Annotated in this window: 206 protein-coding genes, 1 tRNA gene and 1 riboswitch (1 of these 208 cut by a window edge); of the genes, 93 read left to right on the top strand and 114 right to left on the bottom strand. The window is 66.5% G+C overall.

What is annotated here, in order from left to right; translation table 11 throughout:
• The 3 genes in view from ACFVTE_RS07530 to ACFVTE_RS07520 are tightly spaced (at most 45 nt apart) and all read left to right on the top strand, a layout consistent with a single transcriptional unit that may run on beyond the window.
• Positions 1-86, top strand: the final stretch of a protein-coding gene (locus tag ACFVTE_RS07530) for an ArsR/SmtB family transcription factor (RefSeq protein ID WP_387098758.1). 244 nt of this gene lie to the left of the window's left edge; the window shows 86 of its 330 coding nt (coding positions 245-330); its start codon lies off the left edge, out of view; the stop codon is at positions 84-86.
• Complete coding sequence (locus tag ACFVTE_RS07525; protein ID WP_387098756.1) at positions 83-1,066, top strand: TIGR03086 family metal-binding protein; 984 nt, start codon at positions 83-85, stop codon at positions 1,064-1,066. The genes ACFVTE_RS07530 and ACFVTE_RS07525 overlap by 4 nt, the downstream gene beginning before the upstream one ends.
• Before the next feature lie 45 nt (positions 1,067-1,111).
• On the top strand, positions 1,112-1,900 hold the full coding sequence (locus ACFVTE_RS07520; protein ID WP_387098754.1) for a VOC family protein: 789 nt from the start codon (positions 1,112-1,114) through the stop codon (positions 1,898-1,900).
• Between the two features lie 135 nt (positions 1,901-2,035).
• Here ACFVTE_RS07520 and purM read toward each other — a convergent pair whose 3' ends face one another.
• The 6 genes from purM to uraD all read right to left on the bottom strand — a co-directional run bounded on the left by purM (position 2,036) and on the right by uraD (position 7,175).
• Positions 2,036-3,199 carry a phosphoribosylformylglycinamidine cyclo-ligase gene (gene purM, locus ACFVTE_RS07515; protein ID WP_387098752.1) on the bottom strand — a complete coding sequence of 388 codons (1,164 nt, stop codon included), beginning with the start codon at positions 3,197-3,199 and terminating at the stop codon, positions 2,036-2,038.
• Positions 3,199-4,932 (bottom strand): amidophosphoribosyltransferase, encoded by a 1,734-nt coding sequence (gene purF / locus ACFVTE_RS07510; RefSeq protein WP_387098750.1) that lies wholly within the window; start codon positions 4,930-4,932, stop codon positions 3,199-3,201. The genes purM and purF overlap by 1 nt, the downstream gene beginning before the upstream one ends.
• A gap of 47 nt (positions 4,933-4,979) precedes the next feature.
• Positions 4,980-5,408, bottom strand: a complete 429-nt coding sequence (locus ACFVTE_RS07505; RefSeq protein WP_387098748.1) for a hypothetical protein — start codon at positions 5,406-5,408, stop codon at positions 4,980-4,982.
• Between the two features lie 65 nt (positions 5,409-5,473).
• On the bottom strand, positions 5,474-6,331 hold the full coding sequence (locus ACFVTE_RS07500; RefSeq protein WP_387098746.1) for a fumarylacetoacetate hydrolase family protein: 858 nt from the start codon (positions 6,329-6,331) through the stop codon (positions 5,474-5,476).
• 11 nt (positions 6,332-6,342) lie between these two features.
• Entirely contained in the window at positions 6,343-6,681 is a 339-nt protein-coding gene (gene uraH / locus ACFVTE_RS07495) for a hydroxyisourate hydrolase (RefSeq protein ID WP_387098744.1), read from the bottom strand.
• Positions 6,678-7,175 carry a 2-oxo-4-hydroxy-4-carboxy-5-ureidoimidazoline decarboxylase gene (gene uraD, locus ACFVTE_RS07490; protein WP_387098742.1) on the bottom strand — a complete coding sequence of 166 codons (498 nt, stop codon included), beginning with the start codon at positions 7,173-7,175 and terminating at the stop codon, positions 6,678-6,680. Before uraD ends, uraH begins: the two co-directional genes overlap by 4 nt.
• 256 nt (positions 7,176-7,431) lie before the next feature.
• On the opposite strand from uraD, the gene ACFVTE_RS07485 reads away from it, so the two are divergent.
• Both ACFVTE_RS07485 and opgC read left to right on the top strand, forming a co-directional pair.
• Positions 7,432-8,703 (top strand): ATP-binding protein, encoded by a 1,272-nt coding sequence (locus ACFVTE_RS07485; RefSeq protein WP_387098740.1) that lies wholly within the window; start codon positions 7,432-7,434, stop codon positions 8,701-8,703.
• Entirely contained in the window at positions 8,700-11,180 is a 2,481-nt protein-coding gene (gene opgC, locus ACFVTE_RS07480; protein ID WP_387098738.1) for an OpgC domain-containing protein, read from the top strand. Before ACFVTE_RS07485 ends, opgC begins: the two co-directional genes overlap by 4 nt.
• A gap of 14 nt (positions 11,181-11,194) precedes the next feature.
• Here the strand turns inward: opgC and ACFVTE_RS07475 are convergent, their stop codons facing one another.
• The 5 genes from ACFVTE_RS07475 to ACFVTE_RS07455 all read right to left on the bottom strand — a co-directional run bounded on the left by ACFVTE_RS07475 (position 11,195) and on the right by ACFVTE_RS07455 (position 16,488).
• Positions 11,195-12,511, bottom strand: coding sequence for a glycoside hydrolase family 26 protein (locus ACFVTE_RS07475; protein WP_387098736.1), 1,317 nt, complete (start codon positions 12,509-12,511; stop codon positions 11,195-11,197).
• Positions 12,512-12,602: 91 nt separating this feature from the next.
• Positions 12,603-13,031: an ATP-binding protein gene (locus ACFVTE_RS07470; RefSeq protein WP_387098734.1), complete on the bottom strand. Its 429-nt coding sequence runs from the start codon at positions 13,029-13,031 to the stop codon at positions 12,603-12,605.
• Positions 13,024-13,356 carry an STAS domain-containing protein gene (locus ACFVTE_RS07465; RefSeq protein ID WP_387098732.1) on the bottom strand — a complete coding sequence of 111 codons (333 nt, stop codon included), beginning with the start codon at positions 13,354-13,356 and terminating at the stop codon, positions 13,024-13,026. The genes ACFVTE_RS07470 and ACFVTE_RS07465 overlap by 8 nt, the downstream gene beginning before the upstream one ends.
• Entirely contained in the window at positions 13,346-15,352 is a 2,007-nt protein-coding gene (locus ACFVTE_RS07460; RefSeq protein WP_387098730.1) for a glycosyltransferase family 2 protein, read from the bottom strand. Before ACFVTE_RS07460 ends, ACFVTE_RS07465 begins: the two co-directional genes overlap by 11 nt.
• Positions 15,349-16,488: a SpoIIE family protein phosphatase gene (locus ACFVTE_RS07455; RefSeq protein WP_387098728.1), complete on the bottom strand. Its 1,140-nt coding sequence runs from the start codon at positions 16,486-16,488 to the stop codon at positions 15,349-15,351. The genes ACFVTE_RS07460 and ACFVTE_RS07455 overlap by 4 nt, the downstream gene beginning before the upstream one ends.
• A 298-nt stretch (positions 16,489-16,786) precedes the next feature.
• Between ACFVTE_RS07455 and ACFVTE_RS07450 the strand changes: the two genes are divergently transcribed.
• The 9 genes from ACFVTE_RS07450 to ACFVTE_RS07410 all read left to right on the top strand — a co-directional run bounded on the left by ACFVTE_RS07450 (position 16,787) and on the right by ACFVTE_RS07410 (position 29,196).
• On the top strand, positions 16,787-17,470 hold the full coding sequence (locus ACFVTE_RS07450) for a response regulator transcription factor (protein WP_387098726.1): 684 nt from the start codon (positions 16,787-16,789) through the stop codon (positions 17,468-17,470).
• A gap of 23 nt (positions 17,471-17,493) precedes the next feature.
• A complete protein-coding gene (locus ACFVTE_RS07445) occupies positions 17,494-18,867 on the top strand; it encodes an ATP-binding protein (RefSeq protein ID WP_387098724.1) in 1,374 nt (457 codons plus the stop codon).
• 56 nt (positions 18,868-18,923) lie between these two features.
• A complete protein-coding gene (locus ACFVTE_RS07440) occupies positions 18,924-19,508 on the top strand; it encodes a TetR/AcrR family transcriptional regulator (RefSeq protein WP_387098722.1) in 585 nt (194 codons plus the stop codon).
• Between the two features lie 334 nt (positions 19,509-19,842).
• Positions 19,843-21,558: a choline dehydrogenase gene (gene betA, locus ACFVTE_RS07435; protein WP_387098720.1), complete on the top strand. Its 1,716-nt coding sequence runs from the start codon at positions 19,843-19,845 to the stop codon at positions 21,556-21,558.
• A gap of 4 nt (positions 21,559-21,562) precedes the next feature.
• Entirely contained in the window at positions 21,563-23,071 is a 1,509-nt protein-coding gene (locus tag ACFVTE_RS07430) for an aldehyde dehydrogenase family protein (protein ID WP_387098718.1), read from the top strand.
• A 165-nt stretch (positions 23,072-23,236) separates the two neighbouring features.
• The gene (locus ACFVTE_RS07425) at positions 23,237-24,877 is read left to right on the top strand and encodes an APC family permease (RefSeq protein ID WP_387098716.1); all 1,641 of its coding nucleotides are present in this window, start codon (positions 23,237-23,239) and stop codon (positions 24,875-24,877) included.
• Between the two features lie 58 nt (positions 24,878-24,935).
• Positions 24,936-26,099: an S-(hydroxymethyl)mycothiol dehydrogenase gene (locus tag ACFVTE_RS07420; protein WP_387098714.1), complete on the top strand. Its 1,164-nt coding sequence runs from the start codon at positions 24,936-24,938 to the stop codon at positions 26,097-26,099.
• Entirely contained in the window at positions 26,096-26,716 is a 621-nt protein-coding gene (locus ACFVTE_RS07415) for an MBL fold metallo-hydrolase (RefSeq protein WP_387098712.1), read from the top strand. Before ACFVTE_RS07420 ends, ACFVTE_RS07415 begins: the two co-directional genes overlap by 4 nt.
• 119 nt (positions 26,717-26,835) lie before the next feature.
• Positions 26,836-29,196 carry an FdhF/YdeP family oxidoreductase gene (locus ACFVTE_RS07410; protein ID WP_387098710.1) on the top strand — a complete coding sequence of 787 codons (2,361 nt, stop codon included), beginning with the start codon at positions 26,836-26,838 and terminating at the stop codon, positions 29,194-29,196.
• Between the two features lie 219 nt (positions 29,197-29,415).
• Here the strand turns inward: ACFVTE_RS07410 and ACFVTE_RS07405 are convergent, their stop codons facing one another.
• Genes ACFVTE_RS07405 through ACFVTE_RS07395 form a run of 3 tightly spaced genes read right to left on the bottom strand, consistent with a single transcriptional unit; the run spans position 29,416 to position 33,282 of the window.
• Entirely contained in the window at positions 29,416-31,923 is a 2,508-nt protein-coding gene (locus ACFVTE_RS07405; RefSeq protein WP_387098708.1) for an FAD-dependent oxidoreductase, read from the bottom strand.
• 35 nt (positions 31,924-31,958) lie between these two features.
• Entirely contained in the window at positions 31,959-32,882 is a 924-nt protein-coding gene (gene purU / locus ACFVTE_RS07400; RefSeq protein ID WP_387098706.1) for a formyltetrahydrofolate deformylase, read from the bottom strand.
• A 49-nt stretch (positions 32,883-32,931) separates the two neighbouring features.
• Positions 32,932-33,282, bottom strand: a complete 351-nt coding sequence (locus ACFVTE_RS07395; protein WP_387098704.1) for a bifunctional 3-phenylpropionate/cinnamic acid dioxygenase ferredoxin subunit — start codon at positions 33,280-33,282, stop codon at positions 32,932-32,934.
• A gap of 248 nt (positions 33,283-33,530) precedes the next feature.
• Here ACFVTE_RS07395 and ACFVTE_RS07390 point away from each other — a divergent pair, with 248 nt between their 5' ends.
• Together ACFVTE_RS07390 and ACFVTE_RS07385 are read left to right on the top strand one after the other, a co-directional pair.
• On the top strand, positions 33,531-34,772 hold the full coding sequence (locus ACFVTE_RS07390) for an NAD(P)/FAD-dependent oxidoreductase (RefSeq protein WP_387098702.1): 1,242 nt from the start codon (positions 33,531-33,533) through the stop codon (positions 34,770-34,772).
• A 54-nt stretch (positions 34,773-34,826) separates the two neighbouring features.
• Positions 34,827-36,050 carry an aromatic ring-hydroxylating dioxygenase subunit alpha gene (locus ACFVTE_RS07385; protein WP_387098700.1) on the top strand — a complete coding sequence of 408 codons (1,224 nt, stop codon included), beginning with the start codon at positions 34,827-34,829 and terminating at the stop codon, positions 36,048-36,050.
• Between the two features lie 61 nt (positions 36,051-36,111).
• Here the strand turns inward: ACFVTE_RS07385 and ACFVTE_RS07380 are convergent, their stop codons facing one another.
• From ACFVTE_RS07380 to purU (ACFVTE_RS07350), 7 genes are all read right to left on the bottom strand, one after another.
• On the bottom strand, positions 36,112-36,918 hold the full coding sequence (locus ACFVTE_RS07380; RefSeq protein WP_387098698.1) for an IclR family transcriptional regulator: 807 nt from the start codon (positions 36,916-36,918) through the stop codon (positions 36,112-36,114).
• Positions 36,919-37,039: 121 nt separating this feature from the next.
• Positions 37,040-38,317 carry a molybdopterin molybdotransferase MoeA gene (locus ACFVTE_RS07375; RefSeq protein WP_387098696.1) on the bottom strand — a complete coding sequence of 426 codons (1,278 nt, stop codon included), beginning with the start codon at positions 38,315-38,317 and terminating at the stop codon, positions 37,040-37,042.
• 159 nt (positions 38,318-38,476) lie between these two features.
• Positions 38,477-40,843, bottom strand: a complete 2,367-nt coding sequence (locus ACFVTE_RS07370) for an FdhF/YdeP family oxidoreductase (RefSeq protein WP_387098694.1) — start codon at positions 40,841-40,843, stop codon at positions 38,477-38,479.
• A gap of 158 nt (positions 40,844-41,001) precedes the next feature.
• Positions 41,002-41,880, bottom strand: a complete 879-nt coding sequence (locus tag ACFVTE_RS07365) for a bifunctional 5,10-methylenetetrahydrofolate dehydrogenase/5,10-methenyltetrahydrofolate cyclohydrolase (RefSeq protein ID WP_387098692.1) — start codon at positions 41,878-41,880, stop codon at positions 41,002-41,004.
• Positions 41,877-42,503 carry a cyclodeaminase/cyclohydrolase family protein gene (locus tag ACFVTE_RS07360; protein ID WP_387098690.1) on the bottom strand — a complete coding sequence of 209 codons (627 nt, stop codon included), beginning with the start codon at positions 42,501-42,503 and terminating at the stop codon, positions 41,877-41,879. The genes ACFVTE_RS07365 and ACFVTE_RS07360 overlap by 4 nt, the downstream gene beginning before the upstream one ends.
• Positions 42,504-42,614: 111 nt before the next feature.
• Positions 42,615-45,107, bottom strand: a complete 2,493-nt coding sequence (locus ACFVTE_RS07355) for an FAD-dependent oxidoreductase (protein ID WP_387098688.1) — start codon at positions 45,105-45,107, stop codon at positions 42,615-42,617.
• Positions 45,108-45,164: 57 nt separating this feature from the next.
• A complete protein-coding gene (gene purU, locus ACFVTE_RS07350) occupies positions 45,165-46,079 on the bottom strand; it encodes a formyltetrahydrofolate deformylase (RefSeq protein WP_387098686.1) in 915 nt (304 codons plus the stop codon).
• Between the two features lie 113 nt (positions 46,080-46,192).
• Here purU (ACFVTE_RS07350) and ACFVTE_RS07345 point away from each other — a divergent pair, with 113 nt between their 5' ends.
• On the top strand, positions 46,193-46,873 hold the full coding sequence (locus tag ACFVTE_RS07345; RefSeq protein ID WP_387098684.1) for a GntR family transcriptional regulator: 681 nt from the start codon (positions 46,193-46,195) through the stop codon (positions 46,871-46,873).
• Between the two features lie 93 nt (positions 46,874-46,966).
• Here ACFVTE_RS07345 and ACFVTE_RS07340 read toward each other — a convergent pair whose 3' ends face one another.
• From ACFVTE_RS07340 to ACFVTE_RS07330, 3 genes are all read right to left on the bottom strand, one after another.
• Complete coding sequence (locus ACFVTE_RS07340; protein ID WP_387098682.1) at positions 46,967-48,412, bottom strand: MFS transporter; 1,446 nt, start codon at positions 48,410-48,412, stop codon at positions 46,967-46,969.
• A gap of 324 nt (positions 48,413-48,736) precedes the next feature.
• A complete protein-coding gene (locus ACFVTE_RS07335) occupies positions 48,737-49,357 on the bottom strand; it encodes an MBL fold metallo-hydrolase (protein WP_387098680.1) in 621 nt (206 codons plus the stop codon).
• A complete protein-coding gene (locus ACFVTE_RS07330) occupies positions 49,354-50,502 on the bottom strand; it encodes an S-(hydroxymethyl)mycothiol dehydrogenase (protein ID WP_387098678.1) in 1,149 nt (382 codons plus the stop codon). The genes ACFVTE_RS07335 and ACFVTE_RS07330 overlap by 4 nt, the downstream gene beginning before the upstream one ends.
• A gap of 180 nt (positions 50,503-50,682) precedes the next feature.
• Between ACFVTE_RS07330 and ACFVTE_RS07325 the strand changes: the two genes are divergently transcribed.
• Positions 50,683-51,015, top strand: a complete 333-nt coding sequence (locus ACFVTE_RS07325; protein ID WP_387098676.1) for a DUF6457 domain-containing protein — start codon at positions 50,683-50,685, stop codon at positions 51,013-51,015.
• Positions 51,016-51,146: 131 nt separating this feature from the next.
• On the opposite strand, the gene ACFVTE_RS07320 is transcribed toward ACFVTE_RS07325, so the two are convergent.
• Positions 51,147-53,045 (bottom strand): BCCT family transporter, encoded by a 1,899-nt coding sequence (locus tag ACFVTE_RS07320; protein WP_387098674.1) that lies wholly within the window; start codon positions 53,043-53,045, stop codon positions 51,147-51,149.
• Positions 53,046-53,753: 708 nt separating this feature from the next.
• Between ACFVTE_RS07320 and ACFVTE_RS07315 the strand changes: the two genes are divergently transcribed.
• The gene (locus tag ACFVTE_RS07315) at positions 53,754-55,019 is read left to right on the top strand and encodes a macrolide family glycosyltransferase (protein ID WP_387098672.1); all 1,266 of its coding nucleotides are present in this window, start codon (positions 53,754-53,756) and stop codon (positions 55,017-55,019) included.
• Here the strand turns inward: ACFVTE_RS07315 and ACFVTE_RS07310 are convergent.
• Complete coding sequence (locus ACFVTE_RS07310) at positions 55,004-55,819, bottom strand: IclR family transcriptional regulator (protein ID WP_387098670.1); 816 nt, start codon at positions 55,817-55,819, stop codon at positions 55,004-55,006. The two genes, ACFVTE_RS07315 and ACFVTE_RS07310, sit on opposite strands and share 16 nt — an antisense overlap.
• A gap of 96 nt (positions 55,820-55,915) precedes the next feature.
• Complete coding sequence (locus ACFVTE_RS07305; RefSeq protein WP_387098668.1) at positions 55,916-56,488, bottom strand: GNAT family N-acetyltransferase; 573 nt, start codon at positions 56,486-56,488, stop codon at positions 55,916-55,918.
• Between the two features lie 204 nt (positions 56,489-56,692).
• Between ACFVTE_RS07305 and ACFVTE_RS07300 the strand changes: the two genes are divergently transcribed.
• The gene (locus tag ACFVTE_RS07300) at positions 56,693-58,300 is read left to right on the top strand and encodes an HNH endonuclease (protein ID WP_387098666.1); all 1,608 of its coding nucleotides are present in this window, start codon (positions 56,693-56,695) and stop codon (positions 58,298-58,300) included.
• Between the two features lie 13 nt (positions 58,301-58,313).
• Here ACFVTE_RS07300 and ACFVTE_RS07295 read toward each other — a convergent pair whose 3' ends face one another.
• The gene (locus ACFVTE_RS07295) at positions 58,314-59,642 is read right to left on the bottom strand and encodes a LuxR C-terminal-related transcriptional regulator (protein ID WP_387098664.1); all 1,329 of its coding nucleotides are present in this window, start codon (positions 59,640-59,642) and stop codon (positions 58,314-58,316) included.
• Positions 59,643-59,792: 150 nt separating this feature from the next.
• On the opposite strand from ACFVTE_RS07295, the gene hxlA reads away from it, so the two are divergent.
• Positions 59,793-60,416: a 3-hexulose-6-phosphate synthase gene (gene hxlA, locus ACFVTE_RS07290; RefSeq protein WP_387098662.1), complete on the top strand. Its 624-nt coding sequence runs from the start codon at positions 59,793-59,795 to the stop codon at positions 60,414-60,416.
• 142 nt (positions 60,417-60,558) lie between these two features.
• Here hxlA and ACFVTE_RS07285 read toward each other — a convergent pair whose 3' ends face one another.
• Together ACFVTE_RS07285 and ACFVTE_RS07280 are read right to left on the bottom strand one after the other, a co-directional pair.
• Complete coding sequence (locus tag ACFVTE_RS07285; RefSeq protein ID WP_387098660.1) at positions 60,559-60,942, bottom strand: hypothetical protein; 384 nt, start codon at positions 60,940-60,942, stop codon at positions 60,559-60,561.
• Between the two features lie 196 nt (positions 60,943-61,138).
• Positions 61,139-62,140: an EAL domain-containing protein gene (locus ACFVTE_RS07280; RefSeq protein ID WP_387098658.1), complete on the bottom strand. Its 1,002-nt coding sequence runs from the start codon at positions 62,138-62,140 to the stop codon at positions 61,139-61,141.
• 188 nt (positions 62,141-62,328) lie between these two features.
• Between ACFVTE_RS07280 and ACFVTE_RS07275 the strand changes: the two genes are divergently transcribed.
• A complete protein-coding gene (locus tag ACFVTE_RS07275) occupies positions 62,329-62,868 on the top strand; it encodes a hypothetical protein (RefSeq protein WP_387098656.1) in 540 nt (179 codons plus the stop codon).
• A gap of 95 nt (positions 62,869-62,963) precedes the next feature.
• Here ACFVTE_RS07275 and ACFVTE_RS07270 read toward each other — a convergent pair whose 3' ends face one another.
• Positions 62,964-63,746, bottom strand: a complete 783-nt coding sequence (locus ACFVTE_RS07270; RefSeq protein WP_387098654.1) for a response regulator transcription factor — start codon at positions 63,744-63,746, stop codon at positions 62,964-62,966.
• 497 nt (positions 63,747-64,243) lie between these two features.
• On the opposite strand from ACFVTE_RS07270, the gene ACFVTE_RS07265 reads away from it, so the two are divergent.
• Positions 64,244-65,533 (top strand): alkaline phosphatase family protein, encoded by a 1,290-nt coding sequence (locus tag ACFVTE_RS07265; protein ID WP_387098652.1) that lies wholly within the window; start codon positions 64,244-64,246, stop codon positions 65,531-65,533.
• Between the two features lie 12 nt (positions 65,534-65,545).
• On the opposite strand, the gene ACFVTE_RS07260 is transcribed toward ACFVTE_RS07265, so the two are convergent.
• Both ACFVTE_RS07260 and ACFVTE_RS07255 read right to left on the bottom strand, forming a co-directional pair.
• Entirely contained in the window at positions 65,546-66,019 is a 474-nt protein-coding gene (locus ACFVTE_RS07260; RefSeq protein WP_387098650.1) for a hypothetical protein, read from the bottom strand.
• A gap of 142 nt (positions 66,020-66,161) precedes the next feature.
• Positions 66,162-66,833 carry a GntR family transcriptional regulator gene (locus ACFVTE_RS07255; protein WP_387098648.1) on the bottom strand — a complete coding sequence of 224 codons (672 nt, stop codon included), beginning with the start codon at positions 66,831-66,833 and terminating at the stop codon, positions 66,162-66,164.
• 144 nt (positions 66,834-66,977) lie between these two features.
• On the opposite strand from ACFVTE_RS07255, the gene glyA reads away from it, so the two are divergent.
• From glyA to purU (ACFVTE_RS07220), 7 genes are read left to right on the top strand one after another with little or no spacing between them, the layout of a single operon-like run.
• On the top strand, positions 66,978-68,318 hold the full coding sequence (glyA, locus tag ACFVTE_RS07250; RefSeq protein ID WP_387098646.1) for a serine hydroxymethyltransferase: 1,341 nt from the start codon (positions 66,978-66,980) through the stop codon (positions 68,316-68,318).
• Positions 68,315-69,535 carry a sarcosine oxidase subunit beta family protein gene (locus tag ACFVTE_RS07245; protein ID WP_387098644.1) on the top strand — a complete coding sequence of 407 codons (1,221 nt, stop codon included), beginning with the start codon at positions 68,315-68,317 and terminating at the stop codon, positions 69,533-69,535. Before glyA ends, ACFVTE_RS07245 begins: the two co-directional genes overlap by 4 nt.
• A 27-nt stretch (positions 69,536-69,562) precedes the next feature.
• The gene (locus ACFVTE_RS07240; RefSeq protein WP_387098642.1) at positions 69,563-69,934 is read left to right on the top strand and encodes a sarcosine oxidase subunit delta; all 372 of its coding nucleotides are present in this window, start codon (positions 69,563-69,565) and stop codon (positions 69,932-69,934) included.
• The gene (locus ACFVTE_RS07235; RefSeq protein ID WP_387098640.1) at positions 69,931-72,885 is read left to right on the top strand and encodes a sarcosine oxidase subunit alpha family protein; all 2,955 of its coding nucleotides are present in this window, start codon (positions 69,931-69,933) and stop codon (positions 72,883-72,885) included. Before ACFVTE_RS07240 ends, ACFVTE_RS07235 begins: the two co-directional genes overlap by 4 nt.
• On the top strand, positions 72,878-73,513 hold the full coding sequence (locus tag ACFVTE_RS07230; RefSeq protein ID WP_387098638.1) for a sarcosine oxidase subunit gamma: 636 nt from the start codon (positions 72,878-72,880) through the stop codon (positions 73,511-73,513). The genes ACFVTE_RS07235 and ACFVTE_RS07230 overlap by 8 nt, the downstream gene beginning before the upstream one ends.
• A complete protein-coding gene (locus tag ACFVTE_RS07225) occupies positions 73,513-74,886 on the top strand; it encodes an L-serine ammonia-lyase (RefSeq protein WP_387098636.1) in 1,374 nt (457 codons plus the stop codon). The genes ACFVTE_RS07230 and ACFVTE_RS07225 overlap by 1 nt, the downstream gene beginning before the upstream one ends.
• Before the next feature lie 3 nt (positions 74,887-74,889).
• On the top strand, positions 74,890-75,789 hold the full coding sequence (gene purU / locus ACFVTE_RS07220) for a formyltetrahydrofolate deformylase (protein ID WP_387098634.1): 900 nt from the start codon (positions 74,890-74,892) through the stop codon (positions 75,787-75,789).
• A 116-nt stretch (positions 75,790-75,905) separates the two neighbouring features.
• Here the strand turns inward: purU (ACFVTE_RS07220) and bcp are convergent, their stop codons facing one another.
• The 9 genes from bcp to ACFVTE_RS07175 all read right to left on the bottom strand — a co-directional run bounded on the left by bcp (position 75,906) and on the right by ACFVTE_RS07175 (position 85,500).
• Positions 75,906-76,385, bottom strand: a complete 480-nt coding sequence (gene bcp, locus ACFVTE_RS07215) for a thioredoxin-dependent thiol peroxidase (RefSeq protein ID WP_236805334.1) — start codon at positions 76,383-76,385, stop codon at positions 75,906-75,908.
• Between the two features lie 84 nt (positions 76,386-76,469).
• Complete coding sequence (locus ACFVTE_RS07210) at positions 76,470-77,126, bottom strand: winged helix-turn-helix domain-containing protein (protein WP_387098632.1); 657 nt, start codon at positions 77,124-77,126, stop codon at positions 76,470-76,472.
• A 10-nt stretch (positions 77,127-77,136) separates the two neighbouring features.
• Complete coding sequence (gene allB / locus ACFVTE_RS07205; protein WP_387098630.1) at positions 77,137-78,480, bottom strand: allantoinase AllB; 1,344 nt, start codon at positions 78,478-78,480, stop codon at positions 77,137-77,139.
• Positions 78,473-79,675 (bottom strand): glycerate kinase, encoded by a 1,203-nt coding sequence (locus tag ACFVTE_RS07200; protein ID WP_387098628.1) that lies wholly within the window; start codon positions 79,673-79,675, stop codon positions 78,473-78,475. Before ACFVTE_RS07200 ends, allB begins: the two co-directional genes overlap by 8 nt.
• Positions 79,676-79,678: 3 nt before the next feature.
• Positions 79,679-81,457 carry a glyoxylate carboligase gene (gene gcl / locus ACFVTE_RS07195; protein WP_387098626.1) on the bottom strand — a complete coding sequence of 593 codons (1,779 nt, stop codon included), beginning with the start codon at positions 81,455-81,457 and terminating at the stop codon, positions 79,679-79,681.
• Between the two features lie 132 nt (positions 81,458-81,589).
• Positions 81,590-82,468 carry a 2-hydroxy-3-oxopropionate reductase gene (locus ACFVTE_RS07190; RefSeq protein ID WP_387098624.1) on the bottom strand — a complete coding sequence of 293 codons (879 nt, stop codon included), beginning with the start codon at positions 82,466-82,468 and terminating at the stop codon, positions 81,590-81,592.
• A gap of 107 nt (positions 82,469-82,575) precedes the next feature.
• The gene (locus ACFVTE_RS07185; protein ID WP_387098622.1) at positions 82,576-83,376 is read right to left on the bottom strand and encodes a hydroxypyruvate isomerase family protein; all 801 of its coding nucleotides are present in this window, start codon (positions 83,374-83,376) and stop codon (positions 82,576-82,578) included.
• Positions 83,377-83,547: 171 nt separating this feature from the next.
• Positions 83,548-84,447 (bottom strand): hypothetical protein, encoded by a 900-nt coding sequence (locus ACFVTE_RS07180; RefSeq protein WP_387098620.1) that lies wholly within the window; start codon positions 84,445-84,447, stop codon positions 83,548-83,550.
• Between the two features lie 9 nt (positions 84,448-84,456).
• Positions 84,457-85,500 carry an SPFH domain-containing protein gene (locus tag ACFVTE_RS07175; RefSeq protein WP_387099017.1) on the bottom strand — a complete coding sequence of 348 codons (1,044 nt, stop codon included), beginning with the start codon at positions 85,498-85,500 and terminating at the stop codon, positions 84,457-84,459.
• A 105-nt stretch (positions 85,501-85,605) separates the two neighbouring features.
• On the opposite strand from ACFVTE_RS07175, the gene ACFVTE_RS07170 reads away from it, so the two are divergent.
• Positions 85,606-86,340 carry an NUDIX domain-containing protein gene (locus tag ACFVTE_RS07170; RefSeq protein ID WP_387098618.1) on the top strand — a complete coding sequence of 245 codons (735 nt, stop codon included), beginning with the start codon at positions 85,606-85,608 and terminating at the stop codon, positions 86,338-86,340.
• A gap of 19 nt (positions 86,341-86,359) precedes the next feature.
• On the opposite strand, the gene ACFVTE_RS07165 is transcribed toward ACFVTE_RS07170, so the two are convergent.
• Positions 86,360-86,773, bottom strand: coding sequence for an SRPBCC domain-containing protein (locus ACFVTE_RS07165; protein ID WP_387098616.1), 414 nt, complete (start codon positions 86,771-86,773; stop codon positions 86,360-86,362).
• Complete coding sequence (locus ACFVTE_RS07160) at positions 86,770-87,099, bottom strand: ArsR/SmtB family transcription factor (RefSeq protein WP_387098614.1); 330 nt, start codon at positions 87,097-87,099, stop codon at positions 86,770-86,772. Before ACFVTE_RS07160 ends, ACFVTE_RS07165 begins: the two co-directional genes overlap by 4 nt.
• A 261-nt stretch (positions 87,100-87,360) precedes the next feature.
• On the opposite strand from ACFVTE_RS07160, the gene ACFVTE_RS07155 reads away from it, so the two are divergent.
• Positions 87,361-87,567: a hypothetical protein gene (locus tag ACFVTE_RS07155; protein ID WP_387098612.1), complete on the top strand. Its 207-nt coding sequence runs from the start codon at positions 87,361-87,363 to the stop codon at positions 87,565-87,567.
• 29 nt (positions 87,568-87,596) lie between these two features.
• Here ACFVTE_RS07155 and ACFVTE_RS07150 read toward each other — a convergent pair whose 3' ends face one another.
• The 14 genes from ACFVTE_RS07150 to ACFVTE_RS07085 all read right to left on the bottom strand — a co-directional run bounded on the left by ACFVTE_RS07150 (position 87,597) and on the right by ACFVTE_RS07085 (position 102,854).
• Positions 87,597-89,006 carry a UDP-glucose dehydrogenase family protein gene (locus ACFVTE_RS07150; protein WP_387098610.1) on the bottom strand — a complete coding sequence of 470 codons (1,410 nt, stop codon included), beginning with the start codon at positions 89,004-89,006 and terminating at the stop codon, positions 87,597-87,599.
• A gap of 1 nt (position 89,007) precedes the next feature.
• Complete coding sequence (locus tag ACFVTE_RS07145; protein ID WP_387098609.1) at positions 89,008-90,117, bottom strand: phosphotransferase; 1,110 nt, start codon at positions 90,115-90,117, stop codon at positions 89,008-89,010.
• The gene (locus ACFVTE_RS07140; protein ID WP_387098607.1) at positions 90,114-91,397 is read right to left on the bottom strand and encodes an aminoglycoside phosphotransferase family protein; all 1,284 of its coding nucleotides are present in this window, start codon (positions 91,395-91,397) and stop codon (positions 90,114-90,116) included. The genes ACFVTE_RS07145 and ACFVTE_RS07140 overlap by 4 nt, the downstream gene beginning before the upstream one ends.
• The gene (locus ACFVTE_RS07135) at positions 91,394-93,271 is read right to left on the bottom strand and encodes an ABC transporter ATP-binding protein (RefSeq protein WP_387098605.1); all 1,878 of its coding nucleotides are present in this window, start codon (positions 93,269-93,271) and stop codon (positions 91,394-91,396) included. Before ACFVTE_RS07135 ends, ACFVTE_RS07140 begins: the two co-directional genes overlap by 4 nt.
• Positions 93,271-94,515, bottom strand: coding sequence for a glycosyltransferase family 4 protein (locus ACFVTE_RS07130; RefSeq protein WP_387098603.1), 1,245 nt, complete (start codon positions 94,513-94,515; stop codon positions 93,271-93,273). The genes ACFVTE_RS07135 and ACFVTE_RS07130 overlap by 1 nt, the downstream gene beginning before the upstream one ends.
• The gene (locus ACFVTE_RS07125; protein WP_387098601.1) at positions 94,515-95,732 is read right to left on the bottom strand and encodes a glycosyltransferase; all 1,218 of its coding nucleotides are present in this window, start codon (positions 95,730-95,732) and stop codon (positions 94,515-94,517) included. Before ACFVTE_RS07125 ends, ACFVTE_RS07130 begins: the two co-directional genes overlap by 1 nt.
• The gene (locus ACFVTE_RS07120; protein ID WP_387098599.1) at positions 95,719-96,963 is read right to left on the bottom strand and encodes a glycosyltransferase family protein; all 1,245 of its coding nucleotides are present in this window, start codon (positions 96,961-96,963) and stop codon (positions 95,719-95,721) included. Before ACFVTE_RS07120 ends, ACFVTE_RS07125 begins: the two co-directional genes overlap by 14 nt.
• Positions 96,964-97,324: 361 nt before the next feature.
• The gene (locus ACFVTE_RS07115; RefSeq protein ID WP_387098597.1) at positions 97,325-98,299 is read right to left on the bottom strand and encodes an SRPBCC family protein; all 975 of its coding nucleotides are present in this window, start codon (positions 98,297-98,299) and stop codon (positions 97,325-97,327) included.
• A 271-nt stretch (positions 98,300-98,570) separates the two neighbouring features.
• Positions 98,571-99,152 (bottom strand): AAA family ATPase, encoded by a 582-nt coding sequence (locus tag ACFVTE_RS07110; protein ID WP_387098595.1) that lies wholly within the window; start codon positions 99,150-99,152, stop codon positions 98,571-98,573.
• Positions 99,153-99,505: 353 nt separating this feature from the next.
• Positions 99,506-99,628 (bottom strand): type B 50S ribosomal protein L36, encoded by a 123-nt coding sequence (gene ykgO / locus ACFVTE_RS07105; RefSeq protein ID WP_387098593.1) that lies wholly within the window; start codon positions 99,626-99,628, stop codon positions 99,506-99,508.
• 13 nt (positions 99,629-99,641) lie between these two features.
• Positions 99,642-100,712 carry a GTP-binding protein gene (locus tag ACFVTE_RS07100; protein WP_387098591.1) on the bottom strand — a complete coding sequence of 357 codons (1,071 nt, stop codon included), beginning with the start codon at positions 100,710-100,712 and terminating at the stop codon, positions 99,642-99,644.
• 89 nt (positions 100,713-100,801) lie between these two features.
• A complete protein-coding gene (locus ACFVTE_RS07095; protein ID WP_387098589.1) occupies positions 100,802-101,644 on the bottom strand; it encodes a PhzF family phenazine biosynthesis protein in 843 nt (280 codons plus the stop codon).
• Positions 101,645-101,814: 170 nt separating this feature from the next.
• Entirely contained in the window at positions 101,815-102,333 is a 519-nt protein-coding gene (locus ACFVTE_RS07090) for a YbaK/EbsC family protein (RefSeq protein ID WP_387098587.1), read from the bottom strand.
• Positions 102,330-102,854 carry a hypothetical protein gene (locus ACFVTE_RS07085; RefSeq protein WP_387098585.1) on the bottom strand — a complete coding sequence of 175 codons (525 nt, stop codon included), beginning with the start codon at positions 102,852-102,854 and terminating at the stop codon, positions 102,330-102,332. Before ACFVTE_RS07085 ends, ACFVTE_RS07090 begins: the two co-directional genes overlap by 4 nt.
• A gap of 133 nt (positions 102,855-102,987) precedes the next feature.
• Between ACFVTE_RS07085 and ACFVTE_RS07080 the strand changes: the two genes are divergently transcribed.
• Both ACFVTE_RS07080 and ACFVTE_RS07075 read left to right on the top strand, forming a co-directional pair.
• A complete protein-coding gene (locus tag ACFVTE_RS07080; protein ID WP_387098583.1) occupies positions 102,988-104,733 on the top strand; it encodes an ABC transporter ATP-binding protein in 1,746 nt (581 codons plus the stop codon).
• The gene (locus ACFVTE_RS07075; RefSeq protein WP_387098581.1) at positions 104,730-106,775 is read left to right on the top strand and encodes an ABC transporter ATP-binding protein; all 2,046 of its coding nucleotides are present in this window, start codon (positions 104,730-104,732) and stop codon (positions 106,773-106,775) included. Before ACFVTE_RS07080 ends, ACFVTE_RS07075 begins: the two co-directional genes overlap by 4 nt.
• 247 nt (positions 106,776-107,022) lie before the next feature.
• Here the strand turns inward: ACFVTE_RS07075 and ACFVTE_RS07070 are convergent, their stop codons facing one another.
• Together ACFVTE_RS07070 and ACFVTE_RS07065 are read right to left on the bottom strand one after the other, a co-directional pair.
• A complete protein-coding gene (locus tag ACFVTE_RS07070; protein ID WP_387098579.1) occupies positions 107,023-108,099 on the bottom strand; it encodes a helix-turn-helix domain-containing protein in 1,077 nt (358 codons plus the stop codon).
• Between the two features lie 256 nt (positions 108,100-108,355).
• A complete protein-coding gene (locus ACFVTE_RS07065; RefSeq protein ID WP_387098577.1) occupies positions 108,356-109,630 on the bottom strand; it encodes an ROK family protein in 1,275 nt (424 codons plus the stop codon).
• A gap of 244 nt (positions 109,631-109,874) precedes the next feature.
• Between ACFVTE_RS07065 and ACFVTE_RS07060 the strand changes: the two genes are divergently transcribed.
• From ACFVTE_RS07060 to ACFVTE_RS07020, 9 genes are all read left to right on the top strand, one after another.
• Positions 109,875-111,011: a Gfo/Idh/MocA family protein gene (locus ACFVTE_RS07060; protein WP_387098575.1), complete on the top strand. Its 1,137-nt coding sequence runs from the start codon at positions 109,875-109,877 to the stop codon at positions 111,009-111,011.
• Positions 111,008-112,051: a Gfo/Idh/MocA family protein gene (locus tag ACFVTE_RS07055; RefSeq protein WP_387098573.1), complete on the top strand. Its 1,044-nt coding sequence runs from the start codon at positions 111,008-111,010 to the stop codon at positions 112,049-112,051. The genes ACFVTE_RS07060 and ACFVTE_RS07055 overlap by 4 nt, the downstream gene beginning before the upstream one ends.
• 26 nt (positions 112,052-112,077) lie before the next feature.
• The gene (locus ACFVTE_RS07050) at positions 112,078-113,235 is read left to right on the top strand and encodes an ABC transporter permease (protein WP_387098571.1); all 1,158 of its coding nucleotides are present in this window, start codon (positions 112,078-112,080) and stop codon (positions 113,233-113,235) included.
• Between the two features lie 62 nt (positions 113,236-113,297).
• Positions 113,298-114,293 (top strand): sugar ABC transporter substrate-binding protein, encoded by a 996-nt coding sequence (locus ACFVTE_RS07045; protein ID WP_387098569.1) that lies wholly within the window; start codon positions 113,298-113,300, stop codon positions 114,291-114,293.
• A gap of 90 nt (positions 114,294-114,383) precedes the next feature.
• Positions 114,384-115,235 carry a TIM barrel protein gene (locus ACFVTE_RS07040; protein ID WP_387098567.1) on the top strand — a complete coding sequence of 284 codons (852 nt, stop codon included), beginning with the start codon at positions 114,384-114,386 and terminating at the stop codon, positions 115,233-115,235.
• Complete coding sequence (locus ACFVTE_RS07035; protein WP_387098565.1) at positions 115,228-116,082, top strand: sugar phosphate isomerase/epimerase family protein; 855 nt, start codon at positions 115,228-115,230, stop codon at positions 116,080-116,082. Before ACFVTE_RS07040 ends, ACFVTE_RS07035 begins: the two co-directional genes overlap by 8 nt.
• Positions 116,079-117,575 carry a sugar ABC transporter ATP-binding protein gene (locus ACFVTE_RS07030; RefSeq protein ID WP_387098563.1) on the top strand — a complete coding sequence of 499 codons (1,497 nt, stop codon included), beginning with the start codon at positions 116,079-116,081 and terminating at the stop codon, positions 117,573-117,575. The genes ACFVTE_RS07035 and ACFVTE_RS07030 overlap by 4 nt, the downstream gene beginning before the upstream one ends.
• 26 nt (positions 117,576-117,601) lie before the next feature.
• Positions 117,602-118,615, top strand: coding sequence for a sugar phosphate isomerase/epimerase family protein (locus ACFVTE_RS07025; protein ID WP_387098561.1), 1,014 nt, complete (start codon positions 117,602-117,604; stop codon positions 118,613-118,615).
• Positions 118,616-118,872: 257 nt separating this feature from the next.
• Positions 118,873-119,145 (top strand): hypothetical protein, encoded by a 273-nt coding sequence (locus tag ACFVTE_RS07020; RefSeq protein ID WP_387098559.1) that lies wholly within the window; start codon positions 118,873-118,875, stop codon positions 119,143-119,145.
• A gap of 1,553 nt (positions 119,146-120,698) precedes the next feature.
• Here the strand turns inward: ACFVTE_RS07020 and lhgO are convergent.
• The 10 genes from lhgO to ACFVTE_RS06970 all read right to left on the bottom strand — a co-directional run bounded on the left by lhgO (position 120,699) and on the right by ACFVTE_RS06970 (position 132,283).
• Positions 120,699-121,931, bottom strand: coding sequence for an L-2-hydroxyglutarate oxidase (gene lhgO / locus ACFVTE_RS07015; RefSeq protein ID WP_387098557.1), 1,233 nt, complete (start codon positions 121,929-121,931; stop codon positions 120,699-120,701).
• A gap of 172 nt (positions 121,932-122,103) precedes the next feature.
• The gene (locus ACFVTE_RS07010) at positions 122,104-123,276 is read right to left on the bottom strand and encodes an acyl-CoA dehydrogenase family protein (protein ID WP_387098555.1); all 1,173 of its coding nucleotides are present in this window, start codon (positions 123,274-123,276) and stop codon (positions 122,104-122,106) included.
• A complete protein-coding gene (locus ACFVTE_RS07005) occupies positions 123,273-124,448 on the bottom strand; it encodes a CaiB/BaiF CoA transferase family protein (protein WP_387098553.1) in 1,176 nt (391 codons plus the stop codon). The genes ACFVTE_RS07010 and ACFVTE_RS07005 overlap by 4 nt, the downstream gene beginning before the upstream one ends.
• Positions 124,445-125,692, bottom strand: a complete 1,248-nt coding sequence (locus ACFVTE_RS07000) for a hypothetical protein (protein ID WP_387098551.1) — start codon at positions 125,690-125,692, stop codon at positions 124,445-124,447. Before ACFVTE_RS07000 ends, ACFVTE_RS07005 begins: the two co-directional genes overlap by 4 nt.
• A 29-nt stretch (positions 125,693-125,721) precedes the next feature.
• Positions 125,722-126,966, bottom strand: coding sequence for a CaiB/BaiF CoA transferase family protein (locus tag ACFVTE_RS06995; protein ID WP_387098549.1), 1,245 nt, complete (start codon positions 126,964-126,966; stop codon positions 125,722-125,724).
• An 86-nt stretch (positions 126,967-127,052) separates the two neighbouring features.
• Positions 127,053-127,820: an IclR family transcriptional regulator gene (locus tag ACFVTE_RS06990; RefSeq protein ID WP_387098547.1), complete on the bottom strand. Its 768-nt coding sequence runs from the start codon at positions 127,818-127,820 to the stop codon at positions 127,053-127,055.
• Positions 127,821-127,892: 72 nt separating this feature from the next.
• The gene (locus tag ACFVTE_RS06985; RefSeq protein WP_387098545.1) at positions 127,893-128,852 is read right to left on the bottom strand and encodes a 2-hydroxyacid dehydrogenase; all 960 of its coding nucleotides are present in this window, start codon (positions 128,850-128,852) and stop codon (positions 127,893-127,895) included.
• A 41-nt stretch (positions 128,853-128,893) separates the two neighbouring features.
• Positions 128,894-130,420: an aldehyde dehydrogenase family protein gene (locus ACFVTE_RS06980; protein WP_387098543.1), complete on the bottom strand. Its 1,527-nt coding sequence runs from the start codon at positions 130,418-130,420 to the stop codon at positions 128,894-128,896.
• Between the two features lie 50 nt (positions 130,421-130,470).
• The gene (locus tag ACFVTE_RS06975) at positions 130,471-131,157 is read right to left on the bottom strand and encodes a methyltransferase (protein WP_387098541.1); all 687 of its coding nucleotides are present in this window, start codon (positions 131,155-131,157) and stop codon (positions 130,471-130,473) included.
• Between the two features lies 1 nt (position 131,158).
• On the bottom strand, positions 131,159-132,283 hold the full coding sequence (locus ACFVTE_RS06970; RefSeq protein WP_387098539.1) for a zinc-binding dehydrogenase: 1,125 nt from the start codon (positions 132,281-132,283) through the stop codon (positions 131,159-131,161).
• Between the two features lie 123 nt (positions 132,284-132,406).
• Here ACFVTE_RS06970 and ACFVTE_RS06965 point away from each other — a divergent pair, with 123 nt between their 5' ends.
• From ACFVTE_RS06965 to ACFVTE_RS06955, 3 genes are all read left to right on the top strand, one after another.
• A complete protein-coding gene (locus ACFVTE_RS06965; protein WP_387098537.1) occupies positions 132,407-133,387 on the top strand; it encodes a glycerate kinase in 981 nt (326 codons plus the stop codon).
• 876 nt (positions 133,388-134,263) lie between these two features.
• Entirely contained in the window at positions 134,264-135,604 is a 1,341-nt protein-coding gene (locus tag ACFVTE_RS06960; RefSeq protein ID WP_387098535.1) for an MFS transporter, read from the top strand.
• 639 nt (positions 135,605-136,243) lie between these two features.
• Positions 136,244-137,695 carry an amidase gene (locus ACFVTE_RS06955; RefSeq protein ID WP_387098533.1) on the top strand — a complete coding sequence of 484 codons (1,452 nt, stop codon included), beginning with the start codon at positions 136,244-136,246 and terminating at the stop codon, positions 137,693-137,695.
• A gap of 376 nt (positions 137,696-138,071) precedes the next feature.
• Here ACFVTE_RS06955 and ACFVTE_RS06950 read toward each other — a convergent pair whose 3' ends face one another.
• Positions 138,072-139,013 (bottom strand): hypothetical protein, encoded by a 942-nt coding sequence (locus ACFVTE_RS06950; protein WP_387098531.1) that lies wholly within the window; start codon positions 139,011-139,013, stop codon positions 138,072-138,074.
• A 913-nt stretch (positions 139,014-139,926) separates the two neighbouring features.
• Between ACFVTE_RS06950 and ACFVTE_RS06945 the strand changes: the two genes are divergently transcribed.
• Both ACFVTE_RS06945 and ACFVTE_RS06940 read left to right on the top strand, forming a co-directional pair.
• Entirely contained in the window at positions 139,927-140,445 is a 519-nt protein-coding gene (locus ACFVTE_RS06945; protein ID WP_387098529.1) for a methyltransferase family protein, read from the top strand.
• 36 nt (positions 140,446-140,481) lie between these two features.
• A complete protein-coding gene (locus ACFVTE_RS06940) occupies positions 140,482-141,108 on the top strand; it encodes an MBL fold metallo-hydrolase (protein ID WP_387098527.1) in 627 nt (208 codons plus the stop codon).
• Positions 141,109-141,171: 63 nt separating this feature from the next.
• Here the strand turns inward: ACFVTE_RS06940 and ACFVTE_RS06935 are convergent, their stop codons facing one another.
• Both ACFVTE_RS06935 and ACFVTE_RS06930 read right to left on the bottom strand, forming a co-directional pair.
• The gene (locus ACFVTE_RS06935) at positions 141,172-141,927 is read right to left on the bottom strand and encodes an SDR family NAD(P)-dependent oxidoreductase (protein WP_387098525.1); all 756 of its coding nucleotides are present in this window, start codon (positions 141,925-141,927) and stop codon (positions 141,172-141,174) included.
• The gene (locus tag ACFVTE_RS06930; RefSeq protein ID WP_387098523.1) at positions 141,924-143,327 is read right to left on the bottom strand and encodes a DUF6421 family protein; all 1,404 of its coding nucleotides are present in this window, start codon (positions 143,325-143,327) and stop codon (positions 141,924-141,926) included. Before ACFVTE_RS06930 ends, ACFVTE_RS06935 begins: the two co-directional genes overlap by 4 nt.
• A 258-nt stretch (positions 143,328-143,585) precedes the next feature.
• On the opposite strand from ACFVTE_RS06930, the gene ACFVTE_RS06925 reads away from it, so the two are divergent.
• Together ACFVTE_RS06925 and ACFVTE_RS06920 are read left to right on the top strand one after the other, a co-directional pair.
• Positions 143,586-145,157 carry an amino acid permease gene (locus tag ACFVTE_RS06925; RefSeq protein ID WP_387098521.1) on the top strand — a complete coding sequence of 524 codons (1,572 nt, stop codon included), beginning with the start codon at positions 143,586-143,588 and terminating at the stop codon, positions 145,155-145,157.
• A gap of 223 nt (positions 145,158-145,380) precedes the next feature.
• Positions 145,381-145,779 (top strand): hypothetical protein, encoded by a 399-nt coding sequence (locus ACFVTE_RS06920; RefSeq protein WP_387098519.1) that lies wholly within the window; start codon positions 145,381-145,383, stop codon positions 145,777-145,779.
• 21 nt (positions 145,780-145,800) lie between these two features.
• Here ACFVTE_RS06920 and ACFVTE_RS06915 read toward each other — a convergent pair whose 3' ends face one another.
• Entirely contained in the window at positions 145,801-145,950 is a 150-nt protein-coding gene (locus ACFVTE_RS06915; protein WP_307031180.1) for a lmo0937 family membrane protein, read from the bottom strand.
• A 153-nt stretch (positions 145,951-146,103) separates the two neighbouring features.
• Positions 146,104-147,027 (bottom strand): LysR family transcriptional regulator, encoded by a 924-nt coding sequence (locus tag ACFVTE_RS06910; protein ID WP_387098517.1) that lies wholly within the window; start codon positions 147,025-147,027, stop codon positions 146,104-146,106.
• 260 nt (positions 147,028-147,287) lie between these two features.
• On the opposite strand from ACFVTE_RS06910, the gene ACFVTE_RS06905 reads away from it, so the two are divergent.
• Complete coding sequence (locus ACFVTE_RS06905) at positions 147,288-147,629, top strand: YgjV family protein (protein ID WP_387098515.1); 342 nt, start codon at positions 147,288-147,290, stop codon at positions 147,627-147,629.
• A 93-nt stretch (positions 147,630-147,722) separates the two neighbouring features.
• On the top strand, positions 147,723-148,094 hold the full coding sequence (locus ACFVTE_RS06900; protein WP_387098513.1) for a hypothetical protein: 372 nt from the start codon (positions 147,723-147,725) through the stop codon (positions 148,092-148,094).
• A 9-nt stretch (positions 148,095-148,103) separates the two neighbouring features.
• Here the strand turns inward: ACFVTE_RS06900 and ACFVTE_RS06895 are convergent, their stop codons facing one another.
• From ACFVTE_RS06895 to ACFVTE_RS06860, 8 genes are all read right to left on the bottom strand, one after another.
• Complete coding sequence (locus ACFVTE_RS06895; protein WP_387098511.1) at positions 148,104-149,522, bottom strand: MFS transporter; 1,419 nt, start codon at positions 149,520-149,522, stop codon at positions 148,104-148,106.
• Positions 149,523-149,638: 116 nt separating this feature from the next.
• A complete protein-coding gene (locus ACFVTE_RS06890) occupies positions 149,639-150,706 on the bottom strand; it encodes an LLM class flavin-dependent oxidoreductase (protein WP_387098509.1) in 1,068 nt (355 codons plus the stop codon).
• A complete protein-coding gene (locus ACFVTE_RS06885; RefSeq protein WP_387098507.1) occupies positions 150,706-150,921 on the bottom strand; it encodes a 4-oxalocrotonate tautomerase family protein in 216 nt (71 codons plus the stop codon). Before ACFVTE_RS06885 ends, ACFVTE_RS06890 begins: the two co-directional genes overlap by 1 nt.
• A 1-nt stretch (position 150,922) precedes the next feature.
• Positions 150,923-152,410, bottom strand: a complete 1,488-nt coding sequence (locus ACFVTE_RS06880; RefSeq protein ID WP_387098505.1) for an aldehyde dehydrogenase — start codon at positions 152,408-152,410, stop codon at positions 150,923-150,925.
• The gene (locus ACFVTE_RS06875; protein WP_387098503.1) at positions 152,400-153,137 is read right to left on the bottom strand and encodes an alpha/beta fold hydrolase; all 738 of its coding nucleotides are present in this window, start codon (positions 153,135-153,137) and stop codon (positions 152,400-152,402) included. The genes ACFVTE_RS06880 and ACFVTE_RS06875 overlap by 11 nt, the downstream gene beginning before the upstream one ends.
• Before the next feature lie 12 nt (positions 153,138-153,149).
• The gene (locus tag ACFVTE_RS06870; RefSeq protein WP_387098501.1) at positions 153,150-153,704 is read right to left on the bottom strand and encodes an amino acid synthesis family protein; all 555 of its coding nucleotides are present in this window, start codon (positions 153,702-153,704) and stop codon (positions 153,150-153,152) included.
• Entirely contained in the window at positions 153,701-154,312 is a 612-nt protein-coding gene (locus ACFVTE_RS06865) for an amino acid synthesis family protein (protein WP_387098499.1), read from the bottom strand. The genes ACFVTE_RS06870 and ACFVTE_RS06865 overlap by 4 nt, the downstream gene beginning before the upstream one ends.
• Before the next feature lie 53 nt (positions 154,313-154,365).
• Positions 154,366-155,046, bottom strand: coding sequence for a GntR family transcriptional regulator (locus ACFVTE_RS06860; protein ID WP_387098497.1), 681 nt, complete (start codon positions 155,044-155,046; stop codon positions 154,366-154,368).
• Between the two features lie 140 nt (positions 155,047-155,186).
• On the opposite strand from ACFVTE_RS06860, the gene ACFVTE_RS06855 reads away from it, so the two are divergent.
• The 4 genes from ACFVTE_RS06855 (at position 155,187) to ACFVTE_RS06840 (ending at position 159,793) form a co-directional block, all read left to right on the top strand.
• Positions 155,187-156,125, top strand: coding sequence for a flavin reductase (locus tag ACFVTE_RS06855; RefSeq protein WP_387098495.1), 939 nt, complete (start codon positions 155,187-155,189; stop codon positions 156,123-156,125).
• 102 nt (positions 156,126-156,227) lie between these two features.
• A complete protein-coding gene (locus ACFVTE_RS06850; RefSeq protein WP_387098493.1) occupies positions 156,228-157,658 on the top strand; it encodes a purine-cytosine permease family protein in 1,431 nt (476 codons plus the stop codon).
• On the top strand, positions 157,655-158,212 hold the full coding sequence (locus ACFVTE_RS06845) for a cysteine hydrolase family protein (RefSeq protein ID WP_387098491.1): 558 nt from the start codon (positions 157,655-157,657) through the stop codon (positions 158,210-158,212). Before ACFVTE_RS06850 ends, ACFVTE_RS06845 begins: the two co-directional genes overlap by 4 nt.
• Before the next feature lie 90 nt (positions 158,213-158,302).
• Entirely contained in the window at positions 158,303-159,793 is a 1,491-nt protein-coding gene (locus tag ACFVTE_RS06840) for an NAD-dependent succinate-semialdehyde dehydrogenase (RefSeq protein ID WP_387098489.1), read from the top strand.
• A gap of 153 nt (positions 159,794-159,946) precedes the next feature.
• Here the strand turns inward: ACFVTE_RS06840 and ACFVTE_RS06835 are convergent, their stop codons facing one another.
• Entirely contained in the window at positions 159,947-160,654 is a 708-nt protein-coding gene (locus tag ACFVTE_RS06835) for an SCO1664 family protein (protein ID WP_387098487.1), read from the bottom strand.
• Position 160,655: 1 nt separating this feature from the next.
• Positions 160,656-161,330, bottom strand: coding sequence for an MSMEG_4193 family putative phosphomutase (locus ACFVTE_RS06830; RefSeq protein ID WP_387098486.1), 675 nt, complete (start codon positions 161,328-161,330; stop codon positions 160,656-160,658).
• A gap of 77 nt (positions 161,331-161,407) precedes the next feature.
• Here ACFVTE_RS06830 and ACFVTE_RS06825 point away from each other — a divergent pair, with 77 nt between their 5' ends.
• Both ACFVTE_RS06825 and ACFVTE_RS06820 read left to right on the top strand, forming a co-directional pair.
• Positions 161,408-162,796 (top strand): sigma 54-interacting transcriptional regulator, encoded by a 1,389-nt coding sequence (locus ACFVTE_RS06825; protein ID WP_387098484.1) that lies wholly within the window; start codon positions 161,408-161,410, stop codon positions 162,794-162,796.
• A gap of 42 nt (positions 162,797-162,838) precedes the next feature.
• Entirely contained in the window at positions 162,839-164,845 is a 2,007-nt protein-coding gene (locus ACFVTE_RS06820) for a VWA domain-containing protein (protein WP_387098482.1), read from the top strand.
• Positions 164,846-164,847: 2 nt separating this feature from the next.
• On the opposite strand, the gene ACFVTE_RS06815 is transcribed toward ACFVTE_RS06820, so the two are convergent.
• Positions 164,848-165,192: a hypothetical protein gene (locus ACFVTE_RS06815; RefSeq protein ID WP_387098480.1), complete on the bottom strand. Its 345-nt coding sequence runs from the start codon at positions 165,190-165,192 to the stop codon at positions 164,848-164,850.
• A 144-nt stretch (positions 165,193-165,336) separates the two neighbouring features.
• Here ACFVTE_RS06815 and ACFVTE_RS06810 point away from each other — a divergent pair, with 144 nt between their 5' ends.
• The 3 genes from ACFVTE_RS06810 to ACFVTE_RS06800 all read left to right on the top strand — a co-directional run bounded on the left by ACFVTE_RS06810 (position 165,337) and on the right by ACFVTE_RS06800 (position 167,808).
• Positions 165,337-166,107 carry a helix-turn-helix transcriptional regulator gene (locus tag ACFVTE_RS06810; protein ID WP_387098478.1) on the top strand — a complete coding sequence of 257 codons (771 nt, stop codon included), beginning with the start codon at positions 165,337-165,339 and terminating at the stop codon, positions 166,105-166,107.
• A 17-nt stretch (positions 166,108-166,124) separates the two neighbouring features.
• On the top strand, positions 166,125-167,021 hold the full coding sequence (locus ACFVTE_RS06805; RefSeq protein WP_387098476.1) for an aminoglycoside phosphotransferase family protein: 897 nt from the start codon (positions 166,125-166,127) through the stop codon (positions 167,019-167,021).
• Between the two features lie 382 nt (positions 167,022-167,403).
• On the top strand, positions 167,404-167,808 hold the full coding sequence (locus ACFVTE_RS06800; RefSeq protein ID WP_387098474.1) for a VOC family protein: 405 nt from the start codon (positions 167,404-167,406) through the stop codon (positions 167,806-167,808).
• A gap of 38 nt (positions 167,809-167,846) precedes the next feature.
• On the opposite strand, the gene ACFVTE_RS06795 is transcribed toward ACFVTE_RS06800, so the two are convergent.
• Complete coding sequence (locus ACFVTE_RS06795; RefSeq protein ID WP_387098472.1) at positions 167,847-168,380, bottom strand: hypothetical protein; 534 nt, start codon at positions 168,378-168,380, stop codon at positions 167,847-167,849.
• 85 nt (positions 168,381-168,465) lie between these two features.
• A complete protein-coding gene (locus tag ACFVTE_RS06790) occupies positions 168,466-169,959 on the bottom strand; it encodes an alkaline phosphatase (RefSeq protein WP_387098470.1) in 1,494 nt (497 codons plus the stop codon).
• Between the two features lie 137 nt (positions 169,960-170,096).
• Between ACFVTE_RS06790 and ACFVTE_RS06785 the strand changes: the two genes are divergently transcribed.
• On the top strand, positions 170,097-170,612 hold the full coding sequence (locus tag ACFVTE_RS06785) for a universal stress protein (RefSeq protein WP_387098468.1): 516 nt from the start codon (positions 170,097-170,099) through the stop codon (positions 170,610-170,612).
• Positions 170,613-170,739: 127 nt separating this feature from the next.
• Here the strand turns inward: ACFVTE_RS06785 and ACFVTE_RS06780 are convergent, their stop codons facing one another.
• The 11 genes from ACFVTE_RS06780 to ACFVTE_RS06730 all read right to left on the bottom strand — a co-directional run bounded on the left by ACFVTE_RS06780 (position 170,740) and on the right by ACFVTE_RS06730 (position 181,802).
• Positions 170,740-171,423 (bottom strand): helicase associated domain-containing protein, encoded by a 684-nt coding sequence (locus ACFVTE_RS06780; RefSeq protein WP_387098466.1) that lies wholly within the window; start codon positions 171,421-171,423, stop codon positions 170,740-170,742.
• Positions 171,424-171,425: 2 nt separating this feature from the next.
• Positions 171,426-171,842, bottom strand: coding sequence for an SRPBCC family protein (locus ACFVTE_RS06775; protein ID WP_387098464.1), 417 nt, complete (start codon positions 171,840-171,842; stop codon positions 171,426-171,428).
• Between the two features lie 275 nt (positions 171,843-172,117).
• Positions 172,118-173,788 carry a phosphodiester glycosidase family protein gene (locus tag ACFVTE_RS06770; protein WP_387098462.1) on the bottom strand — a complete coding sequence of 557 codons (1,671 nt, stop codon included), beginning with the start codon at positions 173,786-173,788 and terminating at the stop codon, positions 172,118-172,120.
• 2 nt (positions 173,789-173,790) lie between these two features.
• Positions 173,791-175,326, bottom strand: a complete 1,536-nt coding sequence (locus ACFVTE_RS06765; protein ID WP_387098460.1) for an alkaline phosphatase D family protein — start codon at positions 175,324-175,326, stop codon at positions 173,791-173,793.
• Between the two features lie 91 nt (positions 175,327-175,417).
• Positions 175,418-176,089, bottom strand: a complete 672-nt coding sequence (locus ACFVTE_RS06760) for a TetR/AcrR family transcriptional regulator (RefSeq protein WP_387098458.1) — start codon at positions 176,087-176,089, stop codon at positions 175,418-175,420.
• A complete protein-coding gene (locus ACFVTE_RS06755) occupies positions 176,082-176,900 on the bottom strand; it encodes a tyrosine-protein phosphatase (protein ID WP_387098456.1) in 819 nt (272 codons plus the stop codon). Before ACFVTE_RS06755 ends, ACFVTE_RS06760 begins: the two co-directional genes overlap by 8 nt.
• Before the next feature lie 8 nt (positions 176,901-176,908).
• Entirely contained in the window at positions 176,909-177,784 is an 876-nt protein-coding gene (phnE, locus tag ACFVTE_RS06750; RefSeq protein ID WP_387098454.1) for a phosphonate ABC transporter, permease protein PhnE, read from the bottom strand.
• Positions 177,753-178,583, bottom strand: a complete 831-nt coding sequence (gene phnC, locus ACFVTE_RS06745; RefSeq protein ID WP_387098452.1) for a phosphonate ABC transporter ATP-binding protein — start codon at positions 178,581-178,583, stop codon at positions 177,753-177,755. Before phnC ends, phnE begins: the two co-directional genes overlap by 32 nt.
• The gene (gene phnD / locus ACFVTE_RS06740; protein ID WP_387098450.1) at positions 178,580-179,467 is read right to left on the bottom strand and encodes a phosphate/phosphite/phosphonate ABC transporter substrate-binding protein; all 888 of its coding nucleotides are present in this window, start codon (positions 179,465-179,467) and stop codon (positions 178,580-178,582) included. Before phnD ends, phnC begins: the two co-directional genes overlap by 4 nt.
• Before the next feature lie 65 nt (positions 179,468-179,532).
• Positions 179,533-180,492 (bottom strand): alpha/beta fold hydrolase, encoded by a 960-nt coding sequence (locus ACFVTE_RS06735; protein ID WP_387098448.1) that lies wholly within the window; start codon positions 180,490-180,492, stop codon positions 179,533-179,535.
• Positions 180,493-180,602: 110 nt separating this feature from the next.
• On the bottom strand, positions 180,603-181,802 hold the full coding sequence (locus ACFVTE_RS06730; protein WP_387098446.1) for an MFS transporter: 1,200 nt from the start codon (positions 181,800-181,802) through the stop codon (positions 180,603-180,605).
• A 117-nt stretch (positions 181,803-181,919) separates the two neighbouring features.
• Here ACFVTE_RS06730 and ACFVTE_RS06725 point away from each other — a divergent pair, with 117 nt between their 5' ends.
• The 10 genes from ACFVTE_RS06725 to ACFVTE_RS06680 all read left to right on the top strand — a co-directional run bounded on the left by ACFVTE_RS06725 (position 181,920) and on the right by ACFVTE_RS06680 (position 192,859).
• Entirely contained in the window at positions 181,920-182,822 is a 903-nt protein-coding gene (locus tag ACFVTE_RS06725) for a helix-turn-helix transcriptional regulator (protein WP_387098444.1), read from the top strand.
• 179 nt (positions 182,823-183,001) lie between these two features.
• On the top strand, positions 183,002-184,222 hold the full coding sequence (locus ACFVTE_RS06720; RefSeq protein WP_387098442.1) for a hypothetical protein: 1,221 nt from the start codon (positions 183,002-183,004) through the stop codon (positions 184,220-184,222).
• 32 nt (positions 184,223-184,254) lie between these two features.
• Entirely contained in the window at positions 184,255-185,256 is a 1,002-nt protein-coding gene (locus ACFVTE_RS06715; protein ID WP_387098440.1) for a LacI family DNA-binding transcriptional regulator, read from the top strand.
• A gap of 197 nt (positions 185,257-185,453) precedes the next feature.
• Complete coding sequence (locus tag ACFVTE_RS06710) at positions 185,454-186,833, top strand: extracellular solute-binding protein (protein ID WP_387098438.1); 1,380 nt, start codon at positions 185,454-185,456, stop codon at positions 186,831-186,833.
• 35 nt (positions 186,834-186,868) lie between these two features.
• Positions 186,869-187,855: a carbohydrate ABC transporter permease gene (locus ACFVTE_RS06705; RefSeq protein WP_387098436.1), complete on the top strand. Its 987-nt coding sequence runs from the start codon at positions 186,869-186,871 to the stop codon at positions 187,853-187,855.
• A 2-nt stretch (positions 187,856-187,857) separates the two neighbouring features.
• Positions 187,858-188,754 carry a carbohydrate ABC transporter permease gene (locus tag ACFVTE_RS06700; protein ID WP_387098434.1) on the top strand — a complete coding sequence of 299 codons (897 nt, stop codon included), beginning with the start codon at positions 187,858-187,860 and terminating at the stop codon, positions 188,752-188,754.
• 55 nt (positions 188,755-188,809) lie between these two features.
• A complete protein-coding gene (locus ACFVTE_RS06695) occupies positions 188,810-190,348 on the top strand; it encodes an alpha-N-arabinofuranosidase (protein ID WP_387098432.1) in 1,539 nt (512 codons plus the stop codon).
• An 83-nt stretch (positions 190,349-190,431) separates the two neighbouring features.
• On the top strand, positions 190,432-191,013 hold the full coding sequence (locus tag ACFVTE_RS06690; protein ID WP_387099015.1) for a sugar O-acetyltransferase: 582 nt from the start codon (positions 190,432-190,434) through the stop codon (positions 191,011-191,013).
• Entirely contained in the window at positions 191,010-191,594 is a 585-nt protein-coding gene (locus ACFVTE_RS06685) for a TetR/AcrR family transcriptional regulator (RefSeq protein ID WP_387098430.1), read from the top strand. Before ACFVTE_RS06690 ends, ACFVTE_RS06685 begins: the two co-directional genes overlap by 4 nt.
• 2 nt (positions 191,595-191,596) lie before the next feature.
• Positions 191,597-192,859, top strand: a complete 1,263-nt coding sequence (locus ACFVTE_RS06680) for an MFS transporter (protein WP_387099013.1) — start codon at positions 191,597-191,599, stop codon at positions 192,857-192,859.
• Positions 192,860-192,915: 56 nt separating this feature from the next.
• Here the strand turns inward: ACFVTE_RS06680 and ACFVTE_RS06675 are convergent, their stop codons facing one another.
• From ACFVTE_RS06675 to ACFVTE_RS06655, 5 genes are all read right to left on the bottom strand, one after another.
• Positions 192,916-193,095, bottom strand: coding sequence for a hypothetical protein (locus tag ACFVTE_RS06675; protein ID WP_387098428.1), 180 nt, complete (start codon positions 193,093-193,095; stop codon positions 192,916-192,918).
• Positions 193,096-193,203: 108 nt separating this feature from the next.
• Positions 193,204-194,253: a sulfate/molybdate ABC transporter ATP-binding protein gene (locus ACFVTE_RS06670; RefSeq protein ID WP_387098426.1), complete on the bottom strand. Its 1,050-nt coding sequence runs from the start codon at positions 194,251-194,253 to the stop codon at positions 193,204-193,206.
• Positions 194,250-195,113, bottom strand: coding sequence for an ABC transporter permease (locus ACFVTE_RS06665; RefSeq protein WP_387098424.1), 864 nt, complete (start codon positions 195,111-195,113; stop codon positions 194,250-194,252). The genes ACFVTE_RS06670 and ACFVTE_RS06665 overlap by 4 nt, the downstream gene beginning before the upstream one ends.
• Positions 195,088-195,900 carry a molybdate ABC transporter substrate-binding protein gene (gene modA, locus ACFVTE_RS06660; protein WP_387098422.1) on the bottom strand — a complete coding sequence of 271 codons (813 nt, stop codon included), beginning with the start codon at positions 195,898-195,900 and terminating at the stop codon, positions 195,088-195,090. The genes ACFVTE_RS06665 and modA overlap by 26 nt, the downstream gene beginning before the upstream one ends.
• Positions 195,897-196,307: a molybdopterin-binding protein gene (locus tag ACFVTE_RS06655; RefSeq protein ID WP_387098420.1), complete on the bottom strand. Its 411-nt coding sequence runs from the start codon at positions 196,305-196,307 to the stop codon at positions 195,897-195,899. Before ACFVTE_RS06655 ends, modA begins: the two co-directional genes overlap by 4 nt.
• Positions 196,308-196,437: 130 nt before the next feature.
• Between ACFVTE_RS06655 and ACFVTE_RS06650 the strand changes: the two genes are divergently transcribed.
• Both ACFVTE_RS06650 and ACFVTE_RS06645 read left to right on the top strand, forming a co-directional pair.
• Positions 196,438-196,782, top strand: coding sequence for a PadR family transcriptional regulator (locus tag ACFVTE_RS06650; RefSeq protein WP_387098418.1), 345 nt, complete (start codon positions 196,438-196,440; stop codon positions 196,780-196,782).
• Positions 196,779-197,165, top strand: coding sequence for a hypothetical protein (locus tag ACFVTE_RS06645; RefSeq protein WP_387098416.1), 387 nt, complete (start codon positions 196,779-196,781; stop codon positions 197,163-197,165). Before ACFVTE_RS06650 ends, ACFVTE_RS06645 begins: the two co-directional genes overlap by 4 nt.
• 18 nt (positions 197,166-197,183) lie before the next feature.
• On the opposite strand, the gene ACFVTE_RS06640 is transcribed toward ACFVTE_RS06645, so the two are convergent.
• Positions 197,184-197,254: transfer RNA gene (locus ACFVTE_RS06640), tRNA-Cys, on the bottom strand.
• 94 nt (positions 197,255-197,348) lie between these two features.
• Entirely contained in the window at positions 197,349-197,891 is a 543-nt protein-coding gene (locus ACFVTE_RS06635) for a GNAT family N-acetyltransferase (RefSeq protein ID WP_387098414.1), read from the bottom strand.
• A gap of 254 nt (positions 197,892-198,145) precedes the next feature.
• Between ACFVTE_RS06635 and ACFVTE_RS06630 the strand changes: the two genes are divergently transcribed.
• The 3 genes from ACFVTE_RS06630 to ACFVTE_RS06620 are packed head-to-tail and all read left to right on the top strand — an operon-like array spanning position 198,146 to position 199,124.
• Positions 198,146-198,661 (top strand): flavin reductase family protein, encoded by a 516-nt coding sequence (locus ACFVTE_RS06630; protein ID WP_387098412.1) that lies wholly within the window; start codon positions 198,146-198,148, stop codon positions 198,659-198,661.
• Positions 198,658-198,954: a hypothetical protein gene (locus ACFVTE_RS06625; protein ID WP_387098410.1), complete on the top strand. Its 297-nt coding sequence runs from the start codon at positions 198,658-198,660 to the stop codon at positions 198,952-198,954. The genes ACFVTE_RS06630 and ACFVTE_RS06625 overlap by 4 nt, the downstream gene beginning before the upstream one ends.
• Entirely contained in the window at positions 198,951-199,124 is a 174-nt protein-coding gene (locus tag ACFVTE_RS06620; protein ID WP_387098408.1) for a hypothetical protein, read from the top strand. Before ACFVTE_RS06625 ends, ACFVTE_RS06620 begins: the two co-directional genes overlap by 4 nt.
• Positions 199,125-199,166: 42 nt before the next feature.
• On the opposite strand, the gene ACFVTE_RS06615 is transcribed toward ACFVTE_RS06620, so the two are convergent.
• The gene (locus ACFVTE_RS06615) at positions 199,167-200,549 is read right to left on the bottom strand and encodes a PLP-dependent cysteine synthase family protein (protein ID WP_387098406.1); all 1,383 of its coding nucleotides are present in this window, start codon (positions 200,547-200,549) and stop codon (positions 199,167-199,169) included.
• Between the two features lie 213 nt (positions 200,550-200,762).
• On the opposite strand from ACFVTE_RS06615, the gene ACFVTE_RS06610 reads away from it, so the two are divergent.
• Complete coding sequence (locus tag ACFVTE_RS06610) at positions 200,763-202,415, top strand: MFS transporter (protein ID WP_387098404.1); 1,653 nt, start codon at positions 200,763-200,765, stop codon at positions 202,413-202,415.
• On the opposite strand, the gene ACFVTE_RS06605 is transcribed toward ACFVTE_RS06610, so the two are convergent.
• Together ACFVTE_RS06605 and ACFVTE_RS06600 are read right to left on the bottom strand one after the other, a co-directional pair.
• Positions 202,315-202,692, bottom strand: a complete 378-nt coding sequence (locus ACFVTE_RS06605) for a rhodanese-like domain-containing protein (protein WP_387098402.1) — start codon at positions 202,690-202,692, stop codon at positions 202,315-202,317. The two genes, ACFVTE_RS06610 and ACFVTE_RS06605, sit on opposite strands and share 101 nt — an antisense overlap.
• A gap of 41 nt (positions 202,693-202,733) precedes the next feature.
• Positions 202,734-203,915, bottom strand: coding sequence for an LLM class flavin-dependent oxidoreductase (locus ACFVTE_RS06600; RefSeq protein WP_387098400.1), 1,182 nt, complete (start codon positions 203,913-203,915; stop codon positions 202,734-202,736).
• Between the two features lie 213 nt (positions 203,916-204,128).
• Positions 204,129-204,238: riboswitch (SAM riboswitch) on the top strand.
• Between the two features lie 35 nt (positions 204,239-204,273).
• Between ACFVTE_RS06600 and ACFVTE_RS06595 the strand changes: the two genes are divergently transcribed.
• Genes ACFVTE_RS06595 through ACFVTE_RS06570 form a run of 6 tightly spaced genes read left to right on the top strand, consistent with a single transcriptional unit; the run spans position 204,274 to position 212,023 of the window.
• Complete coding sequence (locus tag ACFVTE_RS06595; RefSeq protein ID WP_387098398.1) at positions 204,274-205,380, top strand: LLM class flavin-dependent oxidoreductase; 1,107 nt, start codon at positions 204,274-204,276, stop codon at positions 205,378-205,380.
• A gap of 13 nt (positions 205,381-205,393) precedes the next feature.
• Entirely contained in the window at positions 205,394-206,812 is a 1,419-nt protein-coding gene (locus ACFVTE_RS06590; protein ID WP_387098396.1) for an NtaA/DmoA family FMN-dependent monooxygenase, read from the top strand.
• Positions 206,809-208,473 carry an ABC transporter substrate-binding protein gene (locus ACFVTE_RS06585; protein WP_387098394.1) on the top strand — a complete coding sequence of 555 codons (1,665 nt, stop codon included), beginning with the start codon at positions 206,809-206,811 and terminating at the stop codon, positions 208,471-208,473. Before ACFVTE_RS06590 ends, ACFVTE_RS06585 begins: the two co-directional genes overlap by 4 nt.
• Positions 208,473-209,420, top strand: a complete 948-nt coding sequence (locus ACFVTE_RS06580) for an ABC transporter permease (RefSeq protein WP_387098392.1) — start codon at positions 208,473-208,475, stop codon at positions 209,418-209,420. The genes ACFVTE_RS06585 and ACFVTE_RS06580 overlap by 1 nt, the downstream gene beginning before the upstream one ends.
• A 9-nt stretch (positions 209,421-209,429) precedes the next feature.
• The gene (locus tag ACFVTE_RS06575) at positions 209,430-210,350 is read left to right on the top strand and encodes an ABC transporter permease (RefSeq protein ID WP_387098390.1); all 921 of its coding nucleotides are present in this window, start codon (positions 209,430-209,432) and stop codon (positions 210,348-210,350) included.
• A complete protein-coding gene (locus ACFVTE_RS06570) occupies positions 210,347-212,023 on the top strand; it encodes a dipeptide ABC transporter ATP-binding protein (protein ID WP_387098388.1) in 1,677 nt (558 codons plus the stop codon). Before ACFVTE_RS06575 ends, ACFVTE_RS06570 begins: the two co-directional genes overlap by 4 nt.
• A gap of 11 nt (positions 212,024-212,034) precedes the next feature.
• On the opposite strand, the gene ACFVTE_RS06565 is transcribed toward ACFVTE_RS06570, so the two are convergent.
• The gene (locus ACFVTE_RS06565) at positions 212,035-214,212 is read right to left on the bottom strand and encodes a glycogen debranching N-terminal domain-containing protein (protein WP_387098386.1); all 2,178 of its coding nucleotides are present in this window, start codon (positions 214,210-214,212) and stop codon (positions 212,035-212,037) included.
• 112 nt (positions 214,213-214,324) lie between these two features.
• Positions 214,325-214,861 carry a hypothetical protein gene (locus ACFVTE_RS06560; RefSeq protein ID WP_387098384.1) on the bottom strand — a complete coding sequence of 179 codons (537 nt, stop codon included), beginning with the start codon at positions 214,859-214,861 and terminating at the stop codon, positions 214,325-214,327.
• A gap of 243 nt (positions 214,862-215,104) precedes the next feature.
• On the opposite strand from ACFVTE_RS06560, the gene ACFVTE_RS06555 reads away from it, so the two are divergent.
• Both ACFVTE_RS06555 and ACFVTE_RS06550 read left to right on the top strand, forming a co-directional pair.
• A complete protein-coding gene (locus ACFVTE_RS06555; RefSeq protein WP_387098382.1) occupies positions 215,105-216,313 on the top strand; it encodes an aspartate transaminase in 1,209 nt (402 codons plus the stop codon).
• A gap of 48 nt (positions 216,314-216,361) precedes the next feature.
• On the top strand, positions 216,362-217,039 hold the full coding sequence (locus ACFVTE_RS06550; protein WP_387098380.1) for a 4-carboxy-4-hydroxy-2-oxoadipate aldolase/oxaloacetate decarboxylase: 678 nt from the start codon (positions 216,362-216,364) through the stop codon (positions 217,037-217,039).
• A gap of 158 nt (positions 217,040-217,197) precedes the next feature.
• On the opposite strand, the gene ACFVTE_RS06545 is transcribed toward ACFVTE_RS06550, so the two are convergent.
• The 3 genes from ACFVTE_RS06545 to ACFVTE_RS06535 form a co-directional block, all read right to left on the bottom strand.
• Entirely contained in the window at positions 217,198-218,799 is a 1,602-nt protein-coding gene (locus ACFVTE_RS06545; protein ID WP_387098378.1) for an HNH endonuclease, read from the bottom strand.
• Positions 218,800-219,094: 295 nt separating this feature from the next.
• Entirely contained in the window at positions 219,095-219,328 is a 234-nt protein-coding gene (locus tag ACFVTE_RS06540) for a hypothetical protein (protein ID WP_377952368.1), read from the bottom strand.
• Positions 219,329-219,463: 135 nt separating this feature from the next.
• Positions 219,464-220,384 carry a LysR substrate-binding domain-containing protein gene (locus tag ACFVTE_RS06535; protein ID WP_387098375.1) on the bottom strand — a complete coding sequence of 307 codons (921 nt, stop codon included), beginning with the start codon at positions 220,382-220,384 and terminating at the stop codon, positions 219,464-219,466.
• A gap of 548 nt (positions 220,385-220,932) precedes the next feature.
• Here ACFVTE_RS06535 and ACFVTE_RS06530 point away from each other — a divergent pair.
• The 7 genes from ACFVTE_RS06530 to ACFVTE_RS06500 form a co-directional block, all read left to right on the top strand.
• On the top strand, positions 220,933-221,721 hold the full coding sequence (locus ACFVTE_RS06530; protein ID WP_387098373.1) for a LamB/YcsF family protein: 789 nt from the start codon (positions 220,933-220,935) through the stop codon (positions 221,719-221,721).
• A 1-nt stretch (position 221,722) separates the two neighbouring features.
• The gene (locus ACFVTE_RS06525) at positions 221,723-222,448 is read left to right on the top strand and encodes an allophanate hydrolase subunit 1 (protein ID WP_387098371.1); all 726 of its coding nucleotides are present in this window, start codon (positions 221,723-221,725) and stop codon (positions 222,446-222,448) included.
• The gene (locus ACFVTE_RS06520) at positions 222,445-223,458 is read left to right on the top strand and encodes a biotin-dependent carboxyltransferase family protein (protein ID WP_387098369.1); all 1,014 of its coding nucleotides are present in this window, start codon (positions 222,445-222,447) and stop codon (positions 223,456-223,458) included. The genes ACFVTE_RS06525 and ACFVTE_RS06520 overlap by 4 nt, the downstream gene beginning before the upstream one ends.
• Before the next feature lie 48 nt (positions 223,459-223,506).
• Positions 223,507-224,847 carry an MFS transporter gene (locus ACFVTE_RS06515; RefSeq protein WP_387098367.1) on the top strand — a complete coding sequence of 447 codons (1,341 nt, stop codon included), beginning with the start codon at positions 223,507-223,509 and terminating at the stop codon, positions 224,845-224,847.
• Between the two features lie 26 nt (positions 224,848-224,873).
• The gene (locus ACFVTE_RS06510) at positions 224,874-225,629 is read left to right on the top strand and encodes an SDR family oxidoreductase (RefSeq protein ID WP_387098365.1); all 756 of its coding nucleotides are present in this window, start codon (positions 224,874-224,876) and stop codon (positions 225,627-225,629) included.
• Positions 225,630-225,703: 74 nt separating this feature from the next.
• Positions 225,704-226,645 carry a 2-hydroxyacid dehydrogenase gene (locus tag ACFVTE_RS06505; protein ID WP_387098363.1) on the top strand — a complete coding sequence of 314 codons (942 nt, stop codon included), beginning with the start codon at positions 225,704-225,706 and terminating at the stop codon, positions 226,643-226,645.
• Between the two features lie 172 nt (positions 226,646-226,817).
• A partial coding sequence (locus tag ACFVTE_RS06500) for an SDR family NAD(P)-dependent oxidoreductase (protein ID WP_387098361.1) occupies positions 226,818-227,377 on the top strand: 560 nt, incomplete at its 3' end.

Below are 227,377 nucleotides of genomic sequence, written 5' to 3'. Positions count from 1 at the left end.
TCTGGACCCATGAGCTGGACCTGCTGGTTGCGGACGCCCACGAACTCTCCCAATCCGAACTCCCCACGTCAAAGGAAAAATCATGACTTTCGACAAGACAGTTGTTGTTCCGCTGGACCTAGACCAGACATTCGCGCTGATCACGCAGCCGGAGCGGCTCCGCCGGTGGCAGACCGTTGCCGCGCGCGTCGACCTGAGGGTCGGCGGCGAATATCGGTGGACCGTCACACCCGGGCATCACGCCACCGGTTCCTTCATTGAAATTGAACCCGGAAAACGCCTCGTCTTCACCTGGGGCTGGGAGCAGAGCGCAGAGATGGCTCCGTCCGACTCGGTGGTGTCCCTGACGCTTGAACCGGTCGACGGCGGCACGTCCGTCCGCCTGACCCACGCTGGCCTGGGCGAGCAGCAGGAAGCAGCCCACGCCGAGGGCTGGAACCACTACCTGGACCGTCTGGTTGCCGCCGGCACGGCGGGCGACGCCGGTGCAGACGAGTGGGCGGCGGCGCCGGACCCAATCAACGAGCTCACTGCCGCGGACGCCACGCTGGCAGTGCTGCAGCGCGTGCTGCGTTCCGTCACCCCGGCCCATCTCGAAACCCAGACCCCCTGCGCCGACTACAACGCCGGCCAGCTCCTGGACCATGTGGCAGGCTCCATCAGCGGCATCGGCCAGGCCCTCGGCGTGCAGGTCTCCGACGACTCCACCAAGGCGCCGGAGGCCCGCATCGCAGACCTCGCCCAGCCGGTGCTGGAAGCCTTCTACCGGCGCGGACTGGAGGGGACCGTGGACATGGGCTTCGCGGAACTGCCTGCCACCATGGTGGCCTCCATCCTCAACCTGGAGTTCCTGGTTCACGCCTGGGACTTCAGCAAGGCCTTCGGCGCCGACCTCAGCGTTGCCGACGCCCTGACTGATTACGTGGAGGTGCTTGCCCAGCAGACCATCAGCGAGCAGGTGCGCGCAGGCGGCAGCTTCGCCCCGGCCCGGCAGGTGGCCGAGACGGCGGGCAGCCTGGAGCGGCTGGTTGCCTTCACCGGACGGGCTGTGCACGCCGGAGCCTAGAAGAATTAGGCTGGGGGGACTTCAGCCAACGAAAGGTACGGACGCATGGTTCAGCGCAGCGGGTACAGCCTCGGAGAGCTCTGCTGGGCGGACGTCCAGACACCGGATGTGGCTGCCGCCAAGGCGTTCTATGCCGCCGTGTTCGGGTGGCGCTACGAGGACCTGCCCACCCCCGACGGCCGCAGCTACGCCAAGGCCTTCCTGGATGACGACCTTGTGGCGACGGTTGCACCACAGCCGCAGCAGGGCGGTGCGCCCCGGCCTGCACACTGGAACGTCTACTTCGCCACGAACGACGCCCGGTCCACCGCGGAGGAAGCCGACCACGCCGGCGGCACGGTGCAGTTCGGGCCGGAGGAGATCGGGGACACCGGAACCATGGTGTTCGTGGAGCCGCCGGGCGGGGGTGCCACCGGCGTGTGGCAGGCCGGTACCCATCCGGGCAGCGGGCGGCACAATGAGCCCGGTGCCTTCGCCTGGGCCGAGCTGATCACGCCCGAGCCGCAGGCCGCCGTCGGATTTTTCCAGCAGCTGTTCGGCCACGAGGTCACCGAATACCCGCAGGACGACGGCGGAACCTACACCACCCTGATGGTGAACGGCGCGGAGGTGGCGGGGGTCGCCCCGGCTCCGGAAGAGGACGACGAAGACGGCGAATCCGGCGGCCGCGGCTGGCAGGTTTACTTCGGCGTCTCCAGCGTCAAGGAAGCGGTGCTGTCTGCCGTGGCTGCCGGAGCCGAGGTTTTGGTGGAGCCGGAGTTCGACGACGACGGCGGCACCATCGCCACCCTGCGGGACCCGCAGGGCGGAGTGTTCAGCGTCCTGGAGGTCTAAAACAGATCGAGTGCTCCCCACCGGCACCCTCGCCTCGCAAGCTCGGCCAGGGAACCCTGCCGGCGTGGGCCCAACCGCCCTTATGAAGGTTCAAAGGGCGGTTACGGAGTACTCGACGGTTTGGGCTGGTGGGGATTACGCGTAGGCGTTGACCAGCTGGACGGCGCCGCCGTCCACGCCCTTGGCGCCCTGCACGTAGTCCGGGCCGGTCTTGATCACGGCGTCGGAATCGGCGCTGACGGCACCCATGATCCAGGACGGCAGGCCACGTTCGTTCAGGCGGGCCACGGCGGCGTCCGCGGCTTCGGCGGACACTACGGCCACCATGCCGACGCCCAGGTTCAGCGTGCGCTCCAGGTCGGGCAGCGGCACGCGGCCCAGTTCGGAGACGAGCTTGAAGATGGCGGGCAGCTCCCAGGTGGAGCGGTCAACGGTGGCCACGAGGCCCTGCGGCAGGACACGCGCCAGGTTGGCGGCCAGGCCGCCGCCGGTGACGTGGCTGAAGCCGTGCACAGCCTTGTCAGCCGTGACGGGGAACGCCCGGGCCAGGTCCAGGCAGTCGGCGGCGTAGACGCGGGTGGGTTCCAGGAGTTCCTCACCCAGCGTGCGGCCGAGTTCGGAGACCTGGCGGTCCAGGGCCCAGCCGGCGTGGTTGATGACGCGGCGGACCAGTGAGTAGCCGTTGGAGTGCAGGCCGGAGGAGGCCATGCCGATCACCACGTCACCGGCGCGGACGCGGTCCGGTCCGAGCAGCGCGTCAGCCTCGACAACACCGGTGGCGGCACCGGCGACGTCGTACTCGTGCTCGCCCAGCAGGCCGGGGTGCTCGGCGGTTTCGCCGCCCACCAGCGCGGTGCCGGCCACGGAGCAGGCGGCGGCGATGCCGCGGACGATGTCCGCGATGCGCTCCGGGACCACCTTGCCGCAGGCGATGTAATCGGTCATGTACAGCGGCTCGGCGCCCACCACCACGATGTCGTCAACCACCATGCCCACGAGGTCGTAGCCGATGGTGTCGTGGATGTCCATGGCCTGGGCGATGGCCACCTTGGTGCCCACGCCGTCCGTGGAGGTGGCGAGCAGGGGCTTCTTGTAGGTCAGGAGCCTGGAGACGTCGTACAGGCCTGCAAAGCCGCCGACGCCGCCAATCACCGATGCGTTGTGGGTCGCCTTGACGGCGTCCTTCATGAGCTCGACGGCGCGGTCGCCGGCCTCGACGTCCACACCGGCGGCCGCATAGGTGATGCCGGCGTTGTTCTGGGCAGCATTCATGTCAGCAGTGGAGGAAGCGGAAGTCATCAGGACTCTTTCTTGTCAGCGCCGACGGTCGCAGCGTCGTGGTGGAGGTCGGGCACGCGGTCGGCGTCGGTGAGCAGGTTCTCGAGCTCGGAATCCGGTCCCGGGTCACAGCCCGTGGCGCCAGGCTTTTCCGCGGGGTCCTCGGTCACCGGGATGCTGTCCGGGTTGCCGGGGGTGGCGGCCGCCGGTTCGATGGCGGCCTCGGCGGCAGCGTCCGCTGCCGGGCCGGCGGCAGGTGCGGCGCCGGACGCGGCAGGCAGTCCGCCCAGGTCAGTGCGCTCCAGCAGGTTCTTGCCGAGCTTGTCCGCGCCGGGCAGCTCGATGGGGTACTTGCCCGTGAAGCATGCCGTGCAGAGCCGTTCGCGGGGCTGCTGGGTGGCGCCGATCATGCCGTCTTCGGAAATGTACGCCAGCGAATCGGCGCCGATGGCCTGGGAGATCTCCTCGATGGTGGCGCCGTTGGCGATCAGCTCTGCCCGGGAGGCGAAGTCGATGCCGTAGAAGCAGGGCCACTGGACGGGCGGGGAGGAAATCTTGACGTGGACGGCGGCGGCGCCGGCCTCGCGGAGCATCCGGACGATGGCGCGCTGGGTGTTGCCGCGGACGATCGAGTCATCCACCACCACCACGCGCTTGCCGCGGATCACGGACTCCAGGGCGTTGAGCTTCAGCCGGATGCCCAGCTGGCGCAGCGTCTGTGAGGGCTGGATGAATGTGCGGCCCACATAGGAGTTCTTGACGAAGCCGTGTGCGAACGGGATGCCGGATTCCTCGGCGTAGCCCACGGCCGCGGGGGTGCCGGATTCGGGGACGGGGATGACGATGTCGGCGACCTGCGTGTTCTCGCGGGCCAGCTGGCGGCCCATCTCCACACGGGATTCGTAGACGGACCGTCCGGCGATGGCGGCGTCGGGTCGCGCGAGGTAAACGTATTCGAAAACGCAACCGGCCGGCGTCGGGTCAGCGAAGCGGCGGGACCGCACGCCCTGTTCGTCGATGGCGATGAACTCGCCGGGCTCGATCTCCCGGATGAAGCTGGCGCCCACGGTGGCGAGGGCGGACTGCTCGGAGGCCACCACCCAGCCGCGCTCCAGGCGGCCCAGGCAGAGCGGGCGGATGCCGAAGGTGTCGCGGGCTGCGTAGAGCGTGCCTTCGTCCATGAAGACGAAGCAGAAGCCGCCGCGGATCTTGGGGAGCAGTTCGAGGGCGGTCTCCTCGAGGGATTTGCCCTCCTCGCCTTCCAGCAGCGCCGTCACCAGGGCGGTGTCGGAGGTATTGCCCTGCTTCATTTCGCCGCTGAGCTGGCCGCCGTTGCGCTCATGGATCATGGCGTTGAGTTCGGCGGTGTTGGTGAGGTTGCCGTTGTGCGCCAGGGCCACCGTGCCGGTGGCGGTAGCGCCGAGCGTGGGCTGCGCGTTGGCCCAGTGGCTGGCTCCGGTGGTGGAGTAGCGGCAGTGGCCCACGGCCAGGTGCCCGGTCAGGGTGTTAAGCGTGGTCTCGTCGAAGACCTGGGATACGAGGCCCATGTCCTTATAGACGTTGATCCGCTTGCCGTCGCTGGTGGCTATACCAGCCGACTCCTGACCGCGGTGCTGCAGCGCGTACAGCCCGTAGTAGGTAAGTTTTGCTACTTCTTCACCTGGTGCCCAGACGCCGAAGACGCCGCAAGCGTCCATCGGGCCTTTTTCGCCAGGGAGAAGATCATGAGAAAGTTTTCCATCGCCGCGTGCCACTGGTCGATTATCTCACGTCATGAGGTAAGGAAATTCCGGCCGCCGGATTATGACTGCTGGCCGGGCTTGCCGCCGTCGTCCGGAGTGCTTTCCGGTGCCGGGCCCGGCTCCGGTGCCGGTTCGGTGATTATTTCCCCGCCTGCGGCGGGATGTTCCGTTTCCGGCACGGCTTCCACGACGCCGCGGCGGGCACGGCGGACGCTGGCCCGGTCCAGCACAAGGGCGGCAATTGCGCCGAGAATCACACCGGCGGCGGCGCACGGCACCATGAAGAAGCCGTACACGGCGCCGCGGTCGTAGCTGGCATCGCCGGGGAGGGCGTACGCAATGACCGCCGCTGCGGCGAAGCCCACCAGCCCGCCCAGGATCAGGAAGGGCACATACTTGGGCGCGCGTCGGACGGTGATCTCGCGCCGTTCAGGAATCCCGTGTTCGGGAAATTCGCGCTGTTCGGGGGTGGGCTGGTCGGAAGACATGCCATCTAGCCTACTGTCATCGCGGCCACCGGCCTGCGCCGGTACGTTCAGGCCTCCAGCTGTGTTCAGGCCTGCGGTCCCGCCGGCACCAGCCGCTGCCGCTGTTCGCCCAGGAGCTGCCCGCCGGACATCCGCATGACGTCCCCGGCCTGCAGGTACGGGAAGCGTCCGGACAGCGCCACGCCCTCCGGGGTGCCTGTGGTGATGAGGTCTCCGGGTTCGAGCACCATGTACTGCGACAGCCGGCGGACCAGTTCGGCCGGTCCGAAGACCATGTCCGCCGTCGAGCTGTCCTGCCGGACCTCGTCATTGACCCATGACGCCAGTCGTATCTCCTCCGCCTGCACGTCCGCGGCGGGCACCAGCCAGGGCCCCACCGGGTTGAAGGTGGGGCAGGACTTGCCAAGGGACCACTGCGGGCCGGAGTGCTCCAGCTGGTACTCGCGCTCGGAGACGTCGTTGGACAGGACGTAGCCCGCGATGCAGTCCGCCGCCTCGGCGTCGGAGGCCAGGTAGCTGGCACGCCGGCCGATGACCACGCCCAGCTCCACCTCCCAGTCAACCCGCTGCGCCCCGGGCGGAATGACGACGTCGTCGTCGGGACCCACCACGGTGTTTGGATGCTTGAAGAAGATGATGGGACGCTCCGGCACCGGCAGACCGGATTCGGCAGCGTGTGCAGCGTAGTTCAGCCCCACGCCGATCACGGCGCCGGGCCTGGCGATCGGTGCACCGATCCGTTTGCCGTCCACCGTCACCCGGGGCAGGCCGGTCAGGTCCAGTTCTGCCAGCTGGCCGGTCCAGGCCTGCAGGAAGTTCCCGTCAATGTCCTGGGTTACCGGCCGCAGGTCGTAGGCCTGGCCGTCGTCATCGATGACCACCGGAACCTCGTTGCCCGCCTGGCCAATGCGCATCAGCCGCATTCTGTCTCCTTTCAGCTGCCTCGGTAGGTGGAGTAGGCGAACGGGCTCAGCAGCAGCGGCACATGGTAGTGCTCGGTGCCGGTGACCTCGAAGACCAGGTCCACCTCCGGGAAGAACGTCGTGCCGCCCTGGCGGGCGTAGTAGTCGCCGATGGCGAAGTTGAGCCGGTAGTTCCCGGGGGCCAGGGCCTCCGGCCCAAGGTCCTTCGCGCGGCCGTCCGCATCGGTGGTGCCGCGGCCCAGCTCAGTCCAGCTGCCGCCGTCGTGCGCGTAAAGCACGACGGCGATACCGGCCGCCGGGCGGCCGGCGCCGGTGTCCAGGACGTGGGTTGTTACGTGGGAAACGCTCATTCGGTGATCACTCCCTCCAGGCGGAGCAGTGCGATTTCGCGGAGCTGCTGCGCGACGATGGCGTCTTCCTGCGCCGGGGTGTTGGCCAAGCGCTCGTTCAGCGCTGCCAGGATTTCTGCGGCGGTGCGGCCGGCGGCGCGGATCAGGAAGACCCGGCCGAACTTCTCCTCGTAGGCACGGTTGCCGCGGGCCAGGGCATCGGCCACCTCGGCGTCTGCCGGGTCAACGCCTGCCTGCTCGGACCGGGACATGGCGGCCTCGGTGGTCTTTGCGGCGGGGCGTTCACCGATCCTCGGGTGGTGCGCCATGGCGCCTTCCACCTCTTCCGGAGTGAACGGTGCGGCGGCAGCGCGGGCTCCGTCAAGGAGCTCCTGGCGGGAGGCGAACGGGCGCGCAGCGGCGATCTGGTCCACCCAGCGCGGGACGTCGATGCAGGGACGCAGGACAGCGTCGGCGGCGTCCCTGTCCGCGGCATTGAATTCGGCAAGCTTCACGTTGTGATCCTCAGGCAGATGCTGGCATCCATGGTGACGGCTATGCGGAGGCCGGATACTCTCCCGGCGATCGACACCCAACGCTTGGGAGTGTCGAGTTCCGCATCATGGAACTGTTATTTCAGCATACGTAATAGTGAAGCGGAGCGGGTCCGCCGGTGTCAAGAGACTACAGCAGGGTTGAGCTTGGCCGGATAGTATCGGCGTCGGGGGGACTTGACGCTGGGTCGGAGTCCCGCGCGGCGATAGGGGACGGATGAAAGGCAGCGGCGCTCGGACGCTCCCGGAGCAGGATATTGACCGGCAGGCAGCGCTGCAGGCCTATGGGCTCCTGGGCGATCAGGAGGGCATCACCGTCCCGCCCGTCAGCGGCAGTTCCCCAGCCGATTCCGCCCGCACCGCCGCGGCCCGCACCGCCCTGGACAACCTCGTGGACCTGGCCGCCAAGCTCTGCCACGTCCCCTTCAGCGTGGTGAATGTGATTACCGCTGACGAGCAGCGCCAGATCGCGGCGTCGGGCGTCGAACCGGGCATTTGCTCCCGTGAGGACTCGATGTGTGCCCGGGTCTTCCTGACCCGGGAGACCACCGTGGTCAGTGATGCGTCCGAGGACCCGCGCTTTGCCAATAATCCGTTTGTGACCGGCGAGATCGCCCGCGTCCGTTTTTACGCCTCGGTGCCGCTGGAGACTGACTCGGGCCTTGTGCTGGGCTCGCTGTGCGTTTTCTCCGAGGCCCCGGCAAACCCCGAGCCGGAGCAGATCGCCATGCTGGAGCTCCTCGCCCAGCAGGCTGTGGAACTCCTGGAACTCCAGCACCGGACGCTGCAGCTGAACGTGGCGCTGGATGAGGTGCGGCGGAGCAACGCCAAGCTGGGCGAGTTCGCTGGCCGCGTCAGCCACGACCTGCGCATTCCGCTGACCACGATCCTTGGCTACGTGGAACTGAGCGAGGACGATCCGGACATGCTGCCGGAACACCCGGCCGCCGAGTATCTGCAGCTCATCGGCGCCAGCGGCAGGCGCATGCTGGCCATGCTCGAGGACGTTCTTGACTATTCGAAGGTGGGCGGAGCCCTGCATCCGCGGCCCGTCTCGCTGCGCGGGGCCGCCGCGGACGCCGCGCGGGATCTCGGCATTCCGTTCGGTGCCGGGGCCATGCTGGACTCCGACGACGCGCAGCTGCACGCCGACCCGCTCCAGCTGCGCGCGCTGCTTCAGAATCTGCTGTCCAACTCCCTGAACTACCGCAGCCCGGACCGTCCCCTGGAAATCCGGATCAGCGCCGTTTCCAACTACCACGGGACCGCGGTCCTGATGGCGGACAACGGCAAGGGGATCAGGCCGGAGGACAGGGAACGCGCGCTGGAGCCGCTGGTCCGCCTGCACAGGGAAGGGGACGGCCAGGGCTCCGGGCTTGGCCTGGCCACCTGCAGGCGGATCGCGCAGGCGCATGGGGGTGACCTGACGCTGACGGAGACCCCCGGCGGCGGGACCACCGTGGTGCTGACCTTCCCTGCCGCACCGTGAACAGCGCCGTGGTCCGCGCGCTCCTGCTGGTGCTCCTGCTCGTGCTGCTGCCGGCCACTTCGGCTGCGGCCAGCCCGGCGCGGGCTGGCACCGAGCCTGCCGCGGGGCCGGCCTTCGGCGCGACTGCTGATGCCGGGGGAGGCCCGCTCTTCGGCGCCGCCCTGGAGTGGGGCGAGGACAGTGCCGCCGGTTTCGCGGAACGCCTGGGCGCCACTGCGGCCATCTTCGGCCACGACATCGCCTTCCCGCTGCAGGAAGCCGAGAAGGTCCACCTCCGCGAATTCTTCCGGCAAAGCGACTCGCAGGGAGCCCACGCCCTGCTGACAGTCAAGCCCTCGCGGTCCCTGGACCAGTTGTCCGCCGGGGACGCCGCAGCGTTTGCCCGGACGGTGGAACAGCTCAGCACCGGTTTCCAGGGCACGCTGTACATCAGGTTCGCGCCGGACATGAACACCAGCTGGGTCTCCTGGGGCCAGCAGCCGGAGGCCTACCGGAACGCGTTCCGGGACGTGGCCGCAGCCTTCGAATCCGAGGACGACGCGGGAACCGTCATGGTGTGGCAGCCGTTCCTGGGCCGCGACTACCCGTTCCAACGGAACCGCAACGCCCCCGCCCAGGGGTCGGGCGGCTTCAGGCTGCTCGACACCAACGGCGACGGACGCTGGGACGGCGCCGATAACCCCTATTCCCCGTACTACCCTGGCGATGACGCCGTGGAGTGGGCCGGCCTGGGCGCGTACCACGACGACACCGGCGGGGCCACCGCCGTCAACACCCTTCCGCCCGACGGCGAGCTGGCCGGCATGCTGACCGGCAGCGGCGGCCGCGGCGGCTACGGTGACTTCTACGCGGACTACGTGCAGGGCCGCAGCAAGCCGCTGATGCTGCAGACGGCCGCATTCTTCAGCTCCACCACCGGCGGCCCGGCAGAATCGGAGATCAAGCTGGCCTGGTGGAACCAGGTACTCGACGTCGCCTCGTCCGCACGGTTCGGGAAGATCGGCGCCGTTGTCTGGGACGAACGGACCAGCACCCGCGACACCGGGGTGGCAGCGATCGACTGGCGGCTGACGGGGCAGCCCGGCATCGCCTCGGCCGCCGGCGCGAGGCTGGCGGACTCAGCCCTGGTGACCGGGCCGGTGACGGTCCGAGGCGGGCTGGCCGGCGACGAGTCAGGCGGCGTAGGGAAAGTCCTCGGCGGAATCGGTGCGTGGACGACGGCGGGTGCCCTGGCCGCCGTCGTGGGCATGCTTTGGCTGCTTCCGCGCTTCCTGCCCCGGGCCGCCGGCTGGGCGTACGGCGATCCCTCCCCGCGCGATTCCCGGGTGGACTTCCTGCGCGGCCTCGCCATTGTGTTTGTGGTGGTCAACCACGTGGGCATGACCTCGCTGTTCCAGCTGTTCACCCAGGAAGCCGTGGGGTTTGTGTCCGGCGCGGAGCTCTTTGTGCTCTTCTCGGGGCTGGTGCTGGGCATGGTGTTCGGTCCCCGGGTGAGGGACAGCTTCGGTGACGTGGTTGACCACACCACCAAGCGCGCCGGCAAGCTCTATGCCACAGCCCTCGTGGTGTTGATCGGGGTTTTCCTGATCTCCCTGGTTCCCGCGATCAACGCCGACACCCTGACGTCGTTCGTGGACCAGGGCACGGGGGCGGCCGGACGCGGCGGAGCGGGCCGCTCCTACGACCTGTACGCGGGAATGGAGTCGCTGCTGCACTTCCCGGTGGCGCCCGAGGTCATTCCGGGCATCCTGCTGCTGAAGTTCGGCCCCTGGCAGTTCAACGTCATGGGACTGTACGTGATCCTGCTCCTGGCCAGCCCGCTGGTCCTCTGGGCCCTGTCGCGCGGAAAGGTGCTGTGGGTGCTGGCCGCCACCACGGCGCTGTACGCGGCCGGGGCCATCTTCCGGATCCGGCTCCTGCCGTCCGAATTCGAGGATTCCTTTCCACTGCTGGTGTGGCAGGTGCTGTTCATCCTCGGCATGGTGGCCGGCTACCACAGGCGCCGGATCATCGGCTGGATGGCCGCCCATTCGTGGGTGGTGGCGGCGTGCACGGTATTGGCTGCGGGTCTCGCGTTCCTGGCCTGGGGCAACCCCTACCTTGCCAACAGCTACGACGTCCGCGTGGCCGTCCTGCCGGACACCACCTACCGGGCGCTGTACGACGCGTACTTCGGCCGGACCTACCTCGGCGTGGGACGGCTGCTGAACGTCATGGTGCTGGTGGTGGCCGCTTACGCGCTGCTGACGGCGTACTGGAAGCCGGTCCACCGGGCAGTGGGCTGGTTCCTGATCCCGCTGGGCCGGGCCACGCTGTACGTCTTCATCATCCATGTGGCCCTGATCGCCGTGATAGCCAACATCCCGGCCCTGCAGGAGGGCCGGGTGCTGTTCAACACCGCTGCCTACGCGGTGATCCTGGCGCTGCTGTGGGTCATGGTCAGGACCAGGTTCCTGTTCCGCATCATCCCCACCTGACGGCGCCTACCTGGCTAGCCCCGGCGGGCGGCCAGGGCGTTGCGCAGGGCGTCCGCCGCGGCCGTGCTGCTGTTGATCCGCCAGTCGGTCTCCTTGTTGAAGTGGAACCAGGTCAGGGCAGTGACGTCACCCTGGGCGGCCAGATAGCCCACCAGGGACGACGTCCATTCGGCCTTCGACCCGCCCTGTTCAGCGGATGATGTTTCGCCGATGAGGATCTGCTTGCCGGGAGCCAGGCCGCGGAGTTCCGCCAGGCCCTGTCCGAACAGCTGGGACGGCGAGACCCACGTGCTCCATGACGCTGAGGTACCCCAGTTGTAGCCGTCGAGCGCCACGGCGTCCACGTACGAAGCCCCGGGGTAGAGGGTGTCCAGCGGAGCGGAGCCCCAGTACGGAACGTTCGGGTTCCACACCCAGCTGACGTTTGCGGCGCCGGTGGAGGTGACGACGTCGTGGACGTGCCGCCAGGCGGCAACATAGTCGCCCGGGCCGTTGACGTTGAGCTGTTCGGACCACGGGTACCAGTTGCCGTTCATCTCGTGGCCGAAGCGCAGCATCACCGGATGGCCCCAGTTCGCCAGCGCCTGCCCCCACTGCCGTAGGTAGGGATCAAAGTCGCCGGCGGTAATGCGGTCCAGCGAGTAGGCCGGCTGGGACGTGCCTCCGCCCCAGGACCACGGCTCCCACGTCAGGAGCACCACGGCCCCGCGGCTCCGGGCGGCCTCGAGTTCGGCGAGTGGCGGCGCCTGGTTGAAGTCCTTGTAGGACAGGATGATCGACGGCGCCTCGCCGGTCAGGGCGGCCACCTCGTCCAGCTCCGCCGAAGCGAGCGGCCCGCCGGGGGTGCCCACCCCGAACCGCAGGGCGGACGTGCTGGGCTGGAGGAATGACGGCGCAGACGACGTGGATCCCTCAACTGTGGCAGACCCGCCGGTTGGGGCAGATGCCGGGGCCACCTGCGCAGCCGGATCGGCGGCGGAGGGGGAGCTGTAGGTGAGGGTGAAGGGGGCCGAGGCGCTCACCCTGCCGGACACGGCCGTGACCGGAACCACCAAATCGGTGCTCTCCGGAATGACGAGGGAAGCGGTGAAATAGCCCGATGCGCTGGCCCTGAAGGGCGCCGAGTTGGCCCCGGCGCTGAGCGTTCCGGAACCTTTCTTGGGGAACCCGGTCCCGGTCACGGTGACAGTGGTGCCGGCGGGGCCGGAACCGGTGTCGAGTTTGATGGCGGCCGTGGCGGCCTGCGCAGGGGCGATGCCGGCCGCTGTGATGCCAGGCAGGGCAACGCAAAGGGCGGCGATGACGGTGGCAAGGAATCTGGGCAGTCTCATAGCCGCTCAAGGTACCGCCAACATCTCGGCGCATGCGCTGCAGGAGCGCAGCATCAGCCAAGGATTCGCACAGGCCCCAGGAACTAACCCGTCAGGAACCGATGGGGTCCCGGTCCAGGATCCAGGTGTTCGTCCCGTCCTGCCGGGTGAACGTCACGGTGGTGACCAGCGCGCGGATCAAAGCCAGCCCGCGTCCCGACTCGGCATCCTCGCCGGGCATGGCGGGATCGTCGTCGTCGATGGCCGGGCTGGCGGCGCCGAAGGCGCTGACCTTGGCCCGCAGGCTCGACTGCCGGATGCAGATGTCCACACCCAGTTCCACGGGGTCCTCTGACTCGGGCTTCGCATGCTGAACCACGTTGGCGGCGGCCTCGATCACGGCGGTGGCGAAGGTCATCCGGTCCATATCGGGAACGAAGGGGGCATCCTCCCAGAGGCCGTCCAACTCGCCGTGCACTGCATCGACGGACTCGGGAGTGGCAACGCTCCGGAAGTTCCGGCGGGCCAGGACGTCAGTCATTGCCGAACGCCTCGTCAGCGGTGGCATAGGACGTCAGCACGCGGTCCATGCTGGTCAGCTCCAGGACCATCTTTACCTGCGGCTGGACGGCGGCGATGCGGAGGTCGCCGCCTGCCTGCCGGGCCGCCTTCAGGCAGCCGATGAGGGCGCCGAGTCCCGAGGAATCCATGAATGCAGTATCTTCAAGATTCACAACGATCCGGCTGGATCCCGAGGCAACAACGTCCGCCACGAACTCCCGCAGCTTGGGCGCAGACACCATGTTCAGGCGGCCGGCCGCCCTGATTTCGGCGTACGAATCCTTGACCTCGTAACTAAGATCCATCCGTCTTCCTCTCTTCGATCAAACCCTCTGCTTCAAAACCCTCTGCTTCAAAACCCTTAGGCTCAAAACCCTCTGCTTCAAAACCCTTGTACAGCACGGCCCGGACCAGGATGCTCATAACCACGAGGTCGAACACCACCCAGGCCACGTTGACCAGCGTACCGATCGGTTCGGACATCCCGGCGGCAAGCCGCGCGATGCCCACCACCGAGGAAATGGCCAGCAGCACGGACACCACAATCTGCGGCCGGATCAGGCTCCAGCTGGGGCCCCCGGTCTGGCGGTCCTTGGGGGTGACGGCGAACCCCAGGGGGCGTCCGAACCAGACGTTCCGGGCCGCCGTCGTACATGCCTTGATCCAGGTGGGGAACAGCGCAAGGCTGTACTGCTGCCCGCGCCAGGTGGGGATGCCGCGGCCGGCAATGGCAAACAGCAGCTGGTTGACCACCATGAACGGAATGAACCGGATGAAGAAGTCGGCGCTGAGGCTGGTGACCGGCAGGATCCCGAGCAGCAGGTAGACGATGGGGGCGGCAAAGTAGATCACCGCGGCGAAACCGCTCAGGTACGTCCACATGGTGGCGAAGTACATGAGCCGCTGGCCCAGTTTCAGGCCGTGCTGCACCAGCGGGTTTTCGCGGAGCATCACCTGGATGGTGCCCTGCGCCCAGCGCAGCCGCTGCGTCAGCATGGTGGCGAGATCCTCCGGCGCGAGGCCGTAGGCGAGGACCTCGTGGTGGTAGACGCTCTCCCATCCCATGCCGTGGATGCGCATGGCCGTGGCCATGTCCTCGGTCACGGAGATGGTGGCCAGCGGCATGACGGGCTGGGCTTCGCCGGTGCGTTCCACGGAGAGGGCGTCCAGCACGGCCTGCACCGATTCGATGGCACCCAGCGGGGACCAGTCCCGCGCGGACATGCGCTGCACCGCGTCGTCGGCCACAACGGGGACGCCGGAATCACCCACGTGCGCCAGTTCCATGGCGGCGATTTCCTCAAGGTCTGCCTGCAGCGCTGACACATCTGCCTGGACGAGGGCCTGGACAGCCTCGTCCACCTTCCGGCGCACCCGGTAGGTGATCTCGCTGAGGGATTCCCCGTCGTCGAGCCTACTCCGGGCCTCCGTGGTGGCGGCCTCCACCTCGTCCAGCATCTGGGCCACGAGGAGGTTGTCCGAATCGGCCGACTTCCGGGCCTTGCGGATGGCCGACTGGGAGGCGGCCAGGGCGCGGCGGATGCTCTTTTCCGTCTCCTTGACGTATCCCACCAGGCCAAGCTGCATGAGGGCCTCGCGGCGGAGGATGGCGTTGGAGCCGCAGAAGAAGGCCGCGTTCCAGCCGTCCTTGCCCTGCTGGATGGGGCCATAGAACAGCGGCGCCTGGCTGCCCAGGGGATCGGAGGCGGGGACGTTGCTGAAGTACTGCGGCGTCTGCACCAGTGCAACCTTGGGGTTGGTGAAGTAGCCGAGCGTCTTGTCGAGGATGTCCGGCTCGGGGATCTGGTCGGCGTCGAGGATCAGCAGGAACTCGCCCTCGGTGACCATCAGGGCGTTGTTGAGGTTGCCGGCCTTCGCGTGCCGGGGCATGTTCTTCCAGTCCGCGCTGCGGGTGACATACCCCAGCCCGTGCTCCTCGGCGAGGCGCTGCATCTCGGGGCGGGCGCCGTCGTCGAGGATCCAGGTGCTGTGCGGATGCCGGATGCGCTTCGCCGCGAGGGCCGTGGTCATCACGAGGTCCAGCGGCTCGTTGTACGTGGTGATGAAGACGTCCACGGTGGCGTCGGCTGGAGGCGGCGGCGCGGCCTTGCGGATTTTCAGGCGCCACACGGTCATGCCGAACAGCATGACGTCGATCAGGCTGTAGGTCTCCGCGGCCACGAGCGGCACGGCGATCCACCAGGCCTCCCAGTTCAGCGAGGCCAGCCAGCGCCAGGCGATGTAGTTGATTCCCAGGAGCACCGTCAGGAGCACCACCACGCGGGTCCAGAAACGCTTCACTGCCCAGCCGTTCCGGCAACCTCGGCCGCCGCCTGTGCCAGCGCCCGGCGCCGCACCACCACCGCGGTGACATCGTCCTCCGCGGTCTCGGCCGGGGCCAGCTGGAGCAGTGCAGCGCAGGCCGCCTCCGCGGTGGGTTGCCCGTGCGTCGCCCGGCGGACGGCATCGGTGAACTCCTCGACGGAGCCGAACACGTCAAGGACGCCGTCGCTCACGACGACGAGCGAATCGCCGGCGCCAAGCTCCAGGTCCGCTTCGGTCCAGCCGGCGTCCCCCCACGCCCCGACGGGCGGGCCGGCGGACGGAAGCCGCTGGGCACCGCCGTCGGCCTGGACGTGGATCGCCAGGCCGTGGCCGGCGTCGACGTAGCTGACCGTGCCGGAACCGGCGTGCAGCCGGGCGTGGAAGAGCGTGACGAAGGACCCGGAGATGTCAAGGTCCGACGCGATCGAGCGGCTGGCAAGGCTGAAGGCGCTGCCGAGGTCCGGCTCGTGGCGGACGGAGCGCATCACTGCCCGGGCGGTCGCCGCGATGAGGGCGGCGCCCATGCCCTTGCCCATGGCGTCGGCGAACGTCAGGTGCAGCCCGCCGGGCGTCTGGTACCAGTCGTAGAAGTCGCCGCCCACGCTGCGGGAGGGGCGGAACACGCCTGCCACCTCGTAGCCCTCCAGCCGGACCTCCTCGCGGGGAAGCAGGCTTTGCTGGACCTCGGCGGCGCGCCGGAGTTCGTTCTGGGCGGCCTCGTCCGCGGCGGGGGTACGGGAGCGGCGGAACAGCGCGTTGATCCGGGACTGGAACTCGCGCGGGCTGAAGGGCTTGTTGATGTAGTCGTCCGCCCCGTTGTCCAGGCCGGTGAGCTTGTCCAGCTCGTCCACCCTGGCCGTGAGCATGATGATGAAGGCGTCCGAGAACTCCCGCAGCCGCTTGCAGACCTCCAGCCCGTCCAGGTCGGGAAGGTTCAGGTCCAGCGTGACCAGGTCCGCTTTCGTGTTCCGGACCGCCTCGATGCCCGGGAAGCCGGCGCCGGCCTCGGTGACGTCGAAGCCTTGCTTGGACAGTACCCGGACCAGCAGGCCCCTGATATCCGGGTCGTCCTCGATCACGACGGCGCGGCGCGGCTCAGGGGTTGAAGACATGCCTCTATTAACTCCTGTCTCTGCAGACTTGTCACGCCACACCTGCAACAAGTCCAGCTATCACTTGCTGCGGTGTTCCTCCCGACGCTTCCTCAGCTTTCGCAGTCTTTCGGCCAACGCTTCCGCAATCGGTGCGGAAGGGTTGGGGTTTTTCCTGCAGGAGCCGAGGAAGCGTCTGGCGGCGGAGGGGGTGGTTGGGGGCCCTCGGAGGCCCAAGAATTGTCGAAGCTCGGAGAAGTAGGCTGGTCAGGCCGTGGCTATCCGCCGTGGAACCGTTCCGGCCGGAAGATAATCGGATATGCAGATCCTGGTGGTTGAAGACGACGAATCCGTGGCTGCCGGCGTGCTGGAGGGCCTGACCCGGGCCGGTTTCCAGGCCCGGCACGTCGCCGACGGGGCAGCGGCGCTCGCCGAGGTCCGGTCCTCCAGCCCTGACTTCGTGCTCCTTGACCTTGGGCTGCCGGACATGGACGGCACGGACGTTTGCCGGTCCATCCGCTCCCTGACCATGACGCCGATCATCGTCGTCAGTGCCCGGGACGAGGAGATCGACCGCGTGCTGGCCCTGGAACTGGGGGCCGACGACTATCTGGTGAAGCCGTTTGGCATGCGCGAACTCATCGCCCGGATCCGGGCGGTGGCCCGCCGCACGGCCGATCCGCAGTCCGAGACCGCCCCGCCGGCCGACGGCACCCGCGTGATCGGCACCCTGAGCATCGACCAGCGCTCCCGCAGGGTGCTGGTGGACGGCACCGAAATCCACCTCACCGCCAAGGAGTTCGAGCTCCTGTACTACCTGGCCGAGGATCCCGGCGCCGTATGCCAGCGCGGCGACATCCTTCGTGCCGTGTGGGACGGCACCTGGTACGGAACCACCAAGACCCTGGACGCGCACGTGGCCGCAATCCGGAAGAAGCTCGGCGACCCCCGCTGGATCGAGGCGGTGCGCGGCGTCGGATTCAGGCTGGACGTGCCCGGGTGAGGTGGCGGCTGATTGGTGCGTTCATGGCCATTACGCTCCTGGTGGTGCTGGTGCAGGACATTCCGCTCGGCAGCTACCTCGTCCGGGCGGAACGCGACCGCCTGGCCACCTCGCTGGAACGCGACGCCTTCCTGCTCAGCGGGCGGGCGCACCACCTGCTGGAATCCGGTGTCTCTGCCTCCGGGCCGGTGACCACCGCCGTCCGGGATTACGGGCGCGCCAGCGGCGCCCGCGTCGTAATTGTGGACCGTGCCGGGACGGCGGTAGTGACGTCCGACGACGACCAGTCGGCCACCGGTGCCTCATACCTTTCGCGCCCCGAGATTTCCGCGGCGCTCGCCGGCCAGATCACCTCCGGCCAGCGCCACTCGGACACGCTGGGGTTCGACCTGGTGTACGTCACGGTTCCCGTCCTCAGTGGCGAGAACATCACCGGGGCGGTGCGCCTGACCTATCCGGCCTCCGTGGTGGACGACAGGGTGTCCGGCCAGCTCAGGGTGATGTGGGCGGTAGCGGGCACCACCGTGCTGCTCGCCGGACTGCTGGCCTACCTGATGGCTGGCGCCGTGACGCGGCGGATCAAGCGGCTGCAGAAAGCCACGGAGCTGCTGGCGGAAGGCAATCTGGCCACCCGCACCGAGGAGGAGCAGGGGCCGCCGGAGCTGCGCGCACTGGCCCGGTCCTTCAACCAGATGGCCGACCGCCTGGAGCACCTGTTGCAGCAGCAGCGCGGATTTGCCAGCGACGCGTCGCACCAGCTGCGCACCCCGCTGACAGGACTGCGGCTGCGGCTGGAGAACGCCGTGGACGCCGTCGGCAACGATCCCGAGGGCGCTCGCGTCATGGTGGCTGACTCGCTGGAGGAGACGTACCGGCTGCAGCGGATCATTGACGGACTGCTCCTCCTGAGCCGAGCGGACAGCCGCCATGTGGACCGGGAGGACGTGGACCTCAGCGAGATCGCCCGGAACCGCGTGGAGCAGTGGGAGGCCCTGGCCGAGGAAAGCGGGGTGCGGACGGTGCTGGACGCTGTTCCGGAGGCCAGGGTGATGGCCATGCCCGGCGCAGCAGAACAGATCATCGACAACCTCATCGACAACGCCCTGGCCGTGGCCCCCCAGGGCTCGGAGATCCGCCTGGTGGTCCGGCCGGACGGAGCCTCCGGAGGCTATGAGCTTCACGTGCTCGACGACGGTCCCGGGCTTTCCGAGGAGGACCGGCACCGGGCTTTCAACCGCTTTTGGCGCGGCCAGTCGACGTCCGAGGGCAGCGGCCTGGGCCTGGCCATCGTCCAGCAGCTCGCCGAGGCCAGCGGCGCGGCGGCGTCCCTCGAAGCCAGGCCTGACTCCCCGGGCCTGGATGCCCGCGTCAAGTTCAAGTCCGCACCGCGCCCCTGACACCCCACTCGTGGACAGCAGATGCACCATAACGGGTTTAGCCATAGTCTGGCTCAGTGGATACAGGCACCGTGAAATCCGGCGAACAGGTTGACAGGCAAGCGCGCATTCTCGAAGCGGCGCTGGACCTGCTGTCACGCCACGGCATCTCGGGTGTGAGTATGCGCGCCGTTGCCCGCGAAGCCGGGGTGGCGCTCGGGCTCGTGAACTACTACTACGAAGACAAGTCGAGCCTGATCCGTGCGGCCCTGCACCGGATTGACGAGAGCGACCTTGAACTGGTGGCGCCCGACCCGGCATCGTCCCCGGACGAACAGCTCCAAAAGGCCCTCCGGCGCGTTGCGGACCCGGAACTGCTGACCACGCAGCACCTGTCCCTCCGCCTCCACCTGTGGGCGCTCGCGCAGGCCGACGAAGACTTTGCGCTGATCAATGCGGCAGCCTTTGACCGCTATCTGGATGGGCTCGCGGCCCTGATCGGGAATGCCAAACCAGAGCTTTCCGCCACTGAATGCAAGGAGCGGGCGGCGGATATCGTCGTCGTGCAGAACGGCATGTGGCTCACTGCCCTCCTTGGCGTGGACGAGGCATCGATCCAGCGGAGCCTCGCGCGCACGGAGCAGATCGCCTTCGCCGCGTAGCGGCAACAAGCCCAAGCGGCAACAAGCCCTAACCAAAACCCGAACACCCCGGCCCTGGCAGACCTGTGCCCAAAAAATACTTGAACATCGGTTCAGTTTTAACCTTGAACACTTGTTCAATCTGCACTAATCTGCTTGTGTATGACCTACACCACACAAGCGGGGCCCCCGCGGAAATAACGGCGTTTCATCGGCGGCTTCCGGACTGCGGCTCAGGAAAAACACCACCAGCCGCACTCCCTGACCATCTCGTCAAACCCCACCGCCAGCTTCCTCCGGACGATGAGTAATCCGCTCCGGCAGGTGACCTGCACCAGGTAGAAGGAGATTTTGCATGACACAGACCAATTACGACTACGTCATCGTCGGCGGCGGAAGCGCGGGCTCCGTGCTCGCCAACCGCCTGAGCGACGGAGGCCAGAGCAGCGTCCTGGTCCTGGAGGCCGGTCGGAGCGACTACCCCTGGGACCTTTTCATCCAGATGCCCGCCGCGCTGACCTTCCCCAGCGGCAACCCGTTCTATGACTGGCGCTACGAGTCCGATCCCGAGCCCCACATGGGCGGCCGGCGCGTGGCTCACGCCCGCGGCAAGGTTCTGGGCGGCTCGAGCTCCATCAACGGCATGATCTTCCAGCGCGGCAACCCGCTCGACTACGAGCGCTGGGGCGCCGACGCCGGCATGGAAACCTGGGACTTCGCGCACTGCCTGCCGTACTTCAACCGGATGGAAAACGCGCTCGCCGCCGACCCCGACGATGAACTGCGCGGACACTCCGGCCCGCTGGTGCTGGAGCGCGGCCCCGCCACCAACCCGCTGTTCCAGGCCTTCTTCGCCGCCGCCCAAGAGGCCGGCTACCCGCTGACCGACGACGTCAACGGCTACCGCCAGGAAGGCTTCGCCGCGTTCGACCGGAACGTCCACAAGGGCCAGCGCCTCTCCGCCTCCCGCGCCTACCTGCGGCCGGAATTCGGCCGGAAGAACCTGACCGTCCTGACCCGCGCCCTCGTCACCAAGGTCAACTTCAAGGGCAACGTGGCCACCGGCGTCACCTACCGCCGCAACGGCAAGACCCACCAGGTGACCGCGGGCGAAGTGATCCTGGCCGGCGGCGCCATCAACACTCCGCAGCTGCTGCAGCTCTCCGGCGTGGGAAACGCTGCCCACCTGAACTCGCTGGGCATCAACTCCGTGGTGAACCTTCCCGGCGTCGGCGAAAACCTCCAGGACCACCTCGAGGTCTACATCCAGCACGCCTGCACCCAGCCGGTCTCGATGCAGCCGGCCCTGGACGTCTGGCGCATGCCGTGGATCGGCCTGCAGTGGATGCTGGGACGCAAGGGTCCGGCCGCCACCAACCACTTCGAGGGCGGCGGCTTCGTCCGCTCCAACGAGGACGTGGACTACCCCAACCTGATGTTCCACTTCCTCCCGGTGGCCGTCCGTTACGACGGCCAGAAGGCGGACGCCAAGCACGGTTACCAGGTGCACATCGGGCCCATGTACTCCGACGCCCGAGGCAGCCTGAAGATCAAGTCCACCGATCCCACGGTGCACCCGTCGATGATCTTCAACTACCTCTCCACCGACCAGGACCGCCGCGAGTGGGTCGAGGCGATCCACGTCGCCCGCGACATCCTCGGCCAGTCCGCCATGGGGCCCTTCAACGGCGGCGAGCTTTCGCCCGGCCGCGCCGTGCAGACCGACGCGGAGATCCTCGACTGGGTGGCCCGCGACGCCGAGACGGCGCTGCACCCCTCCTGCACCGCGAAGATGGGCCCGGACTCGGATCCCATGGCCGTGGTGAACCCGCTGGACATGACCGTGCACGGCACCAGCGGCCTCCGCGTGGTGGACGCCTCGGCCATGCCCTACGTCACCAACGGCAACATCTACGCCCCGGTGATGATGCTCGCCGAAAAGGCGGCCGACCTGATTGCCGGCAAAGCACCGCTCGCACCCCAGCACGCCGAGTTCTACCGGCACGGCGTGAGCCCGCTGGAACGCAGCGGATCTGCGCCGGCAGCAGCCGCCTTGGCAGCGAAGGGCTAAGGGCATGAGCGTGACAATCGATACCAAGCTTGAGCTCGCCCGGGGACTGTACATCGACGGCGAATGGCAACAGCCGTCCGACGGCGGGACCACCGTTGTGCGGTGCCCGGCGGACGGGCGGGAGGTCGCTGTGGTCGCGAAGTCCACGGCGGAGGACGCGGAGCGGGCGATCGCCAGTGCACGGGCCGCGTTCGACGACGGACCGTGGCGGCGGCTGACGGACATCGAGCGCGGTGCGGTCATGCTTCGTGTCGCGGACCTCCTTGAGCGTGACAAGGCCGCCTATGCGCGGGCCGAGGCGCTGGACACGGGCAAGCGGCTCGTGGAGGCAGAGTACGACATGGACGATATCGCCGCGTGCTTCCGGTACTACGGCAAGATCGCCGGGCTGGACGCCGGCCGGGTCATCGACACCGGCCGGGCGGACGCCATCAGCCGTGTGGTTTACGAACCGCTCGGGGTCTGCGCGCTGATTGCGCCGTGGAACTACCCGCTGCTGCAGGCGGCGTGGAAGGTCGCGCCGGCACTGGTCACCGGGAACTCGTTCGTGCTCAAGCCCAGCGAGCTCACGCCGTCCACCTCGATCCTGCTCATGGAGACCCTCGCAGAGGCAGGCGTCCCCGCCGGCGTCGCGAACCTGGTCACCGGGTCCGGGTCGAAAGTGGGCGGACCGCTCAGCTCCGACCCGCGAGTCGACCTCGTCTCCCTGACGGGAAGTTTGGCCACGGGGCAGACGATCATGGCCGCCGCTGCCGAAACCGTGAAGCGGGTGGCGTTCGAGCTTGGCGGGAAGAACCCCAACGTCGTCTTCGCGGACGCGGACTGGGACGCCGCCGTCGACAACGCCCTGACCGCGGTGTTCCTGCACTCCGGTCAGGTCTGCTCGGCAGGAGCACGGCTCGTCGTCGAGGAGACCATCGCCGAGCGCTTCGTGGCCGAGGTGGTCGAGCGGGCGAAGAAGATCCGGATGGGCGGGCCCTTCGATTCCGACGCCGAAACGGGGCCGCTGATCTCGACCAGGCACCGGGACCAGGTCCACGCCTACGTCCAGGCCGGTATCGCCGAGGGCGCGGAGCTGCTGTGCGGCGGCTACATCCCCGATGACGGGCCGCTCGCCGACGGGTACTTCTACCCGCCCACCGTACTTGGCAACTGCAGGTCCGGGATGAGCGTGCTGCAGGAAGAATCGTTCGGCCCGGTGCTGACGGTCGAGACGTTTCGGACCGAGGCCGAGGCCATCGGGATCGCGAACGACACCGAGTACGGCCTGGCCGGCGCGGTGTGGACCTCGGACGCATCCAAAGCCCAGCGGGTCGCGGGCGCCCTCCGCCACGGCACGGTGTGGATCAATGACTACCACCCCTACGTCCCGCAGGCCGAATGGGGCGGTTTCGGGAAGTCCGGAATCGGCCGTGAGCTCGGCCAGGCAGGCCTGGCTGAGTACCGCGAAGCCAAGCACATCTGGCAGAACGTCGCCCCCGCCCCGAGCGGCTGGTTCGGCGCAGCTGGCTAGGCATCAACTTTGGGGGAAGACGGCCGGGCGCTGCAGCGCGGTGCCCGGCCGTCGATACACCTGCGTGAATCCACCTGCGTGTGACTTCACGTGCGTGTAGTGTTACCCGCGTCCAAAGGCGGCCGCGGGTCATCACCATCGTGCTTTTCTTACTTAGGAGTTCAGATGTTGGAACCCAGCAAGAGTACTGATTCAAGCGGCATGGACGAGTTCGGCTATGCCCAGACCCTGGACCGGAGCATCGGCAAGTTCGCCAGCTTCGCCGCCGGCGTCAGCTACATCTCCATCCTCACCGGCGTTTTTCAACTGTTCTACTTTGGTTTCTCCATGGCCGGCCCCGCATACGCGTGGTCCTGGCCCATCGTTTTCGTCGGCCAGCTGATGGTGGCGCTGTGCTTTGCCGAACTGGCAGGCCGCTACCCCGTGGCCGGCTCGGTCTACAACTGGGCCAAGCGCCTCGCCTCCGGGACCTCGGCCTGGCTCGCCGGCTGGCTGCTGCTGCTGTCCTCCATCATGGCGCTGGGGTCCGTGGCGCTGGCGCTGCAGATCACCCTGCCGCAGCTGTGGTCCGGATTCCAGATCGTCGGCGACGGCACCGGCACGTACGACTTCGCCCTTAACGGGGTTCTGCTCGCCACCATCATGATCACCATCTCCACCCTCATCAACGCGTTCGGCGTGAAGCTCATGACCCGGATCAACAGCATCGGCGTGTTCGTCGAGCTGATCGCGGCCGTGCTGCTCATCCTCGCGCTGGGTTGGCACGTGGTCCGGGGACCCGGGGTCTTCTTCGACACCGCCGGCTTCGGCGAGGGCCACGACCTCGGCTTCTTCGGCGTCTTCCTCATCGGGGCCATGGCCTCCGGCTACGTCATGTACGGCTTCGACACCGCCAGCTCCCTCGGTGAGGAAACCAAGGACCCGAAGCGGACTGCCCCCAAGGCCATCCTGCGCGCCGTCACCGCGTCCTTCCTGCTGGGCGGGCTGATCCTGCTCTTCGGCATCCTGGCCGCGCCGGACCTCACCGACCCCAAGATCGGAGCTGCCGACGGAGGCCTGCAGCACATCGTGCTCTCCGTCCTGGGTGGCCCCTTCGGCAAGGCCTTCCTGGTGTGCATCGTCGTTGCCGTGGTGGTCTGCACGCTGGCCGTCCACGCCGCCGCCATCCGGATGATGTTCGCCATGGCCCGGGACAACAACCTGCCCTTCAGCCGCCAGCTCAGCAAGGTGGACCCGGTCCGCAAGACCCCCACCGTGGCAGCCATCGTGATCGGCGTCCTGGCCGTCATCCCGCTGCTCGTCAACATCACGCAGCCTGCCATCTTCACCATTCTGTCCAGCATTAGCATCGTCCTGATCTACCTGTCCTACCTGCTGGTGACCGTCCCCATGCTGCGCAAGCGCCTGGTGAAGAAGTGGCCGGGCACCGGGGACCACTCCGAGACCGGCTTCAGCATGGGCAAGTGGGGACTGCCCGTGAACATCCTGGCGGTCCTGTGGGGCGGCGCCATGACGGTGAACCTGATCTGGCCCCGCCCCGAGATCTACAACTCGGTGCCGCCGTTCGAGTGGTACCTGCAATGGGGCGGGGTCCTCTTCGTCGCCGCCGTTACCGGCGGCGGTGCGCTGCTCTACCGCCTGAAGATCAGGCACCAGACGGGGGTCCTCGCCGAGCACGCTGCCCCGGCTACGATCCCGGTCCCGGTGCCCGCGCAGGAGCCGCCCGCCGGCCTCGACGCCAGCAGCACGGGGAGTGGAATGTCCGGTCCTCGGGACGGGGATTTCGAACCGCAGCAAGTCGGTTAGATTGGGCTGAGGTGCCGCAGCCAAAGGGCCCCCGGGCCCAGGAAAGGAATGTGACCTTATGGTTCATAGAGTGAAGGCAGTTGTTGTCAGGGCGAAGGATGCTCCGGTGTCGGTGGAGACGGTTCTGGTGCCGGATCCGGGTCCGGGTGAGGCTTTGGTTGATGTTCTGACGTGCGGGGTGTGCCATACGGATCTGCATTACAAGCTGGGTGGTATTGGGGATGAGTTCCCGTATCTGCTGGGCCATGAGGCGACCGGTGTTGTGTCCGCGGTGGGTGAGGGTGTGACGGAGGTGGCTCCGGGGGACCGGGTGATCCTGAACTGGCGTGCGGTGTGCGGGCAGTGCCGGGCGTGTGCGAAGGGCCAGCCGCAGTATTGTTTCAACACGGCCAACGCGGCGCAGAAGATGACGCTGGAGGACGGGACCGTGCTGTCTCCGGCGCTGGGGATCGGGGCGTTCGCGGAGAAGACGCTGGTTGCTGCGGGGCAGTGCACCAAGGTTGATGAGGACGCGGACCCGGCCGCCGTGGGTTTGCTGGGCTGTGGTGTGATGGCCGGGATCGGGGCGGCGATCAACACCGGTGAGGTCAGGCGCGGCGAGTCGGTGGCCGTGATCGGCTGCGGCGGGGTCGGGATCGCGGCGATCGCCGGGGCGAAGCTCGCCGGCGCGACGACGATCATTGCCGTGGACATTGATGAGAACAAGATCGAGATGGCCAAGTCTTTGGGCGCGACGCACGGGGTGAACTCCCGCACCGCTGACCCGGTCGAGGCGATCCGGGAACTGACGGGCGGGAACGGCGCGGACGTGGTGATCGAGGCCGTGGGACGCCCGGAAACCTATAAGCAGGCGTTCTACGCCCGCGACCTGGCCGGCCGGGTGGTCCTGGTCGGTGTCCCGACCCCGGAGATGGTGCTGGAGTTGCCGTTGCTGGATGTGTTCGGGCGGGGCGGGTCGCTGAAGTCCTCCTGGTACGGGGACTGCCTGCCCTCCCGGGATTTCCCGATGCTTGTCTCCCACTACAAGCAGGGGAACCTGGACCTGGACGCGTTCGTGTCCGAACGGATCACGATCGACCAGGTCGAGGAAGCGTTCGACAAAATGCACGAAGGCAAGGTCCTGCGCTCCGTCGTCGAAATCCAGCCCGCCACCCACACCCGGCAGACCGAAACCCGGTCCGCCGCAGCCCGGTCCGCCGCAGCCCAGGGAGCCGGCGCATGAGCGTCAGGATCGAGAACCTGGTCACCTCGGGGACGTTCTCGCTGGACGGCGGGACCTGGGATGTGGACAACAACGTCTGGATCGTGGGCAACGATGAGGAGTGCGTGGTCATTGATTCCCCGCACGACGCCACCGCGATCATCAACGCCGTGGCCGGCCGGAAGGTCCTCGCGGTCCTGCTCACGCACGCGCACAACGACCACATCGGCGCCGCCCGCGAACTCGCCCAGGCGGTCGGTGCCCCGGTCTGGCTGAACCCGGAGGACCAGGTCCTCTGGGAACAGGTCTACCCCGGCACCACCCCGGACCGGGCCATCAGGGACGGGGACGAGTTCCAGGTCGCCGGCGCCACGCTGAAGGCGATCCACACCCCGGGCCACTCACCCGGGTCCACCTGCTTCCACCTCGACACCGAAGGGACCGTGTTCACCGGCGACACCCTGTTCAACGGCGGACCCGGCGCCACCGGCCGCTCCTACAGCGACTACCCCACCATCCTGACCTCCATCCGCGAACGGCTCCTCACCCTGCCCGCGGACACCATCGTCAGGACCGGACACGGCGAGAACACCACCATCGCCGCCGAACGCGAAACCCTCGCCAAAGCCACCCAATAAACAGGTGGCACAGTAAGAACAATGACAAGATCGCCACACGAAGGCGCGCCAGGAATGCCTGGCGCGCCTTCGTGGCGATCAAAACAGGCACGAAAGCAGCCGGTTAGGAAGTTGGAACAATGAAGTTCGGGAAGCAGCCCGCCCCCGTCGCGGACATCAACGAGGACGAGCTTGAAGTCCACAAGCCGAAGACCGAAGCCGCCGGCGTCAAAGCCGTGATGGTGGCGCTGGAACGCGCCGTGGCGCAGGCCGGCGTGACCCGCACGGCGCAGTCGCTGCTGCGGCTGAACCAGCGCGGCGGGTTTGACTGCCCGGGCTGTGCGTGGCCGGAGTCGGACAAGAAGCGCAAGGCCGCCGAGTTCTGCGAGAACGGCGCCAAGGCCGTGGCGGAGGAGAACACGCTGCGGACCGTGGGGGCGGAGTTCTGGGCCAGGCACTCCATCGCTGAGCTGTCCCAAAAGACCGAGTACTGGCTGGGAAACCAGGGCCGGCTCAGCGAACCGGTGGTCATCCGGGAAGGGGAGACGCACTACTCGCCTATCTCCTGGGCTGATGCCTTCGAGCTGATCGGGGAGCACATCCGGGCCACCACACCGGACCGCTGCGTCTTCTACACCTCGGGCCGCACGGCCAACGAGACGGCGTTCATGTACCAGCTGTTCGCCCGGTCCCTGGGCACCAACAACCTGCCGGACTGCTCCAACATGTGCCACGAGTCCTCCGGTTCCGCGCTGAACCCGACCATCGGCATCGGCAAGGGCACGGTATCGCTGGATGACATCCACGACGCCGAGCTGATCTTCGTCGTGGGCCAGAACCCCGGCACCAACCACCCCCGCATGCTGTCCGCGCTGAAGGAGTGCAAGGACAAGGGCGGCAAGGTGGTGGCCGTGAACCCGCTGCCCGAGGCCGGCCTGTTCAACTTCCGCGACCCCCAGACGCTCTCCGGCGTGGTGGGCGGCGGCACGCCGCTGGCCGACGAATACCTGCAGATCAAGGTGGGCGGCGACCTCGCGCTGTTCCAGGCACTGGGCCACCTGCTCCTGAAAGCCGAAGAGCAGAACCCGGGCACCGTCGTCGACCGTTCCTTCATTGACGCGCAGACCGACGGCTTTGACGCGTACGTCGCAGCCCGCCAGGAGCTCGACTGGGAGGAGACGGAGCTGGCCACCGGCCTGAGCCGGCAGCAGATCGAGACCGTGGCCGGGATGCTGGTGAAGTCCAAGGCCAGCATCTTCTGCTGGGCGCTGGGCGTCACGCAGCAGCCGCACTCGGTGGACACCATCAAGGAAATGGTCAACGTCCTGCTGCTGCAGGGCAACTTCGGCAAGCCCGGCGCCGGTGCGTGCCCCGTGCGCGGACATTCCAATGTCCAGGGCGACCGGACCATGGGCATCTGGGAGAAGCCGAAGGAATGGCTTCTGGAGGCCCTGGACAAGGAGTTCGGCATCCAGTCCCCGCGGCACCACGGCCACGACGCCGTCGAGTCCATGGAGGCGTTCGAGCGCGACGAGGTGGATGTGTTCGTGTCCATGGGCGGGAACTTCTCGCTGGCGTGCTCGGACACGGAAACCCTGGAAGCCGGGATGCAGCGGATTGGCCTGACCGTCCACATCTCCACCAAGCCGAACCGGTCGCACATCGTGCACGGCCGCACCTCGCTTATCCTTCCCACGCTGGGGCGGACGGACAAGGACGACAAGCACCCCAAGGGCGCCCAGTTCCTGTCCGTTGAGGACTCCATGTCCGTGGTCCACTCCACCCAGGGCCGGCTCACGCCGGTCTCCGACCACCTGCTCGCCGAGCCGGTGATCGTGGCCCGGATGGCCGAGGCCACCTTTGGCCCGGACCACTCCGTGGACTGGAAGGCCATGGCCGAGGACTACGACGTGGTCCGCGACCACATCGCCCGGGTCCTGCCCGGGTTCGAGGACTTCAACGCCAGGGTTCGGACCAGGAACGGCTTCGTGCTGCCCAACCCGCCCCGGGACACCCGTTCCTTCGCCACGGACATTGGCCGGGGCCGGTTCACGGTCAGCCCGCTGGAGTACCTGACGCCGCCGGCCGGCCACCTCGTGCTGCAGACCATCCGCAGCCACGACCAGTACAACACCACGTTCTACGGCCTCGACGACCGGTACCGCGGGATCTCCGACGGCCGCCGCGTGATCCTGGTGCACCCGGAGGACCTCGCCGAGCAGGGCTTCAAGGACCGCGACCTCGTGGACGTGGTGAGCACGTTCCAGGGCAATGACCGCCGCGCGGAGAAGTTCCGCCTGGTTGCCTACCCGACGGCGAAGGGCTGCGCCGCTGCGTACTTCCCCGAGGCCAACGCCCTGGTCCACAAGGAAAACGTGGCCCGCGTGTCCAACACCCCCGGGTTCAAGGCCATGTTCGTCCGCTTCGAACCGCACGCCGGGGGCGTCGCCGCCGCGGAGGCTGCTGAGGCGGCAGGCCTTGAGGCCGCTGCGGCCCGCTAGCAGGTCCAACACCCGCTGGTACTCCCAACCAGGGTTCCAGGCAGAACGGCCCCGTTTCCTTCCGGAAGCGGGGCCGTTCGCTTGGGCCTTTTCCCGTGCAACCCGGCGCCCCGCCGTCCTGACCCCCTATTAACCAAAAACGACGGCGACACTCCGGACTTGCCGGTGTGTCGCCGTCGTTCTTTCTGCAAACAGGGTCAGGACGGCCCCCGAGAGGTGTCAGCCGCGGAGGCGCTCCATGCCAGGGTCGAACAGCGGCTCGGCGCTGACCGTGGCCGCGACGCGGCTGCCGAAGTACTCGATCTCCACGGCGTCACCCTCCGAGACAGCGGCGGGCAGCCAGGCGTAGGCGATTGGCTTGCGGATGGAGTAGCCGTACGCCGCGCTGGTGGCGTAACCGGAGGCCACCCCGTCCACGTACACGGGTTCCTTGCCCAGCACGATGGACGTTCCGTCGTCGACCGTCAGGCAGCGCAGCACCTTCTCGGCCGGCTGTTCCTTGAGCGCCACCAGGGCCTCGGCCCCCACGTAGCCTTCCTTGTCCTTCGCCACCGAGAAGCCGAGGCCGGACTGGTACGGGTTGTGCTCGGTGTTCATGTCCGTGCCCCAGAGCCGGTAGCCCTTCTCCAGGCGCAGGCTGTTGAAGGCGCCGCGGCCGGCGGCGATGATGCCGTGCTCCTGTCCGGCTTCGAACAGCAGGTCCCAGAGCTTGAGGCCGTATTCGGCGGTGGTGTACAGCTCCCAGCCAAGTTCGCCCACGTAGGACAGCCGCATGGCCGTGACGGGGATGCCGCCCACCGAAATTTCCTTGGTGCGGAAGTACTTCAGGCCGTCATTGCTGAGATCGTCCGCGCTGACTTTGGCGATCACTTCGCGCGCCAGCGGGCCCCACAGGCCGATGCAGCAGGTGCTGCCCGTGATGTCGGTGACGTGCACCCATTTCGCCGGGTCGGCGGCCGACTGCTTCCGGGCCTCCACGCGCAGGTAGTCGAAGTCCACGTTGCTGTTCACGCCGAGCTGGAAGTCCTCCTCCCCGAGCCGTGCGACGGTCACGTCGCTGCGGATGCCGCCGTCGTGCTCCAGCAGCAGGCAGTAGGTGACGGCCCCCGGCTTCTTGGCGATATTGCCGGTGCTCAGCCGGTGCAGCAGCGCCTGGGCGCCCGGGCCGTTGACGGCCAGCCGCTTCAGCGGCGTCATGTCGTAAAGCGCGACGGCGGTCCGTGTCTTCCACGCTTCGGCCGCCGAAATGGGGGAGGAGAACATGGCGGCCCAGGGCTCGCGTTCCGGCGCCTGCCACTCGGCCGGCAGTTCGTCCAGCAGGGGGCGGTTGGCCTCGAACCAGTGCGGCCGCTCCCAGGCGGAAGCCTCGAGGAAGAACGCCCCGAGTTCCTTCTGCCGGACGTTGAACGGGCTCACGCGCAGGTCCCGCGGGGATTCCTTGGGCTGCAGCGGGTGCAGGACGTCGTAGATCTCCACGAAGTTCTGCTGCGAGGTTTCGCTGACGTACTCGTCGCTGGTCTGCACCTTCTCGAAGCGGGTGAGCTCGGTGCCGTGCAGGTCGGTGCGGGAACGGCCCTCGATGAGCAGTTCGGCCACGGCCTTGGCAACACCTGCGGAGTGGGTCACCCACACCGCCTCGGTAACGAAGAAGCCCGAGAGGTCCGGGGCTTCGCCGATCAGCGGGCCGCCGTCGGGGGTGAACGAGAAGATGCCGTTGAAGCCGTCCTCGATCGCGGCGCTCCGCAGTGCCGGCAACAGGTCCTGGCTGTCTTCCCAGGCGGGGACGAAGTCTTCCAGGGTGAAGTCCAGGCGCGAGGGCATGCGGTGGTCGGACATCTCGTCGGCGGCGACCTTGGGCAGGGCGGACATGTCCACCGGCATCGGGCGGTGGGCATAGCTGCCGATGCCGATGCGGTTGCCCCATTCGCGGTAGTACAGGTCCTTGTCCTGGTAGCGGAGGATGGGCTTGCTGGCGCCCTTGGGAAGCTCGTTGACGCCCTCGAGCTCGGCAAGGGGAGTGCTGACGACGTACTGGTGGGCCAGCGGCAGCAGCGGCACCTCCAGGCCGATCATCTTGCCGAGCTCACGGCCCCAGAAGCCGGCGCAGGAGACCACGATGTCGGCCGGAATCACGCCAGAGGAGGTCTCGACGCCGGTGACCTTGCCGCCCCACTGGGAAATGCCGGTGACGGTCGTGGAGCCGAGGTAGGTCACGCCGCGTTCCCTGGAGCGCTCGATCAGCAGCTGCACGGCACGGGCAGCAAGGGCAATGCCGTCGGTGGGGATGAGCAGGCCGGCCAGGACCTCGCGGCCGCCGGTGAGCTTGCCGGTGTTCAGCAGCGGATAGATCTTTTCGCATTCATCGGCGTCGACGATCCGGCTTTCGACGCCCCAGGAGGTCATCACACCCATCTTGCGCTTCAGGTCGGCCAGTCGCTCCGGAGTGGTTGCCAGTTCCAGGCCGCCCACCTGGTTGAAGCAGGACTGTCCGTCCTTGCTCAGGGAGAGCAGCTTGTTCACGGTGTACGTGGCGAATTCCGTCATGGTCCTGGACGGGTTGTTCTGGAACACCAGGCCGGGGGCATGCGACGTGGACCCGCCGGCCAGTTCCAGCGGGCCTTGCTCGACGACGGTGATGTTGTTCCAGCCGCGGCTGGCCAGCTCGTCCGCGAGGTTGGTGCCGACGATGCCGGCGCCGATGATGACGACGCGTGGTGATGCGCTCATGGTGTGTGGTTCTCCTGGTTCGCGTTAGCGGAAAATTAGCGGAATACGACCGTGCGGGTCTTGTTGAGCAGGACGCGGTGCTGGCAGTGCCACTTGACCGCGCGGGAGAGCGCCTGGGTCTCCGCGTCCCGGCCCACCGTCACCAGCGCATCGGGGTCCTGGGCATGGTCAACCCGGAAGACCTCCTGCTCGATGATGGGACCCTCGTCGAGGTCCGCGGTGACGTAGTGGGCGGTGGCGCCGACGAGCTTGACCCCGCGGTCGTAGGCCTGGTGGTACGGCTTCGCGCCCTTGAACCCGGGCAGGAACGAGTGGTGGATGTTGATGGCCCGTCCGCGCAGCTTTGTGCACAGATCGTCGGACAGCACCTGCATGTAGCGGGCCAGCACCACCAGGTCGGCGTCGTATTCGGCCACGAGTTCGAGCAGCCGCGCCTCGGCCTCGGGCTTGGTGCCGGCCGTCACCGGCACATGGATGAAGGGCAGCCCGGCCGCCTCGGCCATGGGCCGCAGGTCCTCGTGGTTGGAAACCACGACGGCGATCTCCGCACCCAGGCTGCCCGCCCGCCACCGGAAGATGAGGTCGTTCAGGCAGTGGCCGAACTTCGACACCATGACCAGCAGCCGCTGCGGGCGGCCGTCGTGGATGCTGAAGTCCATGCCGAACTCGCCGGCGATGGCTGCGAACTCGGAGCTGAGGCTCTCGGCGGTCTGACCGGCGTCGTCGCTGCTCTGGTCGTCGGCGCTGTGGTTGAACGCGGTGCGCAGGTAGAGCTTGCCGCTGACGTGGTCGTCGAACTGCTGGTGCTCCACGATGTCGAAGCCGCGGTCGGCCAGGAACGTGGTGATGGCGCGGACGATGCCCGGCCGTTCGGGACAGGCCAGGGTGAGGACAAATTCAGCGGTACGGGTCTTGGCACTGGCACCGGCTGCGGGCGCGCCTTCAAGGACTGTGGACAAGATTTTCTCCTAGGGAATAGCAGCAGCGGCGATGCAGTGGCAGGGCGGCTTAGACGTGGCCGTTAACGGTGAGCCCAGGGGGAAGGTTGGGCTCCTCTTCGGACTCGATGACCATGATGTCGCCATCGACAACAGTGACTTCGTGGGTGCGGACGGGAAGTTTGGCCGGCGGTGCATCAACCTGTCCGGTCCGGAGGTTGAACTTGGAGGCGTGCAGCGGGCACTCGACCTCGCAGCCTTCCACCCAGCCGTCGGTCAGCGAGGCGTCCTGGTGGGTGCAGGTGTCGTCGATGGCAAAGAGCTCGCCTTCCTCGGTGTGGAAGACGGCGATGGGCGGTGCGGTGTTCAGTCGCAGGGCTTCCCCTGGTGCCAGTTCGCTGAGCGGGCATGCCTTGTGCATTGGGGGGCCTCTTTTCTTGTTGGGAAGGTATATGGATCCTGCCGGCAGTCTGTTCCGTATAGTTCAACAGCCGTCGTAATATGCAACAGCGTGCTTTCGATCACACTGTTTTGTCAAGGGGTGGGGGTCCGATTACGCGGCCGCCCTTTAATGCGTCGCCAACCCCTTGACAGTCACCGTGGCTTGGATCACGCTGTTGCATATAGCGATTGTTGTTGCGCTAAAAGCAATAGAAAGAGGGTGAAGAAATGCAGACACTTGCGATCGTGGGTGCCTCGCTGGCCGGCCTTTCCGCCGCGCGGGCAGCCCGCGCCCAAGGCTTCACCGGACGCCTCGTCATCATCGGCGATGAAGAGCACCGTCCGTATGACAGGCCGCCACTCTCCAAGGACTTCCTGCTCGGCTCCATTACGGCCGAGGACCTGTCCCTGGAATCCGAAACTGACGACCTCGACGCCGAATGGCTGCTGGGTACGCGTGCCGTGTCCCTGGATGCTGAATCGAAAATCATCGGTCTGGCCAACGGCCAGGTTGTCCAGGCCGACGGTATCGTCATCGCCACCGGCGCACGGGCCCGCCAGCTGCCGGCCCTCGCAGGCCTGAGCAACGTCTTCTCCCTGCGTACCCTCGACGACGCGCAAAGTTTGGCACCGGAACTGGTGCCGGGAAGCAAGATGGCCGTCATCGGGGCCGGCTTCGTCGGCGCCGAGGTTGCCTCCTCCGCTGCGTCACGCGGTATGGACGTCACCCTGGTCGACACCAAACCGGTGCCCTTTGCGGCCCAGCTGGGCATGGAGCTGGGCTCGGTGGTGGGCGGCCTGCACACCGCCAAGGGCGTCCGTCTCATCTCGTCGGCCGTCATTGAGGACTTCTACGCAGGCGAAGGAAACGTGACCGGGCTCCGGCTGGCCGACGGAACCTATGTTGCTGCGGATGTTGTGGTGGTGGGGATCGGTGCGGAGCCGAATGTTGAGTGGCTTGCCGGTTCGGGGGTGGAGGTCGACGGCGGGGTGTTGTGTGATGCGATGGGGCGCACCAGTGTTCCGGGCATCGTTGCCGTGGGTGATTGTGCTGCCTGGTTCGACGCCGCGGTTGACAGGCACCGCCGGGTGGAGCACTGGACGGGTGCCCTGGAGCGGGCGGCGCTGGCGGTGCAGGCCCTGCTGGACAGTAACGCCGAGGCGCAGCCGTTGAAGCCGCCGTATTTCTGGTCGGACCAGCACGGGGTGAAAATCCAGTTTGCCGGCCACTCCGCAGGCTACGACCGCCTCGACGTCGAAGCCGGGGACGCTGCCGAGCACAGCCTGCTGGCCGTGTACTACCGGGAAGACGTTCCCGTCGCCGTTTTGGGCATGAACCAGCCGCGGCTGTTCACCAAGTGGCGGAGGAGCCTGCTGACGTCGGCACCCAAGCCGGCAGCCGCCGTCGTACCCGCAGTCTCCGCCCCGGCGGGCGAACCCGCCCTGGCCGGTGCAACCGCGGGGCCCTAGCCCCCCGGCCCTTCTGCATTTTTAGGTTTTTTGTGTTTTTGATAGGAGAGCAAATTGTCTGTTGAGGTATCTACGCCGAGCCTGATCCCGACGTTGGGCGGTCATCTGTACACGGATCCGGCGATTTTCCGGGCGGAGCAGGAGCGTATTTTTGAGCAGATGTGGTTCTGCGCGATCCGGTCCTCGGATCTGGATAAGCCGGGGGCTTGGCAGACGGTGCAGGTGGGCCGAGAATCGGTGTTGATCTCGCGGACCCGCAAGGGTGAGATCCGGGCGTTCTACAACGTGTGCCGGCACCGTGGTGTGAAGTTGTGCATGGAGGAAAAGGGCGAAGCGGCCCGGAACTTCCAGTGCCCGTACCACGCCTGGACGTATGACTTTGAGGGCAAGCTGATCGCGGCGCCGAACCTGACCAAGATGCCGGACATCGACCGGGACGAGTACGGACTGTCCAAGGTCCACATCCGCGAGTACCTGGGCTACGTGTGGGTGTGCCTGGCCGAGGAGCCGCCGTCCTTCGAGGAAGAAGTGATGGGTGCGATCGAGGAACGCCTGGGCAATGTGCACGCCATCGACGGGTATGACGTGGCGAACCTGTCCGTGGGCCGCCGGATCCGGTATGACGTGAAGGCGAACTGGAAGCTGATCATTGAGAACTTCATGGAGTGCTACCACTGCGCCACGATCCACCCGGAACTGACCGAGGTCCTGCCGGAGTTCGCCGACGGCCTGGCCGCGCAGTATTTTGTGGGCCACGGGGCGGAGTTCGGTGCGGACATCAAGGGCTTCACCGTGGACGGGTCCGAGGGCCTGGACGTGATCCCGGGCGTGGCCGAGGACCAGGACCGCCGGTATTACGCGATCACGATCAAGCCGACCGTGTTCGTGAACCTGGTCCCGGACCATGTGATCATCCACCGGATGTTCCCGATGTCCGCGGACCACACGATCGTTGAATGTGACTGGCTGTACCTGCCCTCCGTTGTGGAGTCCGGCAAGGACGTGTCGGCGTCGGTGGAGCTGTTCCACCGGGTGAACATGCAGGACTTCGACGCGTGCGAGCGCTGCCAGCCGGGCATGGCCTCCAAGTCCTACGCCAAGGGCGGCGTGCTGGTCCCGTCCGAGCACCACATCGGTGCGTTCCACGACTGGGTCCAGGAAAAGGTCGGCGACGTCCCGGTCACCGGCGAAGCCCTGCTCGGCCTCACCGCGGACACCCCGCCACTGGAGGAACGAGCCGAAACCCTCCAGCGCAAAGAAACCACCCCCGCAACCTAAAACGCGCCGCTGGTTGAGCCTGTCGAATCAAGGTTTCGGCAGGCTCAACCAGCGTGAGGGGTCATCTGTGCGTGTAACCCATCTTTGCGCTGATGGTGAGGCCTGCCTCCTGGAGGCCCTGGATCAGGCCGGGCGTATTTTCCGGATCGAAGCGGAAGGCCGGGCCGGAGATGCTGACAGCCCCGACGACCGTCCCGAAGTGGTTATAGACGGGCACCGCAACCGCGGTCAGCCCGATCTCGAATTCCTCGTGCACAACGGCATAGCCGTCGCGGGAAACGTCCAGGAGCTGGGTTTCCAGGGTGTCCCGGTCCGTGATGGTGCGTGGGGTGCGGGCCGGAAGGCCCACCTTGTCCAGGATCCGGGAGCGTTCCTCAACCGGCAGCGCTGCCAGCAGAACCTTGCCACTGGAGGTGGCGTGAAGGGGCGTAAGGCTGCCCACCCAGTCGGACGTTGCCAGCGTTGACGGGCCCATGGCCTGGTCCACGTTCACAGCGTAATTGGACCGCAGGACGGCAAGGTTGACGGTTTCCTTGTACCGGTCTGCGAGGCCCTCCAGGATGGGGCGTGCCTCCTGGACCAGGCTCAGCCGGCCGGGAATGGAGCTGGCCAGCCGCAGGATGCCAAAGCCCAGCTGGTACTTGCCGCGGTCGTTGTTCTGCCGGACGATCTCCCTGGCCACCAGCGAGCCGAGGAGCCGCGAGACGGTGGACTTGTGGACGCCCATTTCGTCGGCGATTTCGCTCACGCCGGCGTGTCCGTCCCGGGCGAGGATCTCCAGGATCTGCATGGCGCGGTCCACCGACTGGACGCCTCCGCCCTGGGCGTCCGGGTCCCTGCCAGTCCCTGATTCGTCTTTTGCAGCCATCAATGGTGCTCCCATGTTGTCGCCGTGACCAGCGGTCAGGCACTGCACCATCACGCTTACTTCACACGTTTGATCCTAGACCGAGGCGGACAACCGGGCGTCATTTTCGTGAACACAACGTTTATATCCCGGACAGCGGCGGCCGCAGCTCCGGGCGCCAGGGGAGCGCAAATGCCGGAACCGGCTCACCCAGCTGAACGCCGCGTGACGGGACGGCCATGACGCCGTCGGCGCTGGCCAGTCCGCGCATCATTCCGGGCCCCGTGTAGTGGACGGGAGCCGCCAAATCCTTGACCCAGCGGAACGGCATGAGCCGTGTGGACGCACGGTGGGCGTCGATGGTTGTGCCGCACGGCACCCGGCTGATGCCGGGCAGCGGCTGGTGGCCGAGCGCGGCCAGCAGCGGGCCGCCAACGGTGAAGAGGGCCATGAGGGCGGCGAGCGGATTGCCGGGAAGTCCGACGACGAACCGGCCGTTGGGCAGTTTGCCCAAGGCGGCGGGATGGCCGGGCCGCATGGCGATGCCGTCGACGAGGAGCCGCCCGCCGAGCGCCGTCACGGCATCCCGGAGGTGGTCTGCGCCTGAACGGCCCGTGCCGCCGGTTGTCACAATGACGTCGGGCCATTGCCCCATCGGCGCCTCGGCGGCACCCAGGGCCGTGAGCCATTCCTCATAGGAGTCACCGATCCGCACCAGCGGTCCCGGAACACCGCCAAGCAGCTGGATGACGGTGCTGAGCTGGGGGCCGAAGGCATCCCGGACCTGTCCCGGTGCCGGGGTGCTGGCCGTGACCACCTCTGAACCGGTCACCAGCATTTTCACCAGCGGCTTGCCGCGGACCGTCAGCTGGTCGAACCCGGCGACGGCGGCAAGCGCGATGTGCGCAGGGTTCAGGGTTGTCCCGGCGGGGATCAGCACCTCGCCTGCGGCCGCTTCCTCGCCCGACTTGCGGATGTGCTGGCCCGGGCGGGGTTCCCCGGGCGATGCCGCCTCGCCCACCAGCAATGAGGCCCGGCCGTCTGCATCCGTTGCAACGCGTCCGCTCTCAACGCGGAGCACCGCCTGGGTGCCCGGAGGGATAACGCCGCCGGTGACCACGGGGCTGGCCTCTCCGCTGCGGAGCGGGGCTCCCGGTTCCGTCAGCGTCCAAGGGCCACCGCCACTGACTGTCCAGCCGTCCATGGCGGACGAGGCGTAGTGGGGCATCTCCTGAAGTGCGACGACGTCGCTCGCCAGGGTTCTGCCGTTCGCCTCCCCGAGCGGTACATGTTCGGGTCCGAGGGGGCTGGCGGAGTCAAAGGCCAGACTGCGGGCGTCTGCCCAGGTGTGCTCACCGTGGGCGGCGTGGCCACGGGCCGCGCCCTGGCTTTTGGCGGTTCGAAGGGCTGGAGCTGTCACGGGTTGTTCCCTCGTTGGATGGTTGGCAGGTTTCGTTTCCCGAAAGCGGTGCTCCGGCGCTTACCTCCCCAGGTATTTCAGGCCTCCGAAACACCGTTTACGGGAAACGAAACTGCTCCATGTCGCGCCGTGATATTCCAAATATATCGTAAAGATATATCAGTACGGAAGGGTTGCAAGCACCTGGTTTTCCTCTGCCCTGGCCCCCGCTGGTTCCAGCCGCACGACGACGGACTTGGACGTCGGGGTTCCGCTGGTGTCGGCCACGGAATCCAGCGGAACCAGCACGTTGGTCTCCGGGTAATAGGCGGCGGCGCACCCCTTCGGCGTCGAGTAGCTGACGATGCGGAAGTTCCCGGCACGGCGTTCTGTGCCCCGGAACTCCGAAACCAGGTCCACCAGGTCGCCGTCGGCATAACCCAGCTCGGCAATGTCCGCCTCGTTGACCAGCACCACACGCCGGCCGCCGTGGATTCCGCGGTAGCGGTCATCCTTGCCGTAAATGGTGGTGTTGTACTGGTCGTGTGAACGCAGGGTCTGCAGGATCAGCCGGCCGGACGGGACCCGGATGTACTCCAGGGCGTTAGACGTGAAGTGTGCCTTGCCGGACGTGGTCTTGAATTCCCTGTTGTCCCGTGGCGGGTGCGGCAGCACGAAACCGCCGGGGTGCTGGATTCTCTCCTCGAAATTCTCGAAGCCATCGATGACCGCCTCGATGTGCTTCCTGATCAGGGAGTAGTCGTCCCGGAGCGCGGGCCAGTCGGCCACCGGCGTGTTGGGGCATGGGTGGCCGTCCGCGCCGGTGAACACCTTGTGCGCGAGGTTGCAGACGATGGCCACCTCGGACATCAGGTGCTCGCTGGCAGGCCTGAGCCGGCCGCGGGATGCATGGACGGCGCTCATGGAATCCTCCACGGTGACCCTCTGGTCGCCGGAACGCTGGGCATCCCGCTCGGTGCGGCCCAGCGTGGGAAGAATCAGGGCGCGCTTTCCCGTCGAGAGGTGGGAGTGGTTCAGTTTTGTCGAGATCTGCACGGTCAGCCGGGTGTTGGCGAGGGCCTTCTCCGTGGCCTCCGAGTCCGGAGCCGCCCGCACGAAGTTCCCGCCCATGCCCACGAACAGCCTGACCTTGCCGTCACGCATCGCGCGGATGGCGGCGACGGTGTCGTAGCCGTGCGCCCGGGGAGAGCGGAACTGGAATTCCTGGTCCAGCCGGTCGTGGAAGCCCTCGGGCATCCGTTCGAAGATGCCCATGGTCCGGTCGCCCTGGACGTTGGAGTGTCCGCGGACCGGGCAGACTCCCGCTCCGGGCTTGCCGATATTGCCCTGCAGCAGCAGGACATTGACCACGTCGCGAAGGGTGGGCACCGAGTGCTTGTGCTGGGTCAGGCCCATCGCCCAGCAGACGATGGTGGAGCCCGAGGCCAGGAGCCGTTCACCGGTGGCGTCGATCTGCTCTCGGCTCAGGCCGGTCGCCTCGACGATGTCGTCCCACTGCACCTGTTCCAGCTGAGCAAGGTAGGACTCGACGCCCGAGGTGTGGTTCCTGATGAAGTCGTGGTCGAAGACCGTGGACAGGCCTGGCGTGTTCCTGCCTGCCCGTTCCGCGTCCAGCAGGTATTTCCCGAGGCCCTGGAACAGTGCCTGGTCGCCGCCGGCCCTGATCTGCAGGAAGTCGTCCGTCAGCTCCGTTCCCACGAATGTTCCCGAGATGGTCTGCGGGTTTTCGAAGTGCAGGAGCCCTGCCTCGGGGAGCGGGTTGACGGACACGATGGCGGCGCCGTTTTTCTTGGCCTTTTCCAGGGCGCTGAGCATGCGCGGGTGGTTCGTGCCCGGGTTCTGGCCCGCCACGAAGATGAGGGACGCTGTTTCCAGGTCCTTGAGGCTGACAGATCCCTTGCCGATGCCAATGGTCTCCACCAGTGCGGACCCGGACGACTCATGGCACATGTTCGAGCAGTCCGGAAGGTTGTTCGTGCCCACGCCGCGGACCAGCAGCTGGTACACGAACGCCGCCTCGTTGGAGGTCCTGCCGGAGGTGTAGAAGACGCTCTGGTCAGGATCGTCCATATCCCTGAGCTCTTGGGCGATCAGTTCCAGGGCATCGTCCCAGTCAATGGGCCGGTAGTGGGTTGCGCCCTCGTCCAGGACCATCGGGTGGGTCAGTCGTCCCTGCTGCCCCAGCCAGTAGTCATCGCGGGTCTTCAGCTCGGCGACGGAATGGCTGGCGAAAAAGTCCGGGCTGACGCGGCGGCGGGTGGCCTCCTCGGCCACCGCCTTTGCGCCGTTCTCGCAGAACTCCGCGGCATTGCGTTTTTCGTGTTCTGGCCAGGCGCAGCCCATGCAGTCGAAGCCGTCGATCTGGTTGACGGCCATCAGGGTCTGGACGCTGCGCAGCGGACCCATCTGCTCCAGCGATATCTTCAGGGCGTTGGCCACCGCGGGAATGCCGACCGCCTTGGTTTTGGGTTTGCTGACGGTCAGTTTTGACTCGTCGATGTTGTGGCGGGGGGCTTTGGAGGCCATGGGCTTTTCCTTCAGATCAGTGCAGGGCAGTGAGGCGTGCGTTGCCTAGGGAATTTTCGACGGTGACGATGTCGCCGTCCTCGCGGAAGAACATTCGGTGGCCACGACCTTCGTGCCGGCGGACTCAACCGCGGTGCTGCGCGCCATCAGTGCCCCGGTTACCGCGTCAGGACAGGCGTCGGGGCTGCGCGGAGCTGTTCGCGGGCAGCTTCGGCAGTGTGGAGGAGCAGCAGCGCGGTGGTGACCGAGCCCACGCCGCCGGGGACAGGCGTCAGCGCGGCAGCGACCGGACGGACGCTGGCTTCGTCGACGTCGCCCGCGAGCGAGCCGTCGGCGAGCACGTTCGTTCCCACGTCGATGACCACTGAATGTTCCGAAACATCCGTCCCGGTGAGCAGTCCGGTGCGGCCCGCGGCGACCACCACGATGTCGGCCGCCTTCGTGTATTTTCCGAGCGGTCCGGACTTCGAGTGGCAGACGGTGGTAGTCGCGTCCTTCTGCAGCAGCAAAAGGGACAGCGGCTTGCCGACCACTGTGGAACGGCCTACCACCACCACGCTGCGGCCGGCCACCGGAATGTCGAAGTGGTCCAGGATTTCCACCACGGCGCGTGCCGTGGCCGGGGCGAAGGCCCGTTCCCCGACGGCGAGGAGTCCGAGGCTCAGCGGGTTGGCGCCGTCGATGTCCTTTTCCGGTGCGATGTACCTGACCAGTTCCTGGGTTCTGACGCCTGCAGGCAGCGGAGTCTGCAGGATGATGCCGTGGACTGCAGGGTCCGCGCTGAGGTCCTTCAGTACGGCGACCAGCACCTGTTCGGTGGCGTCGTGGCCGACGTCGATGATCCTGCATCCGATGCCGGCGATTCCCGCGGCGCGCTCGATGGAGCGCACGTACCAGTGCGTGGAGCTGTCCTCCGTCGCAACCACGACCGCGAGGGTTGGGCGGGTGCCATCCTCGGCCAGTGCCTTGGACTGGGCGGTAGCCTGCTGCTGGATCAGTTGGGCGAGGGGCTTTCCGGAGAGCAGGGTAGCCGTCATCGGAGGATCCTTTCGCGTACCTGGCGTGAGAGTGAGTCAGCGGCCAGAACAACTTTTTCTTCAAGCCCGTCGGTTTGCTCCGCCAGCGCGGCGCGGGCGTCGGCGTCCTTGATGGCCACGACGTTGATGTCGATGTTGACGCGGGCCGTGGTGGCGGCCGCCCTGGCGGCGTCGGCTGCGGCGGCAATGTCGCTGATGACGTTCGGGTTGGCGATATCCAGAAGCTCGGCGGCGAGCTCCACGACGGCGCCCGACAGCCTGATCAGCCGGGCCGGCGGCTGGGCGGCCTGGCCCAGCGCGTCGTCGATGGCGGCTGCGCGTGCCTTCCCCTCAGTCTCGCTGGCGGCGGGCAGCTTGTAGGAAGCGATAACGGCTTTGAAGGCTGCTTCGTCGGCGTCGGCGAGCCCCAGCGCCTCGCCGATGAGCTGGTCGGCGGCGGCGATGATTCTGGAGGTGGTCTCTGCGTGCTGCTCATATTTACCGCCGGTGCTGAACCGTGCCACCATCGCCACGAGGGCGGCACCCTGCGCCGCGTGCAGCGCCGCGGCCGCGCCGCCACCCGGTGTCGGCTTCCGCGAGGCAAGCCTGCCGAGGTAGTCATTAATTGTTTCTGAACCGATCATTTGTCCATTCCTGGGCTGGTTGGGGCTGGAGCGGAAGGGGGCTGCACGCAGCCCGGCCCCCGTTGCGAGGATGGGCCGGGCTGCGTGCCCCCAGGGGGCCCTGCGGGCTGCTTAGCCGCGGAGCCTGGTCATTTTCGGGTCGTACAGCGGCTCCTCTGAAACAGTGGCCGTGATGCGCCGTCCGAAGTATTCGATCTCGACCGAATCGCCCACCGAAACGGTGGCCGGGAGGTAGGCGTAGGCGATCGGCTTGGCCACGGTGTAGCCGTAGGCGGCGCTGGTCACGTAGCCCACGGCGTGTTCCTTGTAGAACACGGGTTCCTTGCCGAGGACGATGGACCGGCCGTCGTCGACCGTCAGGCACCGCAGCCGGCGGGCCGAGCCCTCTTCGGTCCGGCCTTCGAGGGCGGCCTTGCCGATGAAGCTCTCCTTGGCCATCTTGACGGCGAAGCCGAGGCCGGCTTCGAAGGGGTCGTGCTCGGTGGTCATGTCCGTGCCCCAGGAGCGGTAGCCCTTTTCCAGGCGCAGCGAGCTGAATGCTGCGCGTCCGGCGGCGATGACGCCGAGGGGCTGTCCTGCCTGCCAGAGCGCGTCCCAGAGCCTTTGTCCGTTGTCCGCAGACGTGTAGAGCTCCCAGCCGAGTTCGCCGACGTAGGACAGGCGCATGGCCGTGACCGGGATGCCGCCGATGACGACGTTCTTGGACCGGAAGTACTTCAGGCCGTCGTTGGTGAAGTCATCGTCGCTGACCTTGCCGACCAGGTCGCGGGCCAGCGGACCCCAGAGGCCGATGCAGCAGGTGCCGCCGGTGGTGTCGCGGACCTGGACCCAGTCGGAGGCGGAGCCGCTTTGGGTCTGGTGCCGGGCTGCCCTGGTGAAGTAGGCGGTGTCGATGTTGCCGTTGGCGCCGAGCTGGAACGTGTCCTCGCTCAGGCGCGCGACGGTGATGTCGCTGCGGACGCCGCCGGCGTGGTCGAGCAGGAGGGTGTAGGTGACCGCGCCGGGCTTCTTGTCCAGGTCCGCGGTCGTGAGCTCCTGCAGCAGTTTCAGGGCGCCGGGGCCGGACACTTCCAGGCGCTTGAGCGGGGTCATGTCGTACATGGCGACGGCGGTGCGCGTCTTCCACGCTTCGGCGGCGGCGATGGGGGAGCTGAACATGTTGGACCAGGCGTCCCGGGCCGGGGGCAGCCATTCGGCCGGCATCTCCTTCAGGAGCGGGGCGTTGGCTTCGAACCAGTACGGCCGTTCCCAGCCGCCGGACTCCAGGAAGAAGGCCCCGAGTTCCTTGTGCCGGGCGTGGAACGGGCTGACCCGCAGGTTGCGCGGGGAGAGCTTGGGCTGGAGCGGGTGCAGGACGTCGTAAATCTCCACGAAGTTCTGCTGCGAGGTTTCGCTGACATATTCGGGGGTGAGCTGGACTTCCTCGAAGCGGTTGATGTCGCACTCGCCGAGGTCGGTTTCGGACTTGCCCGTGGTCAGCAGTTCGGCCATCGCCTTGGCAACGCCTGCGGAGTGTGTCACCCAGACGGCCTCCGCGACGTAGAAGCCGTCGAGTTCCCTGGACTCGCCAAGGAGGGGTCCGCCGTCGGGGGTGAAGGAGAAGATGCCGTTGAAGCCATCCTCGATTTCGCTTTCGGCCAGGCCGGGGAGGATCTGCTTGGAGGCCTCCCACGCGGGCAAAAAGTCCTCGAGGGTGAAGTCGAGGCGGGAGGGCATGTTGTGCTCGCTGACAGACTCGGGGGCGTAGGTTCCCAGCGTGTCGAGGTCCACGGGCATGGGGCGGTGGGCGTAGGAGCCGATGCCGTAGCGTTCGCCGTGTTCGCGGTAGTAGAGGTCCTGGTCCTGGTGGCGCAGGATCGGCAGGGTGGCCCCGTTCGGAAGTTCATTGCGGCCGCTCAACGCGGGAACCGCCGTCGTCTTCACGTACTGGTGGGCCAGCGGAAGCAGGGGAACGGCCATGCCGATCATGGCGCCGATCTTGGCACCCCAGAAGCCGGCGCAGGAGATGACGATGTCCGCCGGAATGACGCCCTCGGACGTCTCGACGCCGGTGACCCGCCGTCCGGACTGCTCAATGCCCGTCACGGTGGTGGAGCCGAGGTACTTCACGCCCGCGGCCTCGGTGCGCTTGATCAGCAGCTGCACGGCACGTGCGGCGCTGGCCAGGCCATCGCTGGGAACGTGGAGGCCGCCCAAGATGTTCTCATCGTTCAGGAGCGGGTACAGCTCCTTGCACTCGGCCGACGAGAGGATCCGTCCTTCGATGCCCCAGGAGGCTGCGTAGCCAAGCTTGCGCTTGAGGTCCGCCAGCCGGGTTTCGGTGGTGGCCACCTCCAGGCCGCCCACCTGGTTGAAGCAGCTCACGCCGTCCTCCGTCAGCGACAGCAGCTTCTCCACCGTGTACTTGGCAAACGATGCCATGGTCTTGGACGGGTTGGTCTGGAAGACCAGGCCCGGGGCGTGGGAGGTGGAGCCCCCGGGCATGTTCAAGGGCCCCTGGTCCAGGACCGTGATGTTGTTCCAGCCCCGGGCGACCAGTTCGTCGGCCAGGTTAGTGCCGACGATGCCGGCGCCGATGATGACAATACGTGGCGTGGATGCCATGTGGTTTCTCCTGCGGATCTAAGTATTGGGCTGCTGTGCGGCCTGTGCGGGGCTGCTTTAGCGGAAGACGATGGTGCTGGCCTGGTCGATCAGCACGCGGTGCTCGCAGTGCCAGCGCACAGCGCGGGACAACGCCAGGGCCTCTGCGTCCTGCCCGACCGTGGAGAGCGTGGTGGGTCCGTAGCTGTGGTCGACGCGGATGACTTCCTGCTCGATGATCGGGCCCTCGTCGAGGTCGGCGGTGACGTAGTGGGCGGTTGCGCCCACGAGCTTGACGCCGCGGTCGTAGGCCTGGTGGTAGGGGCGTGCGCCCTTGAACCCCGGCAGGAACGAATGGTGGATGTTGATGGCCCTGCCCTCGAGGGACCGGCACAGGTCATCGGAGAGCACCTGCATGTACCTGGCCAGGACCACGAGGTCGATGTTGTACTCATCCACCAACTCGAGCAGGCGCCGCTCGGCATCCTGCTTGGTTTCCGGAGTCACGGGAATGTGGACGAACGGAAGGCCGGCGGCCTCGGCCATGGCCCGGTGCGTTTCGTGGTTGGAAACCACCAGTGCCAGGTCGCCGCCGAGGCTGCCGCCGCGCCAGCGGAAAATCAGGTCGTTGAGGCAGTGCCCGAACTTGGACACCATGACCAGAACACGCTGCTTGGTCTCATCGTGGACGCTGAACTTCATCTCGAAGCGCTCCGCGATGGGGCGGAACTCCTCTTCGAGAGCCTGCAGATCGTAATCCGTGGCACCCGAGAAAGCCGTGCGCAGGTGCAGCGTCTGGCGGAGGCCGTCGTCGAACTGCTGGTGCTCTTCAATGTTGAATCCGCGCTCAAACAGGAACGTGGTCACTGCCTGGACGATGCCGGCACGCTCGACACACGACAGTGTGAGCACGAACTTGCCGGTTTTGGTTTCTTCAGAGGCTTCTGGCTGCGCGGCCGGCCTGGTGTTTGTGGCTGTGTCCACAACGGTCATGTCGCATCCTTTAGATATATGGTTGATCACCGTATTGATATATCAGGGGTGATGGCCAGCGTATACTGGTGTGCGGATGAGGTCAATAGGTGGCCCATCGGAGAGGCGGAACGGTGGCGTTTGAAGCTTTGGCGGTAACGGAGGCCGGAGGTTCGAGGTCCCTGGCCGATGTGGCCTATGAACGGATCCGCGACAGCCTGCTGACCCTCGAGATCCGGCCCGGTGATCCGCTTTACGACGAAGGGATTGCCAAGGAGCTCGGCGTGGGGCGCACCCCGGTCAGGGAAGCGCTGAAACGGCTTGAGGTGGACCGGCTGGTGGTGACTTATCCGCGGCGCGGCACCTTCGCAACGCGCGTGGAGGTGACAGACCTCGCATTCATCTCCGAGATCCGTGCCCAGCTGGAGCCCCTCGCGGCCTCCCGCGCTGCACGGGTGGCCTCTGCGGCCGCCCGTGACCGCCTGCGCCTCATCGTGGAGGAAGTGGAGGCCTTCGACGTGGAGAGGGCGTCTGTGGTGGAGACCCTCCGCCTGGACGCCCGGGTGCACCAGGGGATCTACGCCGCAGCGGCGAACCCGCACCTGGAGGACGCGCTGATCCGCTATGACAACCTGGCGACCCGCATCTGGTGCATGGTGCTGGACCGGCTGCCGAACCTTTCCAGGCATGTGTACGAGCACGTAACCCTGCTGGAAGCGGTGATAGCCGGCGACGAGGCCCGGGCGGCAGAGCTGGCCCGCGAACACGTTGACGGCTTTGAGAAGGCCGTGCGGACGGCCCTGTTCGCAGCCTGAGGTTGTCGACGGCGGGACGTTCCCGCCGTCGACATCGCTAAAGATGTGTCCCCGTCGCTCCTGCGACGGGGACACATCTGTGCCGGGGTGCGGCTACCGCCACCCGTCCTGGGCGGCGATCAGTTCGTGTGCCTCCGCGTCGGTGTCCACGCTGGGCATGGAGCCCGGCAGCGGGCGGCCTGCGGACTCACGAAGGAAATAGATGGCGATCGCCCCGATGACCGACGTCGCCATCAGGTAATACGCGGGGGCCATGTCGTCCCCGGTGGCCTGGATCAGGCCCTGGACCAGGAACGGCGTTGTCCCGCCGAAGATCGCCACGGAGAAGTTATAGGCGATGCCCATGCTGCTGTAGCGGGATGACGTGGGGAACAGCGCCGGAAGTGCCGACGCGAGGTTGGCCACGTAAAACGTCACCGGGAAGGCAACCAGGGACAGCCCCGCCAGGGTGGACCACACGCTCCCGATGCCGATCAGCATGAACGCGGGGACCGCAAACAGGACGGTGCTTCCCGCACCGATCCACAGCACCGGACGCCGCCCGATGCGGTCCGAAAGCTTGCCGGTGAGCGGAATGCACAGCGACATCACCACGAGCACCGGAATGGTCAGCAGTGTGCCGTGGAGGGGATCGTAACCCTTGGACTCGGTCAGGTAGGTGGGCATGTACGACGTCAGGGCGTAGCCGACGGTGTTGGCGGCCCCGGCGAGGATCATGGCCAGCACGATCTGGCGCCAGTGGCTTTTCAGCAGGCGCACCGGGCCGCCGACGTTCTGCGCGCCTGCCTCCTGTGCGGCTGTCTCTGCGCCAAGGGCGGCCTGGAACTGGGGGGATTCCTCGATCTTGTTCCGGAAGTAGATGGCGATCAGGCCCAGTGGCCCGGCCACCAGGAAGGGCAGCCGCCAGCCCCAGTCCTCCATGGCGGCCTCGCCAAGGGTGACCTGCAGGACCGAGACGGTGGCGGCGCCCAGGGCAAAGCCGATGTAGGAGCCCATGTCCAGGAAGCTGGCGAAGAAGCCGCGCCGCTTGTCGGGGGCATATTCACAGACGAACGTGGTGGCGCCGGCGTACTCGCCGCCGGTGGAGAAGCCCTGCACGAGCTTCAGGAGGACCAGCAGCGCGGCCGCCCAGACGCCGATTTGGGCGTAGCCGGGCAGGAGGCCGACGGTGAACGTGCTGGCCGCCATCAGCATGAGGGTCGCGGCGAGCACCTTCTGCCGCCCCACCTTGTCGCCAAGCCAGCCGAAGACAACGCCCCCGATAGGACGTGCAATGAACGTCGCCGCGAAGGTGCCGAGCAGGAACAGGGTCTGGACCGTCCTGTCCGCCTCTGGCAGGAACACCGGACCCATGGTGGTGATCAGGTAGCCGAACACGCCGACGTCGTACCACTCCATGGTGTTGCCCACGATGGTGCCGCCCAGGGCCTTCTTAAGCATCCGTTGGTCCACGACATTGACGTTGGACACCGTGAGCCGGCGGGAGTGCGGTCTGTCTTGACTGCTCTGATTGGTTGTGACATCACCTTTAACCGTCATAAAGGGTTCCTTACTGAGTATTGGCGGGGCTTGCAGGCACGGGTTGCGCCCTGCCCCGCGGACAGATTCGGCGGGCCCTCGGATTCCAGGGCCAGCGAGGCGCCGTCCGGGACCATGACTTTCTACGTGGGACCGCGCGTGGGATCCTCTCGTGTTCCGTAGTAATCAACATGATTCGGTTTATGCAACAGAGTGCGTCAGCTCACAGTCCATTGTCAAGAACATGACACGGGGGAGGAGAGGCCCTTAAATGGCACAGCGAACGGCCCCAGCACTGTCTGGCGGGGCCGTCCGCTGCCTGCCGGGGTTTACCCGGCCACCTGTTTATTGGGTGGCTTTGGCGAGGGTTTCGCGTTCGGCGGTGATGGTGGTGTTCTCGCCGTGTCCGGTCCTGACGATGGTGTCCGCTGGCAGGGTGAGGAGCCGTTCGCGGATGGAGGTCAGGATGGTGGGGTAGTCGCTGTAGGAGCGGCCGGTGGCGCCGGGTCCGCCGTTGAACAGGGTGTCGCCGGTGAACACGGTCCCCTCGGTGTCGAGGTGGAAGCAGGTGGACCCGGGTGAGTGGCCCGGGGTGTGGATCGCCTTGAGCGTGGCGCCGGCGACCTGGAACTCGTCCCCGTCGCTGATGGCCCGGTCCGGGGTGGTGCCGGGGTAGACCTGTTCCCAGAGGACCTGGTCCTCCGGGTTCAGCCAGATCGGGGCACCGACGGTGTCGGCGAGTTCGCGGGCGGCGCCGATGTGGTCGTTGTGCGCGTGGGTGAGCAGGACCGCGAGGACCTTCCGGCCGGCCACGGCGTTGATGATCGCGGTGGCGTCGTGCGGGGAATCAATGACCACGCACTCCTCATCGTTGCCCACGATCCAGACGTTGTTGTCCACATCCCAGGTCCCGCCGTCCAGCGAGAACGTCCCCGAGGTGACCAGGTTCTCGATCCTGACACTCATGCGGAGGCTCCCCGGGCTGCGGCGGACCGGGCTGCGGTCTGCCGGGTGTTGGTGGCGGGCTGGATTTCGACGACGGAGCGCAGGACCTTGCCTTCGTGCATTTTGTCGAACGCTTCCTCGACCTGGTCGATCGTGATCCGTTCGGACACGAACGCGTCCAGGTCCAGGTTCCCCTGCTTGTAGTGGGAGACAAGCATCGGGAAGTCCCGGGAGGGCAGGCAGTCCCCGTACCAGGAGGACTTCAGCGACCCGCCCCGCCCGAACACATCCAGCAACGGCAACTCCAGCACCATCTCCGGGGTCGGGACACCGACCAGGACCACCCGGCCGGCCAGGTCGCGGGCGTAGAACGCCTGCTTATAGGTTTCCGGGCGTCCCACGGCCTCGATCACCACGTCCGCGCCGTTCCCGCCCGTCAGTTCCCGGATCGCCTCGACCGGGTCAGCGGTGCGCGAGTTCACCCCGTGCGTCGCGCCCAAAGACTTGGCCATCTCGATCTTGTTCTCATCAATGTCCACGGCAATGATCGTCGTCGCGCCGGCGAGCTTCGCCCCGGCGATCGCCGCGATCCCGACCCCGCCGCAGCCGATCACGGCCACCGACTCGCCGCGCCTGACCTCACCGGTGTTGATCGCCGCCCCGATCCCCGCCATCACACCACAGCCCAGCAAACCCACGGCGGCCGGGTCCGCGTCCTCATCAACCTTGGTGCACTGCCCCGCAGCGACCAGCGTCTTCTCCGCGAACGCCCCGATCCCCAGCGCCGGAGACAGCACGGTCCCGTCCTCCAGCGTCATCTTCTGCGTCGCGTTGGCCGTGTTGAAACAATACTGCGGCTGGCCCTTCGCACACGCCCGGCACTGCCCGCACACCGCACGCCAGTTCAGGATCACCCGATCCCCCGGAGCCACCTCCGTCACACCCGCACCCACCGCGGACACAACACCGGTCGCCTCATGGCCCAGCAAATACGGGAACTCATCCCCAATACCACCCAGCTTGTAATGCAGATCCGTATGGCACACCCCGCACGTCAGAACATCAACCAAAGCCTCCCCCGGACCCGGATCCGGCACCAGAACCGTCTCCACCGACACCGGAGCATCCTTCGCCCTGACAACAACTGCCTTCACTCTATGAACCATGAGGTCACATTCCTTTCGGGTTTTCTGCGGCTAACACAGTCCACCCAGACGCGCGGCGCTGATATGCCTTTGATATTTGTGAGCTAGATAACTGATATATAAGCGATCGTATGTGCCGGACCTTGCTGCGTCAACGCGGTCGGCGCAAGCTGAACGAAGTGTTCTGTGGAAGGAGAGATCATGGCAGTCAACGATGAAATGCAGATCCTGGGTGAGTGGTATGAGCAGCTGGCGAGGGCGTTGGAGATCCCCGATTTCGACGTCGATCAGGAACTGCTGCTGGATCTGGCACGGAAATCCGCGGATCAGGTCATCCACGCCGCGGCTCCGGTGACGGCCTTCCTGGTGGGTTACGCGGCGGGCCAGAAGGCAGGGAAAAACAACACGGGTTCTGCAGGGGCCAGGGAAGCGACCGCCCGGGCCGCAGGCATCGCGTTCCGGCTGTGCGAGGACCGGGCCGGGAGTCCGGACGGCAAGGACGCCGGGCGCGGCGGCCCGGCCGGAGCGGGGTAGGGGCTCAACGCAGGAGCGGCCGGATCCCGGCGGCTTGTGCCACCCGGATCCGGCCGCCCTGTCTCATTGCGGCACTGTGCTCATTGCGGCTCTATGCTCATTGCCGCTCTGGACCTGGTGCCGCCCTGTGCTTAGTGCCGCTTGTCCCCGTGAGCATCGAGCTCACTGTTGGCGCACCGTTCATCACACTCGTGCTTGGTCACCAGGTCAAACTGGACCCCGCCGTGCTGTGTGACGCCGCTGCGGATGGACCGCTCGACGACGGAGGTCACCAGGCGTCTGCGGAGCGACAGCGGGTCCCGGCGCAGATCCCTTGTCAGGGCAAAGCACATCAGGAACATCACGACGACGAACGGCAGCGCCGACACGATGGTGATCCGTTGCAGTCCGGCCAGCGCCTCGGCAGGCTTGTCGCCGCCGGCGAGGAGCATTACTGCCGCCACTGCACCAGTGAGGGCGCCCCAGAAGATAACGACTCCGCGGCGTGGTTCCTCGGCACCGTTGGAGCTGAGTGATCCCATCACGATGGAGGCCGCATCGGCGCCGGTCACGAAGAAGATGGCCACCAGGACCATCGCCAGGACGGCGACCGCGCCCGCAATGGCGTTAGGCAGCGGCAGGTGGTGCAGCAGGTCGAACAGGGCGCCGTCGAAGGATATCGAGGGAGCCCCGTCGACGATCTTGGCCAGGCCATCACTGGTGTCGGGGGTGGCGTCTGCCTTGGACTGGATGTTGATGGCTGCTCCGCCGAAGATGCCGAACCAGATCACGCTGACGATGCTGGGGACCAGCAGGACGCCGGTGACGAACTGGCGGATGGTGCGGCCGCGGCTGATGCGGGCGATGAACAGGCCGACGAAGGGAGTCCAGGAGACCCACCATGCCCAGTAGAAAATGGTCCAGCCGGACATCCACGTGCGGAGGGCGTCGTCGCCGACGGCCTCGGTCCGGGATGCCATCTCAGCCAGGTCCCGTGCGTAATCGCCGACGGCTGCCGGGATCAGGTTCAGGATGAAGAGCGTTGGCCCGGCCACGAACACGATGACGGCCAGGACTGCAGCCAGGACCATGTTGATGTTGGACAGCCACTGGATGCCGCGGCTGATCCCGGAGACGGCCGAGGCCACGAAGCAGGCTGTAAGCACGGCAACGATGACCACCAGCACGGGAGTGGCAAGCTGGCCGCTGATCCAGCCGTTGGACGCCATGCCGCTGCCGATCTGAAGTGCACCGAGGCCCAGCGATGCGGCGGTGCCGAAGAGGGTGGCGAAGATGGCCAGCATGTTGATGACCTTGCCGATGGGACCTTCCACGCGCCGGATGCCGAACAGCGACGTGAAGACGGTGGAAATGAGCTGCTTCCTGCCGAGGCGGTAGGTTCCGTAGGCCATCGCAACGCCCACGACCGCGTACATGGCCCAGGGGTGCAGGGTCCAGTGGAAGATCGAGGTTGCCATCGCCGTCTGGACGGCCGCAGGAGTCTGGCCGTCAACGGTGCCCGGCGGCGGGGAGATGTAGTGGTAGAGCGGCTCGGCCACGCCGTAGAACATCAGGCCAATGCCCATGCCTGCCGCGAACATCATCGAGACCCAGGACACCATGGAGTATTCGGGCTTTTCCGCGTCTTTCCCCAACGGAATGTTCCCGAAGCGGCTGACGGCCAGCCACAGCACGTAGACCACGAACAGCGAAGAAAGGGCAACAAACAGCCAGCCGGTGTTCTCCATGACCCAGTCAAGGACCACCTGGGAGGTGGCGGCCAGGTGGTCCTTGCCGGCAAAGCCCCAGATTACAAAGGCCACCGTGAGCAGTCCGGCGACGCCGAAAACTACCTTGTCGAGTCCTCCCTTCCGGAACAGCTGGCTGCTGCGCCGGGCTTCTTCGTGTTCTGATTCGGTTTCCCGCAGGGCCTGAAGGATTTCCAGGTCTTCCTGGGGAGTTTCAGATTCTTGTTCCAAGGCCGGCTCCACCCCCGGGGCCCGACCGTCTTCACTGCTTTCATCGATAGTGACGTCACTATTGATTGTCATGAGGGGTTTCCTTAATTGAATAAGTGGGACTGCCCAGCCATGGCGGTCCGGGTTGCAACCCGGCGCCAGGTTCGGCGCGTCCTCGGAGTCGATAGCCAGGACGGTCGCCGTCGACGGTCCTGACTTCGTGAAAGCGGACCGGCAGTTTCGCCGGGAGCACACGCTGTGCTCAGTCGTTCCGCAGTAATCAACACACTTCGCCTTCAGCAACAGAGTGCGTCAGCTCACACCTGTTGTCAAGGACTTTTTATTTGCCGCGTCACTTCTTGACACGTGAAATGAGATGCATCACTGTGTTGCTTATCGCGATTATTGTTGCGCATGAAGCAATGAGAAGGAAGTTCTTACTATGCAGACCCTTGCGATCGTGGGTGCCTCGCTGGCTGGCCTTTCGGCAGCCCGGGCAGCCGTGTCTGTGTCGAGAGCGGTCGCCCCGCCTCCCAGAATCCACTCGGCGTTCAGCCCGTCGTCGTCGGTCTCGAGGAAGAGGTCTTCGGCCGTAATGGTACCCAGCAGGAAATCCTTGGACAGGGGCGGCCTGTCATAGTGCCGGTGATGCTCATAGCCAATGATGTCCAGCCGTCCCGGGAAGCCTTGATCGCGACTAAACCTGGACCGCTGATTGAGCTCGCCCGAATCCGGGCGGGCTCAATCAGTTTTTAGGCGCGTACGATGATCCTGTCGCTGCCCGGCGAAGGAGTATCAGTCATGCATTTCGCCTTTGTTTGCCTTCCCGCCACGGGCCACGTGAACCCGACGCTGCCGGTGGTCGCGGAGCTGGTCAGAAGGGGCCACCGCGTCACGTATGCCACCTCGGCCAAGTACGCGGCCGCCGTCGAATCTGCCGGGGCAGTCTTTTTCGAGAACGGCGAGGACCTGTCGTCGCAGTTTCCACGGTTCGGCGCCACTGCTCCCGGCAGCACCGCCCGGGACGACGCCGGCGGATCGCCGCGGGCGGGCATGCTCGCGGGGCTGGGGTCCGGAATGATGTCGGGGCTGCTGGAGCGGCTGCTGGAGAGGGCACGGGAAGAATTCCCCGCTTTGTTGTCCCGGCTCGCCGCGGACCAGCCGGACGCGGTCTGCTACGACGCCATGACCCTGGCCGGGAAGATGGCCGCGATGAAGCTGGATCTGCCGGATATCGCGCTGCTGCCGACCTATGCCACCAATGAACATTTCTCGATACGGGAGCTGATGCCCTCCCGTGCACCTGCGGAAATGCTGGCGGCGTGGAAGCAGGCCCGCGAGCTCATCGAGAATTTCGCCAGGGAGCAGGGATTGGCCGGTTTCAACTTCATGGAAGGACCGCCGGCGTCGCTGAACATCTGCTTCATCCCGCGGGAATTCCAGCCCGCAGGGGACACCTTCGACGACCGGTTCCACTTCGTGGGGCCCAGTCTTGGCCTGAGGGGCAACGAAGAGGAATGGCAGCCCCGCGTCAGGGACGCGCCGTTGCTGTTCATCTCGCTGGGGACCACGCCGTTGAACGACCGGCCGGATTTCTTCCGCATGTGCCTGGAGGCATTCGCGGGCACTGAATGGGAGGTGGCCATGGCCATCGGTGACCGTCTGGAGCTGTCCGAAGTCGGGCAAATCCCGCCCAACGTGGAGGTCCGGCCCCTCTTTCCGCAGCTGGATGTCCTGCGGCATGCCGATGTGTTCCTCTCCCACACGGGGATGAACTCGACCATGGAGGCGCTGTATCTGGGCGTCCCCCTCGTGGCGTTTCCGCTGCAGCCGGAGCAGGAAGCCAACGCCCGCCGCGTCGAGGACCTGGGGCTGGGACGCCGCCTTCCCGCCGAAGGCCTTACCCCGGATTCGATTCGCAACATCGTCACAGAGGTCAGCCAGGACCAGGAGATCCGGAGCAACATTGCGGGGATGAGCCAGCGCGTCCGCAACTCCGGCGGAGCAACGGCGGCCGCCGACGCCATGGAGCAATATGTGAGTGGGCTGGCTCAGCGCCGCGTGTAGCCCATGTTGGCGCTGATCCGCAGGCCTGCCTGGCCCAGGCCCTCTACGAGGCCCGGTACCTTCTCCGGGTCGAAGCGGAAGGCCGGCCCGGAGATGCTGACCGCGCCGATTACCGTTCCCAGATGGTTGTAGACCGGCACCGCCATGGAGTTCAGCCCTATTTCGAACTCCTCGAGGGTCACCGCGTAGCCGTCGCGCGCAGCGTCGATCAGCTGCTTTTCAAGTTTGTCGCGCTTGGTAATGGTCCGCGGTGTCCGGGCCGGCAGCCCTGTCTCCTTGAGGATGCGCTCACGTTCATCCGCGGCCAGCGCCGCCAGCAGGACCTTTCCGCTCGACGTCGCGTGCAGGGGAGTCAGGCTTCCTACCCAGTCGAATGTGGCGAGGGTTGATGGCCCCATGGCCTGGTCCACGTTGACGGCATAGTTGGAGCGGAGAACGGCGAGGTTAACGGTTTCCTTGAATTCCTCGGCCAGGTTCTCGAGTACCGGGCGCGCCTCGCGGACCAGGCTCAGCCGGCCGGGGATGGAACTTGCCAGGCGAAGGATGCCAAATCCCAGCTGGTACTTGCCCCGTTCGCTGTTCTGGTGGACCATCTCCCTGCCAACGAGGGAACCGAGCAGCCTGGACACCGTGGACTTGTGGATGCCCATTTCCTCGGCGATTTCGCTCACGCCTGCGTGGCCGTCGCGGGCCAGGATCTCCAGGACGGCAAGCGCCCGGTCGACGGACTGGACGCCGCCCTGCTGGCCGCCGTCGCCCTCGGCGTCGGCATCGGGTTCCAGGACATTGTTCGAAGCCATGTCCCGATCCTATGCCGGGAAATGTGACGGAGCCGACATCGCGTCAAGCCGGGTAACGCCGTCGGGCATCAGCGAGGCTGGCGCAGATCAGTTCAATCAGCGCAGGTCAAGGCGCATCAGCACGCGCGGGAAGCCGTTGAGGACGGAGTCGGTGTCCGCGGCCTTGGTGAAGCCTGCCGCCTCGAAGAGCTTGCGGGTGCCCACGTAGGCCATGGTGAGGTCCACCTTCTGGCCCTGGTTGTCCACCGGATAACCCTCGATGGCTGGTGCACCGTAGGAGCGGGCAAAGTCGACGGCGCCCTGCAGCAGCCGGTGGGAGATCCCCTTGCCGCGGTGCCCCGGCCGGACCCGGATGCACCACACGGACCAGACGTCCAGATCGTCCACGTGGGGGATGCGGCGGTTGCGGGCGAAGGTGGTATCGGCGCGCGGGTGGACACCTGCCCACCCAACTGCTTCGCCGCCGTCGTACGCCAGAACGCCGGGCGGCGGATCCTCCGACAGCAGTTCCTGGACGAGCTCCCCGCGCGCTGTTCCCCGCAGCTCCACGTTCTGTTTGGAGGGGATGCGGTAGCTCAGGCACCAGCACACCGTCGCGTCGGGCCGCTTGGGCCCAACCACCGCTTTCACGTCCTCAAACTGCGTCGCTGGCCGAACTTCGATCGCCATGCGGCCACCCTGCCACTGGCCTCAGGCAGAGGCAAGCGCCGGTCGCCCAACTAGGTAGCACCTCAGGGCGTTCTGGGCGCTGGGAACGCCCTAAAGTGCTACCCAGTTTTCGTTCTGAGATGATTCGAAAAGTTTTTTTGATTGTGCCTCCGTCTGGTGCCGGATCGGCCCTTTAATGTCAGTGGCCCTTGGCAGACTGTGTTCATGGAAGGCATCGGGAATTCGGCACTGACAGCGGGGCCGCCGCACGGCGTTCTCCTGCGGGCTGCCGCAGCTCCTGCCGGCGATTTCCACTTCGACGCGTTCGCCAACGACGGGCTTCCGTACGACGATGACCTCGACGCCGCGTTTCCGGCGTCGTTGCCGGCGGACCCGTTTCCCGAGGCCCTGTTTGCGGACCGGCCCTTCGACGAGGACCTCTTTTATGACGACGGTGTTCCCTCCAGCGCCGGGTACTTTCTCCCGGCAGCGGACCTCACGGCGAACAATGCCGGGCTCATCGACCAGGTCCGCGCGTATGAGAATTTCAAGTGCTGGGCTGCCGGGCAGCAGGCCCGGCTTTCCGTGACCTTCGAGGCCCGGCTCCGTCAGGAACAAGCGGATCGTGGGACTCACGCGGACCGGACGCTGACCGCGGAGGACCTGGGCAAAGATCTGCGCAGGGACCGCGGCAAAGACCGGGACCTGGGCGCTGCCGAACAGATCGCGCTCGCCCGGGGCGAATCCCCGAACCGCGGGCAACGGCTGCTCGGCACGGCCAAAGCCCTGGTGCAGATGCCCCACACCCAGGCCGCCCTGGACACAGGACAGCTGAACGAGGAGCGCGTCATGTATGTGGCGAAAGAGACCGCCTGCCTGAGCCCGGCTGACCGGGCCGCCGTTGACGAGGAACTCGCCGCCGACACCGGCACCTTCACCGGCGCCGGAACCCTGGCCGTCATCGCAGCGGCCCGGGCCGCCGCGATCCGGCGGGATCCCCGCGCCGTCGCCCGGCGCGCCAGCCACGCCGCCTCGGAACGGCGGGTGAGCCTGCGCCCGGCACCGGACTGCATGACCTACCTGTCAGCGCTGCTGCCGGTCCACGAGGGCGTCGCCGTTCTCGCGGCACTGACCCGGAACGCCGACACCCTCCACGCCGCCGGGGACCCGCGCACCCGCGACCAGATCAAAGCCGACACCCTGGTCGAGCGGACCACCGGCACCCCCGGCGGCATCACCGGCATCGAACTCAACCTCGTCATGACCGACCGCACCCTCCTCCAAGGCGACTCCGAACCCGCCCGCATCACCGGCTACGGCATCATCCCCGCCGACTTCGCCCGCAACCTGCTCACGCAAGGGCGGGAAGAGCAGGCTCAAGTCCAGCCAGCAGCGCCCGATTCAGCCAGGAGTGTGAAGGAACTCAAGACCTGGGTCCGGCGGCTCTACACCGCCCCCGAAACCGGTGACCTCGTCGCGATGGACTCCAAGCGGCGCCTCTTCCCGGCCCCGCTGCGCCGCTTCATCCAGATCCGCGACGACATCTGCCGCACACCCTACTGCGACGCCCCGATCCGCCACCACGACCACACCATCCCCTGGCACAACGACGGCCCCACCACCCTGGCCAACGGCGCCGGACTCTGCGAAGCCTGCAACCACACCAAAGAACTCCCCGGCTGGAAAGTAAAACCCAGACCAGGACCACGACACACCATCGAAATCACCACGCCCACCGGACACACCTACCACTCCACCGCACCGCCGGTGCCGGGCAGCAGGCTGCAGACAGTCGCACCGCCGGGAACCAGCGAACCCGGAACCGGGCAGTAGTCCTTGCGCCGCCCTAACGCAGGCCGTTGCTGTGCGCCAGGGCGATCGCCTCGGTACGTGACGTGGCGCCGAGCTTGCGGTAGATGTTGCGGAGGTGGAACTTCACCGTGTTCTCACTGACGTGCAGCATGGCTGCGATGGCGCGGTTGCGCTGCCCGGCGGCCAGCAGCTGCAACACCTCGAGTTCGCGGTCGCCCAGGTTCCAGGCGCCGACGTCGGGCAGTTTGCGCTCCGGCGGATCCAGCGGAAGGGTGACGGCGACGTCGGCGCCCCAACCCTTCATCAGGTCAATTGTCATCCGGCCGTCCAGGACCTCCACCCGTTGCAGCAGGCGGACAATGCTGGGGGCCTCGCGGGAAAGGTTGCCCTGGCCGTCGTCGCGGACGTTGATGAGGAGGTTCTCGCCGTCGCAATCCCACTGGGTGCGGATGCGCCGCACGTCTGGCTGCTCGACCATGGCGAGCACCAGGCCCCGGACGATCGCCCTGGCCGCATGCGCCACTTCCCCGGGAAGGGCCCGGCCGTTGACCGGCGGCTCGATGAACTGGACGTCGATGCCGCTGAAATGCATCAGCGGCCGGAGATCCTCGCGGAGGCGCTGGAACGCCGTGGCAACAGGCTCTTCAACGAGTTCCGTGGTGCGGTCGTTGAGCGTCCGCAGCTCCACCAGGGCCTTGGCGGCCAGGTCGGTGGCGGACTTACGTGCGGCATCGTCGGCGAGGGAGGGAGCGCGCAGCGCCGCAAGCAGGGTTTCCAGCGTGGTTGAGTGCCGGTCCACCAACTCAGCCGTGACCCGGACCCGTTCGGCGGACGCCGCCCGGGACTCGATGAGGTACGACGGCGGCGCATCCGCCACCTTTTCGCGGATACGCTCGGCCGCCAGATTCCACAGATAGCGGACCAGCCACGGCACCGTAACCTCCTGCCCGGAAGGCTCAGCGCCGCTTTCACCGGTGACCGGCCGGGGTTCGACCAGGACCAGCAGCGCATTCGTCGGCGAGGGGAGGGCGACGACCGGATGTTCCCGCCCGCCAATCGGCGCCCGGCCCTGCCACGTTTCATCTCCGGAGAGTGTCGCCTTGATGGCGTCCAGTTCGGCGATGGAAACCTGGCTGATCACGTCTTCGTCGCCGGACTTCTTCTGCGGCCGGCCCGTGCAGTCTTCGGTGAAGATCACGAGAGCTCTGCTGCGCATGTACGGGAGGGTGGCCTCGTGCAGCCGCTGGGCAATCTCGCCCAGCGACGCCGTGGACAGGGACGCGATCGCTTCAAGCAGAGGCTTCACACCGTCGGCGGTGTCTGGCGTCAGGGAAAGAGCGGTGGCTTCGGTGGTGACTGACACCTGTCCATTGTATAGAAATCAGAGGGTCGGCCTATCCCTTTGGGTGGGAAAGACTGTCCGATTATGTCGTGGCGCCCACCCGCCTGGCCTTCGAGGATGGAACCAGGGAAAAACCAATCCTGAAAGACCCCACGAACAAAGGAAAGACACATGAAACTGCAAGTTGCCATTGACCTCCTGACCACCGAAGCTGCCCTCGAGCTGGCCGGCAAGGTCGCCGAGCACGTTGACATCATCGAACTCGGCACCCCGCTGATCAAGGCCGAAGGCCTGTCCGTCATCACCGCGATCAAGGAAGCCCACCCGGACAAGGTCGTCTTCGCTGACCTGAAGACCATGGACGCCGGCGAACTCGAAGCCGACATCGCCTTCAAGGCCGGCGCCGACCTGGTGACCGTGCTCGGTTCCGCCGATGACTCCACCATCGCCGGTGCGGTCAAGGCTGCCCAGGCCCACAACAAGGGCGTCGTCGTTGACCTCATCGGCGTCGCTGACAAGGTCACCCGTGCCAAGGAAGTCCGTGCCCTGGGTGCGAAGTTCGTGGAGATGCACGCCGGCCTGGACGAGCAGGCCAAGCCAGGCTTTGACCTGAACGGTCTGCTCAAGGCCGGTGCCGAAGCCCGCGTTCCGTTCTCCGTGGCCGGCGGCGTGAAGCTCGCCACCATCGGTGACGTCCAGAAGGCCGGCGCCGACGTCGCCGTCGCCGGCGGCGCCATCTACGGTGCAGCCGACCCCGCACTGGCCGCCAAGGAACTCCGCGCAGCCATCGTCTAGGTCTTACCTGGATCGAAACCGACGGCCTCAAAGAGACTAAAGGCTTCAAAGCCGACGGCGGCACCAGCCGCCGGGGTGGTCCGCACCGACAGGTGCGGGCCGCCCTCGCTGTTTTAAGCGGTTGTTCCGGAATGGGCCGCGGCTACGAGCACGAATCCCCGTCTGCATCGACACCGGGCAGGTATTTGAGGACCACCTCGGTAGTGGCGCCGTTTGGTGAGTGGCCGGCGGCCTGGCCCCGTGCCGCCACATCAGCGGCAGCCTCCACCCCGGCCTCGGTCGACGGGTGCTGCTGTGTCCGGTTCTGCGCCGTCGTTTCCTGCGCAGACCTGTTCCTGTTGCGGTGGGTGGTCCTGTGTTCCCCGCGGCTGTGGTGGTCCGGGGAAGTAGTTGACACCAGGATCACGGCGTCACTGGAGATCTGTTGCTTCGCTTGCCCCTGCGCGGTGAGCGTTCCACCGCCGGCCGTCCCCAGGAGGATGGCTATTCCCGCCACAACGGTGGCATTACGCGTACGTGCTTTCATGTTGGCCTCTTCCGGACCGGGCGGCCTGCATCTCCGGCGCGGACGCCTGGAGAAAGAGGCCCTTTCTCGCAAGTTACGCCCGCTGGGCCGGGACACAAAGCCCGCAGGCCAGATTAAGAGCGAACTCACAGTTTGGCTCCAGGCAGCGAACTGCTTCGATCCGCGAGTCCACGCCCAACGTGAGGACCGGGCGCTTCTAGTGGCGCTCTCCCAAAGAATCAGCCCCGCCGGTCCAGGCTGCCCAGTCGCGGGGGTCCACCGAGGGTCTGCCCAGCAGATAGCCCTGGCCTCTGGTGATTCCCAGTTTCACGACGGCGGCGAGTTCCTCCCGGCTCTCGATTCCTTCCGCGGACAGTGTCGCGCCTGTCTGCTCGGCCAGTGCAAAAACGAAGGGGGCCGTACCCGGCCCGTTTCCTGGCGCCACGGCGTCGGCGAGGAAGTCGCGGTCGACTTTGATGATGTCGGGGAGCAGGTGCAGGATCTGCTTCGCCGAGGTGGCGGCCGGTCCGGAGCCATCCACGGCAAGGCGCACGCCGTGCTGGCGCAGGGGGCTCAGAACCGCAGCAAGGCCCGCCAGTTCCCGGTCCGCAAGGTCGCCCATGATCTCGATGACCATCCGGTCCGGGTCGACCGTCCCGCCCAGCATCAGAGCCTGAACACGGGGGTCGGCGCATGCCGTGGGGCTGAGGTTGAACGACGCAAAAAAGTGGGGCGGAATCTCTCCTGCGGCGGAAAGGGCGAGGTGCAGGGCCGCGATTTCCAGGTCCGGCCCCAATCCCATGGCCGCCGCTCCGCGGAACCAGACGTCTGCGCTGGTCCCCTCATGGCTGACGAACCGTGCCAGCGCCTCAACCCCTATCACTTCTCCGCCGGGCAGTTGCCTGATGGGCTGGAAGGCCGTCAGCAGCATCCTCTTTCCCGTGGCGGCCTCGTTGCGCGAAGAATCCTCCGCGGGATCCTGCGGTGAGGACTTGGGGACGTTCCTGGTGCTGATCAGGTGGTGGAGCAGTGCCTGTTCGGGGTCGTCCATGTGGGTTGCCAGCAGGTCTAGTAGCTGCTCCCTGGCCCATGCTTTCTGCGGATCGGAGTCCGAGAGCACGTCGCTGATGATCTCCAGCACTTGGCGCCGGAGAGTTTCTCCATCCACGTTGCGGAACAGTTCCGGTGCTTGTTCACCGTCCGGAGGCGACTCGTCCATGGCCTTCACACTACTCCTCGGTAGTTGCCGTCGCGATTGAGGCGGCGCTGGAACCGTGAGCCAACGTTCACAGCCTCCTGACAGTTTCCGAACAGCGGGACCCTAACCTGCGGCCGGATCTTTGAAGAAGGGGCTAGGACAGATGCCCCTCCGTTCAAAGCCGCAACGCGGCCGATCAAGGAGACAGCATGTCACGAACCAAGAGAATCACCCTCGGCGTCACCGCCGGTGCCCTGGCGCTGGGCGCGGGACTCGGGGTTACCGGAATGGCCTCAGCCGCTACCACTCCAAGCCCCAGTGCAACGTCAAGTACCTCGTCGGACAGCAGCGCGTCGACTGACGGTTTCCGGGGCCACAAGGGCGACCGCGGCCAGATCGCGGCGGACCTTGCCACCAAGCTGGGTGTCGACGAAACGAAAGTGAGGGACGCAATCCAGGCGTTCCGTGAAGCGAACAAGCCGACGACGGCCCCGACCGAGGGCACCAGGCCGGACCGCACCGCCCAGGACGCCGCGATGGCCAAATCCCTGGCGACGGCACTCGATGTGGACGAAGCCAAGGTCACCGCGGCCCTGACGGAAATCCGCACGGCTGAGCAGGCCGAGCGCGCAGCCGCACTGAAGACCAAGCTGGACACCGCCGTCAAGGCCGGCACCCTCACCCAGGCCGAAGCCGACGCCGTCACGAAGGCCGTCGAGAAAGGCGTGATTGGGGGCGGTGGCCACTAGCAAGCCAGGAACTCCATTCACCCATGAACAGAGTTCAAGTTCACCCATGAATAGAGGAGTCCCCCGGGAAGGTCCCGGGGGACTCCTTGTCGCACCTAAACCCTGCCGTTTGTCACCACCGCCAACGCCTGGTCCAGCAGCCCCAGCCGGGCGGCTTTTTGCACCGCCATCAGCCGGTCGCCCACGTCAAGCTTGCGGTAGATGTGTTCGAGGTGCTTTTGGGCTGTCCGCGGTGAGATGTTGAAGTGATGGCCCAGGGACGTGGCGGTCAGCCCCTGGCCGAGCAGCCCCAGGATGGCGAGTTCCCGCTGGGTCAGCCCGGGCCCGTCTGTTGACGTGTCCTCCGAGGCCCAGGCGAGCTGCCGGTACAGGCCCGTCAGAATCGGCTGCAGGACCGTGGCCAGCGTGAGCTCGTCCTGGTCGAACTCCCGGTCAGGCCTCGCCAGCAGGTAGGCGCGATGAACCGGACCGTCCAGGAGCACGGGAATGGCCAGCTGGAAGTTGATTCCCAGCGGCCTGGCCAGCTCTTGCCATTCGGACTGCATGCGCCAGTCAGCCACCTGCCCGGGAACCCGGGCAAGCGACTGGGGATCGGAAAGCCCGGACACTGCGTACCAGCGCAGCAGCGGCTGCCAGGTGGCATCGGGAATGCGTGGGCCCGGCGGCAGCTTGGGAAGATAATCGCCGGGCCAGCAGCCCTCCATGTGGTCAACCCAGTCCGGGCCAACACTGCTGCGGCTGCAGCATGCGGCGTTGAACGAAACCGTGAGCCGCTTGGAGATCTCCTCCTCCGGATGGGGGTGGGCCGCAAATGGGTGCTGCAGGAATTCCCCGACAAATTCCAGCCACTCCCGGTATAACGCTTCGTTCCGCGTCATCCGTGCATTCTAGCAATCAAATACCTAGCTTTGCAGCTTCCAAATACAATGACCCAATGACAATCGTTGATAATTGCTTTGCAAAACTTGCTGACTAATCGTCCGCAAGTTGAATATCCATAAAAGCCATACGCAAAAGTGCGTACAGCCCTGCATTTATGGCGCTTCCTATAATGAGCCCACCGGCAAAAGGGCGCCGCTCCGTTCAGTCAGTCAGGGACGTGGAAGCCTTCGCCCGCCGCGGTTTCCGGGCCCGCCCGGGGCGACATCGAGACACTATTTCATGCCCTCGCCAAGATGGGAATTTTCTCATGAAACTCCACTTAAGCCCTGCAGCTCCACGCGGTAATCTGCACGGTAAGCATTTCGGTTCGAAGAATGCTCGTCTTCGTCCATTTTGTGTGGCTGTAGCATTGTTGCTTACGGCCACTTTCTCTTTAACGACCGCGCCTGCCCGGGCAGCCACAATTACGCTGGGACCATCGGCGGACGCCGTCGTGAAGAGTGCGACGCCGGGCACCAATTACGGCACGGCAACCGGCCTGAAGGCCGATAACAGCCCTGTGGAGATGTCGTTCCTCAAGTTTGTTGTCACAGGAACGGGAGGCACCGTCACAGCCGCCAAGCTGCGGCTCTTCGTGGCAGACCCCTCGCCCTCCGGCGGACAGTTCCGGCAGGTGCCGGACAACAGCTGGGCTGAAGGTTCCGTGACCTGGTCGAACGCGCCGGCCGCAAGCAGCACCAACATCGCCTCACTCGGAGCTGTCAGCACCGGCACCTGGGTGGAAGTGGATGTCTTCAGCGTGGTCAAGGGCGACGGAACGTACTCCCTGCGCATCAGCAGTACGAACTCCGATGGCGTGATCTACAACTCGAAGGAATTCAGCGACGCCACCCGCCGGCCGCAACTGGTGCTCACCACCGGCTCCACGCCTCCGCCGCCGCCGCCACCTCCGCCGGGCTCACCCTGTGGAACAGCCGCCGCGCCGCCGGCGACCTACGATCACGTCATCTGGATCATCTTCGAGAACAAGAGGTACTCCCAGGTCATCGGCAGCCCCAGCGCACCGTACATGACGCAGACGGCCCAAAAGTGCGCCAGCATGACCAACTGGAGCGACGCCGGGTCCGCGTTCCCCTCGTTGCCGAACTACATCGCCCTGACCTCCGGGAGCAATCAGGGTGTGACGTCGGATAGCAGCCCGGGCAGCCTTCCCGCCATTACCGCGGACAATCTCTTCCGCCAGGTCCGGGCACGGGGACTGACCCAGAAGAGCTACCAGGAGGACATGCCGTCGAACTGCAGGCTGACCGATTCCGGCCTTTACGCGGTGAGGCACAACCCGGAGGCCTACTACCAGGGGACGGGGGACAGGGCCGCATGCGCCACGAACAACGTCCCGCTCGGGACCACGACGTCCGGAAACCTGTTCAACGACCTGACGAACAACACGCTGCCCGGCTTCTCGCTGATCACGCCGAACGTCTGCAATGACACACATGACTGCAGCATCACCACCGGCGACACGTGGCTTTCGAGGTGGCTTCCGGTGATCCTGGCGAGCCAAAGCTACCAGGCGGGACGCACCGCCGTCGTGGTCCTGTATGACGAGGACACGCCCATCCCCAACTTCGTGGTGGCACCGTCCGTCATTCCGGGGACTGTGGTGACGGGTGCCTACAGCCACTACTCGCTGCTGCGGGCCACGGAGGAAATGCTTGGTATCACGAATCTCCTGTTGAACGCCCGAACGGCTCCGAGCCTTCGGCAGCCGCTGAATCTCTAGCCCGTCACAGGCCTAGCCGCGGTCCAGGTTCACGGTCCAGGTGCCGCTGGCATTGACCGAGGAGCACCGGAATTCCGTGGCCGCGGGCTTGCCGGCCGTGGGGTCAGTGTAGGTGCCGGTGGTTTGGTAGCTGCCGCTCTTCGCCATGGCGGTGGACTTGGTGCCGGGCTGGACCTCGGCGGTGGGGTACTTCTCGGTCACGCGCATTTCGCACACCGTGTTGGCCTCGTCCAGGAGCTCCGCGTCAGCCGGCTTCGCAGCCTTCCCGGCGGGGGAAGCGGAAGCCGGGGGCGCGGAGCTCGGCGCGCCAGCGGGGGCAGTGGCGGCCGCAGACGACGGGGGAGCGGTGGCGGCCTGCCGGTCCGTCCGGGGGGCCAGGGCAGAAACGGCGACGGCCACCCCCGCCAAAACCACCACCACGGCACCAAGGAGGACAAAAAGCAGACGACGCCGGGACGCGCCTTGAGGGGTGGGTGCAACGGACACGGCGTGCCTCTTTCGAAACGCTGGTCAGGCCTGGAAGCGGCAGGTACCTGGCCCTGCTGTCACCCTCATTGGCGGCGGACGTTTCTGGCAGAATAGCCGCCCGGGTGGCCGCCAACAAGGGCATGGGGCGCTGCGAAAGGTCCTACAGCACCTTGCGGATGGTCTCCTCGAAGCTCGTGACGTGGTGCAGCGCCAGCTCGCCCGCCTTGTCCGAGTCTCCCTCGGCCACGGCCTTGAGCAGGTCCACGTGCTCGCCGATGTGCCCGCTCACCGACGGGACCTTGTCCAGGACCAGGCACCAGATGCGCGTGGCGAGGTTGTCGTAGCGGATCAGGGTGTCCTCGAGGTGCGGGTTGGCCGCGGCGCGGTAGATCAGCCGGTGTACCGTCAGGTCATAGCGCATGAGCTCCCGCGACTGGGCGGGGGTGGGTGCCAGCTCCGAGATGGCCTTGGCGACGTCCAGCAGTTCTTCGCGCATGGCGGCGTTCGCCCGCTTGGCGGCCCGGCGCGCCGCGAGCGGTTCCAGCAGTTCGCGGATTTCGGAGACGTCGGCCAGTTCGGTGAAGTCCACGGTCGTGGCGAACGTTCCCCGGCGCGGGTAGGACACCACCAGGTGGTCCACTTCCAGGCGCTTGATGGCTTCACGCACGGGCGTCCGCCCGAAGCCGAGTTCGGCCGCCAGCTGGCCGTCATTGATCGGATCGCCAGGGCGGATGTCCAGCATGATCAGCTTGTCGCGCAGTTGCCGGTACGCAGCCTCGGCCTGGGACAGCGTTTCGTCCTCGGCGGGCGGCATGGCGGGAAGGGCATTCACAGCGGGACTCCGTTCATGGGCTCCAAGCGGAAGCGAAGTGCCATTTTGCTTCCTGGTATTGACTCTGTTGTGAGCCCAATCATACCATTGACCTCACACTGATATATCAGTCCTAAGCTAAGTGGTATTTCATAAGGAGTATTCGTGGTTGAGCAGTTGAACGACCGACTTTCCGCAGTCGATCCCGAGATCCAGCAGGCAGTCGCACGCGAGCTGGACCGCCAGCAGTCCACGCTGGAAATGATCGCCTCGGAGAACTTCGCTCCTGCGGCCGTCATGGAGGCGCAGGGTTCGGTCCTCACCAACAAGTACGCCGAGGGCTACCCGGGCAAGCGCTACTACGGTGGCTGCGAGCACGTCGACGTCGTCGAGCAGCTGGCCATCGACCGCGTGAAGGCCCTGTTCGGCGCCGAGTTCGCCAACGTCCAGCCGCACTCCGGCGCGCAGGCCAACGCCGCCGCCATGTTCGCCCTGCTGAACCCGGGCGATACCATCCTCGGCCTGGACCTGGCCCACGGCGGCCACCTCACCCACGGCATGCGCATCAACTTCTCCGGCAAGCTCTACAACGTGGTTCCGTACCACGTCCGCGAATCCGACTTCCGCGTGGACATGGCCGAGGTCGAGGCCCTGGCCCTGGAGCACAAGCCCAAGCTGATCGTGGCCGGCTGGTCCGCCTACTCCCGCCAGCTCGACTTCGCCGAGTTCCGCCGGATCGCCGACCTCGTCGGTGCCTACCTGATGGTGGACATGGCCCACTTCGCCGGCCTCGTCGCCGCGGGCCTGCACCCCAACCCGGTGCCGTACGCCGACGTCGTCACCACCACCACCCACAAGACCCTGGGCGGCCCCCGCGGCGGCGTCATCCTCGCCAAGGAGCAGTACGCCAAGAAGATCAATAGCGCCGTGTTCCCCGGCCAGCAGGGCGGCCCGCTGGAGCACGTCATCGCCGCCAAGGCTGTGGCCTTCAAGCTCGCCGCAACCGAGGGCTTCAAGGAACGCCAGGAGCGCGTCCTCGAAGGCGCCAAGCTGCTGGCCGAGCGCTTCCTGCAGCCCGACGTCGAAGCCGCCGGCATCACGGTGGTCAACGGCGGCACGGACGTCCACCTGGTCCTCGTCGACCTGCGGAACTCCGAACTGGACGGCCAGCAGGCCGAGGACACGCTGCACCGGATCGGCATCACCGTCAACCGCAACGCCGTTCCGTTCGACCCCCGCCCGCCGATGGTCTCCTCCGGCCTGCGGATCGGCACCCCCGCCCTGGCCACCCGCGGCTTCGGCGCCGCCGAGTTCACCGAGGTTGCAGACATCATCGCCAAGGCCCTCACCGGCGCTGCAGGCACCGGAACGCTCGACGACGGCACCGCCGTCGAACTCCGCGCCCGCGTCACCGCGCTCGCCGGGCAGTTCCCCCTGTACCCCCAGCTCAGCGGCGCCACCGAGATTGCCGCCTTTGAAAACGACATGATTGGAGCAGCCCAGTGAGCACGCACCACCTTCCGGAACACCCGGAGTTCCTGTGGCACAACCCGGAGCCCAAGTCCTCCTATGACGCCGTGATCGTCGGCGGCGGCGGGCACGGCCTGGCCACCGCGTACTACCTGGCCAAGAACCACGGCATGACCAACATCGCCGTCCTGGAGAAGGGCTGGCTGGCCGGCGGCAACATGGCCCGCAACACCACCATCATCCGTTCCAACTACCTCTGGGACGAGAGCGCCGCCATCTACGAGCACGCCCTGAAGCTGTGGGAAATCCTGCCCGAGGAGCTGGAGTACGACTTCCTCTTCAGCCAGCGCGGCGTGATGAACCTGGCCCACACCCTGGGCGACGTGCGCGAAAGCATCCGCCGCGTGGGCGCCAACAAGCTCAACGGCGTGGACGCAGAATGGTTGGACCCGCAGCAGGTCAAGGAACTCTGCCCCATCCTGAACATCCGCGACGACATCCGCTACCCGGTCATGGGCGCTACCTACCAGCCGCGCGCCGGCATCGCCAAGCACGACCACGTTGCCTGGGCCTTCGCCCGCAAGTGCGACGAGATGGGCGTGGACATCATCCAGAACTGCGAAGTCACCGGCTTCATCAAGGACGGCAACCGCGTGGTGGGCGTCAAGACCAACCGCGGCACCATCAACACCGAAAAGGTGGGCCTGGCCGCCGCCGGCCACAGCTCGGTCCTGGCGGAAATGGCCGGCTTCCGGCTCCCCATCCAGTCCCACCCGCTGCAGGCGCTGGTTTCCGAGCTGCACGAGCCGGTCCACCCGACCGTCGTCATGTCCAACCACGTCCACGTGTACGTCTCCCAGGCGCACAAGGGCGAACTGGTCATGGGCGCCGGCGTCGACTCCTACAACGGCTACGGCCAGCGCGGCTCCTTCCACGTGATCGAGCACCAGATGGCGGCCGCCGTCGAACTCTTCCCGATCTTTGCCCGCGCACACGTGCTCCGGACCTGGGGCGGCATCGTGGACACCACGCTGGACGCCTCGCCGATCGTGGGCACCACGCCGGTGGACAACATGTTCGTCAACTGCGGCTGGGGCACCGGCGGCTTCAAGGGCACGCCGGCTGCCGGCCTGACTTTCGCGCACACCATCGCCACCGGCGAACCGCACAAGCTGAACAAGCCGTTCGCCCTGGAACGCTTCGAAACCGGTGCCCTGATCGACGAACACGGCGCTGCCGCCGTCGCGCACTAGCCACGGTCCACAAGAAAGAAGACGCACATGCTGCTTATCTCCTGCCCCAACTGCGGCCCGCGGGACGAAACCGAGTTCCACTACGGCGGCCAGGCCCACGTGCCCTACCCCGAGAACCCCAACGAGCTGACCGACCGGGAATGGGCCGAGTACCTGTTCTACCGCGAGAACACCAAGGGCACCTTCGCCGAACGCTGGGTGCACAGCACCGGCTGCCGGCAGTGGTTCAACATGCTCCGCGACACGGTCACGTACGACATCCAGGCCGTGTACCCGATGGGGGTGCCGCGGCCCGCCGCGCCCGTCCCGCCCGCAGCTGATACCGGCACCGCAAGCACCGGCGCCGCCAGCACCACCCCCCTCAGCCCCAGCACCGCCCCGGAAGGAGCGACCAAGTGACCTCCCAGAACACGCGCCTCAGCACCGGCGGCCGCATCGACCGCAGCATCTCCTGGCGCTTCACCGTGGACGGCGAGGAATTCACCGGACACCCGGGCGACACCCTGGCCTCCGCGCTGCTGGCCAACGGCCGCATCGCCGCCGGCAACTCGCTGTACGAGGACCGCCCCCGCGGCATCCTGGCCGCCGGCGTCGAAGAGCCCAACGCCCTGGTCCGGATCGAAGCCCGGTTCCCCGGCGACGTCGCCGAGTCCATGCTGCCCGCCACCACAGTTTCCCTGGTGGACGGCCTCAAGGCCGGCTTCCTGAACGGCCTCGGCAAGCTGGACCCGGCCGATGACCGCGCCGAGTACGACAAGAAGTACGTCCACACCGACATCCTCGTCATCGGCGGCGGCCCCGCCGGCCTGGCCGCGGCCCGCGAAGCTGTCCGCAGCGGGGCCCGCGTCATCCTGATGGACGACCAGCCCGAACTCGGCGGCTCGCTGCTCTCCGGATCCATCGCGCCCGAACTGGCAGAAACCATCGAGGGGAAGCCCGCCCTGGAATGGGTTGCCGACGTCGAGGCCGAGCTGGTCTCCGGCGCCGAAAGCACCGTGCTGAACCGCACCACCGCATTCGGTGCCTACGACGCCAACTACGTCATCGCGGTCCAGAACCGCACCGACCACCTCTCCAGCCCGGCCGCCGCCGGTGTCTCCCGCCAGCGTATTTGGCACATCCGTGCCAACCAGGTTGTGCTGGCCCCCGGCGCCCACGAGCGTCCGCTGGTGTTCGAGAACAACGACCGCCCGGGCGTCATGCTCGCCTCGGCTGTCCGCAGCTACCTGAACCGCTACGCCGTGGCCGCCGGTCAGCGCGTGGTCATCAGCACTACCAACGACAGCGCCTACGCCCTGGCCTCGGACCTGCGCGCCGCCGGCATCAAGGTCGCGGCCGTCGTCGACGCCCGTCCCGCCCTGACCCCGGTGGCTGCCGCCGCCGTCGAGGCCGGCACCCGGGTGCTGATCGGCAGCGCGGTGGCCAACACCGCGTCCGCCGCCGGAACAGACACCGACGGCCGGCTGAACAGCGTCACCGTCCGCAGCATTAACGACGACGGCGAACTCACCTCGGGCGTCGAAGAGATCGCCGCAGACCTGCTGGCAGTCTCCGGCGGCTGGAGCCCGCTGGTGCACCTGCACTCGCAGCGCCAGGGCAAGCTGCGCTGGGACGAGGACCTGGCCGCCTTCGTGCCGTCCACCGTGGTCCCCAACCAGCAGACCATCGGCTCCGGCCGCGGCAGCTTCGAGCTCGCTGACTGCCTCGCCGAGGGCATCTCGGCCGGCGCTTCGGCGGCCATCGCCGCCGGCTTCGAGTCCGCCGTCGAGCCCGCCGCCCTGGCGGAGCCGAAGGCGTCCGCCCCGACCCGGCAGCTGTGGCTGGTCCCCGGCCAGACCGGAACCCCGGACGACTGGCACAACCACTTCGTCGACTTCCAGCGTGACCAGTCCGTGGCCGACGTTTTGCGCTCCACCGGCGCCGGCATGCGGTCCGTGGAACACGTCAAGCGCTACACCTCCATCAGCACCGCCAACGACCAGGGCAAGACCTCCGGCGTAAACGCCATCGGCGTCATCGCCGCGGCACTCCGCCAGGCCGGGGAGGCATCCCGGGGCATCGGCGACATCGGCACCACCACCTACCGTGCGCCGTTCACCCCTGTAGCATTCGCAGCACTGGCCGGACGCCAGCGCGGCGAGCTCTTCGACCCCGCCCGCGTTACCTCGATCCACCCGTGGCACGTTGCCCAGGGCGCGCTCTTCGAGGACGTCGGGCAGTGGAAGCGGCCGTGGTACTACCCGCAGAACGGCGAGGATATGGACGAGGCCGTGCTCCGCGAGTGCGCCGCCGTCCGCGACTCCGTGGGCTTCATGGACGCCACTACCCTCGGCAAGATCGAGATCCGCGGCAAGGATGCCGGTGAGTTCCTGAACCGCATCTACACCAACGCGTTCAAGAAGCTCGCCCCGGGCTCAGCGCGCTACGGCGTCATGTGCCTCCCGGACGGCATGATCTTCGACGACGGCGTGACCCTGCGCCTGGACGAAGAGACCTACTTCATGACCACCACCACCGGCGGCGCCGCCAAGGTGCTGGACTGGCTGGAGGAATGGCTGCAGACCGAATGGCCGGAACTCGACGTGCACTGCACCTCGGTGACCGAACAGTGGAGCACGATCGCCGTCGTCGGACCCAAGTCCCGCGACGTCATCGCCAAGGTTGCCCCGGAACTGGCCGCCAACGGCGGACTGGACGCCGAGGCGTTCCCGTTCATGACCTTCCGCGAAACCACCCTCGCGTCCGGCGTACAGGCCCGCATCTGCCGGATCTCGTTCTCCGGTGAACTGGCCTACGAAATCAACGTGCCGTCCTGGTACGGGCTGAACACCTGGGAATCCGTGGCCGCGGCCGGTGCCGAGTTCAACATCACCCCTTACGGCACCGAGACCATGCACGTGCTGCGCGCCGAGAAGGGCTACCCGATCGTCGGGCAGGACACCGACGGCACCGTCACCCCGCAGGATGCCGGCATGGAGTGGATCGTTTCCAAGGCCAAGGACTTCATCGGCAAGCGCTCCTACGCCCGGCTGGACCAGCAGCGCGACGACCGCAAGCACCTGGTCAGCGTCCTGCCGGTGGACGGCTCGCTGAAGCTGCCGGAAGGAACCCAGCTGGTGGAGAAGGGCATCCCGGCGAACCCCGCCTACGGCCCGGTCCCGATGCAGGGCTTCGTGACCTCCAGCTACCACAGCGCCGCCCTGGGCCGCTCGTTCGGCCTGGCCCTCATCAAGAACGGCCGCAACCGGATCGGCGAGACCCTGGTGGCCGCCGCCGGCAACCAGCTCGTCGACGTAGTCGTGGCAGAAACCGTACTGTTTGACCCCGAAGGGACCCGCAAAGATGGCTAACACCGCAGCCTTCACAGGCATCAATGGACTCCGGGAAATCCGCCGCAGCCCAGCCTCACACCTGGCCGAAGCATTCGACACCGGGTCCGTGCAGGGAACAGTCACCCTCAAAGAAGGCCCGTTCCAGACCATGGCCGGCGTCCGCGTGGACACCAGCTCCGAGGCCGGCGCCCGGATCGCCTCCGTCACCGGCGGCCTGCCGGAGCGCTGCGGCGAGGTCCGCGGCAGCGAACGCGTCAGCGTGCTGTGGCTCGGCCCGCAGGAGTTCCTCATCGTGGCACCGGAAGACGCCCACGACTCCCTCGGCGGGGACCTGATCGGCTCCCTCAAGTCCGCCCTGGGCGACGCCGCCGGACAGGTGGTGGACCTCTCCGCCAACCGCACCACGTTCGAGCTGTCCGGCCCCCGGGCCCGTGCCGTGCTGGAAAAGGGCTGCTCCCTGGACCTGCACCCGCGCACCCTGAAGCCGGGCACCGCACTCAACACCGAGGTGGGCAACATCCCGGTGGTCCTGTTCAAGACCGGCGAGGAAAGCTTCCGGCTGTTCCCCCGCGCCTCGTTCGCCGACTACCTGGGCCGCTGGCTTTTGGACGCCATGAGGGAGTTCGCTTCCCCCGAGGTGCCCTGATGGCGCTAAGCGCCCTGGATCTGTTTTCCGTTGGCATCGGGCCGTCGTCGTCACACACGGTCGGCCCGATGCGGGCGGCAAAGCAGTTCGCCGACGGACTCAAGGGCGGCGGGCTGCTGAGCGCCACCGCGCGGGTCCAGGCGGAGCTCTTCGGGTCCCTCGGGGCCACCGGCCGGGGCCACGGCTCCGACAAGGCCGTGGTGCTGGGCCTGCAGGGCCTGGACCCGGAGACCGTTGACACCTCCACCGCCGACGACCAGGTGGCAGCCGCCGCCCTGGACTCCGAACTGCGGATCGGCGGGGACCACCGGGTGGACTTCAACTGGGACGAGGACGTGGTGCTGCACCGGCGGAAGTCGCTGCCGGCCCACCCCAACGGCATGACCTTCCGCGCAATGGACCGCGCCGGCACGGTGCTCAGCGAGCGGAGCTTCTACTCCATCGGCGGCGGCTTCGTCGTTGACGGCGATGCCGACGCCGGCGCCAAGGTGGTGGCGGACGAAACCCCGCTGCCGTACCCCTTCACCACGGCCAACGGGCTGCTGGAGATCTGCAAGCGCGAAAACATGTCGATCTCCGACGTCATGCTCGCCAACGAGCTGGTCTGGCGCAGCGAGGCGGAACTCCGCGAGGAACTGCTGAAGCTGTGGGCCGTCATGCGCGAGTGCGTGGACAACGGCTGCTCCGCCGAAGGCATCCTCCCCGGAGGGCTGAACGTGAAGCGGCGTGCGCCGCAGCTCTTCCAGACCCTGTCCAAGGACTCCGGCAGCACCGATCCGCTGAGGGCCATGGAGTGGGTCAACCTCTTCGCGCTGGCCGTCAACGAGGAGAACGCGGCCGGCGGCCGTATCGTCACGGCCCCCACCAACGGGGCAGCCGGAATCGTGCCCGCGGTCCTGCACTACTACGTGAAGTTTGTTCCCGGAGCCGACGACGACGGTGTGGTGCGCTTCCTGCTGGCGGCGGCCGCCGTCGGGATTCTGTTCAAGATCAACGCCTCCATCTCCGGTGCGGAGGTGGGCTGCCAGGGCGAGGTCGGCTCGGCCTGCTCCATGGCCGCCGCCGGGCTCTGCGAGGTGCTGGGCGGCACACCTGAACAGGTGGAGAACGCTGCCGAGGTGGGGATCGAACACAACCTGGGCCTGACCTGCGACCCCGTGGGCGGCCTGGTGCAGATCCCGTGCATCGAGCGGAACGCGATCGCCAGCGTCAAGGCGATCAACGCCGGGCGGCTGGCCCTGCACGGGGACGGCAGCCACAAGGTGTCGCTGGACAAGGCCATCAAGACCATGCGCGAGACCGGCGCCGACATGAAAACCAAGTACAAGGAAACCTCTCGAGGAGGCCTCGCTGTGAATGTAATTGAGTGCTGAACGATGACTGCTATTCAGACTGAGAACCGCGCCTCCGGGCAGGCAAACAACGGCGTCGAGCACGTCCTGACCCTGGACTGCCCCGAAGGCCCGGGCATCGTGCACGCCGTTTCCGGCTTCCTGCTGGAATACGGCTGCGACATCATCGACAACAAGCAGTTCGGCGACCGGTCCGAGGGCCACTTCTTCATGCGGGTGCACTTCGCGTCCGACGGGAACGAATCCACGCTGGAGCAGCTGCGCGCCGGATTCACCCCGGTGGCGGAGAAGTACAACATGAAGTGGCGGCTGGAACGGAACGGGTCCCGCCGCAAGGTGCTGATCATGGTCTCCAAGTTCGGCCACTGCCTCAACGACCTGCTCTTCCGCGCCCGCGTGGGCGAACTGCCCATCGAGGTTGTGGGCGTGGTGTCCAACCACACCGACCACCAGGCCCTGGTGGACTGGCACGGCATCCCGTTCTTCCACATCCCCGTCACCGCGGCCACAAAGCCCCAGGCGGAGGCCCGGCTGCTGGAAATCGTGGACGAGCTGGACGTCGAGCTGGTGGTGCTGGCCCGCTACATGCAGGTCCTCAGCGACGACCTCGCGCGGAAGTTGGACGGCAAGGCGATCAACATCCACCACTCGTTCCTGCCGTCGTTCAAGGGAGCCAAGCCGTACCACCAGGCCTACGCCCGCGGAGTGAAGACCGTGGGCGCCACCGCGCACTACGTGAACGCGGAACTCGACGAGGGACCGATCATCGCGCAGCAGGTGGTGGAGGTTGACCACACCTTCGGCCCCGAGGACCTGGTCGCCGCCGGCCGCGACACCGAGTGCAAGGCGCTCAGCAATGCCGTCCGCTGGCACTGCGAAGGCCGCATCATCCTGAACGGCAACCGCACGGTGGTTCTGAAGTAACGGTGGCCCTGCAGTAGGGACGCTTCCTCACTTCTCGTCGCTTAAACCGAAACGCTCCTGCAGCTAGTGCGGGAGCGTTTCGGTTTAAGCGACCAAAGGTGAGGGCGGGTCCGGGGTCAGACGCCGAGCTGTTCGCGGAGCGCCTGGACGTGGCCCTGCGCCTTGACCTGGTACTGGGCCAGCGTGACCTTGCCTTCGGGATCCAGCACCACGGTGGAGCGCACGATGCCCTCGTGGACCTCGCCGTCGATGAGCTTTTCGCCCCAGGCGCCGTAAGCCAGTGCCACGGCGTGGTCCTCGTCGGCCAGCAGCGGGAAGGTGAGGTCGAAGTCGCCTGTGAAGTTCGCCAGCTTCTCCGGCGCGTCGGGGGAGATGCCCAGAACGGCGTAGCCGGAGCCCTGGAAGGAAGCCAGGTTGTCGCGGAAGTCGCAGGCCTCGGTGGTGCAGCCGGGGGTGGCGGCCTCGGGGTAGAAGTACACGATGACGTTCTTGCCGCGGTAGTCGGCCAGTGCGGTCTGCTTGCCTTCTGCGTCCTGCAGGGTGAAGTCCGGCGCCTGGGTTCCGGGCTGGAGCTTGGTGGTCAGTTTGGGGCTCATGGCATTCCTTCTGATGGATCTGGTTCGAGCGAAAAATCTGGTCAAGCACAATCACTGATCGGACTGATATGGATAACAGCAGCCCTAGATACTGTATTCCGCCGGGCCTCGCACGGTGGCTGCGGGTCCGCAGATGAAGCGGTAGCCGCCGCCGCGGACCGTGGCGATCGCGTGCCGGCCGCCATGCAGCTTCCGACGCACCCGCCCCACGTACACGTCGATGGACCGGGTCGCGGCGCCGGGGCTGTCGAACGACTCCAGGAACAGCCGCAGCTCCTCCCGGTCAACGGTCCGCGAGCAGTGCTCCACCAGGTAGCGCAGCAGCTTGAATTCGACGCCGGTCAGCGGCACCGGTTCACCGTCCAGCAGCACCTCGGACTGGGCCAGGTCCACGGCGACACGGCTGACGTGCCCGGCCGACGGCGGGAGGTGGGTGGCGCCGCCGTCGTCCGTTTCCGGGGAGTCCTCCGGAACGGACGACGACGGTTCCTGGGTTCCGCTGCCAACCGCACCCTCCCCTGGGGCGGCGGAAGCGGAAGTAGCGGCTCCGGCGGCGGGCCAGTGGACTTCCGCCTCCGGAGCAAATTGAAGGGCCCGCGCCAGCACCAGCTCGGCGGCCCGGGCCAGGACCTCAGGATCGATGTCCTGGCCTTCGGGCGGAGCTACCCAGACGGCCAGGCCGTGGGCCTTGGCGAAATTACGGGCCGACGTGCCGCGCGGTGAATGGGCATGCACAGCCACCGCGCGGCCCTCAGATGCCGCCGCGGCGGATCAGCTTGCCGCCGGGGGTCTGGCCGTCCACCACGTTGCCGCGCAGGTACGTGCGGCGGACCACGCCGGAGAGTGCCTTGCCATCGTACGGGGTGATGGGGTTCTTGTGCTTGAGCTTGGACACGTCCACCACGAAGGCCTCGTCCTGGGCGAAGACGGAGAAGTCGGCGTCGTAACCGAGGGCAAGCTGGCCCTTGTTGGAGAGGCGCGCCAGGGCGGCGGGCTTCTCGGCCATCCATGACACGACCTGTTCCAGCGGGATGCCGCGGTGCCGGGCCTCGGTCCAGATCAGGGACAGGCCCAGCTGCAGCGAGGAGACGCCGCCCCAGGCCACGGCGAAGTCGCCGTTCTCGAGGTCCTTCAGGTCCAGCGTGGACGGCGAGTGGTCGGAGACGATGCAGTCGATGGTGCCGTCCTGCAGGCCCTGCCAGAGGAGCTCGCGGTTGGAGGCCTCGCGGATGGGCGGGCAGCACTTGTACGCGGTGGCGCCGTCGGGGATTTCCTCGGCCATGAGCGTGAGGTAGTGCGGGCAGGTCTCCACGGTGAGGTGCACGCCGTCGCGCTTTGCCGACGCGATCATGGGCAGCGCGTCCGAGGATGAAAGGTGCAGGATGTGGGCACGGGCGCCGGTCCAGCGGGCGCGCTCAATCACCTCGGCGATGGCCTTGTTCTCGGCGCCGCGGGGGCGGGAGGCCAGGAAAGTGGAGTAGTGGGCGCCGCCGGGGTGGGGTGCGTGGTCGATGGCGTGTGAGTCCTCGGCATGGACGATCATGAGAGAGTCGAAGGACTTCAGCTCGCGCATGTCCTCCTCCATCTCGTCCGCCTCCAGGTGCGGGAACTCGTCCACGCCGGAGTGCAGCAGGAAGCACTTGAAGCCGAAGACGCCCTCGTCGTGCAGCGGGCGCAGGTCGGCTTTGTTGCCGGGGATGGCGCCGCCCCAGAACCCGACGTCCACGAACGCCTGGTCCTCGGCAACCTCACGCTTGAGCTTGAGGCCGTCCACGTTGGTGGTGGGCGGGATGGAGTTCAGCGGCATGTCGATGATGGTGGTGACGCCGCCGGCCGCCGCAGCACGGGTGGCGGAGGCGAAGCCCTCCCACTCGGTGCGGCCGGGCTCGTTGACGTGGACATGGGTGTCCACCAGGCCGGGTATCAAGGTTTCGTCGTCGGCGAGTTCGATGACCTCGGTGCCGGCAAGGCCGTTGCCGAGCGGTTCGAGGGCGACGATCTTGCCGCCGCGGACGCCCACTTCACGGGCGGCGATCCCGGCGGTGGTGAGGATGCGCCGGCCCCGGATGACCAGGTCAAAGCGTTCTTCAGACATTCAGGGGCTCCTTCGTATTAACACTGTCGGTCAGGTGCACGCCGATGTGCTGACCCAATTCTTCAAGCAGTCGGCCTGCTTCAGCCATACATATCTCAACTCTGCTTTCCAGCGCCGTCAAAGGGTAGACCTGCCGGAAACCCGACCCCCGCTGCTGTTCGGCTGACAGCGTGGTGCGGCCGCAGACGGCCAGCACCGGCAGCCCGGCTTCGGCCGCCGCACGGGCTACGCCCATGGGCGTCTTGCCCAGCAGGCTCTGTTCGTCCAGGCTGCCTTCACCGGTGATCACCAGGTCAGCGTCGGCCAGCCGTTCCGCCAGCCGGGTGAATTCAAGCACGACGTCGATGCCCGGGCGGCGTGATGCCGCCAGTGCCGCGATGGCGGCGTAGCCCACACCGCCGGCCGCTCCGGCGCCCGGTGCGCTGGCGGCCTTGACGGCCCGGGGGCCGATCTCCGCGGCGAGGACCTGGACGAAGTTGGCGAGGGCGGCGTCCAGCTCGCCCACGTCGGCGGGGGTGGCGCCCTTCTGCGGCCCGAAGATGGCCGCCGCGCCTTCCGGGCCGAGCAGGGGGTTGTCCACGTCGCTCGCGAGGACGAAGCGGGATTCCTCCAGCCGGGTGTCGAAGACGGAGAAGTCGATGGAGGCAAGGTTAGCGAGGGCTGCGCCGCCGAGGGGGAGTTCGTTGCCGGCGGCGTCGAGCAGCCGGGCGCCGAGGCCCTGCAGCACGCCCGCGCCGCCGTCGGTGTTGGCGCTGCCGCCGACGCCGAGGATGATCTGCCGGCAGCCGGCGTCAAGCGCAGCTCGGATGAGTTCCCCGGTGCCCAGGCTGCTGGCGGTCCGGGCGGAAGCGGAACCCGGCCGCCCGCCGTCGTGCTTGGACACGGCGGAGGGCGGCAGGACGGCGAGGCCGGAAGCGGCGGCCATTTCGATCACGGCCTCCCGGCCGCGGACCGCGAACTCCGCCGTCAGCGGCTGCCCGGTGGGGCCGCTGACCACGGCGCTCCGGCGGATGAAGCCGGAGCCGACGGCGGCGTCGAGGGTGCCCTCGCCGCCGTCGGCCACGGGAATTCGCAGTACCTCAAGGGTTTCGGGGCGGCCCGCGGTGGCGGAGCGCAGCCCTGTTTCAAGGTGCCGGGCGACGTCCGGGGCGGAGAGTGAGCCCTTGAACTTGTCCGGCGCGATAACGATGCGCATTGCTTAGTCCTGCAGGGCCAGGATGGCGGTGGGGGCGTCGGCGGCGGTGGCGGCCAGTTCCTCGAACTCGTTCACGGCGTTGATTTCCAGGCCCATGGAGATGTTGGTGACCTTTTCCAGGATCACTTCAACCACCACGGGAACCTGGAACTCGCCCATCAGTGCCTTCGCCTTGTCGAACGCGGCCGGCATGTCCTCGGGGCTGGTCACGCGGATGGCCTTGCAGCCCAGGCCCTCGGCGACCTTGAGGTGGTCCACGCCGTAGCCCTCGGTCTCGGGGGAGTTGATGTTGTCGAAGCCCAGGGACACGTGGTAATCCATGTTGAACCCGCGCTGGGACTGGCGGATCAGGCCCAGGTAGGAGTTGTTCACCACCACGTGGATGTACGGCAGGTTGAACTGCGCGCCCACGGCCAGTTCCTCGATCATGAACTGGAAGTCGTAGTCGCCGGACAGCGCCACCACGTTCTCGCCCGGCTTGCCGCGCACGACGCCGAGGGCGGCCGGAGCGGTCCAGCCCAGCGGGCCGGCCTGGCCGGCGTTGATCCACTTGCGGGCGCCGAACACGTGCAGCATCTGGGCACCGGCGATCTGGGACAGGCCGATGGTGGACACATAGGTGGTGTCCTTGCCGAACGCCTTGTTCATCTCCTCGTACACGCGCTGCGGCTTCATCGGCACGTTGTCGAAGTGGGTCTTGCGGTGCAGGGTGGCCTTGCGCTCGGCGCACTCGGCAACCCAGCCCTTGTAGTCCGGCAGGGTTCCGGCGGCCTGGCGTTCGCGCGCGATTTCCAGCAGGCCGTCCAGGGCGGCGCCGGCGTCGGAGGCGATGCCGAAGTCCGGGGAGAACACACGGCCGATTTGGGTGGGCTCGATGTCGATGTGCACGAACTTGCGGCCGGCGGTGTAAGTGTCCAGGCCGCCGGTGTGGCGGTTGGCCCAGCGGTTGCCGATGCCGATCACGAAGTCGCTGCGCAGGAAGGACTCGTTGCCGTAGCGGTGGCTGGTCTGCAGGCCGACCATGCCGGCCATCAGCTCGTGGTCATCCGGGATGGCACCCCAGCCCATCAGGGTGGGGATGACCGGAACGTTCAGCAGCTCGGCGAGCTCCACCAGCTGCGCGGAGGCGCCGGCGTTGATGATGCCGCCGCCGGCCACGATCAGCGGGCGGTCGCCGGCCGTCAGCATGTCCAGGGCCTTCTCCAGCTGCTTGCGGGAGGCCTTGGGCTTTTCGACGGGCAGCGGCTCGTAGGTGTCGATGTCGAATTCGATCTCGGCCATCTGCACGTCGATCGGCAGGTCCAGCAGAACCGGGCCCGGGCGGCCGGAGCGCATCAGCTGGAAGGCCTTCTGGAAGGCGCCGGGAACCTGGCCGGGTTCCAGGATGGTCATGGCCATCTTGGTGACGGGCTTGGCGATGGACTCGATGTCCACAGCCTGGAAGTCTTCCTTGTGCAGCTTGGCCACGGGGGCCTGGCCGGTGATGCAGAGCATGGGGATGGAGTCGGCCCACGCGGCGTACAGGCCGGTGATCATGTCGGTGCCGGCGGGGCCGGAGGTGCCGATGCAGATGCCGATGTTGCCGTCCGCTGCGCGGGAGTAGCCGTCGGCCATGTGGCTGGCGCCTTCAACATGGCGGGCCAGCGTGTGGCGGATCCCGCCGTGGGCCCGCATGGCGGAGTAGAACGGGTTGATCGCCGCACCCGGCAGGCCGAACGCCTCGGTGGCGCCCTCCTTTTCCAGGATGGCGATGGCAGCGTCTACGGTGCGCATCTTGGTCATGGTGTGCTCCTAAAAAGTCTTTGTTTTGCCCGGTTCGGGGCGGATTTTGGGTGTGCTGGGGGAGCCGCCGTCGTTTGCGTACGACGGCGGATGCCCGGTTTTGCTTGTTTTGTCCGGTCTTTACCGGGGTGCTTACTTCCGGCCGCTGAGCTGCAGGACCTGCTTGAAGAGTCCCGAGTGGTCCAGTCCGCCGTCGCCCTGGTTGACGGTGGCGGCGACGAGCTGGGCGACGACGGCGCCGAGCGGGATGGAGACGTTGGCTTCGCGGGCGGCGGAGGTGACGATGCCCAGGTCCTTGTGGTGCAGGGCGAGGCGGAAACCGGGGTCGAAGTTGCGGTCGAGCATCTTCTGGCCCTTCTGGTCGAGGACCTTGGAGCCGGCCAGGCCGCCGCCGAGGACCTTGAGGGCGGCGTCGGTGTCCACGCCGTAAGCCTCGAGGAAGGCGATGGCCTCGCCGAGGACCTCGATGTTGACGGCGACGATCAGCTGGTTGGCAGCCTTGACGGTCTGGCCGGAGCCGGAGGGGCCGACGTGGACGATGGTCTTGCCGACGGCGTTCAGGACGTCCTGGGCCGCCTCGAAGTCGGCCTTGTCGCCGCCGACCATGATGGAGAGGACGGCGTCGATGGCGCCCTGTTCGCCGCCGGAGACGGGGGCGTCGAGGGGGCGGATGCCCGCCGCGGTGGCTTCTTCCGAAAGGCGCTTGGCGACGTCGGGGCGGATGCTGGACGCGTCGATCCAGAGGGTGCCCTGCTTGGCGTTGGCGAAGACACCGTCGGGGCCGCTGACGACGCCTTCGACGTCGGGGGAGTCCGGCACCATGGTGATGACGACGTCGGCGTCCTTGACGGCGTCAGCGATGCTGGACGCGCCCTTGCCGCCTTCGGAGACGAGCTTGTCGATCTTGTCCTGGCTGCGGTTGAAACCGGTGACGGTGTGGCCGGCCTTGACGAGGTTGATGGCCATGGGCAGTCCCATGATTCCGAGTCCGATGACTGCAACGTTGCTCATGATGGTTCTCTTTCTGAAGTCTGTTTGTGGTGCGCGGGTGCGGGTGGCTGGGCCCACGCCCGCAGGGGTCCCCGGCCGAGCTTGCGAGGCTGGGGTGCGGGTGGGGACTAGTTGGCGGCGTGTTCGCGGATCGCCCAGCTGAAGGCGGTTTCCTGCGGTTCCTTGTACTCGAGGCCGATGTAGCCGCTGTAGCCGAGTTCGCGGCTGCGGGCGATCCACTCGCCGAGGGGAAGCTCGCCGGTTCCGGGAGCCCCGCGGCCGGGGTTGTCGGCAATCTGGATGTGGCCGAAGTCCTTGGCGTGGTTTTCGATGACCGCGGCGACGTCGTCCCCGTTGACGGCCAGGTGGTAGAAGTCCGCGAGCAGCTTGATGTTCTGTGCGCCGGATTCCGCCTTGACCCTGGCGATCACGTCGAGCGCGTCCTGGGCCTTAAGGAGCGGGTAGCGCGGGGCTCCGCTGACGGGTTCGAGGAGGACGGTGCCGCCGATCCGTGCCACGCCTTCTGCAGCGGCGGCCAGGTTCCTGGCTGCCAGTTCGTCCTGCTCCGCGGGGCTGAATTCCTCCTGACGGTTGCCGTAGAGGGCATTGAAGGCCTTGCAACCGAGGCGCTCGCCGATGCCGGCGACGACGTCGATGTTGTCCTTGAACTCGCCCTCACGGCCCACCCAGGAGACCAGTCCACGGTCGCCGCCGGGCATGTTGCCGGCGTTGAAGTTCAGGCCGGAGAGCTGGACGCCGGCATCGGTGATGGCGCGCTCGAAGGCCGTGGTCTCGGCGTCGGAAGGGACTGAGCTCTCAAAGGGCCACCAGAACTCGACGGCGTCAAAGCCCGCCGCCTTCGCGGCTGCGGGGCGCTCGAGCAGGGGCAGCTCCGTCAGGAGGATGGAGCAGTTCACTGTGTACGTCATCGTAGGTCCTTCCGGGGGAGGGGCTTTGATCTATCTTCCCTGCTTCTCGGTTTATTACCGTTTCCGCTTTGTGGAATTTAGATTCTGCTTTATGAAAAGTGTAGGGAAGGGGTGGCGGGGTAGTCAAGGGGAGCCTGGAGCAAGGTGGGCTTGGTAGGGAGGGGATGCTTCCTAAACCACCAGCCGGAGCGGCCGCGTTCCCAGTGCCACGGTGATCTCCTGCCCCCATGAAGCCGTGAGCCGGTCGTCCTCCATGCCGTCGCCGAACACCACCAGCCGATCGGACGCCACCGTGATCCTCAGCATATGGTCCGGTTCAAGGGAGCCCTCGGTCAGCGATACGCCGGTGGTGGGGGAGGGCCAGGCCTCACGGACAAACCATGCGAGCCGCGGGTCCGTAGGGGCCGGCAAAGCGGCCCGTCCGCCGCGTTCCAAGGCAATGGATGCACACCAGCCGGTCGCACCTGTTCCTGTTGAAACGATCAGGCCCGACGAGGACTGACGCTCAGCCCGGCCGTCCGGCGCAGTGAGTTGGTAGCGGGCTGACTGGTGCGAGGCGTGCCCGATGAAAACTTCGTTGAGCCCGGAAAGTTCCTGACCGTCGTCGAGCCGTGCAGTCACGGTTGTGAGCGCTTGGCAGCCTAGCCGCTCCAACCCCTTCTGCGAAGCCTCCTGGAGCAGCCGGGCGGCAGCCTTGGGAGTGTGCCGGACCAGGACGCCGGGGTTGGCCCCGGGTTCCGGATCGATCCCGATGACTGGCTGGCCATCCAGGTACTTGGCGAGGTTTGCCACAAGTCCGTCCTGGCCCACCACTGCCATGATGTCCTGGGGAGTGAGGAGGAAGCGCGGCAGGTCCGCGCGCTCCACCTCCGCATGGCGCCAGTCGGCTGGAATCGCGGCGCGGACTGTTGCCAAAGCCGCAGCGAGCCGGTCGTGGCGCTCCTGGACATCCTGGATGCTCCGGCCCCGGGTGCGGAGGAAGAATTCCGCCTGGCCGCGGGTGGCGTGCCGGTCGAGGAGATCCTGCAGTTCGGTCCGCCGGTGGACGATGACGAGGCGGGGGTTTGCCATGGTGGTTCCCTATTTCTCGATCCGGGCGGCAGTGGCGCTGGCCGCGCGGGTGGCAGCCCCCGGCTCCCGGAACAGCCCCGCGAGGGCGCCGCTCAGCAGGTCCGGCGTGATGGTCAGGTTCCCGATGGAGGGCAGCGAACCTGCAGCGTCGCGCAGTGCCAGAGCCAGCAGGGTGGCCTGTTCCATGCCGCGGTAGACCTCCATGGCGGCGGCCTCGCGTGCTGCCGACGCTTCGCCCACCAGTCGGATTTGGTTGGCCTCCGCCGCGGCGCCGATGCCCTTGCGCTGGGCCGACCCCTGCGCCTCGATGAGGTCCGCGGCGGCCCGCTCCTCCGCCTCCCGCCGCGCATTGGTGCCTTCCTGGCTCACCAGGTTTTCACGTCGGACGGCCAGTTCGATCCGGCTGGACATCTCGTTTTCCGAGATGGTGCGTTCACGCTCGACGGCGAGTGCCCGGCGTTCGTACACGGCCCGGTCCGCTTCGGCCTGCAACTGTTCACGCACCGGTGTCTGCAGGGCGCGTTCGACGTCGGACTCCGGACGTACTGCGAGAACCTGGACGCCGAGGACTTCGATGCCGGTGGACAAGAGCCGTGTGTCTGCGCGGAGTGATTCTGTGAGGACGGAGCGAAGCTGGCTGACTCCGCGCTCCAGGGCTTCGGCCAGCGTGGTGGTTGCAATCTGGTCGATCGCCTGGCTTTGGCAGAGTTGGCCGATGATGGTGGCCACTTGCTCCCTGCCGGATGCCGGTGCGGAACCGGGCGGCTGCAGGCCGAAATCGAGCCTGTTCGAAACGGCAACCGGGTCCACAAAGCGGTAGGTCACGTTGGCCTGGACGCTCACGTCCTGGTGGTCGCGGGTAATTGCGTGAAAGAGCGTCGGCAGTTCCTGATCGTCAACGGGAACCTCGCTGAGCACGGAATTTGCCGGCCGGAACCAAAATGCCTGACCCACTCCTTGGTGCCTGACCGTCCCCTTCTGCAGGTGCACGACATATCCCGTGGGGCTGCCCAGGAAGTGGCTGATCCAGGGGTAGCGCTTGATGTTCGCCATGGCAATCTCCTCAGTCATCGATATTGTCGTCAATTTGACGATAACTGACCATAAGCCCGCGTTCGATTTATTGTCAATATGACGATAACTACCTAGGATGGGTCCATGCCTGATGCATCTCCAGCGCCCGCGCTCTTCCCTGTGACGGTGGACATCGTCGCCCTCACCGTGCGCGAGGACGTCCTGAATGTCCTGCTCATTACCCGCCTCATCGAACCTTTCCGCGGCAGGCTAGCCCTGCCGGGTGGCTTCGTCCTGGCCGGTGAGGATCTGACGACGGCGGCAGCCCGAGAACTGGCGGAAGAAACCGGCGTCGAGCAGGTCCCGGGGCATCTCGAGCAACTGGGCAGCTACGGCCCGAAGGGGCGCGACCCGCGGGGCGACGTCCTAACCGTCGCGCATCTCCTTCTGGCGCCTGATTTCCCTGTGCTTTCCGCCGGGAGCGACGCGGAGCGCGCCGGGTGGTATCCGGTCAGTCAAGTCCTGGACGGCGGGCTGCAACTGGCCTTCGACCATGAGCTGATTCTCGGCGACGCCCTGGAGCGGGCGAAGTCGAAGCTCGAGTACTCGCCGCTGGGCGCAGCCTTTTGCGGCAAGGAGTTCACCATTGCCCAACTGCGCACCGTGTACGAAGCCGTGTGGGGTACGCGTCTGGATCCCCGGAATTTTCACCGCAAGGCAACAGGTACGCCCGGGTTTCTGGAGGATACGGGGAGAATGACTGAGGGCGACGCCGGCAGGCCGGCCGCGCTTTTCCGGCTCGCAGAGTCGGCTCGAACAGCGGCGGGTCAGCCGGTACGTGCGGTACTGAACCCGCCGCTGATGCGGCCGCGCGCGTGAGTGCTGGGACGGGGCCGGTCTAAGCCCGCGCTGCGTCCGCCAGCACGCCGTCGATCCGGGACAGCACCCCGGGCCAGCCGTTGCCCATGCCGTCGAAAGCCTGCTGGCCCATCGGGGTGTCGAGCTTGAACCCGGCGTGCTCGAGGTGCAGGACTGTTCCATCCTCGACGGTCTCGAGCGTCCATGTGACGGTGGTGTCCAGGCCGCCCTCGGCGAACAGGAAGCTGATAGAGGTGCCGGGGTCGACGCTGAGAACTTCGCACTGCTGGGTGCCCCACGCGCCCATGTCCAGCGTGAAGCGGTGGCCGACCGTCGGCGCAATGTCTCCCGGCGCCAACCAGCGGGCAAGCAGGTCCGGCGTCGTGAGTGCCTTCCAGACTGCCTCCGGCGGGTGCGGAAAGTGCCGGGTGAGGCGGATCGTGTTCTCGGTCATGATGGGTGCTCCTCGTTCGATAGGTTGCAGTCCAGTAGGTTGCCCAGCGCATCAAGGCGCAGATTCCAGCAGTGCTCGTAGTGCTTCAGCCAGCCGCCCACCTCGGCCAGGCCGGCCGCCTGAAGGTGGTAGATCCGGTTTCTTCCCTGTCGTTCTTCCCGGACGAGCCCCGCCCCGCGAAGCACGGCGAGGTGTTCCGACGCCGTGGAACGGCTCTGTTCGAGCAGGCCCGTGAGGTGGCCCGCTGTCCGCGGCCCGTTGCGGAGCTCATCGAGAATGGCGCGCCGCGCCGGGCTGGCCAGGGCGCCGAAGATGTCGGGAAGCACGACTGCAGGATATGTCGGAAATTTCCGAAATGAAAGTCTGGCCGGGCAGCAGCCAGGAAGACGTAAATGCCCCTGTTTTGCGGGGCTCCGGGCTCGTAAAATAAAGGTGGGGCCGACGGCAAGAGCCCTGGAGAGCGATCCTTACGAGCCCGGGGTGCCTTCCCAACCGCCGCCGGCCCTTATGAATGCCGCCGGGTTCCGATCCGGTCACGCTCCGGCAACAACCCTTCCCGCAAGATCACGCCCATGTGACCATTGGGCATGAGCGAAGAACTTATGGCGGCGGCACCCTCCGGCGGTGGCGCTCCCCACAATCGAACGGCCGGACTGATCCACTCCGAAGGCTCCGAGGCAACACGCAAGATGCGCGAGCAGGCCAAACGGCGCCGGGAAGCAGAAGCAAAGCTGCAGCTGCACCTGATGGAAACCCGCAACAAATCAGCCGGAACGCCGGACCCAGCACTCTGACTGCCCCGTACTCTAACTGCACCGCCCTGCTACACCCCTTGCGGCACCTGCCCCTCCACAGCAACTGAACCCTGAACAACCCGCGCGGGTAGCTTGTTGGGCGCGCCGAGGGCGCGGTAGTCCCATCCGGCGGCGCGGTAGGCGTCGGCGTCGAGGGCGTGCCGGCCGTCCACGATGTTCCGTAACTGCACCAGGGCGCCGAGTGCGGCGGGGTCGGCTTGGCGGAAGATGTCCCATTCGGTGAGGAGGGCCACGACTTCGGCCCCGGTGACGGCTGCTTCGAGGGTCTCGGCGTAGGCGAGGTCCGGATAGCTGCGGCGGGCATTGGCCATGGCCTTGGGGTCGTAGACGGTGACTTTGGCGCCGGCCTGGTGGAGCATGCGGGCGACGTCAAGGGCGGGGGCGTCGCGGATGTCGTCGGAGTCGGGTTTGAAGGCTGCGCCGAGGACGGTGACGTGGACGCCGGTGAGGTCGCCGCAGGCCATTTCGGTGATGAGATCCACGGTGCGTTGGCGGCGGCGCTGGTTGATGGCGTCCACTTCCTGCAGGAAGCCGACGGCCTGTCCGACGCCGAGTTCCCGGGCCCGGTGGGTGAAGGCGCGGATGTCTTTGGGTAGGCAGCCGCCGCCGAAGCCGAGGCCGGGTTTGAGGAAGCGGCCGCCGATGCGGTTGTCGTAGGAGAGTGCGGTGGCGAGTTGGTTGACGTCGGCGCCGGTGGCTTCGCAGATCTCGGCCATTGCGTTGATGTAGGAGATCTTGGTGGCCAGGAAGGAGTTGGCGGCGGCCTTGACGAGTTCTGCGGTGGCGAGGTCGGTCTCCACCACCGGGGTGCCGTCCGCGATGATGGGTGCGTAGCAGGCGGCCAGCCGGTCCCGGGCCCAGCCGGACGCAACACCGAACACCAGCCGGTCCGGGCGCAGGGTGTCCTCCACCGCGTGCCCCTCGCGAAGGAACTCCGGGTTCCACGCGAGTTCCGCCAGGGTGCCGGCCGGGGCGTTCAGCTGAAGGAAAGTGGTGAGGCCCTCCGCTGTGCCAATCGGAACGGTGGACTTTCCCGCGACCAGGCAATGCCGGTCCAGGTGCGGGGCCAGTCGGGCGAAGGCAGCGTTCACGAAGCGCAGGTCGGCTGCCGGCGAATCAGGCATCTGCGGGGTGCCGACGCAGACGAAGTGGACACTCGCGGAGCGGGCGGCGGAGAAGTCACTCGTGAACGTCAGCCTGCCGCTGTCCAGCATCCGGCGGAGCAATTCGTCCAGTTCGGGTTCGAAAAACGGCAGCTGCCCGCTGGACAGCAAGCGGATCTTGGCGTCGTCGACGTCGATGCCCACCACCCGGTGGCCCAGCAGCGCCATGCACACGGCCTGCGTGGTCCCGAGGTACCCGGTCCCGATAACCGACAGGGACAGTCCATCCGGTCCCCGGCTTGGGAAATTCAGCATTTCAGGTTCCAGTCTCTGCCTGTTCCGGCTGGCCCCGGCCCTGGCTCATCAGGTATCGCACCGACCAGGATCCCCACGGCGGCCGGAAGGAGTACATGCAGGCCAGCCTGAGCCGGGCGGAGGCGGCGTACGCCTCGAACCGGTCCGGGCTGACGTGCAGGCGGCTGGCCGCGGACACGACGCTTGCGTGGGCGATGGCAAAACGCTGCCCACTCAGGAGGTTCTGCCTCCGCCGCAGTTCCAGATGCACATCCAGGTTGGCCAGGTCCAGGGCGGCCTCTGCCCGGCAGGCCTCATCGAAATCCAGCAGCCCCGGCGTTCCGGCGTCGTCGGTGCCCAGTATCTGCTTGTCATGAAGGTCTCCGTGCGCCCACCCGAGGGGGTCGGAGGGCCCGGCCAGAAGGGCGGCCGTGACGTCGTCGGCCTGTGCCAGGAGCGCGGCGCGTCCCTGCTCTGCCTCGGGGATCCCTGCGCTGTGGAGCAGCCAGTGGTCGATCCACCGCCGCAACTTGACCAGTTCTTCCTCGGCATCGTGCAGCGGAAGCTGCTCCAGACTGGTCCGGAAATCGGAGCTGCTGGCGCGGGCAACAGTCTCCGCCCAGGCCTGCGACCAATCAGCCCACATGCCGGCAAAGAACCCGTCCGGGACAGTGGCATGGTCCTGGCCGAGCTCATGGTACGGCCGCCCCTCCACCCGGCTGAAGACCAGGACATCAGGCCGGGCCGCGGTCATCAGCGGCGTTCTGAAGCGGCCGCCGGCCAGGGACGCGGTGGCCAGCACGTGGCTTATGGTCGCCGCCTCCGACTGGTCAGGCCGGAACACTTTGATGTAGGTGTCGCCCGCACGGAGGACGGCCCGCTTGTGGGCGCGGTGGACCACTGTTTCGCCCTTGGGCGACTCGTGGGCAAGGGCGGGAAGCTTGGAGTCGTCCGCGTCTACCGGGACAAACCGGCCTTCGCGGAAGAACCCGCCCCGCACCCCGGGATGGCCGGGCGACTGCACCTCCAGGACGTACCGGCCGGCCGCCACGCCGGGCCACGAACGGCTCACGAGCCACTCTTTTCCTGCAGGGTCGGTCACCCGGCGGGGGACGGGCGGATGCCAGGTCATGGGATCAGCTCCCTTGCCCGCCGCAGATGCCAGGACATGTCCTCGGCCCAGTCCGGGGACCTGTCGCGGAAGGGGTCAACGCTGCTGTTGAAGAGCCGGAAGGCCGCCCAGGCATCCACCCCGGGTTGCGTGAACCGGCCGCCGGCCTGGCGGTAGCCTTCGGTGAGCCGGGCCGTCTTGGGGCCACCGGCCGGGCTGCCGACAGGAGCGCAGGCAGGAGCACCGCCAGGTGCGCCCCCGGATGCCGGCAGCGCTGTCTCTTCCGCCGCGGCGAACGACCCCAGATCGGCCTCGGCCGTCCCGGCATGTGCCCGGTCGAAGTCGATGAGCCGGACCTCCGAGCCTCCCACCAGCACCTGGTCGGGGGAGAAGTCGCCGTGCACCAGGGCCTGGGACCCTGCCCGGTCCGGCAGGAGCGAGCCGAGTTCAGCCTCGATGCGCCGGGCCGGTTCCTCGAGTCCGGGCAACAGGGAGGCGATCATGCTGCGCGTCGCCCGCAGCTGCGCGGTGATGCCCGCCGCCTGCAAGCCCCGCGCCGGAATGCCGTGCAGCCTGGCCAGGGCTTCCCCGGCAGCGAAGGCGCTGGAATCGTCGTCGAGCCCTGCAAGGTCACCGCCGCCCCACGCGAGGCAGGCGGTCACGCCGTGTTCCAGGCATTCCGCGTCCCCCAGCTGGGGGAGGAGCGGAACCCCATTGCGCTCGAGCCGGTCCAGGAAGTGGGCTTGCTGCCCGGGGCCGGCGGGCTTGGCGGCCGTTTTGATAACGACGGCGGTGCCCGCGTTTTGCGCGAAGAGCACCAGGCGCCGCTCGGGTTTGTAGCGGAGCACGCTGCCGCCGCCGAGCAGGCCTGCGGCAGCGCCAGGATTAAGCCCCAGCCGTTCGGCGCCGTGCTCGCGCAGCCAGGCGAGATTCTTGTGCAATGCCCAGTCGTCCTCCACGCCGCCCACGCCCACCAGCGTCTCCGGGTGCAAGGAATCGGGCCTAAGGACGCGCATGTTCCCGCCGCGGGACCGTGACGTGCTTTCGCGTCGCAGGAGCTTGGTGGACGGGTCGGCCAGGGTATAGGCCCAGCCGTAGTCGAAGCTGCCGTTGCGGATCCTGCGGAACGCCACCAGCAGGGAGGTGCCGGGCTTGTAGCGGACGCGGGTCACGCGGACGGTTTCGCCGAGGAGCCCGGACAGGCGGGCGTTGTCCAGCAGCCAGGGAAGGGCGGGCAGTGCGGCGTCGCGGTTGGCCAGCGACCGGTCAGGGTTGCCGGACCCGGAAGGCGAGGTGTTCACGGCACCTCCTGTTGAAGTTCACTGTCGGTCTTAAGTTCACCCGTCGCCGCGTTGTCGGGTGCCTCGTCCTCGATCCAGCGCGCAAAGCGGGAGCCGGGATTCCGGAGCAGGTCCTCGGGCCGGCCAGCTTCAGTGATGCGGCCGTGCTCCAGCCAGATGATGCGGTCGCAGGAGCGGGCGGAGTGGGCGTCGTGGGTGATGGTGATGGAGGTGCGCTCGCGGGTCAGGGCGGCGAGGGCCTGCAGGACGGAGTTCCGTGAAACCGGGTCCAGCCCGGCGGTGGCCTCGTCCAGGATGACGATGGGTGCCTGCCGGAGGATGGCCCGGGCAATGGCGATGCGTTGCCGCTGGCCGCCGGAGAGATCCTTCGCGGCCTCACCGAGCACGGTGTCGTACCCGTTCGGCAGGGCACGGATGAAGCCGTCCGCCTGGGCCAGTACGGCGGCCTCCTCGATCTCTGCGTCCGTGGCGTCCAGCCGGCCGAAGCGGATGTTGTCCCGCACCGAGGTTCCGAAGAGCACGGAGTCCTGCAAGAGGATGGACACGTGCGAGCGGACGGACGCGATACGGAGATCGCGCAGGTCCTCGCCGCCCACACGGACGGACCCGGTGCCGGGGTCGATCATGCGCAGGATCAGTGAAGCCAGCGTGGACTTGCCGGCGCCGGAGGGGCCCAGGATGGCCAGGTGCTCGCCCGCCGGAATCAGAAGGGTGATCCCGTGCAGCACCGTCCCTTCTCCGTGCCCGGCGGAGACGTTCTCCAGCACGATGTCCGGGGCTGGGTTGTTAAGGGTCCGGGCGCGGGGGTTCTCGGGCAGGTCGGTCTGGGCTTCGAGGAGGTCGGCCACGCGTTCGCCGGAGGCGGTGGCGCGCGCGATCCGGCCGGTCTGCTTGGCCAGGTCCTTGAGCGGCTTCATCCCGGTCTTGAGGTACATCAGGAACACCACCAGGTCTCCGGGGGTTATGGCGTGTTCCAGCACCCGCCAGCCGCCGCCGGCCAGGACCACGGCGGTGGCGACGCCGATGAGAACGTCGGTGCGGCGTTCGAGCCCGGCCGCGAGCCGCAGCGCCGCAACGCCGGTGCCCAGCGTGGCCTGGTTGCTCTTGCGGAAGCCGGAGCTGATGGTGTCCTCGAGCCCGTAGGCCTGGACTTCGCGGATGGCGCCGAGGGTCTGGGCGGCGGTGGTGGCCAGGTTTCCTTCGCCCTTCCGCGAGTTGCCGGCCGCTGCGGTGATCCGCCCGGAGCTGGACCGGGAGAGGAGCGCGAACACCCCGCCGGCCAGGAACACCACCAGCGCAAGCAGCGGGTCGAGCCACAGCAGGATGCCTGTCATCAGGACCAGGGTGATCGTGTTGCCGAGCAGCGGCAGCCCGGCGGTGACGGCCACTTCCTGCAGCCGGGAGACGTCGCCCACCAGCCGCTGGACGGTGTCGCCGGTGGAGGCGCGGGTGTGGTGGCGCATGGACAGGCTCTGCACGTGGCGGAAGGCGCGGGCGCGCAGGTCTGCTGCGACCCGGGATCCGATGAGAGCGAAACAGACCGCGGACCAGTAGTTGGCTATCGCCCGCCCAACGGCGATCGCCACCACAAAGGCGCCGCACAGGACCAGGGTCTGAACGCTGGCGTCCATGGAGGGCCCGGGCTTGCGCAGCGTCGCGCCCAAGGCGCGGGAGACGGCGTCCACCACCATCTTCACCGGCCACGGCTCCACCAAACGGAAGAGGACGTCGAACGCCAAGGCGGCAAAGCCGCCCGCCATCAGCCACCGGTGCCCGCGCAGATGCGGACGCACACACCGCAGCGTCCGCCGCAACCCCGACGCCGGCTGGGCTGGCCGGGCAAAGTGGGCAGTGCGGGCGGAGTGCGCGCTCATCAGGCCACGTCCTGGTGTCGGGGCAGCCCCGCCGTGATGCGGGACAGCACGCCGTCCCAGCTGTAGAGTCCGGCGGCGGCCGCCCTCGCCTGCGTGCCCAGCCGGTCCCGCAGCGCGGAGTCAGCACCGAGGCGCAGCAGCGCAGCAGCGAAAGCCGACGCATCGCCGGGCGGAACGAGCAGGCCCGTGCGCCCGTCTTCCAGGATGGAGGGTATCTGGCCCACCGCCGTGGCCACGATCGGCATGCCGGCGGCCAGGTACTCGTAGACCTTCAGCGGTGAAAAGTAGTCGTCCCGGCCAGGTACAGGCTGCGGGTACGGGGCAGCGGCGGCATCGCATTCGTGCAGCAGCCCGGGCACGGAATCCGGAGGCACCGCACCGGTGAACTCCGCATCCACGCCCAGCCCGGCTGCCGCCCGTTCGAGATCCTGCCTGCCGGGGCCGTCGCCAATGATCTTCACGGCCCACCGCCCGTCAGCACCCGCCCCGGCGTTGGCCAGTGCCACCGCCGTGAGCAGGGCGGGAACACCGTGCCAGGGTTTCAGGGTGCCCACGAACCCCACAGTGAGCCGGCGCGGGCGGCGGCGGCCGCGTGGCCGGGGCCGGATCCGTTCCGTGTTCACGCCGTTCGGCGCCAGCAGAGTTTTGGCGCCCGGCACCCTGTCCTGCACCCACCGCACCACAGGTTCCGAGACGGAGGCGACAGCGTCGGCGGCCAGGGCGTTGCGGTGCAGCATGGCCTCGGCCAGGCGGCGGTCAAACAGCTGCCGGTACCGCTGCTGCTCCTCGATCAGGGGCGAATTGACCTCCAGGACAGACGGGACCCGGAGGGCTCCGGTGACCGTGGCCAGCACCTCGCTGAACAGGGAATATCGTTCGTAAACCACGTCGCAGCCGTCGCGGACCACTGCCGCGGCCAGGGCCGCGGCCGCCTCCCCAATGGCTCGCTCCCGCTCCTCCCCGGAAGACGGACCTGCCCCGGGAGCGGGTGCTGCTCGAGGATCCGGCCCGGCCGCTGAAACAGATCCTGGCCCGGTGGCCGCGTAAACGCGGCGGGGCGGGATTTCGACAACGGGAAGCCCGGCCAGGTCCGCCGGCCGGTCGGTTCCGGCACGGGTGCAGTAGACCGTGACATCGGCCCCGGCCCGGCGCCAGGCACGGACGATCTCCTGTATATGCACCGAGGAGCCCTTGGTGCCGAAGACCGGAACGCCGGGGTCGGCGCACACGTAGGCGACGCGCATCAGGCCGCCCTCCTTGCGTCCAGCGACAGGGCCCGCAGTGCCTCCGCCTGCCGCCGCGCGTCGTAGTCCTTCTCGATCAGGGCGCGCGCGTTGCGGGCCAGTGCCACCCGGTCCGTGTCCGGGGAACTGATGCGGCGGATCGCCTGGGCCAGCAAATGGGGCTGGCCGGGCCGCGTCAGGATTCCGGTGTGCCCGTTCCGGACCGCCTCCGGGATGCCGGTCACTGCCGTGGAGATGCAGGGGACGCCGGCGGCCATGGCTTCCAGCAGGACTGTGGGCATCCCGTCGGCGTTGCCGTCCGAGCCCACCACGCAGGGCGCGATGAACGCATCGGCCGAGTCCAGCAGCTCGTGCACCTGGTCCTGGGTCTGCGGCCCGAGCAGCTGCACGTGCCGGTCCAGCCCGAGCTCTTCGATCGTGCACTGCAGCCGCTCGGCCAGCACGCCCGTGCCGGCGATCCGCAGGTCCAGCGGGAAACCCTGGGACACCAGCTCCGCGGCGGCCGGCAGCAAATGCTGGAAACCCTTCTTCTCCACGAGCCGTCCCACCGCGGCCACCCGCACGGTCGGCCCAACCGGGCGGGGGTCCCGGTAGGGGAAGCGGTCCAGTTCAAGGCCGTTCCGCACCAGGTGGAGGCGGGAGGTGACGTCCGGGAAGCGGCGCCGCAGAAAGCGCAGGTTGTACTCGCTGATGGTCACGGAGTGGTGGGCCTGGGCGAACTTGGTCCGGAGGTCGTCGTCGACGGTCTCAACGAAAATGTCCACCGCGTGGGCCGTGAAGGAATAGGGGATGCCGGTGATGGCCGAGGCGAGCCTCGCCACGGTGGTGGGGATTGATGCGAAGTGAACGTGCAGGTGCCGGACGTTGCGGTGCTGCAGGGCGATGGCGAGGTTGATGGCCTGAAGGGCATCGTTGGTGTCCATGGTGGCCAGTTCCGCGAACATCCGGGACACAGCGGGGGCAAGTCCGGCGGCTTCCGCAGCGCGGAAGGTCTCCCAGACGCGCTCGGCACTTTTAGGGCGGACAATATACGTCACGGGCGCCCTGACGCGCGCCAGCTCGGGATGGAAGCGCTGGTCGTTGCACGGGCGCAGGGAGAAGATTTCGATCCTGTCCCCGGCGGCCTCGCGTGCCAGGATCTCCGAGACAATGAACGTCTCCGAGAACCGCGGGTACATCTTCAGGATGTAGGCGGTGGCGGGTTCAGACTGCAGCATGGGCCGCACCTTCCCGGATTCCCGCGGCGGACGCCGGCGACTCGGCGGGGCGGGGCGGGTTCTGGGCGCCAGCCTGGAGCAGCACGGGCTGCAGCAGCTCGGCGGCCAACTGCGGGACGCGGACCAGCCCGTTGAGCCGCGCCCGCCTCCTGTCCACCCTGGTGCCCAGCCGCCGGGTGAGCCAGCCGGAGAGGATCCCAGGTGTGAGCGTGCCGATCTCGTGGTAGTCCAGGTATCCCGCGGACGCCAGGGAAGCGGCCCGGATGCGCTGCTCGGACCGGGAATGCGTGCGCGGCACAATCAATGCGGGAACGTCGGTGCTCATGATCTCGCAGACCGTGTTGTAGCCGCCCATCGACACAATGGCACCCGCAGCGCGCAGGTGGAGAACCATGTCATCGAGCCGCTCGACAATCCTGACCCCGCCCGGTGCCCGCCGGCGCAGGTCTGCCAGCTGGTCGGCCGGCATCTGGGGTCCGGCCACGACCAGGTGTCCAGTGCCCGGCGGCAGTTCGGCAGCCGAAGCCAGAACTGCCAGCGCGTGCCCGTCGGCGCCGCCGCCGACGGTGGTCAGGACATAGGGGCCGGGCGTGGTGACTGTCCCCGGACCCGCCGGCCTGCCGGCCGCGAGGTATCCGGTGTACCGGATCAGGCTCTGCATGGATGGCGGAATTTCTCCCGCGGCCACGGGGTCGTGGACTGCGGGGTCGCCGTAGACCCAGATGGCGTCGAAGAGGTCGGTGACCAGGGACGCGCCGCCAGCCCTCTCCCACTCGGCGAGGGCCGCCGCGGGCGCGTCCAGGATCTCGCGCAGCCCGAGCACCGTGCGCACCGCGCCGGCCGAGCGTGCGTGGCGCAGGGCCACTTCCAGTTCGCGGTGGATCCCCGTCGCGTGGCGGTCAACCACCACCAGGTCGGGGAGGAAGCTGCCCAGTACGGATTCGAGCAGGCCCGCCCGGAGGGAGACGAGGTCCTGCATCGGGACGGTGAGGCTGCGGGGCTGGTAGCCGTCGGGGCTCTTTTCCACTCCAGGCAGGATGACCCAGTCCCAGCCGTGCGGAGCATCGAAACCCGGGGCTAATGCGGTGCCGGAAATGAGGAGGCCGGTCACGTCCCGGCCCGTCAGGTAGGGAAGCTGGTTACTCAGGGCATGGGCCAGCGCGAGATTGCGCCGCACGTGACCCAGACCCACGGAGTCGTGTGAATAGAGAACAATTCTTAAGCGTTCCATGTGGGCCCCCAACAGCTGCCGGTTCCCGACGGGAATGTTGTATTTCGGCAAGCCGCAATGAGAAGACTTAATCGGAATTGAGAGAATATTAAAGAACTCTCAGATATGTCCCGGGCGCGCGGTATCGCTGCCGCAACGCTGCGGTATTAAGTTGTGCTTGCCCGGCGGAATGGCCGGGCAGGAAATGTCTGCACGTGTGTCCCCCGGCGCTGGGGGAGAAGGTGAATCCCACGTTGCCACCGCTTGCCGTGCAGGTCAATCCTCAAATTAATGCGTTGAATCGCCCGTAATTACGGCGCCAAATGGACAAAAACGACGGCGGGTTGCCCCGCCGTCGTTTTGGGTTTTAGCCGCGTGCCGGTTAGTGCTGGCCGGACGTGCCGCCCACGGGTGGGACGGTGCCGGGCCCGCCGTCTTCCCATTCGGCCCGGTCGGCGGCACTCCGGGTGTCGCTGGCCGCCGTCCCGTCCGAGTCGTCCTCGTCGTCGATCAGTCCGTTGGTCTGGTCGAAGGGGTGGGCGATGTTCTCCTCCGTCAGCGCCGAGCCGGCGCCTGCCGCGGTTCCAGCCGCGGTCCCGCCAGCAACGGTGGCCGCCGCAGTTCCGCCGGAGAAGCCCGGCGTATCGGTCGTGTCGGTGACGACTGTGGTTTCGGTGTACTCCCGTTCCACCGGGACAACTGCTTCATCCACGACAGCGGCTTCGTCCACGACATACACAGTGTCGGCGTCCTTGTCCTTGCTGCCCGCGGCAACGGCCGCCGCCGCTCCTGCTGCAGCAGCCACTCCGGCAGCCGCCGCAACCTTGCCGGAGACGCCCGCCTTGCCGCTGTCCCCGAGCGACCCGGCTGCATGCTCAACGCCCGGCGTGCCCACCGAGCCGCCTTCGTTGACCGAGCCCCGCCAGGCGCCGCTGGCATAGCCCTCGTCCTCGATGAAGGCCTTGAACCTCTTGAGGTCGGCCTCGGCCTGGTGCTCCACGACGTGCAGCTTGTCGCCGACCTTCTCCACGAGCCCCTCGGGTTCATAGTCGATGAACAGCTTGATGGAAGTCTGCCCGCCGCCCACGTCCTCGAACTCCACCGAGCCGGCATTGGTGGCGCCCTCGGTGGCGGCCCAGGCAACCTTCTGGTCCGGCTTCTGCTCGAGGATCCGTGCCTCCCACTTGCGCTTCACGCCTGCGATCTCGGCCACCCACTCGAGCCGGTCGTCGCTGAGCTGGGTCACTTTCTTGACGCCGCCCATGAAGTGCGGAAAGTCTTCGAACTGGGTCCACTGGTTGTATGCCGTGCTGACCGGCACGTTCACCAGAATGCGCTTCTCAACCCTCGTGCTCATAGTGTCTCCTTCGTCGAAGTGAACAGATGATGGTCCGGTAATCCGAAGTCATCAGCATGCTTACTATATCTTCGACGGCGGAGCGTGGCCAGACCGGGAGGCGCCGGAGTGTGGTGTCGGGGCGGAAACGTGAAGCCTCCGCGCGAATCAAGGGACTCAAGCGCGGAGGCTTCCAGCACTCCATTTTTGGGGGGAAAGAGGAGAGCTGGCACAAATGTACAGCCGGCACGAATTTTAGGAAGCCAAATCCGGCCGTTTCGGAAATTCTTGACTAAACCTTGAGTAGGCGCTGCGAATGGACGGCGTCAACCAGCCTGGCGAGCACATCGTCCGGGCGGCCGCCGGCGTCGATCTTCACCATGTCCGCGTACTCCGGCAGCGCGCGGTAGGCGTTCCGCAGGGCGGTCAGCTCGGCCACCGATTCCTCGTCCGTGCCGCGGGCGACGATCCGCCGGTGCGCGGTTTCGGGGCTCACATCCAGGTGGAGGACCAGGTCCGTGGCGGGCAGCGTGCGGAGCAGCCAGGGGAGAAGCCGCCCGCGGCGCAGGCCCCTCGCCTCGCGAAGCGCCAGCTGGCAGTGCAGGTGCCGGTCCATGACCACGAGCCCCTCGAAGCGCGATGCACGTACCTGCGACACCAGCACAGTGAACAGCCGCACGGTGGTTTCCGCCGCGTCGGCCAGGCGGTCGGGCAGCCGGATGCCGAAGCGGCTGCTGAGCAGGGACATCCGCCGCCGGCCCGCATAGTTGCTCAGCAAAAGTGCGTTCCTGCCCTCTGCCCGGGCTGCGGCAACCAGGGAGCGGGCCGCCGTCGTCTTTCCCGAACCGTCGATTCCTGTCAGAACAATGAGCATGTGGCCTCCTTCCGTCCCCCTGTCCAACGGGCGGGGGCCCGGCAACGTTGCGGCTTTGAGGCGCACCTCACGTTGCTGGTCCGGTCCGCAGCGGCACCACACCCCAAGACGTACGACGGCGGGGGCTGCAGAATCTTGCAGCGATCCTTACGTAAAATCGCGCCATTCTTGAGCGTTGCGCGGGACAGTGTTCCGCAGGGGCCGTGCAGAAGCGCCGCGGCCCCGCAAGAGAACCCGATACGAAGGCCACCATCGGGATCACCCACGAAGACCACGGACTGGGACGGGCAGGCGCAATGGGGCGCCGGCCCGTCCCCGGCAGCACACTCTGCCAGTGCGTCGCGCCGGCAGGCTCAGCCCTGGCGGGCCTTCATCCTCGGATTCTTCTTGTTGATGACAAACGTCTTTCCGCGGCGGCGCACCACCTGGGCTCCGGGCATCTTCTTCAGCGCACGCAGTGAGTTCCGTACCTTCATTAGCTTTGCTCCTTTATGTGGTGGTTGTCGGATCAGTTTGTCCGGATGGGCCCTGATGGATCGTCCAGGGGCCGAGCCCGGCAGCCATTTCGGCGTCGGTGAGTTCGCAGGACGCCAGCAGCTTTGCGATTTCGTCCGCGTCCAGGCCGTCGCCGGTGGCGGCGAGCAGTGTCCCGCGGCTCCCCGGGTCCGGTCGCAGTTCAGGCAGCCACGGCCCCGTGTTCTCCAGCCATATGCGCGGGCCTACGCCCTGGATGGCGATCCGGCAATCCGGTGCGCTTGCTATCCAGAGATGGCCGCGCAGCCAGCAGCATCCGGCTGCTAGGCTGCCCAGGGCGTGGCGGAACCTTTCCGGATGGAGCGGGCGCCGGGCCCGGTGGGTGACGGTGAACGGCCCACCGCACCTGCGGGCAGTCTGCACCGTTCCGGGAATGGTCCTGCCAATGGCGGCGGCGTAGTCATGGCGGCGTTGCTGGATGCGGGTGGCGTCTTCGGCGAGGTCGGCGTGAGGTGCCAGTTCGCGGAGCAGTTCCAGGCCCCGGGCCCGCCCGTCGGGATCCACGGGGAGCACGTCGGGTTCTGCGGCGAGGATGGTGTCGCAGAACGAAAGCTCCCCGATGATGAACTCGCCCGAGGTCCGCTCGTCATCGGCGACGGGTGTGAAGCCGGACTCGAACAGGGTGTGGTGGTCCCAGATGTGGTCCTCCACGCAATCCGGCGCGCAGGCGTGCACGGCAGAGGTGACCCTGCCATCCCCGCCGAGTTCCTGCCTAAGGGCGACGATTGCGGTTGCCGCCGGCACGCCTGGCGGCAACCCCACAATGACGTGTTGTTCGCCGCCCGCCAACAGTTGCCTGACGGCCGGCACGACTTCGAGGCGCACCCTGCAGCCCAGGCAGGCGTGTTCCAGGACAGTTTCCTGCCGCTGCCCCGGACGGTCATGGCGGAAGGTGCGGCGGACAACGGTGCCGTTTTCCAGGAGGTCATGGACGACGACGGCGGCGGAAGGGTGTGCAGCGGCCAGCGCCTCGCATGCCTGCTGGCGGCAGAGGGCGTCGAGGGAGCTGAGGACGGTCAAGATCATGCATCCAGCATAATGAGAACCATTCTCATATACAACTGGTTGATGCTGCCCCCTGTTCTGCTGGGCGCCGGGGCCCGCCCCGCGCGGAATTACAGGAAGGCGCTACCGCGGATGACGGTGCGGCTTGTGCCGCCCACCCAGATACTGTCGCCCTCGGTGGTGATGGTCAGCCGGCCGCCGCGGCCCAGGACTGTGCCCTGGCTGACGGTGTAGTTGCCCTCGGCCACGCCTGAACCGATCAGCCATTGTGCGAGGCCAGCGTTCAGGCTGCCGGTGACCGGGTCCTCGGGGATGTCCAGGCCCGGAACGAAGCCGCGGACCTCGAAGTCCGCCGGGCCGCCGTCTCCGTAGGCGCCAATGACACCTACGTTCAACTTCCCCATGGCCGCGAAGTCGGGCGCCAGGTCGAGCACCTGCCGGGCCGAGGCCAGCCGGATGCCGAGCCAGCCCGGGCCGTTGTCCACCCAGTTGCTGTCCAGCACCTGCTCGGCCGGAATGCCCAGGCTGACGATGGCCTGCTCCAGCACTTCGGGCTCCACGGGACCGGAACGGCGCAGCGGCGGGGCTTCGAAAAACTGTTCGTCCGTGGTCTGGCTAATTTTGACGAGCCCCACCTCGCACTCCTGTACGAGTTCGCCGGAGCGCCGCGGCTGTCCGCCGTTCTCCAGCCACGCGTGCGCGGAGCCGAGGGTGGGATGGCCCGCGAAGGGAAGCTCGGAGGCCGGCGTGAAGATCCGCAGCCGGTAGTCAGCTTCAGGCTGCGTGGGCTTCAGGAGGAAGGTGGTCTCGGAGAGGTTGGTCCAGTTGGCGAAGCTCTGCATCTGCTCGGCGGTCAGGCCGTCGGCGTTATGGACGACGGCGACCGGGTTGCCGGGCTTTGGCCCGGGGGCGAAAACGTCGACCTGCGAGAAGGGATATTCGGTGACGGCCATGGTGCTCTTTCTCTGGACTTCAATCTCTGGGGACTGCGGGCTCGGGGTTTGCTGCCGGCTTCGGCGGGCCCACGATTCACGGTAGGCAGCAGCGCAGGCCGCACACCAGAGCCAATCCGGGAAAGTGGCCTGCCCCTGGGAATCTGCCCGGCGATCCAGGCAGCACAGTCTCAGTCGCCCGGCACCCCAGCCTGCTCGCGGGGCGTGGCGAGTCCGTCCACCACCTCGACCCCAGGCAGTTTCAGGAGCTCGGCCGGGTCGAGGACGATCTTGCTGGACCTGTTGCCGCCGCCCATGACCACCCGCGGCACGTCCATCACGGCGCGGTCAACGTACACGGGCAGCCCGGAGATACCGGGCACGGTGACCCCGCCCACCAGCATGCCGGTCAGTGCGGTGGTGGTCTCGGCGTCGGCAAAGGATGCCCGCTTGACGTCGAGCAGGGCCCGGACGGAACGGTTCACGTCCAGCCGGGTGGTGCCCAGGACCACGCACACGGCGTGCCGGGCAGGCTCCACTTTCTTGGAGGCAACCAGGATGGTGTTGGCGGCCTGCTCGAGGCTGAAGCCGTAGTGGGCGCAGAACTGGGCGGTGTCGGCCAGTTCGGGCAAACATCCGAGGACCTCGTGGGCCACGCCATGCACGGCCAGGGCCTCGGCCACGGCGGGCAGGAGGAGCGTGTCGCTCACAGGAGTTCTCCTTTGAGGGCGGTGTTTTTGAAGGCGGCGTTCTTGAGGACAGTGCCTTCAAGGACAGTGTCCGCGTTGGAAGCTGCCGGCACCGGATAAACGGGACCGCGGCGGACCAGGAAGAACCGGTTGGACGCGGGGAGCCACATCAGCGTGGCGCCGGCCAGGGTCAGGAGCAGGCCGGCGAGGATCAAGGCCGTCAGGTCGACGGGTGCGCCGAGCGCCGACAGGGCCGCGGCGACACTGAGAAGAATCCGGGCCCAGCGTGCGCCGTGCAGCAGATGCTGGGCGGCAAGGACCTGCAGGGCAGTGAGCGGCACGGCAAACGCCACGAGGTAGGGCACGGCCCAGTCGGGGATCGACTGGCCAAAGTCGATTCCCGCCACCTCGAGAATGACGGGCATCATGCCGGCCACTACGGCGCTGGCCACCCAGCAGGCTGCCGAGAGCCGGACAGCTGCCGGTGCGTTTGCTAAACCGATGTTTCCGGGCTCGCCAAAGCCCAACTGTTGATCGCTCAATGAAGTCCCCATTCTTCAATTTGCGGTGTTTCCGGATTCCCGGCGATGGCCCCAGCCTACAGGCTGTCCCAAGCCGCCGGACGTACACTGGCCTTCCCATCATTTCGAGGACCTGCTGCGAGGGTGCATCTGGATGCTTTGGAAGCTTCTTGTCCGGTACCTGCAGCCGCAACGGCGGCTGCTGGTCGCCGTCGTTGTTTTTCAGCTGGCACAGTCCATTGCATCCCTTTATCTCCCGACGCTGAACGCGGACATTATTGACCTGGGCGTGGCCCGGGGGGACACCGGGTACATCCTGCGCGTCGGCAGTTTGATGCTGTTCATTACCCTGCTGCAGATCGCGTGCGCGGTGACGGCGGTGTACTTCGGGGCGAAGGCGGCGATGGGGATGGGGCGCCACCTGCGCGGGGCGATCTTTACCCGGGTGGGCGGGTTTTCTGAGCAGGAGGTTACCCGGTTCGGCCCGGCCAGCCTGATCACGCGGTCCACGAACGACGTGCAGCAGGTGCAGCAGCTGGTGCTGATGTCCGCCACGCTGATGGTGGCCGCGCCCATGCTCAGCATCGGCGGTGTGGTGATGGCTGTCCGGCAAGACGCCCAGTTGTCGTGGCTGATCGCGGTGAGCGTGCCGGCGCTGCTGATCGGCGTCGGGCTGATCGTGAGCCGGATGGTGCCGCTGTTCCGCCTGATGCAGCTGCGGAGCGACGCCGTTAACAGGGTGCTCCGCGAGCAGCTGGCCGGCATCCGGGTGGTGCGGGCGTTTGTGCGCGAGGACCTGGAGACCGAGCGGTTCGCCGGTGCCAATGCGGACGTCACGGACACCGCGCTGCGGGCCGGGCGGCTGATGGCGCTCGCTTTTCCCGTGGTGATGCTGGTGCTGAACGTGTCCAGCGTGGCGGTGATCTGGTTCGGCTCGTTCCGGATCGAGGACGGCTCCATGCAGGTGGGAACGCTGGTGGCGTTCCTCAGCTACCTGCTGCAGATTTTGATGTCGGTCATGATGGCCACGTTCATGGCGGTGATGATCCCGCGTGCGGCCGTCTCTGCGGACCGGATCGGGGAGGTGCTGGAGACGGAGTCGTCCGTGCGGCCGCCGGTGAACCCGGTGGTATTCGGGTCTGACAGTGGCACCGCCCGCGGTGAGCTGGAAATGCGCGACGTCGGATTCGCCTACCCGGGTGCCGAACGGCCGGTCCTCAGCGGCGTCAGTTTCACCGCCGCCGCGGGCAGGACGACGGCGGTCATCGGCAGCACGGGCTCTGGGAAGACCACCCTGGTGAACCTCATGCCGCGGCTGTTCGACGCCACCTCCGGGTCGGTGCGGATGGGCGGCGTGGACGTGCGGGAGCTGCACCCGGACCTGCTGTGGGGGCACATCGGCCTGGTACCGCAGCGGCCGTACCTGTTTTCCGGGACCGTGCGGAGCAACCTGCTGTACGGCAAACCGGACGCCACCGAGGAGGAGCTGTGGCACGCGCTGGCCACCGCGCAGGCCGCGGATTTCGTGCGCGAGATGGAGGGCGGCCTGGACGCGCCGGTCTTCCAGGGCGGCACCAACGTGTCCGGTGGGCAGCGGCAGCGGCTGGCGATCGCCCGGGCGCTGGTGAAGCGGCCCGAGCTGTACATCTTTGACGACTCGTTTTCCTCGCTGGACACCGCCACAGACGCCCGGCTCCGGCAAGCGCTGCGGCGGGGCACCGCCGGTGCAACGCTTGTGATCATCGCGCAGCGCGTCTCCAGCATCGTGGACGCGGACCAGATTCTGGTGCTCGACGGCGGCAGGATCGTCGGGCGCGGAACGCACAGCGAGCTTTTGGAGACGTCGGAGACGTACCGAGAGATCGTGTCCTCCCAGCTGGCGGCGGAGGAGGCGGCATGAGCACTGCCCGCGGAACCCAGCCGGCCCCCGAAAAGGGAGCAAGCGGGCCCGGCGGCCCCGGAACGGGTGCTGCCCCCGGAACCCGCCCGGCCGACGTCGTACGCATTCCCCGGCCGGCGGGAGGACCGGGACGCGGCGGACCGTTTGCCGGGATGAATGTCCCGGCGGAGAAGGCGATGAACTTCGGGCCGTCGGCCCGGCGGCTGCTGGGGGAGCTGCGCCCCGAGCGGGCGTGGCTGGCGCTGGTACTGGCGCTCGCCGTCGTAAGCGTTGCGTTTTCGGTGACGGGGCCGCGGCTGCTGGGCGAGGGCACCAACCTGATCTTCGCCGGCGTGGTGTCCAAGAACCTGCCGGCGGGGGCGAGCAAGGAGCAGGTGATCGCCGGGCTGCGGGCATCCGGGCAGGATGCGCAGGCGGACATGCTGGGGGCGATGACGCTGACGCCGGGCGCGGGGATCGACTTCGCGGCGCTGGCTAACGTGCTGCTGTGGGCACTGGCGCTGTATGTGCTGGCGTCGGCGTTCGGCTGGATCCAGGCGTATGTGCTCAACGGTGTGGTGCAGCGGACCGTGTACCGGCTGCGGGAGCGGATCGAGGCCAAGATCCACCGGCTGCCGCTGCGGTACTTCGACTCAATCCAGCGCGGCGAGCTGCTCAGTCGGGTGACGAACGACGTGGACAACATCTCGCAGAGCCTGCAGCAGTCGATCAGCCAGGCTGTCACTTCCTTGCTCACCGTGCTGGGAGTGCTGGTGATGATGTTCCTGCTCTCGCCCGTGCTGGCGCTGATTGCGCTGGTGACGGTGCCGCTGACGCTGGTGACGACGGCGCTGATCGCCAAGCGCTCGCAGAAGCTGTTCGTGGCGCAGTGGAAGCACACGGGGGAGCTGAACGGGCAGATCGAGGAGACGTACACGGGGCACGCGCTGGTGAAGGTGTTCGGCCGGCAGCGTGAGGTGGAGGAGCGGTTCCGGGAGAAGAACGCGGAGCTGTTCGCGGCGAGCTTCGGGGCGCAGTTCATTTCCGGCCTGATCATGCCGGCGCTGACGTTCATCGGGAACCTGGTGTACGTGGGGATTGCGGTGGTGGGCGGGCTGCAGGTGGCGTCCGGGGCCATGCAGCTGGGTGACGTGCAGGCGTTCATCCAGTATTCGCGGCAGTTCACGCAGCCGCTGGCGCAGCTCGGGTCGATGGCCAACCTGCTGCAGTCCGGCGTCGCGTCGGCGGAGCGGGTGTTCGAGCTGCTGGACGAGGAGGAGCAGTCTTCGGAAGCTTCCGGGTCTGCTGCTTCCGGCGGGCGGGGCCGGCTGGTGTTCGAGAACGTCTCCTTCTCCTACTCACCGGACAAGCCGCTGATTTCTTCTCTCAGCCTCGTGGCGGAGCCGGGGCAGACGGTGGCGATCGTCGGCCCCACCGGGGCCGGCAAGACCACCCTGGTGAACCTGATGATGCGGTTCTACGAACTGGATGCCGGGCGGATAACGCTCGACGGCGTGGACATCACCTCTGTTCCCCGGCGCGAGCTGCGCTCGCGGATGGGCATGGTGCTGCAGGATACGTGGCTGTTCGGCGGGACCATCCGGGACAACATCGCGTACGGCCGGCCTACTGCTACTGAAGCCGAGATCGTGGAGGCCGCGCAGGCAACGTACGTTGACCGGTTCGTGCGCGCGCTGCCGGAGGGGTACGACACAGTGCTCGAGGACGAGGGCTCGAATGTTTCCGCCGGTGAGAAGCAGCTGCTGACGATTGCGCGGGCGTTCCTGTCCCGGCCGTCGGTGCTGATCCTGGACGAGGCGACGTCCTCCGTGGATACGCGGACGGAGCTGCTGGTGCAGAAGGCGATGAGCGCCTTGCGGTCGGACCGGACTTCGTTTGTCATTGCGCACCGCCTGTCCACCATCCGCGACGCCGACCTCATCCTGGTGATGGAGGCCGGACAGATCGTGGAGCAGGGGACTCATGCATCTCTCTTGGCCACGGGCGGGGCGTATGCGCGGCTGTACGAGGCGCAGTTCGCGGCGCCTGCGGCGGAGGTTTAACTGGGGCATTCGGGTGGTCTGAGCGCGAACGGACAGTTGTGGCCCTGCTGGAGCTGGGTCACCGACCTGCGCTCCGATGTAGCAATTGAGGCACGGCGGATTCAAGCGGTCATTGCAACAGGAGGTTTTCGAGTAGTTCGATCGGTTTCCTGAACTCTAGTCGTTTGCGTGGCCGGTCGTTGAGTTCCTGCCGTTTTCATGAGGCCCGGGATGTCGTCTATTGACGCTTCCCCAGCGTGGTTAGGCGTTAGGGGTTCAGTGACTCCCGCAGTTGTTGCAGCGCTTCACGAACGTCAGGCTCGGATCGATGGATCTCCCTCACATTCATCCCGGTAAACTCTTTCACTGCACGTCGCATGCTTTGCACATTGGTGAATCCGCACGAGGTGGCAATTTCCGAGTAGGTGATCCCTTGGGAACCGGCCTGAAGGAGGAGCTCGAGGGCTTTTCGCGTTCTCAAGGCGCGTATACGCTCACCCAGGCGCAGTTCGTCATTCTCGAAAAAGTAGAACAGAGAGCGACGGGAGAGGTTGAACCTTTCGGCGACCATGGCCACGTCCAGATCGGGGTTGTCATAGCTGGCATCAAGGTATTTCTTCACCGCCCGACTTAGGGCCGGTTTCTGCGCCTCATCGTCGATCGGCGTTTCGAGTAGCGAACCCACCAGGGTTGCCATCACGGATCGGAGGATTTCTGCGGTTCCCGATGTCTCCCGGTCGATGCCCGGCCGCTTCCAGGACATCAGCGCAGGGATCACGAAAGTGCCCACAATTGGGTGCCTTGCCAGGTCAGGCAGGCGAAGCAGGGAGCGCAGTTGGGCCTCGCTCACATTCAGGCTGCTGCGGTTGATGTTGAGCTGCAAGGCGTGAAAACCTTCGGGCGCATCGAAACTTCCGCCCAGCGACGTATCAATGAACTTGACGGAGCCCGGTGATACTGGCTCAGGCGCGCCGTTGAGAGCGAGGGTCAGCCCCGGCGCCTTGCGGAAGTAGGCCAGGCGCAGATCCGTGGTGTCGGGATTCGGCGCCCACGAGCCCAATGCGGGGCCGTTGAACATTTCTATGAGACTGAAACCCGGACCGGCAAGGTTAATAGCTGAAGGATTAAAGGACACAGGAGTGCGACGTGCCGACTTTTCCAACCGCATTGGGGTTTCGACGGCGTTACCATACCAGGCTCGCCAATGTTCGAACCTTTGTTCGGGATTAAGCCCTTCCGGCACTGCGTATCGCACCAGACGGCCGCTGCCCCCGGTGGCGGATTGAGGCATGCCATCGTCCTCCTTGACCAGCTGAACCATCATGGCGGCCATGAGAACGGCCACGGCGTCTTAAGGAAGCGGTTGCTGTGTCTCATGGGACCGGCCAGAAAGGACCTCAGCTATTAGCACTATTTTACTCGGACAACTTTGATTGGTTCGCTGATGGGTGCAATTGCTGGCACCCCCGCGAGGAGTATTGTCGCCGCCTTGACGCTGGGTGAGCATGCCCTTGAATAGGACGGGGGCTCGGAGAAATGACCCAACGCGCCGCTTTACAACCTGGCGCGGCTGTCGTGGGCATCTTCATTCGGAGACGTGATCAAGGAAATGCGTCCTGCAATTGTCCGGCCACCGTGTCCCGGAGCTGATGGGATGTTTGGGCGACCTGTTCCACTTTCTGCGGACTGTGAGAATCTTCGCGTCCGGCGGCAAGCAGCCTGGTTGCGAGGTCATTGACTCGGTGAGGGGCGAGGGCATGTTCGACGGCCAAGATGCTGGCACCAACAACACCGGCTTCCGGCCCCGTCTCGGACTGCGTGATATTTAGGTGCTGGGTTGCTAACGGTGTTGAGCGTGCGTAGACCGTTTCGCGGATCCCGGCGATCAGATGTTCTCCGGATTGTGCAAGCGATCCGCCCACGACGATCAGGGAGGGGTTGATGAGGCTCACGCACATGTTGAGCATTTCTCCGATGTCGCGTCCGGCCTGGCGGACGGCTCGAATCGCGGCCAAATCACCGGAACGGACGAGTGTGACGACGTCGTTTCCTGTGATGGCCTCGAGTCCGTTCCCGCGGAGTTGCGCGGCGATGGCGGGGGCGCCTGCTATGGCTTCCAGGCATGCAGTCTTGCCGCAGCGGCATAGAATTCCTGCTCCTCTGGAGACAGCGATATGGCCGACGTCTCCAGCGACCCCTGCCGCGCCTCGCTGCAATATGCCTCCACTGACCACCCCCGAGCCGATACCGGTGGCGACTTTGAGGAAGATCATGTTGTCCTCATTGGGCCAGCGCGTCGCCCGCTCCCCGAGGGCCATGAGGTTGACATCGTTATCGACGAGGACGGGAACGTCAAAGGTCCGCTGAATGCGAGCGGGGACGTCGAATCCGTCCCATCCGGGCATGATCGGGGGGCTGATGGGCTTTCCGGTGGAGTGTTCTACCGGTCCGGGCAGCCCGATGCCGACGGCGAGGATGTCGGCTGCTGGGCGCTTCATCGCTTTCAATTGGCCTGTCAGGGTCATTGTTAGCCAGTCCAGAACGGGTTCTGGTCCGGACGAAATTTCAAGTCGTTCAGTGCTTTCCGTGAGCACCCTTCCGGACAGGTCGGTGAGAGCCATGGTCGCGTGTGTGGCGCCGACGTCAGCGGCGGCGGCCAACCCTGCACCCGGATTGAAGGCCAGTCTTGCTGAGGGGCGGCCTCCGGTGGAAGGCGCGCCCGATACGGGCGCAACCAGTCCGAGTCGTAGGAGCGGTTCAAGGCGGGAACTGATGGCACCCCGTCCCAGGCCCGTCATTCCGGCCAGGTCCGCCCTGGTTCGCGGACGTCCGTCCCGCAGGATGTGCAAAAGTTCGCCGGGGCCGCCGTTGTCCATGTCTCTCCATTCCGGGGCTCAAAAGGTGAATCGTGAGAGGGGTCTTGACCTCAGGCTCACCGACCCCGAGGGGCCCTTATCTCCACCCCAGTGTCAGTCGCCTGCACAGTCCCGTCCACTCGTCGATGCCTAAAGCATCAAAAAGTGCAACTTCGGCGTGCATTCCATGCCCGGCAGCATCAAAAGGTGCAGACTTTTGCCCGGTGACTGACGAAAGCCCTGTGGGTCATGTCACTGTTTCGGCATGGAAAACCACAGAACCACGACAGCCCCCTCCCGGTTACGGGCCGGGTTCGTCGGCGCCGGGTTCATGGCTGAGGTGCATAGCCGGGCCGCCCGTGCTGCCGGGGCGGAACTCGCCGGCATCGCCTCCTCAAGCCCGGCCAGCGCCGCCCGCGCCAGAGACCGTCTGGGCATCGCGCAGGCTTACGCCTCCGTCCAGGACCTCATCGAAGACGATGCGATCGATGTCATCCATGTGTGCACCCCGAACGCCACTCACGTAGCCCTGGCCGAGGCCGCACTTGTGGCCGGTAAGCACGTGGTCTGCGAAAAGCCTCTGGCTACCAATGTGCAGGATGCCACCCATCTGGTGGAGTTGGCCGCGACCGCCGGAACGGTCGCGACGGTTCCTTTCGTCTACCGGTTCCACCCCATGGTGCGGGAAGCCCGGGAACGCATTGCCTCCGGCCAGACGGGGCGGATCTCCACCATCCAGGGGTCCTATCTTCAGGACTGGCTGCTGTCCCGGGACGACGACAACTGGCGGGTGGACGCCGGCGTCGGCGGGCCGTCACGCGCGTTCGCTGACATCGGCTCCCACCTGTGCGACCTCATCGAATTCGTCACCAATGACCGGATCACCCGCATTGGCGCTGTTAGCCGAACCCTGTTTACCGGCCGGGCCAACCACGAGGACGTCCAGACGGAGGACCTCGTTGCGGCGGTATTCTCAACCGATACCGGCACCGTGGGAAACCTCCTGGTCAGCCAGGTCGCACCGGGCCGGAAAAATCGGCTGATGATCGAGATCTCCGGCACCGAAAGCACGGTGCAGTTTGACCAGGAAGCACCGGAGACATTGTGGCTGGGCAAACGTGCCGGTTCCCAGCTGCTCGTCCGCGACCCGGACGCCCTGTCGCCGGACGCAGCCCGGCTATCCGTCCTCCCCGCCGGGCATCCCCAGGGCTATCAGGATGCCTTCAATGCATTCGTCGCCGATACCTACGCCGCCATCAGCGGGGAAACCCCCGAGGGTCTGCCCACATTCCGGGACGGACTCCGGGCCGCCGTCCTTACCCAGAGCATCCTCGAATCCAACACCAGCGGTCACTGGACCGATGTTCCAGACATCAAACAGTTAGAAGGAGTGCAGCAGTGAAAATCATCCAGGTAGGCCTCGGCGCATGGGGCGCTTCATGGCTGAACGTCATCCACCAAAGCAAGACCTGGGAACTGGCCGGCGTCGTCGACGTCAACCCGGACGCCGCTCGGGCCGCAGGTGGACAGTATGGAATCCCCGCCTACGCCACTATCCAGGAAGCCCTCAACCACAAGGAAACCTTCGACGCGGTCCTGGTTATCGTTCCACCCGAATACCACGCCGCAGTGGCCATCCCGGCCCTCGAAGCCGGTGTCCACGTGCTGATCGAGAAGCCCCTGGCACACAATCTTGAGGACGGAATCCGGATCATCGACGCGGCGGAAAAGTCCGGCAAGCAGGCGATGGTGTCGCAGAATTACCGCTTCAAGCGTGCCGCGCGGACCGTCCAGCGCCTCATCAGCGAAGGGGTCATCGGAGACCTCGAGCACGTCTTCATCGACTACAAGAAGAACCCGCCGTTCGAAGGCTTCCGGCTCGAAATGGATGAACCCCTCATCGTGGACGCGATGATCCACCACCTGGACCAGCTCCGCGGCATCGTCGGCGTAGAGCCCACCGCCGTGCGTGCACGGTCCTGGAACACTGGCACCTCCAGGTTCAAGGGCAACGCCTCCGCGGTTGTGCAGTTCGACTGCGACAACGGTGCCCGCGTTGTTTACACCGGCTCGTGGAGCTCCTACGGCCCGCAGACCAGCTGGGACGGTGACTGGGAAATCCAGGGCAGCAAGGGCGCGATCACGTGGAAGAACAACGAGGTGACGATCAACTTCGCCTCACTGTTCGACACCGTCTTCCTCGCCGGAGCGGTGGAACGCTCCGGCGTCATGCACGTCGACCTGGATCCCCTGCCGGTCGAGGAACGCCTGGGAACACTGGCTGCGTTCCGCGAGGCCATCGAAACCGGCCAGAAGGCTGAAACGGACGTCACCGACAACATCCAGAGCCTGCAGCTGGTCATGGCCACCGCAGACTCGGCCCGCCAGGACGGTGCGCCCATTTCCCTGAAGACCAACGCCGAACTCTTCGGCAGCAACTAGCACTTCCGGCCTGAGGAAGTGTCGAAATGACTGGAGAAACAACCATGCAGCCACAAACAGCCACCGGCGCAGCCGGCACGGTTAACAGCAAGGCTGGCCCCGGCAAGTCCGGGGACGAGACCCGATCAAAGCTTTCCGGTGTCGGCAGCTTCATCGGCGCGCAGGGTCTGCTCGTCGTCGTCCTGCTCTTCGGTGTACTGCTGACCTTCCTCAGCCCGGTGTTTCTGACCCCGGTGAACCTGGTCAACCTGCTCTACCAGTGCACCATCCTGGGCGTATTCGCCATCGGCATGACGTTCGTCATCCTGACAGGAGGCATCGACGTCTCCGTGGGATCCACCGCGGCCCTGGCCTCCGTGCTGTCCATGGGCGTTATCGTGAGAATGAACATGCCCGCCGAAGTCGGCCTCCTTGCCGGCCTGGCCGTTGGCGGGGTGGTGGGAGCCCTGAACGGGCTGATGGTCACGAAACTGGGAATTTCCCCACTTATCGCAACCCTTGCCACCTTGTCCGCCGGATCCGGCATCGCCTTCGCCTACACCGACGGGGGCAACATCACCCCGGTTCCGAAGCTGCTGACCAACATGGTCAGCGCAAAAATCGCCGGCGTCCCCTTGCTCATCCCGGCGGTTCTGCTGCTGGCCTACCTGGCACACCTGGCCCTGACGCGCACGACGTACGGGCGGTCCATCTACGCCGTTGGCGGCAACAAAGAAGCGGCACTGCTGGCCGGTATCCGGGTGGACCGGGTGACCATGAACGCCTACGTCATCGCCGGCCTCTCCGCCGGCATGGCAGGCCTGCTGCTCACCGGCCGCCTGGCCTCGGGCAGCCCGCGTGCCGGTGACGGCATCGAACTGACCATCATCGCGGCCGTCGTTATCGGCGGTACCAGCCTCTTTGGCGGCCAGGGCAACATCAAGGGCACGCTCCTGGGCGTGCTGCTGATCGCCATGGTCTCCAACGCGGTGAACCTTCTCGGCATCCCCTCCTCCTACGACAAGATCGTCCAAGGCGTGGTCATCTTCGCTGCTGCCGCCCTGGACGTCTACCGCTACAAGTACGTCAAGCGGAACCTCTCAAGGAAACGCAAGATCGGACCCGCGCCCGCCGCAGAACAGAAAGCGGCCAGCCCCAAGGTGACCGAATCCGGCCAGGACCAGACGGCCCAGACGCCTGCCTAACCTCCTCGCTACCACCGCACGTCCGTGCACCCGTCGAAATAACCAACAGAAAGAGCAAGTCAATGAAGACCTCACCCAAACTGGCGGTCCTTGCGGCAGTGTCCGCCGCCACGATAGCCCTCAGCGGTTGCGGCGCGTCCCCCTCTTCATCAGCCCAGGGCGACAGTGGCGGAGCCAAGCCAAAAAAGATCGCTGTGCTGCTGTACAGCCAGAGCTTTGAATTCATGGTCGCGCTCGGACAGGGCATCAAAGACAGGGCCAAGGAACTCAATGTCGACGTGACGGTCCTGGACGCCAAGGGTGATTCCAGCACCCAGATCAGCCAGATCCAGGACCAGCTCGCGCAGGGCGTGGACGGGATCGTCCTTAGCCCGAACAACTCGGCCGAACTCGCCCCCGGGGTCCAGATGATCCACGACGCCGGCAAGACTGTTACCACGGTTGACTCGGTGATTCCCGGTGACGTCGCCGACGCCGCCGTTGCCTTCGACAACAAGAAAGCCGGGAAGCTTGGCGCCGAAGCGCTGGCCAAGCTGATGGGGAAGAAAGGAACGGTACTCGAATACCAGGGTGCGAAGGGCGCCTACCACGCGATCCTCCGCGGCGAGGGCTTCACCGAGGGCATCAAACAGTTCCCCGACATCAAGGTCATCTCCCGCGACGCGCAGTGGACGGCCGACAACGCACTCTCGCTGACGGTGGACAACTTCACCTCGGATCCGAGCATCAGCGGCCTCTTTAGCCACAACGACGAAATGGTCCGCGGCGTTGTCTCCGGACTCTCGCAGATCAACAAGGCTGCCCCTGTCGGCGCAGCCGGCCACATCCCGCTCGTCGGAGTGGACGGCACCCCGCTGGCTCTTGACCGCATCCGCAAGGGCGTCCAGGACGCCACCATGGACCAGAACCCCTTCGAGATGGGAGCCCTCGCCCTGCAGGCCGAAGTAGACCTTCTCGACGGCAAGCAGGTACCGAAGATGCAGCTGACCGACACCCAGCTCATCACCAAGGAAAACGTCGATGACCCCAAGCTCTGGGGAAACATCTTCAAAAACTAGGGCCAGTCCGGCTCACCCAACCCGTCCGGGCCAGGCGCCACCGTCTGGCCCGGCCAGCACCAAACGCATACTTCACCCAAGGAGAGATAAGTGTCCCGCTTCAAATATTCCTACAACGCCATCGTTTACTACCAGGAAGACATCGCCAAGGGAATCGACCGTGTAGCGCGCTACGGCTACGACGCCATCGAACTCGTCGGAGAACCGGCAACACACAACGTCGAAGAGATCAACAAGCTGACCAAGGATGCCGGCATCGACGTCAGCTCCATCTGCAGCATCTGGTTCGGGGAGGAACGTGACCTGATCAACCCCAGCGCAGCCAACCGGCAGAAGGCACTGGACTACGGCAAATCCGTCGCCGACTTCGCCGCCGGCGTCGGAGCCCCGACCATCATCGTCGGACCATCCCCCGTCGGTAAGACCGAGGCGCTGGCAAGCGACGAACAGGAATGGGACTGGGCCGTGGAGAACGTCCGCACGCTCGGTGAATACGCCGCAAGCGTGGGCGTGAACATCACCCTCGAGCCGTGGAACCGCTACGAAACACACTTCCTGAACCGGCTCGACCGCGCAGTTGCGCTCCTGGACGCAACAGGTCTGAAGAACGGTGGTGTGCATGGCGACCTCTTCCACATGAACATTGAGGAAGACACCATCCACGGCGCCTTCGCCCGTGCCGGCAGCAAGGTCAACCACGTCCACCTGGCAGACTCCAACCGTGCCGCACCCGGCGTAGGACACATTGACTTCCGCCCGACCCTGCAGACACTCAAGGACATTAACTTCGACGGATATCTGACCTTCGAACTGCTTCCCGCGGCATCGAACCCGTTCGCGATGATGGCACGCGGCGGCCACCTGGAGTTCCTGGACCCCTACACGGAAAAGGCCATCAACGAGATGAAGAAGCTGGAACAGGAGCTGTGGCCCAATGAGTAAATACCAATTCGGGGTCAGCACCTTCATCCTGGTCTCACCCTTCACCGACCAGGACGTTGACCAGTTCGACGTTGCCAAAGACATGGGCTACGACCTCATCGAGGTCTGCATCGAAGACCCTGCCGTGGTCAGCGCGGAAGCGCTCAAGAAAGCCTCCGAGCGCACCGGACTGCCCGTGTCCATCTGCGGGGCGTTCGGACCGGACCGGGACGTCTCCCATGAGGACCCCCAGAAGCGGCGGCAGGGCATCGACTACCTGAAGCTGTGCGTCGACATCGCCCAGGCAGTCGGGTCCCCGCACGTGGCCGGTCCGATGTACTCCGCCACCGGCAAAGCCCGGCTGCTTCCCCCGGAAGAACGCCGCCAGCAGCGCCAGTGGGCGGCCGACAGCCTCCGCGAAGTCGCAGACTACGCGGCCGAACGCGGCGTCACCCTCGCCATCGAACCGCTCAACCGCTTCGAAACCGACCTGGTCAACACCGTCCAGCAAGGTCTGGAACTGTGCGAACTGATCGGCCGGGACAACGTGGGCCTCATGCTCGACACCTTCCACATGAACATCGAAGAGAAGAATATCGGTGAGGCCATCACCTCGGCCGGTGACAAGGTTTTCCACTTCCAGGTCTCCGAAAACGACCGCGGAACGCCCGGCAGCGGCCACGTCCCCTGGTCCGAGACCTTTGACGCGCTGAAAACGATCGATTACCAGGGTTCCATCGTCGTGGAGTCCTTCCTGCCCACCGTTGAAGAAATCGCCAAAGCCGTGTCCCTGTGGCGCCCTGTGGCACCGTCCATGGACGCACTCGCCCGTGACGGACTCACCTTCCTGAGGAGGGAATTGCCGTGACCCCAACGCCCGGTGGTGCTCCGGCCATCGTCGAAGCACGCAACCTTGTAAAACTGTTTCCGGGCGTTGTCGCCCTCTCCGGCATGAACTTTGAGCTTCATGCCGGAGAGGTGCACTGCGTCTGCGGTGAAAACGGCGCCGGCAAATCGACGCTGATTAAGACACTGAGCGGTTTTTACACTCCTGACGAAGGCGGTGTCTACGTCGACGGCCAACTCATGCACGCCAGCACCGTGGCATCCAAGGCCGCAGGCATCGCCACCATCTACCAGGAACACAACCTCGTGCCGGACCTCTCCGTCGCGGAGAACATCCTTCTCGGCAACTGGGGCGGTAAAAAAGGGTTCCTCTCCCGCCGCGAGATCCGCAAACGCGCCCGGAAAGCCCTCGACCAGGTCGCCCCGCACCTCAACCTCGACACCCCTGCCATGGCCTTGTCCACCGTGGACGGTCAAATGGTAGAAATCGCCCGCGCCATAGCACAGGAGGCCAGGGTCATCATCATGGACGAACCCACCACCGCCCTGACCGAGCAGGACGTTGACAAACTCTACAAGCTGGTCAACGAGCTGCGGGGCAAAGGCCTGGCGATCATGTACGTTTCGCACAAGCTGGAGGAAGTCTTCACCCTGGCCGACAAGATCACCGTCATCCGTGAAGGCAAGACCGTTGCATCCTCCGTACCGGCGGACCAGCTCGACGCCCGCTCCGTCGTGCAGCTCATGGTCGGCAAAGACGTCGATCTCTACGAGCACGTTCCCCGAGAACGCGGTGATCTGGTGCTCGAAGCCCGCGGCCTAAGCCGCGCAGGTGCCTTCGCGGACGTGGATCTGAAGCTGCACGCAGGGGAGATCGTCGGATTGGCCGGACTCGTGGGAGCCGGCCGTACCGAGGTCGCCCGCTGCATCTACGGCGCCGACAAGGCCGACGCAGGAACCGTCGAGATCGGCGGGCGAAAGCTCCGCCTGAACGACGCGACAGCCGGGATCGCAGCGGGAATCGCCCTCGTCCCCGAGGAACGGAAGCTGCAGGCCATCATCCCCATGCTGTCCATCCGGGAAAACACCACGCTGACACTCCTAAAGCACATCAGCCGCTGGGGAGTGCTGAAGCGCGGCTACGAAAAGAAGATGGTAGGCGACTACATCAAGGAACTTGATGTCAGGACCCCGTCGGCCGAAACGCCGATACAGTCCCTGTCCGGCGGCAACCAGCAAAAGGTCATCATCGCACGCTGCCTGGCCAGCAACCCTAAGGTCCTCATCCTGGACGAGCCAACAAAGGGCATTGATATCGGCGCTAAGGCCGAGATCCACCGCCTGATTGAACAGCTTGCCCGCCAAGGGGTGGCGGTCCTCGTCATCTCCAGCGAACTCCCCGAACTGCTCGAACTCTCCGACCGCGTAATGGTCATGCGGGCCGGCCGGGTCGTAGCGGAGCTGGACAAGGCCCAGGCAACCAAAGAGAACGTCATCGCCTACGCCGCGGCATAAGCCATCCTCCCAGAACGGAAACCATCATGACCGATCAACAAATCCGCCCGTTCACCCTCTTCACCGGCCAGTGGGCCGACCTGCCCTTCGAGGAAGTCGCGCGCCTAGCCTCAGGCTGGGGCTACGATGGCCTGGAAATCGCCGTCTCCGGCGACCACCTGGACGCTTGGCGCTGGGACGAACCCGGCTACGTCGACTCCAAACTCGCCATCCTGGACAAATACAACCTCAAGGTCTGGGCCATCTCCAACCACCTCAAGGGCCAGGCCGTCTGCGATGACCCGATCGACTTCCGCCACGAAGCGATCGTCGGGTCCAAGGTCTGGGGCGACGGGGACCCCGAAGGCGTCCGCACCCGCGCCGCCGAGGAAATGAAACACACCGCCCGCCTCGCGCGCGCGTTGGGGGTGGACACGGTCGTCGGGTTCACCGGCTCCTCCATCTGGCAATACGTCGCGATGTTCCCGCCCGTCCCGGAAAAGGTCATCGACGCCGGCTACCAGGACTTCGCCGACCGCTGGAACCCCATCCTGGACGTCTTCGACGAAAACGGCGTCCGCTTCGCCCACGAAGTCCACCCCTCCGAGATCGCCTACGACTACTGGACCACCGTCCGGACCCTCGAAGCGATCGGCCACCGCGAAGCGTTCGGCCTGAACTGGGACCCCTCCCACTTCATGTGGCAGGGCATCGACCCTGTCTCCTTCATCTGGGACTTCAAAGACCGGATCTACCACGTCGACTGCAAGGACACCAAGCTCCGCCCCACCGGCCGGAACACCGTCCTCGGCTCCCACCTGCCCTGGGGCGACCCCCGCCGCGGCTGGGACTTCGTCTCCGCAGGACGCGGCGACGTCCCCTGGGAATCCTCCTTCCGCGCCCTCACCGCCATCGACTACACCGGCCCGATCAGCATCGAGTGGGAAGACGCGGGCATGGACCGCCTCCACGGCGCCCCCGAAGCCCTCGCCGCCCTCAAGAAGTTCGACTTCCCCGCATCACAGACATCCTTCGACGCCGCCTTCAGCAGCAAGGACTGATCAGTGTGGCGCGCGAAACTTTGACTGTTCGCAAAGCCGGACATCCCGGGTGAGCGCCGCCGATACGGGGAGTACATCCGCGTATCGGCGGCGCTCGAAGTCAGACGTAAGCACGGCGTTGGGGCCGTCCCAAACCGACCCCAAAAAGGATCGCATTGCCAGCCGACCTTTACCTACCCTTGGGCCATGCCGAATGGTCAGCGCGGTGCGAATCACTTGCTCCGCTCGTCATAGGGTCAAGCGCCATAGCTCCGCTCATGATGGGGGAGCTGACCGCCATCGTCCACCTGGAACCGGATCCGGTTCCGGCCAAAGGGCTCACCTTCGACTGCACGGCACTTGGCGGCTCGGCAGAGCTTCGTCAACGAATCACCGCCACCTTGCCTGGCGTCAGCCCTGATAACATCACCGTCACTGTTGGAGCGGGCGAAGCTCTCGCCATGGTTGCTGAGGCAGCCTGCCTTCCTGGCGCCCATGTTGTTATCGAAACTCCGGCTCCCCGAAGTGCCCTTATGGCGGCGCAAAAATAGGCACCTCCGTTACTTTGCTCCAAGCCCCGATCACTGCGTAGTTGGTCGCTGGCAGCTTAAGACCAACCACAAGGGCCGTTTTCCTGAGTTCCCCCACAGCCCGACGGGTTAAGTATTGGAGGCTGGCCCCCTGACCTGGATCGCAGCGGAGCTAGCGGTTAGGCGCGATCTCGCCCGAGAACTGTTGGCCGATCTCCGGCACATCGATGCCGGCATCAAGAACAACGAGGCCCAGACCCGCGACGCGTTGGCTGCGTCCGCCACCACCCTGTAGGATCCCGGGCGTCGGCGTCGTCCGGACCGCACTTTTGGCTTCGGACCGGGTCGTATATCGGTCGGATTGTCCCGGACTGCCTACGGTTTCTGGAGTCCCCAGCGTCCGCAAGGGCCGGAACCCGGTTCGAGTCCCACTGCGGGCACAGCGTGACCCCTCGTAATTGGGGTTTTCGCTTTAATGTGTGGACATTGACCCTCCGCGGGTCCCTCTGACGTTGTCCGCGGTCTGTGTCTGGCGCCGCGGTGGCCTATTCGGTCGTGCGGGTGATGGTATTAGGGTCCTAGCTTGTGGGCCTTCGGCCTGCTGGAATCTAGGGTATGTGCCGTGCTATCTGGCTGTTCCGGTGGCCAGTTGTTGGCCGTCACTCTCAGTCATGGCAGGGAGTTGTGGTGATGACATGACCCAAGCCGAATGTTCTTCGAGAATCTTCCTCGGGTAGCTGCTTTCTGGAACCAGACAGACTGCGCTCAGCGCGGGTTTGTCCAGCCAAAAGGGTGTGCACATTGTGCACACCTTTGTGCACGTGCGGCTTTTCGACCTGCATGTTGGTCCCTTCCTCAGGGTTCTACCTTCACTACTTCATGCAGTTCCCTGTTTCAGGAGACACGACTTCGCGGTTTAGATCGTCGGTGTCGTTGGACGTTCCGGGTTCAGCGGGAACGTCTTTGGTGGTATTTGCGTCTGTGGCGTCCGATCCGTCGACAGAGTGCAGGTGTGTGGGCTCCGGACTTTCTTCCGGGGCTGTCCCGGCTTTGGTTGATCCGTCACTGCCGTCACTGGCCGGTCTCTGTCTGGACTCGCGGCTATCTTGGTGACTAGCTGAGCCTGCTCTTCAACGGCCATGGGCTCGCCGGCAGGCGACGATGACCGGAAACGGCCGGCGCATCACGCGGAGGGTCTGGGGCATACGGAGGTTGTCCATCAAGCTGAGGGTTGAAAGACGTCGAACCGAGAAAGACATGTGCGGCCGCACTACCATCGGATGAAACGTCTCGTTGGCACGTCTCCCAGCCGGGGCTCGATCTCCGTGTCCTCACCAAGTCTTGCGAGACACTTCTGTCGGGTTGCGATCTGAGAAGTTCTCTAGCCATTGTCAGAAGTGCCGAACCGGACCCTATTCTGACAGCCTTCGGCTAACTGCCTGACGTCAGGTTGGGGTGTACCTAAACCTAATAGTGCCGCTGACCAGATACTCGCCCTCGGCCGTTTTTGGCTACGGTCCGCGACAGCCATGGGCGAACCTGACGAAGGGAACGGTACACCCCGTCTGCTTTTCCTATCCCGCGTAGGCGAGGGCTTCTTCGACGATGTGTTCGGCGATGGCGAGGGAAGCGGTTGCCCCGGGGGAGGGTGCGTTGCGGACCTGAACGAGCCGCCCGGTGGAGCGGATGACGAAGTCGTCTACCAGCCTTCCGTCCGAGTTGAGGGCCTGCGCTCGGATCCCGCGCACGCCCGTGACCACGTCGGCTGATTCAATGGCCGGCACGAATTTGCGGGCCTCCTCGACGAATGCTTTCTTGCTGACCGCAGTCCGGACCTGCTGGAGGGTCGCGGGGATGTTATCGGCAGCAAACTTCCAGAAGCCCGGGTACGTGAGCGTCTCCGCGAGGTCGCGGAGGTTGGGGGCGTTGTTCCGGTAGTTTTCCCGGGCAAAGGACAGGAAGGCGTTCGGGCCGAGCATGACGGCGCCGTCCACGCGTTTGGTCACGTGCACACCGAGGAAGGGGTACCGGGGGTCCGGGACAGGGTAGATTAGCCCGTTGACCAGTGAGGAGCGCTCGGGCCGAAGCAAGAAGTAGTCGCCGTAGAACGGCACGATGTGCGGTCCGTCGTCCTTCTTCCCGGGGGTTCCCGTCCGGTCGGTGACGGCGTTGGCGAGCCTGTCAGACTGCAGGCCGGCGCACGTGATGACCAAGTCGAAGGCCTCAGCGTCGAAGCCTGTTCCGGAGACCCTGACCTCGGATCCGGTCGCGTCCAGCCCGGTGACCAAGGCGCCGAGACGGATCTGCCCGCCGTCGGCCTCGACGTCTTTGCCGAGCGACCGGGTCAGTCCAGGGTAGTCGATGATGGCGGTGTGCGGGGAGTGTAGGGCGGCGATGCCTCCGGTGCAGGCGGGTTCCAGCTCACGCAGCCGGTCGCGGTCGATAATGGAGACGTCCGGGACGCCGTTGGCCTTGGCCCGTTCGAAGATGCTGTGCAGCCGGTCGAGCTCGAGGCTGTTGTGCGCTACTACAACCTTCCCGCATTCGTCGAAGGCGATGTTGTTCTCGGCGGCGTATTCGGCCAGCAACTCCACCCCGCGGCGGCAGAGCCGGGCCTTGAGCGAGCCGGGTTCGTAGTAGAGGCCGGCGTGGACGACGCCGGAGTTGTGGCCCGTCTGGTGTCCGGCCAGGCCCGACTCTTTCTCAAAGAGGGTGACCTGAGCGCCGTCGACCATCCGGGACAGCTGCCGGGCCACGGCGGTGCCAATGATTCCGCCGCCGATCACTGCAATTCGCTTCGTTGTCATTACTTTTCTTCCGTTGCTCAAATGATGGCCGACGCGGCGACGAGGCCGACGGATTTGCAGGGGGACGGCCCGAGCAGTGGTTAGCTCCCGGGCCGTCCCAAGCCGCGCTGGCGGGCCCGGAACTAATCCGTAGGGTAGGTATCGGTATGACAGCCGCGGCATGCCTCCCGTACTAGGAGAGGAGGTCCTTGGCTATGATATTTCGTTGGATCTGGTTGGTGCCCTCGATGATCTGCAGTCCCTTGGCCTCGCGCATGAAGCGTTCCATGGGGTAGTCGGTGCTGTAGCCCTTGGCACCGAAAACTTGAATTCCGTCCAGGGTGATCTGCATGGCGGTATCGGTTGCAAAGGTCTTGGCGATTCCGATCAGCGGTGCTGCCTCGCGGGGTGACATGCCGGCGTCGAGAACGGCTGCTGACTTGTAGACCAGGTGCCTGGACGCTTCAAGGCCGATCTTCATGTCTGCCAACATCCACTGCAGGCCTTGGAAATCGGCGATTGGCTGGCCGAATGCCTGGCGTTCTTTCGCGTACGCCACGGCATGTTCGAGGGAGCCTTGGGCGAGACCGAGCGCACGGGCTCCGACGAGGGGGCGCAGCCGTGTAAAGGTGCTGGCCGCGGTCTTGAAGCCTTCGCCTTCCTGGCCAAGCCGGTCGCTGGTGGGCACAAAGACGTTATTGAACTCCACCTCGCAGGACGGGATTGCCCGGCCGCCGATCTTGTTCATCTTTGCGCCCCTGGTGACCCCTTCGGCGTCCGTGGGCACAACGAAGGCGCTGAGCCCCTTGTGACCGGGACCGCCGGTGCGGGCGAAGGTGACAAAGTAGTCCGATACCGGGGCGTTTCCGGCCCAGACCTTTTTTCCTGTCAGCCGGTATCCCCCCGCTACCGGCTCAGCCTTGGTCTGCAGGTTTGCCATGTCAGAACCAACATCGGGCTCAGTGTTGGCCGTGGAGAACCGCAGCGTGCCATTTGCCAGTTTCGGCAGGAACCGCTCACGCTGCTCCGCGTTCCCCGCCGCGCTGATCGCGAAGAACGGCTGCCAGGTCATCATCAACAGGTATGAGGTGTTGTAACAGGCGCGGGTCAGGCCCTCGATGGCCAGTGCGCAACTGAGGATGCCGGAGTCGCGGCCCCCGTGCTCAGGGGCGAACGGAAGTGCAAGCAGGTTCTTCTCCACCAGGAGGTCGAACATGTCTTGGGGGTACTCCCCCGTCTTGTCCCGCCTGTCCGCGCCGGCGGCGACGGGTCCGTCTGCCAACTCGCGGATTTCTTCTTGGAGGGCAATCTGCTCGGCAGTGAGTGCGTACTGCTCCTGCTGTTTGGTCTCGATGATGGTGGTCATGACTGCTCCTTTGCGTGGATTTCTTTGGTACTTGGGGGTTTTGGTGAAGTCGTGGGGGGAATACCCTGCTCGCGGACTATTCCCTGAGCCACCAGCCGATCGATCTCGACGTCCGGGAACCCCAGTTCGTGCAGGACTTCCCGGGTGTGCTCTCCCAGGCGTGGCGGGGGGGCGTCCACAAGAGGCCAGGGCGGGTCCGCCATCACGGGGGTACGGACCTGCCTCAGAGTGCCCACAGTGGGATGCTGCACTTCCAGCGTCCTGGAAGGCGCGCCGGGAAGGACGTCGGAGAGTCCAAGAACGGGGACGATGCCCGTTCCTCCCGGGCCGATCAGTTCCAGCCAGTGCGCACGGGGCCGGGTGCGGAGGATTGCCGCCACCTGCGCGCGGTTCATTTCGAATCCGCTTGACCCTTCAGACTGGAGGCCCGCGGCAATCCAAGATTCACCGTCGGCGTTCAACCACAGCGACAGGCCGTCACCGCAGACGTACGGGCCGCAGATCGAACCGGGCTCTACCCCGGTCGAGCCGGTGTTTCCCACATGGTCGGTTTGTGCATAAAGCTGGGTGTCCAGCAGATTGAGGTCGATTGTGGAGCCTGTTCCGCTTCCTGCCCGGCGGAGGAGCGCGGCAAGGATGCCGACGGCTGCGAGAACTCCCGCACCGACATCCGGAAGACTGACTCCCATCCGCACCGGCCTGCCCTCTAATTGTCCGGTGGAGGCCATCGAGCCACTCAGCGCCTGTATCACCGGATCATTGGCCGGGAGCGTCGCATACGGGCCATCAGGGCCAAAAGCGGAAACGGTGCAGTAGATGAGTTCCGGATACCTGGCGCGCAGCTCGGCGGCGCCCAACCCCAGCCGTTCAGCAGTGCCGGGCCGGAAATTCTGAACAACGACATCCGACTGTTCCACAAGCTGCAGTGCGGCCGCCAACCCTTCGGGCTGCTTGAGATCCAGCGAGATGCTCCGCTTACCGCGGTTGAACCCGAGGAAGATGGCTGACTCGTCGGCGGAGTAGACGCTGCCCATGCCGCGGCCGATCTCGCCGGCGGGTGGTTCGAGCTTGGTGACCTCGGCGCCGAGGTCCGCCAGCAGCATGGTGCACCAAGGCCCGGCGACAAAATGCGTCAGGTCCAGTACGCGCACCCCTGCCAGCGGCCCGGTCATGAGACGGTAGCGCCGTCGGTGTGGCCCGATGCGCCGTCTATGGTGAGGGGGGCCGACGGCCCAAGCGCCAGGGCCGACCAGTCGGGGTGCAGGTGGCGGTACGCCGCTTCGACGATCCAGTAGTTGCCGTAGGGCATGACGTCCTCCAGGGGGAAGCGGGAGAACCCTGCTCCGGCTTTTTCTGCCGGCAGCCGGCCCCAACTGCTGTGCAGAAGGACGCCGCCGGGAGAGAGATAGTTGGTGAACAGTTCCTCGGTAATAGAGTCCGCCGCCGCTGAGGCCCATGCGGCCGATTCATCGTCCAGCCGCGCAAGGCGCATCAGCGCATTCGCTGCGATGGTGGCGCTGCAGGAGTCGCGAGGGACGGCCGGTGCGTCCGGGTCTGCGAAATCGTAGAACGGCACGTGGTCCTCCGGCAGGTGGTCCACATACCAGCGGCACACCTTGCGTGACACCTCGAGGAAGCGGGGATCCCCAGTGGCTTCGTACACGTTGACGTAATTGTGCATTGCCCAGGACTGCCCCCGCGCCCACGTGGTGTTGTCGCTGTAGCCCTGCATTGAGTAGCGGCGGGCGGGCTGGCCTGATTCAAGGTCGAACTCGATTGCTTGGTAGGCCGCGCCGTCCTCGCGCACGATGCCGTAGTCCAGGAGATTGGTGTTGTGCACTCGTGCCGTAGCGGCCAGCTCTGGGTCCACGGCAGCGGCCCAGTAGAACGGGAGCAGGTTCAGCCCCGTGTCAATGACGGCGCGGTTGACGCCGACCACTTGGAAGAACACTCCCAAGCGCTCGTCGAAGTTGGTTCTGTACTGCCGCGTCGCCTCGAGGGCAGCCTTGGCCAGGTCCGAATCCCCGGTGAGGCGCGCTCCCAGACACGACGCGTAAAAGAGGTCGCTGCCGGCGGCCGAGAACCGCGGCGGCTCATGGGACAGACTTCCGGCGACAACGTGGGCCAGCTTCCTGGCCGCGGCACGAACGCGGTCGTCATCGAAGTGGTCGGCCACCAGCCAGAGTCGCCCGGTCAGAAAGCCAACCCACTGGAAGGTGGACCAATCGTGCGGCAAGTAGGTCTCACAGGGACGGTAGCCGCCGGTGGTGTACTTGAACCCGGGAACGGCACCGGCAGGCGAGTTCTCGATGAGCTGTAGCACCGGTTCGAGGCCGCGGCGCACGTCTTCGAGAGCCTGCTGTGCCAAGTTCCGCGTGGAAGTGCGCTGGGTGGTTAATGTCTGGATGATGCTCATGAGATTCCTTCGTGACTCTGGCTGGTGCTCTAGCTGGGGTTGTGTCGGGACTGGGCGGCGGCCGGTTCGGGGCTTAGGGCAGCAGCGCCGCCATCAATGAGATTCCGCAGTTCCGTGTCCGAGATGCCGGCCCCCTGCAGGATTTCCTTCGTGTGTTCACCCAACAGCGGCGGCGCGTTCCGGATAGGGGGACGCTCGCCGTCGAACGTCATGGGGAGGCCGACGGTGGTCAGCTCTCCCAGGGTCGGGTGCTGCATTTTGGCCACCAGTCCGTTGTGGATGACCTGGGGGTCGGACATCGCTTCCGAAAGGCTGTTGACCGGGGCGCAAGGGACTCCGGCGTCCTGAAGGGTCTTCAGCCACTCATCGCTGGGACGCTGTGCCATGAGTGTGCCGAGCTGATCGGCGAGTTCTGCCCGGTGCTCCACTCTTCCGACATTTGTGGCGTATTTTGGGTCGCTGGCAAGCTCCGCCCGGCCCAGCCCTGCACACAGCAGGCGCCAGAACTTGTCGTTGATGACCGCAATGTACACGTAGCGGTCGTCTCGGCAGCGGAAGGCCTGGTAGGGCGAGAACTGCGGGTGCGCGCTCCCCAGCCTCGGCTGTTCTTCGCCGTTAATGAGGTACTCCTGCGCGCGGGGTCCTAAGGCAAATACGGACACGTCGAGCAGGTTCAGTTTGACTTCGCTTCCCTGTCCGTCGCGCTGCCGGCCCACCAGCGCTGCAAGGATCGCATAGCCTGCCATCATCCCGGCGCCGAAGTCCGGAACACTGACGCCCTGCCTGGAAGGCGGGCCATTTTCCTCGCCGGTAATCGCCATGGCTCCGGAGAGTGCTTGGACAATGGGGTCGTTGCCAGCCAGATCCACGTATGGCCCTGAAGTTCCGAACGCGGAGATCGACGCGTACACAAGGCCGGGATTGCGCTCGGCAAGGCTCGCCCGGTCCACTCCGAGCTGCGCGGCTTTTCCGGGCCGCAGATTCTCCACCACCACGTCCGCTTTTTCGGCCAGGCGGAAGAAGACTTCCCGGCCTTCCGGCTGCTTCAGGTCAAGGGCTACGCTGCGCTTATTGCGGTTCAATGACAGAAATACAGCACTCTGGTCACCCGCGTAGATGCTGCCGGCTTGTCTTGACATATCCCCGGTGAAGGGCTTTTCGATCTTGATAACGTCGGCGCCCAGGTCCGCCAGGACCATGGTGCACCACGGGCCTGCGGCAAGGTGGCTGAGATCCAGGACCGTGATTCCTTCAAGCGGCAATCGTTCGGCCATTACTACTCCTTGGTTCGTATTTAGGAAATCGGTTCGAGCATGTGCTGACAGTTCGTCACGATGCAGGGTTTAACTTGTGTTGTCTGTTAGCGAGTAGAGAGTGCGGTGGATACGGTGGCAGCGGCCTGGACTACTTGGGCGCCGAGCTCCTTTTTCTCTGCGGCGTTCGTGCTGGAGCCAAGATAGGCCAGGCTCAGTGCTGCAACAACCTTTCCCGTGTGGTCACGTACGGGGGCTGCGAAGCCGGTGATGGCCGAATGCAGCTCCTGATTGTCGAGCGCATAGCCGCGTCTGGCCTGCTCCTGCAGGTCTTTACGGAAGGCGTCGGCGTCCGTAATCGTGTGGCCGGTCATGCGTTCGAACACATGCTCTGCAAGCCACTGCTCCCGGTCGGCTTCAGGCAGGGCTCCTACGAGTACCTTGCCCAAGGACGTCACATGTGCGGGGATGCGGGTCCCTACGTGCGTTACCAGCCGTACCACGCTGTCCCGGTTCTCGACCTTTTCTATGTAGAGGACATCGTGTCCATCCAGTACAGCGAGGTTGCACGTTCCACCGGTGCGGCCGGACAGTTCCTCCATCGCAGGTCTGGCAAGCTCCGGGAGATCAACGAGTTCCAGCGCAGTGGCCGCAAGAGAGAACAGCCGGAGACTCAGCCTGTACCTTTGGCTGGCGTCCCTGACCACGAACTCCTTGGCCTGCAGGGTTTGCAGGAGCCCGTGCGTGGTGCTTTTGGGCAGGTCGAGTGCCTGGGCGATCTCAATCATCCGCATGGGTGACTTGCGTTGCGAAAGCAGCTCCAGGAGAGCGGCAACACGCTCGACCGAGCGAACAAATCCGTTGTCGCTGACCAATTTTCAAAACTCCTTCTCCGGCTGCACAGTCTATGGAACAGTAACAGCAGGCCCACTCGAATCGTTGCTTGCCTATCCGTTGACGGGTGTCACGGGAGGTCGGCCATCAAGCACGGCCAGAGCATTTTTCACGGCAAGCAGTGCCATGCCCGTCCGCGTTTGCTCCCCGGCGCTTCCAATGTGGGGGGTGAGCACCACATTGTCCAGTTCCAGCAGTCCCGGATGAATGAGCGGCTCATTCTCGAAGACATCCAGTCCGGCCCCGCGGATGCGTTTAGCCTTCAGCGCCTGCACCAGTGCGTCCTCATCTATTAGCTGGCCGCGGGCCGTATTGATGATTACCGCCCCGGGTTTCATGGTGGCGATCCCCTCGGCATCGATCAGGTGGCGCGTCTGGGCTGTAAGCGGTGCATGAAGGCTTATAACGTCAGCCGTGGCCAGGAGCTGGCTCAACGGCATCCGTTCCACCCCGCCGCTGGCAGTTGGTGCGGAGCCAGCGGCGATGACGCGCATTCCGAAAGCCCGAGCCCTTTTGGCAACGGCTTCCCCGATGCGACCGTAACCGACGACGCCGAGGACTTCCCCGGCGAGGTCGCGGCCGAGGAAGACGCGAGGTCCCCACGACCAGGACTCACCGCGCCGCAGGAAGGCATCGGCCTCGACAATCCTGCGGTTGAGCGCCAGCAGGAGACCCATTGCCAGGTCTGCAGTTGCATCGGTGAGGACGTCGGGCGTATTGGTGACCGTGATGCCGCGGCTCCTGGCGGCTTCGATGTCGACGTTGTCGGTGCCAACTGAAACCGCAGAAACCACCTGCAGCTGAGGGCCGGCGCGGTCGAACAGTTCGGCATTCATCACCTCGGTGAGCAATGTAATGATCCCCGCAGCACCGCTAACCCCGTTAAGGAGGTCATGCCGGGTGGGCGGCAGGTCGCGGTGCGGGTGCACCACGAGCTCTCGTCCGGAGTTCCGCAGTATCCTCATCGGTTCCGGCCCGAGGTCCCGTGTAATGTACAAGTGCCCTGTAGGCATGACCACCTCCGTGTGACTAGATCGGTTTATTGCCGGATGACTCAGGCCGGGTCGGTTCCGTTGTCCAGGGTGAGGCCCCGGCGTCCTGAGACCGCCTTACCTGGCTGGGACCCACTGCTGTGCTTGAGGTAAACCACCTTCGTCTGGGTAAAGAAGTCAGCGTTGGTGAGACCGATTGAGAAGGCTCCCAAGCCGGATTCCTTCACGCCGCCGAAGGGTACATGCGGCTGGCTGACCGTCCCGTGGTTGACGTGGATCATGCCCGCGCGGGTTTCCCGGCTGAAGCGCATGACCAGATCGAGGTCTTCGCTGAACACCGCCGCCGCCAATCCGTAATCGGTGTCGTTGACGATGTCGATCGCTTCGTCCACGTCCTTGACGCGGGTAATCGTCAGCACGGGGCCGAAGATCTCCTCGCGGGCGACTGTCATATCCCGCGTGACGTGATCAAGGATGGTTGGGGCGTAGTAAAGGCCGTCCGGAATCTGCCGGTCGGGCGTCGTCCGGACGGCGCCTTCCTCGATGCCCTGGCGCACGTAGCCGGAAACTTTGGTGAGCTGCGCGTGATTGACCAGGGGCCCGACGACGGTGCCTTCGGCGTCGCCCGGGCCCACCTGCAGGCCGGACCATGTCTCAGTGAGAATGGCTACCAGGTCGTCGGCGATCTCTTCGCGCACTAGAACCCTGCTGATCGACGTGCAGCGCTGCCCGGTGGCCTGGATCGCGGCGCTGGTGATTTCCGCGGCGACAGTGCGCAGGTCCTCTGCGCTGTGAACGTAGGCGGCATTCTTGCCGCCGAGTTCAAGTTGCACGGCGCCCATGCGTCGGGCAACAGCCTCGTTGACCGTCCTGCCAACGCCGGTGGAACCTGTGAAGGAGACGCCGGCAATCCGGCGGTCTTCCGTGAGCTGTGTTCCAACTTTTGAGCCTCGACCTGTCACTACGTTCAGGACGCCTTCCGGCAGGCCGGCTTCCCGGAGCAGGGCTGCGAGGGCCAGCGCGGTGAGCGGGGTTTCGAGCGCTGGCTTGAGGACAACGGTGTTGCCGAAGATCAGAGCGGGAGCGATTTTGCGTACGGGGGCGACGGCTGGGAAGTTCCACGGTGTAATGGCCGCCACAACCCCGATGGGTTCGCGTTCGGTGTAGACGAGCTGGCCCGGTGCGCGGCTGGGGATGGTGGTCCCGTGGATGCGGGTGCCCTCTCCGGCAGCGTACTCCAGCTCCATCCGGGCGCGGCCGAGCTCGCCGCGCGATTCTGCCAGCGGTTTACCCATTTCCCGAGTCATCAGCCGGGCGAGGTCTTCGAGGTTCTCTCCGATAAGGTCGCTCCAGCGGCGGAGGATGTCGCCTCGTACCGGTCCGGGGGTCCTGGCCCAGCCGGGGAGTGCGTGCTCGGCGGCACTGATGGCGGCCTCGACGTCCTCCCGGGTCGAATCCGGAACAATGCCGACGATATCGTCCTTGTCGGCCGGGTTCAGGGTCTCTACTCCCTCGCCGGAACTGGGTACCCAGGCGTTGTTGATGAAATTGACCCCGTGCGGGTACTCAAGCGTCTGCTGATCAAGCATGGTGTTCTGCTCCTTGTAAGTTCTGTAGTGTGCTTCGGGCCGGCCGGTATTTATCTGCTCACGCGCTGAACGGTCAGCCCGGCATCGACCCAACTGCGGTCCCAGCTGTCATCATTGATGGCCAGGGTGGTGATTCGTTCACGTTCAACCACGGCCTCGGCTGCTGCAACGACGTCGGCGACACGGTGGCGTGGTACAAAGACGATGCCGTCTTCATCGCCAACTACGAGGTCTCCTTGGCTGACTGCCGTGCCTCCGATTGCAACGTTGCCCCGAATCAGTCCGGGCCCGTCCTTGTAGGGGCCCAAGTGGGAGACTCCGCGGGCAAAGATCGGGATGTCGAGTCCGGCAAGCTCGGAGAGATCGCGGACCGCACCGTCGAGCACGATCCCTGCTATTGCCCTGTTCTGCGCATAGCTGCCTAGGAGTCCTCCGATGATCGCGCGGTCTGTTTGCCCGCCGGCGTCGATCACCAGCACGTCGCCCTGCGCCGCCATGTCGACGGCCTTGTGGACCACCAGGTTGTCGCCGGGTCGAGTCTGCACCGTCAGTGCGCGCCCGATCATGCGCACCGTCTTGGGGGTTGCAGCGTTTGAGATGACAGGGGCCAGCCCGACGGCCCCGCCGAAGCGCTGCATGGCGTCAGAAAATGCGGCGGTCGGGAGATTGGCGCAACGCGCAAGAAGGTCAGTGGGGATCTCAGTGACCTCGTCGTATACAAGACACTCGGCCGTCATTTCAGATACCTGCCGATGCCGGCCGTAGGACCGCTTTCATCACGGCGCCGGCCTTTACGTCGGCGACTGCTTCATTTGCCCGCTCGAGGGGGTATTCGGAGAGAAGGGCAGCAAGATCGAACTCAGCGAGCAGTCGGGGGAGGGTCTGGATGTAACGAATGTAGTGCTGTGGAGAGAAGCCCCAAGACCCCTGAACGGTCAACTGCTTTCGCGTGATGTAGTGAGGGTTAATGGGAGTCGTGCCGTGGTCCGTGTATTGCCCCACCACGCAATACTGTCCGCCCGGACGGACCATTTCGATACCCTCGGCCACAGCCGAAGGGATGCCGGCGCATTCAATAACTACGTCTGCGCCCTGGCTATGGGGGGTAAGGGCCTTGACCGCGGCGATGCGGTCCTCAGCGCTGGTTCCGTCCATAACGTCAAAGTGCTCGTGTCCCACGCCGAGTTTGGCAGTGATCTCCAGCCTCGAAGCGGGACCGCCCACGATGATGACCTTCGCTGCGCCCGATAGCTGGGCGTAAATCGCGGCAGCAACACCCACGGGCCCGCTGCCCTGGATCACTACGATGTCCCCAAAGCTGATCTTTGTTTCATAAAGGACGCCGTGGACTGCTGTCGGGCCGGCACAGCCAAGGGGGATGACATCCCGAGGGGTGATCCCGTCAGGAAGCTTCACAAGGGTGGTGCCAGGCTGCAGGTACATAGAGTCCGCCCACCCACCGGAAAGGTGGGGGAACGTGTCGGCGCGCTGGTTGATACCGTAGATCCGCCGTGATCCGGTGCAGAGCGTCGGCTGCTGTTCAACGAGGCAGTACCTGCACCTGCCGCATGCCACGCTGTTCTGCCACGCGACGGCGTCACCAACTGCAAGCGGATTCCCGAGAACGTCGTGGGTGAGACCCTTGCCGAGAGCAGCGATGCGTCCCACTGCTTCGTGCCCCAGGACGACGGGGGTTGGAATGGGCAAGCGGCCAGCCTGCAGGTGCACATCAGTGCCGCAGATTCCTGCGTACTCAACGTCAACAACAGCCGCGTTCTCACCTGGTTCCGGGATGTCGAAACTTCTCATTTCAAAGGGCTGTTCGAAAGCTGAAAGCACCATTGCTCGACTCTGAGCGGTCATCTGATTCTCCTTGGGTAACACCTCATGGGACCCGTCCAGTTCATATATACGGACTGAGTTCTAAATAAGGTACCTTCTTGTCGGAGCTTATTCAACCCTTTTGTATTGATAAGGAGCACGAGCATGAGGATCTTGGCAGCGCCGGATAAGTTTCGCGGAACCGCAACCGCGGCCGAAGTGGCCGACGCGATAGCGATGGCTGCACGGGGTCTGGGCCATGTGGCGGAGAGTCTGCCGATGGCCGACGGGGGCGAAGGCACGTTGGAGGCATTGGGGGGCGCGACGGAGGTTTCCGTGGTCACCGGCCCAGACGGCATACCCAGGGAAGCGCGCTGGCGGCTCTCGGAGGGGACGGCTGTTATCGAAATGGCCCGCGCCTCCGGCCTGGCCCTACTGCCGGGTGGGATCAACCATCCTTTGGCGGCCACATCCGCAGGCACAGGTGAGCTCATTAGGGAAGCCTTCGACCGCCGGGCCCGTACGGTCATCGTCACCATGGGAGGCTCCGCCACCACGGACGGAGGACTGGGAGCAATAAATGAAATGGGCAGCATCCCCAGCGGTGCCCGGCTGATTGTCGTCTGCGATGTGGAGACGCGGTTCAAGGATGCAGCGCGAGACTTCGGCCCGCAAAAGGGCGCATCTCCCGAGCAGGTTGCTGAGTTGACTGAGCGGCTTGAAGATCTCGAAGCTGAGTATCGGGACAGATTCGGAGTCAACATCGGAGATACGGTTGGCTCTGGGGCAGCTGGAGGCCTGGCCGGCGGGTTGCTTGCTGCGGGAGGGAGCCTGCATCGCGGATTTGACTACGTCGCGGGCATGCTGAACCTGGATGCCGCGATTGACAGGGCCGATATTGTGCTGACCGGTGAAGGACTCATTGATTCCCAGTCCTTCAAGGGAAAAGTGGTGGGAGGAGTCGCCGCCAGAGCCCGCATGCGAGGTATTTCTGTTGCGGCGGTGGTGGGCAGTGTCGCTCCCGGATTCGTCAGCCCGATTCCGGCCCGCAGCCTTGTGGAGACGGTGGGCCCGGCGGCCGCGATGGAAGAAACGATTTCGGCGGTTGGCGAAGCTGCAACTCTTGTCATCACGGACCTGACTTAGGCCACGGTCAACACCACGCGGCCGGCTAGAGTTACCGCGCACCTAGCCAACCGAAATGGGGCATCAATGGGCGGGCATCGCAGTGCATGACAGAGAAAGCTCTGAGGACCCACCAACGGCGCGCGAATTCCCATTGCCCCAGTGAAGATTTGTGTCCCCGAGCCGGTCCGCACGGTCTCGTCCTTCCCGGCTGCATCTGCTGCAGTGGAAGTCCTTCGGGGAGCCCGTGCGGTGCGGCGCAGGCCAGCCGTCCGCCGAAGAGGCCGGGGATGAACCAAGGCAAAGCGACCTGCCGGCTTAGCTCGCCACCCGCACCGTGCATTACGCATGCTGCCTAATGCACGGTGGTAACACCTCAATTCCATGCATCGTCCAGCGCCTGGGCGACGACGAAGGCACCCTTCCTCCCCATCTAGCAGTCTGCAGCGGCACGGCGTCAATTCCTTCCTCGTGCTGCATCAGGCCGGCTGCACGTTTTACGCACCAGTGACACAAAGCACAAAAAGCTTGTTTTGCAGCAAAAAGGGTCGTACCTTATTTGGAACTGGGTACCGCATCTCGAACTGGTGCGATCCGGGAGTACCGAAACAAGGAGAATTACGTGACCGCTCAGAGCCGAGCAATGATGCTTTCGGACGACCAGCAGCCCTAACGCTCCACGAAGACCAAAATCGTCTGTCCGGGCCAAATGCCTTGAACTGACGCCACATCCATCTCCGCACTTCCTCCGATTACCGATGCCGCACGATGCAATGGCGGACATCAGCGGGGGAAATAGCGAAAACGACGTCCACACTTTCTCGAGGAGACTTCCATGTCAGAACAGCAACCGGCCGGCGCGTCCCTGGTTCACACCATCGACGAGGGGGACCGACGATGAACGCTGAAGCCAAGACTGCTACCACACCCCGTTCCCCAGCAGCCACCCTGGGCCGAGGCAACCGTTACCGGTGGGGGATCGGCGGCCTTCTGGCTGCGGGCGCTTTCGTCAATTACATCGACAGAGTCAACATTTCGATTGCTGCCACCCCGCTCAGTGAATCCCTGCACCTGTCCCCCGGAGAGCTTGGACTGCTCCTGTCGGCCTACCTATGGACTTACACAGTTCTGCAGCTACCGATTGGCTACCTGATCGACCGCATAGGCGTGCGATGGGTCATGCGAGTCGCGGTAGTTTTGTGGACTGTCTCCTCTTTCGTTACCGCCATAAGCGGCGGCCTCGGGCTCTTGTTGATTTCGCGGCTACTCCTGGGAATTGGCGAAGCCCCCGCATGGCCGGCGTCCTGGAAGGCCATGGGATATTGGTTCCCGGCTCGTGAGCGCGGCAGATGCATCAGCCTGCTCGACGCGTCTTCGAGGGCCTCAAACGTGTTGGGCTTGCCCGTCATGGCCTATGTGGTTTCCGTTTTTGGCTGGCAGTCCGCATTCGTCTTGACAGGGGTCGTCAGTCTGGCCTACACGATCGCGTTCTGGGTCATCTACCGCAACCCCGCGGAGGCCCGCCGAGCGGCCAAACTATCCGCAGCCGAACATGAATACATCCTGGAGGGAGGCGCACAGCAGGAGACGTCCCCGTCCGAGTCCCCATGGTCGAACGTCAGCTATCTGCTGCGTCGCCGCAAGACCTGGGGATTGGCCATTGGCTACGCAAGCTACGTGTATGTCTATTACCTTCTGTTGTCATGGCTGCCCTCCTACTTGGAAAAGTCGCAAGGTATGAGCGTCCTGAGTAGCGGAATATACTCCGTGGTTCCTTGGCTTGTGGCGGTCATTGCCGAGCTTGCTATTGCCGGGTGGCTGATGGATCGCCTCATCCGGCGTGGATTTGACCCCACGAAGACCAGACGTGCCTTCCTGGTCCTCAGCATGGTCGGTGCGCTGGGCGTCGCGGGAACCGTGACGACCCACGACATCGTCGCTGTGATGGTGTATCTTTCGATCGGTGCTGCCGGGCTGGCTGTCAACGCTCCAACGGGTCAAAGCATTATCACCCTCATCGCGCCCCGAGGATCCGTGGCCTCTTTGGGCGGCATTGTCAACGGGGCGGCAAATCTTCTCGGCTTAACCGCCCCGATCGTCACCGGTCTCGTCGTCGAGGCCACCGGAAGCTTTGCGGGTGCCTTCGTAATCGCCGGGATCGTCACAGCGATCGGAATACTCTCGTACGTCGTGGTGCTCGGCCGGATCGAACAGATTCCCGAACCGTCCCAGTCATAGGCGCGTCCGTACCGGGCCACAAAAGTCCAAAAATCTCGCTTCGAAACGAAATCAGGAATCGGCTACGCCTGCCGGGCAGGTCTACGCAGGGCCCGACTTGAGCCGCTGTCGATGGACGCATTCCCGCAATCGGATCGGAAGGCAGTGATCCACCACCGCCTGGATGCAGCTCTTGCCATCAAGTTCCACGCTTCTGCTCCGGGTCGCCTTTCCCTGCCGCCGATTATCGACTGAATCTCTCCTGAGCTATGCCGCTAGGGCCTGAGCACGGTATTGCACCGGGCTCAGGCCCTCAAGCGTGATTCAGAGTCCTTGGGTGTTGTACCAGGTTGTATTCGACAATTGCGGTTTCGAGTGCTCCGGCACTTTTAGCCGCCCAGCCAACAAAGAGCCGTTCGGCCTAGGTGAGTGAGCGCAGTTTTGCAGTTGTCCTTATTGCTTTGGTTTCTTCCAGCGAAGCTAGGGGGTGCCGCCGGAGGCTTCCTCCGCGACAGGATGGACGAAGCCATCTCCGTTGACGAAACATCAGGAACAGGCCAGAACCGGGGATATTGCCTGATCTTCAGGTTGAATCGTTTTAGTGTAGGGGCAGATCCGGTATCGGGTCCCCGGGTACCAAGTCAGTGAAGGACGCATGTTGTGAGTACGTCGTTACTGCGCAGGCTCAACTCCGGCCTGGACGATGCAACCGGCATCGCCGGGAAGGTCCGCACCGGCCGGCGCAGCGCCGTCGACGTCCTGGCCCGTGCCCGTGCGGTGGCGGAATCGGCTGCAGGCAAGACTGTGAATGCTTTCATTACCCAAGACTGGGACCGTGCCGCCGAGGCCGCCGCCGCTCTCGACAAACGCCGTGCCGCCGGCGAAAAATTGGGGCCACTGGCCGGAGTGCCGCTCAGCGTCAAGGATGCTATTGCAGTTGCCGGGTTGCCGGTAACCGCCGCCAGTCTCGCGTTCGCAGACAGGATAGCGACCACGACTGCGCCGGCCGTGCAGCGTCTGCTGGACGCCGACGCGATCCTGATCGGCAAAACCAATTGTCCCGAGTTCGCGTTCGGCCCCACCTGCGACAGTCCGTTAGGGGGCCGGACGACCAATCCGCGGTTTCCGTCGGCCACCCCGGGCGGTTCCAGCGGGGGCGAGGCGGCCGCCGTCGCTGCAGGAATCTCCGCCCTGGGGATCGGCTCGGACTACGGCGGTTCCCTCCGATGGCCCGCCCAGTGCGTGGGAATAGCAGCATTGCGTCCGGGGGTGGGCAGCCTTCCCGGCGAGGGGCAAGTTCCCGGAACGGATGGGTCTTTCGGCGACGACGGCAGTATCCCGGCTGCCGGCACCGGGGTGCAGGGCACCTTTCAGACCATCGGCCCCATGGCCCGGTCCGTGCGCGATCTTCGCACCGCCTTTCGGATCATGAGGGACCAGCCGGGTACCGGTGCTGCCGAACCGGCCACGCTTGTCGGTAACGACGCCGCCGCGGCCTTGCCCGGGAAACTTCCGATGCGGCTTTTGTGGACCGATGGCAGCAGATTCGGCCCGGTCCGGCGGGAGGTCCGGGACATGATGGAACAGGCCGCTGCGAAACTGGCCGCGGACGGCAGTGAGATCCGTGAAGAACCGGAAGCGTTGAGCGGCTGCCTGCCGGCCTACGCCCGCCTGCGGGCAGTGGACCCCATGAAAGAACATGCCGCAGCAATCAGGGGTCGGGAACACCTCGTCAGCGCGCCGAACCTGCACACCATCCGGTCGACGTTCCTCTCCAGCCCCGCCGAAGTCCGGCACGCCTGGAGAGCGGCCCAAGCTGCGCGGAAGGCGGCACAGGAACAACTTGCCGCAGTCGACGCCCTCATCCTGCCCGTAGCGGGCGGCCCCGCCGCCGACGCGGAGGGGCGGCTGGACATCGACGGGACGTCCGTCCAGGACTGGGAAATCATGGGGCACTGCCGGGCAGTAACACTCACCGGCTGCCCCGCAGTCTCAATTCCCATCGCCATGTCATCCGACGGGCTCCCACTATCCATCCAGATTGTGACCGGCCCCGGACTCGAACTCCACGCGCTGGACATCGCCGAACAGCTGGAACTGCTTCTCGCCTAGGCAAAGCCAAGTTTGCGCCCGCATCCCCAACCTCCCGGCCGATGGCACGGCCAGGTGCCTGCCGCCACAAGCCCTAACGCGGTGACGGGCCGAGTACGGTTCAAACCGGCCTTTATGCAACTCCGATAACCACGATTCCGTCAACCATCGGGAGCGGTCTGACGAGTCATCCCCTGTAGGTCGTCGGTGACGCCAGTCACTTTTCCCCCCAAAACACTAGCTTGTCGACCAAAATGATAACGAAGCCATTCATTTGGTTCTGTCAAGAACGCAAAAGCAAAGAGCAGAAATGTCTCTTACGATTGGGCCTGTCCGCCGCCACTTCCGTATTCTTTGGAAGGGCAGCGGAGACGCCAGTCGCCGCTGCCAGCATTACTCATCCCTTAACCTCCGCCTCCGATTTCATAAGGCTCAACCTGTCGGCGATTCGGGCAAATGCGTGCGCGGAGATAGGTTCCGACTTCGAAAGTACCTCGGAGCACCTTGCAGCTAAATGGAGCGCCTGGGGACCTCGGCAATCCATGAACTTCGATAGCAGATCCCCATTAGTAGAGTCAGCGAAAAGATCCGTCACTGGCCCCTTATTGGTCCTGGATGAACAAATGCGCAATATGTCATCATCTACCTGTCCTGCCAGGATTTTCTCTTTGCTTGCCGATGCCAGCCGCAGGAAGCTTGCAAAACGAGAATTAGTATGGACATTGTCCGCACACTCAGTTCCGGCGCTGCTGGCTAGCGTATCTGCAAAATCCTGCATGCTGAGATGCGCCAAGACGCGCCAAGCAGTCACTCGTTCCTTTTCAGGGATTGACGTGCCGAGCCACGCCAAGCTTGACTTGGGCGCATTCCTGAAATGCTTAACAAAATTACGGATGGGATTGAGGCGCGACAGTAGGCTGAGCCAATCACTAGGCCGATCATTGAATAGTTCAAGCCAGCCGAGGTTGATCGGGTCCTGCCCACTTTGAATCCCTCGCGCAACTATAAAATCTCGTAGCCGGTCGACCTGTTTCTCTGATAAGGCACCGTCCGTCCCCGCGGTACTACTCTCACCTGTTTCATTATAAGCAGCCTTATCCACTGCCGTCAGCGCGGTAGCTGTGAAAAGTACGAACTTTTGAATAGCGAGATATTGATCACCCACAGGCATTTCAAAAAGAACATCGATAAGCTTGGATAAGGAGGCACGGACCAGTTCGGTCCCCTCAGGAGTTCGTGGATAAGCAAAATAGAAGTGCAGTGCCAGCAAAGTAGCGGGCACGCCGCGGTCCATAACACCAACAGGAACAGTCCATTGTCCAAACGAGTCCGATGCCACTTCCGGTCTCCCCGAAATCAGGTCATCGAAGCCCGGTCGAGACTCCCAAAAACTCTCCGTTGCTGCCGGTGGAGTCATTGCGACGCGCCTGGGTGGATGCTCCGGAGCCTGGGGGCATCCGGCGGCGTTGCTCGATGGCGGCATGGCCGCCTACCGTGGCGCCCTGGAAACGGCAGCGCCTTCAATACCGCCCCGGGCTTTCACCGCCCGGTCATGGCCGGCGGACCTGCTCGCCGATCGACGAAACCGTCGAGGACGGAGCCGTGGTGGTGGATGGCAGAAACCGCGACTGGTACGAGGGCAGGCAGGACCCCATCGATCCCGCGCGGGGCATATCCCGGGCGCGGTAAACCTTCCGTGCTGCGGGAACCCTGAGCCGAACGGGAGGCTGGCGCAGCCGCGGCAGCTGCGGGAGAACTTTAGAGAGGCAGGCATTGAGTTAGCCGACGGGGTCATCTCTTACTGCGGCTCCAGTGTCACCGCCTGCTACAACCTCCTGGTGATGGAGCACGTTGGGCTGGGTAAGGGCCGGCTCTTCGTCGTCGGGTGGTCGCAGTATTGCCATGCCCCACACCTTCCCGTCGAGACGGGCCGCCAAGGTTCCCTTGGCGAAGCGAGGGCACAGCGGGAACGCCGGCAGCAGTCCCCGCCGTCGAAGGGTTGAGTTGGGGAGATTCCTGGACGACCTTGGGATGAAAGCGCGGTGACATTGGATCGGGCGTTCTGCGACAAGGAGTTCCATGCTTCCTCCAAGGACCCAGGCGGAAACTTGGAACTGGCCGGCGGCGGTGGTCCAGTGGTCCACCCTCCGGGACCTGGCTTCCTAACCCAGTCCGCCGTCGGCTCCACACGCCGACTGCCCGTGAAGGCGCGGACCATGACAGCACGGTGCGGTGCGGCTAGTCTGACGGGCATGGCCCAGACAGGATCGCCCGCACGCGCGTGGATCGGGACGGTCTTCTTCCTCTTCCTGGCGCCGGGCGTTGTCGCGGGCCTTATCCCGTGGGTCATCTCCGGCTGGCGGCGGTTCGACTGGGGCGGCGCAGGCTGGGCCGTTGTCCCGGTGGCCTGGCTCATGATCACTGCCGGCGCGGCATTCCTCCTGCACGCCTTTGCACTGTTCGCGATGCACCGCGGAACGCCCGCTCCGGTGGCTCCAACGGAGACGCTCGTCGTGACGGGGGTCTACCGATTCGTCCGCAATCCTATGTACCTCGCGGTGCTCACCATCATCCTGGCCCAGGCGCTGCTGTTCGGCAGCTGGTGGCTCGTGCTCTACGCCTTGATCGTCCTCGCAGCGGTCGTCGCGTTCGTGAAGGGCTACGAGGAACCTACCCTTACCAGCACCTACGGCGAGCAATATCTCGACTACCGGCGGAACGTCCCAGGCTGGTGGCCGCGGCTCTCACCCTGGCAAGCCCCTGAACCATAATTGACGAATCGCCCGTTATTAGAACTGAGGTAAAAAGTGAATTCAGCCGCTGCTATTCCTGTCACCGCCGTTCGCGTGGCCGAGTTGCTTCCCGAAGGCGAGCCGATGCCCGTCTACGTGCATATCATTGACCACCCCCAAGCGCGTGTGCTGGTTGACACCGGCCTGACCGAGCTACATCCGGCGGTCGCTGATATGCAACCCCGCCTCTGGCCGTTGAACGAGCAGGACTTCGACATCCGAGGTGTCGACATCGTCGTTAACACCCACCTGCACTTCGACCACTGCGGAGGCAACCACCTCTTCGCGGGCAAGCCCATATATGTCCAGCGTCAGGAACTCGACGACGCCCGCAACCAGAATGACTACACCATCCCCGAATGGGTGGACGCGCCCGGGACGCACTACGTGCCGGTAGATGGCGACTTCGAACTGCTTCCTGGGCTACGACTCCTTTCGGCACCAGGGCACACCCGGGGCTCACAGATTGTTGTCATCGACGGAGACCGAGGCCCGACTGTTATCGCTGGAGACACAGCAGTCTGGTTCGACGAACTTGATAACCCCCGCACCGAGGGACAGCGACTGGTGCGCTCGCTGGACCCCGAAATGGTGTGGCTTGCGCACCAGCACAAGCCGTGGTCCGAGGCGAAGCCCCGGTAGTTAGCGTCCTGCAGACGCCCCGCCGGTACCGCGGGACGCCCGCCTGGGAATCGACGCCGACGCTCAGGGCAGTGCGCCCACAAGGTGGCCGGCCGTTAGGGACAAGCGCTGCCCGTTGATCTGTTCTGCCTCCAGCTGGAAGATCCGCTCTACAGCATCGGCAAGGACGCCGACGTCGGTGAAGCCCGGAAATTTCCGTTCGGGCTGGGCTGCGCGCATGCGGTCATCGACCAGAGCCTTGACCACAAAGACCAGGGCGGCTGAGTTCTGAGCGGAGAGGCTTTCGTTTCCTCCCTGCAGTTGCCGGAGCCCGTCGGCCACGGCGAGGGTCCATGCCTCGGCGGCAGACTTGACGGCAGCATAGGCGGCGCCATCCGCCGTTGGCGAGGAAGCGGACTGCGCGGAAACGATGGCCAGGCGTCCGGCCGGGGAAGCCGCCAGGTCATCGTAAAACGCCCGGCTGGTGTTTCTCAGGGTGGTGAGGACGCTGGTGTGGAGGAAGTCCCAGTCGTCGTCCGACTGGCCTTTGATGCCCTGGCCGCCGCGCCACCCTCCTACAAGATGGATGAGGCCGTCCACAGGACCGAGATCCTGTCGGACTGACTTCGCCAGGTCTTCAACGGCTTGCAGGTCCGCGAGGTTGCAGACATAGCCTGTGACGTTGTCGTACGTGCCCGAGAGCTCCTGCACCCGGTCTTCAAGAATGTCCACGGCGGCTACGTATGCCCCTGCCTGCGAGAGGGTGCGGACCACTGCAACGCCGGCAGCGCTTGTCGAACCGGCGACGACGACCGTGCGCCCCGAGAGGTTCTGGCTCATGCGCCTGCCTCGCCCTCAGTCTTCACAGGGCTCTTACCGGTGATCCCGGCAGTTGATTCAATGACCGGGCGCATCTTCTTCTCCAGGGCTTCGTAGAACATTGACAGGGGAAATTCGTCATCAAGAACCTGGTCCGTCAGTCCCCGGGGAGGGCCGTCGAGCGGAAGGGCCTCCGGTCCCTTGGCCCAGGCGGAGGACGGGCTGGGGGTGAGGGTTTCCGAGACGAGCTGATAGGCAGCCAGCCAGTGTGCGGTCTTCGGCCGGTCGATCGAACGCCAGTAGAGTTCCTCGATGCGGACACCCAGCTCGACGACCACGGCGGCGACGTTGTTCCAGTCGATGCTCAGCTTTCCATCGGTCCAGTGCAGGACCCGGTGCTGGTGCATCCAGGCGAACAGCAACTGGCCGCCCACGGCGTCGTAGTTGCGGACCCGATTCCCGGTGATCGCGAAGCGGAAGATGCGGTCGAAGATCACAGCGTACTGCACCAGCCTGGCGTGCTTGCGGGCGTCGTCGGAAGCCGTTTCATCCCGCTCGATGAGGACTGACTCGCGGAAGGCGGTCAGGTCACAGCGAAGCTCCTCAAGGGAGTAGAGGAAGTACGGCATCCGCTGCTTGATCATGAACGGGTCAAAGGGCAGGTCACCTCGCATGTGCGTCCGGTCATGGATTAGGTCCCACATGACGAAGGTCTTCTCCGCGAGGTGTTGGTCCTCGAGCAATTCCGCGGCGTCAGCCGGCAGGTCCAGTGCAGTAATGCCGGCAGCAGCTTTGAGGACGCGACGGAACCGGGCAGCTTCACGGTCCGCGAAAATGCCTCCCCATGTGAACGAAGGGGTGCTCCGGACCGCCACGCTCTCGGGGAAGAGCACTGCGGAGTTCGTGTCATAGCCGGGCGTGAAATCGACGAAGCTGATGGGGACGAACAGCTTGTTGGAGTAGTTTCCTGCCTCCAGTTCAGCGACGAAAGCAGGCCATATAACCTCGATGAGGACGGCCTCAAAGTAGCGGTTGGTACTGCCGTTCTGCGTGTACATGGGAAACACCACCAGGTGCGGCAGCCCATCGATGCGCCACTGCTCGGGGTGGAAGGATACCAGCGAGTCGAGGAAATCAGGTACGGCGAAGCCCTCGGACGCCCACCGCTGGAAGTCCTGCCCGAGCAGTTCAAGGTATTCCCTGTCATGGGGAAGGTGGGGACGCAGGTCGTCGATTGCGCCAGTAATGGTGCTGACGTTCCGGCGGGCCTGGTCGTGCTCAGCGGGTTCCGGAACGGAACCGTCCTGGGCTTGAACCTGCTGCAGTCCAATGACGGCTGTCTTTAGAGCCTGCCATGCCGGGAGCGCCTTGAGGTCTTCTGCCCGGGTGGTTGTCGCTTCGGGTCTTGCGAGGACAGACATGTTCGTTCCTTCCGTTGAGGGGTCCCGAAGAACGTAGCAATGGGTAAGCATGCATGATGTGTTTTTTCGACAAGAGTAAGGAATTCTTGTGCTCACGCCGGTTCTTTCCGGACCTATCCGTAAGACTTCGAGCGTTCGCCGGGCAACATTCGCTTCGCAAGAGGGCTCTTTCTCTCCGTGTGTTAGCTTGATCACCGTCCTTTCCGGCCGGGCCCGCCGGAAAGTTCAATCCACCGCAGCTACCTTCCCGGAGGCATCATGGGACTCAGCTCCCTCACGCAAACAACTTCCACAGACATCAAAGACGATGAAGTGGCACAGCCCGGATACGCCCCAGCCACAGGGGCAGCTCGCAGGTCCGACGAAACCGCCAACGAACTCAAGCGCGGGCTAAGCAGCCGCCACCTGCAGATGATCGCCATAGGCGGTGCGATCGGTACTGGGCTGTTCGTGGCCTCGGGCGGCACTATTTCCCAGGCGGGCCCCGGCGGTGCGTTGGTCGCCTACGCGCTGGTCGGGCTGATGGTCTTCCTGCTGATGCAGTCACTCGGGGAGATGTCGGCCAAGATTCCGGTCGCCGGTTCCTTCCAATCCTTTGCCACCCGCTTTGTCTCCCCGTCCTTTGGGTTCGCGATCGGCTGGAACTATTGGTTCAACTGGGCCATCACGGTGGCCGCCGAACTGGTCGCGGCCGGAATCATCATGGACTTCTGGTTCCCGGGGGTCCCGGGCTGGGTGTGGGCCGGGATATTTCTACTAGTGCTGGCCGGGCTCAACGCCCTGTCCGCGAAATCCTTCGGTGAGTCAGAGTTCTGGCTCTCCCTCATCAAGGTCACCGCAGTGGTGCTCTTCCTGATCGCCGGAGTGCTGATGATCTTCGGCATCCTCGGCGGCAACTCCCCGGGGCTCAGCAACTGGGAAACCCGGGATGAAGTGTTTCACGGGGGCTGGGTCTCGATCATTTCGGTCTTCATGATCGCCGGGTTCTCCTTCCAGGGCACCGAGCTGGTGGGCGTGGCCGCAGGCGAAGCCAAGAACCCGCGCCGCGAAGTGCCGAGGGCTATCCGCACCGTCTTCTGGCGCATCATGCTCTTCTACATTGGCGCCATCTTCATCATCGGTTGCCTGATCCCGTTCACCGATCCGAGCCTGCTGGCATCCGGCGAGGCCGATGTTGCGGCGTCGCCGTTCACCCTGGTCTTCTCACGCGCCGGCATCGCCTTCGCCGCAGCCCTGATGAACGCGGTCATCCTGACCGCCATCCTGTCCGCGGGAAACTCCGGACTCTACGCCTCCACCCGGATGCTTTACGCCATGGCCCACGACGGCATGGCCCCAAAGGTCTTCGGCCGAACCAACGCACGCGGCGTGCCGATCCCGGCGTTGCTGGCGACCACGGCAGTGGGGCTCTTCGGGTTCCTCTCCGCTATCGTCGGTCAGGGCGCGGCCTACTCCTGGCTGCTGAACATGTCAGGCCTGTGCGGCTTCATCGTCTGGGCGGGGATCGCGGTCTCCCACTACCGTTTCAGGCGAGGCTTCCTGGCCCAGGGGAACAAGGTCAGCGACTTACCGTATAAGGCGTCGCTGTTCCCCATTGGCCCACTCCTGGCCTTCGCCCTGCTGGTCCTGGTGATCGCAGGACAGAACTACGAGGCTGTGCTTGCCGGGCGGGTGATGGAGGTGCTTTCCTCGTACATCGGCTTGCCGGTCTTCATTGTCCTGTGGCTGGGTCACCGCTACATCACCAAGTCCAAAATGGTGCCGCTGCACGAGATGGATCTCGAGGCACCCAAGGACGTTGAGGACGAACCTGGCGGCGGCACCCGGTGACCATGCTGCCGCGGGCCTGCCCGACGCATTGATCGGGAAACCGGGAAGCCAGGTGGGAACTGCACCCGGCTTCCCGGTTGCCCGTGGCGGTCATTACCGACTGTTTCTGATGGAACGTGCCGTCATTCGGGTGCGGGTCCCCCCGCGCCAACCTTTCCTCAAGGAACGCGTCCCAGAGTTGATATCGGCGGAACGGCTTTCACTTCGGATCGAAAGGACGGCAATGAACATCAGGCGCACTACCCTGTCGGCAGCGGCACTGTTTGGGGCCCTGGCGATGGCCGGCTGCGCCTCGTCAACCCCGGCGCCAGCCACGACCAAGGCACCCGCCGCCACGCCCGCAACGAAGGCCGCCGCCACGCCCGCAACCAAGCCTGCAGCCCAGAAATTCACGGCAGCCACCAGCGGCAAGCTCCTGGCGGCCCGGCTCATGGCACGCGTCCACCCCAAGGACGCGGGAGTAAAGATCACCGGGGTGGAGTGCAAGAACTTCCCGAATCTCAAGGTCGGCACCCATACCGACTGCCAGGCAAGGGTCAACGGCGCCAAGCGCGGGTATCTCGTCACGTTCACCGAGCGCGACGGACACTACGTCGTCAAGGCGCAGAAGAAAACCTGGTAGCCGCTGGGCGCGGGCGCAAGGCTATACGCGGGAGGACCTGCCGCGGAGGAAGTGGAAGATCAGGACCACCACAGCGATAACCAAAAGCAGGTGAATCAACCCGCCGCCGATGTTGCCGAGCAGGCCGAGAAGCCAGAGAACCGCAATAATGATGGCTATCCAAAGCAACATGACAGTCTCCTTTGTTTGTCGCGGATGGAAACGCCAGTTTGGGCGTCCCTGCCGCTCCATCGGTGGTGCTTCCACACTATGCCTGGATCAGGTTGCCGAAAATAGCCATACCCCGCCTATTTGTCCAGAGCTCTGAACAATCAGGGCAGAAGCTCAGGACGTGGACCGCGTGTCGAACGCCGCGGCCGATTCCCGCAGCAGGCGAGCGACGGTATCCACCGGCGTACTGGCTGACCGTCGCCGGTCGAACCGCCGCAGGACGATGCGTCGCGTGCCCAGCCCCGGAACGTCCAGGATGTCCACCCCGGCCTGATTGATTCCGCTCAACGCCAGGGTGGGCACGATGGCAACGCCCTCGCCCGCGGCGACCAACGCCAAAGCGGTCAGCGTGTCCTGGTACTGGTGGACGGTCTCCAGTTGGGCGCCCGTCGATTCGCGGAGCCGGCCGAGCACCGAGGCGTTGGCTGCTGAAGAGTCGACGCCGAGCCACGGCAATGGCAGGCGGCCAAGGTCGATGTTCTCGGTGCTGAGCAGGGCGCCCGCCGGAACCACCAGTTTCCAGGGCTCGTCCAGCAGGGGTTCCTCGGTCATTCCGGCGGTAAGCGAACGATTGCCGGCCGTCGTCGAATCGAGCTCCACCACCACGGCGTCGAGCGCGCGCTGCCGGAGCAGCCGCATCAGGGCCGGAAAGTCGTCCTCGATCATCCGGATCTGCAGCTGCGGGTACTGGGTACGCCACTCCGGCAGCCGCGGAATCACCACCGTGCGGACGAAGCTCGTGAATCCGCCCACCCGCACCACGCCTGCGATCTTGGCCCCGCCTTCGATCCGGGCGCGGGCCACGCTGAGCGCCCGCTCGATCTCCTCGCCGGCTTCTGCAATGGCCAGACCGGCGGGGGTCAGGACCGAGCCTTTGGGCGTGCGCACCACCAGGGCGTGCCCCGTCTCGTCCTCTAACTTGTTGAGTTGCTGGGACACAGCCGAGGGCGTAATTCCGAGCTCGTCAGCCGCGGCGAGCACCCCGCCAGTGCGGGCAACAGCAAGAAGAACTCGCAGCCTGCGCGGATCGATATCCATGTTAAGTAGTTCTAAACCATATCTTCAGCGGAATGCAATTGATCTAAAGTTACTTCTTCCTCATAATTGCTGTTAAAAGTACAGGTAAGGGATACAGCCCGGCCGCTCATTAGTGGGCCCGCCGGACGATTGGGCAGATGCTGTTCAAACCGCCACTGATCCCATTGGCAATGGAGCCAGTTCCGAAAACTCATACATACAGCCCTCATCTCCACTCCGTCCAGTGAATGGCAGCCGGGCATCAACCCTGAAAGGACATCATGGAACTGCTGTGGGAAATCTCCGGTTGGGCAGGTGCGGTCGCCATTCTCAGCGCCTACCTGGCCGTGTCCATGGGGTGGCTGAAGGCCGGCAAGGGCTTCCAGATCGCGAATCTCCTCGGTTCGTGCGCCTTTATTGTCAACGGCGCCTTCCACGAAGCATGGCCCTCCGTGGTCACCAACGTCGCCTGGTTCCTCATTTCCGCGGTGGCGCTGGTCCGCATGCGCGCCCAGGAGGCGCCGCCGGTGGCGGCTGTTGAGCCTGTGCCGGTGCAGTTCCCCGGTGTCCCGGAAACCGGCCAGCTGGCCATCATTGAGGCGCCCCAGGCTCGCTGCGCCTAAGCAAACGACGACGACGGCGGGACGTCCCGCCGTCGTCCGCTTTTAACATGATTCCCCTTATGATTTCGGTACCGCCGTTTTCTAGGGAGTGACGTGCGAGCTACATCGGTCCGGCGGAATTCCGCCGTATGGCAGGCCTGGCTCTGGCTGATTGGAGCCGGCTTCGCCGTGCTGCTTGCCGGGATCGTCTTTGGCCTGCAAAAGACAGGCCCGCTTTGCGGCAGCCCACTGATGCCGGACAGCCGTGCCGCTGAAGCATTTGACGCGCTCCACCGGGGCGCCGGATCAGCGGCGGCCTGCTACCACAGCATCGGAGCCGCCGCCGTTCCCACCTGGATCATGATTGCGCTGGGCGTCGTCCTGGTCCTGGCGGGCGTGACCGTCCGGATTGTCGCCATCAGCCGGTCAGCCCCCACGGATCAGAAAGCAGACCCGGTTCAGAACGCAGACGGCAGCACGCCGTAAAGAGCTGGCTCAAGCAGGGCTCACTGCGCCGTCCGCAGCCGCCTGCGCATACGAGGCCGAGACGCGGCGGTAGACCGGCGTCAGAAAAGCTGCCAGCGCGGCCGCGATCATGATGATTCCGGCCACCAGGAACACCAGGGCAATGCCGCGGGAGGTGCCCTCGCCCAGGAGCGGGGCCAGCTGTGCGGCGCCCTCGGCGGACCGCGCGTACGGAATGATCCAGAACTGGGCAATCGGCGCGATGAGGAATGCGGTGACCGGCGCCGCGGCCGACTCGAAGGCCATGGCGAATCCGAACACCCGGCCCTGGCGCGGCAGCGGCACCACCTGCTGGATGACGGTCTGCTCGGCGGCCTCCACGAACGGTATCAGCACCAGGTACAGCCAGATGCCCGCGATGTACAGCCATGCCCACTCCCGCAGGGTGAACACCGCACCGAGGAGCCCCATCACGGCCACGGCGATCAGCAGGGTGCGCAGCGGGTTCCTGCCAAGCCCGAACTTGCCGATCAGTGCGCCGCCCACGATGAACCCGGTCGACCCGAGCGCAAAGACGGCGCCCCACATCTCCACAGAGAACATCTCCAGTCCGTACGGGTCCATCAGCGCCATGTAGACGCCGCCGATGAAGTTGTTGAACGTGGAAAACAGGATGAGCGCGAACAGTCCGGCGATGGCCAGCACGGCTGCGAGTGAACCGCGCAGGTCGAATCCACCCTGCGCATCCGAGGCGGCCGCTCGCACTTCCTCGGGCATGCGCAGGGTGAGCAGGTGCGCGAACGCCAATGCGGTGAGCACCAGGGCGACGACGATCGTCCAGCCCATGCCCAGCAGCCCGACGGACAGTCCGGAGAGCAGCGAGGTGACGATGAACATCAGCCCCTGCACCATGCCCACCAGCCCGTTGGCGTTGGCCCTCCGGTCCGGCTCGATGAGGATGGTGACCGTGGTGGACAGCGCGATGTTCCGCATGTTTTCCACCACAGCACCCACCAGGATGATCAGCGTGAAGAGCCAGAACCAGGGCCGGGACAGGTCCAGGATCAGGGTGGTGGGTACCAGCACGAACATGACACCGGACAGCACGAACATCACCAGCGTGAAGCCGGCGGCGAAGCGCATCACCGCGAGCTTGCGGTAGCGGTCCACGAAGGTGCCGAAGCTGATGCTCGACAGGGCGATCAGCAGCATGTAGACGCCGCCCACCACGCCGGTGGCGATCACATTGCGCGTCTCCAGGTACACCCAGAACGTCAGCGCGAACCAGAGGTAGCTGGTGGTGACGTTGGCCAGTGCCGTGTTCACCAGGATTCCGGTGAAGGTGCGGGACCGCTGTGCCGGAGTGCGCAAGGAGGTATCGACGGCGTCGGGATCGGTCAGAGTCGGAGCCTCGGCGTCCTCAACCGGGGCCGGTTCCTGCTCGGTCATGCGTCCCAGTGTACTGACCGCTGACGGGCACGGACACTGGCGCGAACGTACACTTGTGGCCCCAGGGAAGCGTTTCCCAAGGGCCACAAGTGTACGTTCGCGCTAAGCAGCCGGCTCTAGCGTGCCGCGGCTACGGGCTGTTCCTGAAAGGCCGGCACCACGTGCTCGATGAAGAGCTCGAGCGAGCGCTTCTTCTCCTCGTGGGTCAGGCTGTTGTCGGACCAGAGGCTGAACTCCGTGACGCCGAGCGCCTCGTAGTGGCGGAGCCGCTCGATGACCTCCTCGGGCGTGCCGATCATCGCCGTCTGGTGCAGGGACTCCGGCGTGAACTCCGGGCGGTCGGCGAACTTCTCCTCGGGGCTCGGCTCGAGGAAGCCGTTCGTCGGGGTGGTCTTGTTGCCGAACCAGGCGTCGAACGTCCGGTAGAACTTCTGGATGCCCTCGGCCGGGCGGCGCCAGCCCTCAGGCTCATCCGCGGGGTGGACGTGGGTGTGGCGGAGCACCATGAGGTCCGGACGCGGGACGCCGGGGTTGTTCTCCACGGCAGTGTCGAACTTGCGCGCGAGGTCCTCCACCTCCTCGTCGCCCTTCATCAGTGGCGTCACCATCACGTTGCAGCCGTTGGCGACGGCGAACTCGTGCGAGGAGATGTCCCGGGCGGCGATCCACATGGGCGGCGTCGGCTTCTGCAGCGGCTTGGGCACGCTGGTGGAGGTCGGGAACTGCCACACCTCGCCGTCGTGCGCGTAGTCACCTTCCCAAAGCGCGCGCACGGCCGGCACCATCTCGCGCAGGTGCTTGCCGCCGTCGACCGCTGACATCCCGCCCATGAGGCGGTCGAACTCGAACTGGTACGCGCCGCGTGCCAGTCCCACTTCCATCCGGCCGTTGCTGATGACGTCCAGGAGTGCCGTCTCGCCGGCCACGCGCAGCGGGTTCCAGAAGGGCGCGATGATGGTGCCGGCTCCCAGGCGGATGCGCGAGGTGCGCGCCGCCAGGTAGGCAAGCTGCGGCATCGGGCTGGGGGAGATGGTGTACTCCATCGAGTGGTGCTCACCGATCCAGACGGTGCTGAAGCCGCCGGCCTCGGCGATGAGGGCGAGTTCCGTCAGGTTCTCGAAGCACTCCCGGTGGGAGACGGACTCGTCCCAGCGCTCCATGTGGACGAAGAGTGAAAAGCGCATTAGGAACTCCTGCTTTCTGCCGCTGCCGCATTGCGTTCGGCAATGGTCTGGTTGCCGCGGGACCAGTGCTCGTGCTCAATCTCGCGGATGATGACGGTGGTGTTTTCCGGTACCGCGCCCACGGCCTTCTCGGCGGCGCGGTGCAGCTCGGCGATGAGCGCGCGGAGCTGTTCGGGGGTCCGCCCCCGGGCGATGGAAACTTCGATAAGAGGCATGTCAGCTCCGCATGATGAAGGGGTCGGCGATGGGGGACTCGTCCGTGTTGATCCAGATGCTCTTGAGCCTGGTGTATTCACGGATACTCTCGATGCCGTGCTCGACGCCCACGCCACTGGTCTTGAACCCTTCGCGCGGGGATGCCGGGGACATGGCGCGGTACGTGTTGACCCATACCGTTCCCGCCTCCAGCCGGCTGGCCATCCGGTGCGCCCGGGCCAGGTTGGTGGTCCAGACGCCGGCGGCGAGGCCGTATGTTGTGTCGTTGGCGAGCCGGAGGACCTCTTCCTCGGTTTCGAAGGGCATGATTGCCGCGACCGGGCCGAAGATCTCTTCCCGCACCACGCGCATGGAATTGTCGACGTCGGTCAGCACGGTGGGCTCGAAGAAGTAGCCGCCGAGCGGGATGTTGGGACGGCCGCCGCCGGTCAGGACGGTGGCGCCCTCCGAGACGCCCAGGTCAACGTAGCTGGCCACCTTGTCCCGCTGGTCCTGGAAGGCCAGCGGGCCGAGCTCGGTGGCGTCGAGCAGCGGGTCGCCGATCACGATGCTGCGGGCACGGTTGGCCACGCGTTCCAGCAGCTCGTCGTAGACGGATTTGTGGGCGAAGACGCGGCTGCCCGCGATGCAGGTCTGGCCCGCCGCTGCGAAGATGCCTGCCACAACACCCATGGACGCGTTGGTGATGTCGGCGTCCTCGAAGACGATGTTCGGTGACTTGCCGCCCAGCTCCAGGGTGGAGCCGATGAAGCGGGAAGCCGTGGACGAGGCGATCCGCGCGCCGGTGCTGGTGCTGCCGGTAAACGAGATCTTGGCCAGCCGCGCGTCGTCCACCAGGGCCGCGCCGGCTTCTGCACCGAAGCCGGTGACCACGTTGATCACGCCCGCCGGGAACCCCGCCTCATCGGCCAGGGCGGCCAGCCGGAGAACGGTGGCCGAGGTGTATTCGGACGGCTTGATGACGATGGTGTTGCCGGCCGCGAGGGCGGGCGCGAGCTTGCTGGTGGTCAGCGTCAGCGGTGAGTTCCACGGCGTGATGGCGCCCACCACGCCCAGCGGTTCGCGGAGCGTGTAGTTGAGGATGGCCGGGGTGGAAGCGGGGATAGTGTCGCCCTGGATCTTGTCCGCGAGCCCGGCGTAGTAATAGTAATACTCCGGCATGGACGCCAGCTGCGCCCGCATCTCCCGCAGGAGTTTCCCGTTGTCCTGGCTCTCCATCCGCGCGAGCTCGTCCGCGTGCTCACCGACGAGGTCACCAAGGCGGCGCAGCAGGTGCCCGCGCCTGGTCTGGCTGAGGTTCCGCCAGCTCGGGTTCTCGAAGGCCGCGGACGCCGCGGAGACAGCCTTTTCGACGTCGGCCGCGTTGCCCCGTGCGGCCTCGTACAGCACGTCGAGGGTCGCCGGGTTGGTGCTGTCGAAGTATTCGCCGGATGACGGCGGGACAAATTCCCCGTTGATGAAGTGGTTGTACTGGCGTTCAACGGACATGAGAATGCTCCTTGATGAAAGCGGTAAGCGTGTTGGCGAGCTCTTGGGGACGTTCCACCGGCATCATGTGGCGGGCGCCGCCGATGACGGAGTAGGTGCAGCCGGGGATGGCCGCGGCCAGCCTTGCACTCATCCCGGGCGTTGACCCCGGGTCCAGCTCGCCGGTCACGGCGTGGGAAGGAACGGTGATCAGGGGCAGCTCGGCGGCGATTTCCGCGTCTGCCGTGGCGAACACGCGGTAGCAGGCCAGGAAGGACTTCGGATCGTTCTTCAGCAGGACTTCCCGCGTCGCTTCGACCACGTCCGCCGGGACGGAGGACCCTTCCGGATACCAGCGGCCGATGGATGCCTCCACCGTTGCCGGAAAATCGGATCCCGCCGAGGCGAGCCGCACCATGACTGCGGCGTGCTCCTCGGAAGTGCGCTTGCACACCGAGGCCACCGACACCAGGCTGGCGACCAGGTCCGGCCTGAACCTGGCCACGTGCTGGGCCACGAGGGCCCCCAGCGAGAAGCCCACCAGGTGCGTGTCCGGCTCGACCCGTTCGGCGACATCCGCCGCGAGCTCGGCCAGCGTTACCCCTTCGGGAGCCTTTGGCCGGCTCCCATGGCCCAGGAGTTCCAGGACCTGGACCTCGTATTCCGGTTCAAGGAATTCGCGGAGGGGGCCCCACATCGACCCGTCGAGGCCGACGCCGTGGAGGAGGGCTATGCGGTCGCGGCTCACGGCGGCTGGCACCTACTTCGTTTCGGTGGCGAACGCTGCCAGTCGCTGCTGGGGCCGTCCCTGGGCAGCGGCGGCGAGGGCGATCACGATCTCGTCGGCGTGCGGTGCGTCGTTGATCCGCACCTCGATGCTCTGGTGGTGCGAGCGGATGGTGGCGTCGGTGATGTGCTTGAGCGGGATGTCGAAGACAACACCGGCCGGTCCGCGCTTCTCCACGGCGGGCAGGAGCGTGGTGGCGTTGGCGGCGTCGCGGAAGTGGTTTCCGAAGGCCAGCGTGTGGATGAGCCCGGAGCCGTGCTCGATTTCGCCGTTCAGGCCCACGATGGCGGCCTTGCCGTACGCCTCGGCCGGGGAGCCGAGGGCTTCGAGGACGCGGGGCGCCAGCAGCGCGCCGATGTCGGAGGCGTTCCCGTTGATGCCGGCGGAGAGGTCCTCCACGAAGCCCTGGCCTGCCCAGGGGTTCTTGACGATGGCTGCCACAACGGCGACCCGCGCGGCCGGGCTGACCTCGCGGCCGCCTTCGATGAGGACGTCTTCGGTCAGGGTGACGATCTTACGGATGCTCATGAAACAAGTTCTCCTAGTGTGTCTGCTTTGACGATGGGGTCGGTGCGGCGGTCACCGATGCGGGAGTGGGGGCGGGGCCCGGTTGATGCACCGAGGACGACGACGATCTCACCCGGGCGGGGTGCGTCACCAATGCGTGTGCTGATGGTCTGGTAGTGGGTGCGGGTTGCTGCAGCGTTCTTGTGCCACAGGGGTACGACGAGCGAGGAGCCGGCGTCGCCGCGGTCATCGGCGAAGCAGATGATGGATTCGCCTTCAAAGAACTCACGGACGAGGTTGCCGAAGAACGGTGTGTGGATGAGCGCAGCGCCGTGCTCGATTTCACCGTCCGTGCCCACGATCGCGGCCTTGCCGAAGGCCTCGATGGCGTCAACGCCGCCGAGGTTGGCAGCCAGCACCTCGGTGAGTTTGCGCGCCAGCACCGGGGCCAGCTGCACCACCTCGTCGCTGAGGTCGTCGGCCGGGTTGCCGCCCAGCCAGGGGTTGCTGACCACGGCTGCCGCCGTTGCGCGGACTGCGGGAACGGCGGGGGAGGCGCCGTTTTCGAGCAGGATTTCCTCGCTGTAGTACACGATCTTGCGGATGCCGAACCCGTGCTCGTTCGTCATTGGATCACGTCAATCATGGAGAAGCGCATGGCTCCCTTTCGTGGGTCGTTGGTTCAGTGCCGGCGGTCTTGCGCCGGGTCGGTCAGGGCCTCCCGGGATGAGGCGTGAACGTGGTTCCTCATGGCGGATTCGGCCCCGAAGGGGTCTTTGTGTTCGATCATGTCCAGGACGGCGCGGTGTTCGCGGGTGGAGGCTTCAAGCCGGCCCGGATGTTCAACCGTGCGCAGGACCAGCCGCTGGTAGGCGAGCTGGTTCATGAGCCGCTCGTAGTGCTCAACAAGCTTGCGGTTGTCCGAGCCGCGCACAATCGTCCAGTGGAACTCGTGCACCAGCCGGGCATAGGCATCCGTGTCATGGGTGAGCGAAGCCATTTCTGACTCCTCAAGGTTCCGCCGCAGGACGGTCAGCTCCTGGACCTCGCCGCGGCGGGCGAGCAGGGATGCCGCCAATCCCTCGAGGGACTCCTTGAGCTGGAAAAGCTCGATGATCTCCCTGCGGGTGGGTTCCCGCACGAAGGTGCCGACCTTCGGGCGGATTTCCACCAGGCCCTCGTGCTGCAGCTGCTTGAGCGCTTCCCGGATCGGTGTCCGGCTCACGTCGAACTCCTGCGCGAGGAAGGCTTCGGGGAGGACTGCGCCCGGGGGGAAATCTCCGCCCAGGACGAGACGGCGGATCCGGTCCAGGAGTCCGTCCCGGTCAGCGGCTTCCCTGACTACTTCGAGATCATCTTGCATACATGAAAGCCTATGTTGCATGCATCAGCAGCGTCAACAGTTTTGGCCGCACTTTCCGAAAACTCATGGTTTTCCAAGGAATCCGCGGAATTTCACGTTCCTCTTGACCTGGGGTTGTGAGCTGGATTACCGTCATTGGTATGCAACAGACCTTGGAACCGCTCATCACATCGGCTTGGCTCGCGGCCTGGGACAAGGGAGACCTTGATGCCCTCGATGGCCTCGTGGCCGCCGGCTACACGCGCACCAGCAAGGCGACGGGTGCAACTGTCGACCTCGCAGGCCTCAAGTCAGAGATCGCTGCGGTCCGGGAAGCTTTCCCCGACCTGCGCACCACGGTCGATGACGTCGTCGAAGGGGACGGCACCGTCGCAGTCTTCTGGACCTCCACCGGCACGCACACCAATGAATATCTCGGAGTTCCGGCAACGGGACTCACCGTCCAGACCCGCGGCTCGAACATCCTGGTCCTCGAGGATGGCAGGATCGTCCGGGAATCGGTGACCTGGGACGGCAGCGAACTGCTCGCCGGCCTCGGCATCCGGCCCCTGCGCGGCATCGCGGCACCCGCTGATGCCGAGGGCGAGGACTTCCCGGAACTCGACCCGGACCTGATGAAGGCCTTCAACCGGCAGTTCATCACCGGCGTTACCGTCGTCACCACCAAGGAAGGCGAAACCCCCAAGGGGCTGGCGGCCAACTCCTACTGCTCTGTCTCACTCGAACCGCCGCTGGTGCTTGTATGCGTCCAGAAGACGTCCAGCACCTACCCCGCGCTCTTCTCCTCGAGCCACCTCGGCATCAATATCCTGGGGACTGAACAGCTGGACACGGTGAAGGTCTTCGCCTCGAAGGCCGCGGACAAGTTCGCCGAGCTCGACTGGCATGAAGGGCCCAAGGGAAGCCCCCTCCTGGACGGATCGGCAGCTTCCCTGGAAGCCGAAATCCAGGAACGGTTCCAAGCCAAGACCCACACGGTCTTCATCTGCCGGGTCCGCCACGCGGAAACCAGCAGCACTGCACCCATGGTCTACAAGGCCGGACGGTTCTTCGACGGCGCTGAACTCGCCCAACTCTAAAGTTCCGGCGCGGCTGACCGCCCTCGCACAGGAAACCAGCCGCACCGACCCAATCTGCTCTCAAGCAGCGCACCTAGGTGCGCATCCCACAATAGGACAACAATGAGCCCAGAAACCATGAGCGCCGCCGAAAACAGCGTCGCCGAAGACCGCGGTTACCGCGACAGCCTCACCAAAATCGAGCCCTACGGCATCGAGCACATCCCCGACGTCGAACGCCACGGCAAGCCCCGTTCCCAGTTCTTCCTGTGGTTTGCCGCGGGAATGAACTTCCCCATCGTCGTCCTCGGCTTCAGCGCCACCTACTTCGGCCTTCCGTTCTGGGCCGCAGTCCTGGCGATCGTCCTCGCCGGCGTGACCTCCTCGGCAGGCATGGGCTACCTGTCGGCCATGGGAGTCCGGCTGGGCGTTCCCCAACAGATGCAGGGCCGCGGACCGCTCGGCTTCATCGGCAACCTGTTCCCGGTGGCTTACGTGAACGTGTTTGCCGGCATCGGCTGGGCCGCAGTGACGGTCATCCTCGGCGGCCAGGCCATCGCGCTGCTGACCGATATTCCGTTCTGGGTCTCCTCCCTGATCCTCATGGGCATCCAGCTCGGTGTGGCCGTCATCGGCTACAACCTGATCCACTTCCTGCAGCGCATCCTGTCGTTCGTCCTGGTCATCGGCTTCGTCTTCATCACCATCGTGGCAGCGGCCAACGGCAAGGTGATCAACACCGCCAACGAATCCGCACCCGGCTTTGACGGCATCGGCGGCTGGATCATCTTCTTCGGCTGGTTCTTCTCCTTCATCGTTGCGTGGATGCCCTTCGCCTCCGACTACTCCCGCTACCTGCCCAACACTCCCGGCAACCGGCGCGGCGCCGGCTGGGCCACCATGTCCGGCAACTTCGTCACCCTCGTCTGGATGGGCATCCTGGGCACCCTGCTCGGATCGACCACCACCGCGTCCGACAGCATCGGCGCGCTCAAGGAGCTCATGGGCCCCTGGGCCGCCGTCGGCCTCGGCGTCGTCGCCCTGTCCTCCTTCACCCAGAACTTCCTCAACGTCTACGGCGGCGCCATCTCCATCCAGACCATGGGTGTCCCCGTGAAGCGCCACACCGCCGTCGTCTTCATCTGCGTCGCCTCCTACCTCGTGGCGCTGTGGGGCCAGACCGGCTTCAACAGCGGCTTCACCGCCTTCCTGAACCTGACCGCCTACTGCATCGCCCCGTACGTCGCCGTCCTGGTGTGCGACTACCTGTTCGGCGGCCGGCGCACCGAGCGTGGCCTGCGCGAGCTCTTTGACAAGACCCGGAAGTTTGAATGGGGCTTCGTGGCCTGGGCCGCCGGCGTCGTGCTCTCCTCGCCGTTCTGGATGTCCTCGATCTACACCGGCCCCATCGCGGCGGCCTTCCCGCAGATCGGTGACCTGTCCTACTACGTCGGTGCCGCCGTCGCTGCGGGAGTCTACTTCGCCACCCACCGGCGCCAGCGCCTCTCCGGACGGGAAATGCTCGACCGCAGCGCCGCGGCCCAGACCCTGTGAGCGTCCGCCGTTCCCTGCGGGACGGAGCCACGCTCGTGGTGATCGACATGCAGCAGGCGTTCCGCGACGAGGGCCAGTGGCAGGTCCCCCGGTACCGGGAGATCGTGCCGGTGATCAGCAAGCTGCAGCAGTCCTTCGGCTCCGGTCCCGTCTTCACCCGGTTCATCCGGGACGAAGCCGAGACCGGCGCCTGGGCCGCCTACTACCGGCGCTGGGACGAAATGCGGTTCCCGTCCGGCTCCGAGGCCTGGGACATCACCATGGATGTGCCGGGCGAGGCAACCGTGATCGACGCCCCGACGTTCTCCAAATGGGGACCGGAGCTCGCCGCCCTGGTGCCCGAAGGCGCGGAAATGGTCCTCACCGGAGTAGCCACGGACTGCTGTGTCCTGTCGACAGCCCTTGGCGCCGTCGACGCCGGACGCTTGGTCACCGTCGTTTCCGACGCCTGCGCTGCGGTCAGCGACGAAGCCCAGCAGCAGACCCTGGCCCTCCTGGAACTGCTTTCGCCGATGTGCGAGGTGGTCACCAGCGAGGAACTCCTCGCCCGATGAGCATGCCGGTCCAAGCGGACCCGCGGATGGGCCGCCGGCCAGCACCAAACGCTCGTTTCTCGAATGAGCTACGCATAGTAAGGAGCCGATGTGGCTGAAGGAAAGACTGTGACCACCGAACGCGAGGCCGCGCTGCTGGCATCAGTGCCCACCGGGCTGCTGATCAACGGCGAATGGCGGGACGCCTCCGGCGGCGGCACGTTCGACGTCGAGGACCCGGCAACCGGGGAGGTCCTGGCCACGCTGGCCTCGGCCACCAGCGCGGACGCCCTCGCCGCGCTCGACGCAGCGGACACCGTCCAGGCCTCCTGGGCGCGGACGGCACCCCGGGAACGGGCCGAGATCCTGCGCCGGGCCTTCGAGCTGGTGACCGGGCGGGCCGAGGACTTTGCCCTGCTGATGACCCTCGAAATGGGCAAGCCGCTGGCCGAGGCTCGAGGCGAGGTGGCCTACGCTGCCGAATTCCTGCGCTGGTTCTCCGAAGAGGCGGTGCGCGATTACGGCCGGTACCTGACGACGCCCGAGGGCAAGAACAAGATCCTGGTGCAGCACAAGCCGGTGGGGCCGTGCCTGCTGATCACGCCGTGGAACTTCCCACTGGCGATGGCCACGCGCAAGGTGGCGCCTGCCGTGGCGGCCGGCTGCACCATGGTGCTCAAGCCGGCAAAGCTCACGCCGCTGACCTCGCAGCTTTTCGCGCAGGTGATGATCGAGGCGGGCCTGCCGGCCGGGGTGCTGAACGTCGTTTCGTCGTCGTCGGCCTCCTCCATCTCGGGACCGCTCCTCAAGGACGCCCGGCTCCGGAAGGTATCCTTCACGGGCTCGACGCCGGTGGGCAAGCAGCTGATGGCGGAGGCGTCCCAGAACGTGCTGCGCACATCCATGGAGCTCGGCGGCAACGCGCCGTTCATCGTGTTCGAGGACGCCGACCTGGACAAGGCAGTGCAGGGCGCGATGGCGGCGAAGATGCGGAACATGGGGGAGGCGTGCACCGCCGCCAACCGGTTCCTGGTGCACGAGTCCGTGGCGCAGGAGTTCACGGCCAGGTTCGCCGAGGCGATGAAGGCCCTCCGCCCGGGCCGCGGCACCGAAGCCGGAGTCACGGTGGGCCCGCTGATCGACGGCGGTGCACGCAAGGACGTGCACGCCCTGGTGGAGGACGCTGTCACTGCCGGCGCGACGGTGGTCACCGGCGGCGCACCCGTGGATGGCCGGGGGTACTTCTACCAGCCCACGGTGCTGGCGGGCGTCGCCAACAATGCGGAGATCCTGCGCACCGAGATCTTCGGCCCGGTCGCCCCCATCACCACGTTCAGCACCGAGGAACAGGCCATCGCCATGGCCAACTCCACCGAGTACGGCCTTGCCGCGTACCTCTACAGCCGCAACTTCAACCGGCTCCTGCGCGTCTCCGAGCAGATCGAGTTCGGCATGGTCGGCTTCAACGCCGGCGTCATCTCGAACGCCGCGGCACCATTCGGCGGGGTGAAGCAGTCAGGCCTCGGGCGAGAAGGCGGCTCGGAGGGCATTGCCGAGTACACCACCACGCAGTACATCGGCATCGCGGACCCGTACGCGTAGACCCACTGCACAGCGCGAATCTATTGCACAGCGCGAATCTACTGCACAGCGCGAATCTACTGCACAGCGCGAACGTACACTTGCGGCCCCAGGGAAGCGTTTCCCAGGGGCCACAAGTGTACGTTCGCGCTTAGTGATTTCCGCAGGGCCTGCCTATACCAGCGGCCAGGGATACCTCATGCCGGTCCGGTCCACGGGGAGCACCGGTTCGTGCAGCAGACGGCGGACCCGGCGCTGCAGGGCGGTGACCTCCGAGCCGTCGAGGAGCTCCGCCAGGTGGTCGGGAACGGAGTCGGCCAACGGGGCGATGTCCTCGAGCAGGGCCTCGGGGATGGGGTCGCCGGCGAAGTCCCAGATCACCGTGCGCAGTTTGAAGACCGCCGAGAAGCACAGCCCGTGGTCGATGCCCCACACCCGCCCGTCGTCGCCGCGCAGCACGTGCCCGCTTTTGCGGTCCGTGTTGTTGGCGACGTAGTCGAACAGGGCAATCCGGGCCAGGTCGCGGTGCGTCTCCGGGACGTCGGCGTAGAGGGTGAAGTAGTGCTCGCTGAAGTCGCAGTCGATGAACCACTGCAGCGACCCGACCCCCAGGGGCGCCTCCTCGCGGATCACCGTCGCCGGCACGAATCCCCAGCCCAGGGACTCGCTGAGCAGGTACGCCGCACGCTCCCGCCGGTACAGTCCGGGCTCAAAATCGGACAGGGGCCGCTCTCCGGCCTCCGGCTTGTACACGGCATAGGCGGTGTCGTCCCCATCGGAGATCTCCGCCAGGAACGTCTCGTTGCTGCTCCGCGGGATGCGTCCGAGCAACTCGATCTGGCCCCCGGCGAGGAGTGTCAGTTCCCGTTCACACTCAGCCATGTCAAGGTGTCCTCAGCCCGCTCAGCGGCTCCGACGTCGAATTCACCATGAGCACGGCGGGCTCCTGGCCGTCAGAAAAGGAGATCGCCGAGACCGACCCCGGGCTGATGACGATCCGCTGGAAAAGGTCCAGGGGCGTGCCCAGGGCGTGGGCGACGGCCGCCTTGATGGGATCGGCGTGGGAAAAGCAGACGACGACGCCCCCGGCGTGCGCTGTACCCAGCACCCCGAGTGCCCCGACTATCCGCTCCTGCATCTCGGTGAAGCTCTCGCCGTCCGGGAACCGGAAGGCCGAGGGGCTGTGCTGCACCGTCTGCCATTCCGGCAGGCCGGCCAGCTCGGACAGGGCGACGCCGGTCCACTCGCCGAAGTCGCATTCGACCAGGCCGGCTTCCTCCCGCACGTCCAGTCCAAAACTGGCCGCCGCGGGCTCCGCCGTCTCGCGGGTGCGTTCCAGCGGCGAGGAGTAGACGGCCTCCACCGGAAGGCCAGTGAGCCGTTCCGCGACCCCTTCGGCCTGGGCCCGGCCGCGGTCGGACAGGTGCAGTCCCGGTGCCCGCCCCGGCAGAACCATGCCCGTGGTGGGCGTTTCCCCATGGCGCACCAGAAGGAGGAGCGTGCTCTCCGGTTTCGACGGCGGTGATGGTGCCGACGGTGATTCTGCAGTCATCAGCATCAAGCGTAACTGCAGGGGCTCCAGGAATCGGAGGGAATCCCTCGATTCTCCGTACAGTCGAGGACTACGGTAGAGGGGTGAGTGATCGTCCCGATATCTTCACCGTTGGCGAACTGCGTGCATCCGGCCACGTCCACAAGGACCTGCGCCACGAGATCCGCGACAACCTGATCGCGGCGCTCGCCGCCGGGCGCGATCCGTGGCCCGGGTTGTTCGGGTTCGGCCGGACCGTCCTGCCGCAGCTCGAGCGTGCCCTGATCGCCGGGCACGACGTGGTCCTGCTCGGCGAACGCGGGCAGGGCAAGACCCGGCTGCTCCGAACCCTGGCCGGGCTGCTGGACGAGTGGTCGCCGGTGATCGAGGAGTCGGAGCTCAACGAGCACCCGTACGAACCGATCACTGAGCAGTCCCGCGCACGCGCTCTCACCGAAGGGGACCGGATGCGGGTGGCCTGGCGCCACCGCTCGGAACGGTACGTGGAAAAGCTGGCAACGCCGGACACCTCCGTTGCCGACCTCATCGGCGACGTCGACCCCATGCGGGTCGCGGAGGGCCGCCGCCTCGGGGACCCGGAGACCATCCACTACGGCCTTGTCCCGCGCTCCAACCGCGGGATCATTGCCATCAACGAGTTGCCTGACCTTGCCGAGCGCATCCAGGTGTCGATGTTGAACGTGATGGAGGAGCGCGACATCCAGATCCGCGGCTACGTGCTGCGGCTGCCGCTGGACGTGCTAGTCGTCGCGTCCGCCAACCCGGAGGACTACACCAACCGCGGCAGGATCATCACGCCGCTGAAGGACCGCTTCGGCGCCGAAATCCGGACCCACTATCCGATTGAGCTCGACGACGAGGTCTCCGTCATCCGGCAGGAGGGGAGGCTGGTGGCCGACGTGCCGCCCGTCATCCTCGAGATCCTTGCCCGCTACACCCGGGCGCTGCGGCAGTCACCAGCCATCAACCAGACCTCCGGCGTTTCCGCGCGGTTCGCCATCGCGGGTGCCGAAACCGTCGCCGCCGCTGCCCTGAGACGGGCCAGCGTGCGCGGCGAGGATCCGGCCGTGGCACGGATCATCGACCTCGAGACCGCCGTCGAGGTCCTGACCGGGAAGATCGAGTTCGAGTCCGGCGAGGAGGGCCGTGAACAGGGCGTCCTCGACCACCTGCTGCGCACCGCCACCGCCGAAGCCGTCCGGGCGCACTTCCAAGGCATCGACATGGGCCCGCTCGTGGCCGCGCTCGACGGCCACACCACGGTGACCACCGGGGACCAGGTCACGGCACGGGAGTTCCTGGAGAACCTCCCGTCCCTCAACGGATCGAGTCTCTACGACAAAATCGGTGAGCGCCTTGGCGCGACAAACGACGGTCAGCGGGCGGCCGCCGTCGAACTTGCACTGGAGGGCCTCTACCTCGCCCGGCGGATCTCCAAGGAGTCCGACGACGAGGAAACGGTCTACGGCTAAGCCCAGTTTCCGCCGGGTACATAAGGCAGTACAGGAGGCATCATGACCCTTCACAACCGGTCCAGGTACGGCCGGTACGCCGGAGGTCCGGATCCGCTTGCCCCGCCGGTGGACCTGGCGGAGGCGTTGGACGCCATCGCCGAGGACGTCATGGCCGGATACTCGCCCCGGCACGCCCTGCAGGAGTTCCTGCGGCGCGGCGGCCAGAACCGCGACGGGCTGGACAGCCTGGCCCGGCGCGTCCAGCAGCGGCGGAGCGAACTGCTGGGCCGGCACCGGCTGGACGGCACGCTCAACGAGGTCAGGAAGCTGCTGGATACCGCGGTGCTGGAGGAACGCAAGCAGCTGGCCCGCGACGCCATGATGGACAACAACGACCGTGCTTTCCGTGAGATGCAGCTGCAGAACCTGCCGCCGTCCACGGCGGCGGCCGTCAACGAGCTCGCGTCCTATGACTGGCAGTCGGGCACCGCCCGGGAAGCCTACGAGCGGATCAAGGACCTGCTGGGCCGCGAAGTCCTGGACCAGCGGTTTGCGGGCATGAAGCAGGCGCTCGAGAACGCCACGGACGAGGACCGCGAAGCAGTCAGCGAGATGCTGCGCGACCTCAATGACCTCCTCGGCAAGCACCGCCGCGGCGAGGACACCGACGCGGATTTCCGGGAGTTCATGGCCAAGCACGGTGACTACTTTCCGGAGAATCCACAGTCCGTCGAGGAGCTGGTGGACGCCCTCGCCAAGCGGGCCGCCGCGGCCCAGCGGATGCTGCAGTCCATGTCGCCCGAGCAGCGCGAGGAGCTGATGCGGCTGTCTGCCCAGGCATTCGGCTCGGCGGAACTTATGACACAGCTCAACCAGCTCGACGACAGCCTGCGCGCACTGCGTCCCGGCGAGGACTGGAGCGGCTCAGAACGTTTCCAGGGCCAGGAGGGGCTTGGACTGGGTGACGGCACCGGCGTGCTGCAAGACATCGCCGAGCTCGACGAACTGTCCGAACAGCTGTCCCAGTCCTACAACGGATCGACCCTCGACGACCTGGACCTCGATGCTTTGGCCCGGCAACTCGGGCAGAACGCGGCCGTGACGGCCCGCACCCTGGCCGAGATCGAGCGGGCGATGCAGGACGGCGGCTACCTGCGGCGCGGGGCCGACGGTGACCTGAGGCTGTCGCCGCAGGCCATGCGGCGGCTCGGGAAGTCGCTGCTGCGGGACACGGCCAGGCAGCTGTCCGGCCGGCAGGGCGGCCGGGACACGCGTGTCGCCGGGGCCGCCGGCGAGCAGACCGGCTCCAGCCGCCAGTGGGAGTTCGGCGACGCCGAACCGTGGGACGTCACGCGCACCATGACCAACGCCATCCGGCGCACCATGGCCGACGGCGGCGATCCCGGCCAGGGACTGCGCCTCGCCGTGGGCGACATTGAGGTGACGGAGACGGAGGCGCGCACCCAGGCCGCCGTCGTCCTGCTTGCCGACGTGTCCTTCTCGATGGCTGCCGAGGGGCGGTGGGTGCCGATGAAACGGACGGCGCTCGCCCTGCATCACCTCGTTTCAACCCGCTTCCGCGGTGACCGGCTGCAGCTGATTACGTTCGGCCGCTACGCGCAGTCCATGGACATTGGCGAGCTCACTGCCCTGCCGGCGCTGCGGGAGCAGGGGACCAACCTGCATCACGGGCTGCTGCTGGCCGGCCGGTTCTTCCGCCAGCACCCCTCGATGCAGCCCGTCCTGCTGGTGGTGACCGACGGCGAGCCCACCGCCCATCTGCTGGCCGACGGCGAGTCGTGGTTCAACTGGCCACCGGATGCGGAGACGATCAGGGTCACGGTCGCTGAGCTGGACCGGCTGGCGCGTGCCGGCACGCAGGCCACGTTCTTCCGGCTCGGCGACGACCCGGGGCTGGAACGTTTCGTGCGGCGGCTGGCCCAACGGATCGACGGCAAGGTGGTGGCACCTGAGACCGGGGACCTGGGGGCCGCCGTCGTGGGTGCGTATCTCCGCACACACTTCCGGGACGGGCTGTACGACGACGACTGGGCCGCCGGAATTTAGGGTCAGGCAGCGGCCAACTCGGTAGGGACAGCCGGCAGTGCCGTGAGCTTCGGTGCTGTGCTTCTCGGTGCAACGATGCTGAACCGGTAGTTGCGCTGGAGCGGATCCACCTGCAGCGGAAGGTGGTGGGAACGGGCGCAGCCGCGGAGTTCCTCCATGGCCTGCGGTTCCACCTCGGCCAGGGTCATGTCGAGTTCCAGTGCCAGTCCCGGGACCAGCGAGTCGGCGCGCTTCATGACGTCGTACAGGCCCTGAATGCTTTGAACAGTTACGTGGCCCTGGGTCTTTACCTGGGCCTTGGCGCCGTCGAGGTCAACGCTGACCAGCACCCGCAGCTTCTCATTCACTAAGTTGTCTCCCCAATTTAGAAAGGGCCACCACGCTGTGGCCCCCGACAACGATAGACGAATGTGACGTGGGTAACAAGTCCGAGGGCTGGGAGGTCCTGTCCGGGCCTCCCAGCCGGGCGGGCGGGCGGGTCTAATGGCAGCATGAACAAGAAAGACGACATCCGGAAGTTCCTCGTCTCCCGGCGCGCGAACGTCACGCTCGCGCAGGCCGGGCTGCCCGACTTCGGCGACGAACGGCGCGTCCCGGGGCTCCGGCGCGAGGAGGTCGCCCAACTCGCCGGCGTCAGCGTTGATTACTACACCCGGCTGGAACGCGGCAACATCCACGGTGCTTCCGAGAGCGTGCTGAACGCGATCGCCCGGGCACTGCACCTGACCGACGTCGAACGCGAACACCTGCTGGACCTCGCGCGTCCCGCCTCTGCGGCAGCAAAGGCTCCGGGAAGAACGACGGCGGCCGTCACCGTCCGCCCGTCGGTCCAGCGGGTGCTGGACAGTTTGGCGGTGCCCGCCGTCGTCTATAACGCCCGCCAGGACCTCGTCGCCGCGAACCTGCTGGGACGGGCGCTCTTCTCGCCGCACTTCGACTCGGACCGGCCCAACATGGCCCGCTTCATCTTCCTCGACTCCCGCGCGAAGGACTACTACGTGGACTGGCCGCTCGCCTGCAGCCTGACCGCCGCGATGCTCCGCTACGAGGCCGGACGGGATCCGCTCAACGCTGAGGTCACCGAACTCATCGGCGAACTCGCCACCCGCAGCCCCCAGTTCCGGAAGGACTGGGCTGACCACGACGGCCATGAGCACCGCACCGGCCGGAAGGTGTACGGCCACCCCGAGGTCGGCGACCTCGACCTCACCTACGACGTCTTCGCCCGGCTTGCCGAGCTGCTGGAGGGTACCGTCTACTGAAGTTGCGAGGAGTCTAAATGGCGGAAATGCCGCCGGCCACGGTGGAGGTGAGTGCCGCCGTCGTCCATGCCCTCCTCCGGGACCAGCGGCCCGACCTTGCCGGCCTCCCGCTGGTGCGGGTGGCCAACGGCTGGGACAACGCGACATTCCGGCTCGGTGACGACCTGGCGGTCCGGCTGCCCCGCCGGGGCGAGGCCGTGCCGCTGATCCTGCACGAGCAGCGGTACCTTCCGGGGATCGCCAGCCGGTCCCCGGTTCCGGTTCCTGTGCCCGTCCATGCCGGCCGGCCGACGTCGGACTTTCCCTGGCCGTGGAGTATCGTCCGGTGGGTTCCCGGCACCGCCGCCGTGGATGCCGGACCGGCGGACCGTGCGGCGGCCGCTGACGGCCTGGCCGGCTTTCTCAAATCGCTCCACGTGCCCGCCGACGCAAGGGTTCCGGTGAACCCTGTCCGCGGGGTGCGGCTGCTCAACCGGAGTGCGGTGGTGCTGGAACGGCTCGGGGACCGGGAGCGCTACCCGCAGGCAGCGGAGCTTGAAGCGCTGTGGGCGCACGCCTGCGCCACGCCGGCGTGGGACGGTCCGGCGATGATGCTCCACGGCGACCTGCATCCGGCCAACATCCTGCTGGCGGCCGACGGGTCGCTGGCCGGCGTGATCGACTTCGGCGACGTCGGGGCAGGGGACCCCGCCGTCGATCTCGCCGCCGGCTGGTTAATGTTCGACGCCGGCGCCCGGCAGCGCTTCATCGGCGCCTTTGGCTCTCCGGCTGGCTCCTCCGTGGACCGGGACACCTGGACGCGCGCCCGCGGCTGGGCGCTCGTCCTGTCTACCGCCATGCTTAGCAACTCCGATGACAACTCGCGGATGTTCTCGGTGGGGGAGTTTGGGGTCCGGCAGGTCCTGGCGGGCTGACGTGCTTTGACAGGCAGCCTTATAACAACTTGATAAGGCTACTTATTATTTCTCGGAATCGATCCTAAGCTTGTGGCATGGATCCGCTGGTGTCGATCATGTTGGTGTTCGCGGTGGCGCTGCTGTGGCTCGTTGTTCCGGTGCTGTTGCTCTCGAGGATCAATCGGGATGTGCGGCGGGCCGTGAGGCAGGAACGGAAAGCGCTCCGCATGAAGGAGCGCCAGAGTCACAAGAACCACGTCCCAAGGCGGGCAGTTCTGGCCCGGAAGCGTGGGCTCAAAGCTGCCAGGCGCCGTTCCGGGTCGAAACCGCCGGCGCTCCCGTCCTCCAGCTGAGCCTGAGTCATGCGCATCCACCGGCGGGCGGCGGTAGGGTGGGGCGCATGGAGATGCGCCTCGAAGTAGTGCAAGTGCCGGTCGCCGACGTGGACGCGGCAAAGTCGTTCTACGTGGAAAAGCTGGGTTTCGTCCTGGACCACGACGTGGAGCACATTCCCGGCATGAGGGTGGTGCAGCTGACGCCGCCCGGTTCCGCTGCCTCGATCGTCATCGGCACAGGCATGACCAGCATGGCACCGGGGAGCCTGGAGGGGCTGCAGCTCGTTGTGCCCGACATTGCCGAGGTGCGTGCCGAACTGCTGGAGCGCGGCGCCGGCATCAGCGAGATCCAGGACATGGGCGGAGTTCAGTTCGCCTTCCTCAGCGACCCGGACGGCAACCGCTGGGTCATCCAGGGCGCCACGCCCCCGGAGGTCAAGAGCGAGCACCTGGACCCGTTCGCTTCCTAGCCGCGAGGCACTCGCTGTCCCGTTACTCGTTGACCGACTTACTCGTTGACGAGGACGGGAACGCCCACGGCGGCGGAGACCGCCTTGCCCCGGAGGTTTGCCGGGACCGGGATGCTGAACTTTTCGGTCTCCGAGGGCGGGCCGGAGTGGCTGTGCCCGTCTTCCTCGGCGTGGTGTAAGTACCGGCCGGTGCCGAGCAGCTTGCCCTGTTTGTCGTAGAAGCCGGCGAGAACCTCCAGCTCGAGCAGGTCGCTGACGTCACTGGTGATGCGGACGGAGCCGCTTGCGGCCGCATGAGCAAATGCCAGCTGCTCCAGGACGAACCGGTCATCGAAGGGTCCCTTGACCTGGACGGCCCGGCCCATGGCGGGTTTGGCGCCCTGCAGCCCCGGCAGTTCTGGTTCCCCTGATGCGGGGACCAGGCCCGGCAGGGTCGTTTGGACGGTTGCTGCCGGACGGGGCGTTTCCGCGGCGGCCGGACCTTCCGGCTGGTTCAGCGTCCCCGCGAGGACAGCGGCCGTAGCCAGAAGCGCTGCGCCGCCGACGAGGGCGGCCTTCATTTTGTGGTGCATGTGGAGGTTTCCTGTGCTGGCAGTGATGGAGAGGTGGTTCCGGTGGCCGGGGATTGTCTCCCCGGCCACCGGTACTGCAAGGGGGTCAGCTCACCCGAAGGGCGTCGCCGACGATGGTGAAGAGATCGGTGTTGTCTACGCTGCCCTGGAGCTTTTCCGAGCCCGAGCCGAAGGAGAACACGGGGACGTCGGCTCCGGTATGGTTGCCGGAAAGGTAGGTCAGCCAGAGGCTGGCGTCCTTGGATCCGTCCTGCACGCCGGCGGCGTCATCAGGGGTACGGAAGGTGGCGGGGGCGAAGTTGTGCGGATCGCCCGAGCCGGCACCGTTGACGATGCCCGTGGAGCGGGTGGCGTCCTTGGTGTTGCCGCCGGTGCGGGTGGGCGTGGAGTTGTTGGCCGTGTTGCCGCCGTCGACATTTACCGGCGGGTTCGCGGCTTCGGCGTTCGTGAAGGAGCCCTTCTCGATGATGTTGAAGCCGGCGCACTCGTGGTCCGCGGTCACGATCACGAGGGTGTTGCCGTCGTTCTGGGCGAAGTTCATGGCCGCGGCGACGGCGTCGTCGAAGGCCTTGATCTCTTCCAGGGTCTGGGACGCGTCATTGGCGTGGGAGCGCTTGTCGATGAGTGCGCCCTCGACCTGGAGGTAGAAGCCGTTGCCCTGGCTGCCCGAGCCGAGCAGGTCGATGGACTTTTTGGTCATCTCGGCCAGGGTCGGTTCCTGGGCCTGGGGCGCCGAGGGGTTGTCCTGTTTGGACTTCTCCACGGTCAGGTTGCCCTTGTTGAACAGGCCAAACACCTTCTGGCCGTCTGCGGAGGCGAGATCCTTCTTGGTTGCTACGGTCTGGGACGCGGGGGAGCCCAGGACAGTGTAGCCCTGGTCGCGCAGTGCCTTCTCATCAGCGGTGTCGAACCGGCTCAGACCGCCGCCGAGGATGACGTCGGCGGTGCCGTTGCGGGCGATCTGGTCGGCGATCGGGGTGACGCGCAGGTCGCTGGTGGCCAGCGGGGAACCGGTGATGGCGGTGTCCTGGCAGGCGGCTGCGGAATAGACGGGTCCCTGGCAGCCGCGTGCGAGGGCATGGCTCATCTGCCCGGCGGGGGTGGCATCGGTGATTTCGGCGGTGGAGACGTTGCCGGTGCGGTATCCGGCCTGCTTCGCCTTTTCCATGAGGGTGGGCACGGAGGTTCCCTTGGCGTCCACGCCCAGCGCGGCGTTGTACGTCTTGACACCGGATGCCCACGCGGTGGCCGAGGAGGCGGAGTCGGTGACGTAGTTCGGGTGGAAGTCTTCCTGTCCGGGCTGGCCGGAGTTCTTCTCCACGGAGTAGGTGCTGACGTAGCCGTGGGCGGGCAGCTTTTCCATGTTCAGTCGGCCATCGGCGCCGTAGAAGCGCTCGCGGCCGGCGGTGACGTGGGTGCGGCCCATGCCGTCTCCCACCATGTAGATGACGTTCTTCACGCGGCCGTTGTCCCCGGCGTTGTTGGCTGCGCTGGCGGGGGAGCCAACGGCGGCCAGTCCGGCAAGGGCGGAAACCGCGATGAGCGTCGCCGATGCGGACACGGAAAATGTGCGTTTCATGTGGAGGTTCTCCCGGATGCGAGTGATGGGTGCGAATGGCACCGCTCAGACATTAGGGAGGGCACGCGATGCGGCGGTGGCCAGAAGGTGCCCGGCCGCTGGACGGAAGCTTACAGACAGATTAACCTGCTTGCGCCATGAGTGATCTTCCCTCCGACCGTTACCAGGGGTCCGCGTGGACACACGGACCCCTGATCGTCGGCGTCCCCTGGGAGCCGCCACGGCGGCTGGTTGCGCGCGCAGCCGAACTCGCGGACGGGCTGGACGTGCATCTCGTGTGTGCCTTCGTGGACCCGTCCGGCTATCTGGCCGAATTCGACGCTGCGCGCACGAGGACGGCTGGCTCAATCGACCCGCAGCCCAACAGGGAGTCGCTGTTTCCGGCAGCCGAGGTGCGGTCGGCGCTGCAGGCCGTCCTGGGCACGCCGGGAGAAACCTGGTCCCTCCGCGTGCTGAACGGGTCAGTCCCGGAAGCACTGGCACGGCTGGCCGACAGCACCGGCGCCGCGGCCATCGTCGTCGGAGGTCCCCGCTACGGCGCCCGGGCAAGCTTCAGCAGGCTGCTGGAGCGGTCCGTGTCTGCCCGGCTCGTGCGCATCCAGCGCCGCCCGGTGATTGTTGTCCCGGGGCTTCCCCGGGAGTCCCGATTCTGACCTCGCAGGTCACGTCACATGCGCATCGGGAACGCTCAAGGCCGGCCCGAAGATGTGCTCGTGGACAGTGCAGAAACCCATGACGCGTTCCACCTTGCGGGTTGACTGACCCGCGGCTGCACAGCGGTCAGTCGGCTGCGCCGTCGGACGGTTCGGCAGCGGCCTTACGGCCGGTGGGCCATCCGGGCAGGGCGGCGTCCAGCGCGCCTGAGCGTTCGGGGGAGAGGCCGCCGTGGCGGAACTTGTACCGCTGGGTGCGCAGCCATCCGCCCAGCTCCTTTTCCGGCCCGGTCACGCCGGGGGCGGTGCGCGGCCACGGATTCCCCGCGGCCAGGTAAGCGGCCAGCCGTTCCAGGTGGTCCTGCCACTTCTCGTCCGCCCTGGCCTCGCGGGGCTTGCGCCGCCAGTCGGGCAGCACGGACAGGCCTGCGCCGATGACCGGGTTCAGGATGCCCGCGTCCGCATCGCGGCGGCGGCGCCGCAGCCATTGGGCCAGTTCCCGTTCCGCCTTGTCATCGGCGTTGCGGGAGGGGTAGCGGCCTGTTGCCTCGACCATGGCGAGCAGCTGGTACAGGCGTTTGATGCCGGGCGCTCCGTGGCTGGTTGCGCTTGAAGTCGCTGCCCGGTGCTCGGTTTTCAGGCCGGGGTCCGCGGCCCTGGCCGCCGTGAGGTGGGCCGTGACGGCGGAAACCTTGACCCGGGCCAGCTCGGCGATTTTCTTCCGGGACAGGCCCCTGCGGTACAGCAGGGTCCACTCCGGATGCGCATCCCCGGGGCTCTTCAAGGGCCCGGCGCCATTCTGGTCCGGCACGGTCACGACGTCCTGTCCAGCAGTTCGGCGCGGTGCCGGGCGGCGGCCACGAAATCGTCCAGATCCTGCTGGGTAGTTGGGGAGGACCAGCGCCGGAGCGGACCGGAGGATTCGACTGTTACTTTCAGCAGTGTCCGCCCCGAGCCGGGGATGAGGGCGAATGACCGGACCACCCGTAGCAGCCGCAGCGGCAATGCGGAGGTCAAGGTCATGAGCTCGCCTGACTGCTGCCGGACCCGCGCCCTGACCGGGCGGTCCCGGCGCGGTGTGGTGAAGCGGACCGTTTCGCCGTCGCGCGGGTCCCCGTTGAGGTCTGTGATCCCTGAGTTCCAGACCGTGATGTTGCCCGCATCCGTGAGGACGTCCCACACCGTGGAGCCCCGTGCGTTGATCAGCACCTCGGATGCATGGAGAACCATTGGCCAAGGATAGCCACGGGAACCTGCGCCAGACCGGGTTTCCCCCACCTTTCATCCAACATTCACGTTCACCCCAAAGGACAAATGCGGAAAGGCCCTGCCCCGGCGAACCGGAACAGGGCCCAGTCACGGAGGCTACGGTGTGTACTGCTTGGGCAGCTTCAGGGAGCGCTCCGACATGACCTCCCGGAGCCGGTCCGGGTAGTCGGTGAGCAGGCCGTCCACCCCGGCGTCCATGGTTGTTCTCCAGTCGATGTGATGGGGATGGAAAAACTTCAGGACTTGCGGCCGGGCAGAAGGAGCAGCGCGTCGCCCACCGGGCGTTCGCCGGTGGCATCGGAGGGCGAGTTCACAACGTTGCCGTCCTGGACCATGGTGGTGGACCCGCCGCCGTCGAGGTTGATGGCGCTGACCATGCCGAGCGAGCCGGCAACGTCCGCCGCTTCCTTGATGCTCAGGCCAAGGGACGTTGTTTGGCGTCCGTCGGCGGTCACCAGCAGCGTGCGGCCCGCGGCGTCGACACCGGCGATGGTGCGCGGGTTCCGCTTGTGCACCCAGCCGTAGTAGAAACTGTTGCTGTCGCCGGAGCGGACCATGCCGTCCCGGGCGGCCGACACGTGTTCCCTGCCGTTCTCGACAAGCACGGGACCGCCGTTGACGACGTCGGTGGTGGCGCCGGGCTTCAGGGTCTTGCCGTCGCCGCTGATGAGGTCCGTTGCCACCTTCAGCCGGGAGCCCACCTTGGCCAGACCCGCGAGCCTGTCCGCGTCCGTCCCGATGGCCTGCAGGGTGTGCCCGCCGGCAGGGACAGCTGTGCCACGGACGTTGTTGACGGCGGTGACCGTTCCGTGGGCGTCCAGGACAACCTCCAGCCCGGGCCCGGACGGAGTTGAGGACCCGAACTCGGGCGTGAAGGCCACAACTTCGTCCGCGTCCGTGCACGTGAAGTCGTGCAGCGGCAGGGACGTGGGGGTATCGTCGGTGCCGCCGCAGTTCCGGATCAGGCCCGGCACGCGGTTGATGCCGTCCAGGGCCAGTTTTGAGGCGTTCCCCGGAGCACTAACCGAGCCGTCCCAGTGCAGGCGCTGGATGGAGCTCCCGTTCTTGGCGCCGATGACCAGGGAGGGCCGGTCGCCGACCGGTTCGCTGAGTACCTTGCCGTCCACGACTGAAGTGCCGGCGGGGTCGCCGGGGGCTCCGGCTTTCGGGTCCAGCACGAAGTAGCCACCGTTCACCGCCGCGAGGGCTCCCGCGGCGGATCCCAGCTGGCTGGTGGTTTCCCGGTCCTGGAGGTTCGGGCCGAAGGAGGAGGTGAGGTCTCCGCGGAACACTTTCGGATCAATGGTGAGGACCTCCAGCTTCCACTGTCCGCGGGTGTTTTCGCTGGTGCCTTCGTCGCCGTCCCAGCCGGTGTAGATCACGGAGGACGCGTAGCCGGCGGCCTTGATCTGCGCGACGGTGGCGGACCCGTCGGCTTTGGCCGGGAACTGCCCGGCGCGCACGCGGTAGCCGAGGTCTCCGCCGGCATCGGCCAGCCGCGGGGACTGGACGTGCTCGACGCGGGCGGGAATGCCTGCTGCCTGGAGCTTGCCGGCCACCGAACGGGCCTGCGCCTCGGTGGAGAGTGCTGACGCGGGCGCGTCGGGGTCGGGGGATGACGACGGGATGGCCACCTCGGCGGTCCACTGCAGGTCCGGGTTGGGGGTTCCGCGGGTGATGGAGGTCCGGGTCAGGCCCGGCGCCAGGGTGGTCACGGTCCGGTGCTCGGGCAGATCCGCGGCGCCAAGGTCCAGGCTGCCGGAAGCCACAGGAGCAGCGGTTACCTGAGCCGGGGCCGTTGGCGCGGCGGTGGAAGGACCGGCGGGGGCTACGAGGCAGGCAACGGGAAGTCCCAAAGCCAGTGCAGCGACGGCGGTCCGGCTGAGGCGGCGGTTGAAGGTACCCATGCTCAGATCCGCTCCGCGCCGGCGTGGCCGTTCCGGACCGCGAACGAGGCATCGACGACGGCGGGTGAGGCAGTATCTGCCGCCGAGGCCACCACGAGGTAGTCGCTGCGGAACTCCTCGGGCGTCACGGTGCAACGGGTCCAGCCGCGCTTGTCCGGGTTGATGTAGCGCGTATACGGGTTCGCCGGCAGGCCGTTCCTGATGGCCTGCGCCCAGCCGCAGCCCGAGCTGATGGACGTGCCGACGAACTCGGTGGCCACCACCTTTGAAGCCGGGTCGGCGTAGTCGCGCAGGAGGTCGTTGGCGAACGCGGCATGCCAGTCGCCGCTGAGGACCACGGGGTTGGCCGGACCCTGCTGGGCGATGAAGTTGGTGAGCCGGTTGCGGGAGACCACGTAGCCGTCCCACTGGTCGTGGTTGACGGACAGGGTTTCGCCGGGGTCGTAGTCGTACTGGGCCATCATGGTCTGCTGGGCGATCACGTTCCAGCGGGCGGGCGAGGAACCCAGCCCCTGGAACAGCCACTGCTCCTGCTCGTCGCCCATCAGGGTGCGGGACGGGTCGTACACGTCGGGGTGCTGCGGGCCGCCGGGGAAGTTCTCGGTCAGCTGGTCCGAACGGTACTGCCGGGTGTCCAGGACGTGGAACCGTGCGAGGTTGCCGTAGTCCAGCCGGCGGTACAGGACCATGTCCGGGCCCGTGGGCCGCTGCGGCCGGCGCAGCGGGAGGTGCTCATAGTAGGCCTGGAAGGCGTTGGCCCGCAGCTGGAGGAAACGCTCGGGATCGTTGGAGGCCTCGTTGTCCGGCTGCGACACGCCGCCGGCCCAGTTGTTCTCCACCTCGTGGTCGTCGAACGTGACGACGAACGGGAACTTCGCGTGCGCGGCCTGCAGGTCCACGGAGCTCTTGTACTTGGCGTGGTTGTTGCGGAAGTCAGCCAGGGACTCGTGGTTCCGGCCCTCGTAGGTGTAGTCGCCCACGTGCACCACGAGGTCAAGATCCTCCTGCGCCATGGTGCGGTAAGCGGCATAGCGGCCGCCGGCCCAGGACTGGCAGGACGCCAGGCCGAAGGTGACGCGGCCGGGCTCGGCGCCGGCGGCCGGTGCGGTGCGGGTGTGGCCTACCGGGCTCTCCTCGCTGCCCACCCGGAAGCGGTACCAGTAGTCCGCCGACGGCAGCAGTCCGCTGACCTCGGCGTGCACCGAGTGGGCAAGCTCGGGCGTCGCCCGCTCGCTGCCGGCCCTGACCACGTTGCGGAAGCCGGGGTCGGTGGCCACCTGCCAGATCACCTGGACCTGGTACGGTGGCATGCCGCCCATCCCGTCTGCCGCCTGCGGTTCGGGTGCCAGACGGGTCCACAGCACGATGCCGTCCGCGGTGGGGTCACCGGACGCAACGCCGAGCGTGAAGGGGTTTTGCGGGAAACGCGGATCTGCCCACGCGGGCGCTGCGGAGAAGCCGTAGACGGCGGCAGCCGCGACGGCGCCGCCGGTTGCGGCGAGGAAACCGCGCCGGGACGGAGTGAATGAACGGGACACAATGTCTCCTGAAGCAATGGGGGATGGTCCCGTCCATTCAGGCAAGGACAGTTGATCGGATCATGAATCCGCGGTGAACGCGGCCCGAACGTTACTGGCCGGTAAGTACGGGATCAGGGCGAAGAACACCTGGCGAAGCTCCGCGGAACACCAGCCGGACGGCCGCCCGAATCCGTGCCCTGGCTTCCTCCGGATCCGAGGGGGCGCGCACCACGAACTGGTAGTAGTAGAGGCCGTTGATGAGGTCGATCATGGCCTCCACGTCCACGGATTCATCAATTTCGCCGGCGGCCATGCCTCGCCGGATCTCGTCCGCGATCGGCGCTCGCCGGCGGGACACATGGCGGTCCCAGGACAATGCCCGCAACGCCTCGTTCTCCAGGCCCATGGCCACACGCTTCTTCACGAGCGTGCCCACGCGCCCCTCGACGGCGACCGAGGACTGCTCGTAGCTGTTGAGGATCGTCTCCAGAGTGGTGGCGCCGGGCACCAGTTCGACAGAGGACCGCACACTGTCCAGTGCGGCGGCAAGCAGCTCCTCCCGGCTGGCCCAGCGCCGGTAGACGGCGGCGCGGCTGACGCCGGACCGTTCCGTGATGGCGGCGATGGTCACGTCCTTCATGTCCCGTTCCAGCAGCAGGTCCGCCGTGGCTGAGAGGACGGTCGACTCCAGCGCGGTGTCGCGTGGCCGGCCCGGCCGCCGGTCGGACTGCGTCTCTGCCCGGTCGGCGAACAGGTCGGGCCGGGGCAGCGTCTCAGTCATGGGCTTCCACCAGCCGGGCACGGAGCTGACCGATGACGGCGTCGCTGAGCCCTGCCCGGCGAACCGGCTCCGCCACGCTGCCGTGCCGTTCCACCAGGATCCGCTGCATGGCATCCATCGAGGCTCCGTGCGCACCCATCATGGCGCCCTGTCCATGGCCGGCGGCAAGCTGCGACTCCGGAATGAGCTGCCCCAGGATGGCCCGGAGCCGCGGGTACAGCCGCGGCAGCCGCGCGGCGGTCACCGCATAATCCGCGGAGATGGTGTCCGGGGAGGCTCCCAGCAGGGAAAGCACGACGGCGGCGAACACTCCCGTACGGTCCTTGCCTGCCGCGCAGTGAAAGACCGTGGCGCCGTCACCCATGGCCACGAGCGTCACGCCGAGGGCCAGCTGGCGGGCCTGGGATTCCACCAGGTTCGCGTACCAGGCGCCCACGAGTTCGGGCGTTGCCGAGGCGGACATGAGCTCCCGGCTGATGTCCTCCGGCATGGACACGGAGGCGGTCAGGGCGAGGTGGTGGTAGTTGACGCCGGGCAGCGTCAGCGGCCCGCGGCCGGTCAGCAGTGCCTCCTCCGGTGAGCGGAGATCGATAACGGCGCGGACGCCGTCGTCGATCATCTGCCGCGCGAAGGCGGCGGGCATCACGGAGACGTCGTCGCTGCGCAGCAGCACGCCATGGCGGGTGGTGCCGCCGTCCACGGGAAGGCCGCCGAGGTCACGGAGGTTGACCGGCGTGAGGTCGGGTGCCAGGTTCCGGGCGGCGGGGACATCCACCCCGGAGTCGGCGCTGAGGGTCACGGTTTCCTGCATGGGTGTTCCTAACTGAGCTTGGCGCGGATCAGGGCGCTGAGGCGGTCGATGATGCTGACCAGGACGATGATGCTGAGGATGATGGCGCAGAGGTGGCCGTAGTCGTACATGCGCATGGCGGTGGTCAGCTCCAGGCCGATGCCACCGGCGCCGACGAGGCCCAGGATGGTGGCGCCGCGAACGTTGCCCTCGAACAGCAGCAACGTGTAGCTGACCAGCAGGGGAGCGGCCTGCGGCAGGATGGCGTAGGTGATGATCTGGCGCTTGTCCGCGCCGACGGCCGCCAGCGCCTCCACGGGACCGGGCTGCACGGACTCCATGGCCTCGGCGTAGATCTTGCCGATGGATCCCACGGAACCGAGCACGATGGCGAGGATGCCGGCGAACGGCCCCAGGCCCACGGCGGAGACGAACATGAGGGCGTAGATGAGCTCCGGAATGGACCGCAGCACGTTGAGGATCCAGCGGCAGCCGGCGTACACCCAGCGCGGGGCGATGTTGCTGGCCGCGCCGAAGCTCAGCAGCAGTGACACCAGCGCACCGAGGACCGTGCCCACCACCGCCATCTGCAGGGTTTCGATGAGGAGCCTGGCGATGATGCCGAACTTGTCGAACGTGGGCGGGAACAGCCGGGCGAGGAAGTCGCCCATGTTGGGCAGGCCGCTGACCAGCTTGTCCGGGTTGAGGCCGGCTCCCGCGCCCGCCCAGACAAGAACGACGGCGAGGACCGCCCAGAGCGCGGCGCCCCGGGCGGTGGGGAGGCTGAACGGGCGGGACAGCCGAAGCCGGTCGGCTTCCGGAAGCGCGTTGCCCGCGGCGGGCGCGGGAGCCGGCGGTTCAGTGTGCTGCGTTTCAGTTTTCGAGGAGCTCAGTGTCGGTGCCATAGATCTGCTGCACCTCCTTTTCGGTGATGTGGGCGGCGGAGCCGGAGAAGACGACCTCACCGGAGTGCAGGCCGAGGACGCGGTCGGCGTACCGGCGGGCGAGGCCCACGACGTGCAGGCTGACGATGACGGGGATCTGTTCCTCCCGGGCGATGTCGCGCAGCAGGCCCAGGATGTTCCCGGCCAGCCGGGGGTCCAGGGAGGCGACGGGCTCGTCTGCGAGGATGAGCCGGGGCCGCTGCATGAGGGCGCGGGCGATGGCGACGCGCTGCTGCTCGCCGCCGCTGAGGCTGCGGCAGGGCTGCTTCGCCTTGTGGGACAGGCCCACCCGGTCCAGCAGTTCCAGCGCCTGGGTCCGCTGGGCGGAGCTGAACGTTCCCAGCAGGTTGATGGGCCCGGCGGCGTGGAGTCCGCCGGTGAGCACGTTGGTGAGGGCGCTGAGCCGGGGGACCAGGTTGAAGTGCTGGAAGACATGGCCGACGTCGGAGCGCAGCTCCCGCAGCCCGGCCAGCGACTGGCGGGTGACGTCCCGCCCGGCGACGTCCAGGGCGTCGGCGGTGAAGGCAGTGGTACCGGTGAGCGTTTTCATGAGCGTGGATTTCCCGGAGCCCGAGTGGCCCAGCAGGGCAAGCACTTCGCCGGGAAATACAGTGAGGTCGACGTCGTTCAGGGCAACCTGGCTGCCGTATTCAACGCGGAGCCGGCGGCCGACGACGGTAGGGGGTGCCGCCGTCGGGCGTGCCATGGGCAGTGCCGACGGCGGGGTGGCGGCCGGGCGGGCGAGTGCGGGGCTGGTCACCGCAGGTCCTCGAGGTCCACGCCGATGGACTGGGCCACGTCCACGAGCGGTGCATAGGTGCTGAACTCGGGGTCGGCGGTGGGCTCGCCGGCGAGGCCGAGCGTCTTGGCGACCTTCGCGTTGCCGGCCATGAGCGCGGGCAGCTTTTCCTTGAGTGCGGCGCGGGCGTCTTCGTCCAGATCCTTGCGGACCACGATGGAGATGCCGACGGGGATGGGGTCGGACTTGGCGATGATCTCGACCTTGTCCTCGGTGAAGACCTTCTTCTCGAGGAACGTCGGGTACAGCTGGCGGGCGTTGCAGGCGACGTCCACGCTGCCGTTCACCATGGCCATGACGGCGGAGTCGTGGGAGCCGGCGAAGGTGCTCTTGTAGTCGGTGCCGTCGGTCAGGCCGGACTTGGCCAGGAGGGACTTCGGCATGAAGTACCCCGTGGTGGATCCGGGGTCCACGAAGGCCACCTGGCGGCCCTTGACGTCGGCCAGGGAGTTGATGCCGCTGTCCGTGCGGGTGAGGCAGAAGCTGGCAGGTTCCTTGCTGGCGCCCCAGACGAGGAGCGGGTCCACGCTGTCCGTCTTGTAGGCGAGTGCCGCGGAGAACTGGCTGAGGACGGCGACGTCCACGGAGCCGTTGCGCACGGCCTCCACCACGCCGAGGTAGTCGGCCGGCTGGAGGTTCTTGACCGTGCGGCCGGATGCCTCGCCCACCATGTTGGCGAGGTCGGCCATGATCTGCTGCTCCTCGGGATCGTCGGTGCCCGGGGGAGTGGCGAAGGTGAGTTCCTTGGAGGGGGAGTCGGAGGAGGCGCTGGCCCCGCCGGAGCATCCGGTGAGGGCGAGCAGACCAATCAGTGAAGCGGCGATGATGCCTGCACGAGCGTGCATGGAAGGGCCTTCCGTCAGGTGTTGGGGGTGACGGAATTACGAAACCACCGGTATCTGAATCGGAATTACGAGACTGCCGTACCTTGAATGTCCGGAAGTTGAACACTGGGTTGGTCGAGCAGCCGCTGCAGAAACGCCGGCTGCTCGATGTTGGCGAAGTGGCCGCAGCGGGGGATCGTCTCCAGCCGGGCGTGCGGGACGACGCCGGCCAGGCGGAACAGATCGGACGGCGGCGTGAACACGTCGCTGTCCCCGCGCGTCGCCAGCACCGGACAGCGGATGGCGCGCCACTGGTCAAAGTCGTAGTCAACGGACGCCCGGACGGCTGCATCGAAGCTGGCGGGCCGGGCATCGGCCGCAAGCCGGCGGATCACGTGGCGGGGGACGGCTGACGGGTCGGCGAACAGCGGTGACAGCACCAGCCCCATCAGCGGGGTGGCGCCGACTGCCCGGATCAGTGCCGACCCCGACGTGCCCAAGGCTGCCATGGAGCGCATGGCCAAAAGCATGCCTACGAAAGCCGGGAAACCGGGCAGGCGGCGCAGCGGCCCCTGCGCCGCCTCGGCTACGGCGAACGTGGTGGCCGAAATGGCGGCAACGCGGGCAACCCGTTCCGGCCACCTCGCGGCCAGGTGAAGTGCCAGGAAGCCGCCCATGGAATGGCCCACCAGGCTCCAGCGCCGGTAGCCGAGCGAGTCCAGTATTCCGACGACGGCGCGCCCCATCGTTTCGACGCTGAGCTCCTCCGGCCGGACGCCCGCCGTGGATTCACCCCAGCCGGGCAGGTCAACGAGCACCCGGTCGATGTCCGGAGCCTTGGCCAGCAGCGGCTCGAACGTGGTCCAAGATCCCGCGGCGCCGTGCAGGTAGACCGTCGCCGCGGTGGACGCCGGTTGCGTGCCCTGTTGCACATGCACGGTGACGGGACCCAAGCCGGTGGACACAACGTACCGCTCCAGCGCGGGCGCTCCGGTGCGGGCGGTTTCCTGCTGAATCACGGCGTCCTGCTGAATGCTGATGGTCATCTGCTGCTCCTGTGGCTCTGAAAAGCATTCGGACCAGGGGGAGGAGCGGATGGGAACCCCTACCCGCCCGTCACTACCCGGCGTCCGTTCCGTTTGTTGAGATGGTTCGGTCAGGCCACAGCAGCGAGACGGGTGCGGCAGACTGACCAGACGGCCAGGGCCACAAGAGTAAGGGCGAGGGCCGCGATCATGACGGCGGTCCAGCCGCCCGTGCTCCACAGCGGCCCGGACAAGGCGGATCCGGCCGCGCCGCCGATGAAGTTGCCCACCACCAGGGCGGTGTTGAGTCTGCTGCGCGCCGACCCCGGGAGGGTCAGGAGGCGTGTCTGACTCAGGACCAGGTTGGCCTGTGCCGCGACGTCCAGCAGGATCACGATGACGATCAGGCCGATGATGGAGCCGCTGGCGAGCCATGCGCCGGCCAGGCTAAGACTGAGCAGGACGAGTGCGGCGCCAGTGGCAGGGACGGACCACCCGCGGTCGTGGATGGCGCCGGCCCTCCGGGCGCCGAGGGCGCCGGCCAGCCCTGCCAGCCCGACCAACCCGATCTGCCCAACCGAGTACGAATACGGCGGCGAGGCCAGCAGGAACGTCAGCGAGGTCCAGAACAAGGAGAACACCGTGAAGCCGAGCGCGCTGATCAGAAGCGTCGGCGGTGCGGCCCGGTACTGCGCCACCGTAGTGAACACGGAGGCCAGCAGCCGCGGATAGCGGATGGACTCCCGGGGTTCCAGCGGAGGGATGAATGCGTACAGCACCAACGCCAGGGTCACGGCGAGGACGGCGGCGATGACGTAAATGGCACGCCAGCCGAGCGCCTCCGCAACGAGACCGCTCACGGTGCGGGAGAGCAGTACGCCGATCAAGGCGCCTGAGGCGATCGTTCCGACAACCCGGCCACGCTGCTCGGGTGCCGCAAGCTCGCTGGCCAAGGGCGAGAGGAGCTGCGCCGACACAGTGGTTAGTCCCACTCCTCCCAGAGCGGGGAGAAGGAGGCCGAAGCCCGGCGCCGCTGCCGCTCCGAGGAGCATGAGCGCTGACATCCCGAGCACGGCCGGAATCAGCCGGCGCCGGTTCACTACGTCACCGAGGGGAACCACGAGGAAGATGCCGAGCGCATAACCGATCTGGGTGACGGTGACCAACGCAGCCGCGCTTGAGGGGGTCACGCCGAACCTACCGGCAATCTCTTCGATCAGCGGCTGTGCCCAATAGAGATTTCCGACAGCGAGACCGCCGGCGACGGCGAAGACGATGGTTCGGGTCCGGTTCATGCCGGCGACAGGATTGATGACAGGAGTAGTAGACACGCATTCCATTTCAACCCCCGGGCGGCGTCTGTGGCAGTGCCGGGCTGTCATCGGTCCGGCGTGCCTAGGCACGGCAGACCCTCCCACCGGTTACTCCCCACGAGTAGCGTGGTTGCCATGGATTATCAGGCGGAGCTTCAAGGATTCCTCACGTCACGCCGCCACCGGATAACCCCGGAGCAGGCCGGGCTGCCCAGATACACGGGGATCCGCCGGGTACCAGGGCTGCGCCGCGAGGAAGTCGCCCAGCTCGCAGCAATCAGCACGGACTACTACACGCGCCTTGAGCGCGGGAAAATCACCGGAGTCTCGGACGAGGTGCTTGAGGGGATTGCACGGGCCCTCCAGCTCGGTGACGTGGAGCGCGAGCACCTCTTGTCCCTGGCACGTGCGGTCCGTCCGTCGCCATCGGCTCGGCAGCCCAGAAAGCCGAAACCGCGCATTCGGCCCCAGCTCCAACGGGTGCTCGATAACTTCCCGTCACCGGCCTACATCCAGAACGGCCGGCTCGATCTCGTCGCCGCGAACTCCATTGGCTGGGCCCTGTTTCCGCACGCCCAGGAGGCCGGTCCGGGGCAGTTCAACCATCTGCGCTTCCAGTTCCTCGACCCCAGGTCCCGCGACTTCTACAGGGACTGGAATACGGGGACAAACAACTCCGTCGCCCTGCTGCGTGCGGCAGTGGCCCATGACCCGGACGATGAGGAGAGCATGAAGCTGGTGGGCGAACTCTCGATGAAGAGCGATCGGTTCCGCAGCCTGTGGGCAGCCCATAACGTGCTTCGGTTCCGGCACGGTGTGAAGAAGTACCACCACCCGATCGTCGGCGACCTGGATTTCGACTTCGAATCCTTCGAGGTCAGCGGCGAACCGGACCTGCTCATGGTGGTTTACGTGGCGGAGCCGCACTCACCCAGTGCCGAGGCGATGCAACTTCTCGCCAACTGGACAGGTACGGGTCAGGCCACTTCCACTGAACCCGCCAGCAGTGATGCCGCGGCAGATTCAGGACAGCGCTGACCTAACGCCTGGACATGCGGAACCGAGACGTCGCGGTCGCTCGGAAATCGCGGTGGCCATGCCCTCACTATTCGGACTCCGGAGCCGGCGGTCAATGGGCCGCTCCCGGGTAACCAGTAGGCTTCTTTCGGTTGGCTTCGCGCCGACGAATCATTGGGAATCTGTTGGGGGAAAATTTCATGAAGTACCGCCTGGCCACGTTCACGGCCGTTTTTGGCGTAATCCTGGGCCTGGCCGCGGCGCCGGTCGTGGCAGCGCCTGACGAGGCAATCTACGTCGTGGGCACCCCGGTGCGGGTGGCGATTGCCGCGGACGGCACGGCCTACCTCGGCAACTACGACCAGGGCGGCGGTGTCTTCGTGGTTCCCGCCGGAGCCACCGGGGCCGCGCGCACCATCAGCACGGGAGGCCACCCCACCACCGGGCTCGCGCTCGGCCCGGACGGCACGCTCTACGTGGCCACGGCGGACGACGCCGGCCATAACATCGTCGGCGTTGTCCCGGCCGGAGGAACAACAACGGAACGGACCATTCCGGTGTCCGCCGGGCTTCACCCGCTCGCCGCCGGACCGGATGGCACGGTATACGTGGCCAACCCCGCGGGGAACACCGTCTCCGTCATTGCGCCGAACGGGACAGCAGTGGACCGGACCATCAAGGTCGGGGCGGGCCCGGCGGAAGTAGCGGTCACGAAGGACGGAACCGCGTACGTGACCAGCCAGACGGCCGGCACGGTCTCCGTGGTTCCTGCCGGGGCGGCCGCCGTCTCGAAGACCATCGAACTGCTCTCGGACACCGGAACCTCGGAGGAACCGCACGGCATCGCTGCCGGACCCGACGGAACCGTGTACGTAGCCAACATCAAGTCCGGCGACATCGCCGTCATCGAACCCGACGCCGACACCGTTTCTGAGCGGATCTTCGTCGAGGGCGGACCGCAGGACGTGGCCATCGCAGAGGACGGCTCGCTGTACGTGACAAGCCTGCTGACCCAGAAGCTGTCCGTCATCCGTCCGCACGCCACGGAGGTGGCCGGCTCCATGACCACCGACGGCGGCCCCGGCCACCTCGCGGTGGCCCCGGACGGTTCGGTCATCGTGCTCAGCCCGGGAAGCGGCGCCACCGGCGGCTCGGTCTCCCGGTTCAGCGCGGCAGCCCTGGCTGCGGCATCGCAAGGCTCGACGGCGGCAACGCCGGCCGCGTCGTCCGCAGCACCGGCTGCCGCCCCGGCGGGTGAAGCCGCGGCCCAACCATCGTCCGGCTCCTGGAACTCACTCCCCGCCGTTGCCGGCGGGGTGGCTGCGCTCGTGGTCGGCGGCGCTGCCTGGATCCTGGTGAACGGCCGACGCCGGAAGGCCTGGCTGGCGGCCGGCGCCAGCCAGGCGGGTAGCGGGCTGTAACATCGTTCACATCCGTGGATGAAAGGGGAGCAGTGCGCGCAACGGTCAAGGACGTCGCGCGCCATGCCGGGGTTTCACCGAAGACCGTCTCGAACGTGATGAACGGTGTGGTGCAGGTCAGCGAAACCACCCGGCTCAAGGTGGAACAGGCCATCCTTGAGCTCGACTACGTTCCCAACCTCTCCGCCCGCGGCCTGCGCAACGGCAGGTCCGGTGTCATCGCCCTGGCGCTGCCGGACCTGGCAACGCCCTACTCCGCCGAGATCGCGCACCACGTGGTGGAAGTGGCCCACGAGCAGGGCTGGAGCGTCCAGATCGAGGAAACCGGTTCCGATCCCCGGCGGGAATACGAACTGATGTCCCGGGCGCGGTCCAACCTCATCGACGGGCTGATCCTCAACCCCGTGGTGCTGGACGAGACCGCCGTCAAGGTGGGCGTCTCGCTGCCGCCGGTGGTCCTGCTGGGGGAGGTGTCCCAGCAGCTGGCAGACCGGGTATGGGTGGACAGCGTTGCCGCCGCCCGCGATATGACGCTCGCGCTGGCCCGGACGGGCCGCCGCCGGATCGCCGTGCTGGGAACTGCCGAAGGCCGGCACTCGGCAGCGGCAGTTTTGCGCACCCGCGGCTACCGGGCTGCGCTTGAGGAACTCGGCATCGGGCGCGACGACTCGCTGCTGATCCCCTGCGAAAAATGGACGCCGCAGAGTGCGGCGGATGCGCTGGCCTCCTATCTGGACGCGCACCCGCTCCCGGAGGCGCTGTTCTGCTTCACCGATTCCATGGCCATCGGCGCGCTCAGCGTGCTGTGGAAGCGCGGAATCAGGGTTCCGGACGACGTTGCCGTGGCCGGTTTCGACGACATCGCCGACGGGCAATATGCCGTGCCGTCGCTTACCACCGTTTCCTTCGACAAGCGCCGGGTGGCAACCGAGGCGCTGCGCCTCCTCACCGAGCGGATGGCCGACCGTGCCGGCGAGCAGCGGGTGGTCACGGTGGACTACGCGATCATCGAGCGGGACAGCACCGCGTCTTAGCGAAACTGCCCTAAGCGAGACCGTCACATCAGATTGTTGGCGCTAACAATTTTTCCTTGTGCCACGTTTTACAACGATGTAATGTGAGGTCTGCATCACATGCCAGCCATCACCGCACCCGGGATGAAGCAACCGGAAGAGGGTTGGCCCAGCGCCACAAGGATTACTTTCAGCGGACCCATCCAAAGGAGTGACGGGTGAAGCAGTTTGAATTTTTCGCCGAGAGGCAGTTGCCCGGAAAACAGCTAACCGGAAAACAGGTGCCCGACAGGCAGGTGTCCCGCCGGCAGCTGCTGGCAGGAATGGCAGCACTTGGCAGCGTGTTTGCGGCGGCCGGCCTCACGGGCTGCGGCGGAACCGCCTCGGCGGCAGCCGTTCAGGACATTGCGTTCTGGCATCTGCTGTCCGGCGGCGACGGCATCAAGATGCAGGCCATGATCGCCGCGGCGAACCAGGCCAACCCCGGCTTCACGGTCCATCCGACTGTCCTGGCCTGGGGCCCGCCGTACTACACGAAACTGGCCATGGCCTCGGCCGGCGGCCGGCCGCCGGAACTGGCCATCATGCACGCCAGCCGCGTCCCCGGCTACGCGCCGGGCGGGCTGATCGACCCGTGGGACATGTCCCTGCTGGCGGAACACGGCGTGACGGCGGAGAGCTTCGCCCCGAGGATCTGGGACAAGAGCCAGCACGACGGCAAGGTGTTCTCCATCGCGCTGGATTCCCACCCGTTCGTCATGTTCTACAACACGGACATCGCCGGCAAGGCAGGGGTCCTCGGCGCCAACGGCCAGCTGCAGGAAGTGAGCTCGCCTCAGGACTTCCTCGCCATGGCCCGGGAGATGCAGAAGGTGACGCAGGCGCACGGACTGTCTTTCGGCTATCTCGGCAGCGGATCCCAGATGTGGCGGCTGTTCTACACGCTCTACAAGCAGCACGGGGCGGACATGGAGCTCACGCCGGGCCAGCCGATGAAGGCCGACCGGGATGCCGCCGTCGAATCCCTGGAATTCATGGCCTCACTGTTCGACGACACTGTCGCCGCGAAGAGCGGGGACATCGGCACAGGCATCGCTGAATTCGCCGGGGGAGGTTCGGGCATGCTGTTCAGCGGTGTGTGGGAACTCCCCACCTTCAAGAAGGCGGAGCTGCCCGTCGACGCCGCCACCATCCCCACGCTCTACGGCACCCCGGCGTCGTACGCGGACTCGCATTCGTTCGTCCTGCCGCGGCAGCTGAACGTCGACGACGAAAAGCGGCGCGACGTGTACAAGTTCGTCAGCGACATCCTCAAGGGATCGCTGTCCTGGGCCGAGGCCGGCCACATCCCGGCCTACCAGCCGATCGTGCGGTCGCAGGCATACCGGGAACTCACGCCGCAAATCCACTACGCCAACGCCGCGGACATCATCGCCTACGACCCCGAGGCCTGGTTCAGCGGCTCGGGCTCGGACTGGCAGACGTACTTCGCGGAAAACGTGCAGAACGTGCTCCTTGGCCGCGACAAGGCAGCCGACGGCTGGGACGCCTTCGTGCGGCGCACCAACACCCTTCTTTCCCGGCCCAACCCGGTCTGAGTATCCGAGAGCACTGAGCGACAAAGGAGTCCCCATTGAGTTCCTTAGCAACATCCCAAGGCGCCGAGCAGACGGCGCCGTCCCTGCCCGGCCAGTTCCGTCGAAACCAGCCCCGCCGCAACCCGGCCCTCAGAAACGCAGCCCAGCCCAGTCCCCGCCGGACCCGGGACAACCTCAACGGCTGGGGCTTCGCCGCCCCGTTCCTGGCGTTCTTCCTGGTGTTCCTCGTGTGGCCGCTCCTGTACGGCCTGTACATGAGCCTCACCGGCAAGTCCCTCACCGGCGCCAACGACAGCCTGATCGGGCTGGCCAACTACGCCGAGGCGCTGGCCGACGCCGACATGTGGCATTCCCTCGGCAACACCCTCTACTTCACGGTGATCAGCACGGTCCCGTTGGTGCTCGTGGCCCTCGTCATGGCCACACTGGTCAACGTCGGGCTGCCGGCCCAATGGCTGTGGCGGTTGTCCTACTTCGCCCCGTACCTGCTGGCCTCCACCGTCGTGTCCCTCTTTTTCTCCTGGATGTACAACCCGCAGCTGGGCCTCATCAATGACTCCCTGGCGAAGATCGGACTGCCCAAGGTGGCCTGGCTGAACGACCCGAACGTGGCCATGTGGGCCATCGTCATTGCCACCCTCTGGTGGACGGTCGGCTTCAACTTCCTGCTGTACCTGGCCGCCATGCAGAACATCCCCGCCCAGCACTACGAGGCGGCGTCGCTGGACGGCGCCGGCGCCTGGCGGCAGTTCTTCTCCATCACCCTGCCGCAGCTCACCCCGACCACCGTGATGATTGTGCTCCTGCAGATCCTGGCCTCGCTGAAAATCTTCGATCAGGTGTACCAGATGACGGCCGGCGGCCCGGCAGGATCCACCCGGCCGGTGGTGCAGTACATCTTCGAAACCGGGTTCACCGGCTACCGGCTGGGCTACTCCGCAGCCATCTCCTACATCTTCTTCGGGCTGATCGTGGCCGTCTCGGCCATGCAGTTCTTCATCACTCGCCGCAGGAGTGCATAATCATGGCAACCCAGACCCTCGCCCGACCCGCGCGGCCAACCGCGTCAGCCACCAGACTCCGCCAGCCCAGGAAGAAAATGACGGCCGGCAGGGCCGCCGTCCTGGCGGTTGCCGCGGTCCTGGGCGTCCTCTGGCTGATTCCCTTCGCCTGGGCAACCGTCACAGCTTTCAAGAGCGAAACGGACGCCGCAGCGCCGAAAGTAAGCTGGGTTCCGCCGTCGGGCTTTACCGCCGACGCGTTCATCAAGGTGTTCCAGGACGGCAACATCCCGCTGTGGACCTGGAACTCGCTCTACACCTCCGCGGCCATCACCGTGATAACGCTGGCCATCTCCGCGCTGGTGGCCTACGCCCTGTCCCGCATCGACTTCCGCGGCAGGAAGGTGCTGATGACGGTGATCATCGCCGCCATCATCATCCCGCCGCCGGTGCTGATCATCCCGCTGTTCTACCAGATGGTGGCGCTGCACATGATCGACACGTCCTGGGCCATCATCCTGCCGCAGGTCATCCACCCCGCCATGGTGTTCGTGCTGAAAAAGTTCTTCGACCAGATCCCGCGCGAGCTCGAGGAGGCCGCGGTGATGGACGGCGCCAGCCGGATGCGGATCTTCACCCAGATCATCCTGCCGCTTTCACGGCCCATCCTGGCCGCCGTCGCGATCTTCGTGTTCATCGGCGCCTGGAACAACTTCCTCTGGCCCTTCATCTCCACCAATGACGGCTCCATCCTGACACTGCCGGTGGGCCTGCAGACCATCAAGAGCGCCTACGGCATCCAGTACGCGCAGAACATGGCGTCCGCGCTGCTCGCCGCGCTGCCGCTCATCCTCGTCTTCCTGTTCTTCCAGCGCCAGATCATCAAGGGCGTGGCGACGACGGGACTCGCCGGCACCTGACGCGGCGCCTTTGCTTCAACAAACAGTTCTGAACCACAACCAAGGAGATACCCACATGTCCCGCGCAAGGATCACCCTCGACCGCGACTTCACAATCGGGGAAGTACCCCGCCGCCTGTTCGGCTCCTTCGTTGAGCACATGGGCCGCTGCGTCTACACCGGCATCTACGAGCCCGGACACCCGGAGGCCGACGAGAACGGCTTCCGGCAGGACGTGCTCAAGCTAGTCAAGGAGCTTGGCGCCACCGTCATCCGTTACCCCGGTGGCAACTTCGTCTCCGGCTACAACTGGGAGGACGGCATCGGCCCGCGGGAAAACCGCCCGCGCCGGCTCGACGGCGCCTGGCACACCCTGGAGACCAACGCCTTCGGCCTGCACGAGTTCGTGGACTGGTCCCGGCAGGCGGGCACCGAAATCATGGAGGCCATCAACCTGGGCACCAGGGGAGTGGATGCGGCCCGCGAGATCGTGGAGTATGCCAACCACCCGGGCGGCACCTACCTGTCCGACCTGCGGGCCAGGAACGGGCACAAGGACCCGTTCAACATCAAGCTCTGGTGCCTCGGCAACGAGATGGACGGGCCGTGGCAGATCGGCCACAAGACCGCCGAGGAGTACGGCCGGCTGGCCCAGGAGGCCGCCAAGGCCATGCGGTTCGTGGACCCGGACATCGAACTGGTGGCCTGCGGCAGCTCCAACTCGGGCATGCCGACCTTCGGCGCCTGGGAGCAGACGGTCCTGGCCCATGCCTACGAGGAAGTGGACTACGTCTCGCTGCACGCCTACTACCAGGAGCACGAAGGCGACGTCGGCAGCTTCCTGGCGAGCGCGGTCGACACGGACTACTTCATCGAATCGGTGATCGCCACCGCCGACGCCGTCCGAGCCACGGGCAAGCACAAGAAGCACATCAACCTGTCCTTCGACGAGTGGAACGTCTGGTACCAGCGCGGCCTCGATTCGGAGGACCAGCCGCACAACGTCGCCAAGGCCGGCTGGCGTGAGCACCCCCGGGTCATCGAGGACAAGTACAACGTGACGGACGCTGTCGTCGTCGGTACGCTGCTCAACTCGCTGCTCCGGCACGGCGACCGGGTCAAGATCGCCAACCAGGCGCAGCTGGTCAACGTGATCGCGCCGATCTTCAGCGAGGAGAACGGCCCGGCCTGGCGGCAGACCATCTTCCACCCGTTCGCCCGGATGGCCGAGCTGGCGAAGGGCCAGATCCTGCGCCTGTCCGTCGACTCGGACAAGTACGGCAACGCCCGGTTCGGCGACACCGACCTCGTGGACGTCAGCGCCACATGGAACGAGGAAACCGGCCGGGTGGCGCTGTTCTTCGCGAACCGCGGCCTGGAGGAGGCGGCCGACGTCGAGGTGGCCCTGCGCGGCTTCGATGCCCGCCAGGTGCTGCGCGCCGAGGTCCTGGAAATCCCGGAGGGCGGGGACCGCTTCACCATCAACAGCCAGGGCAGTCCGGACCGCGTCGGCCTGAAGCCGCTCGACGGGGCGAAGGCAAGCGGCTCCGAGCTCCGGCTGAGCCTGCCTGCACTGTCCTGGGCCGTCGTCGAGCTGGACGTGATCAAGAACTGATCCCTTCGCGGGCCTCCGGAGGCGTTATGTACATCCGTACGCAAGCAGTGTACGTTTGTACGTAACGCCTTCCGAAGGGATTTATTGTGGAGCAGTACTTTGCCGGCGACAGCAGGACGATGCGGGAGCGGATGCTCGCGGGAGACCTGTACATCGCCGACGATCCGAACCTCGCCGCCGACAACGCGCGCGCTATGGAGCTCGCCGACCGCTACGGCAGGACGTGGGCCGGGGATCGGGATGGGGCCACGCGGATCCTGGCGGACCTCCTCGGCTCCATCGGCGAGGACACGGACATCCGGCCGCCGCTGTTTGTCGACTACGGCAAGTACATCCGGATCGGCGCCCGGACCTTCATCAACTTCAACTTCACGGCGCTGGACGTTGCTCCCATCACCATCGGCGACGACGTGCAGATCGGCCCGAATGTCCAGTTGCTCACGCCCACCCACCCGGTGGAGCCCGGTCCGCGCCGGGACAAGCTCGAGGCTGCGCAGCCCATCACCATCGGCGACAATGTCTGGATCGGCGGCGGCGCCATCATCCTGCCCGGCGTGACCGTGGGGGAGAACTCGGTGATCGGCGCCGGTGCCGTGGTGACGAAGGACGTGCCGGCGAACGTCGTCGCCGTCGGCAATCCTGCCCGCGTCATCCGCAGCATATGAGCTCCCCGCAGCATATGAGTGCCCCGCCCAGGGGCGGCAGCGCGCGGCGGCACGATCCCAACCGCCGGCAGCGGCTCATCGAGGTGGCCCTGGACGTCATTGCCGAGCACGGCGTTGCCGCCACCACCCACCGGAAGGTGGCCCAGGCCGCGGACGTCCCGCTCGGTTCGATGACGTACCACTTCAAGGGCCTCGACGACCTCCTCGCCGCCGCCTTCACGAAGCTCGCCGACGACACCGCCGACGGGTTCGAGGCAGCGCTCGCCGGCGCTGAAAGTCCCGACGAGGCGCGGGAAGCGGTGGTTGGGCTCATCACGGGGGAGCTGCTCGGGGAACGCCGGAACATCCTGCTGACCTACGAGCTTTACGCCCTGGCGGCGCGCCGGCCGGACCTGCGCCGCGTGACCGACACCTGGATGGCCAGGAGCCGCGCCGCCCTCGAGCGGCACTTTGACCCCGCCACAACGGTGATGCTCGACGCCCTGATCGAGGGCCTCTCCATCCACCGGGCGCTGGCCCTGAATCCCATGTCCGCCGAGACCGTTCGCGACGCCGTGAACAGAATAGTGACCCCGCAGTGAACATCCCGTCGACAACAGCGCCGTCCGCAGCAGTCGCCGCCCCGCCCGGCCGGAACGGCAAGGCCCGCGCCGCCGTGGCCATCCTCTTCCTCACCAACGGTGCGCTCTTCGCCAACCTGCTGCCCCGCTACCCGGCCATCATGGCGGACCTGGGCCTGAGCAATGCGCAGTTCGGCCTGGCTGTGGCGGCCTTCCCGCTTGGCGCCCTGCTCGCGGGGCTCGCCGCCGGCGTGCTGATCCGGCGCTTCCGGTCGTCGCGGGTCGCGGTTGCGGGCACCATCCTGACCAGCCTGGGCATCCTGTGCGCCGGCATGGCGCCGTCCTGGGCGTTGCTCGCGGCCGCGCTCTTCTTCGCCGGAGCGATGGACGCGGTGACCGACGTGGCGCAGAATGCCCACGGGCTGCGCGTCCAGCGGCTGTACCAGCGCTCCATCATCAACTCGCTGCACGCGGTATGGAGCATCGGCGCTGTGCTGGGCGGCCTGATGGGCGCCGCGGCGGCAGGCCTGAATCTTGCGCCCGGAATCCACCTTTCGATCTCCGCCGCCCTCTTCGCCACGCTGACGCTGTGCTGCTACCGCTTCCTCCTGCCCGGGCCGGAACCGGACGACGACGGTGCTGCCGCCGGTGCGGCGGACGGAACGGCGGCGCCGGACACGGGTTCCTCCGCGGCCGCCCGGGGAGCAGCCTCCCGGGGTGCAGCCGCGAAGTACGGAGTCCTGGCCGCCCTGGTGCTCATCGCCACGGCCGGCGCCCTGGTGGAGGACGCCGGCAGTTCGTGGTCCGCGATCTACCTCAGCGACACCCTCGGAGCAGCGACCACCGTCGCCGGCCTGGGCTTCGTGGCGCTGACCGGCGCGCAGTTCATCGGCCGCCTGCTGGGCGACCGGCTCGTGGACCGCTTCGGCCAGCGGACGGTGGCGCGCGCCGGCGGGATCATTGCCGCCGTCGGCATGGGCACGGCCCTGGTTTTCCCCAGCATCCCCGGAACGATACTCGGCTTCGCCGCCGCCGGCCTCGGCGTGGCCACCCTCGTTCCCGCCGCCATGCACGCTGCGGACGAGCTCCCCGGACTGCGGCCCGGAACCGGACTCACGATGGTCAGCTGGCTGATGCGAGTCGGCTTCCTCGTCTCGCCGCCGGTCGTGGGCGCCATCGCCGATGCCGCCAGCCTGCGGGCCGGCCTCTTCGTGGTGCCGCTGGCTGGCGTCCTTGTCCTGGCGCTGTCCGCGGTGCTGGCCAACCGAACGGCCGCCGTCACCTGAACGGAAGACGACGACGGCGGGAGGTCCCGCCGTCGTCCGTCCCGTCTAACCTGTGGTCAGTTGCCGGCGATGGTGTACGGTCCCCAGCCGCCGGTGAAGGTTTTCCGGGCTGCCCACGTGGCCTTGTTCGCCTGGTAGTAGTGCAGGACGCCGGCAACGATGGCTGCCAGTCCTGCCTTGATGCCGATGGTCTTCTTCATTTGGCTGCAGAGCCCTTCCCCCAGAGTGAGTGACACGAACACTGGCTTAGTTTCCGGGTGAGGGCCGGCGGTTACAGGGGTTGCAAAAAAGCATTCGGGTTCCAGGGCATGGGCGGGCTGGCCGGAGCACACTTGTCGGGCCAACTACGCCGGATAAACCGCGATGGCGGTGGCCTTGATGACGAAGTAGACGGTCATCCCGGGAGCGAGCCCGAGGTCCGCTGAGGACGCCGGGGTGATGTCCGCGGACAGGCCGCCGGCGTGGACGCGGATCTGGTCGCCGTGGGGTTCCAGATCTGTGATGGTGACGGCAAACGAGTTCCGCGGGCTGCCGTGCTCGGCGCCCGGGAAGACCGAGACCGCCGTCGGCGAAAAGACGGCGACACCTTCCTGGCCGGGCACGGCACCGTCCTCTGGGTGCGCGGTGATCTCCAGCCCGCCGCCGGACGTCAGCCCGCGGTCCGTGATGGTGCCGGGGAGCAGGTTCATGCCCGCCAACCCGGCGGCGAACCTGCTGCGCGGTCTTTCAAGTACCCCGCGGGTGGGCCCTTCCTCGGTGATCCGCCCGCCCTCGAGGACGATGGCCCGGTCCGCGAGCATGAGCGCATCCAGGACATCGTGCGTGATGATGATCGCGCGTCGGTTGGCGAGGACCCGCCTGAGGAGCCTGCGCAGCATGGGGGCGGCATGGATGTCGAGGGCGGCCATGGGTTCATCGAGGAGCAGCAGCTCCGGGTCCGCGGCCAGCGCACGGGCGATCGCGACGCGCTGCGCCTGCCCGCCCGAGAGCTGGCCTGGCCGCCGGTCCGCGAACTCCGAGGCTTCCACCTCAGCCAGCCAGTGCCGCGCGGTCTCCAGCGCACTGGCCCGGTTCGCTCCGGCCGCCCGCGGCCCGAAGGCGACGTTCTCCACCACGCTCATGTGCGGAAACAGCAGCGGTTCCTGTGCAAGCAGCGCTGTTCCACGGGTGTGCGGCGGCAGGAAGTGGTTCGTCCCGGCGTCGAGCTTGAACAGCGTTTTCTGTCCGAGCACGGCGTGCCCGCTGTCGGGGCGGAGGAGCCCGGCGATGACCCCCAGCAGCGTGGACTTGCCCGCGCCGTTGGGGCCCAGCACGGCGACGGTTTCCGCGGCCCCGAGAGCGAGGGAAACGTCGAAGTTGCGTGCGTGCAGCGCGGCATTGAGTTCGAAGGTCATTCTGGTCCCGCCTCTGCCGTCAGCGCCCGGGGGCGCCGGAAGGAAAGCCCGACGACGGCGACGGCCACCGCGACCAGTACCAGGGACAGCGCGACGGCGGCATCGGCGTCGGTTTCGCGCTGCAGGTAGATCTCCAGCGGCAGGGTTCGCGTGACGCCCTGCAGGCTGCCGGCGAACGTCAGGGTGGCGCCGAACTCGCCGAGGCAGCGCGCGAAGGACAGCACGGCACCGGAGGCAAGACCGGGCAGGACCAGTGGAATGCTGACCCGGCGCAGCACAGTGGTGGGGCGGGCGCCGAGGGTTGCCGCGACCGCCTCGTACTTGGTGCCGGCGGTGCGCAGCGCGCCTTCGAGGCTGACCACCAGGAACGGCAGCGCCACGAACGTCTGGGCAAGGACGACGGCGGTGGTGGAGAAGGCGATCTGGATCCCCGCAAGCTCCAGGCTCCGCCCGAGCAGGCCCTGCCGGCCGAACGTGTACAGCAGCGCGATGCCGCCGACGACCGGCGGCAACACGAGCGGAAGCAGCACGAAGGCCCGCAGCAGCCGCTGGCCGGGGAAGCTGGCCCGGGCCAGGACGAGGGCCAGCGGTACCCCGAAGACGATGCAGAGCACCGTGCTGGCGGCCGAGGTGCGCAGGCTCAGGCCCAGCGCCGTGAGGGACGATTCCGACGTGATGAGCGGGACGAAATGCCCCCAGTTGACCCTGGCCACCATGGCGGCCAGCGGCAGCAGGACAAACAGGCCCCCTGCCGCCGCGAGGATGAACACCCACGGCGGGACACCGGTGTAGCCGCTGTCCCGCCGGTTTGTCTTGCTGGCTGCCCGGGCCTTGCTACGGGGTGCCGAAACCGGCGTCACTGAGGACCTTCCTGCCTTCGTTGCCGGTGACCATGGCGAGGAAGGCCTTGGCCAGCTCCTTGTTCTTGCTGCTGCCCATGGTGGCGATCGGGTAGGTGTTTACGGCCTGGTCCGACTCGCTGAACGGAATGCCCTTGACCTTGTCGCCCGCGGTTTTGACGTCAGTCACGTAGACCAGGCCGGCGTCGGCCTCCCCGGAGGTGACCTTGCCCAGGACGTCCGTGACGGAGGATTCCTCACTGACGGGCTTCAGGGTGGTTCCGGTGGCCTTTTCCACCTTCTCGGTGGCGGAGCCGCACGGCACCTGGGGTGCGCAGACAACCACCTTGGCGCCCGGCTTCGCCAGGTCTGCGAAAGACGTGATCGACGCCGGGTTGGCCGGCGGAACTGCGATCTCCAGGACGTTGGTGGCAAAGTTGGTTGCCGTTCCGTCGATGAGCTTGGCGTCGGAGAGCTTGGCCATGTTCTTGGTGTCGGCGGAGGCGAAAACGTCGGCCGGGACGCCCTGGGTGATCTGCGTGACCAGGTCCGAAGACCCGGCGAAGTTCAGGGTGACTTTAGCGCCGGGGTTTGCGTCCTCGAACTCGGAGGCGATCTTGGTGAAGGTCGACTTGAGCGACGCGGCGGCGTAAACGGTCAGGGTGCCGGACAGCTTCTCGGCGCCGGTGCCTGCGCTCGCGGAGCCGCTCGGGGCTGTGCCGGTAGTGGAGGCAGCGCAGCCCGCCAGTCCGGCGGCAAGCGCGCCGGCGGCCAGCACTGCGCTGATGCGCACGCGGGTGATGCTCATATGATGCTCTTTCCTTGGGGCGTTTCGATGATGACAGTGGTGGCTTTGACCACGGCGGTGGCCACCGACCCGAGCTCCAGGCCGAGCTCCCTCACAGCTTCGCTGCTCATGAGGGAGACGACGCGGAACGGGCCGCACTGCAGCTCCACCTGGGCCATGACCTTGTCCGCGGTGATGCCGGTGACCAGGCCGACGAACCGGTTGCGCGCCGAGCTGCCCACACGGGTGGGGTCCCCGGGCAGCTGCGCCTGGTCGCGGGCGAGGTGGGCGAGCTCCAGCCCCTCGACGGCCAGCCGGCCGGAGGAGTCCTTGACGGGCGTGAGCGTCCCGTTCTCGGTCCAGCGCCGGACGGTGTCGTCGCTGACGCCCAGGAAGCGCGCAGCTTCGGAGATGCGGATTCTTGGCATCGCACCATAATCCCCTATTTACGGTAATTACTGCTCCTTTTTACCGCATATCCGAATGTGACAGTCGAATCTTGCCGGTAGCGGCCAAGGGCGGTTGCCAGCCAAACTAAGTAGTGACACTATCTACAATGTGAGCGGAATCGACTGGCAGCAGGAGTTGACCCGGGCTGCCCTTCCGCATGCGGTCCTCGGGCTCCTGGGGCAGGGACAGATGCACGGCTACGCCATGATCGAGGTTCTCCGGTCCGGCGGGTTTCCAAAGACACAGGGCGGGACGCTGTATCCGCTGCTGCGGCGGCTCGAGGAGCAGGGGTTGGTCAGCCATGAATGGCAGCACGACACTGCGGGGCCGGGCCGCAAGCAGTTCGCAATCACTGGTGAGGGCCGTGCGGAACTCGCACGCGCAGCGGACGCCTGGCAGCAGATGGATGAAGCACTCAGCAGGATTCGGACCAACAGACAGGAAACCCCATGAAGTACGAGCGCGACCTGGCCTTCAACCTGCGGATACGTGGCATCTCCGAGCCGCAGATCGCCGAAACGCTGGCGGAGGTGCGTGCCCACGAGGCAGCCACCGGAACGCCCGCGAAGGACGAATTCGGGACTGCGCAGGAGTATGCGAAGCAGTTCCCGAAAGGAAAACGCCGGTCACGGGGAAGCGCCGTCACCACCGTTTCAACGGTAGTGGCCCTGGTCTACGTGCTGGCCGTCGTGGTCACGCCTTTCCTCGGCATCGATCTCCGGGACAGCGTGGGGCCCATAACCCTCATGCCGGCGCTCGCCGTACTCATGGGAGGCACCCTCGCCGGTTTCCTTACCGACTATCTCCGCCCGGCGCCGTCGTCCTCCAACGCCTGAACAGTCCTCCCGCATCAGACGTGATGGCGGGATTCGAACCCGCGTAAACGGTTTTGCAGACCGCTCCCTGGCCTCTCGGGCACACCACGTACGGTCAGCCTAGGCAAGCCCCGACCGCGGTGTCCTGCCTGTGTAGAAGTCGGTCGCCACATTGCGGCTGACTACGCCGTGGAGGCTAGAGGACTACGCAGCCTGGTAGCCCGCGAGGTCCAGCGTGTAGACCACCAGCTGGACTTTCGGTGCCGGCCGCGGTCGCTCCCGTTCCGGCCGCCGGACAAAGCCAAAGCGCCGGTAGAGCTGTTGCGACCGCTCATTGTCCGCCCCGGTGTCGAGCACCAGGCCGCTGGCACCTGTGGCCCGTGCGAGGTTCGCGGATTCGGCGAGGAGCCTCCTGCCGATGCCCGAGCGGCGGGCCTGCGGCAGCACCGCCAGCAGCCGCAGCTCCATCTCGCCGTCGAGAGCCTGGCGGGCCAGGGATGAACCAAAAGGCAACAGGCTCGCGGTACCCACCAGGCCGCCGTCGGCCTCGTCCTCGGCGACCAGAAGCACACCCTCCCTGGCCCGCGACGCCGCATCGAGCAGCAGTTCCAAGCGGTCGGGCGCAGGAACGGGGGAGCCCGGAAGGTGGTGCCCGAAGCCCTCGTAGGTCAGCCGTCCGACCGCGTCGAGCTCTGACTCCCTGGCCTCGCGGATCCTGTACTGCGTTGCTGTGCCTGGCAGTGTCACGCGTGGACTCCTTTGATGTTGTTGGGCTGGCCGCTGGCCTGCATCACAGGCTAAACGCGCAGCGGTGGGGCTCCCACACCGGCGACATGCCCCGACGTTCTTCGTCACCCATGGCCCGCATTAGGGCCTGTTTTGTTACGCCCCGCTTCGGGCCGTGAAGCTGCGTTTCCATACGCGTCAGTTCGTTGCAGCCGGGGTTGGGAAGCGGCCAGCAAGGTGCTTGATTTGGTCTACACGCTTCGAAAGGACTCGCCATGACGGAACTCTCAGACCTCAGCCCGCGCCGGATCCGTAATGTCCTGGGCCACTTCGCAACGGGCCTGACCGTGATCACTGCAGCCACCGAGAGCGGCCCCGCCGGGTTCACCTGCCAGTCCTTCGCCTCCCTCTCGCTGGAACCGGCGCTGGTGACCTTCAGCCCGGCACGGACCTCCAGCACCTGGCCGCTGCTGCGTGCTGCGGGCAGCTTCACCGTCAACATCCTTCCCGCCGAACACCAGCACCTTGCGGCGCAGTTCGCGCGGTCCGGGGCCGACAAGTTCGCCGGCGTCGACCACTCGCCGTCGCCCCTCGGCAACCCGGTCCTTGACGGCACCCTTGCCTGGGTGGACTGCGAGCTCCACCAGGAGTACGACGGCGGCGACCACACCATTGTGGTGGCCGCGGTCCGCGCCCTCAGCGCCCGTTCCGACGTCGATCCCCTCCTCTTCTTCAAGGGTGATTACGTCGCCGTGCAGGAAAACGCCAAGATCCTGGAGGGCGTCGCATGACACGGGGCGGCGTGGCCAGGGTCAAGGCCACGTCCCGGCGGCGCGGCCGCCGGCACGCACAGCCGGAAATGAACGACGACGTGTGGCAGCCCGCGGAGAACTGGAACGCCATCAAGGTTGGCGCAACGGTTGAAGTCACGCTGCCCGCCGGACACTCCTACACCGGCCGCGTCGACTCCAAGACGCCGGACTCAGCCTTGGTGTGGATCATCAGTGCCGCCGGCCAGGGCCGCCAGATGTACGGCAACCGCGACGGCGTCCGCCTCCGCCCCGCAGCTGGCAGGCGGGCATGAGCGTCCTCCTGCTGTCCGCGGCCTTCCTGGCGCTCCTCACGGCGGGCGGTATCTGGGCGGCGTTGCCGCTGCTGGCCGGCACCCGTGAACCGGGCAGGGATTCCCCGGACCTGAAACCCCAATACTCGGACGCCGCATTCAACGTCTACCCCTACGGCTGGAAGCCGTAGGGGTTTTCCGCTCTTTAGCCGCCGGTTAGCCCGGCCGTCAACCTATCCTCCCGTCACCGCGCCGGCGATGCGTCCGTCAACTAGCAGCGCCAGCACACCGCCATCCCGCAGGGTGCCGGCCGGCAGAACGTCCGCCAGCAGTTCGCCAGTGCCGAGGGCGGTAAATGCGATGCCGTGACTTGCGGCCGGCTCGTGCGCCCGCGACGGCCCTGACGACAAGGCTGCCTGCAGCGATTCCAGCGTCACCGCCGCAGCGACTTCCCGCGGGTGGACGCTACCGAACGAGGCCCCGCGGTCCAGGGCAACGAAGGCAGGTTCGCCGTCCTCCAGGCCACGCCGCTGCAGCTCGGTGTGCGCCTCGGCCACGGTGCACGAGACGGGCAGAATATGCACGCCCGCGGCGGGAGCTGACAGCAGGCTCCCGGCTGTTCCGTCCTCCGCTGCCGGCTGAAGGAAGCCCGCGGAGGTCAACCAGCCGTCGTCGAAATACGTGGAGAGGTAGTTGCGCCCGGAATCCGGGACGATCACCACCACCGTGTGGCTCTCGTCGAGTTCTTCAGCCAGCCGGAGGGCCGCAGCCAGCGCGGTGCCGGCGGTTCCGCCCACGAGCAGCCCCTCTTCGCGTGCTGCCTTGCGTGCGGTGAGGATGGATTCCCTGTCGCTGACACGCACGAAACGGTCCACGAGCGAAGTATCGAACGCCTGGGGCCAGATGTCCACGACTGAGTCAGGGTGGACGGCATGGCCGGCCCCTTCGACGTACTTGGCGGCCCCGTCGCCGCCGCCGTACGCGGAGTGGTTGGGGTCGGCGGCCACCACCTGGACTGATCCGCCGCTTGCCTGTTTGAGAAACCGGCCCGTCCCGGTGATGGTCCCGCCGGTACCCACGCTGGCCACCAGATGGGTCACCGCACCGTTCGTGTCGTCCCAGATCTCCGGGCCTGTTGATTCCACATGGGCTCCGGGGTTGGCCGGGTTGTCGTACTGCTGCGCCAGCCAGGCGCCCGGGGTGGACTCGGCGAACCGGGCCGCGCGGTTGGCCAAGTGGTCGGGGTGGCTGCGGGGGACGAAGTCGGCCACGAGGGACACCTCGGCACCGTAGGCACGCAGCAGCCGGATCTTCTCCGCCGCAGTTGCCGCCGGCGCGAACACCACCGCGCGGTAGCCGAGGTGCGCGGCCACGAGGCTCAGGCCGATCCCCGTGTTGCCGCTGGTTCCTTCCACCACGGTGCCGCCGGGCGCCAGCAGGCCGTCCCGCTCGGCCGCACGGATCATGGACAGCGCCGCGCGGTCCTTGACGCTGCCGCCGATGTTCTGGAACTCGAGTTTGGCGTAGATGCGCGGCCGCAGCCCTGCTCCCAACCGGGTGAGCCTGACCAGTGGCGTGTTGCCGATCGCGTCCAGCACGGACTCATGAACTGTCATGGCTGGAACGCTAGGCCGCCCCGCAGCCCGCCGCAAAAGGGCCCTAAGCCAGGTTGCCACGTGTGTCTTCGCATGAGCTTTGATGTCCGGTTTTCCCGCCGTTGACACCGGATTACGACGGCGGCAGGCCGGGTTCCGTCACCGGCGTTCACCGGGGTTCATCCTCCGACCCGCAATGCGGCTGGGCCCGCGGGGACGCCTTAGAGTCCGGACATGGGGCGGGGAGCGACACAGAAGGAATCATCAGCACGCGCCGGCCTGTGGCTGTGCCTCGGCGCCGGCTTCATCACCCTCCTTGACCAGTCGGTCTTCGTCCTGGCGGTTCCGGCGATGACTGCCGGGCTGGGCGCTGACCCTGCCCAGGTGCAGTGGATCCTGGCCAGCTACTCACTGGCGTTCGGGGTTGCACTGGTCCCGGCGGGACGGCTCGGGGACGTCCTGGGCCGCCGGGCGCTGTTCATCGCAGGAATCATGGTGTTTGGTGCCTTTAGCCTGGTGGGCGGGCTGGCCTCCGATCCGGCTCTGGTGATCGTCGCCCGGTTGCTGCAGGGGCTTGGCGCCGGGACATTGAACCCGCAGGTCCTCGGGCTTCTGCAGGACCTGTTTTCCGGGACCCGGCGGGCCAAGGCGCTGGGCTATTACGCTGCGGCAGGGGGCTTCGCCGCCGTGTGCGGTCCCCTCGCCGGCGGCCTGATTCTCTCCGCCGCCGGGGACTCTGCCGGCTGGCGGGTGCTCTTCCTCATGAACGTCCCGCTGGTGGTGCTCCTGGTGCCGCTGGCGTTCCGGTTCCTCCCGGCACGTCCCGGCCGGGACCACAGTGCCCGGTCTGCCTCCGTCGACGGGGTAGGTGCCCTGCTGCTCGGCGCGGTGGTGGTGGCCTTCCTTGTCCCTACGGTTTACGGCACGCCTGACTCGACCCCGGCCTGGCTGGCCGGGGGAGCAGCGGTTCTCCTGTGCTTTGCGGGCTGGGAGCTGCTGTACCACCGGCGGGGGCGGACGCCCCTGCTCAGCGCCGGACTGGCCCGATCGACGGGCTACGTGCTGGGGACCGTCGTGGCGCTCTGCCAGTTCGGCGTGGGTGCGGCGATGTCCGCGGTCACCGCCTTCTATTTCCTGTCCGGAAGCGGCCTCCCTCCGCTGGCCGCGGCGGGCATCCTGGCACCGCAGGCCGCCGGCATGCTGCTGGCCTCCGGGTCCAGCTGGCGGTTCGTCGCCAGGTTTGGCCGGGCCGGCATCGTCTTTGCCCTGGCCGCCAGCCTCGGCACCCTGATCGCCAAGGACGTTGCCGTGCAGCATCTGGACCACTCCGCGGGCGCCTTGGCGGTTGCCGCAATAGGCCTGCTGCAGGGAGTCGCGACCGGCCTCGTGGTGGCGCCCAACCAGGCCCTGACACTGGGGCATGCTCCGGCGGGAACGGCCGGGGTGGCGGCCGGCTTCTACCAGCTGAGCCAGCGCTTCTCGGCGGCGCTGTGTTCGGCGGCCGTGGCCGGGCTGTTCCTGCACGCAGGGTCCGGGTTTGCCGGCGTCACCAGATCTGTAGCGGCGGACGGCGGCTACCGTGCCGCGTTCCACCACGGCATTCTTCTGTGTTCGGCCCTGACGGCCGCTGCCATCGCCGCCGGCAGCCTCGACTGGATCCGCACAGCGGTGGTGCGCCGCCGCAACCGCAATGGCGTCGGAGGAGCCGGAGCTGGCTGGACACGCGGCGGACCAGGCGCTGGCGAACTCCCGTTAGACGGCCGCTTGCTGAACCTGAGCCGGTTCCTCAACGTCCGCCGTCAGCCCCGTGCTGGGAAACCCCGGCGTCGCGCAGTGCCGGGAACCCGCCGTCGACATGCACTGCACGGGAGTAGCCCAGCAGCCTGAGCTTCTCCGCCACGGGACGCGAGCCGTTGACCGAGCCGCAGAAGACCACAATCTGCTGGTCCGTTCCGGTCACGCCGTCGAGGCGGGCGGGGGACTCGGGCCCAAAGCCCTGGGCCACGTTCTCGCGGTCCACCACTACGGCGCCCGGAACAGCGCCGGTGCTGGCCCGGCCCTTGCGGCTGCGGACGTCGATCAGGAGGGCCCCTTCGCCGATAAGCCGGGCGGCTTCCTCGGCGCTGACCAGCTGCGGATCGTCCGTGGTTTGTTCGGTGCTCATGTGGTGCTCCTTCGGGTGTTGTTTGATCTTGCAGTGGGATGTCAGGTGAGTCCCCAGGCCTGCGCGAGCAGCTCCTGGGAGCGGATCCGGTCGGCCTGGCGGTGGGTGATGGTGGTGACCAGCAGCTCATTGGCTCCGGTGACGCGCTGCAGGGTGCGGAGCCCCTCCGCCACCTGACGGGGGTCGCCCACGAACCGGGTGTCCAGCCTGTCCTGGATGAGGTCCGCGTCGTCCGGTTCCAGTTCCGGCCAGCGGGCGGCGTCCTCCGGCGCGGGGTAGGGAATGGCGCCGTGGCCGGTCCTGATGCTGTGGACCCAGTCCGCGTACCCGGCGGCGATGGTTCCGGCCCGGGATTCGGTCTCGGCCACCACGACGTCGGCAGAAACAGCCACGTACGGCTCAGCCAGGGTGGTGGACGGCTTGAAGTGCGAGCGGTATTCGCCAACCGACTCCAGGACCGCCGCGGGCGCCACGTGATAGTTGGCTCCGAACGGCAGGCCGAGCTTTCCGGCGAGCCGGGCACTGGGGCCGGCGCTCGACCCGTGGATCCAGAACCCGGGGGCGTGGCCCTGTGCGGGGTGTACGGTGACCTCCGTGCCGTGGGCAGCGCGGTATTCGCCGGCGAAGAACGCGATGACGTCCTGGACGTCGCTTTCGAAGTTGTCCGCATCGCCGGGTACCCGCCCCAGCAGATCGGCCTGGACCTGGAAGCGCTCGGGGAACTTCCTGCCGAAGAGCGGCCGCGGGGCCGGGACCACCAGACCGTCCACCACACGGTTGCCGGCGGGGCTGCCGGAAAGTCTGCCGGAGGCACCCGGCGAAGCGTCTGCCGGCACACCAGCCCCTGGGGCCTCTCCTTCCGCCGGGGCCTTGGGCACGCCCGACCGGCCGAAACCGAGGTCAACGCGTCCCGGATAGAGGGCGGACAGCGTCCCGATGTTTTCCGCGATCTGAACCGGCCGGTAGTTCCCCAGGATGGTTGCCGCCGTTCCCACCCGGATGGTGCTGGTGGCCGCGGCGATGAGCGCGGACAGGACGTGCGGGGCGGAGCCGGCCACGCCGGGACTCAGGTGGTGTTCGGCCAGCCAGTAGCGGCTGTACCCCAGCGCCTCCGCCGAGACAGCCAGCGCAATGCTGTTCCGCAGTGCGTCCGTCGCCGTCTGGCCGGCGGAGACGGGGCTGAGATCGAGGACCGAGAGGGGAACGGCTGAAGGCTTGGGCATGGCAGCACACTACGGAGACGCCGTCGCCCGCCAAACTCCTCCGTCACCGTCCTCAACGTCCGGAAACCGGGGGCAACCGGAGCCCAAAATCCGTCACATACGACGGCCGCGCATGACGGAATGCGCCGCCGCTTGACGCCCCATTTCCGGAATTAACACCCTGCGACAGGCGGTTTGGAAATGTCCGGGCGGCCCTCCTAGATTCAACATCTAGGTCCAGAGTCAGCACGCCAAGGACCGGCTCGTGCTGCGGCAACCCTCAGGCATTTGATGGCGGGGTGCTCCGGAAACAGACCTGGCCGCACTTGCGGCAAGTGAATGTCGAGACGGCCGTCCGCGGCCCCTAAAAGAGGGAACCATGCCTTCACTACCCACACCCAAAAACCGGCCCGCTGTGCTCGGCATCGAGCTCGACGGCGACGGCGCCCACCCGGCAGCCTGGCGGTTTGCCGCGCACGAGCCCGGCGCATTGCTGACCGGCGCCCGCATCCGGGAAACCGTCCAGGCAGCGGACATCGCCGGCTTCCACCTCGCCACCTTCCACGACTCACGGACCACCGACACCGGGGCCACCGGAATCGCGGGGCGGATCGACGCGGTGCAGCGGGCGGCCTTCGCCTCCCCGGTGACGCGGTCGATCGGCCTGGTGCCCGAGGCAGGCGTGGTCTACACGGAGCCCTTCCACGTGGCCACCCAGCTGGCGAGCCTGGACTACTCCTCCCGCGGCCGGGCAGGGTGGCTCGTCAGCGCGGAGAACACGCTGCAGGAAGCACGATCGGTGGGCCGTGACCTGCTTGCTGCCGAAGAGGCCGGCACGGAGGCGGCGGACGTTGTCGAGAGCGCGCGGCGGCTGTGGGACTCGTGGGAAGACGACGCGGTGATCAGGGACGCCGCCACCGGCCGCTACCTCGACGCCGGCAAGCTGCACTACGCGGACTTCGAGGGCAGCCGCTTTTCCGTGAAGGGCCCGTCCATCATTCCGCGCCCCTTCCAGGGGCAGCTGCCCGTGTTCGCCCCGGCGGCGCTCCTGCCCGCCGTCGAGGCCGACGTCGCACTGGTCAGCGCGGCCACGCCCGAGGAACTTGCGCAAGCAGCGGAGGCTGCACGGAATGCCGGTGCCCCGCGCACGCTCCTGGAACTGGACGTGGTCCTCGACGCCCGCGGCCAGCGGGCAGCCGACCGGCTGGCCGAGCTGGACGCGCACGGGAAGTGGGACGGCGGTGCCCGCTACGTGGGAAACGCTGCCGGACTGGTGGAGCTCCTGGCCGGGCTGTTCCAGCAGGGCGACGGTGTCCGGATTCGCCCCGGTGTGCTGGACACCGACCTGCCGGAGCTGGCTGCCCTGGTGCTGCCGGAACTGCGCCGGACCGGTCTGCTGTCCAGCCCCGCCCCGGGCGGCACGTTGCGTGAATCGTTCGGCCTGCCCCGCCCCGCCAACCGCTACGCCGCTGCCGCGGCCCTCTAGAGAGGCCAGACCCGTGAGCTCATCCCCGCGCACGGCCGGCAACGGCCAGATCCAGTTCGGCGTCTTCTTCCAGGGCGTCAACCACACCACAGTCTGGCGTGATCCAGAGAGCGGATCCCAGACTGACTTCGAATCCTTCCGCCGGGTGGCACAGACCGCAGAACGGGGGCTGTTCACCGCCTTCTTCCTCGGCGAAGGGCTGCGGCTCCGCGAACACCTGGGCCGGATCCACGAGCTCGACGTCGCCGGCCGGCCGGACGCACAGACGGCGCTCGCCGCCCTGGCTGCCGTGACCACCAACATCGGACTGGTGGCCACCCAGAACACCACGTACAACGATCCCGCGGACCTGGCTCACCGGCTGTCCAGCCTGGACCTCCTCTCCGGCGGCCGGGCCGCATGGAACATCGTGACCACGGACAACGCCTGGACCGGCGCCAACTTCCGGCGCGGCGGCTTCCTGGCTCACGAGGACCGCTACATCCGGGCAGAAGCATTCGTCCAGACCGCCAAAGCGATCTGGGATTCCTGGGCTGACGGCGCAATCGCCGGGTCCCGGGGCTCCCGCCGGTGGCTGGCCGAGGACGGCATCACCCCCGTCCGCCGCAAAGACACGAGCTTCGACGTCGAAATCACGGGCCGCCTCCCGCGCTCCAACCAGCACCATCCGGTCCTGTTCCAAGCGGGCGACTCCCCGGACGGGCGCGACTTCGCGGTCCGCAACGCGGACGTCATCTTCTCCCGGCATGCCGGGCTGGAGGAGGCCAAGAAGTTCCGCGAGGACATTGTGGCCCGCACACTGAAGGCGGGCCGGCCGGCGGATGACGTGAAGATCTTTCCGGGGCAGGAGTTCATCCTGGCACCCACCGCCAAGGAAGCGGAGGAAAAGCACCAGTGGGTCCGCGAACGGCAGGTGGGGCCGCAGACCGCCATCGCGTTCCTTGAGCAGTTCTGGGGGCGCACCCTCAGCGAATACGACCCCGACGGCCCTCTTCCCGACGTTGACCCCGTCGTGGACGTCACCGACCCCACCCGCGGCAACGCGTTCCACGGAAAGAACGCCCGGCAGCTTGCCGCGGAGTGGCGGGCTGAGGCCAGGGAGAAGGGGCAGTCCATCAGGCAGTTCGTCTCCGGCCGCGCCCAGCTCAACGGACGGGGGCTCGTGGGCTCCTTCGACGACGTCGCCGACCTGCTCGCCGAATACGCCCACGCCGGTGCCGTTGACGGTTTCAACATCACACCGTGGATCGTCCCCTCCGGCCTCGACGACATCGTCAACGAGCTCGTCCCCAGGCTCCAGGACCGCGGCGTCTACCGGACCGAATACGAAGGCACCACGCTTCGCGAAAACCTGGGGCTCCGCGCCCCGCTGTCACACCGCAGCGGCTCGCTCGCTTCGGTGACCACCACCGAGAACGAGGAAGTAGCATGACCGCCCGAAACATCAACACTGCTTCCAACCGTGCTGGAACGGCCAGGGGCCGGCGGGTGGGCAGGACAGCGGCCGCAGGTGCGCTGCTGGGAACCGTTACGCTGCTGCTCGCCGCGTGCGGCGGCACATCCGACGCCGGATCCCAGCCGGGTGCCAGCAGCACCCCCATCCGGGGCGGCAACCTCAACTTCGCCGTTTCCGTGGACCGCGGCTGCATCGATCCGCAGCAGGTGGGCAACAACGATGCGATCGCCGTCGCCCGCCAGACAGTGGCGTCACTGACCTCCCAGGACCCGGAAACCGGCCAAATCGTCCCCTGGCTGGCCGAGAAGTTCGAGGCGAACAAGGACGCCACGAGCTTCACCTTCACCCTCCGGAGCGGGGCCACCTTCGCCGACGGGACGCCCATTGACGCGCAGTCGGTCAAGACCAACTTCGAGGCGATCAGGGCCCTCGGCGCCAAGGCCACCCTGGGCTCCACATACCTCAGCGACGTCAGCGGCATCACGGTCAAGGACCCGAAGACCGTGGTGGTGGACTTCGCCAAGCCCAACGCCCAGTTCCTGCAGGCCACCTCCACCTTCACGCTGGGGCTGCTGTCCCCGGCGTCGGCGAAACTCAGCGAGGCGGACCGCTGCGCCGGAAAATTCGAAGGCTCGGGCCCGTTCACGGTGAAGAGCTACACGGTGGACAAGGAAGCGGTCCTGCAGCGCCGGGCCGGGTACTCCTGGCCGGCGTCCACGAACAGCAACAAGGGTGAGGCCTACCTGGACACCGTCACCTTCAAGATCATCCCGGAGGCCGGCAACCGCACGGGCAGTCTGCAGTCCGGGCAGATCGATGCGACGGCGGCCATCTCGGCTGCGGACATCAAGCTCTTTGACGGCAACGGCTTCTGGAAGGAGACGAGGGCAAACCCGGGCGTGGTCTACAACCTGTATTCCAATGAATCCACGCCGAAGCTCAAGGAGACGGCCGTGCGCCAGGCGATCTCGAAGGCCATCAACCGTGAGGAGATCACCAAGACGCTGCTGACCGAGGCAGACCGGCCGGCCAAGGGTGTGCTGTCCCACACCACCCCGTTCTTCAAGGACTTCAGTGATCTGCTGAAGTTTGATCCCGACGGCGCCAAGAAGCTCCTGGACGACGCCGGCTGGAAGCCCGGGGCGGACGGCATCCGCGCCAAGAACGGCCAGAAGCTTTCCTTCTCGGTTACCTACTGGCAGTCCCCGAAGGAAGTCCTGGAACTCGTGCAGCAGCAGCTCAAGGCTGTGGGCATTGACCTCCAGCTGAAGTTCACCACCATCGCTGACGTCACGGCGGCCCAGGCGAAAAAGGACTACGACTTCTCCTACGGTAACCTGACCCGCAGCGACCCGGACGTCCTGCGGACCGTCTTCGGCGGCGACACGGCCCGCGGCGGCAACAACCTCCGTTCTGCTCTACCGGTGGACACCACCCTCGGCGACCAGGCCGCCGCACTGGACAAGGATGCGCGGCAGAAGCTCGTGGACCAGGCCCAGGAAGCACTCATCAAGGACGCACACTCCATCCCGCTGTACGAGCTCTCCACCACGATCTCCGCCAGCGACAAGGTGCACGACCTGAAGTTCGAGGCCTCCAGCCGCCTGGACTTCTACGACGCCTGGCTGAGCAAGTAGTGATCCGCTACATCGGGCAACGCCTGCTCCAGGGCACCTTTGTGCTCTGGGCGGCCTACACCGTGTCCTTCTTCATCCTGTACCTGCTCCCGGGCGACGCCGTGAGCATCATGGCCAGCGGGGACGAACAGAATGCCGTGGACCCGGCGCTGGTGGCGAAGCTCCGGAGCGAATACGGGCTGGACCGGCCGCTCCATGAGCAGTACCTCATCGCGCTGGGCAAGGCCCTGCAGCTCGATTTCGGCATCTCCATCAAGAACGGCGTGGCGGCCACCCAGTCCGTGGCCGAGGTGCTGCCGGAAACCATCAAGCTCGCGGCGGCAGGATTCGCGCTGGCTGTGCTGCTCGGCAGTGCCCTCGCTACTGCGGCAACCTTCAGCCGCAACCGGTGGGTGCGGCAGGCCCTCGCCTCGCTGCCGCCCCTGGGGATCGCGGTGCCGACGTTCTGGATCGGGCTGCTGCTCCTGCAGCTGTTCTCCTTCCGGCTCCGGATGTTTCCAGCGATCGGCAACGACGGCGCCGCCAGCATCGTCCTGCCGGCACTCACCCTGGCGATCCCGACGGCGGCCGTCATCGCCCAGCTGCTGTCCCGCAGCCTGCGGCAGACCCTCGGCGAGCCCTACATCGAGCAGGTCCGCGCCAAGGGTGCGAGCGAAGCGCTCATCAACTTCGGGCATGCACTCCGCAACGCGGCCATCCCCACCCTGACGATGCTTGGCATCCTCGTCGGCAACCTGCTGGCCGGCGCCGTGGTCAGCGAAACGGTGTTCTCGCGGGCCGGCATCGGCCGGCTAACGGTCACGGCAGTGAACAGCCGGGACATTCCCGTGGTGCAGACCCTCGTTGTCCTCGCGGCCGCCATCTTCGTGGTCACCAGCCTGGTGGTGGACCTGATCTACCCGCTGGTGGACCCCCGCATCAACGTCGGCACGACGGCCAAGGCCTAGGAGGAAACGATGTCGCAGCAGCTATTGGACAGGGCACCGGCCAGCGGCCCTGTGCCGGCTGACGCCGGGAGTCCGCCGCCCGAAGGAGCCAACGGGCGCATTCTCCGCCAGTTGCGGCGGGCCGGGGGGCATCCCCTCCGGCACCCCGACCTGCTCCTGGCGGTGCTGGTCCTGGGCACCACGCTTTTCTGGGCCGCCTTCCCGGGAGCCTTCACCTCCTGGCCGCCGGACACCGGGGTGCCCGCGGACCGGCTGCTGCCGCCGTCGGCCACGCACTGGTTCGGCACGGACAGCCTGGGCCGCGACCTCTTCTCCCGCGTAGTACACGGCTCGGCGACATCGCTGGCCGCCACCGCGGTTGCCGTGGCCGTTGGGCTCGTGGCCGGCTCGGCCCTCGGGCTGCTGGCCGGGTTCGTGCGCGGCTGGGTGGACGACGCAATCATGCGCGTCATGGATGTGCTGCTCGCCATTCCCAGCCTCCTGCTGTCCCTCGCCCTGATCACGGTGCTCGGCTTCGGAACGGTCAACATCGCCGTCGCCGTGGGCGTGGCCAGCGTGGCCAACTTCGCCCGCATCATGAGGTCCGAAGCGCTCCGGGTGGGAACGGCCGTGTACGTCGAGGCGGCGCGGTCCTCCGGCGTGCGCTGGCATTCCATCCTGCTCCGGCATGTGCTGCCCAACGCGGCCGGCCCGGTGCTGGCACTGTCCGCGCTGGAGTTCGGCGCGGCCGTGCTGTCGATCTCGTCCCTCAGCTTCCTGGGCTTCGGCGCACCGCCGCCTGCCTCGGAATGGGGTTCCCTCGTGGCCGGAGGCCGCGACTACCTCGTGGCCGCGTGGTGGCTGGTGACCCTGCCCGGCGCGGTGATTGCCGCCGTCGTGCTTTCCACCAACCGCATCTCCCACGCCTTCCAGACAAGGACCAGCCGATGACCGCCAGCACCGCAGCCCCCGCCGGACCGCCCCTGCTGAAGGTCGACGGACTGAACGTCTCCTACCTGGTGGGCGGCGAACTGCAGCCTGCCGTCCGCGGGGTCAGCTTTGAGGTCAACGCGGGCGAGGTGGTGGCCATCGTGGGTGAATCCGGTTCGGGCAAGACCACCACCGCGCACTCCGTCATCAACCTCCTGCCCGGCAACGCCCGCCGGGACTCCGGGACGGTGCAGTTCGACGGCGTCGACCTCACCTGCCTGACCCGCAAGGAATGGCATAGCGTGCGCGGGAAGGAGATCGGCCTGATCCCGCAGGATCCGACGGCGTCGCTGGATCCGCTGCAGCGGGTGGGGGAGCAGGTGGCCGAGTCGCTGACCATCCACCGGATCCAGCCCAAAAAGGCTGCCCGCGAGGCAGCCGTCCGGCTGCTCGAGGAGAGCGGGATCCGCGACGCCGCGGCGCGCGCCCGGCAGTACCCGCACCAGTTCTCGGGCGGAATGCGGCAGCGGGTCCTCATCGCCGCCGCGCTCGCCGCCAGGCCGCGGCTGGTCATCGCCGATGAGCCAACCAGCGCCCTCGATGTGACGGTCCAGCGGCAGATCCTGGACAACATCGCGGCCCTGGCCGCGGAGCGTGGAACCGCCGTACTGCTCATTACGCATGACCTCGGCGTGGCCGCGGACCGGGCGGACCGGATCATCGTCATGCGGCAGGGCGTCATTGTGGAACAGGGCCCCACGGATTCCGTGCTGACCAGGCCGCAGGATGAATACACGCGCTCGCTGATCGCGGCCGCGCCGGGATTGAGTCCGCGGCGGCTGCGGCGGGCTGTTGTTCCGGCCGCCGGCGCTGCCCGAGCGGCAGGCGGTGCCGTGGAAGCCCGACCCTTGGTGGAGGCCTCCGGCCTGCGCAAGGTGTTCAGCCTGCCGCGCGCTGCGGGCAGCGCCCGGGCCATCACCGCCGTCGACGATGTTTCCTTTGACATCAGCAAAGGCGAGACCCTCGCTCTGGTGGGGGAATCGGGGTCCGGCAAGAGCACAGTGGCCCGGCTGCTGCTGCGTCTCGAGAAACCCAGCGCCGGTTCCGTGCTCTTTGACGGTACGGACCTCGCGACGGCCAAAGGCGAGAATCTCAGGCTGCTGCGCCGCCGGTTCCAGGTGGTTTTTCAAAGCCCCTTCGCGTCGCTCGACCCGCGCTTCAGCGTGGCGGACAGCATCGGTGAACCGCTCCGGGCTTTCGCGGAGGGGAGCCCGGCGGAACGGCGGGGCCGGGTCGCCGAGCTCCTGGACGCCGTGCAGCTGCCCGATCATTTCGCCCAGCGGCGCCCGGCGGAGCTGTCCGGCGGCCAGCGCCAGCGGGTGGCCATCGCCCGGGCCCTGGCCCTGCGGCCGGACCTGGTCGTCCTGGACGAGGCGGTGTCTGCGCTGGACGCTTCGGTGCAGGCACAGATCCTTGACCTCCTCGCCGGACTCCAGGAACGGGACGGCCTGAGCTACCTGTTCATCTCGCACGACCTGGCCGTGGTCCAGCAGATCTCCGACCGGGTGGCGGTGATGCGGGCAGGCAAGCTGGTGGAGCTCGGAGCCACTGCAGAGATCCTGGGGAACCCCGCGCACGAGTACACACGCCAGCTGATCAGCGCCATCCCCGGGCGGCAGGTGCTGGCGGTCTGAGGGCTGGCCGCCTACCGGCCCCAGTTCTCCAGCCGCTCCCTGCGGCGGTGACCGGCCTGCTCAACGAGTTCAATCATCCAGGGACGGTGCCCCTGGTGGAACGTCATCCCCTTAGGCAGTCCGCGCACCGAGGGAACGGAATCGGCGATGTCGATGGTGATGCGGCCGCCGCCGAGGGGCGCGTTGGTGATGTGCAGGTCGCCGAAGGACGGAGGAAGAACCGGGTCCATCCACACGCCGCCGGCGGACACGACGGGGTCATACCGCATCAGGCTCGTGACCAGCTGGATCGGTGCCGTGGCTGCCCAGGCCTGCGGGGAGCACGCCGTCGGATACGGCACCGGGGCGGCGAGCTGCTCCCGGCTGAAACCGCAGAACAGCTCCGGGAGCCGGCCCTCGGAGTACTCGGCCGCATCCATCATGCCGCTGGCGATCCGCTGCGCCTCCTCGACGAAGCCATAGCGGAGGAGCCCGGCCGCGACGATGGCGTTGTCGTGCGGCCACACCGACCCGTTGTGGTAGCTGGCGGGGTTGTAGGCACCCATGTCGCTGGCCAGGGTGCGCACGCCCCAGCCGCTGAACATCTCGGGGGACATCAGCCGTTCGGCCACTTGGGGTGCTTTGTCTTCGTCAATGAGGCCCTGCAGCATGCAGTGGCCCATGTTCGACGCGCACGCGTCCACCTGCCGTTTCTTGCCGTCCAGGGCAATGGCGTAGTACCCGCGTTCCGGGATCCAGAACTGCTCGTTGAACTGTTTCTTCAGCCGGGCCGCGCGGTCGGCGAGCTCATTCCCAAAAGCCGTGTCTCCGGCGTCGTACGCCAGCCAGGCGCGGGAAAGGTAAGCGACGTAGACGTAGGCCTGGACCTCGCAAAGTGCGATCGGCGGCTCGGCCAGTTTGCCGTTGGCAAAGTTGATTCCATCCCAGGAGTCCTTCCAGCCCTGATTGATGAGGCCCTGAGGGTTGAGGCGCTCGTACTCGACGAAGCCGTCGCCGTCCTTGTCCCCGTATTTCATGATCCACTCAAGGGCACGGTCCGCGTGGGGGAGCAGGGCGGAGATGGTGTCCTCGGCGAAGCCCCAGCGGCTGACCGCCCCGAGCACCATCAGGAACAGGGGTGTCGCATCCACGCTGCCGTAGTAGGCCGACTTGCCGCCCAGCGACAGTCCGCTGGACACGTCGAGCCGGACCTCGTGGAGGATCTTGCCCGGTTCCTCCTCGGTCATGAGGTCCACCACTTTCCCCTGCCGGTCGGCCAGGGTCTGCAGCGTGCCCAGCGCCAGCGACGGGTCCACCGGCATCGCCATCACGGAAGCCCACAGCGAGTCCCTGCCGAAGAGGGTCATGAACCAGGGCGCCCCGGCGGCCACCACAACGCGCTCAGGGTGGTCGGGGTCCTCGATCCGCAGCGCGCCAAGATCGTCGTAGCTGCGGCGCAGGGTCCGTTCCACCGACCGGTTGCCCATCTGCAGGACCGGAATCTTCGCCACCCACTCACGCCGTCGCAGGTCCCGAGGCGACAGGCCATCACCCCCGGGATGGACGAAAGCGACCGCCGAATCGGATCCCTCGGTGCTGGGCAGTACGGTCAGGACCGTGCTCCAGTGTCCGTGTGCCGGAACCGTAGCCCGGTACGCCACGGCGTCCGCTGAAACGTCAGCACCCGGGGCCTGGACCACCACGCCCTTCCGGACGTCCTGCCACGCCGCGCGAATGGTGAGCGAACCGCCGTCGGCCTGCCGTTTTTCGTCCCAGCGCCGCAGGATCCGTGCCTCCTTCACCTCGAAGAGGTCAGCGAAGTCGGCTCCCACCTTTACGGCTATGACGCAGTCGACCGGCTCGAGGGAGAAGTTCCGGACGGTGACCTGCTCCTGGAGGCCGGCCCCGACCTCCCGCAGCCGTTCCACGATCAGCGGGCTGTCGGCGTACCCGTCCGAGCGCGGAACCCGTCCCACAAACAATGCCCGGTACGGCTCCTTCGTCTCGGCCGCCAGCGGCTCCAGCGCCAGGCCGTCGACCGTCAGGCTCCAGCCCGAGAGGATGCGGGCGTCCTGCACAAAGAGGCCATGCGGATGCTCTGTGCTGATATCCCCGTTCGGCAGTGAGATGCAGAAGGACGATCCCTCGACCAGCGTGACCGTCCCGGCCCCCAGCGGACCCGCCGCCGTATCAGCGTTCCATCCAGCCATCGGGACCACCTCCGAGCAACCAGCAACAGCGTGCAGTTCGACGCTACGCTTGCTCAGTCGGCCAAGCTAGGGCTGGACGGTAGGGCTGGACCGGACGACGGCGGGTGGAGAGTTACGCCGGGATAGCACCGGATTCCGGCTGGACGCCCCACGTCATCTTCCGGATCGTTTCGCGCTGCAAGCCGCTGAGGGCGGCGAGCTCATAGTCATCCAGAACTCCCCGTCGTCGTGCTGCTGCAAGGAGGTCCAGGCGGCGGTCTTCCAGCGCAGTCTTGGACTCCTCAAGTTCAGCCAGCTCGGCCTTGAGCTGGCGGATCGCGGCAAGGTGCTGCTCAGCCGGCAGCCCGGACGGGATGAGGTCATCGGCCGACAGGCCCACGGTGCGGACTGCCCAGCGGGAGAGCTCCGCGGCCTCGGCGAGGCGGGTGACCTTCATCCCGTCGCAAAGCGCCTGCGCGATCTGCTGGTTCAGCCGGACGGAGAGGGCGCGCATGCTGGTGGCATTGAAGGAAATCCGCTGCCGGCTGTCCCGGAGCAGCTTGCGTGTCTTTTCGGCCTGCACGGCTGTCTTGTCGGGTTTGGCCGTCCCCCGGTAGCGGTAGAAGCCCTCCCGGCGGTCGTCGTCATGGTGCAGAACAGCCAAGAGCACTCCTCGGTTCGGGTTCAGGATTTACCTAGAAGGCTAGGCAGAGCGGACGGACCCGGGGAAATACCTATAGTGCGTGGAGCCATAACCGAAAAGTTTGGCTTGTGTTCTTTTGCAAAACGTCCGACGGCGGTCCATAAGAGACGCTTATCCGTCCACGCAGATTAGGTCTTATCCATACCGGCCGGGATTCCCTAGTGTCGAAGGAACGAGTATCGCTCCCTCCTGACTCCCTAGGAAGAGACCATGTCTGAATTTGTACCTGCATCGCGAGTGTCCCGCATCAAGTCTTCCGCCAGCGTGGCCGCAGCTGCCCGCGTTCGCGAACTGAAGGCTGAAGGGCGCCGGATCCTGGACCTGACGGTCGGCGAGCCGGACTTCGATACCCCGGAGCACATCAAGGCCGCAGCGGTTGAGGCGATCAGCAAGGGCGAGACGAAGTACACCTCGGTCACCGGCACGCCTGCACTGCAGAAGGCGATCCTCCAGACCATCGAGCTGCGCAGCGGCACCCACTACACCCCGGCAGAGATCACCATCGGCGGCGGCGCCAAGCAGGTCATCTTCACGGCGTTCATGGCTTCGCTGGATGCCGGCGACGAGGTAGTTGTTCCCGCGCCGTACTGGGTTTCCTACCCGGACATGGTGCTCGCGAACGAGGGCACGCCGGTGGTTGTCACCTGCGGTGAGGAGTCGGGCTTCAAGCTGACCCCTGAAGCACTTGCCGGGGCGCTCAACGAGCGGACCAAGTGGGTCATCCTCAACACCCCGTCCAACCCCACGGGCGCCGTGTACTCCCGGTCCGACCTGCGGGCCCTGGCGGATGTCCTCGCGAACTTCCCGCAGGTCTACGTCCTGACGGATGAAATCTACGACCAGATCTACTTCGGTTCCGGCAAGATCTCGAGCCTGGTGGAGGTTGCCCCGGAGCTGAAGGACCGAGTCCTCGCCGTCAACGGCGTGTCCAAGGCCTACGCCATGACCGGCTGGCGGCTGGGCTACGCCGCCGGACCCGCCCCGCTGATCGCGGCGATCAACAAGCTGCAGTCGCAGATCTCCTCCTGCCCGTCCTCCGTGAGCCAGGCCGCCAGCGCCGCCGCCCTCTCCGGCGACCAGAGCTTCGTGCGGGAGAGCGTCGAGGTTTACCGCAGCCGCCGCGATGCAGCGGTAGCCGCGCTGAACGCCGTCGACGGCCTTTCGTGCGCGACGCCGGAAGGCGCCTTTTACGCGTACGTGAACTGCGGCGGTGCCATCGGCAAGACCACCCCGGAGGGGAAGGTCATCGCCAACGACGAGGATTTCACGCTCTACCTTCTTGAGGCCGCCTCCGTCGCCGTCATCCAGGGATCGGCCTACGGCCTGGGCCCGTACTTCCGCATCTCCTACGCCACCAGCCTCGACATCATCGAAGAGTCCATCGCAGCCATCGACAAGGCCGTCCGGGCCCTCAGCTGACCGACCCCCGGACCACAGCCAACCGCCACCAAAATGAAGGAAAATTCCGTGATCCACGTAAAGACCAACATCGAACGACCAGACGCCGACGCCGTCCGCCGGCTCGCGCAGTTCTCCTCGGCCACGATCCACGAGGCACAGGGCCGCAAGGGCGCGCTCAGCTCCAGGATCAAGCCGATCGACCGCAGCATGTCCTTCTGCGGGCCGGCCACCACAGTACGCTGTGCCCCGCGCGACAACCTCATGCTGCAGGTGGCGATCCACTACGCCGAGGCCGGCGATGTTGTCCTGGCCGCGGCGGGCGAGTACGAGGAAGCCGGCACGTTCGGCGACGTCCTCGGCAACGCCATGAAGGCCAAGGGACTCGCTGGCCTGGTGACGGACTCGGGCGTCCGCGACACCCAGGACCTGATCGAGCTGGGCCTGCCCGTTTTCTCCGGCAGCGTTTCCATCAAGGGCACCGTCAAGGAGACCATCGGCCCGATCAACCACCCTGTGGTTTTCGGCGACGAGATCATCTACCCGGGCGACGTCCTCCGCGGCGATGCCGACGGCGTTGTGGTTGTCCGCAAGGACGAGATCGAGGAAGTCATCCGCCTGTCGCAGGAACGTGATGACGCCGAACGCGACCTCATCGGCCTCTACAAGGCCGGTGGCACCACCATCGAGCTGTGCAACCTCACCGAGGTCCTGAAGGCCAAGGGGCTGCTGGTCGAGCACGCGTAGTGTCGGCAGCGTAGTTAGGTATCGCTGGGTGGGCTGACTGCCCAGACCGGCGTTGGCCATCATCTCGGGCGGGGCAGTATTACTGTCCCGCCCGAGGCGCACCTATTGCTGCCGTATTTTGCTGCCGGCGCTTACTGCTCCCGGAGGACCGGTTTCACTCAGCCCAGTCCGGGGCTGGCCAGGCCCTGCAGTTTATTTTCGGCCAGCCTAGTTCCGGGCAGCGGCGGCGCGGTGGACCGGTAGGTGTGTCCGGTGGGCGTGGTGATTTCGATGGTGTGCCTCGGTCCCGGTCGGGGTTTTACAACCCAGCCGGGGAGGTCTTTGGTGTGGTTGCAGGCTTCGCAGAGTCCGGCGCCGTTGGCCAGGGTGGTGGGGCCGTCGTTGTGCCAGGGGATGATGTGGTCGTGGTGGCGGATGGGGGCGTCGCAGTAGGGGGTGCGGCAGGTGTCGTCGCGGATTTGGATGAGGCGGCGCAGCGGGGCCGGGAAGAGGCGCCGTTTGGAGTCCATGGCGAGGAGGTCGCCGGTTTCGGGGGCGGTGTAGAGCCGCCGGATCCAGGTCTTGAGTTCCTTCAGGCCCGGGGCTGAATCGGGCGCTGCTGGCTGGACTTGAGACTGCTCTTCCCGCCCTTGCGTGAGCAGGTTGCGGGCGAAGTCGGCGGGGATGATGCCGTAACCCGGTATCCGGGCCGGTTCGGAGTCGCCTTGGAGGAGGGTGCGGTCGGTCATGACGAGGTTGAGTTCGATGCCGGTGATGCCGCCGGGGGTGCCGGTGGTCCGTTCGACCAGGGTGTCGGCTTTGATCTGGTCGCGGGTGCGCGGGTCCCCGGCGGCGTGGAGGGCGTCGGCGTTCCGGGTCAGTGCCGCGAGAACGGCGACGCCTTCGTGGACGGGCAGCAGTGCTGACAGGTAGGTCATGCAGTCCGGTGCCGGGCGCAGACTGACTCTCCGCTCCGAGGCGGCGTGGCTGGCGCGCTGGGCGACGGAGCGGGGGTCGCGCCGGATGGCGGCGGCCCGGACGGCTGCGATGACGGCCCGGGTTCCGGCGCCGGTGAAGGTGCCGGTGTCGGCGGCGAGTTCCTCGTCGACGGCGGCCCGGTCAGCCGGGCTCAGGCAGGCGGTCTCTTTCGCCACATACATGACGCGTTCCTCGTTCAGCTTTCCGGTGTCCAGGGCGGCCTGGGTGTGGGGCATCTGCACCAGGGCTTTGGCCGTGCCGAGCAGCCGTTGCCCGCGGTGCGGGGATTCGCCCCGGGCGAGCGCGATCTGCCCGGCCGCACCCAGGTCCCGGTCTTTGCCGTGGTCCCTGCGCAGATCTTTGCCCAGGTCCTCGGCGGCCAGTGGCGGCCGGTCAGTGGATTCCTGCCGAAGCCGGGCCTCGAAAGTGACGGAAAGCCGGGCCTGCTGCCCGGCAGCCCAGCACTTGAAATTCTCATACGCGCGGACCTGGTCGATGAGCCCGGCATTGTTCGCCGTGAGGTCGGCTGCCGGGAGAACCCAGCCGGAGGTTGTAGCGGCGCTGGAGGGAACACCGTCGTCATAAAAGAGGTCCCCGTCGAAGGGCCGGTCCGCAAACAGGGCCTCGGGAAACGGGTCCGCCGGCAACGACGCCGGAAACGCGGCGTCGAGATCATCGTCGTACGGAAGCCCGTCGTTGGCGAACGCGTCGAAGTGGAAATCGCCGGCAGGAGCTGCGGCAGCCTGCAGGAGAACGCCGTGCGGCGGCCCCGCTGTCAGTGCCGAATTCCCGATGCCTTCCATGAACACAGTCTGCCAAGGGCCACTGACATTAAAGGGCCGATCCGGCACCAGACGGAGGCACAATCAAAAAAACTTTTCGAATCATCTCAGAACGAAAACTGGGTAGCACTTTAGGGCGTTCCCAGCGCCCAGAACGCCCTGAGGTGCTACCTAGTTGGTGGCGTGGTGAGCGGAAAAGCCCAAGCCGCGGCAGCGCCGCCGTCGTACGGTTTTTCATCGCCCTGGGTAGCGAATGTAGGTAGCAGGTCAGGGGGTTCCCGGCGGTGAGAACGCCCTGTGCTGCTACACAGTTGGGTCAGACGCGGTGGGGGACCGGGTAGGCCGGGGCGCCGAAAACGGCGTCCTCCAGGTACCAGACCGTCGAGCCGCCGCCGCTGACCGGCATGATGCTGCCCTCAAAAACGAAGATGGGAGCCGCGGACCGGTCCTCCGGCCGCCAGAAACCGTTGGTGGGGCAGTGGGACCCGGTTTTCGCCATAAGTCCCAGGCTCGGGTCGGTGGTTCTCCTGATGGTGCTGAGCTTTTTCATGGCAGACTCCCCGTTGATTCTGTTTGTGGAAAGTGCTTTTCCACAATTTCTTGGCTTGCTGCCAATATTAGAATCCCGGGGAGCGGGTTACTAAGACAAATGATGCGTGCCCTAATAAGCGGAACCTATGAGCACCTACCGGCCATACTTATTGCTGAGCATTTCCTGCAGCATTTCCTTGAGCACCAGAAGCACAGCCGACGCCGCCTCCGAGAGTGGATCATGGTCCGGCGTGCACAGCGCGATTTTGCACTGCAGTGCGGGATCCACGATCCGCAGGACGCTGAAGTCCTCCTCATGGAACAGCGCATCCGCAGCAGACTTTGGCAAAATCGTGGCCCCGAGGTCGGCGCGCAGCAACCGGGTGAGCGAGGGTACCGACTCCACTTCGCCCACGAGCTGGAGCTTCAGTCCCTTGCTGTCGAAGCCGGCCTCGACCGTCTGGCGAAGGGTGTGGATCTTCTCGGGAAGGAAGAGCCCGAGTTGGGCCACCTCCTCCAGCGTGATCTCGCCCGTTCCGGCGTCGATGTCCGTCCTGGCGGCGTTGACCACCAGGTGCAGGTCCTCCACGATCATGGTGGTGAACAGGACACCGCGGATGGGGCCGGGCTCGTAGATGAGGGCCATGTCCAGGCGGCCGTTCTTGATGGCTTCACTCAGGACGCCGCCATAGATTTCCGTGACGTGCAGGACGATGTCCGGGTAACGCCGGGCCACTTCGCTGATGATCTGCGGAGTCAGGCTCGAGGCCATGCTGTAGGGCGCAATGGCGATGGACACCCGGCCGGACGGCGCGGCCCCGGACTTCGCAACGTCCTGACGGGCCTGTGCCACGAGCCGCAGGATGGACTGGGCGTGCCGGTACAGCGTGTGTCCGGCGGCCGTGGGCTGCACGCCCTGCTTGCTGCGGATCAGCAGGCGCTGCTTGAGTTCAGTTTCCAGCGCCGAAACCTGCTGGCTCAGGGCCGGCTGGGCCACGTGCAGAGCCGCCGCGGCCTTGGTGATGCTCCCCGAGTCCACTATCTGTACGAAGTACGCAAGTTTCCTGGTGTCCACGGCCGCCCTCTCTCGTTGCGGCGTCCTGAACCCACGGAAGGTCATAACGGGTTGCTATGCAGGGATACGCAATAGGTCTTTGTGTGATCCGCATCGCTGACACTAGGTTGAACCCAGAACGCTATTTCACTAGGCGTACATTCTATCCCCTCCCGTGACATGCAAATTTCCAATGGGGGCAGATGCATTTTGCATGTTATTCACTTTTACGGAAATTGCCGGCCTCTTTTACATTTCGGAAATAAATGCTCCATATGTTCAATGCAACGAGGGTGGGCCGCCAAACGCCGGACCCGACAGAGTGGGAAGGAGACGGTCATGGACACCACTGCGGCGGTGGTCATAACCACCACCTATCCCGTGACACCGATTACGTCTTTGTGTGAGCCAAATCCCGGTGCCAGACTTTTTTGCAGACGCCGGTAGCCCGGCAGCACCGAACCGGGAACCCTCGCCAGGGCCAGTTCGGACACACTTCATCACCAGCGCAGCCGATCCCTTCGCCCCGGCGGGCAGGGCCGCTGCTAACCACCCCAGGAAGGCAGATAATGGGACTCACAGTTGATCTCGTCGCAGATCTCGGAGAAGGCTTCGGCGCCTACTCGATGGGCGACGACGCTGCCCTGCTCGAGGTGGTTTCCAGTGCCAACATCGCCTGCGGTTTCCACGCCGGTGACCCGGACATCATGCACGCCACTGTCGCTGAATGCGTCCGCCGCGGCGTCAGCATCGGGGCGCACCCGAGCTTCCCGGACCTGCGCGGCTTTGGCCGGCGCGCCATGGACCTGACGGCGGATGAGGTCCGCAACGACGTCCTGTACCAGTTCGGTGCGCTGAGCGCCTTCGCCGCCTACCACGGCACGACCGTCGCCCACATTGCCCCGCACGGCCGCCTCGGCAATCTCGTCGCCACCCGCCCCGATTACGCGGCAGCCGTCGCCGATGCAGCCGCCCGCCTGAACCCCGGGCTCATCATCCTGGCGCAGGACGGCGAACTCGCGGACGCCGCTGCTGAACGGCAGCTCCCGGTGGGCATCGTTGGTATCGCCGACCGCGCCTACGAAGCCGACGGCACCCTGGTGCCCCGCGGCCGCCCGGGCGCAGTGATCCACGACCCGGCCGCCATCGTCGAGCGCACCGTCCGCATGGTGTGCGAAGGGCTCATCGAGACGGTCGCCGGCACGGACCTGCCGATTGTTGCCGACACCGTTCTCCTGCACGGGGACACCCCCGGCGCGGTGCAGCTGGCCCGCCAGGTCCGCGCCGAGCTGGAGAACGCCGGCGTGACCATCTCCCCGCTCGCCCAGGTTCTGGCCGCCAAAGAGAAGGTCGCCTGAGATGGCTGCCACCCCAAACCCAACCCCCATGGAGATCTTCGAGTCCGGGGATTCGGCCCTGCGGGTCGTGGCCTCCTCCGCTGACACGGAGGCCAACTGGAGCACCGTCCACTCCCTCGCGCAGTGGCTTGAGACTGCAGGGGCCGACGGCGTACACGGCGCAGTGCCGACGTACGACTCGCTGCTCGTGGAATTTGACCCTGGGGCCACCTCCGCGCGGCAGGTCCGGGCATTTGTCCTCCTCGGCCTGCGCCAGCTGGAGCATGCCGGCGTACCCGTTCGCATGCCCCGCGAATTCAGCGTCCCGGTGGTTTACGGCGGCGAATACGGCCCCGACCTGGCGCGCGTTGCCGAGCACGAGCAGCTCTCCGTGGAGGAGATCATCGCGCTCCACACGGCCAAGTCCTACGTCATCCGTTGCCTGGGCGCTCCTGCGGGCTCACCCATGATGGACGGCCCCGATTTTCCGCTCCCCGTTCCGCGGCTGAAGGACCCCCGGCTCTCCGTGCCGGCAGGTGCCGTGGCCGTCGCCGGCAGGCAGGCAGTCATCGCCCCGGCGGTGGCACCCGGCGGATGGTGCGTCATCGGCCAGACCCCGCTGACCGTCCTTGATGCCGCCAGCGAACCCCTGGTTCCCTACCTGCCCGGTGACCGCCTGACGTTCCGCCAGATCCGGCCGGAAGAGTTCGCAGACTACGCGGGACGGCGACTGGAGGCAGCACGATGAGCGGGTCACTGATCATCCAGCAGCCCGGAAACTCGGTGGTCACTGACCTGGGCCGCTTCCGCGGACCCCGGTTCGGGCTCCCCGTCAACGGGGCACTCGACCAGTTCTCGGCACGCGCGGCCAACATCCTCGCCGCCAACGCCGACAACGCCCCGCTGCTGGAAATCACCGCCCTCGACTTCCGGATGCAGGCCACCACGGACCTCCTCATCGCTGTCACCGGCGCCCCGCTGACCCTCACGGTCGGCGGCCGCGAATGCCCGCAGTGGGAACCGGTGTCCGTCCCCGCGGGGGAGACCGTGGCGGTCCGCCGCATCACCGGCGGCCTTCGCGCATACCTGGCCGTCCACGGTTCGGTGGAGGCTCCGGAACTGCTCGGGAGCTGCGCCCCCGATACCGTCATCGGCTTCGGTCTCCGGCTCTCCGAAGGCACCGAGCTGAAGACCTCCAGGAGCGTCGGACCAATCCGGCAGCCATACTTTGACCTTCCGCTGTTCCGGCTGGGGCTGACCCGGCCGGAGTTCAGCAGCCGGGCGGTCATCGACGTCACGGACGGTCCGGACGTCGAAGAATTCGGCGGGACAGCAGAGCTGCTGTACAACACCGAATACACCGTCAGCGCCCGGAGCAACCACATCGGGCTGCGCCTCGGCGGGGCGCTTCCCGAACGCCAGTCGTCAGCCGAAGTGCTGTCGCGCGGCGTTCCGGTGGGAGCCATTGAAGTTCCGTCCAGGGAAGAGCTGCTGGTGCTGCACCGGGGACGCGGCGTCACCGCCGGGTACCCCGTCCTGGCAGTGGTCACCAGCCGCTCGCTCGACACCCTCGCCCAGGCCCGGCCCGGGCACACCATCACCTTCCGCAAGACCACCGTCCCCGAAGCCACGGCAAAGCATCGGGCCGCATTACGGGAACTGGAAAACCTCCGTTCCCGAGTAAGCACTGTCTTCGCCCTCCTTGGCATCGGCAAAGAGCCCGGCTGGCCGGAACTCGTACCGGCAGCCGGCAGCTAAGGAACACCGATGACCTCCCCTCGAACCAAGTCCAAGTTAGGAATGAAAATGTCTACACCAACGCGTGCCAGTGCACCGCAGCACGACCGCCTCGATGCGAGGCAGACCCGGAAAGTCGTCACCGCCGGGTGCGTCGGGATTTTTGTTGAGCTCTACGACAACGGCATTTTCGCCTTCATGGCCGGAACGCTTGCGCTCGTGTTCCTGGCTCCCGGCAACCCGGACAACGCCCTGTTGTTCGTCTTTGCCGGCTACGCAGTCTCCTTCTTCGTCCGCCCCCTCGGCGCCGTCGTCTGCGGCATCCTGGGCGACAAGATCGGACGGCAAAAGCTATTGGTCTTTGTCATCCTGCTGATCAGCGTCGCCACCGCCGGCATCGGGCTCCTGCCTGCCTACTCGGCCATCGGCATCGCAGCCCCCATCCTGCTGGTGCTGCTCCGCCTGCTCCAGGGCTTCTCCGTCGGCGGCGAGGCTGCCGGCGCCATGACCTTCCTCGCCGAGCACGCCCCCGAAGGCAAGCGCGGCATCATCACCTCCTACGCCCAGATCGCCTCCTTCGCCGCACTGCTCACCGGCACCCTGGTCGCCTTCTCCATGTCCCCCTGGCTCACGCAGGCAGCGATCGACGGCGGCGGCTTCGGCTCGTTCGCATGGCGCATCCCGTTCCTGGTCGCCATCCCCATGGGCGTCATCGGCTGGTACATCCGTAAGGCGATCAGCGACACCCCCAACTTCCAGAAGCTGAAGGAAGAGGGCGGCCTGTCCAAGAACCCGCTGAAGGAAGCCTTCGCCTCCGCCGAACACCGCCGCGCCATGCTGCTGGCCCTGTTCATCCCGCTCATGAACGGCTCCGGCTACTACGTCCTGTTCTCCTACATGCCGACGTTCCTCAAGGGCAAGCAGCTCAACTTCACCATCAGCGAAGCCCTGCTGGTCACCGCCTGCAGCCTCGTGGTCATCTGCATCGCCATCCCGTTCATGGGTGCCCTTTCCGACCGCATCGGCCGCAAGAAGGTCATCGCCGGTTCGGCCATCGCCATGGCTATCCTCGGCATCCCCGCCTACGCCCTGATCGCCACCGGCAACATGGCCCTGGCCATCCTCGGCGCCTGCATCATGGCCGTCGTCTTCGCCGGGCACACCGCGGTGATCCACATCCTGATCGTGGAACTGTTCCCCACCCGCGTCCGGTACTCGGCCTACGGCCTGGGCTACAACATCTCCTCGGCACTCTTCGGCGGAACCGCGCCGCTGCTGATGACCTGGCTGATCTCGTCCACCGGCAACATCTACATGCCTGCTTTCTACGCGGTGATCACCGCGCTGGGCACGCTTGCCGCCGTCAGCACCGTCAAGGACCGCGCACACCTTCCGCTGCGCGACGCCTAAAACTTACTACTCACCAGGAGACCTACATGCCGTTTTCAGACTACTCAACCGCCCTCGTAACCGGCGCCTCAACCGGGATGGGTGCCGCGATTGCCGAGCGCCTCGCCAAGCGCGGACTCACCGTCCATGCCGTGGCCCGCAACGAGGAACGACTGAAGGACCTGGCCGACAAGACCGGCGCCATTCCCCACATCGTCGACCTGACCGATACCGCAGCCCTGACGGCCGCCGTCGGACATCTCGAAATCGATGTCCTGGTGAACTGTGCCGGCGTCTCCCGGCCCGGCAACATCCTGGACTCCTCCGAGAGCGACATCGACGAGCTCGTGGACGTCAACCTCCGTGGCCTGCTCCAGCTCACCAGGCTGGTGCTGCCGGGCATGGTGGAACGCGACCGCGGCCACGTCATCAACATCAGCTCCATCGCAGGCCTGTACAACTTCTACGGCCACACGGTCTACCACGCCACCAAGGCAGCCGTGCACCAGATCTCCCGCCAGCTGCGCAACGACACCGTCGGCAAGCGCATCCGCGTCACCGAGATCTGCCCCGGACGCGTCGAAACCGAGATTTTCGGCCGCAACATGGGCGGCTCGCCCGAGGCCATGGAAGAGGCCTGGAAGACGTACTACGAGGGCTACGAATCCCTGACCACCGACGACATCGTCAACGCCATGGATTACGCCATCGAAACACCCCGCCACGTGAACGTCGGCATGCTGGAACTCATGCCCACGTTCCAGGTCCCCGGCGGGCTCACATTCGACCGGCGCCCGGCCTAAGCTGCCAATGGCGGGGCCAGCCCAAACCGGCCCCGCCCTGTCCACCCCCGTTCTCCAGAATCGATAGGTTTCCGATGCAACCAGTACGCACCGTCAGCTTCCCCGACCGGCAACTGCTCGCCGATCTCGCACCCCTTCCCGAGGGCCTGCGGGGTGTTGTCTGGGACATGAAGTCGGACCCCGAGGACGCGACTCTGGGAGAGATCGACGGCGTCATCCTCCCGTACATCAACGCCAGCGCGGTTCTGGGATCGCTCGCCCAGGTGGACGAACTGAAGTTCGTCCAGACGCAGTCCACCGGATACGACGGCGTCACTGAGGCCGCCGGTTCGGCGGCCGGCGTCGCGAACGCCTCGGGCGTGCATGCGGCGGCGACGGCGGAACTGGCGGTGGGTTTGATCCTCGCCAAACTGCGCGGCATCGACCAGGCCGTCCGCGACCAGCAGTACGGCCTCTGGCGGCCGGAGCGGCGCCAGTCCCTGGCGGATCGGCGCGTGCTGCTGGTGGGCGTGGGCGGGATCGGGCATGAAATTGCCCGTCGCCTGGTGCCATTCGAGGTCACTGTCACCCGGGTGGGGAGTTCGGCACGTACCGACGAGCACGGCGAGGTCCACGCCTCCGGCGAGCTGTCCGCACTTGCCGCGACCCACGACATCCTGGTCTCGGTGCTGCCGCTGAACGACCACACCCACCACCTGATTGGCGAAGAGGTCCTCGCCGCCCTGCCCGATGGCGCCCTCGTGGTGAACGTCGGCCGCGGCCCGGTGGTGGACACGGCGGCCCTGACCAAGGAAGTCCTGTCCGGCCGGTTGCAGTGCGCCCTCGACGTCGTCGATCCGGAACCGCTTCCGCAGGACCACCCGTTATGGTCCACGCCCAACGCCCTGATCACGCCGCACGTCGGCGGCAACGCGTCCGCCTTCCAGCCCCGGATCCTGAAGCTCCTGCGGCGTCAGCTCGAAGCCCTGGCCGCCGGAGAAACCCCCGCCAACCTCGTGCAGCGCGGCCCCTTCTAGGGCGCAGCTTCCGAAACAAGCGCGAACGTACAGTTGTGGCCCTGCCGCAAGGCGCGACTGGGACCGCAAGTGTACGTTCGCGCACTGTGCCCGCACACGGCGGCACAGGACCGATGACAAAGAACAATCACTTGCGCGCACTGCGCAGGCCGCGGCGAAGGAGCTGCTCTTCATGACTTCACTTTTTGATTTGAGCGGGCGGGTTGCTTTGGTGACCGGTTCGAGCCGGGGGATTGGTAATGCGTTGGCGCGGGCGTTGGCGGATGCTGGTGCGACGGTGGTGTTGAACGGTGTGAATGTTGAGCGGTTGAAGGCTGCGGAGGCGGCGATGGCGGGGGAGTACGCGCCGGGGCGGGTGCACGGTGTGGCGTTTGATGTCACGGACGATGCGGCGGCCGCGGCGGGTGTGGCCTGGGTCGAGGAGCATGTGGGCCCGCTGGAGGTCCTGGTGAACAATGCCGGGATCCAGCACCGGGTGCCGATGCTGGAGCTGGATGTGAAGGACTGGGAGCGGGTGATCTCCACGGACCTGACGAGCGCGTTCCTGGTGGGCCGGGAGGCTGCCCGGCACATGATTGGCCGGGGTCACGGGAAGATCATCAATATCTGTTCGGTGCAGACGGATTTGGCCCGGCCCACGATCGCGCCGTATGTCGCGGCGAAGGGCGGTTTGCGGAACCTGACCCGGGCGATGACGGCGGAGTGGGCGGGGTCGGGGTTGCAGATTAACGG

The sequence above is a fragment of the Arthrobacter sp. NPDC058097 genome (assembly GCF_042884885.1).
Taxonomy (GTDB): Bacteria; Actinomycetota; Actinomycetes; order Actinomycetales; family Micrococcaceae; genus Arthrobacter.
This window is presented reverse-complemented; position numbering and strand designations above follow the sequence as displayed.

Bases quoted from the DNA above. Each gene is read 5' to 3' on its own strand.
- ACFVTE_RS07285 (WP_387098660.1), bottom strand. From the start codon at position 60,942: ATGAAAGCACGTACGCGTAATGCCACCGTTGTGGCGGGAATAGCCATC.
- ACFVTE_RS06850 (WP_387098493.1), top strand. From the start codon at position 156,228: ATGAGCCCAGAAACCATGAGCGCCGCCGAAAACAGCGTCGCCGAAGAC.
- ACFVTE_RS07420 (WP_387098714.1), top strand. From the start codon at position 24,936: ATGGTTCATAGAGTGAAGGCAGTTGTTGTCAGGGCGAAGGATGCTCCG.
- ACFVTE_RS06505 (WP_387098363.1), top strand. From the start codon at position 225,704: ATGCAACCAGTACGCACCGTCAGCTTCCCCGACCGGCAACTGCTCGCC.
- ACFVTE_RS07005 (WP_387098553.1), bottom strand. From the start codon at position 124,448: ATGACCGGGCCGCTGGCAGGGGTGCGCGTACTGGACCTGACGCATTTT.
- ACFVTE_RS06615 (WP_387098406.1), bottom strand. From the start codon at position 200,549: ATGACAGTTCATGAGTCCGTGCTGGACGCGATCGGCAACACGCCACTG.
- ACFVTE_RS07225 (WP_387098636.1), top strand. From the start codon at position 73,513: ATGGCGCTAAGCGCCCTGGATCTGTTTTCCGTTGGCATCGGGCCGTCG.
- ACFVTE_RS06545 (WP_387098378.1), bottom strand. From the start codon at position 218,799: ATGGAAGGCATCGGGAATTCGGCACTGACAGCGGGGCCGCCGCACGGC.
- ACFVTE_RS06515 (WP_387098367.1), top strand. From the start codon at position 223,507: ATGTCTACACCAACGCGTGCCAGTGCACCGCAGCACGACCGCCTCGAT.
- ACFVTE_RS07325 (WP_387098676.1), top strand. From the start codon at position 50,683: ATGGCAGTCAACGATGAAATGCAGATCCTGGGTGAGTGGTATGAGCAG.
- ACFVTE_RS07135 (WP_387098605.1), bottom strand. From the start codon at position 93,271: ATGAGCGCGCACTCCGCCCGCACTGCCCACTTTGCCCGGCCAGCCCAG.
- ACFVTE_RS07200 (WP_387098628.1), bottom strand. From the start codon at position 79,675: ATGCGCATCGTTATCGCGCCGGACAAGTTCAAGGGCTCACTCTCCGCC.
- ACFVTE_RS06600 (WP_387098400.1), bottom strand. From the start codon at position 203,915: ATGCCCAAGCCTTCAGCCGTTCCCCTCTCGGTCCTCGATCTCAGCCCC.
- ACFVTE_RS07500 (WP_387098746.1), bottom strand. From the start codon at position 6,331: ATGCGGCTGATGCGCATTGGCCAGGCGGGCAACGAGGTTCCGGTGGTC.
- ACFVTE_RS06830 (WP_387098486.1), bottom strand. From the start codon at position 161,330: ATGCTGATGACTGCAGAATCACCGTCGGCACCATCACCGCCGTCGAAA.
- ACFVTE_RS06995 (WP_387098549.1), bottom strand. From the start codon at position 126,966: ATGGCCGAACGATTGCCGCTTGAAGGAATCACGGTCCTGGATCTCAGC.
- ACFVTE_RS07020 (WP_387098559.1), top strand. From the start codon at position 118,873: ATGATGGGGGAGCTGACCGCCATCGTCCACCTGGAACCGGATCCGGTT.
- ACFVTE_RS06895 (WP_387098511.1), bottom strand. From the start codon at position 149,522: ATGACCGAGCAGGAACCGGCCCCGGTTGAGGACGCCGAGGCTCCGACT.
- ACFVTE_RS07010 (WP_387098555.1), bottom strand. From the start codon at position 123,276: ATGACCACCATCATCGAGACCAAACAGCAGGAGCAGTACGCACTCACT.
- allB (WP_387098630.1), bottom strand. From the start codon at position 78,480: ATGTCTGAAGAACGCTTTGACCTGGTCATCCGGGGCCGGCGCATCCTC.
- purU (WP_387098686.1), bottom strand. From the start codon at position 46,079: ATGACCGTTGTGGACACAGCCACAAACACCAGGCCGGCCGCGCAGCCA.
- ACFVTE_RS07180 (WP_387098620.1), bottom strand. From the start codon at position 84,447: ATGGCAAACCCCCGCCTCGTCATCGTCCACCGGCGGACCGAACTGCAG.
- ACFVTE_RS07110 (WP_387098595.1), bottom strand. From the start codon at position 99,152: ATGCTCATTGTTCTGACAGGAATCGACGGTTCGGGAAAGACGACGGCG.
- ACFVTE_RS07405 (WP_387098708.1), bottom strand. From the start codon at position 31,923: ATGAGCGCATCACCACGCGTCGTCATCATCGGCGCCGGCATCGTCGGC.
- ACFVTE_RS06755 (WP_387098456.1), bottom strand. From the start codon at position 176,900: ATGCAGGAAACCGTGACCCTCAGCGCCGACTCCGGGGTGGATGTCCCC.
- ACFVTE_RS07380 (WP_387098698.1), bottom strand. From the start codon at position 36,918: ATGGCTGCAAAAGACGAATCAGGGACTGGCAGGGACCCGGACGCCCAG.
- ACFVTE_RS07450 (WP_387098726.1), top strand. From the start codon at position 16,787: ATGCAGATCCTGGTGGTTGAAGACGACGAATCCGTGGCTGCCGGCGTG.
- ACFVTE_RS07155 (WP_387098612.1), top strand. From the start codon at position 87,361: ATGAGCGAAGAACTTATGGCGGCGGCACCCTCCGGCGGTGGCGCTCCC.
- ACFVTE_RS07485 (WP_387098740.1), top strand. From the start codon at position 7,432: ATGAAAGGCAGCGGCGCTCGGACGCTCCCGGAGCAGGATATTGACCGG.
- ACFVTE_RS07170 (WP_387098618.1), top strand. From the start codon at position 85,606: ATGCCTGATGCATCTCCAGCGCCCGCGCTCTTCCCTGTGACGGTGGAC.
- ACFVTE_RS07025 (WP_387098561.1), top strand. From the start codon at position 117,602: ATGACCGATCAACAAATCCGCCCGTTCACCCTCTTCACCGGCCAGTGG.
- ACFVTE_RS07520 (WP_387098754.1), top strand. From the start codon at position 1,112: ATGGTTCAGCGCAGCGGGTACAGCCTCGGAGAGCTCTGCTGGGCGGAC.
- ACFVTE_RS06655 (WP_387098420.1), bottom strand. From the start codon at position 196,307: ATGCCAAGAATCCGCATCTCCGAAGCTGCGCGCTTCCTGGGCGTCAGC.
- ACFVTE_RS07335 (WP_387098680.1), bottom strand. From the start codon at position 49,357: ATGAGTGTCAGGATCGAGAACCTGGTCACCTCGGGGACGTTCTCGCTG.
- modA (WP_387098422.1), bottom strand. From the start codon at position 195,900: ATGAGCATCACCCGCGTGCGCATCAGCGCAGTGCTGGCCGCCGGCGCG.
- ACFVTE_RS06700 (WP_387098434.1), top strand. From the start codon at position 187,858: ATGGCAACCCAGACCCTCGCCCGACCCGCGCGGCCAACCGCGTCAGCC.
- ACFVTE_RS07145 (WP_387098609.1), bottom strand. From the start codon at position 90,117: ATGACCTGGCATCCGCCCGTCCCCCGCCGGGTGACCGACCCTGCAGGA.
- ACFVTE_RS07360 (WP_387098690.1), bottom strand. From the start codon at position 42,503: ATGATCGGTTCAGAAACAATTAATGACTACCTCGGCAGGCTTGCCTCG.
- ACFVTE_RS06935 (WP_387098525.1), bottom strand. From the start codon at position 141,927: ATGAGCCAGAACCTCTCGGGGCGCACGGTCGTCGTCGCCGGTTCGACA.
- lhgO (WP_387098557.1), bottom strand. From the start codon at position 121,931: ATGACAACGAAGCGAATTGCAGTGATCGGCGGCGGAATCATTGGCACC.
- ACFVTE_RS07080 (WP_387098583.1), top strand. From the start codon at position 102,988: ATGCTTTGGAAGCTTCTTGTCCGGTACCTGCAGCCGCAACGGCGGCTG.
- ACFVTE_RS06800 (WP_387098474.1), top strand. From the start codon at position 167,404: ATGGAGATGCGCCTCGAAGTAGTGCAAGTGCCGGTCGCCGACGTGGAC.
- ACFVTE_RS06885 (WP_387098507.1), bottom strand. From the start codon at position 150,921: ATGCCTCTTATCGAAGTTTCCATCGCCCGGGGGCGGACCCCCGAACAG.
- ACFVTE_RS06870 (WP_387098501.1), bottom strand. From the start codon at position 153,704: ATGAGCATCCGTAAGATCGTCACCCTGACCGAAGACGTCCTCATCGAA.
- ACFVTE_RS06775 (WP_387098464.1), bottom strand. From the start codon at position 171,842: ATGGTTCTCCATGCATCCGAGGTGCTGATCAACGCACGGGGCTCCACG.
- ACFVTE_RS07355 (WP_387098688.1), bottom strand. From the start codon at position 45,107: ATGGCATCCACGCCACGTATTGTCATCATCGGCGCCGGCATCGTCGGC.
- ACFVTE_RS06610 (WP_387098404.1), top strand. From the start codon at position 200,763: ATGGGGCGGGGAGCGACACAGAAGGAATCATCAGCACGCGCCGGCCTG.
- ACFVTE_RS07365 (WP_387098692.1), bottom strand. From the start codon at position 41,880: ATGACGGCTACCCTGCTCTCCGGAAAGCCCCTCGCCCAACTGATCCAG.
- ACFVTE_RS06810 (WP_387098478.1), top strand. From the start codon at position 165,337: ATGAACAAGAAAGACGACATCCGGAAGTTCCTCGTCTCCCGGCGCGCG.
- ACFVTE_RS07395 (WP_387098704.1), bottom strand. From the start codon at position 33,282: ATGCACAAGGCATGCCCGCTCAGCGAACTGGCACCAGGGGAAGCCCTG.
- ACFVTE_RS06670 (WP_387098426.1), bottom strand. From the start codon at position 194,253: ATGACCTTCGAACTCAATGCCGCGCTGCACGCACGCAACTTCGACGTT.
- ACFVTE_RS07305 (WP_387098668.1), bottom strand. From the start codon at position 56,488: ATGGCGATCGAAGTTCGGCCAGCGACGCAGTTTGAGGACGTGAAAGCG.
- ACFVTE_RS06685 (WP_387098430.1), top strand. From the start codon at position 191,010: ATGAGCTCCCCGCAGCATATGAGTGCCCCGCCCAGGGGCGGCAGCGCG.
- ACFVTE_RS07050 (WP_387098571.1), top strand. From the start codon at position 112,078: ATGACTGGAGAAACAACCATGCAGCCACAAACAGCCACCGGCGCAGCC.
- ACFVTE_RS06925 (WP_387098521.1), top strand. From the start codon at position 143,586: ATGGGACTCAGCTCCCTCACGCAAACAACTTCCACAGACATCAAAGAC.
- ACFVTE_RS07115 (WP_387098597.1), bottom strand. From the start codon at position 98,299: ATGAGCACGAGGGTTGAGAAGCGCATTCTGGTGAACGTGCCGGTCAGC.
- ACFVTE_RS06890 (WP_387098509.1), bottom strand. From the start codon at position 150,706: ATGCGCTTTTCACTCTTCGTCCACATGGAGCGCTGGGACGAGTCCGTC.
- ACFVTE_RS06945 (WP_387098529.1), top strand. From the start codon at position 139,927: ATGGCCCAGACAGGATCGCCCGCACGCGCGTGGATCGGGACGGTCTTC.
- ACFVTE_RS07505 (WP_387098748.1), bottom strand. From the start codon at position 5,408: ATGTCTTCCGACCAGCCCACCCCCGAACAGCGCGAATTTCCCGAACAC.
- ACFVTE_RS06820 (WP_387098482.1), top strand. From the start codon at position 162,839: ATGACCCTTCACAACCGGTCCAGGTACGGCCGGTACGCCGGAGGTCCG.
- ACFVTE_RS07340 (WP_387098682.1), bottom strand. From the start codon at position 48,412: ATGACGGTTAAAGGTGATGTCACAACCAATCAGAGCAGTCAAGACAGA.
- ACFVTE_RS06695 (WP_387098432.1), top strand. From the start codon at position 188,810: ATGTCCCGCGCAAGGATCACCCTCGACCGCGACTTCACAATCGGGGAA.
- ACFVTE_RS06565 (WP_387098386.1), bottom strand. From the start codon at position 214,212: ATGGCTGGATGGAACGCTGATACGGCGGCGGGTCCGCTGGGGGCCGGG.
- ACFVTE_RS07465 (WP_387098732.1), bottom strand. From the start codon at position 13,356: ATGGATCTTAGTTACGAGGTCAAGGATTCGTACGCCGAAATCAGGGCG.
- ACFVTE_RS07230 (WP_387098638.1), top strand. From the start codon at position 72,878: ATGGCTAACACCGCAGCCTTCACAGGCATCAATGGACTCCGGGAAATC.
- ACFVTE_RS07425 (WP_387098716.1), top strand. From the start codon at position 23,237: ATGTTGGAACCCAGCAAGAGTACTGATTCAAGCGGCATGGACGAGTTC.
- ACFVTE_RS06910 (WP_387098517.1), bottom strand. From the start codon at position 147,027: ATGGATATCGATCCGCGCAGGCTGCGAGTTCTTCTTGCTGTTGCCCGC.
- ACFVTE_RS06570 (WP_387098388.1), top strand. From the start codon at position 210,347: ATGACCGCCAGCACCGCAGCCCCCGCCGGACCGCCCCTGCTGAAGGTC.
- ACFVTE_RS06530 (WP_387098373.1), top strand. From the start codon at position 220,933: ATGGGACTCACAGTTGATCTCGTCGCAGATCTCGGAGAAGGCTTCGGC.
- gcl (WP_387098626.1), bottom strand. From the start codon at position 81,457: ATGACCAAGATGCGCACCGTAGACGCTGCCATCGCCATCCTGGAAAAG.
- ACFVTE_RS06855 (WP_387098495.1), top strand. From the start codon at position 155,187: ATGCAACAGACCTTGGAACCGCTCATCACATCGGCTTGGCTCGCGGCC.
- ACFVTE_RS07310 (WP_387098670.1), bottom strand. From the start codon at position 55,819: ATGGCTTCGAACAATGTCCTGGAACCCGATGCCGACGCCGAGGGCGAC.
- ACFVTE_RS06630 (WP_387098412.1), top strand. From the start codon at position 198,146: ATGACGGAACTCTCAGACCTCAGCCCGCGCCGGATCCGTAATGTCCTG.
- ACFVTE_RS06520 (WP_387098369.1), top strand. From the start codon at position 222,445: ATGAGCGGGTCACTGATCATCCAGCAGCCCGGAAACTCGGTGGTCACT.
- ACFVTE_RS07095 (WP_387098589.1), bottom strand. From the start codon at position 101,644: ATGGCCGTCACCGAATATCCCTTCTCGCAGGTCGACGTTTTCGCCCCC.
- ACFVTE_RS06575 (WP_387098390.1), top strand. From the start codon at position 209,430: ATGTCGCAGCAGCTATTGGACAGGGCACCGGCCAGCGGCCCTGTGCCG.
- ACFVTE_RS06920 (WP_387098519.1), top strand. From the start codon at position 145,381: ATGAACATCAGGCGCACTACCCTGTCGGCAGCGGCACTGTTTGGGGCC.
- ACFVTE_RS07190 (WP_387098624.1), bottom strand. From the start codon at position 82,468: ATGAGCAACGTTGCAGTCATCGGACTCGGAATCATGGGACTGCCCATG.
- ACFVTE_RS06980 (WP_387098543.1), bottom strand. From the start codon at position 130,420: ATGCTTGATCAGCAGACGCTTGAGTACCCGCACGGGGTCAATTTCATC.
- ACFVTE_RS06930 (WP_387098523.1), bottom strand. From the start codon at position 143,327: ATGTCTGTCCTCGCAAGACCCGAAGCGACAACCACCCGGGCAGAAGAC.
- ACFVTE_RS06785 (WP_387098468.1), top strand. From the start codon at position 170,097: ATGAGTGATCTTCCCTCCGACCGTTACCAGGGGTCCGCGTGGACACAC.
- ACFVTE_RS07075 (WP_387098581.1), top strand. From the start codon at position 104,730: ATGAGCACTGCCCGCGGAACCCAGCCGGCCCCCGAAAAGGGAGCAAGC.
- ACFVTE_RS07125 (WP_387098601.1), bottom strand. From the start codon at position 95,732: ATGCTGCAGTCTGAACCCGCCACCGCCTACATCCTGAAGATGTACCCG.
- bcp (WP_236805334.1), bottom strand. From the start codon at position 76,385: ATGAGCCCCAAACTGACCACCAAGCTCCAGCCCGGAACCCAGGCGCCG.
- purM (WP_387098752.1), bottom strand. From the start codon at position 3,199: ATGACTTCCGCTTCCTCCACTGCTGACATGAATGCTGCCCAGAACAAC.
- ACFVTE_RS06880 (WP_387098505.1), bottom strand. From the start codon at position 152,410: ATGTCCGTTGAACGCCAGTACAACCACTTCATCAACGGGGAATTTGTC.
- ACFVTE_RS07430 (WP_387098718.1), top strand. From the start codon at position 21,563: ATGAGCGTGACAATCGATACCAAGCTTGAGCTCGCCCGGGGACTGTAC.
- ACFVTE_RS06770 (WP_387098462.1), bottom strand. From the start codon at position 173,788: ATGGGTACCTTCAACCGCCGCCTCAGCCGGACCGCCGTCGCTGCACTG.
- ACFVTE_RS07475 (WP_387098736.1), bottom strand. From the start codon at position 12,511: ATGAGACTGCCCAGATTCCTTGCCACCGTCATCGCCGCCCTTTGCGTT.
- ACFVTE_RS06860 (WP_387098497.1), bottom strand. From the start codon at position 155,046: ATGCAAGATGATCTCGAAGTAGTCAGGGAAGCCGCTGACCGGGACGGA.
- ACFVTE_RS07150 (WP_387098610.1), bottom strand. From the start codon at position 89,006: ATGCTGAATTTCCCAAGCCGGGGACCGGATGGACTGTCCCTGTCGGTT.
- ACFVTE_RS07315 (WP_387098672.1), top strand. From the start codon at position 53,754: ATGCATTTCGCCTTTGTTTGCCTTCCCGCCACGGGCCACGTGAACCCG.
- ACFVTE_RS06970 (WP_387098539.1), bottom strand. From the start codon at position 132,283: ATGACCGCTCAGAGTCGAGCAATGGTGCTTTCAGCTTTCGAACAGCCC.
- ACFVTE_RS06525 (WP_387098371.1), top strand. From the start codon at position 221,723: ATGGCTGCCACCCCAAACCCAACCCCCATGGAGATCTTCGAGTCCGGG.
- ACFVTE_RS06725 (WP_387098444.1), top strand. From the start codon at position 181,920: ATGGATTATCAGGCGGAGCTTCAAGGATTCCTCACGTCACGCCGCCAC.
- ACFVTE_RS06595 (WP_387098398.1), top strand. From the start codon at position 204,274: ATGCCTTCACTACCCACACCCAAAAACCGGCCCGCTGTGCTCGGCATC.
- ACFVTE_RS06985 (WP_387098545.1), bottom strand. From the start codon at position 128,852: ATGCCTACAGGGCACTTGTACATTACACGGGACCTCGGGCCGGAACCG.
- ACFVTE_RS07415 (WP_387098712.1), top strand. From the start codon at position 26,096: ATGAGCGTCAGGATCGAGAACCTGGTCACCTCGGGGACGTTCTCGCTG.
- ACFVTE_RS06835 (WP_387098487.1), bottom strand. From the start codon at position 160,654: ATGGCTGAGTGTGAACGGGAACTGACACTCCTCGCCGGGGGCCAGATC.
- ACFVTE_RS06865 (WP_387098499.1), bottom strand. From the start codon at position 154,312: ATGACGAACGAGCACGGGTTCGGCATCCGCAAGATCGTGTACTACAGC.
- purU (WP_387098634.1), top strand. From the start codon at position 74,890: ATGACTGCTATTCAGACTGAGAACCGCGCCTCCGGGCAGGCAAACAAC.
- ACFVTE_RS07280 (WP_387098658.1), bottom strand. From the start codon at position 62,140: ATGGACGAGTCGCCTCCGGACGGTGAACAAGCACCGGAACTGTTCCGC.
- ACFVTE_RS06720 (WP_387098442.1), top strand. From the start codon at position 183,002: ATGAAGTACCGCCTGGCCACGTTCACGGCCGTTTTTGGCGTAATCCTG.
- ACFVTE_RS07175 (WP_387099017.1), bottom strand. From the start codon at position 85,500: ATGGCGAACATCAAGCGCTACCCCTGGATCAGCCACTTCCTGGGCAGC.
- ACFVTE_RS06605 (WP_387098402.1), bottom strand. From the start codon at position 202,692: ATGAGCACCGAACAAACCACGGACGATCCGCAGCTGGTCAGCGCCGAG.
- ACFVTE_RS07270 (WP_387098654.1), bottom strand. From the start codon at position 63,746: ATGACGCGGAACGAAGCGTTATACCGGGAGTGGCTGGAATTTGTCGGG.
- ACFVTE_RS06625 (WP_387098410.1), top strand. From the start codon at position 198,658: ATGACACGGGGCGGCGTGGCCAGGGTCAAGGCCACGTCCCGGCGGCGC.
- ACFVTE_RS07370 (WP_387098694.1), bottom strand. From the start codon at position 40,843: ATGGCCTCCAAAGCCCCCCGCCACAACATCGACGAGTCAAAACTGACC.
- ACFVTE_RS07275 (WP_387098656.1), top strand. From the start codon at position 62,329: ATGTCACGAACCAAGAGAATCACCCTCGGCGTCACCGCCGGTGCCCTG.
- ACFVTE_RS07165 (WP_387098616.1), bottom strand. From the start codon at position 86,773: ATGACCGAGAACACGATCCGCCTCACCCGGCACTTTCCGCACCCGCCG.
- ACFVTE_RS06965 (WP_387098537.1), top strand. From the start codon at position 132,407: ATGAGGATCTTGGCAGCGCCGGATAAGTTTCGCGGAACCGCAACCGCG.
- betA (WP_387098720.1), top strand. From the start codon at position 19,843: ATGACACAGACCAATTACGACTACGTCATCGTCGGCGGCGGAAGCGCG.
- phnD (WP_387098450.1), bottom strand. From the start codon at position 179,467: ATGCACGCTCGTGCAGGCATCATCGCCGCTTCACTGATTGGTCTGCTC.
- ACFVTE_RS06905 (WP_387098515.1), top strand. From the start codon at position 147,288: ATGGAACTGCTGTGGGAAATCTCCGGTTGGGCAGGTGCGGTCGCCATT.
- ACFVTE_RS07060 (WP_387098575.1), top strand. From the start codon at position 109,875: ATGGAAAACCACAGAACCACGACAGCCCCCTCCCGGTTACGGGCCGGG.
- ACFVTE_RS06585 (WP_387098394.1), top strand. From the start codon at position 206,809: ATGACCGCCCGAAACATCAACACTGCTTCCAACCGTGCTGGAACGGCC.
- ACFVTE_RS06510 (WP_387098365.1), top strand. From the start codon at position 224,874: ATGCCGTTTTCAGACTACTCAACCGCCCTCGTAACCGGCGCCTCAACC.
- ACFVTE_RS07130 (WP_387098603.1), bottom strand. From the start codon at position 94,515: ATGCGCGTCGCCTACGTGTGCGCCGACCCCGGCGTTCCGGTCTTCGGC.
- ACFVTE_RS07185 (WP_387098622.1), bottom strand. From the start codon at position 83,376: ATGACGTACACAGTGAACTGCTCCATCCTCCTGACGGAGCTGCCCCTG.
- ACFVTE_RS07390 (WP_387098702.1), top strand. From the start codon at position 33,531: ATGCAGACACTTGCGATCGTGGGTGCCTCGCTGGCCGGCCTTTCCGCC.
- ACFVTE_RS07455 (WP_387098728.1), bottom strand. From the start codon at position 16,488: ATGTCTTCAACCCCTGAGCCGCGCCGCGCCGTCGTGATCGAGGACGAC.
- ACFVTE_RS07065 (WP_387098577.1), bottom strand. From the start codon at position 109,630: ATGGACAACGGCGGCCCCGGCGAACTTTTGCACATCCTGCGGGACGGA.
- ACFVTE_RS07120 (WP_387098599.1), bottom strand. From the start codon at position 96,963: ATGGAACGCTTAAGAATTGTTCTCTATTCACACGACTCCGTGGGTCTG.
- ACFVTE_RS06555 (WP_387098382.1), top strand. From the start codon at position 215,105: ATGTCTGAATTTGTACCTGCATCGCGAGTGTCCCGCATCAAGTCTTCC.
- ACFVTE_RS07100 (WP_387098591.1), bottom strand. From the start codon at position 100,712: ATGATCTTGACCGTCCTCAGCTCCCTCGACGCCCTCTGCCGCCAGCAG.
- ACFVTE_RS07470 (WP_387098734.1), bottom strand. From the start codon at position 13,031: ATGACTGACGTCCTGGCCCGCCGGAACTTCCGGAGCGTTGCCACTCCC.
- ACFVTE_RS06795 (WP_387098472.1), bottom strand. From the start codon at position 168,380: ATGCACCACAAAATGAAGGCCGCCCTCGTCGGCGGCGCAGCGCTTCTG.
- ACFVTE_RS07410 (WP_387098710.1), top strand. From the start codon at position 26,836: ATGAAGTTCGGGAAGCAGCCCGCCCCCGTCGCGGACATCAACGAGGAC.
- ACFVTE_RS06645 (WP_387098416.1), top strand. From the start codon at position 196,779: ATGAAGTACGAGCGCGACCTGGCCTTCAACCTGCGGATACGTGGCATC.
- ACFVTE_RS06735 (WP_387098448.1), bottom strand. From the start codon at position 180,492: ATGACCATCAGCATTCAGCAGGACGCCGTGATTCAGCAGGAAACCGCC.
- ACFVTE_RS07525 (WP_387098756.1), top strand. From the start codon at position 83: ATGACTTTCGACAAGACAGTTGTTGTTCCGCTGGACCTAGACCAGACA.
- ACFVTE_RS07045 (WP_387098569.1), top strand. From the start codon at position 113,298: ATGAAGACCTCACCCAAACTGGCGGTCCTTGCGGCAGTGTCCGCCGCC.
- ACFVTE_RS07330 (WP_387098678.1), bottom strand. From the start codon at position 50,502: ATGGTTCATAGAGTGAAGGCAGTTGTTGTCAGGGCGAAGGATGCTCCG.
- ACFVTE_RS06620 (WP_387098408.1), top strand. From the start codon at position 198,951: ATGAGCGTCCTCCTGCTGTCCGCGGCCTTCCTGGCGCTCCTCACGGCG.
- ACFVTE_RS06960 (WP_387098535.1), top strand. From the start codon at position 134,264: ATGAACGCTGAAGCCAAGACTGCTACCACACCCCGTTCCCCAGCAGCC.
- ACFVTE_RS07000 (WP_387098551.1), bottom strand. From the start codon at position 125,692: ATGAGCATCATCCAGACATTAACCACCCAGCGCACTTCCACGCGGAAC.
- ACFVTE_RS07445 (WP_387098724.1), top strand. From the start codon at position 17,494: ATGGCCATTACGCTCCTGGTGGTGCTGGTGCAGGACATTCCGCTCGGC.
- phnE (WP_387098454.1), bottom strand. From the start codon at position 177,784: ATGGCACCGACACTGAGCTCCTCGAAAACTGAAACGCAGCACACTGAA.
- ACFVTE_RS06975 (WP_387098541.1), bottom strand. From the start codon at position 131,157: ATGACGGCCGAGTGTCTTGTATACGACGAGGTCACTGAGATCCCCACT.
- uraH (WP_387098744.1), bottom strand. From the start codon at position 6,681: ATGAGCGTTTCCCACGTAACAACCCACGTCCTGGACACCGGCGCCGGC.
- ykgO (WP_387098593.1), bottom strand. From the start codon at position 99,628: ATGAAGGTACGGAACTCACTGCGTGCGCTGAAGAAGATGCCCGGAGCC.
- ACFVTE_RS07035 (WP_387098565.1), top strand. From the start codon at position 115,228: ATGAGTAAATACCAATTCGGGGTCAGCACCTTCATCCTGGTCTCACCC.
- ACFVTE_RS06540 (WP_377952368.1), bottom strand. From the start codon at position 219,328: ATGAAAAAGCTCAGCACCATCAGGAGAACCACCGACCCGAGCCTGGGA.
- ACFVTE_RS07300 (WP_387098666.1), top strand. From the start codon at position 56,693: ATGGAAGGCATCGGGAATTCGGCACTGACAGCGGGGCCGCCGCACGGC.
- ACFVTE_RS07320 (WP_387098674.1), bottom strand. From the start codon at position 53,045: ATGACAATCAATAGTGACGTCACTATCGATGAAAGCAGTGAAGACGGT.
- hxlA (WP_387098662.1), top strand. From the start codon at position 59,793: ATGAAACTGCAAGTTGCCATTGACCTCCTGACCACCGAAGCTGCCCTC.
- ACFVTE_RS06760 (WP_387098458.1), bottom strand. From the start codon at position 176,089: ATGACTGAGACGCTGCCCCGGCCCGACCTGTTCGCCGACCGGGCAGAG.
- ACFVTE_RS06915 (WP_307031180.1), bottom strand. From the start codon at position 145,950: ATGTTGCTTTGGATAGCCATCATTATTGCGGTTCTCTGGCTTCTCGGC.
- ACFVTE_RS07240 (WP_387098642.1), top strand. From the start codon at position 69,563: ATGCTGCTTATCTCCTGCCCCAACTGCGGCCCGCGGGACGAAACCGAG.
- ACFVTE_RS06805 (WP_387098476.1), top strand. From the start codon at position 166,125: ATGGCGGAAATGCCGCCGGCCACGGTGGAGGTGAGTGCCGCCGTCGTC.
- ACFVTE_RS06790 (WP_387098470.1), bottom strand. From the start codon at position 169,959: ATGAAACGCACATTTTCCGTGTCCGCATCGGCGACGCTCATCGCGGTT.